The sequence below is a fragment of the Fulvivirga sp. AWR4_260 genome, assembly GCF_056158185.1.
This window is the reverse complement of sequence record NZ_JBSWSU010000001.1, coordinates 1,104,194-1,334,879: the sequence shown is the minus strand read 5'-3', so window position 1 is coordinate 1,334,879 and position 230,686 is coordinate 1,104,194. Positions and strand designations below refer to the sequence as shown.

Sequence of the window (230,686 nt, the reverse complement as noted above, 5' to 3'; positions counted from 1 at the left end):
AACTTAGGAGACATGCTCACCAATATAACAGGTGTTAGCACTGTAAAAACAGGATCAAACATTGTAAAGCCGGTTATTCATGGTCTATATGGCAACAGGATTTTGATCATTAATAACGGGCTAAGGCATGAAAGTCAAAATTGGGGAGATGATCATGCCCCTGAAATTGATGCATCTAACATTGACAATATAACACTGGTAAAAGGTGCTTCGGCTATAAAATATGGGCCAGATGCCATGGGTGGAGTCATTATTCTTAATCCGCCAAAAATGGAGCTATTAACAAATCACCTGCACGGTGAAGCTGAAGCTGGCTTTGCAAGTAATGGGCAGGCCATTAATACAAACTTGTTATTACAAAAAGGTTACAAAAACTGGGCATGGATGGTACAGGGCTCCAACCTGTATCAAGGAGACCTAAAGGCCCCGGATTATCAACTTACAAATACCGGAGCACGAGAGACCAGTTTTTTGGGAGGAGCCAGATACCACAAAAACAAATTGGATTTAGAACTGCACGTAAGCCATGTAGAGCAAAACTTAGGAGTGCTAAGAGGTTCTGTAACTGGCAACTTAGAAGATTTAGATCAGGCCATGTCAGCAGAAACACCTGCCTATACTAGTGACTTTAGCTATGATATCAACAATCCTCAGCAAAAAGTAAGTCATGATATGGTAAGTATTGCCAGCACATACAACTTTCAGCATAGTCAATTAAATATTAAGTATGGTTTTCAAAAAAATAAAAGACGTGAATTTGATGTTAGAAAATCTGCCAACAACCAACTTCCTTCTATAGACTTAGAATTAACCACCCAAACTTTAGATATAGACTGGCTGCACCCTACTGTAAAAGGATGGGAAGGAAAAATAGGAGCTCAGTGGCTCTACCAAGATAACAACAATATACCAGGCACCAACACTGTGCAGTTTGTACCTAACTACAACAACTCCCGGATAGGTCTATTTTTTGTAGAAAGTAAAAGCTTTGGCAAATACAATATAGAATTCGGAGCTCGCCAAGATTATCAAAGCACCTCTGCTAGAGGACGAAATGCTTCTAACAAAATATACATGCAAGACCTAACGTACAATAGCACCACGGCTATGCTGGGTATCAATCGTAATTTAAGCAAACACAGCCATATACAGACTAGTATAGGTACTGCATGGAGACCTCCAAATGTAGCAGAACTTTACAGCTACGGAAAACATGAATTCACAATTAAATATGGTTATTGGAGATATTACATAGACGATAACGGAAGCCCAACAACAGGATCTGGAGCAGTTTTTAATCAAGACACTAAGTCTATAGAAAATGAAAAGTCTTATAACTGGACTACTACTTTCAACAGCACCCTTAATAGCAATTCTTTAGAGGTGACAGCCTTTGTTAATTACTTAACGAACTACATCTACTCTAAACCCGGTGGTCTTACATTAAGTCAAAGGGGAGCTTTTCCTTTTTTTATATATGACCAAACCGATGCCATTTTCACAGGCTTAGACATCAGTTACATCAAAACGCACAGTCAAAGCTTTAAATCGCAAATCAAAGGGTCTTATTTGCACGCAGAAGATGTTGATAATAATGATTATTTCGTAGGAATACCGGCCAACCAAGCTAGCTATAAATTAAGCTATAATCATCCCATTTTAGGCTTACAAAACTTTGAAGCTAACATAGAAGGCATCTATCATTTTAAACAATACAATGCTCCTAGAGCCATCAGCCCAACGGAACTTCGTGCATCTTATGATAATGATACGCCAATCTTAATAAATGATGACTCTAACTTCGATTTTATGGAGGCTCCTGATGGCTACTTTTTGCTGAACATAAATGCCACAGCTACCATAAAGAAGTTTTTAATAGGCCTGCAGGTGAGAAATGCTTTAAACAATTCATATAGAGATTATAGTAATAGTTTACGCTATTTCAGCAACGAGCCTGGTATAAACTTTAAAATATCAGCTAAATACAAATTTTAAGATTAATTAAAATATCACTTGCAACATTGTTGCACTTAAGTATATTTGCATTAACAAAATTGATAATGATATGAATTATAAGTCTTTCAAACACTATTTTCTATTGGCACTAGTTGCTCCTTTCATTTTTGCAAGCTGTAGCGATGACGATGTACCAGAAGCAGAAAATGAAGAAGAAGTAATTAACGAAATTATACTTACGTTTACTCCCTCTGACAACTCTGATGTGGTAACAGCCAAATATTATGATGCAGATGGAGACGGCACACAAGCACCTACAATAGATACCATTAAATTATCAGCTTCAACAAATTACGTATTGAGCCTACAGCTTTTAAATACCGTTACTGAAGATGAAGAAGATATTACTGAAGAGATTAACGAAGAAAGTGATGCTCATATGTTTTTCTTCGGCTGGACTTCTAATTTATTTACAAACCCTACAGGCAACGGAAACCTTGGTGATGGCAACAGAGAGAATCCTCTAAACTATTTAGATAAAGATGTAAATGAGCTACCTGTAGGTTTAATTACTTCATGGACTACTGCTGAAGCATCTGCTAAAGGAACTTTCAACCTAGTATTAAAGCATCAGCCTAATTTAAAATCTGCCACCACTACTTCAGAAGATGGTGAATCAGACGTAAACATTACTTTACCCATTTCGATAAATTAATTAGTTAAATTCCCCATTTAAAAGGTCTTTTCTTTACGAAAAGACCTTTTTTATTTAGTAATTTGATTAGCACTGAAAAGCATCAACCTTCATCGATGTTTTTCGTTTAAAGAAAGACGTGCCTTTATAAAAAATAAAGGCATTAAATATTTATAAACAACTAATCAAACAGACAATGGCTGATTTAAAATTAGGAGATATAGCACCTGACTTTACTGCGGTAACTACAGATGGCAAACTTACTTTTCACGAATGGCTAGGTAAATCTTGGGGAATATTATTTTCTCACCCTGCTGACTTCACACCTGTATGTACTACTGAGCTAGGTACTGCAGCTAAATATAAACCAGAATTTGACCAACGCAACGTGGCCATGATTGCTATAAGCGTAGATGATATTGACTCGCACCACGAGTGGGTAAAAGATATTAACGAAACGCAGCAATGTGAAGTTAATTTCCCTATCATAGCAGACCCAAATAAAGAAATAGCTAATCTTTATGGCATGATCCACCCAAATGCTACGGATAAAGCAACGGTAAGGTCTGTCTACATTATAGGACCAGACAAGAAAATCAAACTCTTATTAACTTACCCTGCCAGCACAGGAAGAAACTTCGATGAGTTATTAAGAGTAATTGACAGCCTTCAGCTAACTGAAAATCAAAAATTAGCGACACCTGCCAATTGGAAGCATGGTGAAAGAGCTGTAATTTCTCCATCGGTATCTGACGAAGAGGCCAATGAGAAGTTTCCAGGTTACGAAACAGTGAAGCCTTACTTAAGGTTGACTGAAACCAAATAAATAAAGAAAGGCTTTGTAATTGATTACAAAGCCTTTCTTTATTTATTATTAAGCATAAAATGCCGCCTAAATGCCTGCATATTTTCATTGCTCCCCAGCACAATTAGCACATCCCCTTTTTCTATTCTTCTATCGCTATGTGGGTTAAAAGTAAAACCTTCAGCCCCTCCCTTAAACGCAATAATAGTTACACCACTTTTATTTCTAATGTCAAGCTCGCGGATAGATCGGTTGTGAAATTGATCTTTCAAACCGTCATAACTCACCTCTTCCAACTCAAGGCTTACATCACCCACACCATTTAATAGTTCCAAAAACTCTATCACATAAGGCTTGGTAATCAAATTAGCCATATGCATACCTCCAAGCCTATCTGGCATAACCACATGCGAAGCCCCTGCACGATAAAGTTTCTTTTCAGAATTAGTTTCTGAAGCCTTGGCGATCACATTTATTCGGGGGTTAATCTCTTTTGCAGTAAGCGTTATGAACACATTATCTGCATCGCTAGGTAGAGCAGTTATTACTGTAGAAGCCCGCTCCAGACCTGCGTCTAACAACACCTCATCAAGTGTAGCATTGCCACTAATGAAAGCAAACTTTTTCTCCTCTGGAACCAACTCTATCACCTCAGGGTCTTTTTCAATTATGACAAAATCTTTCTTACTCCTATGAAGCTCCTCACAAGCCATGGCCCCATTTTTTCCAAAACCACAAACTATTACATGATCATTTAATTTTTTCACTTCTCTATTGGAAATATAATTTTTAAAAACCTTTCCTAATTCACCTTCAAACAAAAAAGCAGAGAGTACCGAAACAGTATAAGCAAAAATCCCTAGGTTAAATACTATATAGCCTGTAGTGAAAATTTTACCCTCTGTTGATAACGGGTTAACTTCAGTAAACCCTACAGTAGCAAATGTAATTACAGACATATAAAGCGCATCTACCGGCTTGTATTGCTCTATAAGCACGTATCCAGCAGTACCCACCAGTAAACTTAAGAAGAATAAAAGAGTAGCATAAATAAGCCTATTGAGGCTTCGATGCATTTGTACTTTTAACATTATGACGCCAAGATATTGATATTGGTGCTTTTATCCAATCGAATTGAGGTGATCGACATTAATTCTCGCTCTCTGCCTTTGGCCATATTACCGACATTACAATAGAAGCGGTAAGCGTAATTAAAATAATAGCAAACGACACAAAAATAGGAATATGAATATCTGCTATCTCCAATAACATCTTCACTCCTATTAAAACAAGAATAAAAGAAAGCCCCTTTTGAATAAGATAAAACCTACTAATGATGCCTGCCAATAAAAAGAACTTAGCCCTGAGCCCTAGAACAGCAAATATGTTACTAGTATAAATTATAAATTCGTTTTGGGTAATAGCAAATGCAGCAGGAATAGAGTCTACAGCAAAAATAAGGTCTGTAGTTTCAATTAAAATTATGACTAAGAATAATGGAGTAAATAGCCATACCCCTTCGCGTATAACCATAAATTTACCCCCAAAATCACTAGAGGCTATTCTCAGGTGTTTTCTAGCAAACTTAAGCACCGGATTACTACCTGGGTCTATTTCATCTTCATCACTTTCAAAGAATAGCTTAATACCAGAATACACCAGAAAAGCTCCGAAGATATAAAGAATCCAATAAAATTGGCCAATGAGAAACGCTCCTAAGAAAATAAATATCCCTCTGAATAATAAAGCTCCTAGTATACCCCAAAATAATATGTTGTGGTAATAATCTTCTTTTACATTAAAGTATCTTAAAATAAGAAGGATTACGAAAATATTATCGACAGATAATGCGTATTCTGTAACGTATGCCGAGAAAAATTGTAGGGAAGGCTCGATACCGCCATCCTTAAGATAAATCAACAAGCCAAAGCACACAGAGACCACCACCCAAAATATGGACTGGTAAAGAGCCGATTTCACAGATATTTTGTGCGGTATTTTATTATATATACCTAAGTCAACTACCAGGAAAATAATGATTATCGCTCCAAATATCGCAAAGAGTAAAGACTCATATGGATTATCAAAGATGGAAAAGGCTAGCATTAAATGTGTGTTCTTCAGCAAAAATATATTTTGATTAAAAAATATGACTTTAACCAAAAGTACAAAAATAATTTGAACGAATAAGGTAGCCCCTAAGTATAATTATTTAAAGTCCTCTCACTCAATTAAGCGTTGCACTCTTCGCAAAGTCCCTGAATTAATAAATTCTTTTCTTTAGAAACAAAACCATTAGGTAATGTTACTTCAGGAATTTTAATATTATCAAGACATTGCGTTTGCCCACATTGTTCACACTTAAAGTGTACATGCTCATGATGGTGATGATCTTGCGTACAAGCATGACAAAGGGCGTACTTTGTTACGCCTTCATCATCTAGTACTTTATGTATTAATCCTTTACTCAAAAAAGTTTTAAGTGTACGATAAACCGTTACCCTGTCATGTGATGAATCAACCTGTGCTTCAATATCTGAGTGAGACAAAGCATGTTCATTATCTACTAAAAGTTGTAACACCTCTGAGCGACAAGGGGTGTATTTTAGCTTAAAATCATGCAGCACATTTTTAGTTTCCATAGACCTCTAATTCAATTGGAATTGCAAGTTAAGCAAGTGACTATAAATACCATTATCATAAGCAGAAAGTTCCTCATGAGAGCCTGATTCCACTATTTTACCATCTTTAACCACATATATAGTGTCAGCTTTTCTGATAGTGGCCAACCTATGGGCAATAATTATGGTGGTGCGCCCTACCATTAATTTATCCAAAGCCTCTTGCACCAACACCTCGGACTCTGCATCCAATGAGCTTGTAGCTTCATCTAATATTAATATTGCAGGGTCTTTTAATATTGCTCGTGCAATGGCGATTCTCTGTCTTTGTCCTCCGGAAAGTTTTATACCACGCTCACCTACAAGGGTATCGAACTGTTCAGGAAACTGCTCTATAAAATCTAATGCATTGGCTTTTTTGGCGGCCATCCTGATCTCCTCCTCTGTAGCTCCCGGCTTGGCATAAGCAATATTTTCTCTTATACTACCTCCAAAAAGAATAACTTCTTGCGGTACAATGCCTATATTACCTCTATAATAACTTAGGTCATACTTAGAGATTGCTTTCCCATCAACTAAAACGTTACCCCCACTATTTTCATAAAACCTCATCAAAAGTTGTATAATAGTAGATTTTCCTGCGCCACTTGGCCCTACCAAGGCTACTTTTTGCCCTGCACTAATATGTAAAGCAAGATTATTTAAAACAGTGACTTCAGGACGAGTAGGGTAAGCAAATACCACATCCTTATATTCTATGTCTCCTTTTATCCTTTCGGTGTCTTTAATACCATCTCTCACTTCAGACGCCTCATTAATGATTTCTAAAACCCTCTCTGAAGCCCCCATGGCACGCTGAATTTGACCATATAAATCTCCTAAGCCAGCTATAGAGCCTCCGATGAATGCCGTAAACAATACAAAAGAAGCTAATTCACCTAATGTCATTTCGCCAGTGCTTACCAATGTAGCTCCGTACCATAAAACACCAACAATACTACCTAACAATGCAAAGATGATGAAGGAGATGAAGCCTCCTCTGAAAGTTGCAGACCTAAGTGCTATTTTTACTGTATCTGAAAGTATATTGCCATATCGGTTGATCTCGAAGCTTTCATTACTAAAAGCCTTTACCGTATTCACTGACTGCAAGGTTTCCTCTACAATAACATTGGCCTCGGCCAATTTATCTTGTGTTTTTTTACTAAGGTTACGGATGTATTTACCAAAAATTAATGCCGCTATAACCAAGATAGGGAATGTACCCACCATAAACAAAGTGAGCTTAGGTGCGATAACCGCTATTACAACCGTACCTATAATTAAAGTAGCTACCTGACGAAAAAGCTCTGCTAGGGTAACAGAGAAAGTATCTTGCAACATAGAAATGTCGCTGGTTACTCTACTGATAAGTTCGCCCACTCTTCTGCTGTCAAAAAACTTTACAGGTAGAATAATCATTTTACTGAAAACATCTAACCTTAGGGCCGCCATAGAGCGCTCACTAACTTGAGCAAATAGGTATACTCGCAAAAAAGAAAATATACTTTGAAAGAATAAAATCCCTATCAGCAGTAGCGCTACTTCATTTATAGAAGTAATTACAATGTTTTCTGCTATACCTGTAATATTAATAACCCAAGGTTTATGCGAAGCGGCATCTAGCAACTTACCTGTAAGGTATGGAAATGCTAAAAGTGTAGTACTGCTAAAAAACAGGCAGACTAGGCCTAAAATAAATGTTTTTTTGTACGATAGAGAATATTTAAAAACACCAACTAACTTTTGAAAGTTAGATTTAGTGAATTTAATCTTTTCCTTATCTTCATAAGTTTCTCTGCCTCTTCTTTTTGCCATGGGTAATTTTGTTAAATAAGGGTCCCTTATTACATAAATTTTGGCAAATTTATTTACTTAATACTTTATAGACTAATCTTAGCTTTAAAATCGCATATCAGCTCTTAATCAATTGCTTTTTTTAGGCTAACTTTAAGGTGTTTTAACTTAGAAAATTATGTATTCATATAAAAGACTATTAGTGAGTTTGGACTTGACCGAGATGGATAATGTTTTATTATCATATACATCTTTTATAGCCAAGCTTTTTAAAGCCGAATCTATTTACTTCCTGCACGTAGCCAAGTCTCTTGAGGTTCCGAAGAAATTACAGGAGCAGTACCCTGACATGAAAGCACCATCTGCTGAATCTATTGCACAGCAGATACAAGAGAATATAGACACGCATTTTACTGCTGATTGTGACTATAGCGTAGATGTACAAGAAGGAAATGCAGAAGACAAATTATTGAGGTGGGCTGATTTAAAAAAAATAGATTTACTCGTACTTGGTAGAAAAGTAAACCTTAAAGGCAAAGGAACTTTACCAGGCAAAGTGGCTAAAACTATTCACTGCTCGGTATTAATAGTACCAGAAACTACCAAAAACACTATTGAAAAAATTATAGTCCCCGTAGATTTTAGCAAACCATCTGCACTAGCACTGGAAGAAGCCCTGAAAGTGCAAGAAAATACTAATGCGCAGATTATAGTACAAAACTCTTTCGAGGTTCCCTCTGGCTATCATACCATCGGAAAATCATATGAAGAGTTCGCTGAAATAATGAAAAGCAATGCTTACGAGGACTTAGTTAACTTCTTACACGACTCTTCTTTAAAACCTAGCCAAGTAGATATAGACTTAAGCTTAGATGATAATAATGACCCAGCAGATAATGCATGGATAGCTGCAGAACAAAAAAATGCAGATATCATTATTATAGGATCGAAAGGAAGAACAGGCATGGCTTCGATTTTACTAGGTAGTGTAGCTGACAAAATTGTAAGGCACGAAAGTAAAATACCTGTATTAGTAGTAAAAGATAAAAAAGAAAACATGAGCTTTTTACAGGCACTGCTAAAGCTCTAAGTTTTCTTATAATAAAATTTTTGATTTTATATTGAGGCTAATGGTGTCTTTAAGCACCACCTTCTGGGCGCCATTAACCTCATAGCTAGTCAACACTGATTCTCCTTTTATATCATCAAAAATGAATTTCACATTTTTGAAAGAATTATAAACAGGATTTTTTTCTTGGTAGTAAGCCTCTACCTTTCTAAGGTTATCTATTTTATCTAGGTAGTATATCTTCACTTCCTTCACCTGAGCATCATCACTATCTGTTTTAAAGTTTTTTACCTTTAAATTGCTTTGATGATCTGTGCCATTTTCTATGGAATACAACCCTTGCAATGTAGGCTTGTTAATATCCAAATCTCCAAAGATTTCAAACTCATTGCTCCATGCAGCAGAATCGGCTTTCACTAAGGTAGTAGCACTATCTCCGTCTAAAACTGCCTTTTTTTGTATTTGAGCATTTCTGTTTACGAGCATCACCTGCTGAGCTTTCAGCAAACTATCTAAATTATAATAATAAGCCGTTTGCTTATCTGGCTTCACATTACATGAAGCCAGCAAACAGCCTATCATTAAAGATAAAAATGTATATCTCATCTATTTAAACAAGAATGTTACCTGTCATTTCCTCAGGAATATCAACACCCATTAAGGTCAAAATAGTAGGAGCTAAATCACCTAGCTTTCCATCCTTAATAGTACCGTCAAAATCATTACTTGCTAATATGCAAGGCACCAAATTGGTAGTATGTGCAGTATTAGGACTTCCATCAGGGTTAACCATAATATCAGAGTTACCGTGGTCAGCAATAATAATTACATCATAACCATTTTTAAGAGCCGTTTCCGTCACCTCTTTAGCACATCCATCTACCGTTTCACAGGCTTTCACTGCTGCTTCAAAAACACCTGTATGACCTACCATGTCAGGATTAGCAAAGTTTAAGCACACAAAATCGGGCCATTTATCTTCTAACTCAGGAATGATTTTACCTTTGATATCATTAGCGCTCATTTCTGGTTGAAGATCATAAGTAGCTACTTTAGGAGATGGACAAAGCAACCTTTTCTCTCCTTCAAATTCAGACTCTCTACCGCCAGAGAAGAAGAATGTAACGTGAGGATATTTCTCCGTTTCAGCAATTCTAATTTGCTTTTTACCTGCTCTTTCTAATACTTCACCAAGCGTATTCTTAAGGTTATCTTTTTCAAAAACCACCTTTACTCCTTTGAAAGTATCGTCATAAGTAGTCATAGTGATATAATGAAGGTCTAGCTTCTTCATATCTTGCTCAGCAAAATCTTTTTGCGTAAGCGCTTGAGTTATCTGACGACCTCGATCCGTTCTAAAATTGAAACAAATTACAACATCACCTTCCTTGATAGTAGCAACAGGCTTACCATCTACCACATTTACAATCGGTTTGATAAATTCATCCGTAACATCATCAGCGTAAGACTCTTTTACTGCCCCTAAAATGTCAGTAGTTTCTTTACCTACACCTTTAACCATAGCATCATAAGCCAACTTCACTCTTTCCCACCTGTTATCGCGATCCATAGCATAATACCTACCTACTACTGAAGCGATCTTACCTGTAGTTTTATCAGCATGATCGATTACATCTTTCAAGTAATGCTGCCCGCCTTTAGGGTCAGTATCACGTCCATCTGTAAAAGCATGGATAAATACATTTTCAAGACCTTTATCAGCCGCTATAGAACATAAACCTTTCAAGTGCTTCACATGAGAGTGTACACCACCATCAGACACCAAGCCTATAAAGTGAATATCTTTATTATTATCTTTAGCGTACGTAAATGCTTCATTTAGCACTTCGTTATCATCGATAGTATGTTCTTCAAATGCTTTGTTTATCTTAACAAGATCTTGATAAACAATTCTACCTGCACCAATATTCATATGGCCTACTTCAGAGTTACCCATTTGCCCCTCAGGAAGACCTACTGCAAGACCTGAAGCTTCTAATTTACTATGAGAAAATTTTTCGAAGCAGCTGTCGACAAAAGGAGTGTTGGCAGCTTCTATAGCTGAGACTTCTGGGTTGGTTCCAAGTCCCCAGCCATCTAATATCATTAATAATACTTTCTTGTTCATGGCTAATTATGTTTGGTTGCAAAAAACGGCAATTTTGCTATGCTATTCAAAGTCTTAATTAAAAACATTACCTATGCTGAACAATAAAAGTCCGGATTCTTCTTCAGAGAAACCAACCGACACATTAAGGCTAAATTTCTCATCGAGAGGCACCAAGTAAAAACCCGCACCAAACCCTGAATGCCAATTATCTGAAATATCTTGATGGTCATAAACTCGCCCCGCATCAGCAAAACCTCGAACTCCCAATTTTATAGGAAGCACTCTGGTTTTTCGTTCTAACAATTGCAGTCTTAGTTCAGTATTTATAAAAGAAGTGGATGTACCTGTAAACCTATTTCGTCTATAACCTAATAGGTTATTATTCTGTCCTAAATATTTTAAATGATAATAAGGCACATCTCCAAAGGAAGTGGATCCTCCAACCCTAACGCCAAAAGTAATCGGGTTACGCCAATAGTTAGACATGTATTGCTCTATGCCCCCGTCTATAATTCCATAATTATCAAAGTTGGTATTTTTTAAATAAACACCATTGTTATAATTAGCCCAAAACCTCATTCCTCGCATAGGCAGATTGGCTTTGTCCCTAAAGTCAAAATCAGCATTTGCTCTAGCAATAAATAAACTTTGCCCAATTTTACCTGGCGAACTCACTCCAATAGACTCTGAAGCTGCCAGCACAGGGTTACTCTCCAAATCTTCACTGTTATACTCATACGCCACACCTGCCTGCAGGTGGCTTCTTTTTAGTAAGTTTCTTTCTACACCTCCTTCTAACCTGTAAGTATTATGCTGAATATCATAATAATCACCCTTTCGCCATTCTTCATTTTTATACGAGTCATTCCCTCTACCAAAATAATAATTGAGCCGCTGAGGCAAACCTATAAAAGTATTGATGTAGGTATCCCATTTGCCAAAAACATACCTCCATTTACCTTTATAATCGAACTCAAAATTACCAATAGTGGTAGCTGTAACATTAAACGCATGAATACTACCAAAATCAGGTTTGCCATACTGCTGCTGAGTAAACTTTACTCCTGCATTTAACGCTAATCCATTGTCGGCATTATAAGAGATATAGGCCAGAGGAAAATAAGTATCATAAGCGAATGACTGGCGGTCATATAGATAGGCATCTAAATTTTTATTGGTAGAGAGCTTACCTTCCTCCCCTAAAGCAAAAGCCTCTGTTTTTCCTTTTTCGTATACAATGGTTTGCTTCCTCAAGCCTTTAACCGTTGACTGGTCGTTGATGCTGTCCTTTTCTGGGCCGGGAATAACCCTAATTAAAATCGATCTTTTAACATTACCCGAAATATTGAAAATATCCTTATCATCTAAACCAAACAGCCTGATTTCATTGGTCTCCTTGGGGTGAAGCACTCTATCATAAAGTAATTTGCCACGCTGATCATCTTTATTTTTATAAACCCTGACATGCACATCACCATTTTCTAACCTTACTACATCAAAGATTTCATCTTTTTCCGTCCCCACTACATCTACGTCTTTTGCCATCATATGATAATACTCTTCGGCATATAACTTCAAATCCTTTTTACGTGCTTTCAGCTTATCTTCTATCTCCTTTCCATCTGGCTCGTAAATTTCTGAAGGCATACTTCTCACCGCCTTTTCTATCACCTCATCGGTAATATTTGTCTGCACCCGATCTGCAGCCTGAAGCCAATCAGCTAAAGTAGCTTCATTGGTAAGGGGTCTATCCATATGCCGAGCCTGCCACATTAAACTCCTTAACCCTTTTATTTTATAATCAAAGTTTTCGCCACTGGCCTTAGCCCACTCCCTATCGGCAATCCATGGCAATGCGCCATCCCACCGAGAAAAAGCGTGGTCACGATCTCGAGGTACAGGTCTATAAAGTATTCCTTTTTCTTTTTCAAAGCCTACCCATTTCCAGTTATCTTCATGCTTACCCCAATCACCAATGAGTATATCAAAAACTCTCGCCTCCAAAAATTCATCTTGTGCTATTTCATTGTCATTGTCTTCATACAACTCTCTGAACATACGTATGGTGTGCTCCACTTCATCAGCACCAGCAAATACGCTATCTACTTTTTTAGGGTTGATGGGTTTCTCTTCTAACATCCCGAGCATTTCACTATAACCATTGTTAAATGCGCCCAACCGTTTACTTTCAGGCATAACATATAGTACTGGCCTAGCATGTAATACATTCAACTCGTCTAACATTACACTTACAGCCATAGCTCCGTAGGGTTGTTGCGTGGTGGTCTGATCTCTTAACACGCTACTTACCACTGTACCCCTCAATTCATACGGCAATGCCTTTATGGGATCTTTATTTACAGAACGGAAAACATACTCCATTCCATTGCCACCTTTAATTTTCAATGAACTGGTTTGTCTCCCTCCTCCTACAGCATATGGCGTTAACCCACCAAAGGTTGTATCCATATCTAAATACGGGACCTCTACTGTGGTAGTCCAACTACTCCTATAATGGTCTCCCAGTAGCCATTTATAAAAAGGGCCTCGCTTATATTCTTTTCCTGCTACTTTGGTTGTATATTTTGATGTAGGCTCGTGAACAGAAATAGCAGTGTCTGGCATACACGGCATGAACCTATCATTTACAGCATGCTTTAGTGTATCACTATAGCATTTAGATACAAATAGAGGGAACTCTTCATTTTTTTTTGAGCCATAAGGTAGGTAGGTAGCAGTAGTTTTACCATTATCAAAATAGTTTACACTCATAATTCCTGCCTGCTCAGTGGCAAAAGCTGTGTTGTTATTGGTTGCGGCAAAACCCGCCCCCTCAGGCAAGCCACTATTGATATAATAATTATTGCCCTGCTTTCTTATCTCTATATCCTTTTCATGGGCTGAAGCATAAATCACAGAATTGTACTCCCCTATAACATTGTTCATCATATGGGCGAAAGGCTGAAAGTTCTTATTAGAAAGGTCCTTTGCTCTTCCAATATTTTGATGATAAGATGTGATTACTCCTTTAAATACAGGCACCGGAAAAATCCAGTCTTTTAATGTATAGCGCCCACCGTAATGCCCGGATGACATCAAAGGAAAATGCCCCACTATCAGAATATTTTTATCCCCGTTTTCCTCAATTAACTCGGTAAACTCTTCTTTAAAACTACTGGTGGTAGATACTTTACAATCTGCATCGGCAGGCATTACTTTTCTATAAGGATGATTCCACCACTGCGTATCAATAGTAATGAGCAATAAATTGTCATTTAAAAAAATATCTTTAGGCCCGGGACATGCATCATCATTTGGCCACTCTACATTCTTGAGTTTCATGCCTCTTATTTCATGCCCTAAGTCCTTTACATAATCCCAACCGTTTTTACCAGAGTTATCCCAATCTCTATCTCCTGGCACCACTATAATTTTCCCTTTCGACACTTTACTTATCTCCTTCAGCAAGTGTTTCATCTCTTTCAAATTATCTCCTGCTGGTTTTTTATCGATCAAATCCCCATTGAAAACTATAGTATATGGAGATTTTTCTTTTTGTAATATCTCAGAAAAGTGCGTTACAAAAGCATCTTTATCCTTGATATCTACGGTATTCCCAATTAAAAATACTTTGTGATTTATATTTTGTCCCCAGCAAATACCTGTCAGTAATACACTCAGGATGGTGAGTAATATTTTTTCTTTCATAAAGAAATTAACAATAGTAGAAATAAGAAGTTTTTAATAATTACGTGAGCAAGAAGCAAATAAGTCGTAATGCTACCCCCATTTGCGTACAAACACGCCATTAGGATCATACTTTTGGCTTTGCCATTGCACATCAAAATGCCTGCCTTTGCGAGGATCGTTACCTACCCCTGCAATGTACGCCCAGTTAAGCCAATTGCTAGAAGGATCATAATCAATAAGCCTATTTTGAAACCATGCCGCACCCCATGTCCAATTCACCTCTAGTTCATTTATGAGGTAGCTAGCTGCAATTTGTCTGCCGCGATTAGACATATACCCAGTATGCATCAACTCTTTCATACAGGCATCAATAAAAGGCTGACCGGTTTCTCCTAATCTCCATTTCAAAAAAAGATTTGGATCATTATTCATTCGAAGCTGATTGGAAGAAAAACCATGCTTTAAAAAGATTTTATTACCATGTTTTTTGGTCATGATTTTAAAAAAGTCCCTCCAAAGTAATTCGAAAATAAGCCAGTAAGTAGATTCATTCTTAACCTTCTGAGCTTCGTACTTTTTAACTTCGTGATAAACCTGACGAGAAGAAATAGCCCCAACAGCTAACCAAGCAGACAACCGAGATGAATAATCAGGGCCTTCCAATTCATTCCTTGTGTTTTTATAATTGGCAACTTTACCAGAATCCCAGAGGTAATACTTCAATCGTTTTTCAGCTGCATCTGCACCCCCTGTAAATTTAAAGTCAGCCCTAGCATCACAGACTTCAACATCAATGCCTAAATCAGAAGCTGCCGGTATTGATGTTGGAGACGGCCATTTACCAAAAGACACATCACACGTTTCTAAATCGGAAACACGCCACGCTTTCTCCACGCTTTTTCTAAACGTAGTAAATTGATCTGGCACATTTTCAACCGCAAATGGTAATTGATGGATTTCAACTAGCGTACTTTGCTCAATCAGATGAAGTTGGATATCAAATTGCTTTAAAGCTACAGTTGTTTTTGCTTGCACTGCCTTTTCATCAAAAGCATCTTCTGCAGTTGCATATACATTTGTAATTTGATTATCACGAGTAATTTGAGGAATAATAATTTCGGGCTCACCAATTTTGACAATGATGTTTCCTCCTTTAGCTGCAATCTTTTCTCGCAACTCTAAGAGGCTCTCCGCCACAAATTGAAACTTGTAGCCCCCTAAATTAGAAAAGCCCAGCTTATGTTGGCCCCACTCTCTAGGATCGAAAATGTAAAGCGCCAATACCTTGTCCGCATCTTTACAGGCAGCGTTTAAGGTAAGATTATAGGTTAATCGAAGGTCATTTTTAAACCAAACTAGTGACTTTTTCATACTTTGAAAACGCCATCATAGTCTATTAAGTTATTTTAAATACCCATGGCAGTAACAACTACATTGCGGCTGCCTCCATAATCTCGGTGCTCGCAAAGGTAAATCCCTTGCCAAACGCCTAAGTTCAATTCTCCATTAGTAATAGGAACAGACACTGTAGCCCCCAACAAAGAAGCCTTAATGTGAGCCGGCATATCATCTGATCCCTCCAAGGTGTGTTTATAATATGGCATATTTTCAGGCACCATCTCATTAAAATGAGATTCGAAATCAACTCTTACCGTAGGATCAGCATTTTCATTTATAGATAAGCTGGCTGAAGTATGTTTAATAAATACCTGTAAAGTACCTATGTTAATATGCTTTATTTCGGGCATAGCCCCGTCTATCTCATGAGTGATAAGATGAAAGCCTCTACTTCTGGGTTTCAGTTTAATCTCCTTCTGAAAAATATGCATTATTCCTTTTCTATTCTTTCAAAAGCCCCAAGGTCTGGTGTATTATCTCTGTCCTTACCATCATGATCGGTAAGTATAGTAGTAGCAATACCGGCATCTTTAGCTACTGACAAAGTATCTAAATTAAAGTCATAATCACTGGGGTTGATAAACCTTGGATCTTCATTTAAAATATTGCCGTTTACATCTAATGATTCATCTTCCGTTCTTATCAAATTATTATTCATAGCTATAGAAAAAGCAGCTCCTCCGCCATTGTTAATGACTAACTCACTACGTAGACTTCCCCAAATAATTGAATTCACCAATTCTACGTTAAGGTCATCAACCAACAATTGGCCTTGCCCGATTACTAAATTATCGGCAAGTACCACTGAGGGATCTTCTCTAAAAAAATCAAAAGAATAATTAGCAAAGGTGCAGTGATTATATTGATAATTGCCACCGGCATAATTACCCAAAGCGTTAATAGCACAATTATTAATGAGGGTATTACACATGTACAAATCAGAGGTAATGGCAAGTACTCCATAACCGGGCATTACTACTCCTCCTGAAATCGGTATTTCGGCTACGCCTCCAATATTTTCGATAGTGCTATTGGCCACAATTAAATCAGCTTCATTGTCATCATCAGGCGTGCCTAGGTAAATACCTACTTCAGCATTTCGAATGTCAGCATAATTGAAGCTATTACTTTTACTCCCTTCCAAAAAGATAATTCCTCCCCATTGCCCCGGTGTATTTTTGTAGTCTAACCTATCGTTCTGGAAAAGTATGCGATTTTCTGCAGTACCATTGGCCAAAATGGTGCCTTGAACAAAAATATAAGACCCATTGTGAGAGTAAATTTTGGTACCGGGCTCAATAGTTAGTGAGCATAATGAATCAATAAGCACAGAGTTGTATATAACATACGGCTTGTCTGCTGTCCACACACTGTTACAAGCCAACACAGAATCTCTAAGAAAGTGTGCATCTTGCCCCCAAGAAACCAGTTTTACATCTTGTTTATTATTATTGGTTTCAAAATTTATCTGATCATCAACAATAAAAGGTAAGTTCTCGTCTGATGGATTGATAGTAACCTCTACCAAAACCAACATACTGTCTTTACCGAGAAGCCTAACATTTTCAAAAGCATCTCCTTCATCTCCATTAATATAGATTGTGTAAGGACTGTTGGCTTGGTTTAAAGTAATTTTACTGATCTCTACTGCCTTATCGTTATCGTTAAATACTTTCAGTCTTTGGGTAATGCTACCTACAGATGTAAACAAAGTATCAAAAAAAACAGTGTCCTGCGAGAACCTTAAGGCAGCAGAACTATCATTAGTAATTTTCTCCTCTTCGGGTGTACAAGCCCAAAAAGCAGCCAATAAGACAAGAGAGAGACAGAGGTATTTCAAAATATACTTTATAAACTATTACGGATTATTTTTATATCAAGCTCCTTCTTTCATTTTCTCGGCACTTTCGGCCAACTGAAGTTGCTCAATAAATTCATCTATTTCACCATCCATAACAGAAGGTAAATTATGTTGGCTGTAGTTTATTCTATGATCTGTAACACGGCTCTGAGGATAGTTATAAGTTCTAATTTTATCAGAACGGTCACCACTACCTACCATAGATTTTCTCTGCGCACCAACGGCTTCATTATGTTTGGCTAATTCTATTTCATAAATTCTGGATCTTAAAACCTTGAGGGCTTTTTCGAAGTTTTTAATCTGCGATTTCTGATCTTGACATGAAACCACTATTCCGGTAGGTCCATGAGTAAGCCTTACTGCAGAGTAAGTTGTATTTACTGACTGACCTCCAGGACCTGAAGAACAGAATGTATCTTTACGTACATCGTTCATGTCAATATCTACTTCCACTTCATCCATTTCAGGTAAAACGGCAACAGTAGCTGCTGAAGTATGTACACGACCCTGAGTTTCTGTTTGCGGCACCCTTTGTACACGGTGAACACCCGACTCAAATTTTAATGTACCGTATGCATCACTTCCAGAAACAGTACTTACTATTTCTTTATATCCACCACTGGTACCTTCGGTAAGGTCTAACACAGTGAGGTTAAGGCCATTTTTCTCACAATAACGTTGATACATCCTGAATAAGTCTCCTGCAAAAATAGCCGCTTCATCACCACCAGTACCCGCTCTTATCTCCAGAATAGCATCTTTATCGTCATTAGGGTCTTTAGGGATAAGCATCTTTTTCAATTCAGCCTCTAGCTCATCTCTTTTTGGCTCTAGCTCATCCAGCTCCATTTTAGCCATATCTCTAAACTCCTCATCCTTCTCTGTTTTTATTACTTCCTTAGCATTATCGATATTGGAAAGCACATCTTTATACTCATCGTATTTATTTACAATTTTCTCAAGGTCTTTATACTCCTTGCTCAATTGCGAATATTTTTTCATGTCAGACATTGCATCTGGCTGAACAATGAGCTGCCCTACTTCTACAAACCTGTCTTTTATTTCTTCTAACTTATGAATCATAACGATTATCCTATTATTACAACAAAATTAATAAAACCGCTACGATTAAGTTGTAGCTTTGCGAAATATTCACAAAAACACTATCATAATATGAGAATTTGCTTTTTTATAGCCTTGTGCACCATAATAGTTAGCTGTGATAATTCACTTTCTAACAAACAGAGAGCAGCCTTTAAAAAGGAAATGAATCAGCGAGAGATTAAGCAAGTAACAGAAGAGCAAGTGTTTGAACAAGCATTGGTTACGGGAAGAAAAATAGTAAAGACGCTAGAAGCGGACAGTATAGAAGCGGCTAATATGGCCAATGAAATGGATGCGCAGATTAGCAGAATAACAACCAAAGATGAAATAAAAGAACCTTTGGCAGAAAGAATTTGGGATGCATACCATTACGAGAACACCGATGTATCAATGCTTAATGATAATGTGCAAAAGAAAACGGATACTTTGATTTATTCTTCACCTATAATTAAAGAAGACACTTTAATGGGAATGTGGCTAATCAACATCCCCAAAAAAAGCATCATACTTGCTTTATAATATTTTAAGGTTTGTCAGGGCAAGCACCACCGGTCCATGAGGTAAGCCCTGCAGCTCCTGCCTCACATTTATTGCCATAGGTTTTGCCATCACACCCACACACAGGCATATACTCTTTGGTACACATTGTTTCTGCATTGATTTTACTTTCATCTATGCAGTCTTCCTGACCTTGAGATAGTTCTTGATGACAGCCAACTGTAAGACCTAATATGAATAAAAAGGCCAATTTTTTCATATACTATTTAATTTTAAAGGTTAAAGATTCACGAGTGATATTTGAAGCAATCAGTGGAGTGATCGTTTACCAATCCACATGCTTGCATATAAGCATACATAATAGTACTCCCTACAAATTTAAACCCTCGCTTTTTTAAGTCTTTGCTCAGGGCATCAGACTCTGGCGAAGTGGCTGGAGCTTCTTTATAGCTATTCCAGCTATTTTTTATGGGCTTATTGCCTACAAAATTCCAAATGTATTTATCAAAAGAGCCAAACTCTTGCTGCACTTTCAAAAAACACTTGGCATTATTCACTGCAGCATTTATCTTCAGTTTATTTCTTATAATGCCTGCATTATTTATTAATTCTGCAATTTTTTCATCGTTATACTGAGCCACCATTTTAGGGTCAAAATTAGAAAATGCTTCTCTATAGCTTTCTCTCTTTTTTAGCACGGTAGACCAACTCAGCCCAGCCTGCGCTCCCTCCAAAATTAAAAACTCAAAATGCACCTGATCATCATGTACAGGCACTCCCCATTCATTATCATGATAGCTAATATACTCATCAAATTGCCCCTCGGCCCATCCACATCTTACTGGCATTGCGATAAAACTGTTTAAAACTACTTCAGGTTAACTATAAGAGCTTGTAATATAATGGAAATCGATGACTTTAGCATTACGAAATAACTGAGTAAAATCTCACACACTGATTATAATATTCCATGAACCGTGGAATTACTGGGACACCCCTAAATGCATTTGCCTCCATTTTGAGCCGTTTTGCGCTTTGCATGATTTTTTCTCTGGTCTTGAAGTAATCTAACTCAAATACAAAATTTAAGACTTATGAAATTTAAATACTTAGCATATCTATTTATTGGCTTGGGTATATTTACTTCATGCTCCGATGACGGAGATGATGTGAATCCAGACGATGTTGACACCTCTCCAATTACGATCTCTTTCAGAGATACTAAGCAATCTGTAGCCGAAAATAATACTATCGGAACACGGGTATTTATTGACTTATCAAGACCTGCCTTTAAAGAAGAACACTTCACCGTAAAAGTAGAAACCCTAGAGGGAACTGCATATGGAAAAAAATATACTACTGACCCTGTAATCCAAAATGGGGATGAAATGGACTTTACTATACCTAAAGATAGTAGCTATATTGCTTTTCACATCATACCTGTAAACGATGACATCACTACAGATGATACAGAGTTAAAACTTACGATTACGAACTTATCTGATGGATTGGAGGCCGGAAACAACACCTCTTCAGCAATTACCATTAGAGAAGATGAGAATAAACAACTATTTGCTTATACCAGCTTTGAAGAGCCTAGCACTACTATAGATAAATTATACTATGATACTTACTCACCGCTAACAAACCATGATTTAGACAATCACCCCGATCAACCTACTGTAAACTACGTGTCGGTAGGCGAAGAAATTGGTTTCAAAGCTAGCTATATAAACACAAGAGATTCAGTTGGACTTACTGATGGAGATTATGTAGGTGTTACAAAAGCAACTGTATTAAACGGTGGATTCCCTGATGGAGATCATGGATATGAAATGAGTGACATTGATGGTAGAATGGTCTTAACATTTGACGCAGTAGACATTAGCCAGTATTTAAATGTAACAGTACAAGCCAGTATTTGGGTATATGATAGAAAAAATGATGGTGTAGAATATGATTACTACGATTACATTAACATGTATGTGATAGTAGATGGAGAGAAAATTCCAATTCTTGAAACCAACAAAGAAAAAGGAGATTATATAGATCAAACTTACCCTAACTTATTTAATAAATGGAACATTGTTTCGGGCGTAATCGAAGAACAACACTCAAGCGCTCAGTTGGTAATAGAAGTTGATAATAACTCTATAAATGAAATTGTATACTTCGATAATATTCAATTCTACGGAGTAAAATAACAAACCATTTCCTTGAAAATGAAAAGCTGCTCTAAACGGGCAGCTTTTTTTATTTTATACAGTATAAATTCTGGGAATATGCGCTATTAAAAGTTTGATACATTTTATAACTTAATAAAAAAAGACATCATGAATAGCGCGTTTAAACCTCAGAATTACAACTCACTATCCCCTTACCTTATAGTGGATGATGCTCCTCGATTAATAGAACTATTAACTTCCATTTTTGGCGCTCAGGAATTGAGGTGCTATACTAATGAAGAAAATAAGATAGCACATGCAGAATTGAAAATAGATGACTCCATCATAATGCTGAGTAACAGCACGGCTCATTATCCTTCAAATACTTCAATGCTTCATGTATATGTACCAGATGTAGAAAACACATTTAAAAAAGCTATTGAAGCTGGGTGTGAGGCCATTTCAACACCCGAAGTAAAAGAAAATGACCCTGACCAACGTGGAGCCTTCCTTGACTTTGCGGGTAATTACTGGGCCATAGGCACGCAGGTAAAAGAAGAAAGCATACATTAAAACATTGTAAAAGTGTAATGGCGTTACATATCCATTACACTTCTAAATATCCAATAGGCGCCTAATAAAATAGACATACTCCCTGCTGCGGCATTCATTACTTTAAAAACAACTAGATGCTTCTCGATAAATCTACTGGTGATAAATATCAGAGAATAGCTATAAACACCCATCGCTAACACAATACCTAGTGACTCTACCATTAATACCATCACTGCTTCGCCTATAGAATCTGCACTAATGACTAAAGCAGAAGTAAGCACGCCACCAGTACCTGCCAGCCCATGCAACAAACCTATATAAAACGACTTACTCAATGGGTTCATAGCAATTTCTTCACCTGATTTACCATGTAAATGAATAGGATTACTATCTGTATGGTCATGATCATCTATTTTCTTATGATTTTTCATTAAATCATTAATCTGATGATTTCTGCGGATAGCCACAATTCCAAGCCAGATCATTATTGGACCAAGAGAAACCTCTGCCCACCATGAAATATTATGTACGGCTAATTCCATGGTGCTCTTGAAAAATAGAGCGATTCCACCAAATAGTAACAGAGTAACTGAATGACCTAATGCCCACTGTGAAGCTTTGAAGACAGTGCTTAGCTTAGTTTTTTCACGGGTAATCGCCTTTTCTGCAGCTAATACAGAAACTGCCGTAACATGATCTGGCTCAAAAGAATGTAAAACCCCTGCCAGCAATGGCCGCATAATATTAGTAATCATAATTATGATATTTTATAAGTTCATTATCCTTACCAACTAGATATAAATCCAGCTGACATGTATTTAAAATGGAGCTACAGTTAGCAAAACAATGCTTCAATAGCATTTGATAAAAGCGTTCCTGCTCATTAAAATCAAAAATTTCTATCAGCCTCCCGGCTGTATTCAATGCAGTGATTTTTGTGGATATTTCTATGCCATATCCAGCTTGCTCCGCCATCTTCATCACAAACTCTTTATTCCAGCTGGCCACGCAACTATGGGTATCGGTTCTACCTTCGGCTAGTTTTACTGCCTTACCCAGCATTATGCCTATTGTTACTTTTTTAATGGGTGCACTAGCTATCTTCCTTAGCGTCTCCCCTATCCAATTTCCATAATGTATAAATGCTTGCTCAGGAGAATTGGGAAATAAAGAGCGCATAGCCTTTTCGCTACGGGCACCAGAATTAAGTACCAATTCAAAAATATTATTGGCAATGGCCACATCTACCCCCTGCTCTATACTAGCTATGTATGAAGATGATGAATACGGCTTTACTATTCCTGTTGTACCTAAAATGGATAAACCTCCCATGATGCCAACCCTTTCATTGAGTGTCCTTTTGGCTAAAGCCTCTCCATCTTTTACTCCTACAGTCACCTCTACTCCACATTCCATATCATAATCATGAAGCAACTTATTCAAGGCATTGGCAATCATTTTTCTGGGTACAGGGTTAATGGCTGGCTCCCCTACCTGCAGCTCCAACCCTGGCAGCGTAACTATACCAACTCCTTCTCCCCTCTTAAAAACCACCTCCTTCTCCTGTATTAATTTTATATAGCAAAATATCTCTGCACCATGCGTTACATCAGGGTCATCACCAGCATCTTTTATCACGCTGCAGTATGCCTCATGCTTGGAGAAGTTACAGGAATTAAGCTTCAGCGTCACCACTTTGTCTATGGGCAACTGCAAGCTTACATCTACAGCATTTTTTTGATTAAAAACTGACCATAAGGCAGCTTTAGCAGCGGCAGCAGCACATGTTCCGGTAGTATACCCTTCTCTTAACGGTCCTTTTGGTACAGCTCTCAAACTCATAATGAAAGTAGCTCATTAAGTTTAGCATACACCTCATCTGGTGTTTCGGCTATAAAATCGCTCATGGGAAGTGTTGGTCGCTTTATTATAATTATCGGCACCCCCGCCCTTAGTGCAGCCTCAATCTTCACATCCAGTTTACCCGTGAGACCGCTTTCTTTTGTAAGTACCACTTCTACTGCCTTACCTTTAATCAAATTATACTCTTCTTCCACTGTTTCAAACATATGTTCTTGAATCAGTTGATCTAGAGGAAAATCAGCATCAGCAGCCAACTGTACTGATGTTTTTCGTGGTAGCACCCTGAAGTAAGTAATATGGTTAACCCAGTATGAGGTAAGTGGTATGATAGATTGCACACCTGTTAGCGCCAACAAAATAGGATTGTTATAACCTGCCAAAACCTTGATGGCCTCATCATAATTACTTACATAATGGATTAACGGGTGTTGCCTTCGTAAAGGAAAACTTCTACTAACTCTTATTACAGGCACTTTCATGGCTAGAGAAACCGTAGAGACCATTTGATGTAGCTCCTCGGCAAACGGATGTGCTGCGTTTATAATTACTCTAACATCCTCCTCTTCTATAAGGTATTCCAAGTCATGCTCCGCTAGGGCGCCATGCCGCTGTGTACCTGCTTGCACCTCATAAAACTCCACTTTAGTTTTAGTGGAGTAGATATATGGCAAACGATACTCCTCGAGCATATTCATAACGCTCTTGCCTTCGGTGGTGCCTCCAAGAACTAAAATCATGCCTTTACTAAATGCTTTTTGTGAGTTCTAAAAATATGCTCCCAGTCATGACTATAGAGCTGCGACCTATTTTTTCTAGCTCCAATGGCCTTACCCACTATAATGAGTACTGTTCTTGTTTTCTTACTTTTTTTAATTATTTCTGCCAAGTTTTCGAGCTTACCTGTATACACTTCTTCATCCTTCCAAGTAAGTCTGTATAATACTGCCACAGGAGTATCAGGCGCATAATGCTCTAATAACTGTGCTTCTACTTTTTTAGCAATACCTGCACTAAGGAAAAGGCACATAGTTGCCTGAATACGTGCCATTTCATTAATTTTTTCAGCCGCAGGCATAGGCGTTTTTCCCTCTCCTCTTGTAAGTACTATTGTCTGTACCTCTTCAGGTATAGTAAATTCTGATTTCAGCACGGCAGCCGCAGCGTTAAAAGACGAAATTCCTGGCACTATGTAGTAATCCATACCTAATTCATCCATTACAGACATCTGCTCTTGAATAGCTCCATAAATTGAAGGATCACCTGAATGCAACCTCACTATGCTATGCCCCTTTTCATAATGCGTTTTCATTAAATCAATCTGCTCCTCTAAAGTCATAGAGGCGGAGTTTCTTACTACAGCACCTTCTTGGCACCAATTGAGCATTTCTTCAGGAATTAAACTCCCTGCATACAATACACAGTCCGCATTTTCTAATAGGGCCTTGCCTTTTACTGTAACCAATTCCTCATCTCCAGGCCCTGCACCTACTATAGCTATACTAGATTTCCGCTCCGCAGTGGCTGTCAGAGCAATAGCATAGGTAAACTTCTCACCGTTTTCCAACAGCACTTTTTGCTTTTCAATAAGCAAATGATCGTTGCCAGACAACAGCAATGCTACTGCCTCAGAGACACCATCAACGCCAATCTTTTCTTTCACCACATCGCTCGGATTAGGCACCTCTACTCGATTTAATTCTTCAGCAGTAAAAGTGGTAAAGGGAAACTTTTCTGTTTTGGCCAAATGCAGGTAGGCAGATTGCTTTGCCTTAATATCTATAGAACCAAAGCCAGCTAATGCTTCAAAGGCCAAACCCTGAGCAACAAATGAATCCTTTAATTGATTTACGAAAACATCATTTGTTAATTCTTTACTACAGCCGCTACCCAAGTGAAGTACCGGTGGGTAAAATGACAGTTGAGGAATATTATAATTAGTTTTTCGATAACCAATGTAAATAAGTAACTCATACTTATCTACAACGACATCTTTTTCACTGTAAAACACCGAAACAAACTCTGGTGCACTTTCAATTAGCTTTTCGGTCTCCTTGGTTTTAACTTCAACCAATAAAGCTGTAGGCTTATTATTCACAAATAAAGCTACCAGCTCATTCATTGGGTATGCACTATGCTGCTTCCACCCCAATTGGCGGCCTAGCGTATCTAATGCCCAAATGTCCTGCAGATCACTAGAAGTAGAAATTATAGCATTTCCTCCTGTAATTGAGCTAATTTTCTTAGCCAATATATTGGCTTCACCAACATGCCCGCTGAGTACCGATTGCACATTTAGGCCATGATCATCTACCGTAACTACTGCCGGATCAGTGTATTTATCTTTTATAAAAGGAGCAATCAACCGAACACAAATCCCTAATGAAGAGATAAATATTAACTTATCTGCTTTATGAAAATAATCATTTAAGAAGTCGGTAAAGTTGTCAACTTGCGACACATGCTCCTCGCCAGTTTGCCTGGTCGTAACCAGGAGCGATTTCGGGAATTCCTTTTGGATCGTTTTTCCCAAAATAATTGCCTTATCACTGGTAGCTATAATTACGGTCTTTTTCATGGTTTACGTGCAGATATTATTTTTATAGGGTTGTGATCATTCAGAAGTATGGTTGTCATTTCTAAATGGTCATACCCCAGAGAGTTTATGGTTGATTCAAAAACGGATTGAGATTTTTCTGTTACAGTGTTCATTGCCACTAGTGCTGTATTTGGCAAATATTCATCTAATATCAGTAACATTTCTTTTAACCTATTCCCATGCCCACCAACAAACACCACACTAGGTATAGGCATAGCAGACATGTCTAATTCAAAAAAATCATTGATATAAATTTCTACACCTACAGCATGGTGCATTTTTATATTTTGCTTTAATATCTCCTCACATTCAGGCCTTTTTTCTATGGCTATTACCTGTAAAGAGGGGTATTGCCTTTTTGCTTCAATAGCAATACTTCCTGTGCAAGAACCAATATCCCAAAAACAAGAATGCTGGTGCAGCTCTAGGCGACTAATTGTAGCAAGGCGTATTTCTTTTTTAGTGATCATGCCCGGCCTTCCTTTGAGCGTTACAAAGTCAGCATCAGAAATGCCTAACTCTAACGGGCGGGAACTTTGCCTGATTAAAATAACGCAATTCAAATCAGCGGCCTCATAGTTTACAGCTTCGGCCAAAGTAAACTGACCTATTTGTTCCTTTTCACCATCCAACTCCTCACCAATAATCATGGAATAATTATCAAAACCATAATCAATCATACGCTGAGCTATTAGAGCAGGACTGTGTGCTTTATCTGTAAGAAGCCCTATAAGAGCCGTATTACCCAATAGTGCCTCATCAAATTTCTCCCATGATCTTCCGTGTAGACTCACTGTGTTTAACGAAGAATAGTCTAGCTGGAATTTATTACTCAAAAGCTGCAAGCAATTAAAATACGGATATGAATATAAACGAGCCTGTGGCAAAAGTCTTTTTAATGTGTTTCCGAAACCAAAAAAGAAAGGATCGCCACTAACAAACACAACCGCTTGGCTGTGTTTCCACAATTCATCCGCCACAACCTGCATTTTACCTTGTATAGTAATCCAAATATGGTCTTCGGGCAAGAGGTGCTTTACTAACTCATGATGCCTCTTGCCTCCACAAAACACACTACAATCAGCAATCACATGCAGCAGGTCTGGGTGAAGATTTGCTGGGTTACGGTTTCCTAACCCCACCAAATAATAGTTAATATTTTCGGTAGAGGTAATCATCCATTGTACTTATTGTAGAACAATACTTCTTTTAACTTTTTACGCTGCTCCCACTTCTTCATCTCTAACTCGGGTATGGGCAAAAATTCATTTACATACCCCAGACACAAGTAGCCAACTAACTGGTTTTGATCAGGAGCCTTCAATATTTTTTTTACCTTTTCAGGATCAATAATACTGACCCACCCCATACCAATATTTAATGCACGCGCCATGAGCCACATATTTTGAATAGCGCACACCACGCTAAAAACCCCAGCTTCCTTCATAGTAGTTTGACCTAAAACGGCACTCTCCGATGGCTTATAAAAAACAGCAATGTTTACAGGAGACTCCATTATACCCTCCAACTTCATAGCGCTATAAAGGTCCTTTCTATCCGCTCCAAATTGAGTTTTAGCTTTTTCATTTTCTTGCTCAAAGCTTTCTTTAATCTGCAGCTTAGTTTCAGGATCCTGAATGACCACATACTCCCAAGGTTGGCTAAAACCAACGGATGGGGCATTGATGCCAGCCATTAATATTTCTTCCAGCTTTTCTTCTTCAATAGGATCATTCAAAAACCTATTCCCCCGCACATCTCTTCGAGAAACCATAATCTCTCGAAGCAGCTGGCTTTCTTCTTCACTAAATATTTTCATGCTCCACTACGTTTTTTGAAAAATAATCGGCTGCCTGAGGTAGAGTATAAGCCGCATTAACAATGGCAGCTGCCACATTACTCCCTCCTCTATTACCAGTTATTATTACTTGATCTACATCTGCCTGCTTAAGCTGAGCTTTGCTCTCTACCACATTCACAAACCCAACGGGCACGCCAATAATGCCTACAGGTTTAAAATCAGGGTTGCGCTGCAACTCATCGGTAAGTTCCATCAGAGCCGTGGGGGCATTTCCAACTACATACAAAGCATTGGGCAATAGCTTAGCAGCCTTTTTTATTCCAGCCTGAGTTCTGGTCAAGTTACTTTCTTCTGCATCCCTTTTTGCCTCTTCATCATTCAAAAAACAATGAATGGTATTACCATACTTTTCGCTAAAAGCTTTTGTTATCCCAGACTTCACCATAGTTACATCAGTTACTATGTCTCCACCATCAAGTAAGTATTGATACCATTTTTCTATTGCTCCTTCAGTAGCTTCATATGTTTTATAATCTTCGATGAGCCCAGTAGTATGTATTACCCTTGTAATGGCCCATTTATCAGCCACGCTCAATGGAAGGTTTTGCAAATGTTCAGTAACTATCCTGAAGCTTTCTTGCTGAATTTCTTCTCCCGTATGCGGCTTTCTATTTAAATATCCTCTTGGGGTTACTAAATACTCTTTGTACTGATAAGTCTGAGAATTGCCTATCATCACCAAACTGAACATATCCACATCGGCAGGGTCAAGTTCTCCCAATGTGGTAATTTTAATATTTTCATCATCACGAGTAACCTGCCTCACTATGGCCACAGGTGTTTCAGCAGACCTTTCTTCTAAAAATATTTCCTTTAGTCTTCCTAGCTGCCAATATCTCTTTTTACTTCGTGGGTTATAAAGGCTAGTGACGAAATCACCCATAGCCGCAGCCCTTATCCTCTTTTCAATAGTACCCCATGGTGTCATAAGATCTGACAAAGAAATACAGCAAAAATCATGGCCTAACGGAGCCCCCAGCTTACTGCCAGCAGCCAAAAAAGCTGATACTCCTGGCAATGTTTCCAACAAGATGTCATCAGCAGCAGCATTATCCGATTTTGAGACCATTTCATAAACGATAGCCGCCATTGAATAAATACTGGCATCACCAGAACCTATTACTACCACATTATTTCCCGCTAGTGCTTTTTCAATAGCTACAGCCGCTCTTTCCTCCTCCTTACCCAAAGGCATAGCAATACATTCACAGCCATCAGCAAGGTAAGTACCGATAAACTGAAAATAATAATCGTAACCAATAACCACTTCGGCATGAGTGAGGGCTGAAGTCACCAATGGCAGAATATATGCATCGTTTCCTGGGCCAATACCAGCTACCGTTATTTTCATTTTTTTATTATCATTAATGAGAAATATGGTATCTCTCTATTTTTAATCTCTTTTAAATCTGTGCTTAGAAACTCACGATCAGTTCCTAACCTTTCTACGTAGTAGATTTGATAGTTCGTGCGACTTAAAACATTATAGATGTTATCAATAACCGAACGTATTTTCATGAGCACTATCGTATCATAATTTTCGAAACACTCTTTTAATTGCTCTTCATCCGCTATCCTGGCTGCTATAAAAATCTTATCACTTTGTAAGCTAAGTGGCACAGTATGCCGAGCTGCTGCGGCTATAAATGAGGTTACTCCAGGGATCACATTCACACTCATTTCATCATGTTTAAAGCGCCTCAATAAATACGAAAAGGAGCTATATGTACCTGCATCACCTTCCGTAACCACTACAATATTTTTTCCCTGAGAGTATCGCTTTTTAATCTCATTATAGACACCCTCATAGGTAGATTCCGCACTGGCTCTATTTAAATCCATTTTTAGGTAGAAGCCTTGCATTTTTTCAACAGAAAGGTCATAATGTTTTAATATAGATAAAGCATAACTATCCTTTTTTCCATCACTAAAAACCGAACCTGGGTAATATATTATATCCGCTTCCTGTAACGCCTTTAATCCTTTTAGGGTAATTAACTCGGGATCTCCCGGCCCCAACGAAACACCAGTAATCAAGCCCGTACCCATTATATACCTAATAGTTTTTTCACCTTTTTGACCACTCCAGCTTTCTCCCCTACTTTTTCATCTTCTTCAAACAAAACTCCTTTCACATTGAGGTGATGTCCAATTTGCTCCTGCCCTACTTGTTCTTCAAAACCAATAATTTGTTTTCTGTATTTACACATCTGACAGTTCATATTACCTGTGCCCTCTTGCACGTCTTTAAGCCTTTCATCAAAGGCCTGCAATATCAGTTCGTCAGTACCAAAAGATTTTGTATACACATAATCAAGGTTTGAACTAGCATTAAAATCATCTACTGACTGGTAAATTCGTTCTAATAAAATACCTGTGAAGAAAAAGAAAGGTATTACAATGGTTCTTTTAAAGCCTAGCTTATCTACCATCGCTAAGGATTCTGCCACAGTTGGATATGCAGTGCCGCTATAGCTGACAGTGGCAAACCCGTACCCCATTCCTTCCCAAAGCATGCTGCATAATTTATGCACATCAGAGTTGGAGTCAGGGTCAGTTGTACCTCTCCCCACTACCATTAGGCACGTCTCCTTTCTATCTACAAGACTGAGCTCTGCTTCTTTTTCGGAAAGTATTTTTTTGGACAAATCGAGCAAATACGAACTTACGCCCAAGTGCCTTCCCATTTTAATGGTCAAATCAGGGTAATAACTTTGTATAGTATTTAACTCGTAAGGGATATCATTTTTGGCATGCGAACCAGCAAATAATATTACCGGCAACGCATAAATTACCCTTACCCCCTTCTCATAAAGCCTTTCTACAGCTGCTTCATAGAGCGGATGATTAAACTCTAAAAAACCATAATCTACTTCATAATCATGATAACGCTCTTTTAAAAGCCCCACCAGTTCTTTAAAAGCTTCCGTTCCAGCTTTTCTTCTGGTTCCATGTCCGCAAAGTAATATTCCTTCTTTCATTATCTAATGGGTTTTACACCTATTAAAAACACTACAGGCATCGCCAAGTCAGCCTTTTCTACATCTTCTTGAATGTCTTTTAATGTACTCGTAAGCACCTGCTCATTCTCTCTGGAAACATTAGCTACAGCTGTGATCGGAATAGTATCATCCTCACACACCTCTATTAACTTAGGAATAAGTTTATCCAAACTTTTCATAGCCATATACACCGCTAAGGAATTTCCCGCCTTCAGCAATGCTGCTATACCATTTAATTGTTCATATGAATAATCAGCGGTATGAGCTGTACAAATCATAAACGCATTTGATTTGCCCCTTTCCGTTACCGGAATATTATTAAGGTTAGCCGCAGCCAGTGCCGCTGACAAACCTGGCACTATCTCAAAAGGAAGGTGGTGTGCTGTAAGGTATCTTGCCTCTTCTGCTGCACGCCCATATACATATGGATCTCCTGATTTCAACCTTACTACATTTCGCCCTTGCTTATAATGCAGGTGAAGTAATTCATTGATTCTATTCTGTCGGTCTTGCTGGTTAGACTTATCTGCAAACTTTCGCCCTACATAAATGAACTCGGCCTGAGGGTTAATGTCTAGAATTTCCTTAGAAACCAAGTTGTCATATAAAATAACCTCGGCATGCTCTACAGCCTCATACGCCCTCAAGGTAAGGCAGCCCATAGCCCCCGGCCCGGCCCCCACAATGGTTATTTTACCCGAATGCTGATTAGTAAAAAGCTCTTCAGGATTATTATATTTATACTGATAACCCAACAATTGTATAGACTTGCTGTTATCTATTATCTTGTACACGCCTCCAGTCTCTTCCTTAAAAACTGGCGGTGTAAGCCCTAAAATAGTAGCAGCTTTTTCATAATATGTTTTACGCTGAGGATGCTCACTGCAGCATACATTAAAAACCTCTCCGTAAACCTGCTTTTTAATTACAGAATGGATTATACCTATACAATCATCGAGGTGAACCAAGTTCACAGGAGCCAAACCATTACGTAAAGCTCTTTTTTCTGCCAAAAACTTTCCTGGATGTCGATCCGGACCAATGAGTCCTGCAAACCGCAGGATAGTTAGATTCTCATTGAAATGCTGTCTTAAAACCCTTTCCGCTTCAACCACAGCCTCTCCTGATTCTCGCTCTGGCTTTAGCGGCTCATTTTCTGTAATAGGTTGCTCACCATTGCCATAAACACTGGTTGAGCTGGTATAAATCACTTTGGTTTGTGATGATGTATTAGCAACAACCTGCCTGATCTGGCTAAGGTAATTTTCTTTTCCTTGCTGACTTATACGTGGAGGAGTACAAATAATCAAAACATTCGCATCATGCAAGAATGCTTCCCAATCACCTTTAATCTGATCCTTTTCTAAACTAATTCTTGTAACTCCAAAGGGAAAGTGGTTATAAGAAGACAACTTCTCAATGCTATGTACAGAACCCCTTATGCCATAGCCCTTTTTTTGTAAATATTGAGCCAAGGGTAGGCCAAGCCAGCCTAAACCTAATATGGAGATATGTGTAGTATTTGTTTCCATATTATTTATTGGTTATTACAAAGCATGTCGTATTTAGCTTGCAAAATGCTTTCTCTCTGTTCAAAACAGTTTAGGTTTAAGTATAAAAAAAATAGAAATGAAACTCAGGAAGGAAAAGGTACAATATCACCTTTGATGTAGCACTAGGCAACATTTTCAATTTTCAGGAATGATATGACCTGCACTTTTAACCCGAAAGCCTGGATTCATCACGAAAAATGGCAGGTCTTCTGACTCTTTCGTATTCGCTCGCCTTCTCATCTTTAATGACAATGGCATGCCGAACGAATTATTTACTTCACATATGCAAAGTCGAAATTACAGCTGCGGGTACAGTTTCAGAATTACACTGAATTCCCTTTTAATTTTCGTAAATACTTACGAAAAACCACAATCCGCACGAATATAGAAAGTTTTTAGATCAACGGCACAGCTTGAGCGATGGATATTTGCCTTATTGAAAACATTTTTGACATAAAAACCTATTCATCAAAACATTAGCAACTTCAATAGGCCTACTTACCCACTACTATGGTATATTTATTACGATTGCCTTTTCCACACTAATGGATCTACAGTAGCATCTCCTGAAACAATGCCGGCCTCTTTTAAGGTATAAACTACACTCATCAACATCTTATCACTTACCCAGCTGTTGGTAGTCCACTCAGTAGAATGAAACCAAACTGCAGCATCCTGATGTGGTATATCATATTTCTCACTTACCTGATCAATGGCACTATCACTACGCATGAAATCGTCACAAGCATGATGAACTATTTTGAGGAATTTATCTAATAATTCGGGCTGTTGTGCTATAATATCGTTAGTAGCAGCAATCATAAAACAGGGCCAAGGAGAAATGAATTCGCCTATTCTTCTTAGCATTCCTTTATTTACATAAGGCTTGGTCATAAATTTTTCCCAGTAGAAAACATCCGTTTCTCCGCTGTTCAATGATTGAAGCGCTCCATCAATATTCTCTACAGGAATAAACTGCTCTGCGACCATTTTTTCTCCATTTTTCAAGGCATCAACGGTAGGCATAAGGTGTGATCCTGAACCTAAACGGCTAATGGCTACTTTTTGGTCATAAACCTGATTATGCGCAGTGAGATCGCTATTTACACCTGTATGCACCCCCCAAGTTAAAGGCGATTTCACATAACCACTTATGATCTTAGAAGGGTTTCCTTTAATTATATCTGTGATTATACCTTCAGTAAGTAAAATACAAATATCGCACTCTCCACTTCTCAAAGCCTTAGTCATACCTCCTGTACCTTGCGGATAATCCACCCAATTTAGGTTAATCCCAGCCTGCTGAAATAATCCTTTTTCATTAGCGATATGTATAGGTAAATTGAAATGCTCAGGCACACCGCCTACTGTAAGAGTGATATTTTCCATGGTATTACTTACTAAAAATGAGGCACAAAGTTAAGCCCTAGCAAGCATTACTTATAAAATAATTCTTAGAAATATCAACCTTATAAAAGCGAATAAATACTAAAAAAGCCGTGAGCTAGTGCTCACGGCTTACGAATATGATAGAATTATCTATCTTGCAACGCAAATTTAATGGGTATCATTTGCCTTACCTTAACAGGCACTCCGCGCTGCTTCCCGGCATTCCACTTGGGTGGATTTTCGAAGATACGCATAACCTCATCATCACAGCCTGCTCCTATTCCTTTCACCACTTTAAGGTCTGTCATATTACCATTTTCATCCACCACAAAACTTAAAAACACCGTTCCTTCAATACCCAACCTTCTAGCGCTAGAAGGGTACTTCAAGTTATCTCCAATGTATTTATAAAGAGCATCCAAACCTCCTTTTGGCGATGGCATTTCTTCCACTATATCAAAAGGAAGATCATCAGGCACCTCTACAGGTAAAGTTGCCGTCTCGATTTCAATCACGGGGTCATCCTCAGGAACCTCTATTGTGGGCAAAATATCTTTTACCTGCACTTCAATTTCTGCATCTGTAGGCACAGGGTTAATCACTCTTGTCTTAGGTGCTGGAGGTGGCTTGGGGGTGGCTATTTTAGTTCGGGGTATCAACACTTCAATCACTCCATCGTCATTAGTAATATCGAGAGGGTAATCTGGCACCTCTCGCTTCGACCGGTACTCAAACGCACTAAACACTAACATTAATGCGGCTAATAAACCCACCTGAAAAAACAAACCTGATAATCTTCGATTATCCTTTTTCTGTTGTTTACGCTTATCCATAATTTTCAAATTTTGGTATAAAATTTATTGAGACATCCGGCCGGGATGTTGTATTCTTATCGTCCTTTTTGCTACTTATCTGCTGAGTAACATAAATGATCAATGCCAGCATAGCTACTATCAACAAAAAGTATATTACAAGTTTGATCCATTTTTTAGATGCGCCTTTCCCTTCATGTTTTTGCAGCAATTCATAATAATTCTTGTGACCCTCGATGCGCCTCGATGTCATTTTTTTTCTCCTTAATCTTATTTCATGTCGGCCCATTACTCTTTCCAGTTGACTTTAAAGTGCTTTTTTAACTTTTCTACAGCCCTGTATAGACGCATTTTAGCTCCACTTTCACCTATATTCAATATAAATGCTATTTCCTTAAAACTCTTATCTTCAAAAAACCTTAACTCCAGCACTTCCAAGGTGTCCGTGGGCAATTCCTTTAATGTTTTAAGCAAAAACTGAATCTGCTCATTACTAAAATCAGTTTCTTCATATTCAAAAAGTTCAAATACACGCTCTTCCTCTACACTAAAGATTTTATTCCTTTTAGTTGTATTAAAGTGCCTATTAACTTCATTACTTGCTATTCTGAATAACCACGCAGAAAAAGGCAAACCTCTAAATTCATATTTCTTTAAATTCTGAAGCGCTTTTAAAAATACTTGACTACACAAATCAGCTGTCAACGCCTCATCATCAGTTCTTCTAAAAATAAACTGAAATATGCCTTCGTAATATTTATCATAAATAGCACCAAAAGCCCTAGCATCTTTTTTAGAAGCTTCTATTACTTTATGCTCCTGAGCAATCTCCTCATCGGTCATATGTACGCTACTATTCAAATCTTTCAGGCTAATGGTTTTAAGCATATAATCGTGATAGTTGAAAAGGTCACAGCTTTAGAGAAAAAAAATATTTTTCTCCCTAAAGCATCCTTTACGCTCTTATTAAAGTGACTTAGTGAATATTCTTTTAATTTAAACTTTTACAATCGTATTATTCCATGAGTAGCGCTGTTATTAATCTTCAAAATGTTATTGCCGGCCTTCCTAATTATAGAAATGAGCAACCTTTCTCTTTTCAACTATTAGCAGGCGAAGTCATTGCCCTCCAAGGCAACGATACCATCAATCAGAAACATTTCACCAATATTCTTTCTAAATCATTACCTCTACTGAAAGGAAGCATAGATTATGAATGGCCTTCTGCATTTAATTTACCTAGCTGGCAAAAGCCTATTGTAGACGTACAGCTCAGGCACCAATTCAAAGGCTTAGATCATGAGAAAAAGCTGTATTACCAACAACGATATCATGCTTCGGACGCAGATAATTCTGACACAGTAAGTCATTACTTAAAAAGCGTAAATAGTTTATCATCAAAGCCACACTGGACATACGAAAAAGTTATAGGTGAATTTCAGATTGAACCTTTGCTAAGCAAGGAACTCATCAAATTATCAAATGGTGAAACCAGAAAAGTATTGATTGCGGAAGCCTTATTGAAAAACCCTGCAGTACTAATTTTAACCCAGCCCTTTGCCGGTTTAGATGAAAAATCAAGGATATTTCTGAATAGCTTAATGGTGAAAATTAAAGATTCTGGCATCAATATTATTTTTTCTCATAATGAACAACTCTTGCCTTCAGCCATTACACACGTAGCCATTTTTAATAAGCTTGAGCCTATCATTAAAAAGGAGAGGACTTTATACAAAACGCAAGAAATTGCTCCTACAAACTTATATTTAGACCAAGCACTTGTCAGCAGCCTTGTAGATGCAAAAAACAACTACCAATACTTAGTTAAAATGGATGATGTCAACATCAGCTATAATGGCCATAGTATTTTAAAAAACATTTCTTGGGAAATTAAACCAGGAGAAAGGTGGTCATTAACAGGTGAAAATGGGGCAGGAAAATCTACTTTATTAAGTCTATTAAACGGAGATAATCCTCAGGCTTACGCCAACAATATAATCTTATTTGACAAACCTAAAGGCAGTGGTGAATCTATTTGGGATTTGAAAAGAAAGATAGGATTCATCTCTCCTGAACTTTATCAATATTTCCCTCAAAACTTAACCTGTCTTGAAGTATTATTCACGGGTATTAATGACACCTTTCAGGTGAATCAAAATCATAATGCAGAAATAGAAGAAAACGCCAGACATTGGCTCTCTTTATTTGACATTACTGAATGGGCTGAGTATAAATTTCATGATTTGCCAGACAGTATACAGCGGCTAAGCCTCATTGCTCGCGCCCTGATAAAAAAGCCCTTGCTACTCATTCTCGATGAACCTTTTCAAGGCTTTAGCCAAGAAGAAAAACAGCGATTTAAGACTATTATTAATGAACTTTGCCGCCATTCATCTCTTTCATTAATATTTGTTAGTCATTATAAAGATGAAATACCTGAAGTAGTGACCCAGCACTTAAAGCTTAAAAATGGCCAAGAAGTGTAGCCATATTATGCGCAATTATCATTTTGCTGAATATAATTCATACTTTTGTAGTTTATTAGATAATTGTAGGCATACTTAAAAATGGCTGAGAACGAGATTATAGAAGATGATGAGTTGTTTGAGCACCACCGAATAGTGGTGGATCCAAAACAACAAATGCAAAGGATAGACAAGTTTCTGATGGATCGCTTACCCAATGCGACCCGAAATAAATTACAATCAGCCATTAAAGATGGTTTTGTAAAGGTTAATGATGGTGAAATAAAACCTAACTATAAGGTGAGGCCTGCTGACGTAATCACTATTGCCCTACCAGAGCCTCCTCGTGATACGGAAGTAATACCTGAAGATATAACTCTTAATATTGTATATGAAGATGAGCATATATTAGTAGTAAATAAAGAAGCTGGTATGGTGGTGCACCCTGCATACCAAAACTGGACAGGTACACTGGTAAACGCTTTAGCTTATCACTTCCAAAACCTACCAGAAATGGAAGGAAATGAAGGAAGGCCTGGCCTCGTACACCGAATAGACAAGGATACTTCCGGCCTATTGGTAATAGCTAAAACAGAAATAGCTATGAATAGCTTGGCTAAACAGTTTTATGACCACTCCATCGAAAGAACTTACCATGCATTAGTATGGGGAATACCTAAAGAACCTGAGGGAACTATCAACATTAACTTAGGGCGGAGCTTAAAAGACCGAAGAGTTACTGTAGCCTATGAAGATGAAACCATAGGAAAACATGCCATAACACACTATAAAGTATTAGAGGACTTGAGGTACGTATCTCTTATAAAATGTAACCTTGAGACAGGCCGAACGCATCAAATAAGGGCACATATGAAATACTTGGGGCATCCATTATTTAATGACGCTACTTATGGTGGAGATAGAGTACTTCAAGGAACTCAGTTCTCGAAATACAAAAGCTTTGTAGACAACTGTTTCAAAACCATACCTAGACAAGCTTTACACGCCAAATCTCTAGGTTTTGTACACCCTACCACTAAAGAATTTATGCAGTTTGACAGTGAAATACCACAGGATTTTACTGACGTACTAGAAAAGTGGCGAGGTTACGTACAGTACAACTAAATTAAAAATATGATTTGCTATGGGTTCAGGTTTACTTCAAGCCTGCCTATGGCAAACTTTGCATATGGCCCCCTAGAAAGCGGATTGAACGATTCTTTCGGCTGATGATTTACCTCTATTACCGCTATAAAATAGGTTTTACCTCTTACCTCCAATATTTCAAAACGCCTTCTGTAGATACGCCCTTCGTATAGCACCTTCTTCTCCTTTTTATCAACTAACTGAAAGTGCGAATACTCATTAGCATATGCGGTGGTAACAATATTAAAATCAAAAGGGGATAATATATCCTGATCACCAAGCTCTAACCGATCAGTAACTACAAAGTCCTCTGTCCCTTCTAAATGATTATAAAGCCCTACTTTTTCCAGATAAGAATTATCTATATTACCCATCAAAAAAGTGGAGTCTTCTTCAGGGCAAATCACATATTTGTTCCCTTTTTTATTCATCATCAAAGGAATGTTCTTAAATGAATCTTTACTCGGCTTCTCAATAACATCTTCAGATTCATCAATTTTAACCTCTACGGGTGCCCCACTCCTCTTATCGATGGCTATCCAATTTGAACGGTGCGGACGAAATTGTATATGTGCTAACTTATTGGTCTTTACCTCTACGCCATTAGCCCCTTGCTTAGAAAGCTCTGAATTAATAAACCAAGCAGACCCCAACAAAATGGCAATCGACCCCGATAATTTTAAGGTCCCCATAACCATACTAGACCCCGCAGCTCCACCTAAAAATCGGTATACTAATGCGGCCACTCCTGTAGCCAAAAATATAGCTACTACCACAGGAGGCATTTTCATAAAATAAATAATAATACTACCTACAAAGCCAGTAAGTATAGATATAATTATCACCTGGTTTTCAAACCGGGCATTGTCAAAAGCATCTCGTGCCATAAATAATGTTCTAAATCTTGAAATTATAAATTTCATCAGAATGTATAAGCCTAATCTCAGTTTTTTAATGTCGCATTCTTGAAATTTAGTGCATTCTATAGGTTATGAATTGAATATTGATCAGTATTTTAAAAGTAAGCCACATCAATCCTTGCTACTTCCTACCTTCAATTTTAGTATCGACTTTTCAGTTTCTTCAGGCTTATTTCCAGTACCTCGTACCCTCATTATCACGGTTAATAAATCAAACCAAAACGGCCCTCCTAAGGTAACCGCAATAGCAGTAATCAACCATCCCAATATTTTTTTCAAACTAAGCTGCCCCCAAAACCACTCAGCATACCCCTTGATATATAGAAATATATTATATGACTGTTGCTTTTCAATATAGATGTCCGGGGCACCCCACCCTAAACCTAGTACGCTAGTAGCCTGCTTAATTTGGTCTTGCATAAGTACACGTATTTCTCTATTTAACGAATCCATCTTACACCATGCCCCCTTCTCATCACCAGTAGAATTAATACATTGCTGATGCACATAATCATCTGATGCTACAGATAATTGTTGAGTCTTGGCCAGTTTTCCATTCATTTGCATCTGATAATTCTCAGCCATTTTCACGAGCTCCAATCGTGCATTTGGGTTATCAGAAAGGTAACGTGTCATTTCAAAGGTATCTGCATTAAAAACAATGGCTATAATAAACCCTATTACAAATAATACTTTTTGAACGCGTCTCTTGTACCAACCACTGGTTCTTTGCATCATTTCATCAAACCAAACCTCTAGCTGTTTTTTAAACTTTGCAATATCATCTCCTGCATCGGCCACAAATGTGGTCAGCAGCACCTTTGTTCCTCCTTCGGGTAAATGGCTCACATTTTCTTTAATAATAGACATAGATTGAGGAGAGGTATGTGGTTCACTCAAAAGGTCTGTTACTACTTGAGAAAAATTATTTCGAGACAAATATGAAGGCAGACCTCGTGTGCCCTTGCGAGCAAATCGATATATAATGGGGTGCTGATAAAATGCAATACCTAAATCTTTAATGCTCGGCTCATCTTTACCTGCTATAATTGCCTCTGCTGATATTTGCTCATGATCTGCCGGCACAGGCTGCTTATCAAGGCTTTTCTTAGGATCAAAGTCATCACTAAGCATAGTTCTAATGGCCTTTTGAAGCAGGCGACCACGATAAGAAGAGAAAGCTGTTAAAATCAGTTCATTAACAGTGGCTGATAATAAACTAAAAAGTAAGTATAGAAATATTAAACCTACAACTACTTCTAAGACTTCGGAACCAAACATTATTGCATATTTTTTATAAAATGACGGGCTTAATTAGCAATCATTTTCAATAAAAACAAATGTTTGAGATAATAATGGAGGTGAGATACTTGAGAGTTGGCATCCGCTGGTTGCCCGGAAATACCAAGCAACCTACAATGCCACAATTAAAACCAACTATCTATAATTCGAGTCAGACAATTATAAATATTTTATTAGGCGTATTTTACTTTCGCCAACTGTTGCGTTCTACAATCTTCAAAACGCAAAGGAATTCTATCTTTATTCACACATAAATCACTGGTATTCAATGCTCTTTTAATAGCATAAATCAATGAATTATCTAAATATGGCTTTACCAAAAATGCTTCTGCATCTAAAGCTCTTGCAGATTTTACATATTGAAAATCTAGCTCATTATGTAAAAAAATCACAGGCAGCTTTTGAGTTTCCTCATCACTTCTCAGCATTTTCATCATATCCAAACCATTCAATACAGCAATATCAATATCTGAAAGAATTAAATCTGGCTTATGAAATTTTGCTGCATGCAAGCCATGGAGACCATCTCCTGCATAAATTAAATTGAAGTCAAAATGAGACAGTATACGGTGCATTTCTCTTCTTGCTCCTTCCTCTCTGTGTATGATTAGTATACTCTTGCTTTTCATCTTCAATTCAGTTTTTGTCTGTGATTATGTTTGCAAGTTAGCAAGAGTCAATTTTTTTCTGTTTTTAATTTTTTCTTGGAAAAGAAATATTTCGCCCATCAAAACAGTTTAATCTTTTGATTGTTAGCGTTTTGCAAAACAGAGCACCGACTGAATTAAAATGAAAATTAGGTAATTTTCCTTATAAGATTGGGTAAAATTACCTAACGATTTTTTTTAAGAAATACACTGTTATTCTAAGAGGCCACTCTCATATGCATATTTTACCAGCCCCACGGTATTACGCACGCCCAGTTTATCCATAATTCTGGCCCTGTGGTTATGAATAGTTTTTTCAGACAATGAAAGCTTATCGCTAATCTCTTTCATGGTCAATTCTTTACATACCAATAGCAATATTTCCTTTTCTCTATCGGTAAGGCTAATCGAACTCTGAAAAATAGGCCTTTTTTCAGCCTTCTTTTTATCCATAGCGCCTTTTCTAAGGGCATCCACCACTATCTTATTTTGGTAAAAATCATTTTCCACCACAGCATTAATGGCCTTTTCTACTTCCTCGGGCTCGGCATTTTTTAATAAAAAGGCATGTGCACCTAGCTCCATTAAGTAAAATATATGTTGGTGAGTATCGTGCATTGACAGCACTACAATTTTTACATCAGGATATTTGTTAAGGATTTTTTCGGTTGCTTCAATACCATCCATTACCGGCATTTCCAAATCCATCAATATAACGTGAGGAGGCTCCTTTTTCACCAAATCCAACAACTCTTTTCCATTTTGCGCCTCTTTTACATCTACTACATTAGGAAATGTTTTTACTAAACGGCTCATCCCCTTGCGGAACAATGTTTGGTCATCAGCAATGTATACCTTAACCTGATTCATATATCTTTTTTAATTATTATTTTAATGGTAGAGCCTTCCCCTTCCTTACTTTCAACATTGATTTCACCTTGAATCAAACTCATTCGGTTTTCAACATTATAAAGCCCTACACTTTTATGACTCACTTCTTGATAATCCAGCAAATTAATGCCTTTTCCATTATCTTTTACTGTTAAAACCACAGGTATTTTCCAATCTAACTCTACATTTACCTCAGAGGCCTTAGCGTGCTTCAGTGCATTGCCCACAAGCTCCTCTGTAATTCGAAAAACCTGAAGCTCTTCTGCCTTTTGCAAAGAAATAGTATCTCCATACTCATGGAAATGAACCCTTGTTTGGTGGCTATCTTGTTTCTCGCACAACTCTTTCAATGCTTTTGCCAATCCAAATTTTTCTAAGGAGTAAGGTAATAACTCTTTTGAAATATTACGAACAGTATCGATGGTTTCATCCATCATTTTTTTAGTCTGCCCCAGTGTATCCCCCACTTCTTGGGCAGGTATAGTGCCGCTGGTGAGCATGTTAAGGTTAAGCTTTGTAGCTGACAGCATAGCACCTACCACATCGTGTAAATCTAGTGCTATTTTTTTCCTTTGTATCTCCTGAGAGTCTATGGCACTTCTCAGCAGTTGTCTTTGGTAATTTACCTGCAACTGCTGCATTTTTATTTTATTTAACAAAACCCTTCTTTGTAGCAATAAAACCACAGACATAATGATACTGACAAGGGTAATGCTTATAAAAACAAGTTCACTTAAATATTCCCAGTTTATCATTTTAGATAAAAAATATTAATATTATTAGTAGCTGTTTCAAATATAGATTTTCAAACAGCATAAATAATATGTTTTTTATAAATAACAAAAAAATATAACATATTTAAGTTTTTATTTTATTCTCAAAGTCGATTTGAGCGATATTTGACCGATTTTATAGGATAAGTGGTATTGGCAAAACAGATACCGTTTATCCAGTTTTTTGCAAATGCTATAATTTCTTACCCTCTGATTTAGTGAATAATTAGTTATTTTGGCATCAAACATTATCCCATGACTCTAATTCAACTAGAATATATTATTGCAGTAGACAATTTCAGACATTTTGGTAAAGCTGCTGAAGCTTGCTTTGTAACACAGCCTACCTTGAGTATGCAAATTCAAAAATTAGAAGAACAGCTGGGTGTCATTGTTTTTGATAGAAGTAAGCAACCTGTTGTGCCTACTGATTTAGGCAAAAGAATTATTGCCCAAGCAAGAATTACCGTAAGTGAGTCTAAAAAAATACATGAACTGGTAGCTGAAGAAAAAGGCGAAATTGCGGGTAATTTAAGTATTGGCATTATACCTACACTGGCTCCATACATTCTGCCCCTATTTATTAATAGTTTTATTGACAAGTACCCTCATGTAAATGTTAAAATTGAAGAGCTAAAAACAGAAGATATCATTAAAAGATTAAAAAATGAACTTCTGGATATTGCTTTAATTGTTACACCTTATAATGACCCAGGTCTTATTACAAAACCGATATTCTACGAAGAATTTTACGGCTACGTATCTCATAGAAGTACTTTTTACGATTTAGAATATATAGATATCAATAATTTACCTTCTAACGAAGTTTGGCTACTTAATGAGGGACATTGTTTTAGAGATCAGGTCATGAATTTGTGCCAAAAGTATGAACAGAAAGATTCTCGATTTAAATATGAAAGCGGTTCGCTAGAGGCATTAAAAAAAATAGTGGATAAACATGGTGGGCTTACCTTATTGCCAGAGTTAGCAACTTTAGACTTTGATAAAACCAGCAAAGCTAAACTGCGCCACTTCGAAGACCCTAAACCTGTAAGGGAAGTAAGCTTAGTAATGCATAGAAGCTACTTAAAGCGTAAGCTGGTTGAGGCATTACATACTGAAATCTTGGATTCGATACCTGACTATATCAATATCCAAAAGCATGGCAAAGTCATAAAATGGAAATAAACAATGAAAACTAAAAATAAGGCCACCCAATGTGTGCATACTGGCGGAATTTATGACCCAAAAACGAAAGGGGTAAACTCTCCTATTTATACTTCCACAGCATATGACTACCTAGATGTAGACTATCATGCTTACCCTCGCTATTTCAATACCCCTAACCAACAGGTAGTATCTGAAAAAGTAGCTGCACTAGAAAATGGAGAAAAAGGAATAGTGTTCAGTTCAGGAATGGCCGCAGTAAGCACTGCTCTATTTGCCATTTTAAAGCAAGGTGACCATGCCATATTTCAGAATGACCTTTATGGAGGCACTCACCACGCCATTACTACCGAATTGACCAAATTTGGCATTGAATATACTTTGGTAGATAGCATGAAGGTTGAAGATTATGCCAAAGCGATAAAGGATAATACTAAAGCCATTTATATAGAAACACCTTCTAATCCATTATTAAAAATAATTGACATTAGAGGCATTGCTGACCTGGCCCAATCAAAAAATATATTCACATTAATAGATAATACTTTTGCTTCACCTATTAATCAAAACCCTATAGATTTAGGAATAGACATAGTAATTCATAGTGGAACAAAGTACTTAGCTGGGCACAGCGATATCAGTTGTGGTTTTATTATTACTTCAGAAACATTGTTTCAGAATATGTGGGAAGCAGCCATTCATTTTGGAGGCAGCTTAGAGCCACAGACTTGTTATTTATTAGAGCGAAGTTTAAAAACACTTGATTTGAGGGTAAATCAACAAAATAAAAACGCCCAGCTAATCAGTGAATTTTTAGAAAGCCATTCTTTAGTAGGCAAAGTATTTTACCCTGGTCTCAAATCACACCCTGACTACGAATTAGCAAGTAGGCAAATGCATGGCTTTGGAGGAATGCTATCATTTGAAGTAAAATGTGACCCCAACTTATTTGTGCAGCAACTGAAACTAATCAAACCGGCAATGAGCCTAGGCGGGGTAGAAAGCACCATTACATGTCCCGCGCTTACATCACACTCTAAAATATCTAAAGCTCAAAGAGAAAAGGTAGGTATTTCAGATCAATTATTGCGGTTATCTGTTGGTATTGAAAATGTAGATGACTTAATAAGCGACTTGGATAAAACCTTAAATGCCACACAATAATATACCTAATGAAATAGCAGCATACTGCATCCGCACAGTTGGTAAACCTGAAAGTTTTTTAGCAGCATCTGGCGGATGCATTAATAATGGAGGCACTATACAAACACCATCAGGCTCGTATTTTATTAAATGGAATACTGCTAAAGGGCTTCCGAAAATGTTTAGTGTAGAGGCTAAAGGACTTCAATTGCTCTCGCTCACCGAAGCTTTACCACTACCTAAAGTTGTGGGTTGCTACGAAGGAGAATCATACTCATGCCTATTACTAGAAAACATTAAGCAAGGTCACAAAGCGCCTGATCATGATCAAATGTTGGCCGAAGGGTTGGCTAAAATTCACCAAACAACAAACAACTTTTACGGACTAGATCACAACAACTATATGGGCTCCTTGCCCCAGCGAAACGCTCAAATGGAATCATGGGTAGATTTCTTTATAACTCAAAGAATATTACCTCAACTGGAAATAGCCAATAGGCAAAACAGAATACCGAAAAGCACCCTACAAGATTTCGAGCTTTTATTTAAGAGGCTTTCTAATATTTTAACCTTTGAAAAACCTGCGCTCGTCCATGGAGACTTATGGGGAGGTAATGTAATGTGTAATGAAGATGGAGCTCCAACCTTAATTGATCCTGCAGTGTCCTTTGCTCATAGAGAGGTAGACATAGCCATGACGCTTCTTTTTGGAGGCTTCTCCGAAAAATTTTATAATATATACAACGAAATCATGCCTATGCATGAAGGGTGGAAGCTACGCTGCGACATATACAACCTATATCCATTGCTGGTACATGTAAATTTATTCGGAGGCGGATACCTCTCCCAAGTCAAGTTAACGCTGAAACAATTCTCATAACGAGTAATTAATTCCACACCATTTTTAGCATCGCCTTATTGAAATATTGAAAATTATTCATTTTTCAGGGTTTCAAAGTTTGGTTCAATATTTACACTGCACTAATTGAATCAATAACTAATATTATGGTAAATCATAAGGAAAATAATTTTGACATTAACTTCTACGCGGTATTAATGATTGGTGCACTTGCCTTCTTAATATTTGTAGTGGGCTGTGATTCTCCCAAGCATTCTGACGAAGAAAGTACAGAAGATACTACAGCAATGTCTTCTACAATTACTCCTGACACAGAAGCTAATTTCGCTTCTTTAGATGATGAAAATAATAATGCTGACATTAAAGATTTCACTGAGAAGCATCCTAACATGGAGTACACGTACATTCAAACTGAAGATGGCAAAGTGGCTACCATTAAGGGGGATTATAAGACCAAAATGGATCAGGTGAATGACGAAGATGACCTCAATAAATTTGTAAGCTTTGTGGAGTCTAACTACGCGAATCAAGAGCTTTCAAAAAGTGAATACAATAAAAATGTAGAAGTACCTGCGCAACCTAAAAAAGGATATAATGCTTATTATAAAGCTGTAAAAAACAACATAGAATTTCCTGAAGAAGCATTGGACAATGATGTGAAGGGTACAGTTATAGTAGAATTTATAGTAAATGAGAACGGGTACATTAGCGATGTGCAAGCCATGGAGGGTATGTATTATACTAAAGACAAAAATTTCATGAACCAGTTAGACAATGCTGCGGTAGCTGCCGTAAAAAATACACATTGGAAATGGACTCCGGCCAAGCAAGGTAATGAGAATGTAAAAATGAAATTGGAATTACCGATTACATTTCAAAGCAACGGATAAGAATTTAAGGTTGATTAAATAAGTACATAGATTAGTAAAAGGCATCCATACGGATGCCTTTTTTAATGTCCTTTATTTAAACGGTCGGCCATTGCTAATTCAATTTCATTATTTTAGCCAATTGATACTATAAAATATTGAATAATGAGAAATTGGATATTCATTTTACTCACACTGAGCATGAGCCATGTACTCCACGCACAAAAAGAAATTACAGTAGAAGATATATACGCCAAAGGTATTTTCTACCCAAAAAGTGTTAGAGGCATAGACTGGATGCCTGACGGGCAGTACTACAGCGCACTAAAAGATAATGACATTATTAAATATGATGTGGCCAGCGGAGAAGCTGTAGAAACCATATTAGATGGCAGCACACTACAACCGGCTATCTCCATTAATGACTACAGTTTTAACGATGGTATGAATAAGGCCCTCTTGCAAACGGAGCGTGAAAGTATATACCGAAGATCCTACAAAGCCAATTTTTACATTTACGACTTCAAAACAAAAAAACTAACTGAGCTTTCTAAAAACGGCAAACAGTCCTACGCCACACTTTCCCCTGATGGTAAAAAAGTAGCTTTTGTTAGAGAAAACAACCTGTTTTATACCAACCTCACTACCATGAAAGAAGTGCAGGTTACAACTAACGGAAAATTTAACCACATCATCAATGGTAGCACCGACTGGGTGTATGAAGAAGAACTTTCCCTCACTCAGGCTTTTAAGTGGTCTGGCGATAGTAAAAACATATTCTTTCTATCTTTTAATGAAAGTAATGTAAAAGAATATAATATGCAGGTATGGCACAATGGCCAGCTTTACCCAGAAGATTACAGATTTAAATATCCAAAAGCTGGAGAAGTAAACAGTACCGTTGAAGGTTTTATCTATAGCTTAGATAATAAAACCTCAGAAAGTGTAAACCTTAAAGGAGACGATAAAGAATTCTATATCGCAAGAATAAAAAATACTCGTGACCCTCAAATCTTATCACTGATTAGACTTAACCGTTTACAAAATAAAATTGATATACTGCACGTAAACATGGGTAGCGGAGAGGTGAAGCAAATATATACTGAGAAGTATGACACCTATACTGACATAGACTTTATTGACGAGCTTTATTATTTAAAAGATGGCAAGCACTTCATTTTCGCTAGTGAGAAAAGTGGCTTTAAGCACCTCTATTTATTCGCTTTAAATGGAAAAGAAATAAATGCCATTACAAATGGAAACTGGGAAGTAGGCTCGCTAGTGGGCGTAGACGAAAGCAGCAAGAAGCCAGTAATATATTATACTTCTAACGAAGGCTCATCTATGGAAAAATACTTTTATGCTATAGATGCTAATGGTAAAAACAAAAAATTACTCACTCCTGATAAAGGTGTACATAGCATTAACATGAGTAATGACAACTCTTATTATATAGATTATTACTCTAATGCAAGCCAGCCTTTAACGGTAACGCTATACAAAACCAAAGGCAATAAAAAAGTAAAAGTACTGGAAGATAACCAAGAGTTTAAAGATAGAATAGCTGATTACAATTTAGTTCCTAAAGAGTTTATGACTGTAAAAGGAGCTGATGGCACACCTTTAAATGCTTATGTACTAAAGCCAGCAAACTTTGACGCATCAAAAAAGTACCCACTTCTTATTTATCAATACAGTGGCCCTGGTTCTCAAAATGTATTCAACAGCTGGGGAGGTGGTCAATTTTACTGGCACCAGTTACTAACTCAAAAAGGATACATTATAGCCGTTGTGGACACTCGAGGAACTGGAGGTAGAGGAGCCGAATTTAAAAAAATGACTTACAAGCAATTAGGTAAATATGAGTCTGAAGATCATATTGCGGCAGCCAAATACTTTGGCTCTTTACCCTATGTAGATGAGAGCAGGCTTGGAATATGGGGATGGAGCTACGGAGGCTATATGTCTTCATTAACTCTATTTAAAGGTCATGACGTATTTAAAGCGGGAATAGCAGTAGCTCCTGTTACCAACTGGAGATTTTACGATACCATATACACAGAAAGGTATATGGATACTCCTCAAAATAACGCCTCTGGCTATGACGACAATTCGCCCACCACACATGCTGGTGAATTAGAAGGCAATTTCTTATTAGTACATGGTACAGGTGATGACAATGTACATTTCCAAAATGCAGCAGCACTACAAAGTGCTTTAATTAAAAATGGAAAGCAGTTCGATTCATTTTATTACCCTGACAGAGCACACGGAATATTTAGAGACAATGCTAGACCTCATTTATTTACAATGATGACCAACTGGATTTTAGAAAATTTATAATAATAAAGGCCTTTGCGAATAGCAAAGGCCTGTTTTTTTACATGAAAGAGAAGAAGTTATATTTCGTTGCCATTGTACCTACAGAACCAATATATACTGATGCACTTAATTTTAAGCAGTACTTTGCCAATAAGTTTAACGCTAAGGCTGCATTAAACTCTCCTCCTCACATTACATTACATATGCCTTTCAAATGGCGCGAAGACAAGGAAAATTTAATTTTACAGGCCATAAAATCAAGCTGTTCTGATTTCAACACCTTTAGGCTTCAACTCAGAAATTTTGCAGCATTTCCTCCTAGGGTAATTTATATGGATGTTGTTAACAATGGTACCTTGAGGTCCTTAAACAGCAATATACACCTGCATTTTAAACAACAGTTAAATATATTTAATGCAGACTACAAAGATTTTGGGTTTCATCCCCACCTCACTTTAGCTTTTAGAGATTTAAAAAAAGCGGTTTTCCCCGAAGCTTGGCAAGAGTTCTCAATCAAAAGATATGACCGTGATTTTGAAGTAAATAGTATTGTGCTATTAAAACACAATGGAAAAAGCTGGGATCAATACGCTAAGATCCCGTTGAGCCACAAGAGCTAATATGTTAGCTGATCTATTTTATTATCTTTAGAAAATTTCATGCTTCTGATATTATCATCTATTTCTACATGCACCAAGTTCACTTGGTCTTCATAAGTATCGGTAAGCACATCGTTAAACAGCCTGATGGACTCTAGCTTTTTTACACCTGAAATTTCTAAATAAGCATAAATGGCAGCATCTTCCACTTCGTGCCCTAAATATTTAGCATTAACTTCTTTACCATTTACAGTAAACTTGAGGTGCTGTTTCAAGTAGCCATCAATTAAGTCATCTGCAGTTCTGCCATTACCCGGCTTCAGTATGTCCAAATATTTTTCATTGAGCTCAGAGCGTAAAGTTAATTCAAGGTCATCTAAAAAAATATGATGCGTAACCTCTAGCGAATGGTTAGTCTGATTAAAGTTAATTTCGCAAACGCTTACATGCATGGGGTGCATGAAAGATGTTAAGGTGAATAACACCACTGACATTAAATACTTTAACATTGATATAAATGTTTTGTCAATTTTCACAAATATAGCCTAAACTTGAACCTTTTAACAATACTTATAATATGTCGGAATTTCAATTGTATTTTGAGCTAGGTTTAGAACATATATTAGATGTAAACGGATATGACCATATCTTGTTTGTAATAGCCCTTTGCTCGGTATATCTATTACATGAATGGCGCAAAGTTCTAATTTTAGTTACGGCCTTCACCTTGGGGCATTCTCTTACATTGGCCTTATCAGCTCTCAACTACGTACATTTTGACAGCGCTGTAATCGAATTTTTAATCCCCGTTACAATATTTCTTACGGCATTTAATAATATTCTAAAAAAAGAAAGACCATATAATACGAAAAAGGTTCAGACAAATTACCTACTTGCACTATTTTTTGGCTTAATTCACGGGTTAGGCTTTTCAAATTATTTAAAAAGCCTGCTAGGTAAGAATGCTAACATCGTTACTCAACTTCTATCCTTCAACCTTGGTTTAGAAGTAGGGCAGATTATTATTGTCAGCATTTTTCTTATTATAAGTTTTATATTGGTAGATATCTTCCATGTGCAACGAAGAGACTGGCGCATTGTCATTTCTTCTGCTGTGGCTGGTATTGCTTTAATTTTAATGATTGAAACTAAATTTTGGTAATTAAACTCATACATGATGAAGAGATTAACATTGGGCTTCATGGCGCTTATGGCTTTTCAGGTTTCTATGGCTCAGGATCAACCATGGAAAGGGAAATTTGAACAGCTAGGCCCAGAGCTTCCTACTCCGAACGAATACCGTACGGGTTCCGGTGCTCCCGGACATGCCTACTGGCAACAGCAAGTAAACTATGACATAGCTGTAGAACTTAACGATAATAACCAAAGCATTACTGGTAAAGAAGATATTGAATATATCAATAACTCACCTGATAACTTAACTTACTTATGGGTGCAGCTTGACCAAAATGTTAGAGCTAAAGATAGTAACACCCCAAAAGTAACTCCTACCGCTATTCAGGACTCAATTCCTGCCAAATTTGCGGCTCAAGCATTTAATGTTAGTGACTATGAAGGTGGCTTTAAAGTAGCTAAAGTAACTGATGCCTCTGGCAAAGCTTTAAACTACACCATCAACCAAACTATGATGAGGGTGGATCTTCCAGAAGCACTTAAGTCTGGGGAATCTTATAACTTCCACATAGAATGGTCTTACAACATTAATGACAGAATGTTTGACGGAGGAAGAAGTGGATTAGAATACTTCCCTGAAGAAGACAACTACATTTATACCATAGCACAGTTTTATCCAAGATTAGCCGTTTATGACGATTTTGAAGGATGGCAAAACAAGCAATTTTTAGGTAGAGGAGAGTTTACTTTAGAGTTTGGTGATTTTGACATGGAAATTACTGTACCTGCAGACCATATTGTAGCAGCTACAGGTACTTTGCAAAATGCGAAAGATGTGCTTACTAAAGGACAAATAGAGAAGTTTGAAAAAGCTAAAAAATCATTTGACAAACCAGTAATCATCGCTACCCAAGAAGAAGCTGAAGCAAGAGAAAAGTCAAAGTCTACAAAAAAATCTACTTGGCACTTTAAAGCCGAAAATGTAAGAGATGTGGCATTTGCTACTTCAAGAAAATTCATTTGGGATGCTCAGGCAGTTAAAATTGGAGACAAAACTCCTTTAGCCATGTCTTACTACTCTAAAGAAGGTAATCCTCTTTGGGAAAAAGAATCTACTAAGGCAGTAAAAAACACTTTAGAGACGTACTCTAAATATACTATTGACTACCCATATCCTAAAGCTATTTCTGTGCACGCAGCATCTATTGGTATGGAGTACCCTATGATCTGTTTCAACTTTGGTCGTCCTAACCCTGATGGCACATATTCTGATCAGTTAAAATATAGAATGATTGGTGTGGTAATTCATGAAGTAGGTCACAACTTCTTCCCTATGATCATCAACTCTGACGAGAGACAATGGACATGGATGGACGAAGGACTTAATACTTTTGTGCAGTACCGTACTGAGCAAGAAAAGTATGACAACTTCCCTTCTAGAAGAGGTCCAGCAAGTAATATTACTGATTATATGAAGGGTGACACAAAATTCATCCGTCCTATTATGACTAACTCTGAGCAAATTGTGCAGTTTGGAAACAATGCTTACGCTAAACCAGCCACTGCATTAAGCATATTAAGAGAAACAGTAATGGGGCCTGAGTTATTCGACAAATCTTTCAAAGAATATGCCACAAGATGGGCGTTTAAACACCCTAAGCCTGCTGACTTCTTCAGAAGTATGGAAGATGCCTCTGCTATAGATTTAGATTGGTACTGGAGAGGTTGGTTCTACTCTGTAGACCATGTTGATATCAGTGTTGATGATGTAAAATGGTTTACTTTAAGATCTGAAGAAAACAACATCGAAAACAAAGGTAAAAAAGTCAAGAAAGGAGACTTAAAAGCGAAAAAGGCAGATACTGAAGCTACAGACTTTAGCAACGGACCTGAGGAGTTTTCTTTGATAGAAACTGACCCAAGATACTACGGTGAGTTTATGAATAAGGTAGATGACAAAGCCATCATGAAAAACTTTGAAGGTAAAAACTTCTACCAAATCACATTCTCTAACAAAGGTGGTTTAGTAATGCCTGTTATAGTTGAATTCACATTCAAAGATGGCACAAAAACTAAAGAGCAAATACCTGCTGAAATATGGAGAATGAATGAAGAGAAAACAGCTAAAGTATTCGCTTTTGAAAAAGAAGTAACTAACATTCAGCTCGATCCTGATTTAGAAACGGCCGATACTGATGTAGAAAACAATGTTTTCCCTAAGCAGCACGTACCATCTAAATTTGAAGAATTCAAAAACAAGTAATTATTATTTGTAACAACACTTAAAAGCCCGGCATTATATGTCGGGCTTTTTTATTGATCTACCGTATAAGCCACTTATGGCTATAATTAATATGGTAATGTAATAGCCGCTGTTAAATATTTCAGAATCTTTATTTTTACATTAGAAATATTCAATATTTTAGAATGCTAATGAATGCATAACTCATTGCATTTCACCATGAGTAGAAACAAGTTTACGTATGAAAAAGACAATCTTATTGAATGCCTTTCTTTTACTGGCTGCCGGGTATTCTCAGGCGCAGGAAGGATGGGGGCAAAAATTCGAGCAACTAGGTCAGCAACTGCCAACGCCTAACACCTACCGCACAGGCTCTGGTGCCCCTGGCGCTAAATACTGGCAACAACAAGCCGATTATAATATCGATGTAACTATCAATGATAAAACACAGGTTTTAACAGGTTCGGAAACCATAAAATATCATAATAACTCTCCCGACAACCTTTCTTACCTATGGGTGCAGTTAGATCAAAACGTAAGAGCCAAAGGTAACTTAGATGACCAAACCAACACCAGAGGCATTAGAGACTCTATACCTACAAAACTTTTTAACTCACAAATGGGTAGCCCTGATTACGAAGGCGGCTACAACATTAAGTCTGTAAAAGATGGTTCCGGCAAGGCACTTAGCCACACCATCAACCGCACCATGATGAGGGTAGACTTACCTGAGACTTTAAAATCAGGTGATACTTTTACCTTCAGCATAGAATGGTCTTATAACATTTATGACCGCATGAAAATTGGCGGCCGTGGGGGTTATGAATATTTCCCTGAAGATGATAACTACGCATACACTTGTGCTCAGTGGTACCCTAGAATGGCCGTTTATGATGATTATGAAGGATGGCAAAACAAACAATTTATCGGAAGAGGTGAATTTGCTTTGGCTTTCGGAGACTTTAACGTAAACATTACAGTTCCTGAAGATCATATTGTAGCTGCTACAGGCGTATTAGAAAATGCCAAACAAGTTTTATCTTCTACACAGTACGATCGTTTACAAAAGGCTAAAAAAACTTATGACAAGCCTGTATTTATTGTAACAGAAGATGAGGCTAAGGCCAATGAAAAAACTAAAGCTTCAAAAACTAAAACATGGACGTTTAAGGCTGATAATGTAAGAGACTTTGCTTTTGCCTCGTCTAGAAAATACATCTGGGATGCACAAGCAGTAAAACTTCACGAAAGTTCTCCTTTGGCTATGTCATTCTACCCTAAAGAAGGTAACCCTCTTTGGGCTGACGAGTCTACCAAAGCCATCAAAAATACTTTAGAAATTTACTCTGAGCGTACTTTTGATTATCCTTACCCGGTAGCCATATCAGTAAACGCTGCTAACCAAGGTATGGAATACCCAATGATTTGCTTCAATTATGGTCGCCCTAGAAACGGTGAAATATCAGAAAGACTTATTGACGGAACCGTAAGTGTAATAGTGCACGAAGTAGGACACAACTACTTCCCTATGATTGTTAACTCTGATGAGAGACAATGGACTTGGATGGACGAAGGCTTAAACACTTTCTTAGAAAAAGAAACAAAAAGAATAAGATACCCTGATTTAGACTTAGTGTGGGGAACACCAAAAAGTGTAATCAGATACATGAAAGGCGATACTAAAAACATCAGACCTATAATGACTAACTCTGAGCAAATACCTCAGTTTGGATACAATGCTTACGGAAAACCTTCTGCAGCATTAACTGTACTCAGAGAAGTAGTAATGGGACCAGAATTATTTGATGCTGCGTTTAAAGAATACTCTAACCGTTGGATGTTTAAACACCCAAAACCTGCTGACTTCTTCAGAAGTATGGAAGATGCTTCGGCTGTAGATTTAGACTGGTTCTGGAGAGGCTGGTTCTACTCTGTAGATCATGTAGATGTTAACCTTACCGATGTAAAGTGGTTCAGGTTAAGAAATGAGCAAGGCGACATTGAAAACAAGGGTAAAAATGTAAGCAAAGGCGATTTGCAGTCAGAAGAGAATGAAATGATGGATTTCAGCAATGGTCCTGAGCCATTCTCATTAATTGATACGGATGAAAGATACTATGGAGAATTCCAAAACCGAGTAGATGATAAGAAAGTTATGCAAGGTATGGCTGACAAGAATTTCTATCAATTATCATTCAAAAATGAAGGTGGTTTAGTATCTCCACTAATCATAGAATTCACTTTTAAAGATGGTAGTAAAACCACCGAGAAAATTCCTGCAGAGATCTGGAGAATGAATGAAAGTGAAGTGACTAAAGTATTTAGCTTCGACAAAGAAGTTACTAACATTGAAATAGACCCTGAAGCATTAACAGGTGATACTAATACTGAAGATAACACCTTCCCTAGAGCAAAAACAGCCTCACGCTTTGAAGACTTTAAAACAAAAGCAAATAAAAGCGCTAAAGCTGAGGCCGAAGGAGAATGGAACTATACCACCGAAACGCCTCAAGGCAATGGAAAAGGAACTTTGAGCATAGGTAAAAAGCGCAAAAAATACAATGGCACCATGACTAACAGCGAGTCTAAAAAAGAAACGACTCTTAACAATGTTAGCTTAGAAGGTAATGTATTGACCTTTGATTTTTCAATAGACGTCAACGGGCCGGTAAAGGTAGAAACTACCATTATCATCGATGGCGACAAATTTAGCGGAGAAATGAAAGTAGGCACTTTCGGCTCGTTCCCTATTTATGGAAACAGGAATAAATAAAAACCTTTGATAAATTAAAAAGGCGACCAAATGGTCGCCTTTTTAATTATTTATTCTTCTTCACAAAATCATTTACTATTACCTCTGCATGCACCCGGCTATTCTCTATAAACCACTTATTGGTTTTTAACCCTCCACATACTACACCTGCCAAGTAAAGGTTCTCCACATTCGTCTCTTGTGTTTGGTTATCATATTTAGGAGTATGCATTGCATCACTTTCAAACTCTATCCCAAACTGCTCCATCAACGAAAAATTAGGTTTATAACCTGTCATGGCCAAAACAAAATCATTGGCTATAGTTTCAATACCATCCGGAGTATTTATATCCACTTCATGCGGCCTAATTGCGGCAATGGTAGAATTAAAGTATGACTTTATTGCTCCTTCTTCAATCCTGTTTTCAATATCGGGCTTAACCCAATACTTAACAGAGTCTCTTATTACATCCTCTCTAATGACCATAGTTACTTCTGCGCCTTTGCGGTAAGTTTCCAAAGCTACATCTACGGCAGAATTGGCCGCTCCAACTACTATTATTTTCTGCCCAAAATATGGGTGTGGCTCATCATAATAGTGCTTAACTTTTGGCAACTCCTCTCCTGGCACACCCATCATATAAGGAATGTCATAAAAACCTGTAGCCAAAATAATAGCCTTAGCTTTATACTCTCCTTTGGAAGTCTTTATACTAAACACCCCATCTTGCTTTGTAGCATCTTTTACCTGCTCATAAAGCTTAAGGTTAAGCTCCCAACTCAAGGCTACCCTGCGAAAATATTCTAATGCCTCAAACCGATTAGGCTTACTAAAATGTGAAATAAATGGTACTCCTCCTATCTCTAATTTTTCAGAAGTAGAGAAGAAAGTCATTCCTAAAGGGTAATTATATATAGAGTTGACAAGGCAGCCTTTATCAATGATAGTATAATTCAATCCGGCTTTTTTAGCCTCTATACCACATGCCAATCCTATGGGGCCAGCCCCTATTATTACTATATCGTACATTTTCTATTGCTGTTAAAAGCTCTACACCTGTGTTTCAACAATATTAAAGCAAAAGCTTCTGAAAATTAAACCTAAATAAGAAAAACGCATAATCGTTTCGTTTTCACAACTATTATATTCCTTTATATTTAACCTTATGGAAATTATAGCTGCACAACCAACCGATTTAGAAAAAATAAAAGCCTACCAAATGGAAATGGCTTGGCAAACTGAAGAGCTAAAACTTGATGAGCAGGTGCTTACATCTGGCATAAAAGCGGTATTTGATGACCCCAGCAAAGGTAAGTATTACGTAGCCAAAGAAAATGGAGATGTAATAGCATGCCTGCTAGTAACCTACGAATGGAGCGAATGGAGAAACGGCACCGTACTATGGATACAGTCCGTTTTTGTAGAAAGTGAACATAGAGGGAAAGGCATTTTCAAAAAGATGTATGCTTATCTGCAAGAAATGGTTAAAACCGAAGACTCTTTAATGGGCCTTAGGCTTTACGTAGAAAAAACCAACCTACCTGCTCAAAAGGTATATAATGCAATAGGCATGAATGGAGATCATTACCATTTTTACGAATGGATGAAAGAATTTTAATGGGGATAAGCACCCCATTTCTTTTCCTGCATCCATATTTTTTCATTCCTTACATGCACATTTTACGTATCAAAGTATAGGTAATAATAAGTGTATTTTCCTACCATAAAATAAAAGTCTGATTTAGAAAAGCTAAGACTTTAATAAATCATTGGCGTTAAAAATTATCTACACTTATAAAACGCTATTGTTACATCCCTTATTTCAAATGGTTTTGCTCTCCTAATTTTATATTATGGTTACTGTTTTATGCAGTGATTATAACACAACTAATCATCACTTAACCGATATATTATGTCAATACAAGTAATAGGCGTAGGGCTTGGTCGCACTGGTACACGCACCTTAAAGGAAGCATTAGAAATGCTAGATTTTGGCAAATGCTATCATATGCAAGAATTGATAGAAAACCCTGACGATTTAAAATATTGGACCGAAGCTGAAGCCAACGGCAGCACAGATTGGCCCAAATTATTCGAGGGTTATCAATCCACAGCCGATTACCCAGGGTGTCTTTATTATAAGGATATACTTAAAACTTACCCTGAGGCAAAGGTGATATTAACAGTAAGAGATGCAAACAAATGGTATGAAAGTGCTATCAAAACGATTTATAACGTGCACAAGTTGCACGGACCTAAAACAGATGTAAAAAAGGGTGAACCACTACAAAATGTATTCGATTACAATGCCTTGAGTATATGGCAGGGGCAGTTTAATAATCAGTTTGAAGACAGAGAATTTGCTATCTCGCTGTTTAACCAACATATAGAAGAAGTAAAATCTTATGTGCCTAGCCATCAGCTATTAATTTACGAAGTAAGTGAGGGCTGGGAGCCTTTGTGCAACTTTTTAAAAGTTACCCCTCCAAGTGAAGCTTTCCCTGCATTAAACAACAGAGCAAGCTTTAGAGAAAAAGTTGAAACTCTCCACGGAATAAAGTAATTAACTAATTCCATAATTATTCATGTTTTATTTTATATTTTTAAATCATTATAAATTTATAATAAAACATATGAATGATTTTTTAAGCAAATCAGGAATATTGACAGTAGTGATATTCCTGATATTTTTCAATGTAGCTAAAGCACAAAATACTCAGCTGCAAGTACTCAACGCCATTATCAAAGACAAGGCTGTGGCTGGTGCTCAAGTAATTTTTCAAAAAAATGGCGAAACCTCGGTCACTGCTACTACGGACGCTAATGGAAAAATAAATATACCATCGCCTTTTGGAGGCACAGATGATGAAAGTGTAACGGTTATTATTAAAAAAGCTGGCTTCTCCTCACTTGTAACCAAAGGACCTATAAATGGCCTCACTTATGCTATAAGCCCTACCATGAATAATTTAGATGGCCTTAGGATTGTGCTTAGCTGGAATAATACTCCAAAAGACTTGGATGCACATTTATCTTTCGAAAAAAATCACGTATCATTTGTTCACCAACAAGGTAAAGATGCTCACCTAGATGTAGATGATACAGATGGATACGGCCCAGAAACCATTACTATAGACAAAAAAGAACAAGGGAAAAAATACTTTTATGCGGTACACGACTATACCAGCGAACGTATAGTTGGTTCTAAAAGTTTATCTGCAACAAGTAATGCTAAAGTGTTTGTATACATCGGAAACACCTTGATAAAAACATATTTGGCACCAAAAAACAAACCAGGGAATTTCTGGGTTGTATTTTCCATAGACGAAGCTGGTGCATTTAATGATATTAATAATTTCCATAATGTTAATGCAGACATGACAGGAGCCAAACTAGAGGAATACTTAAATAACGGTATTACTAGATATAGCCCTACCGCTTACACTACTAATGATATTCAAAATAGTAAAACCTTAAACCGCAAAGGAGAAGAAGCTTACCACAATGGTAATTTGGAGCTATCGGTAGAATATTATTAGCAAGCTATTGAGTTAGATGGTAACAATGGGCAAGCTTATAGCAATTTAGGTCTGTCTTTTCAAAAGCTAAATAGAGAAGCTGAAGCTATCTGGGCAAATAGAAAGGCCATAGATTTAGCACATGGGTCACACATCAATACCATAAAAGCCAGCTCTTACTATAACATAGGCAAAATATATGAGAACAAAGGACAGTGGAGCGATGCATTTAACAATTACCAATCGGCAAGGGCGCTCCGTGAACACTCTGCCTATGATAATGGGATACAACGGATGAAGGATAAGTTAGGGAGGTAGAACGGTTTTAAAACAGATTGAGCTTTTCAAAAATTTCATCGTAACCAATAACATCTTTACAAACAAGCGGCTGACATTCCATAAAAAATTAGATTTTTATCCCCTGTTGCTGATTTTCGAACTTATTAGCTTAAGTTCGGCTTCAATACATCATCTCAGAACCAATGCATCATAAAAATAATTGCTCAGTATTGTTATTGCTACTATTAATCTTGGCCTCTATAAACTGCTATGCTGGGGGCCCTGAAAAAGTAGCGGTTATAGACAGGTCTACATGGCCCTACAAAATCAACGATGCTCCAAGCTTCAATTTTGCATCTAAAATGGAGATCTTATCTTTTGTTACTGCCTATCAACTATATGCCAATATTAAAGATGAGGCCGCTCTAAAAGAATTTCTGGGCCTGAAATCTGTCAACACACAAAGCCTACTACAATGGAGGGAAGTGACTAAAAAAAGGTTGTTAGAGAATTTAAATGCGATCAACACTTCATCCGAACATGATTTTGTAGAACTCTCCAAAACCATTACCTGGCCTATTTTAGCCAGCAGGCTACCATCGATAAACACCAACATTCCTGATGAATTAAAAACATGGTGGAAAAACTCGCAGGCGTTTTATAAAAGTTATGTTTATGAACAAATGCGATTAGCCGCATTATTTCCTCGGATTACCAGTGAAATATTGCCTTTAAACCCACACGAAATCACAGGATTTGAATTTAAAGACTTACACTTCGAATTAACTTTTGATGATGGCCCTACAGCCAAAGGGGGCAATACCGACAAACTAATTAACATACTTCATACTCATAATTTACCTGCCCGTTTTTTTGTTTTAGGAGAACGACTAGAAAAGCGCATCAACTCCACTAACACCAACGCGGTAAAAAGTTTATATGAGCAAATGGAAATAAGCTCTCATGGATGGGTACATCAGGCTCACCCTAAATATGAAGACTGGAAAACGTCTATTGACAAAACCCATAGCTTAATTCAAGCCATTTGGCCTAAAGAAAAGCAAGTTTTATTTAGGCCTCCTTATGGTCAGCGTTCGTCAAATATTTCGGAATATGTTGAATCCAAAGGTGATGAAGTGATTTTATGGAACATCGACTCACAAGACTGGAACGCTAAAATACAGGCTACTCAAGTAAGTGATCGTGTAATTACTTTAATGCTTTTGTGGCGAAGAGGCGCGATTTTGTTTCATGACATTCATAGCAAAGCTCAAACAGCTGTGCCCGAAATTGTGCTTAGTTTAGAAAACACAGGAATCATCTGGACTACAAAATAGGAATTTATCTCATCAATCTACCACAAAGTGTGAGCCGTTCCATTTCAGCGCCATTTTTTGAGACAGCAACTTCTTTAACAATTCGCACTCAGCAGAAGGCTCCTCACATTTTTTTAAAGGTGCTTTAATATATGTCAGTTCGATTATTTGTGATTGAGCCCGATACTGATAACTAGTATTATAGTAGGAACTAATACTTTGTAGTAATTGATTTTCAGAGTCATTCAACTTAATAATTTTCTGAACATTAAATTCTTCACTTAAAGTTTCATCGATTGAGGCTACGTCACCATTAACTTTATAAACAGTTAAATTCTCATCCGTACTTTCTGGAGTTGAGTATTTTGACAAAACCAAAACTCTGTCATCACTAAGGTTATAATATTTAAATTCAGCATCTCCACCGCCAGTTCCATTTTCTTTAATAAGCACCTCTTGCTCGGGATTTAATGAAACCTCAACATTCATTTCATCTACATAAGATTCATAGTTTTCAAAAGCATCCGTTGGTATATCTACTTCTAACACCCATTTTCCCCAAGCATCGACTTCCTTAAGCCTAGAACTTTTGGAGGTTTCCAAAACCTTATTGATATTAAAAAGCCAAGTGTTTTCAGAAGTCTCCTTATTACTTTCTCCCCCGCATGACAACAATAGCATAAAAACAAACAGCCCGAAACAACAGTATATAGAGTTTATGAATTTCATGTATTAATTATTAAAAATTGAATTTTGATCCGTTCCATTTTAACATTAAAATATCTTGTTGATTTTCCTCATCACGTATAATTAACATAGTGCCGTGTTCTGGCAACACAAAATAAGGAGCAACCATATCAAAGCTATTTGACTTTTGATAATCGTTTATCGCTTTATCTAAAGCAGCTTTATCTGGCAATAATTGATCTGTTACAACCTCCCAACACTTTTCTTGTTCGTTGAATTGAAAAAATTCACTCACCCCACCACAAGTTGTGCCCATACCAGATTTACCTCTTTGAAAGCCTATATATTTCCCGCCTGCAACTTTATCTACAAACAAAGCTACCTGCATACTTTTTGTTTCTATATAACCATTAGGCAAGTTTTCTTTTTCTATCCAGTCACTCCTGGCGCCTTCATCATCAGTGAAAACATCATCAGGCTCACAATAAAATATGGCTTTGGGAAGCAATAAATAATAATCTTTAACAGATTTCTTTTCCTTACTCAATAAACTCTCTTGCCAAGGATCTATAGTGTAGCAGGTGATTTCCGTTGCACTTTCATTTATCTCAGATTCAGTAGAAGTTTCTACTTCCTGTAGCGCTCCAACCTTGCTTTCATTGGAAGAACCACCAGAACATGACACAAAAAAACATATAACGGCCAGCTTAAGTAAGCCACTTTTTTGAGCGTATATTTTCATTGAAAAGAATATTTACTATTGAATCAACTTACGCTCTTCCATTAAAGCTACGCCTTCAGCTTCACTAGGAAGAGTATTTAAAATTTCTGCTGCACTTTGATAATCGTCATCATCAAACTCATCAGTATAACTATAATATTGGCGTGATATCCAGATTCCATCTTTTAGTTTATAATCAAAATAAGATTTCATCTCCACTTCAATCTCTGCATCTGCTAGATATTTCAAAGACTTCACCAACTCACCACTCTTATAGTCAAACTTTTTAAAGTTCTTATATAAATCAGCAGTTTCACCATTATCAACTTTCACTAGATTGCCATCATTATCATATTCAAATACTCTATGCACATTTTCGTTAGAGCATTTAAATACCTGATGATCCGTAGATTCAAATTTTATGGTATCCGCAGATAATGATTTAGAATACTGCATTATTTGCAATAACTCTCCAGCGTTATTATACTTAAACTCAATACTTCCCAACAAATCTGCTTTAGTCCCATCCTTAAAACATTCGGTTCTAATTTTTTTGAAGTTACTATCGTAAGTCTCTACACAAAATGCTTTAAAAATAAATAAAAACTCCTGTGGCTCGCCATGATAGGTTATAGTGTGATTCATATCTTTAGAAGGCTTACAACTCAAAAAAGCTGACAGAAATAGGCCTACAATAATCATTTGTTTCTTAATCATAATTATTCATTTATTCTAACTTGCGATAACGTATTTTTTCCATGAGCAACCTTGTTACCGTCAATATATAATCTATTAGTCTCTTTATTATTCCCTTTATTCTCCCACCTTGTTCCAGGATCCATGTAGTAATAATACCACTTATCATTATCCTTATATTTCCCCGTGATAATTATGAAATGGTCAGTTACTGTTTCGTTTATAGACCTAACCTTTCCTTTATCAATTCCAACCATTACAGCCTTTCCTGATTTCAATTGATTATCTATATACTTTATAGCTAGATCAGATTGATTCGTAAACTCTCCTTTTGACGATTCTTCAATAAAAGTTTGAATTTTTTTACTTGGCCCCCCTTCAGTAGCTCCTGTAAACGATAGCATCAACTTCGAAGTATCAAAACAACAAACATCATTAGGTTTATATTTGCGAGCCTTTTGATTCATTTTTATGGCATGAGTTTTTAACTCATCATTATCAAACCATTTATTAGCACCATACTTTTCTTTTACTTTCTTGATATGTTCAGAAGATGCAGAGTGTAGATCTGCTGGGTCATTCAATCCTGTCAAAGATTTAACATATTCAACATACTTTTTCTCTTGATCATCTTGTCCATTCTTAAAATTAGCTCCCCACCTAAATTGGCTTTTCCATTGTGCGTCTGTTAATACACTCATTTCTTGATTAAGTCTACTTTGATCTTCCACCAAATTATATGCTTCCATCAAAGCTTTCATTGTAACAGCGGTTTCACCTGCAACTCCAATATTTCCATCCCCTTTCCATATCCCTCCATTAGAAGCCTTAGTCGCACCATATTTTTGAAATTTTTTAATGGCCTCGATAGTAAGTTTTAATTTATCTTCTGAAATAGTCCCATTTGATCCATTTTGTTTTTTCACATTCGTTACCTCTTCTGTATTAGCATCCAAATATTTGAATGCTATCAAAAAATCTTGAATGATAATAACATCTGAAATATTATTGACACCCCCTTTTCCTACACTACCTTTTATTTTAAATTCTTTTAAACTACCTGCTGAATTCTTAGCTTTCTGTTTATCAAGTTCCTTTTGCCCCCCCACATCTTTTTTTACTTCTTCCTTCTTCTCCCCTTTACCTGCAATAACTTCATTTACTCTCTTCAGCTGTTTTTTCTCTTCTTCGCTCATGCTGAAATCATTGAGCTCATAGGCCATTCTTTCCAGCAAAGATTTATCGTACGCTGCTAAATTAGTTTCGTTTGATATGATATTAAAAGCTAAATTATCTCTTTTGTATGCATTTAAATAACTCAGGTGGTCAAACATACCCAAAACCAGTGAAGGGTTGTATGGTGCGTATTTTCTCATTTCACGACCGAGATCACGCATATCATCACCATATTGCTCGTAGATTTTTTCTATATTACTTTCGCTTGATGACGCTTCGGTTAATGCTTTGATTTTTGCCTCTTCTGCTTTTTTAGCTGCTGCTTTCTTTTCCGCCTCTTTTCTTTCCTTTTCAGCTGCGGCTTTCTTTTTAGCTTCCGCCTCTTCTTTCTCTCGTTTCAGCTTATCCACGTGCGCATCGTAACCAGCTAATCTCTTTGTTACATAATCAGGAGTTGCACTCATTAAATTTTTGATGGTACCTCCATTAGGGTCTATTCTACCATCAGCAGTGCCATACATTACCTTTTGCTGAAACTTAACTATGGCCGCTATAGTAGCCTCCAATTTATCTTCCGTTACATTATTATTAGGTGTAACGTCAACTGTTGCTCCCTCTGACTTAGCCTGATCAGGCTTAGATGACTCTACATTGCTTGTACTATCATCTTTCTTTTCTTCATTAGCAGCAGATTTTTGATCTCCTAATAGTACTGGCCCTATAGACTCCAATGTGTTTAACTCTGCAGCTATAACTGGTAATTCTTTATTCACATCAGATTCACTAAGCAAACCTAACTCTAAAAGCTTTGCTTGAACAGTTCTAACATCTTTAACATAGTTAATTAATTCAGGGGCATATTTTTTACTTGACTTACCAACGGAGCTGGTTAAATAAGGACCTGATTTAATCACTTTTTTATTTGTTGAGGCTGAGTCCTTTTTTGCAGATGATGGACTACTAGATACTTTTAGTGCCGTTCCATCTCCTCCAAAATCCTCTAGACCTTCATAATATCTGGCTCGTGCCCAAACATCAGAACTATAATCATCTCCTGTAGTTCCTTTATCAATACCTCCCCAAGTCTGTACGTTTTTAGATCCAAAATTGTAAGAGGCAATAGCTCCTCGTAATTGTTGAGCCGCAGTCCAATCGGGAAACTTTTTCTTTATGATGTCTCTAAAATCTGCCAATATTTGCGCGGCATTGCGAATATGTTCTTTGCTATTTGCTCCACCATCCGAGGCATTAGAATGATGCCTTACATCAACTTGCATTATTCCATACCCATTACTATCAGATTTACCATACCCTTCATCTGTCAGATGCTTACCGCCTCTTGACTCACGGCTGGCAATGGCCGCTAACACTGAAGCTGGGATATCAAATTCAGCTGCCACCTCTTTAAATACGGCCACTGTATCCTTCATTCTGGCCAAATCAGCTTTAGCCATAGCTTCTGAAGCCTCTACTCCTTTTAACCCGGTACCATCCTGAGAAGCAGTGATCCCTGCTCCGGATGTCTCAAATTCTTCTAATAGGCTACGTTTTTCAGGTTTAGCAGTACCAGCACTTTCGGCATTATCAGTTCCTTCAATTGCCTCTTCTACTTTAACTGTAGTAACCTCTTCTGCCGTAATTTCCTCTTCTGTATCTAAGTTTTCTTCAACCTGTGCAGCCTGAGGGGTAGGAGCTGTTCCAGTTGTTGGTGCAGCATTAATTTCAGGGTTCTTTTCAGCAACTGAAGTCGCTTCATCTGCTGAAGTAGCAGCATTTACCTTTCCTGACTCATTTTCTGATGCCGTTTGCTGCTCTTGTACTGCCGCTCGCGGAATAATGATCTGTTGATTTATATCGAAACCAGCTAAAACACCACTTCCATCGGTTTTTCTATAATATTTGACCGCTGTAGGATTAGCCAGCCTCAACTGCTCTGGAGTGATACCATGCGCCTCTGCTACTGACTTCAAAGTATCTCCAGATTTAACAGTATAACTACTACCCGTTACTTCTGCAAAAGTAGGTGCATCTGCACTTCTTAATAAGGGGTTATCTAACGAAGCTACTCTTCGCGTATTATTTCTTACACTAACCGGAGGGTCAATGGTTTGGCTGGTTGTTCTTTGCTGCATGGGGAATCAAAAATTGAGCTCTAATTATGAAAAATAAATATTTTATCAAAACTAATTCTTCAATAAATGCTAAAGTAAACATATACTTCATCAAAACAAATATAGGTTTACTTCCTGCATGCAATATTCACATTTCTCACTCCGCTCTAGAACAATAAAAGGTGAGCAAGCTCACCTTTTTAGTGCTATTCTTTTATAAATTTAAGTATCTTTTCTTCACCTTCTACTTTAACAATGTATAAGCCAGGGTTAAGATCTCTGATATTAATACTGTGATGGAAAAGCTTAGATTCTAAAACAGCTTTGCCTGTAATCTCATACACCGTTATTGCTGTATTATCCTTTACCCCTGAAATTGTTAATTGATTTTGTGCCGGGTTTGGATACAATTTCAGTTCTTCAGTAGCTAATAGGCTTTCGTTTAAATCTCTTTTCAAAGCTGATGCACGAACAAACTCCAACTGCCACTGACCAGAATTATCATAACCATTACCTCTTTGGACCACATTGGCTCCATGAGTATAATCCTCCCAGCTCACTTCAATAGCCAGTCCACTATTTTTTGTAATGAGATTATAATAACCATCTTTAGCCTCTTTTATGATAAACTTTTGATTATCATGATTGAGATAAGAATATTGAATAAGCTGAATTCCGTTTCTTCGTTCTAGGTTAGCCACATCTAAACTTAAGCCACTAGTTAGATTCGTGATTTTATATGTTCCTGATTCCACCTCTTCTAACCTAAACACTTGATTGTTATTTCCAGTAAAAGGCCATTGAACATATTTAGCCCCTAAGGCAGTATTACCTTCCCAAAGCTCCATGTACAAATTACTGAACCTGTTTTTGATTCTATAGATGCCGCTTAACCCACTAACTCCATTTGGAGAAATAATCAACGATTGTGCCTGATCATTAAAATTCAATAAACAAATAGATTCTTCTGTAATCTCTACGCTGCTACCTTGAAAGTTATCTTCCGAGAATAAAGTGACCTTATATCCATTCTGCACCTTTAATGCTGAGATTTCATTAATCCCTATTCCTGCTGCAGTAAGCTGCCCTGAATTATAGCTTCCCGGGCCTAAAAATCTCTCATAGCCGCCATAATTACAATCTTGATAAAAAACCGCTATACCTTCAGTTACAGTAGGGCATAAATGGCTACTCATTACTCTGGCAAAGTCAGCCCCCATTCTTACATACCCATCTTTAAAGTAATGCCATGAGTCTGTAGGATAACCGTGAGTTTCAAAAACATAAACATTGCTCATACTTTTGGCTACATTCTCCTCAGCCTGTCGCACAATCACATGGTTTTCCCAACTAGCCGATGCATCAATTTTGGCTATTACAAATGGCATGGCAGGCACCGCAAAATCATTCCTAAAATCCTTTACTAAGTTGCCTAGGTTAAACTCATAATTAACTGAGAAATCATAATTATTCGAGTCATCCTCGCCTTGCATCCAGCACATGCCTTCCACAGATACATTTTCATACTTTGTTCTTAGCTCATCCAGAGCCGCTCTTACTTGCCTTACATAAATATCATAAAGATCTCCTTGTCCACCACTTCTTCCTGATGAGGGCGACCTCCATTGATTAAAAAGGTTAGTAGCAGGCCATGCTCCTTTAATAATCGCAATTTTCTCTCCTGGAAAATACCTTTGCATATCATAGGCAAAAGTCAGTTCAGGCCCAAAGCTATCCGCATCTCTACCTAAACCTGGTCTTACAGGAATCCATCCTGTATTAGTATGACCAAACACTTTAATATCTACAGTCTGATTTCTCTTCAGTGCTTCCGGAAGCTCAGGGGCACCACCATTCCAGCCCACCATATTAGATTGACCTCCCATTAAAAACACTCTAACTGAAGGCAGTTTACCTGCACCATCACCTTCCTTTTTGATAGAAAACCAGTTAATGTTAAAACCACCCGTTTGAGCAAATAAGCCAAAACTAAACATACCAGCCTCCAGGTGTACATTTTTGGTTACGGTAGTCCAGTTTTGGCCACCTCCAGTATTGGGAATATCAATAGAACCTAAAACAGTAGCACCTGCATTTAAATCGGTAGACAATACACCTCCACCAACAGCACTTGCCACTCGGTATTCCAAAACATAATCACCCGCAGCAGGTATATTGATACCTGAATAGGCCATCCATGCTCCTGTAGAGATATTAACTACATTTTCACCTCCTTCGGTGCATGCTTCTCTGTTTACACCTGAAGTAGCAGTGAAGCTTTCTGCCTCTACCTGCCTACTCCAAGAGTTATTTCCTACACCAACAGGAATAAGATTCCACTGACCACAAGCCTGCCCATTATCTTCAAACTGACTTATATTTCCTCCTGCGGCTCTACTGGCATCAAAAACTTCAATGATTTTACCACTGTGCATGGCTCTAAGCTTGTAAAAACCACCACCAGCCACTTCCACTCTAAAATGCTGGTTGTCCCCATTTAGGTACTCCCATTGCAAAATGTTAGCAAAGTTATCCTGACTTAAAGCGTCTACATCTAATGACTTGCCCGTAGCCACACAAATAATGGAATAAACACCCGGGCTTACTTCTGAAAACTTAAATTGCTGATTAGGATTACCTGTCATATGCCACTGCAAAATATTAGTACCATTACCTGGGTTTCCTCCTTCTGCCACATCCATGGCCATTCGGCTATTTCTGTTTTCAAGGATGTAAGTTCCGCTAAGCCCGGCTACTCCTTGAGCCCACGCAGGTGCATGCAGCCACTGCGTGAGCATTAAAATGAATAATAACTTAATAGGTTTCATAGGTTTAGATTTCTATTATTTAGGTTTATAATGAAAAAGTTAAAGGCACACACTTTTAGGCTAACCTATGTAAATCGAATTGCTGAAGTTCGACCTACACAGATTAGCCCAATTGCTGATTTAAGTGTGTCCGGCAGGTTAAAGCCAGAGCCTCATATTAAGGACATAAAATAATTGAGAGTGGGCGGGTGGGTATAAACATTGGGTTTAGGTTGATTTATGTTTATAAAATTTCCTTGCTCTGTAATCTCAACGATTATGCAATAGCGAATGAAGTGATTTCTTTGTATAACTGCAAGCTTTGAACTTTGCTAGCAGCCCATGATGTATTTTTGTATAATTATTTTATGGTCATAATAACCATAATTGCTCATTTTCTCATTGCTCCTTCGGTATGTGTTGGCACACCCCAGACGCTCCCAATCAAACTACATCTATCCTGTAATAGATTTCACCTGCGGTATAAGCACATCATAGTTGTATTTTTTTATGTTCAAAACATGTTTCCTAACTTGGCATAATAGATTATTGAACCATAGTCTATAAATTAATTTTTCAACCTAAACCCTAAAACCATGTCAACAAGATTGACTTTTAAAAAAGCCATTATAGCTACCGCTATTATGGGAATGTTTGCGTGTGAAGAAGAGCACGAAGTTTTTAATTCAGCAAAACCATCAGTGGAAGTATCTGATGAAAAACAAGACATCAGTGTGTTGGGCTTCTCCTCCACAGAAGAAATGCTAGCTAATGGCTGGACCAAACTTGAAAACCTTAATGCAAGCACTCTTAATGCCAAGGTGGCTAAGACTCAGAGCTCTGGCATCCACGAAAAGCTCACTTTTGATCAATTAAATGGCCTCGGATTTAACGAACATCGCTTAAAAGATTTAGTTAGCGCTAAATTCGGGCATTCTCCTGATGGATTGAGCCTTAATAGCGAAAGAAAGTTCAGTGCTCCAGACCCTACAATAACTGATCGCTATGGTTATTTTGCCTACATCGAGTCTGGCAACCCTACCATTACAGTTACTAATCAGTCTGATGAGCAGAAGGTGGTGTATGATTATACACTTTATAACTACTCTGATGAAACTGATACGCATACCCTATCTAGAAGCCATCAAAGTGGAACTACCTCCAACTGGTCAGTTACCAACTCTGTAAATGTATCAGTGGGAGGAAAAGTAGGTATCCCATTAATTTCAGAAGGAACTATAGATGTATCGGTAGGCGTAAGTGCCTCAGGTGGAGGATCAGAATCACATGTAGTAACTAACCAAATTTCATCAACTGTAACTGTACCACCTCATTCAAAAAGAAGAGTGGTGCTAATAGAGCGAGTACAAGATGCTAAGTATGAGTATGAAATTCCTGTTTCTACCACAGGGCATTTAGGTGTTAACTTTGGATCAAAAGTGGATGGCCATTTTTATTGGTTCACCCCAATTAACTCACTAATAGGAGCAGATGGGACTGACAAAGAGCTTGGAAAAATAAGCTACAATAAGGTTTATGGCGGAGAAATGTTCGCTTACGAAGCTGAAGCATTATAAAAGATAAAAGAAAAGCGACCTAATAGGCCGCTTTTCTTTTTATATCCAATCAAATGTCCAGGCTAGCATCCATACCAGCATCAAAATCACTAGCATTATTGCTATCACTCGCAATGTAGTTTTACTGAACATCTTCTTCTTTCTTATCTCGTTTATCTGCCACAGCTTTATTTTTATCTTGCTGAGGAATAGAATCTATTTCCTTATCCACCTCATTCCAATAGGCTAATTTTACTGCCTCAACAGGTTCAATATGTTTTCCGCTAGATATTAAAGCTATAGCCATAATTACGCTGGTAATTAAAATGGTATAAAGTAAAATTCCTGCACTGAAAGAATCTGTTTGCAACTCTTCTGGTATAGCAAAGAACAGTAATATAGTAATTAACCCTCTTGGTGCTATAAATATTTCAGGCAACAGGTTTTTCCCTTTAAAAAGCCTTAGCGCCAAAGCGCGTATGCCTAAAAGCACTATTATAATAGAAAGGCTAATGATCAGCACATTGGTATCTAATAATGAATGAAGGTTTATGGTTAAACCAAAAATCACAAAAAAGAAAGTACGAACCACAAAGGCTGACTCAATGGTAACTAAATGGAAATTATTAAGAATACTATTTAGCGAAGGGGTATGAAGAAGCTTCTTTAGCTTACCTCTGAAAAACAGCTTATGGTTATTTAATACTAAGCCAAATATTAATATGATGAGTAATGACGACAAATGAAATTGCTTACCAATAGAATATAAAAGCAGCAATACTGCTATTAAAAGGAATAACTTAACCTGCGTTTTTACTTTTTGAAAAACCAAAACCAGCGCATAACTGATAAATATTGAAAGCACTATGGTGATAAAAATATTAGAAATAACATCCCACACCACGGATTTAACATTAGTGTTATCTAGGTTTCCTACTAAAAAGTAGAAGTACATAATCCCTAAAATATCAGAAAAGGTACTTTCATAAACCATAAACTCTTTCTTGTCATCACCTAGCTCACCTACCGATGGTATGACTATGGCACTACTCATTATAGAAAGAGGTATAGAATAAAGCAATGCAGTGAGGTATTTCATCCCTATAAAATATTGAATCAACCCTGCGATGATGAATGAACATACCACCAGCGAAATCAACGCTACTACAAATGACTTCCATATTAATGGCCACTTTTCCCACGTAAGCTCCAAGTCAAGAGAAGCCTCCAACACAATCATTATAAGCCCTACAATCCCTAATATCTCTAAGATTTGAAAGAGCACATCTCCCGTGGTAATGCCAAAATAGCCCAGCCCAAGTTTTATAATAACACCACTTAAAACCAACAACAACACACTTGGAATATTGGTCTTCTGCGAAATGATATTGAAAAAATATGACATGATTATTATAATCGAGATAGTAATCACTGCCGTATATGAGTTAAATATTTCCATATATAGTTCTTATCCTAAAATAACTTCATCTATTTTATATAGACGAATGAAGGCTTCATAGCTTTTAAAAAACGAATATAACGCACTCTATGCTTAAGTAAAAATACTGAAGAATAAAGTAAGTATGTGCTTTGCTACATAATTTACATTTCTTCTTTAATCAAAAAGTATACATTTTTGTTAATCAATTGGCAAAATATATTATTTTCGAAACACACGCTATTACGTCTATATGTTGGTTTACATCCTGTTTATAATTGGGTTTATATTTTTAATTAAAGGTGCTGATTTACTTGTAGAAGGAGCTACTTCTATTGGCAAAACATTCAACATCTCAAGTATTGTCATTGGGCTCACCATTGTTTCTTTTGGTACTTCCTTACCCGAACTATTAGTAAACCTTATTGCCAGTTATAACGATAGCCCTGACATTGGAGTCGGTAATATTTTGGGAAGCAACGTGGCCAATATACTTTTAATTCTTGGAGTTGCCGCTATTATTAACCCCCTTCCAATTAATAAAAATACATATTTTATTGAAGTACCATTCTCACTAACCGCCACTTTGCTGGTAGGCTTTTTAGCCAATGCTTCGCTGTTTGGCAAGTCTAATGACTTTATCATTAGTCAGTACGATGGCTTCATTCTACTATTCTTCTTTGTACTATTTATGGGCTATGTCTATATCATCTCTAAGCAACGTTCTGGAGAATATAGCGCTGATGAATTTAAGTTAATGCCACTACCAAAATCTATAATTTATATTATTATAGGTATGGCAGGCCTATATTTTGGTGGAATATGGGTGGTAGATGGGGCTATAAAAATAGCTAGTGCCATGGGCATGAGTGAGGGTTTTATAGGCCTTACAGTAGTAGCGATAGGCACATCTTTACCCGAGTTAATCACATCTGCTATGGCAGCATATAAAAAAGATACCGACATTGCAGTGGGCAACGTGGTAGGCTCCAATATTTTTAACCTGCTATGGATCTTAGGGTTAAGCGCTTCTATGAAACCTATTCCTTATGATGTTATTAGCAATGCAGATATTTTTATGATCATTGCTGCCAGCACGGCTCTTATACTTGCTGTAGTTATTGGCAAAAAACCAGTGATTAGTAGATGGGAAGGTTTATTTTTCCTTATTGCTTATGGATGGTATATATTCTTCTTGGTAGATAGAGGGTAATTAAGCATTTCTGAAGTGAGCATTATGGCCATGCCGTTATAATAATGCTCATTATTACAAATACTACTATAAAATACAATGCATCTATGAACCATAATTTTAGACTGTTTCTCGAAAAAAGGTAAATTATACCTAACACAGTAGCCACCAAGCATATACTTACCCACAAGCTATAAAGAATGCCCTCGTGTATGCTGAGCCCATGAAGAATAACAGAAAGGTTGGTAGCTATTATCAATTGAAGAATAAGAGAGATCCCAAAAATTTTAGATACACTTCTTTTACTTAATTCCTGATTGGTAAGCTTCTTTTCTTTAAGCCATGCTTTGCCAAATAAAGGGCCGTACCAAATGGCTCCAATAATAAAGCTTGCAATGGCTGCTAATAGAGTTGACCAAATATTAATCCCTATACTTTCCATAACTGGCTCATTTCATTAATTACTTACAAGTGCTTTTCTCCTTCTTTCCCTATAAAAGTTAATCAAATTAAAAACAACAATACAAATAATTAGCCAAAACAACCCCGCTATAAAGCCAGCTAATACATCACTAGGATAATGCACGCCCAAGTAAATTCTACTCAGACCAATTCCGAAAATCAAAAACACTTCAAGAATAAGACAAGTGACCTTGAGCGAAGTGTTTTTCATATAATTAAAGGTGAGGTAAACCAAGAAGCCATAAAATGCCATAGCACTCATACTGTGCCCACTAGGAAAACTATAAGAGTGCGCCACAACCAGCCGCATATCTTCTATAGGCCGTGGCCTTACCAATAAGTTTTTGATACCTATATTAATTAGTGATGTTGAAACTAGCACTAGAGTAGCCTGAATTGACAACTTCCATCTATGCCCACGAAAATATAACAGTGCGGCTATGATAGGAATTATAACTAAATAAGCGTTAACTGAACCCAAGTTAGTGATACAGCGCACTAAAAACGTATTGGTATCATTTCTGAACCTATACATGAAGTTAGTTATTGTATCATCAAAATCAACAAGCTCATTAGCCTTCATTCTGGCAGTAAGCTCCAGAAAAATATCTAATGAAAAAAAGCATATTAAAGCAGGTATTAATAACGATACAATAAAAAAGATATACTCCGCTTTATGTCTCCCTAATTCTCTTACTAACTTTTTATATGCTACATTCATTCTTTACAAAACGCTTTTATTGATAACAAAGCCTTATGTTCCAAAAGGCTAGTTTATTATTAACACGCTTCGTCTAAGGTTGTTACTTTACATCAAATTGGCTTAGCACCTCTTCTACCGATTTACTTTCTGGGAAATAAGATAGCACCTTTAACATCACCTCATCTACCAATGTATCAGGGCATGAAGCTCCGCTGGTTAACACCACCTTTAAAGGCCGGTTCTCTGGCAGCCAGTTTTGGCTTTCGTTAAGCTTCTTATTGACATAATCGAAATGATGTATTTCTTTTTCTGACTTTATTTCGTTGGGTGAATTCACAAAATAAGATGGAAACTTTCGCTCGCAGAGTTCCACAATATGAGAGGTATTAGAACTGTTATAACCTCCTACTACTATGGCAAAATCAGCATTCAACTCTAATAAGCCATATGTAGCATCCTGGTTATCATTAGTAGCATAGCATAAAGTATCTCTGGTGTCAGCAAAATGAGTTTTATAATCATTTTCTCCATATACATCGACCATCACCTGCTTCACATAGTCTGCAATTTCTTGCGTTTCTGTGGCAAGCATAGTTGTTTGATTCACCACTCCTACCTTCTCAAAATGAATTTCAGGATCAAATCCTTCAGAGTATTTCCCCTCAAATAAAGTATAAAACTCCTCTTTAGAAATTTTGCCTTTTATTACTTCACCAAGGATTTTGGCTTCTTCCAAATTTTTAACAATAACAGAAGCTGCCTTTTCTGCACTATGCGAAAAAGTGGCTCTGGTTTCTTCATGATTATGCTTGCCGTGAATAATAATGGTATATTCATCTTCACCAAGCTTGGCAGACCTTTTCCACACCTTTTCTACAAAAGGACAGGTAGTATTATACTGCTGTATTTCAATGCCAATATCTGTAAGAATCTTTTTAATTTCTAATGTGGTACCAAAAGCAGGAATGATCACAATATCATTTTCACTGAGGTCTGACCAAGGAATAAATTGGGTGCCATCAGTATCCATAATAAATTTGATACCTCGACTTTGCAAGTCTTTATTTACCTCTTGGTTATGTATCATCTGACTTAAGAGGTAAACATTTTTATCGGGGTTATCTTCAATAGCACGATAGCTTATTTCAATAGCATTCTCTACCCCATAGCAAAAGCCAAAGTGGCGTGCTATATAAAACTTAACAGGGCCGAAATCTAATTCAGTAGGCGCAAAATCTTTTTTACGAGGATCCATAACACGTCTGGCTTCTTTCACTTTACCGGTGATAGAGGATCGGTAATATTCGGGTATGTCAAACTTTTTGATAATGGTGCTATTTTGATACACCACAAAAGTACAGATAATGCAGTGAAAATAAAGAAAGAAGCACGCCCTATAGGGCAGAAAAAATTAAACCCCGGATATTATCCGGGGCTATGTGTTTAACTTGCTTTCAATAAATTGTCTTGCCTTAATGTGTAGGTTCTCATTTCCTTTTTCTCTAGGTCAAACCATGCACACTCGACTAAGTAAGAGCTCTTATTCTTGATGTACTGAAGGACTTCCATCACTTTCCCATCTCTGCTGTTTCTAACACGCTCTCCTTTTTTAAAAAGTCTTTTCATAAGCTTCCAAAATTGGTTAGGATCTTTTCTTCTTTATAAGTATACGATTTTTTTAATTAATCGGATAACTAATTGTAAGTATTTCACACGGTTTTAAAGAGAACTTCATCCACTGTTTACATTAAGATAAACCCAATCCGTAATAATATGTTCCAGACATGTCCTCATAAATTCCTTCAATGAGCACACCTCCTTCTTTATTGTCTAATATTTTTACCACATCTTCTTTCGATTCCACCTCTTTACCATCAATTTTAGTTATAATAAATCCGGGACGCATATCTGTGTATTTCCTGATTCTGCCGTTACCAATAGACGCCACACGCACTCCAGATGAAACACCCAGTTTTTTAAGTGTTTTGTTATCTAAATTTTCGAGCTGAGCTCCTAGTGCCACTAAAACTTCTTCATGCTCTTTCTTCACTACTTTGGTATTCCCTTCTCTGTTTTTCAAAGTCACATCATAGGTCTTTTCTTCTCCGCTACGATTTACAGTCAGTGCTACTTTATCCCCAGGTTTTTTACTCCCTATATACCCTATCAGCTGAGCGGTATTAATTATTTTTCTGCCATCGACCTTTACTATTACATCACCTTCTTTAACTCCCGCATCTTTAGCTCCACTAGCAGGGTCAATGCCCGCTACAAACACTCCAGAATATAAATCCAGCCCATTTTCGTTCGCAAAATCACTAGTTACATCATTGATGCGCACGCCTAACCAGCCTCTTTGAACTGCGCCATATTCAATTAAATCTTCCACCACCTTACTTACTATATTTGCGGGCACAGCAAACGAATAACCAGAATATGCTCCCGTAGGACTGGCGATAGCGGTATTAATACCTACCAAATCACCATTTAAATTAACCAAAGCTCCTCCACTATTACCCGGGTTAACAGCAGCATCAGTTTGAATAAAAGACTCTATAGCTGTATTTAAGCTGTCTCGCACATTATTTTCAGCTAAAATGCCAATACTTCTACCTTTTGCACTTACTATACCGGCTGTTACCGTAGAGTTAAGATTAAAAGGATTTCCCACTGCCAGCACCCACTGGCCAACTTTTACATCATCAGAATTCACTAATGAAAGCGCGGGAAGGTTTTGCTCCTCTATTTTTATAAGTGCAATATCAGTTGTTGGGTCTGTTCCTATCACTTTAGCTTTATAGCTTCTATTGTCATGAAGTGTAACCTCTAAATCTTCCGCATCAGCTATTACATGGTTATTGGTTACAATGTAGCCCGCTTTATTAATAATTACCCCACTACCAGTAGCCACTTGCGGCCTCATAGCCCTATTGTCTTGACGCAAATAGGGGCCAAAAAAATCTCTTAAATCTTGAGGTATACGCTGTTGTGACTGCCCCGAATACCTGCCAGAGGAGGTAGAGCGGATATGAACCACAGACTCCATGGTTTTATCTGCTGCGGCAGTAAAATCCATCGGTACCATTTCACCATTTTCATTTTTGGTATACATGGCCTTTACTACAGGAGCTCCCGCTACATGCTGTACTTGTATGGCCTGACTGTTATTTAACTTAAAGACTTCTACAGTTCCTAATGTTAATGCACTACCCATAACAGCAGCTAACATTAACGCACTAAATTTCTTCATATTTTTAACCTTTTACATTAATAAAAATCCTGTGAAAAAGGACGACAACTCAGTTCATGAGGTAACATGGGAATACCATGCCAGAATTGTAATGTAAATACGCTGTGAGATTTTGGATAGTTTAAATTATATGTTAAAAAATGTTAAACCCCAAAATAAAATAAGGAGCAGCATTTGCTGCCCCTAGTATAGATGTGTTGCAATTGACATTATTTGATCTCAATCAATCGCGAAGTTTTAGCTTCTTCTTTTTTAGGTATGTTTAATTTCAAAATACCATCAATGTACTGCGCGTTTATTTGCTCTCCTACTACCGTATTTGGCAAAGTAAAAGATCGTTCAAAACTATGATAGTTAAACTCTCTTTTTGCGTACTTATGTACATCTTCACTCTCTTTTTCCGTTTTTTGCTCGCAAGATATAGTGAGTAAATTATTATCTAACTCCACTTTAAAGTCCTCCTTCTTCATACCTGGAGCCGCCATTTCTACTTGAAAAGCATTTTCGTTTTCTGAAATGTTTACTGCCGGCAGCGTGGTATTAAATCGTGAGTCATTAAACCAATCTCTCGACAAAAAATCATCAAAAAAAGTGGGAAATAAATCATTAGATCTTCTCATAAGTGTCATAATTACCTCCGTGTTTTTGGTTTAACAATTTAAATTTTAATTACACCAACAATATATCAACTGCTATACCAAAACAAATACACCACAAAAAGAAGACTAAATGTCATTATTTTAATTAAATAAGTGAAGAATCAAGACATTATGTCTCAATTGCCATTCACTCGCTTTCCTTCTTTATAGAAATACTCAATAGAAACATTACCTTCCCGATCAAACCATTTGGCTTCACCATCACGAATTCCGTTTCTGTAAAAACTCTCTTCCATTAATGTGCCGTTGGGATAATATAATTTTACAGCTCCTTGGATTTTGCCATTTCTGTAATTTTTATCTTCTATAATAGTATTGGATTTGAACTTTCGGTATCTGCCATTAAGTAATCCATTATGGTAAAAGCAGTTTAAAGTAATTTGCCCTAATTCTGAAGATTCAATATGAACGCCCTCTAAAACTCCTTTATCGTAATTATTAATCTCTTTTATGGCTCCATTGTAATGGTAAGTTATCCAAGCCCCTTCCTTTTGCTCGTTTAGGTAATCCCCTTCATGCTCCACTTCTTTGTTAGGCCCCATTAACCTTACGTGTACTCTACTTTTATTATCTTCATAAGGATGCATAATTGCATCATTAGGGATTTTATGAAATGAATCATCAGCCATCTCATTTTCAAGCTTTGAGGCTTGATCACAAGAAGCGGCCATCATCATTAAACTAAATAAGGTTACATATTTTTTAAACTGGATCATTTTTAGGAGAAATTAAGTAAGACTCAATTTTAGGCAATGACACCTTTAATGACAATGCCTTAACAGAATTTAACAATAAAAAAGCCGACATCACTGCCGGCTCTATTTTATACCTAATACGCCTTATTTATTTAATACTCTATCTTGAGATTGGCGGTCAACCATCCATCCCGGATAGGTTTTTATCGGAATACTAACTTCATTTAACTGTGCCATCTCCTCTTCCGAGAGGTTAATTTTCGTAGAATGCACATTGGATTTCAACTGATCAGTATTCTTAGCTCCAATGATAGTACTAGTCACTAAAGGGTTATGCCTCACCCATGCCAGAGCTATTTCAGCTGCTGAAACACCATACTTATCACCTATTGCCTTCTGCACATCTACAATATCGTAGGCCCTTTCTTTATCCACAGGAGGGAAGTCAAAATTATCCCTTCTGGAATTACCGGCTTTCTCCTTCTCCCGGGTATACTTACCAGATAGAAATCCTCCTGCCAATGGACTCCATGGCATTACTGCCAAGTTTTGATCTTCTGCCAGAGGTAAAATCTCCCTTTCGATATCTCTACCTGCAATTGAATAATAATATTGCATGCCTATAAACTTGTGCCAGCCATACTTTTCACTAATAGCCAATGCCTTCATCACCAACCAAGCCGGCCAATTACAAACGGCTACATACCTCACCTTACCCGTATTTACGATATCATTGAGAGTGCGCATTATTTCCTCTATAGGAGTTAGCGGATCATAGCCATGCACATACAATACATCTATATGATCTAACTGAAGCCTCTGCAAACTAGCATCTACTGAATTAAATACATGGTAGCGCGATAGACCTACACTATTTAAATTATCATTCATTCTACCCCTTACCTTTGTAGCTAACACCACTTGGTCTCGTGCTATACCTAAATCTTTAAGCGCCTTACCTAATAGCTTTTCAGATTCTCCGTAAGAATAAACATTTGCCGTATCTATAAAATTTATTCCCGAATCAATAGCAGCCTTAACTAAGTCACTAGCTTCTTGCTGTTGTAGTTTTCCTATATTTTCCCAATAGCCCTGTCCTCCAAAAGTCATTGTACCAAAACATAACTCTGATACTACAAGACCTGTATTTCCTAATGTATTATATTTCATGTTGTTGGTTTTATAAGTTATATCCTATTTTACGGTCTCCATAAGTATTTGTTAAGGATATACAAACTCAATTAGCCACAGCATTAGCCCCTACCAAAACGGCCATTTTTATTTCGCCACATACAGCTCTGAGCTCTAAAGGTTTATCGGCATATAAAAATTCGTTAGTTAAGATATTTTTCCATTGATATGGTGATTTCTCCGGTAATTTTAAATCTAGATTTTCGGGTAGTTCAAATGAGGCGTCTAAACATGTTACTACTACCAGCCATTCGTTTTTATACTTTCTGATAAACGAAAACACGCCTTCTCCAATTAATAATGGTAAATATTTACCTTCCAGAAAAAGCTCTGGGTTTTGCTGCCTTAAATGAAGTAACTTATAAGTTAAATACAGCTTACGCACGGCCAAATCCTCATTATTATTCCAAAAATCAAACAAAGCATTGACTCCTAATTTCTCTTTCTCCATAAGCTCGCTAAGCATTTTTTTCAAACACAGATAATCTACTGACCTTCTATTATCAGGATCAACAAAGCTGAGGTTCATCACTTCACAACCTTGATAAACATCTGGCACTCCCGGCAGGGTAAGCTTAAGCAACACCTGCACTTGACTTTTATAATGTGCCCCGGGTAAAACGCTTTTCATTAAAGGCCTAATAAGCTGCATAAAATAACTTTGTTGCTTTAATAATTGCTCTATGAAAGATTTACAACAAGCTTCATATGCACTATCCGGTTCTTCCCAATTGCTTTTTCGCTTGCCTTCCCTTAAAGCTTTCACCACATAATCGCTCAGCCTATTTACCCAAACATCATTAACTATTAACCCTTCAGGTATAGCCCCTATTATAGACTGATATATAAAATACTGATCGTTCAACTGCGGAAATTCACCCTTTTCAGGCTCATAATATTCAAAAAGCTTATCAACTACAGCAGTCCACTCCGAAACCTCACCACTTAAACTATTAAGCCTCATTCTTGCATCTTCACCTCTTTTAGTATCATGAGTGCTGGTAGCATTCATAGCATACGGGAAGTCCTGCTTTCTTGCTGAAACAAATTCGTGCATCATATCTACGCTTATAGCACTGACTTGCGGGTCTCCACCAACCTCAGAAAGGGACAATAAAGGATGATAATTATAAAATGTGGTATCTTCCACACCCTTGGCCATCAATGGACCTGTAAACTGAGAAAGCCTATTGACAAACAACCTCACCCTATTATAATGAGCTTCACTTAACTCAGCCTTTAAAAATAATGCCTCTAAAAAATCTAACTCAGGTATTAACGCATTATGCTTATGCCTTGCCTCATTTAAAGCTTCTTTTAAATAAGTATAATTAGCTCCCTCTAAAGGAAATTCTTCCGGATAAATTCGATATACCTCAAAGGCCACCATTAAGGCTCCAAGAGCTTCTTTTATTTTTGCCTTATCATAATTATGGTCTATCTGAAGGTCAAAAAAATAATCGGTCAGGTTATCCCATTCTCCGCCCATATACTTTTTTAACATTGTCCATTTATTGTCATTAACCAATTGGGAGTAATTAGAAAATGCGGTAGGCAGCGAATGATAAAAGGTTTTAAGCGCCTCTACACCCTGCTGGTTTGCAGTAAGCTGATTTACCTTGGTCAAGAATTGATATCCTGTTTCGCCCTGTATAGGCCAGTTAGGTGAAATCATTTCATCAGATTCAAGAATTTTTTCAACCACTATATAAGCATCTTCGCCCAGCAAACTTCGTAAGCGCTTGAGGTACTCAACAGGAGATCTTAAGCCATCAATGTGATCGATCCTCACCCCTTGTATTATATTTTCGGCATATAGCTTATAAACCAGAGAATGGTAATTATCAAAAACCTCTTCTTTCTCCATGCTGAGGCAGATTAAATCATTGATAGTAAAAAATCGCCTATAGTTAATTTGCTGCTCCGTATCCTTCCAATAAGTCAACTTATAATATTGCGTTGCTAACAATGCATTCAACAGACTTTTATCCTCATTAACCTGTTCTATTAAAGGGGTCATTTCAACTACACTAACCTGTGTAAGCCACAGTTTTTTATAAGTATTCCATGCATCATAAGAACAATGGACATTAGCCTGCGCTATAAACTTAGCTAAAGCTTCAGCTATTTCTGTATGCCCATTTCCCCTAAAAACATGCAGTAAATAATCATATGCAGGCAAAGAAAGAGGATATCGAGAATCATAATATGTAATATAAAAGCCAGTTTGATCTAGCTCTAATTTCACCTCCGCTTTATCCAAGCAACTTTTCAAATCACTCCCCAAAAAAGGGACCATTACTTTTTCTGGACATTTTGCATCACTCCAGTTAATATCAAAATAATTATAGTACTCTGAGATGGGACCTCTTTCCAGTACATCCATGAGTATCTTATTGTGCGGGTTAAAAGCCATATGGTTAGGCACAATGTCTTGTATCCAAAGCATACCATTCTCCTTTAACTTGAGAGAGAGCGCTTTTAATTCCTCGATACTACCTAGCTCAGGATTAATGACATGCGGATCGGTCACATCATACCCATGAGTACTACCCGGTGTAGCCATAAATATTGGTGAGGCATAAATAGCATTCACACCCAAAAGAGACAAATATTCAATTATTGCAGATAAATCTTTAAAGTTAAAATCTTTATGCAACTGCACGCGATAAGTACTAAGAGGTATATTCATAATAAGTTTTGAGTGGTAAGTACAACAACAGCATATGGAGCCACCAACAGCCCATCAGCATTTTGTGTAAGTAAATTATTAGACACACCTCCCCACTGTGAGGCACTGGAGTTCAACTGAACAATAAGGTTTTCAGCCTCTTTGAAAACAGCTGATTTACCATTAAAATTATAGAGTACAGTGTATTTACCTTCAGGTGTAGTAAATACAACTTTTAATAACCCAGAACTGAGCTGCTCAACGCTTAGCTGATTACGCTCCTGTAATGCCGAAAGCTTGATTTTCTTACGAAAAGCGATCAATGTCTTATAGTAACTCAAGAGAAGAGAAGAGGCTGCATCATCAATATTCCAGCCTAACTTACAATCATTAAATGTGGCCTCGCTCTGAGGATCAGGAATTTCCCCATCCCAGTCAAAGTGCTTAAACTCTTCTTTCCTACCATTACGCACCGCCTGTACCAAGTCTTTATCTGTATGGCTAATAAAATATTGAAACGGCCTTTCTTCAGCATACTCCTCCCCCATAAATAACATTGGCACATGTGGCGAAAGCAGCACCACAGCTGCAGCTAATTTAAGCTGCTCAAAATTCAAAGTTTTGGTCAATCGATCGCCCAACAAACGATTACCCACTTGATCGTGGTTTTGAGAAAACACTACGAAATTCCCATACGCTAAATCACCTACATACTTTCCAAAATTTTTCTTTCTGTGTGAAGAATACTGCCCAGTAAATACATATGAATCTTTTATAGCCTTCATTATTGGCTCGAGCCCACCAAAATCTTCATAATAGCCATTGACCTCGCCCGTTATCTGCGCATGCAATGCATGATGAAACTCATCTATCCACTGCCCAGAAAGACCATAACCTCCCTCCTTGGCAGGCCTTATATATTTAGGGTCATTAAGATCGCACTCCCCTATTAACACCTTCTCTACTCCATCCTCCTTTAGGCAGCTCACCTTATTAGATAGTTCCGACAAAAAATGCTTAGCACCAAAATCCCAAATAGCATGAACCGCATCTAACCTTAGCCCATCGATATGGAAGTCATTGAGCCACATCAGTGCATTTTGCCAATAATAATTCCGTACACCATCACAATAAGCATCATCAAAGTTGATAGCACTGCCCCAAAATGTTTTATACTTTTCTGTGAAAAAGGGAGCATAAGCCCCTAAATAGTTGCCCTCTGGCCCTAGGTGATTATAAACAACATCTAAAATTATAGCTATACCTTCTTTATGTGCTGCATCCACTAAAGTCATTAGCCCATGAGCTCCTCCGTAAGAGTCTTGCACGGCAAACGGAAAAACACCGTCATAGCCCCAGTTTCGATGTCCCGGAAACTGTGCTATGGGCATCAATTCAATGGTATTGATTCCTAAATCTTTTAAATAAGGTAATTTACTTATCACCCCATTAAAATCTCCTTCCTCAGAAAATGTACCCACATGAAGCTCATAAATAATCATTTCACTCATAGGTATGCCCTTCCAACCTTTATCATTCCACTCAAAATCTAAAGTTTCAACCGCTGACGCTTTATGCACGCCCTCAGGTTGAGATAGTGAGGCAGGATCAGGGTACAGCTTATCATCATCGAGCCTATAGAAGTATCTATTTCCGCTTTCTACATTAGGTAAGGTTACTGACCAATATCCGAAAGGATCTTTTTCAAGACCAAACTCCTGATCGTTTACAACTAAGACTACATTGTGCTGAAGGGGCGCCCAGACGGTAAACTCACATTTGCCATCGGACCTTATTTGAGCGCCTACATTTTTAGGTTTAAAGTGCATGAATAAAATTGGTTAGATATACCTATAAGACTGACAATATACATGCCATCAAAAAAAAGAATGAAGAAGGCTATTTTTTGCACCAAAAGCAGATTATAAATTAAAAAATACGGATGCCAGTTTTCACTGTAGACATATCTCCTCGCTAATTCGTGCATTTAATACTCACAAAATATACACATAAACATATTTAAATGAAGTATATTTCTTAATCGCCAATCAAAAACAGCCTAAAAAAACAGAAAGAATACATTCATCCATATTTTACAATAAAATATAAAAATTTAGCATGATTTAAGCACTAATGATGATATGAAAAATTCCACGATGGCAAATAGTGATTTTACCCTTACTCCAAATCAAACTATGAATATTACGGTTTACCCTGGCAAGCCTTATCCATTAGGCGCCACTTGGGATGGCAACGGAGTCAACTTTGCTCTGTACGCAGACAATGTTGACAAAATAGAATTATGCTTATTTAACTCTATTCATGACGAAACAGAAACAATAAAAATAAACATGCTGGAACGATCTCATCACGTGTGGCACGTTTATTTACCCAATATTAAACCCGGTCAATTGTACGGATACCGAGTACATGGGCCTTATGACCCTGAAAATGGATTAAGGTACAATGCTAATAAGCTGCTGATAGACCCGTATGCAAAATCCATTGCAGGAACAATAGAGTGGAATGATGCACTATTTGGCTACGAAATAGGTAATGAAGCTCAAGATATGAGCTATAGTCATATAGACAGCGCTCCTTTTATACCAAAGAGCGTGGTAATAAACCCCGAGTTTGACTGGGGGGGAGACTCACAACTGGGCATTCCTTATTATAAATCCATCATTTACGAAACTCACATAAAGGGCTTCACTTACTTAAACCCTGACATTCCGAAAGAAATAAGAGGAACTTATAAAGCCATTGGTCACCCTGCCACCATAGAGTATTTAAAAAAATTGGGCATTACAGCCATAGAATTAATGCCTGTGCATCATTTTATTACTGACCGGCATTTGACAGAAAGAGGCCTCACCAACTATTGGGGCTACAACACCATTGGCTTCTTTGCGCCAGACACACGCTATAGTAGCAGCGGAGTACTAGGAGAACAGGTAATTGAATTTAAAGAAATGGTGAAGGCCCTACACCAAGCAGGCATAGAGGTTATTCTTGACGTAGTTTACAACCACACTGGTGAAGGAAGCCACATGGGCCCTACTCTATCTTTTAGAGGAATAGACAATGCATCCTACTACAGACTAATGGGCGATATGGGTGATAGCAACAGGTACTATATGGATTATACTGGCACCGGCAATACCCTAAATGCAAACTTACCCAATGTACTTCGACTAATGATGGACAGCCTAAGGTATTGGATTACAGAAATGCACGTTGACGGATTTAGATTTGACCTGGCATCTACATTAGCAAGAGAATTGCACGAAGTTGATCGGTTAAGTGCCTTTTTTGACATTATACATCAAGACCCGATCATCTCACAGGTAAAATTAATTGCTGAGCCTTGGGACATTGGAGAAGGAGGATATCAAGTAGGCAAATTCCCTCCGGAATGGGGCGAATGGAATGCCAAATTTCGTGACTGCATGCGTGACTACTGGCGTGGAGCTGATAGCATGCTTGGTGAGTTTGCTTTAAGAATAACCGGGAGCCCTGACTTATATGAAGGCGACTATAGAAGACCTACGGCAAGTATTAATTTTATTACTGCTCACGATGGCTTCACCATGTATGATCTGGTATCATATAACGATAAGCACAACGAAGCCAATGGAGAAGATAATAAAGATGGAGAAAGCCACAATAGGTCTTGGAACTGCGGCATAGAAGGAGAAACTGAAGACACACACATTTTAAAGTTAAGAAAACAACAAATGCGCAACTTCATGGCCAGCCTCTTTCTATCACAAGGCGTACCTATGATAGTAGCAGGAGATGAATTAGCTCGCACGCAAAAAGGAAATAATAATGCTTACTGCCAAGACAATGAAATATCTTGGCTAAACTGGGCTGAAGGCGATACGGAACTCTTGGATTTCACCCGTAAATTAATCCAGTTAAGAAAAAAACACCCTTCATTTTGCAGAAGAAGGTGGTTTCAGGGACAATCTATACAGGGTGTAGGAGTAGAAGATATTGCTTGGTTTTTACCTGATGGCAGTGAAATGATTGATGAGCACTGGGACACTGATTACGCTAAATCCCTGGGTGTTTATTTAGATGGTCATGGCCTTAGATCATTAGGAACGCAAGGTGAAAAAATAATTGATGATTCATTTTATATAATGTTTAATGCTCATCATGATAATATCACCTACCAATTGCCTCAAGGCAAATACCACAAAAAATGGATTAAAGTATTAGATACATTCGATGCCTATATTGATGATAGTCATAACGAATATATTGCAGGCGACTCCATTACTGTTCAAGGTAGGTCATTGGTTTTACTAAAACATCCAATTTTAACAAAAACGTCTAATGATGAATGATTGTGACCATAAAATGAAGAGAGCGGCAGGCGTTTTACTGCACATCTCTTCATTACCTTCAACGTTTTATATAGGTGACCTAGGCCCCAAGGCTAAGCAATTTATTGATTTTTTACATCAGGCGGGTCAGTCGTATTGGCAAATATTACCATTGAGCCCAACAGAAGCTGCACAGAGCCATTCACCCTATAGTTCATATTCGGCAATGGCAGGCAATCCACTTTTCATCAGCCCTGAGACTCTAGCCTCTCAAGGATTATTGAGCGAAAAGGATATAAATAAATGCAGAAGCAAATCAAAGTCTCGGGTAGATTATAAAAAAGCAGTAAAAGTCAAAAAACAGCTTTTAAGCATTGCCTTTAATAATTTCAAAAAAAACAATTTAGACAATCATGCCCATTTTAATGAATTTATAAAGAATGAATCTTATTGGCTTCGTAATTATGCACTCTACTGCTTTATAAAGCAAAGTCACAAAAATAAACCATGGCATAAGTGGCCTAATAAATATAGAGATAGAGAGACTTTATCTATTAGCACAATAGAGAAAAACAATGAAGAGGAATTACTAAGAATTCAATGGGAGCAATATGCATTTCACCAGCAATGGGATGAAATAAAAAAGTATTCACATGAGCGCGGCATAAAGATTTTTGGCGACCTACCATTTTATGTCAGTTATGACTCTGCAGATGTATGGGCTAACCCTGAATTATTTAAGTTAAATACCAATAAAAAAATCTTAGGAATAGCTGGTGTTCCACCAGACTACTTCAGTAAAACAGGACAATTATGGGGAATGCCTGTTTTTAATTGGCAAGTATTAAAAGAGACCAATTATGAATGGTGGATTAAGCGTATAGGCAAAAATTTAAAATTTTACGACCTCCTCCGTTTAGATCATTTCAGAGCATTTTCAGAATACTGGGAAGTGCCGGCTGGCGAAAAAACTGCTGTTAATGGCGCATGGGAAAAGGGACCTGCCTTTGATTTTTTTGATACGCTAAAATCTAAATTCCCTCATTTACCATTGGTAGCCGAAGATTTGGGAGACATCAATGAAGAGGTACACGAACTAAGAGACCGCTACAGTTTACCCGGCATGAAAGTTCTCCAATTTGGATTCGGAGATGACATCAGCACCGCTGATCATGCACCGCATAATTTCGATAAAAACTACATTGGATATACTGGCACCCATGATAACAATACGTTAGTGGGATGGTATAAAAAAGACACAGACAAAACTACAAGACGAAGAATCGATGAGTATTTAGGCAAAAAATTAAACAAGAAAAACGTACATCTAGCATTTACTCAAATGCTATATACATCTGTAGTTAACATAGCCATAATACCTGCCCAAGATATTTTAGGCCTCGATGAAAAAAGCAAAATGAATACACCATCTTCCAATAAAGGCAATTGGCAGTGGGCTTTAAAAGAAAATGAACTGAAGAGCAGCCATGCGGATCTACTCAGAAAGTGGTGCCAACTTTATAATAGATAATTTGTGGGAGGTGTTAATATTCCCCTCCCTCAATTTTTTTTAGCCCACATTGGTTTCGAACGCACGCTGGATATCCCTATTGCTACCGAAAACTACCAAGATATCTCCTGTATCTAATATTGTTTCGGGAGATACAACTCCCAGCACTTTCTTTTTCCAAGACTCTTTGCCAAATAAATTCTTGTTTCGCGACTTCCTGATTATAGTAATCACGTTTAGATTATACTCTGCTCTGAAGTCACACTCTATTATAGATTTACCAACATACCTTTCTGGCAATTCTATTTCCAGAATATTATATTCCGGGGAAATTTCAAATGAATCAATTACATCTTTCAACTGCAATCTTTTAGCCAAACGAGTGGCAGATTCACTTTCAGGGCTTACTATCTCTTGCACACCTATAGCTTCAATGACCGTACGGTGCAATTCTGATATAGATCGACCAATAATTTTTTTAGCCCCCAGCTCTTTTAAGGTTGCTGTAGCCAATACAGAAGCCCCAAAATCTTCGCCTATACAAACAATTGCAGCATCACACTCTTTTAAAGGCAAGTTTTCCATAGCCGCTCTATCTCCAGAGTCCATACGCATGGTATGAGCTATTTTATCTTTGAAAGCATTCACCTTCTCCATGTCCTTATCAATACCAATTACCTCAAAGCCCATTTCCGTCAAGGCTATTGATAATGTAGAACCAAAATTTCCTAATCCTATTACTATATAATTCATGGTTAATAAATTCTCTTATGTGATAAATACACTCTCGTAAGGGTATTGATAAGTGTGAGATTTTGCTTTTCTGATGAGCGCAATAAGAATTGTAAGTGTACCAACCCTACCAATAAACATAGTAATAATGACTACTATTTTACTCAACATACTTAAATCTCCGGTAATACCTAAACTTAACCCTACAGTACTAAAAGCCGAAAAGCATTCGAAAGCAACTGAAATTAAAGGTAATTCTGGGTTAAATAACATTACAAAAAACACAGATAAACCTATAATTAAAAAAGACATAATAATAACTGAAAAGGCCTTTTTAACAGAACTATTGCTAATTTCCCTCCTAAACAATTCTACTCTTTGTTTATGCTTAGCTATACTTATAGTGTTGAGTACTGCTACTGCAAAAGTGGTAGTCTTCAACCCTCCGCCCGTAGAACCTGGAGATGCACCAATCCACATTAAAATGAGGTAGACCAAGATAGTTGGCACCGCCAAGCTCCCCATATCTACAGTATTAAAACCTGCCGTTCGAGGAGTTACAGTTCCAAAAATAGAAACAGCAATTTTTTCAGACCAACTCAGTCCTGCAAGGGTATTATTTTGCTCTGCCCACAGATAGGTAAAAAAGCCTGCAACTAATAAAACTGTTGATGTCACAAGAACAATTTTTGTATGTACAGTTAAGTGTCTGCCCCTGTGCCTGTATTCTCCGTTGCTGACAATCTGCTGCGTCTTGTTAAAAAGATAATACTTCACAGCATTATATATGTCAAAAATAACAGGGAAACCAATACCTCCTAGAATGACTAAAACAGCAATCACAATATGTAAAGAGTAGGTTGTTCTTACTAGCGGATGATACAAACCATTGGAAAGCGTAGAGAACCCCGCATTACAAAAAGCAGATATAGAATGAAACGCAGAGAACCAAGCTGCCTCACCTGGGCCTTTCATATCATCTCTAACAATAAAATATATAAATACAGTACCTAAAAACTCCATCAGAAGCGTAGACCCAATGATTTTCAATGTGGTAGTAACAATTTTATTCATTCGTTTTTCATTGATAAAATCCTGAATGAATAAAGTATTTTCAATACTAGAGCCTCCTTTAAAGAAAAAACCAAAGAAACTAGTAAAGGTCATAATTCCAAGGCCACCTACCTGTATGAGAATAAGTATTATAAACTGACCAAAATGAGTAAAATCATTGGCGGTGTCTAATGTGGCTAGCCCAGTTACACAAACCGCACTGGTAGCCGTAAACAATGCATTGATCAATGATATACCATTTGGCGTAGCCTTTGGCAACATTAAAAGTAATGTACCAATAAGCACTAGCAACAAGAAGCTACCGGTAAATAAAAGCGCAGGATTGAGATCAAGTTTTTGAAACTGAAGTGATTTTTTTGAAATTTCGATTATGAATAGAATAATAACATTAAATCGAATGATAGCTAAGTCAGAAACTATATTACCAACAATTAACTTACTTTCTTCACCATCTGGCACCCACAATTGAAAAAGTAAGATTACCAGCATTACAGCAAATAAAAAATACTCCGATATTAAAATTTGCCGCTTTAAGTTGCCTGTTAAAAGAGCCAACGAAAGCCTGAAAAATATCGTAAGTATAAATGTAAATATACAAATGAGATAATAAAGGTGGATATAGTCTATAACCATTGGGTCTAGCTTAAAACCCACTTCAATTATAACTCCCACAAATGCAATAAAGCTTATAATAAGAAGACCTCTATCGAGCACCCATCGCAATATTTTTTGCAATTTCTCCTCTATTTGATTCTGTTCAATATTCCGAATTAGCTTCAAAATCCCTTTTGTCTTTTATGAAACTTCAAAGATGTTGATTTTTTCTAAAGTCGACACGCTAATTCCATTTATTAAATAGGTGTAACTCACAAAGTAATCAGCAACTAATCAGTTGACCAATAATAAATTTATCAATACATGCCATTTAATCATTATCCGAGGGCTTTAAACTCCCATCAAAAATCAAAGGCTATAAGCCCCACAATGTATGGCAATTTTTATAAATAAAATAATTATTAGCAGCCCAATTACAAAGCACCGATCATATAAAGAGTGGATTCAGCTCTTGTCTTTTTATAGATAAGATTACATTGGGAGAATGACACTGACTTAGATTAATACGCAATAATAACTTTACCCACACCCAAAGGACTTTTAATTAAACTACTTTTCTATAGGCAATAGAGGTTGAAACGCCTTTAAAAACAAAAAGCCCGCTTATACGGGCTTTTTGTTTTTAAGTATTCATTATTGTTATTTCAGAACATTAAACTTTCTAATAGAAGTCTGCCCTTTATCATGAATTTTCATAATGTAAACCCCTGAAGTATAATCACTCAACGGTATACTTGTTACCACTTGGCTTAAGTCATACTCATCAAGAAAAACCCCTAAAGAATTATAAAGTTGAACTTTAGCATCCTTGGAGATAAACCCAGTAATCTTTTCGACTTTTATTTCATCATTAGCAGGATTTGGATAAATAACCACACTTTCTCCCAATAAGTCAGGAGCAATACCAGTAACTGCGGCCTTCCTTGCAGATATGTCCAACGAAGTTTCTCTAACTTGCAATACCTCTTTAATAGGGTACCCATATTTATTCAAAGTAGGCCCATGAGTATATTGAACCATTCCTATTAAACTATAATCTCCAGATTCTATATCCATTAATGGCTTCCATGTAGCATCTAGCATGAGCTCGGCACCACTTCCTGCCTCCCACGTTCCTACTTTACTAGCCCCGCCCATATATGGTAAATATTTAACAAACACGTTTTTCATTATTTTACCTTGGTATTCTACTTCCTTTTTAACCACAGCTACAGTAAGCATCATTGTTAAGTTACCATCCCAGGTGTCTAATAAATCGTGCGGATTAATATTTCTTACAGCATTAGCACTTACATGCACAAAACCATTATTATCCTTTTCATAATCAATATTTACATCAAAAGGAGAAGCCATTAACGCCTCTCTACTGTATTGCTTCACCCCCCAGCCAGTAGAAAAATAATTAGTATCTAATAATTCTCCATTGACAATAGTATATCCGGGTCCTCCAAGGCCATAGAAGTACCTTCGGGTAAGGTGATCATTATCCATATTTTTAGGAAAATACTCATTATAATAGAAAGGATCTTCTCCCTCATGAGTATGGTACTGAATGTAGACAATGCCAGTGTTATCTTTCGTAAATTGATCTACAGCATCCCTTTCACTGTTAATGTCATTACCTTGAGTAACGTTAGTAAAATGCTCAATTAAAACATTTCTAGTCTTATTTTTTATCACCACATCATCAAAAGCAAAGCCATAACCAGTCTCTCCATCTCTAGCTCCGGCCCCAAGATTTAAAGAAGCAAAAGCCACCCTAAACTTAACCGGAACGGATCCTAGATGCGCCCTATCAGCACTATCTTTGGCAACCTTTTTAGGCTCACTTAGATCAAAAGCCGCTGTAACCCACTTTGATTCATCAGAAACTCCCGCCCAACCAATAATTGAGCCTCCAGGACTTGCTGAAATACTGGATTCTGAATACCAGTTTAACCCTCTTTCTTGCTCTCCCACTCTCTGCCATTCTGTATCATCCATTTGAAGTTTGTATTGAAGCACAGCCCCCTCTAACAAAGGTGTATTATACCAAACCTTCATTTCCAGCAAAGGAGCTTCCCAATCATCAAGGTCAACACAGGGGCTTTCCACCCAGCTACTTTCATTATTATTAAATGTTCCCTCTAAATTGTTCGTAACCCAAGCAGTAGATCCAAACTTATCACCTAATGACCAACTGCTATTACGAGCCTCACCATTCGCATTATCCGTCTCAAATGTTGATATCCAATTTTTAACCCCGTCAAAATCTTCTTTATAAACTTTATTACCTGCCTCTTCCACTAGTTCAACAGGCTCAAATATGGCCACTCTCTTACTAACAGTATCCGCACAACCAGATCTTGTAGTGGCACTATGTTTTATATTATAAACTTTAGACTCTGGGAACTGTACCGGCTGATCATTATTGTCATCATACTCGTGTATAGCATCTCCAAAATCATAATCCCAACTCCATTTCACCAGTTCGTCACGATGCTCCGTAGTTGGAGCTTCTGACCTGTCTTTTAATGTTACATACTGAAGATAGTCACAAACATCAGAAGCTATAAAATCTACGATAGGATACTCTCCAACCACTACCGAAACATTGGAAGCCTCACTATAACAGTGAATAGTTTTATCTAATAATCTAACTTTAAACAGCTCTTCCGTTGCAATAAGATCACTTACCCCCGAATTGTACAGCCAAGTTTCCTCTTGAAAAATATCGTTTTCATCATACCAACTAAGGCTATAATCTTGAGGATTAGGAATAGTATCGGCCTGTTCGAGATGTAGTGCAGCTATTCTTCCTCGCTCACTAGTGCCAACGCAATATGCCAATGTAGTATCCAATAGAGCCTCGGGTAGCTCATTTACATCAATATGAGCAGTTTCTTCTGAATAACACCCCTGCTTACTTGTAAAGGTCATGGTAATGTCATAGCCATCTTCGCTAGGCGGAAAATAATTATCTGCAGTTAAATTCCCCGTAGGCCCTTCGACTTCATCAACATTGTTAACATCTTCAAAATACATAAACTGCACATTATTGGGTAAAGCTATCTCTTGCCCTGTAGCATTGTCAATAACACTAAAACTTTCTGCTTGCGGATTTCCAAGCAGGCTAATAAGTTCACCTTGACAATAACTACTATTTAACGCTTCATTAGCTCCGACAGTAATACTTATGTTTCTTTCATTAACAATATTAATCGTTTGAACAGCTGTATTAACCTCTTCTTTATCTTCTATCTTAACAAGATATTCAATATCAACAATTAATGTAGCTTCCTCAGTACCTGCAATTGCCTCAGGAACTATATAATAAAGACGTTTTCCTTCCTCATCAAAATCAGCAACAATAGCCCCTGTAATATTTTGAGACGTCATGTTACTTAAACTTACTCTTTCTATATTTTCACCAATCCAACCAATTTCAACGGGCTCTGTTATATTGCTACAAATAACGCCACCAGTTATTCCTGTAATTTGCTCCGCACTATTAGAATTATATGGATCCAATAAGAACCTAAATACACTACCACAGGATTGTTCAAAATAAATATAAAAAAGTGCGTCTATATTACCCACCTCTTGCGTTGAAAAATAAATTTCACCCTCAATTTCCACTATGGCATTCTCATAAGGTGAGGCACAAGAAAAAGTACCAGTTATAGATCCCCCAGAAATATCTTCAGGGATTAACTTTATGAGTCCAGCATTGTTAGGGTAAACAGTTATTCGTTCGTTGTGCTCATTAACTGTAGTATTAAGAAACTCATTTTCGAGATTTATCCTTACGTCCTCAAGTGCTACTACTTTTGTAACATCAACCTCTACCGGATCAGAAGTACCAACACATAACGTACTAGTTGATGCTGCATATATTTCATGTCTACCTTCACTTAATTCATCCGTAATATATTCTGCTACATTTTGAGCTAGAGGTGTATCATTACCTACTTCATAAAAATCAAAACTGGTATCATCATCACTTGTAGCAGTAAAGGTTATAGACTCACCTTCGCAAATATTGATTTCACTAGCTTCAATATTTACTTCTGGGGCAGTTTCCGTAGTAAAATTAGCAAAAGCAAAACCATTGGCTCCTTGATCTACTCCTCTTAATAAAAAGTCTCCTCCTGTACCAGCGCTGCTTTCTAAGCTGAACCAGTTTAAATTCCAACCGTCATTTATTACTTCTATTTCAACAGTGTAAGTTCCCGCAGCATCAATATTCACAGTTCTAGAGAAATCTTTCCAGTTATATAAACCTGATTGGCTAGCCGGCTTAAAATCCGATAACGTTACCCTCTTCTCCGTATTAGTGTCAACATTCCTTAAAACGAGATCAAATTCTGCATCATCATCCCAAGCAGATGCATTAAAAATAATTGTATAACCTCCTCCTTTCGGGAAATAAATATTATTATATGTGAACAAATCATCACGCTGAACATTTTTCAAATTTTTACACCCATTATATACAGCATCTCCACAATTCTCTACTCTATTAGACTGGCCAGAAGTAAAATTTTCCGCTTCAACTTTTATCATCTCAAATGAGTTATATATATAATAAAGCCTCCCATTTGTTTGCCCCCCAGTGGAACGTACCTCCAAATTTTTTAAAATCAACTCATCTAGCACATCCTGCTGATCAACATCAAAAATAATTTCTAACCTACTATCTCCATTCGAATATCTCACATCAAAATTAAAAACCTGCCCAAAATCATTAGTATTTCCTAAGTCCAGGATGGATGAAGCACTAGAAACCTCGTTATTAAAAACAAAACCATTGCTTAATTGCAAAACCAATTTTCTAGTTCCCGGCTTAAAGTTTCTTTTATGCCCTTCAGAAATAACGATATTAGGAATTTCGGTAAACTGATTCGCTCCTGCACAAAGCGTTAAAGCCACAGGTACTGGAGATACATTATTTCTTAAAGTCTGATTTGACAACTTAACTACACTAGTAAAGCCTTCACTATTCTCAGCCACAACATATATATCAAATAATAAGAAGTCTTCAATACTGGTAACATCAACATTACCCGTATTAGAATCTCCTATATTCCATTGAAAATTACCAGTCACTTTCGGAATATTATCAAAGACATTATTTGCAAACTTGACATCTGAAGTAGGAATAGTAGTATTATTTGGCACTACTCCAGCCTCAGTCACAACATAATAAATACGACCACCTGTATTTAAAGCTCTGGTAAAGCCAAAGGAAGTACCATTTTCTTCCTGAGAGATCGTTGGTCCTTCAGTAAAAGAAGGTAATGCTCCTAAAGTAAGCTCCTGTACCTCCGTTTTCTCATTATTAACATTTACGCCTACAAGATAAATATCATATGCACTATATGTAGAAGGCAAGGCTGAAATATCTATAATTTTAGGGTCATCTCCTATTCCATATGCAACATTACCTAAAAGATCGTCCGTATCGAACCCTCCAGCTCCACTAACAATTTCATCTTGCGATGGAGTATCACTTCCAACTTCTCTAATAACATAATAGACAACAACATCAACATTTAATTCTGCAGTCAAAGTAAGAGTACCAACCTCTGCACCATGACCTATCAATGTTGTAGACAGAAATGTTGGTGGTGCAATTAAATTGATCTTTTCAACGGTTGTTTCTTCATTACTTAAACTTACCCCTATAACGAAAATATCAAATCCACTATAATCAGAGGCAAAAGAACTAATATCAATAGATTCTTGTTTTTGCCCATCGGTCGTTACATACGAAAAGTGTCCTGAGATATCGTCAGCATCAAATACCCCGTTGGCATTGATAACATCTGATGAAGATGGAGTATCAGTAATGTCTCCTTCCTTTGTAACAACATAATAAATAGTAACATCACTATCTAATTGTACGGACAAATCTATTGTGTTACTTGTTCCGTTTGCCACAGATGGGTTCCCGTCAAATGCGGGTTGAGCAACCAATTGCCCAACAGACAAAAGACTAATAATAAAAGCTATATAACTAATTTTAGACATACTGATACTCCATTAAATTTTAATTCTTTATTAAGCGTAAACTAGCAGCGATCCCCATATCAATATCTTCCCAACTAATTCCTTTTGAATCAATATAAAGCGACACTCTCTCTTGTTGATTTATAGACGCGGTAAGTAAAATGGTATGAGTTCCTTGTCCGTTAAATCCTGATCCAGATGATGTAATATTACCCGCATATTTGGCATTGAATCCTGATATACCTCCATCAATAAGTTTGGGGCGAGCAACAGCATCTCCACCCAAAGTGCTAAGAAGTACTTTATAGTCATCCTCAGAAGGAACTGACCACCCTGATGGAACCAGCCCAGTGAAATTTGATGACAAATATAATTTACCATATTTCTCACAGTTTTCAGGCTTATCTTGATAACAACGCCCTGACTCGCTCGTATAATTCAAGTTTTCTGCAAACCAAACTTGATTACCTATTTTCACAACTTTATAAACCTGATTGTCTCTGGCATCAGTATATTGAGCTAAGTCATCTCCGTCCACTTCTACTTCAGTAGTACATCCACTGGCAGATTTCACCGTTACCGTATAATCTTTAGCTTCATCTACATCAAAAGTATTTTCAGCTTGGAAGTTAGCGCCATCAAGGCTGTAAGTAAAATCCCCTTCTCCTTCTACTGTGATAGTGTAAGCTTCTGCAGTTACTTCCACATCCGGACTGGCAACAATAAGGTTTTCAACAGAAGACTTACATCCATTATTATCCATCACTACTAATGAATAAGTACCCTCGTCAAGGTTGGTGAAAGACGTACCATCCTGAAAATCTGTTCCGTTATTAATAGAGTATTTATATGGCGTTGCTCCTCCTTCTACATTAACTATAGTAATAGTATTGCAGTCAGTACTTGTAGCATCAAAGCTAATACTAGTTGCTGCACAGTCAACGCCACTTTCTTCTCCATCATCATCTCCACAGCTTACCCAGCTTAGTGATGCAAACGCCATCGCGAATAATGGCATTCTTCTTTTAATTGTTTTAAACATGGTTGATTTTAAATTTTTCATTGTAATGGTAAATAGTTAAGATTTTAAATAAACTTAATGCCATATTTCATTAAGTCTTAGCCAGTTTACTACGTAAGTCTTAGCCGCTAAGTTTAATTAACATCAAATTTATCAAGTGCTCTCAACTATTTAAACTAAATGTAGGATTTCGCGCAATTTTGCAATTATCACGCAACATTCAAAATAAATACACTATTTATTTATAAAATTATATTTATATATACATTACGAAGTAAAAATCAATACTTACGAACTATTATTACGTTAATAAGAAAATGAGTGTTATTAAATTATTAATACTCAGCTTATCATATTTGAAGGTTTTATGCATAAAAAACTCATATACCACCATTTAAACAAAACCATTTAAGTTTTCCCCTATTTTGAAACTATAAAAAGACAAATATTTAATTAAACATTAAGCATTTGAGAAATGTAAGAAAACAGCGCCCTATACTGAATAAAACCATAAAAGCCTCTCATATCTGAGAGGCTTTTGTCCCGTCCTGAAATAGCGTTACACAAAAAGTAACGATATGAAAGAACGAGAAGAGAATCAGTATGTTAAACGCACACAAAAAGATTATAGCTACGCTTTTAAATTAGCAGTAGTTGAAGAAGTAGAAAGAGGCCACCTAGGAGTAAGAGCTGCTCAAAAAAAGTATGGCATTCAAGGAGATGCTACGATAAGAAAGTATGGAACTGTAGATTGGGATAATAAATCACAGCAACCAATGACTAAATCTCCTGAACAAAAATTACTAGAGCTTGAGCAGAAAGTTCGTTTACTAGAAAAGCAAAATGCAGAACTAGAGAAGAAGGCATCTGTAGCTGATAAAAAAGCTATCTTCTTTGATATGATGATTGATATTGCTGAGGAAGAGTTCAAGATTCCTATTAGAAAAAAGTCTTTACCCGAACAGTGGATCGCTTCAAAGTCGAACAACAAGAAAGCTTAACAAGCACCTGTAGACTGTTAGGGGTGAGTAGGCAGGTATATTACAGATCTAAGACATCACGCTCCAAAAAGCAAAACGTTGCAAAACAAGTGATTAAAAGAGTATCAGACATCAGGTTGAGCATGCCAGAGTTAGGTACTCGAAAACTTTATTCTATACTTCATCCAGAGTTACAGCGCCTGGGTGTAGGCAGAGATCGCTTATTTACCATATTGAAAGCAAATCGTATGCTGATAGTGCCGAAGCGTAGTTATCAGATCACAACAAACTCACATCACAGGTTCAGAAAACATAAAAATTTAATTGAAAACATTAGTTTTAATCGACCTGAGCAGGTTTGGGTATCTGATATTACTTATATCGGGAATCGAGAGACTCCGATGTATCTGTCTTTAGTTACAGATGCTTATTCAAAAAGGATTATGGGGTTTAATGTATCAGATAGTCTTCATGCTACGGGAGCAACTACTGCTTTAAAAATGGCAATTAAGAATAGGAAATATAAAAACGAGCCTTTAATCCATCATTCAGATAGAGGACTACAATACTGTGGAGACATGTATCAAAGTCTTTTGAATAAACATTATGTGAAATGTAGTATGACTGAGAAATATGACCCTTATCAAAACGCCATTGCTGAAAGGGTCAACGGCATACTTAAACAAGAGTTCATTAAAGGTATTTTGATCAATGATGTGGAACTGATGTCCAAATTAGTGGCTCAATGCATATACATCTATAACAACAAAAGACCACATTACAGCTGCCATATGCAAACACCAGAGAAAATGCACCAACAGAGAATGATTAAAATCAGAACCTATAAAAAGAAAAATATCAAGGCCCTATAGGGCCTTGATATTTAATTATTTATCCTTGTATAAACTGTAACGCTTATTTAGGACTAGTCATATTGACATAATGTTTATTTGCCTATTTCAAACCTTCCATCCTTTGTAATAGTATAGTTTATCTCCTCACCTCCATTATTGTATTGAATGCTATTCTTTGTCACTAATAAACTACCCGTTCTATTACTTAACCCATAATACAAATCACTAAAGTTAATTTCAATTTGATCTATTTTCTTCCCAGAATTTTTATCGATAGTAATTAATATGAAATTTGATACAATACAATAAGGAAGGCCATCAACAGAGTCTGAATCCCTTTTAGCCAATGTTAATAACCTAATATTAGGTTCTAAATCAAACATACGATTAGCATAATACGAATAACCCCCTTGTGTATAGTACATACCTTCTTCTTCATTCCAATACCTATGGTATATCTTAGAGAGCTCCTTGCCCATTACATGCCCACCCTCTTTTTCTATATTATCCTTAACTACTTGGTTTATTGAATCAATTAAATCATAACGATCGGTATTTTCTCGATTCAAATCATCATTTAATACGTCTAAAATGAAGCTATTCCGTATTGAAGTAATAAAACCTCCTCCATTAATATCATCAATATCATCATATTTAAATCGATAAGGTAACTCAGATACTGATCGATATGATTTTCTATACAATACTTCAACTTCAGGACTCATAGTAGTTGCCAAACTATCTGTATCTTCTTTTTTCTCTGATTGATCTTTCATTTTTTGATTACATGAAAACACAACAATTGAAAAGACCACAGCTACAAAAAACTTGTTCATCATTAATTCGTTTTAGTTGATTTACTATTCAAAAATTCATTTACTGTTCTTCCACTCCAATTTACTTTACTGCCTTCACCGATTTCTTTACCAAGGTCAGTCAATATTTTATTAACCTGTTTAATTGGTTTTACCAAATCATTTCTAGTATAAATCGATTTTTGTTTATCAACAGCCAAATCTTCAGGTGTTTTCTTTTTTCTTAACGAAGTAGACTCTCCGTGATTAGACATACTCATCCTTGATATATTGATAATGCTCGACAAAGAGTGTGAACCCGTTGCATTTAACAAATCATATTTATGGCCTGTCACCATATCTCCAGCATTTCCCTCAATAGTATATATAAACAGATCATCCCCTGAAGTATCTAATTTTTCAATCATGGTCGTATGACTTGCATCAAACTTAGAATGTTTACTATACTTAAATGAGTTATCCTCTCTTCCAGTAACTATCATTATATCTCCAGTTTGAGGAGTAAAGTTTTTTTCAAAAAAATCTAGAACTAATTGTTTTTTAACCTCTTTAGAGGATGCTTTTCTCACATTTAGCCTTAATGTAGCCCAAACATTATCATCACCCAATTTCTTAGCACCAGCAAATCTTCCTCCATGAGTCTTATCGTAATTCCAAAATTCTTCATGCCCATTAGAAAGCTGCGATCCACCCCACACACCCCTTTCCTTTTCGGCTGCATCACCTCTATTAACAGCATAGGTACCCAATACATTACTGTAAATATAGCCAACAAATTTAGCACACCAAGGCGCCACTGATTTGGTTTCCTTACTATTCGTGTAAATGCTATAGACATCCACAAATTCCCCACTATTCTCAGTTATGCCCCCTTTACTATTACGCTCCCACTTTTCCCCTTCATAAAATATTGTCCCTAACAAAAACTCCATTTTAGCGGCCTCAAATGCCACCTCTCCTAAGACTTTTAACTTTTCCTCTATCGAAAAATTTTTCTGTTCCTTAAAAGCCTTTACCAGAGAGGGATAGTAATTTAATTGTCCTCTTAAATAGTTAACTAAAAACCTAGACCTAGCATGATTATTTTTTTTACTTTCACTTTCCTTAATCTTCAACTTAAGATTTTTTGCTACATCAGACAGTTCTTTATTTGCCTTAATTTCTCCTTTTAATTGTTCACGCCACCCAACAGCTTCTTCAACTCCATTCAATTCTGCTAATAATATCTTCATTAACCCCACATCCAACAAAGTGACATTCGATTGCCCCAATTTACTAAGAAAACTCAAGGTAATTTCACGAGCCTCAGGTCGATATACCTCCAAACTTTTAACAACAAAAGCATCATTATATATAGCATACTTGGCTAATGTACTGCCTTTTGATCTTGCCGATAATTTTTCCGGCACTAACTCTTTCACCTTATCTATTGTTGGTTCCAGAGACTTAATCTTAGCAATTTCTGCCTCTCTCTTTTCTTTAGCAATTATTTTGTGAACAAAAGTTTCATTCTCAAGCCTCCCGATTGTTTGCTGTTCTAATTTAAATTGCTCTAATGTCTGAACTTCTGAGAGATCAAAACCCCACGAAAATCCCGATCCCTCCTTTAATAAAGCATAAGCATATTTCAAAATATCTACATCCAAATTAGGCAAATCATTAGCGCCAATGGCTAATATCATATTGATTGCAAAACGTTTTTTCTCTCCCTCACTTTGTAACTTAAATATTTCTTTCATCAATGCTGGATTATAAACAGCATACTCTGACATTTTATGGTAATCATAATCATTCATTACGCCTAAACCATTAGACAATATAGAAAATGCTGACTCTGGCGTGGCTGGAATATTTACAATAGACGAAATTCTCTCCTTCTCCTTTTCCTTTTTATAATATTTCCTTCTAGCTTCAACCACACTCTTTGCAGTATGATTTTTCATTGCTTTTAAAGTACCGCTACCCGGACCTCCAATATTTCCATCAGGGCTCCATCCAGTTGGATCTATAACTTCTTGCTGGAATAAATATATAGCAGCAATAGTTTCTTTTAATTCACCCTCTGGTATCGGAGTTTGCTGAGATCGCATATCCTTAAAAGATTCATTGTGCACCTCCGCATCAAAAGCTGTCTCAGACAACAAGCCTAAATGTAAAAGTATAATTTGGACACGATAAACATCTACAGGCTTATTCACCCCTCCTTCACCAACACCTTCTGTTATATTTGTTTTTTGAAGATGCTCCGCAATTAAAAATAAAGAATTCGGTGATTCTGTGGCAATGGTCGACACCTGCATATTAAAAGAAGAGATGCTTGAGATAAACTCATCTTGTGAAACCATCGCATCAACACTTTGTTCCTCAGAAGTAGCTACATCCTCTTCCCTATTATCATTCCCTTGACGTTGAGCCATTAAATCAACTTGCTTCCACCCAGGAACCCTAATAAGCGATCCTATTTCAAATTGGCCAGTTTCAGCATTGTATTTATCTTCATTTTGCGATACCAATTCATCTTTGGTGGCATGGTAGATCTTTTCAAGATCTGACATAAAACTCCATGGCATAATCTCATGCTTACCTGCCCATAAAATTTTAGGATCCACATATGGGATCAAAAAATCTAACCTAGCTTTTTGTCTCCCTTTAGATAAGTTTCCAAAATTACCTCCTTCTACAGCAATGTAAAATGCATCTACATCATTAGCAACCACTGAGCGCTGCAAAAACACACGTGTTTTAGACTTATAATCGCCCCTATAAGCCATGTCTATCAAAACTTCTTTTATTGCAGGGTGAAGATTTTCCCAGTCCGTTACTCCATACGCATCAATAACATCATCCTTAGTCGCTCCTTTTTTGGCTACTGCTGTTTTTTGAGCATAGGTATATTTATATAGCTCTTGCTGCTGCTCTACGGTTATCTCTGTAACCTTATTCCTATTATTCTTCACCCAAGCTTTAGCAAACTTAGCCTTTAAACCAAATGCACCTGCATATTCACTTTTATCAATCCCGACCTTTTCCATTACTGCTTTTGTTTCCGCAGGCGTACCATAATGACCTAGATCGAAACCTATACCTATTGTAACTCCAGAATTATCACCAGGCCAGTGGGGTTTTCTTGTATAAAGGGCATGATCAGAGGCCACACCGTTATTTCCTCCTTCAGCATCAAAGGTTAAAGCACCTGGAACAATTTCGGGAAAATCTTCATTATTATACTCTAAAGCCACTTCCTCGGCAACTTGGTCATTTACATCAACCCCCACTGATTCTTCAGCAGCTGAACTTACAACAAGCTCAGCATTTTCGACTTGAGAAACATTTACAGTTTGCGTATTAGGAATTAATATTTCCTCATATTTTTGATAACCACTCCATCTTGGAGTCGTAATATAATGGCCATTAGGATTAGCAGCTATAATGGCCTCAGAAGTAACACCAAATCTTGCTGCTATATTTTTAAGATGTTCTCCTGGCTGTACAGTATATTTAATAAATGTAGGCGCTGCATTGATAGCAGCTTCACCTTCAACCATATCCACTTCATGAGTTTCGTTAGTTGTAGTAGTTGATGATTCAGCAACCGCCACTGATTCTTCAGCAGCTGAACTCACAACAAGCTCAGCATTTTCGACTTGAGAAATATTTACATTTTGCGTATTAGGAATTAATATTTCCTCATATTCTTGATAACCACTCCATCTCGGAGTCGTAATATAATGACCATTAGGGTTAGCCGCTATAATGGCCTCAGAAGTAACACCAAATCTTGCTGCTATATTTTTAAGATGTTCTCTTGGCTGAACAATATATTTAATAAATGCAGGTGCTGCATTGATAATATCTTCACCTTCTGGCTCAGCTGTAGCTCCTTCTGCACTCACTGCCGGGGCAGCAGGGTCTAAGCCAGTTTCAGACAAAGGCTCTTCTTCCACTATAGCATGGTCGATAGCTTGCTCCGCACTTACTGCTGGGGCAGCAAGATCTACCCCCGTTTCCTCTTGTGTTTCTTGCTCCCCTGTTGCTGCTGAATTATCACTGATAGCCATGGCTTGCTCAGGTGAGACTGCTGGAGCTGTAAAATCTAAACCTTCTTGTTCCTGCTCCTCGGTTTCAGCAACCGTACTGTTAGTAATAGCTAAAGCCTGCTCAGCAGATACCGCTGGCGCACTAAAATCCAGCCCTCCAAAATGAATATCTTTAGGTGCAGAAGCAAGTTCGTTACTCGAGGCAGCTTTAGATGATATGCCACTGGTTTTAGCTACCAAATCTAAATGAACGGGCATATTGACAGTTTTACCCTCATTATACCCTTCCCAGCTATTTTCATGTCTATAAACTAGATCTGGGTTCGCAGCTTTTATCTCCTCTACAGTAATTCCTAGCTCAGCAGCTATCTCCCTCATGTTATCACCACGCTGTACCTTGTACGGTACTAGTTTCACCGCAGGGTTATTTCCCTCAGAATTAAGGATAGGGTTATTAATATCTGCAGTTCTGGGTACGGTATTACTCCTTGTATTAGAGGGAGGAGTTACGGACCTGTCATTCAAATTTCCTTCTCGCATAAAGCCCCGATTCTTATAAATTAATAAACCGAGGAGTTAAACTTATCCGCAGGCTTATTAGTCTAAAAAATTACTTCAAGACTTAAATATAATAAAGTAAAATTTGTAAATAACATTATAGATAAAATTTTTATTGAAAAAATAACATAAAACACAGAGGGACTGTGAAACCATACTCACCTCACTTGATTATAATGCATAAAATCATTCTTTAACTATACCTGAAACATTAATTTTACTATGCATTAAGCGAAAAGAATAGATTTAACAACCACTATGATTAATGAGGATTTAATAAAACAGATTCAGTTTATTAAAGAAATTGATAAAATTAAGTACATAAAAAGACGCACCAGACTTTTTAATAGTGACATCAATGAAAATGATGCTGAGCACAGCTGGCATTTAGCGATGATGGCACTTGTATTAAGTAACTATGCTAATGAAAAAGTGGATGTGTTGAAAGTAATAAAAATGGTTTTAATTCACGATATAGTGGAAATTGACGCTGGAGACACGTTTATCTACGACCAAAATAAAAGCCATGATAATACGGAAGAAGAGTTAAAATCTGCACAACGAATTTTTGGAATGCTCCCGAAACAACAAGCCCGAGAGTTAATTGAAATTTGGAAGGAATTTGAAGCGGGCATATCCATAGAAGCGAAATTTGCACGTGCCATGGATCGTTTGGAGCCACTATTACAAAATGCATCTAACAATGGAGGGACTTGGCGAGAATATGATGTTAAATATGATACGGTTTTTAACAAGCAAAAAGCCATAAAAAACGGATCAGAAGAGTTATGGAAATACGCTCAAGAAATACTGGATGAAAGTGTCGCCTCAGGGATCTTAAAAAAGTAACCCGCCCTATAAGCCTGCAAAACCACACTTGCAGGCTTTTTTATTGGTGCATCTAACCCAGAGAATTTTAAGTAAAATGAATTACAAAAGTCATTATTACTACAACACTCCATTGAAATATATTTTTTTACATTAAATTCAGAGGGCTAAGTGAGATAAAAAGCTGGATATCGTTTATCCTATTACCTCATTTACTAAACTATAAAAGCATGAAATTAATTACATGGAATTGCAATGGAGCATTGAGAAAAAAATTCCATGAAATAGATTCATTAAATGCTGACATATACATTATTCAAGAATGTGAAGATCCCAAGCAAACCAATGACAACTTATACCATGAATGGTCGAAAAATCATTTATGGGCTGGAGATAATAAAAATAAAGGAATTGGAATCTTTGCTTCTGAAGAAGTCTCCATCAAGAGATTAAACTGGACTAATAAGTATAAAGACCATACTGTAAAACACTTCTTACCGTGCATAGTAAATCAGCACATTCAACTTTTAGCTGTATGGGCTCACCACAACAATTCACCAACATTTGGTTACATTGGGCAATTCTGGAAATATCTACAAACCAACAAAAGACTCTTCAATAATATCATTATTGCAGGGGACTTGAATAGCAATGCCATCTGGGACAAATGGGATCGATGGTGGAATCATTCCGATTGCACAAATGAGCTTCTTGAATTAGGTATAGTAAGTGCTTACCACAAATTAAAGAATGAGCAATATGGGGATGAATCTCAGCCAACATTCTTCCTTCAAAGAAATAAGAGCAAGGCATATCACATTGACTATTTCTATCTATATGAGAATTTTATAACGCAACAGTCTACTATAGCAATTGGAGAACAAACTAAATGGCTAAAAATAAGTGACCATTTACCATTAATTCTTGAAATTTAGCATAATAGAATCATTACTGATCAATCAGGAATTTCAAAAATATGTCAATAAATAATCATTAATCACAAGATCAATTAACGTTTAATGGCTTGATTCTTTCAGAGAACGAATTTCTCAAAAATCAATTTGACTGAATTTGGAAGAGCTATAAAACATGAAGTGTAACACCAGCAACTGGGAAGATTACAGAATTTCTCAATGATGGGCCAGGGAGTTTGAGGTAATCGACAAATACTGAGAGTAAAGGTGTAAACCATATGAAATTGCTAAAGGCTATAGTTATGGCACCAAAACGATAGCCTCAGGTATAATAAAGATGAATGCCTTGAACCCCCCCCCTATCATACGCAAGGAAAATAACATATAAAGATTGTGATGATAAAGCTATGAAAAGCTGCTTTATTCATCTGAGCTTAAAAGCAAAATCTTCACTATGCTTAGCCTAGGTGATTCGGTATATAAAAAGCCAACCCCGATGCATTTGACATCAGGATTGGCTTTTTTATAAATATTCATCTCTATTTAGGCCACTTTATTTCTTGATCTTCAGTCACCTGCCCACCTTCTGTCTCATATTAATTCAACGAAGCCATGTCTATAACAAAGCGATACTTGACATCTCCTTTTTCGAGACGTACAAATGCTTCATTGACATCTTGAATATTTATGATTTCCGAATCTGCAACAATATTATGCTTATAACAAAAGTCTAACACCTCTTGTGTTTCGGCTATGCCACCAATATTAGAACCTGAAAAACTCTTTCTACCCATAACTACATTAAAAGCACCCACCTCTAATGCCTCTGGCGGTAAGCCTACTAGCACCAATGAACCATCTACTTTTAGCATACCCAAGTATTGATTCACATCGTGCTTTGCCGAAACGGTATCTATAATAATATCCTGAGAGCCCATTGCAGCTTTCATTTGCTCTACATCAGACGACAACACTGCGTTATCTGCCCCTAAACGCTTGGCGTCCTCTACCTTTTCTGGCGAACTGGTAAATACGGTCACCTCAGCCCCCATAGCTTTAGCAATTTTAATAGCCATATGCCCCAGGCCTCCAACACCTAAAACACCTACATTTTTACCCGGTCCAGCCTTCCAATGCATTAATGGTGAATAGACAGTAATACCGGCACATAAAAGAGGAGCAGCACAAGCAAGGTCTTCGAAAGCAGGCATCTTCAGCACATACTTTTCTTCACATACATACGTTTTAGAAAAACCACCATAAGTATGTTCTCCCTCCATGTATGTATCGGGTGAATTAAAAGAATAAGTCACTCCATTTTCGCAAAACATCTCCATGCTTTCTTCGCAGTGCTGGCAATGCCCGCAGCTATCTACAATACAACCTACCGCTGCCAAGCCCCCTACACTAAATTTAGTTACTGCATTTCCAACTCGGGTCACTCTCCCTACTATTTCATGCCCCGGAACAATGGGCCACATAGTACCTCCAAAGTCATTTTTTATTTGATGCAAATCAGAATGGCAAATACCACAATATAGCACTTCAAACTCTACATCTCTAACTCCTAATTGTCTTCTAGGCACCTCAATAGCCTCCAAAGGGCTGTCTACAGAATGAGTACCATATGCTTTTACATTAATAGTTTCCATGATTGTGATTTTTAATAAATGTTACAAGCCTTGAGTAGGCTCGCCTTAAAAGTTTACCCTATTGACGATCGATTATTAAGAATTATCAACCATTTTCTGACTGCTTTCGGGATATCTGTGTCCTATGATCTCTACTTCTGCCGCAGCATCTTCAATACGTTGAAGATCATTATCAGTAAGCCCAATTTGCACTGCTGCTATATTTTCCTCCAACCTATGCGCTTTGGTAGTGCCAGGAATAGGTACAATCCAAGGCTTTTGAGCTAAAATCCACGCTATAGCCAACTGCGCTGTGCTACAGCCTTTTTCTCTCGCAATGTTTTCAAGAAGCATCACTAACGCTTTGTTAGCTTTTATAGCTTCTTCAGAAAACCTAGGAATGCCCTTACGAAAGTCATGGTCATCAAATACAGTATTTTCATTAATTTTCCCGGTAAGAAACCCTTTTCCTAAGGGGCTAAATGGCACAAAACCAATACCCAGCTCTTGTAAGGCCGCAAAGGTCTTTTGTTCTGGCTCACGCCACCAAAGTGAATACTCACTTTGCAGTGCGGTAACAGGCTGAACTGCGTGCGCCTTTCTAATGCTACTTTCGCCTGCCTCTGATAAACCAAAGTATTTTACCTTTCCTGCAGCTATCAGTTCTTTTACTGTTCCTGCCACATCTTCCATCGGCACGTTGGGATCCACTCTATGCTGATAAAGTAAATCAATAGACTCCACCTGCAATATTTTTAAAGAAGCATCTACCATACTTCTTATATTTTCTGGGCGGCTATCAAATCCTTCATTAGGCTTTGCGTTTTTGAAACCAAATTTTGTTGCAATAGCCACTTCATTTTTAAAAGGAGCCAACGCTTCACCAACTAGTTCTTCATTTATATAAGGCCCATAAACTTCAGCGGTATCAAAAAAGGTAACACCCATCTCCACAGCTTGACGGATAAGTGCAATCATCTCCTTTTTATCATGATTACCTCCATAGCCAAAGCTCATTCCCATACAGCCAAGCCCTAACATTGACACTTCCAGTCCTTGACTTCCGAGTTTTCTTGCTTCCATAATTATTTGATTTAAATTATGAAACAAAGTTACCTTCAGCCCATACTGCCCAAATAATGAAAAAGAAACAATAACTTACGATAATCAAACATTGCGAAAAGTAGTAGGATTTTGCTCTACATGTTTTTTGAAAAAATTATTAAAGTGAGTCGGCTCGGTATAGCCCAAAGCATAAGCAATCTGAGCCACTTGCCAGTCTGTTTGTCTTAAAAGCACCTTAGCCTCTTGCAAAATTCGTTCGTTAATGAGCTGCGTGGTAGTTTTTCCGACCACATTTTTTACCGCTCGATTTAAGTGATTGGTATGAACGTTTAACCGCTCTGCAAAATCTGAAGCTTTTCTTAAGCGCATTTCCGGATGCAATTCATCAATAGGAAACTGCCTTTCTAATAACTCTACAAACATGGAAGCTATTCTGTGAGATGCACCTGCAACCTTGCCTTCCACTGACTTAGAAGGGTTTAATTTTAGAGCAAAATGTATTAGCTCCTGAGCGAATGCACGCAGTAAGTCATATTTAAAGTCATATTCTGAGTCAATTTCTTCATGCATTTTTTGAAAAATAGACAACACCCATTCATATTGCTTATCCGTAAGCTCAAAAACATGCTCACCACCAGGCTTAAAAACCGGATATTTGGAGAGTTTACCATACTGAAAAAAGAACTCCTCATTAAAAAAAGCATAATGCCCTGTATGAATACGATCATTATGCTCCCACCGTTATGGAATAAAGGGGTTAGAAAAAACAAGAGCCTGCTTTGGCACTGAGATAGTTTTATCTGCAAATTCAATCTGGCTATTACCGGTAAGCACGGTTATTTTATAAAAATCTCGCTTCTGATAAGGCAACTTACCAATAGGCTTGCCTGTGAATGGTTCTATTTCAAATACATTGAAATGTCCTATATTATTATTTAGCTCTTCAGGAGAATTGCCAAACTTTCTAATATATAAATCTTTTAGGCTTTCTGATGACTGCATACTTCAAAGTTACATTTTTCAAACAACACTTAGAGATTAACCGTTCCCAAAACGCAAACACTCACCTCAACTTAAAATGACCTGAACCTAATTCCTTAAAGAAGTTACACAAGAAAAAAAGGCCACCCCTATTAGGAATGGCCTTTCTAAAAAATATAGAATAAATCTATTTCACGATCATTCTCATGGTTTCACTCTGCTCATCTTGTGTTATTTGAATGAAATAAACACCAGTTTTCAAAGCCGAAATATCAAGCGTTTGCTTTCTTTCTACATCGTTTATAGAAAGCACTTCATTACCTAAAGTATCAATTATTTTAACTGAGGCTTTATTTCCTTTAAAATCTATACTAACTGACTGCTCTGCAGGGTTAGGGTAAACTTTAAAAGCTGAAACCGCCACTAATTCATTATTTTCTTTTGAACCTGACACCAACTCCAACGCTCCTGATTGTCTACTAATTTTGGAAACGACCAATGACGCAGCTTTATCATTCCAGCCTTCATCTACTAAACATAAATTATCAGCATTTAACACCAACGTTTCACCTGAAAAATCAGCATTGCTATATAAAGTAACCTGATATCCGTCTTTAATTTTTAAACTTGACAAGAAGTAAGTCCCTCCTCCCAAATAAGTAAAATCACTCAGGTGATAGCTTCCCTCTGTTATAACTGCAGAAGTTCCATCATAAGAGCAGTGAAGATATAGAGTAGCTGCATCAGCATCAATTTCATCTACAGGGCTACCATAAACCTCTAATTCATAAATAGAATAACCATAAATAGTACCTCTTGCTGTTCCATACATCCTTACATACCTTCCTGTACCTGTCAAGCCAGAAAAATCATTGCTCAGAGAAGTGTTGCCACTCACTGCCTTAATGGTAGTCCAAGAAATCGCATCATTAGAAGTCTGAATAAGGTAATCTTTACCATACGCTACTTCCCAACTAATTTTTACTCTATTGATATCATAAGTATTTCCTAAATCCACGTAAATCCATTCATCATCAGTTTCGGCACTCGCCCAACGAGAGTCATAATTTCCGTCTACGGCCTTTGTAACATCTAGCTCTGCACTTTCTATGGTAGAAGCAGTAACTGGCTTATCAAGCGCCAAATTAGCTTCACCTCCAACTACGGCCACATTAAAAGTAGATGCAGCACTAGCACCGCAAGAATTGCTGGCTTTTACAGAAATTGTTCCACCTTCATTTCCAGCGGTAACATTAATAGTAGACGATGTAGAACTACCAGACCAGCCTGAAGGCAAAGTCCAAGTATAAGATGTAGCTCCGCTTACAGTTCCTACTGAGTAGCTTTGACTAGTACCTGCAGTCACATTTGCACTACCAGATATAGCACCTGGCTGCGCTGGCACAGTACACTGGTTCTGACTTATTTCATAGATCACCACCTCAAGTCCCTGCAGTGTATCTGAAAGAGAGCCTGATGATATAGCTTTTGTTTGACCTACTCTGCTACTACCTGCCGAAGCAAGCCCAACGGCCTTAGCTGTAGCGTTTGAAAACCCATTTAAAGAAAATGTAATACTCTTAGCGCTAGAACTCTTATTAACAGCTATAAGATAAGACTTACCATTATAGTCTTTCAATATAGCATCCACATCATCGGAGTTATATGACAGACTATTATTCTTGGCGCCTAAAAAAACAGGAGAAAAATCCTTTAACTCAGAAATAAGGTTGGTCATAAAACTTAAGTCACCATCCTTTTTAATATTGTTTACGCCACCCGCATCTTCTACATCATAAGAATAGAATATCAGACCTGTAGAGCCTAATGCTATTGATAAATAGGTTTCTGCTCTTATTTGCTCATTGGTAGGCATACCAAACTGACTTCCCGTCTGAATTATAAGCCAAACAGGTTTTGGCGCCACCTGAGCCTGCATATTTTTGAGCTTAGTCTTAATGCTGTATAATGGGTTAGAAATATTATTATAAGGATACAGGTCATTTAAGAATATATCAGCAGCATTTTTGTAAGCACTAATATCACTAGAATACTCTGTTAAGAAAACAGGGTGATTGGGGTCTGCAGCCTTATACACATTGTAAGCCCACTCTGCATCTGCAGCACTTAGATTGGTTGCAGACTTCGGCTCATCTGGTAATCCATACCCAAATATATAATTTGAGTTTTTCACCTTATTGATGCTCTGCGTAAAGGGGCTTGCATTTCTATTTTTAATGGCTGTAGCATTTTCATAATCACAACCCGGGCCGGCCGTGTAATGACAATAAAGCTGATTACTTTCTATCGAATTAAAAGCACCATCATTAACGCAAAATGGTCTGGAAGCCGTATTCACTCCCATGTTTTTAATTCCTGTATAATCTGATTGGACATATACACTAATAGGAAAAAATTTATTCCCATTAATGGATACCGTTTGATCAGTGTTAACGGACACACTGCTTTGACTATATATATTTGAAACGCACATCAAACATATTAGCGTAATTAAGTATTTCATAAGTAATAATTATTAGGGGTTATAGTTGAAAAAAAATTTACGAAGTTGGTTGGTGTTAGCAAGTTTACATTAGAAGGTTTTAGCGCTTTATCAATCCTTCAAAATTTCCATTCTGGAAGGGTTCTGCAAACAGTGCTTTATGCATATTTAATAATTTTATATAGGGTAAAAATATTTTTCTGTGTACAATGTACACGATGGTGCCAACCTACACAATATATTCGATATTCAAAAGGCGTTTTTACCAAATACAGTTATTTAACGATAAATTAATAATCCACCCGATACGTCTAAAAAGCTATAAAAGAAATGGTTTTATATTTATTACAACACTAGGTAATGTAGCTATATCACTAGTAGCCTGCACCTTACGCATAAGACAGAAAAAATGAAGACAATTGCATTAAAGAGAGATATGAAGAATACTTTTTTGTAATTTCTTACAAAATAAAAAAGCCAACAAACGTTGTTTGTTGGCTTTTGTGGGCGCTGAGGGATTCGAACCCCCGACCCCCTCGGTGTAAACGAGATGCTCTGAACCAGCTGAGCTAAGCGCCCTTTATCTTCACCGTTTGTGAATGGGAATGCAAATGTAGTATAGTTTTTTAAATTCACAAATTATTAAATCAAAAAACAATAATATTTTTTACTTAATGGCACTCTGTTTGATGTTTATTGCCTAAACATGTAGTTTCATATGCCTTTTGGCGATAATATAAATCAACAATTCAATTGAGCCTAAAAAAGATCGTTAGGAAAACATTCCTAGTATTATGTTTAATAATCATTACACTGGTCTCTGCAGTAACGATTATCACCTACCTTTATAAAGATGAGCTCATAGCACAGTTTATTCGAGAGGCTAATAAAAACATCAATACCCCAGTTCATGTAGATAAAATTACTGTCTCCTCATTCAAAAACTTTCCACAGATTTCACTTACGTTCCACAATGTTTATGTAGAAGAGAGCTACCCCACAAGCACATACCCGCTTTTACAGGCAGAAAAACTGGATTTCACTTTTAATCCTATAGCCATCTTTAAGGGTGACTTCACCGTGGAGGAAATTCATATATCAAAAGGAACCATTCATCTAAAAATGGATTCGAATGGTGAGATCAATTACAACATTGTTAACAAGCCACAGAATGCAACTGATGATCAAAAAGTAAAACTCTCGTTATCTAAAATAGAACTGGACGAAACTACATTTACTTATACCAATGATTACAAAAACGTAAACCTAGAGCTTCAAACAAAAAAAACTTTAGCCAAGCTGCAAGCAGAAGGCAAAACGTACCACGTAGAAACTGACGGAGATGTATACTTACAATATTTGCTTGTACAAAATAGAATGTGGCTCGAAAACAAAGACCTTAAAATAGACTCTAAGTTTATTTATAACGATGAAATCAAAGACTTACAAATATCTCCTTCAGAAATAGCCATTAAGGGATCGAAATTCTCTATAGATGGCAAATACACCTTTCTTAACGAAAACTACATTAACATCAATTTTAAAGGCAATGACACCAACATTCAAACATTATGGTCATTGTTGCCAGAAGAGAAAACCTCTACTTTAAAAAAGTATGAAAGTGAAGGCGAAATATACTTTAACTTGAACCTGAATGGCATTATCTCCGAAAAAGCATCTCCTGCTCTTAATATCGATTTTGGACTAAAGAAAGCAGAGCTACTGCATCCGGAAAATAACATAAAAATCACTAATGCAGATTTAAAAGGATACTTTCATGCCCCACAGATCGATCATATTAACAATGGTAGCCTAACGCTTGAAGACATAAGTGGCACATTAGAAAACAAGAGTTTTACTGCCAACTTAATGATCAACAATTTTAATAAGCCTTACATTAAAGGAAATTTTGCAGGTCAACTAGACATTCATTCCATATTCAAGTTTTACCAATCTGACAATATAAAATCAGGCAGTGGTTTATTGGATGCTAACATTAGCTTTGAAGGGCACACGAGCGATTTGAAACAAAAAGCTACTACTCAAAAGTTTAAAACTACGGGAGACATCAACCTCAATAACTTGTCGCTCCACCTCGCCTCTTATCCATTACCACTTTCAAATTTAAGTGGCAACCTCCTTTTCAATAACAATAACTTAGCATTAAGTGATGTGAGGGGAAAACTTGGCAATAGCGATTTTTTACTTAATGGATTTTTCAAGAACATTATTGCCTACCTTTTATTTGAAGATGAACCCGTAGGCATAGAAGCTGATTTGGATGCTGCCACCATAGATTTGGATGAATTGCTCGCGGCCAACCCTAACCAAAACCCTAATGCAAAATATACTTTTAATATTTCGCCTAGGCTAGTGCTTAACTTCAATTGTAACATCGATCATTTAAAGTTTAGGCGCTTTCATCCAAGTAATCTTAGCGGCAATTTAAAAGTTAAAAATAAAGTTGCTCAATCTGACAAAATCAAATTTAAAGCGATAGGTGGTGATATTTCTATTTCAGGAAAAGTAGATGCTAGCTACAATAACTTAGTTAAAGTAAATACAGAATTTGACCTTACAAATATTAATGTAGACAGTATTTTCTACCTTTTTGAAGATTTCAATCAAGACTTCCTTCAGGCCAGACACCTAAAAGGAAAAATATTTGCCACTGTTGCAGCGGAAATGACCTTTAATAATGAGCTTCACCTTTACCCTAATTCATTAACCAGTAACATCAGCACACGTATAGAAGGCGGTGAGTTAAATAACTTTGAGCCTATGCAAAAGCTGAGCAAGTATTTAGACCACGAAAAGTTAGATCGCCTGAGGTTTAGTGAACTACGAAATGACATCCATATAGAAAACAAAAAAATCTATCTGCCAGAAATGGAAGTAAGCTCTAATGTTACTGACATTATGATTAGTGGCACACATACCTTTGATCAGAATATTGATTACAGAATTGCGGCTCCTCTAAATAACAAAAGAAGAGTGGACAAGGATGAGGCTTTTGGTGCAATTGAACAAGATGATCAGGGACGCACTATGTTATACTTAAAAATTATAGGCAACACTTCTGATTATGTAATTCTCTACGATAAGAACAGGGTAAAAAAGAAAATAGTGAATGACATTAAAAAGGAAGCCCAAGAATTAAAAGACGCTTTTAAAAATAAGGGTAAAGAAGAGAAAGAAGAAGTAGAGCTCAAAGAAGATGATTACTTTGATTGGGACAATTAAAAATGGCAAAGAATTAAATTAACTCATTGCCACATTTAAATAATCATTAAAAGGCTTAATCTCTTTAAACACCTCCACAATGCTGTCAATGTCTTTCCAACCCTCTATGGTCTTATCATCAAAATGAGTTAACACCATAAAGCTCTTAAGCTTTATTAGATCGATATTAGGATGATCAGCGTCATAACCTTTAGGAGGCCGCTTCAAAGAGTCGCCTTGTATTCTGTCAAAATACGCTTTAAAGGTTTTGTCAGAAGTGATCTCTTTTAACTCCTCTGGGTTATAATCAATCTCTTGCCTTATTTTATCGAGCCTTTCTTTGCTAGGCCCATACACTCCGCCCGCTAAAAAGGAATTGCCTCCAGGCTGTAAGTGAAAATAATATCCGGCATTGCCAGATTTACGGCCACCCTCACAAATGAACGCTCCAAAATTTAATTTATAAGGAGCTTTATCTTTTGAAAACCTAATATCTCTATTTATTCTGAACACGGATTCTTTAGCAGTGAGGCCAATTAGACCTTCGTCCACTGTAGAAAGCACATCTATGACTGACTGAATAATTTGAAGATATTCTTCTTTGGCCTGCTGGTATGCAGGTTTGTTTTCCTGCATCCAGTCTTTATTATTATTGGCCTTTAAATTCTGAAGAAACTGAAGAGCGTTTGTTAACATTTTACTTTTTAATGTATTCGTCAAACTCTTTGTGCTCTTTAGCGAAAAGCTCTTCCTCTGAAAGAGTTTTGAAATAATCGTAAGTTATTTTTAGTCCGTCTGCACGATTAACCTTAGGCTCCCAACCTAAAATTTCTCTTGCTTTGCTTATTTCCGGCTGTCTTTGCATCGGATCATCTTTTGGCAATGGCTTATAAGTGACTTTTTGATCAGTACCTGTAAGCTTTATAATTTCATCGGCAAACTCCTTAATAGTAATCTCATCTGGGTTACCTACATTAACAGGGTATGCGTAATCAGAAAATAATAATCTGTAGATACCTTCAATTAAATCATCTACATAGCAGAATGATCTTGTTTGAGATCCATCACCAAATACAGTGAGATCTTCTCCTCTTAATGCCTGCCCGATGAACGCAGGTAATACTCTACCATCGTTCAAGCGCATACGAGGACCATAAGTATTGAAAATACGTACTATCCTAGTCTCTACCCCATGATAAGTATGATAAGCCATAGTCATAGCCTCTTGGAAGCGTTTAGCCTCATCATATACACCTCTTGGCCCAATAGGGTTTACGTTACCGTAGTAGTCTTCCGTTTGTGGGTGAACCATGGGGTCACCATAAACTTCAGAAGTGGATGCTATTAGCATTCTGGCTTTTTTAGCCTTCGCTAACCCCAATAGGTTGTGAGTACCTAAAGAACCTACCTTCAATGTTTGAATCGGTATCTTCAAATAATCAATAGGACTAGCTGGAGAAGCAAAATGAAGAATGTAATCTAACTCGCCAGATACGTGCACATAGTTAGAAACATCATGATGATGAAACTCAAAATTGCTATCTGGGAATAAATGCTCTATGTTTTTAAGGTTTCCGGTTATAAGGTTATCCATACCAATAACTCTAAAGCCTTCCTTAATAAACCTATCGCATAAGTGGGAGCCCAGAAAACCTGCCGCTCCCGTTATTAATACTGTCTTTTTATCCATTGATTTGTTCTCTTCCAATACTTACGTAAGTGAAGCCTAGCTCCTTCATATTATCTAAATCGTAAAGATTTCTACCATCAAAGATCACCTTATTTTTTAGAAGTTTAGAAACTTTATCAAAATCAGGAGTTCTGAAAACAGGCCACTCAGTAGCAATCAATAATGCATCAGCTCCATTAATAGCAGAATACTCATCATTACAATAAGTAATTTTCTCTCCTATTTGGCCTCTTACATTTTCCATTCCTTCAGGATCATAAGCTTTAACTTCAGCTCCTGCCGCTACTAATTGTTCTATATTATATAAAGCTGGCGCTTCTCTAATATCATCAGTATAAGGCTTAAAAGATAGCCCCCATAAGCCGATAGTTTTTCCTTTTAAATCACCACCGAAGTATTCTTTAATTTTAGGAACTAACTTAGTTTTTTGCTCTTCATTAACAGACATTACAGATTTTAAGATTTTAAAATCATAATCTACCTGACTAGCAGACTTAGCCAATGCCTGAACATCTTTAGGGAAACAGCTACCGCCATACCCAATACCAGCGAATAAGAATCTTTTACCAATACGCGAATCCGTACCAACACCTTTTCTTACCGCATCAACATCTGCACCTAATAGCTCACACATATTAGCTATCTCGTTCATAAATGTGATTTTAGTAGCAAGGAATGAGTTAGCAGCATATTTAGTTAACTCAGCAGACTTCTCATCCATGAAAATGATAGGATTACCTTGTCTAACTAAAGGAGCATATAATGTATCCATTATTTTCCTAGCCTTGTCAGACTCTGTACCTATTACCACACGGTCTGGTTTCATGAAGTCATCAACGGCCACACCTTCGCGTAAAAACTCAGGATTAGAAACTACATCAAAATCAACTTTAGCGTTTTCAGCTATTTTAGCACTTACCTTTTCAGATGTACCTACAGGCACAGTACTTTTATCAACAATAACAGTGTAGTCTTTTAGTAAAGGACCTAAATCTTCTGCCACTTTTAATATATATTTCAAATCGGCAGAACCATCTTCACCTGGAGGGGTGGGTAGTGCTAAGAAGATGATTTTAGCTCCTTCAATTCCTTCTTTAAGATTAGTAGTAAATTCTAATCTACCTTGGCTTGTGTTTCTTTCAAATAAAACTTCTAAGCCCGGTTCGTAAATAGTAAGCTTTCCATTTTTTAAACTATTTACCTTTTTTTCATCAATGTCAATGCAAGTTACATTATTACCGGTCTCTGCAAAGCAAGTACCTGTAACTAATCCTACATAGCCTGTTCCGACTACTGCTATTTTCATATTTCTCCAGTTTAAAATTTAAGTACGTAAAAATAACCTATAAATTACTTAATATCATAATGAGCAAATGGTTTAGTAAAAACGAAAAAAAATTACATTCCAAACTAACATTCGTTTGGTTAATCTCGTTTATATTTTATAATTTAATTGGATTAAAACGATTGAAACGAATATAAACGCACATCTTATGGATACGCTGGAAACAACATCAACCACACACCCATTCGAAAAATCTGAAAACCAGATCATGATTTCTCAAATGGTAAAAGATTTTGCCGAAAAAGAAATTAAGCCTTATATGATGGAGTGGGATGAAAATCAAATTTTCCCCGTTGATCTATTCAAAAAAATGGGAAAACTTGGGTTAATGGGTGTCCTTGTACCACAAGAATATGGCGGCTCAGGGTTTGGCTACCATGAGTATGTTACGGCTATAGTAGAGCTGTCTAGAATTGATGGATCCATAGGGCTCTCTATGGCAGCGCATAACTCGCTATGTACAGGCCACATTTTACAGTTTGGGAGTGAAGCACAAAAGCAAAAGTACCTTCCTAAACTGGCGTCAGCAGAGTTTATAGGCGCATGGGGACTAACCGAACCCAATACCGGCTCTGATTCAGGGAATATGAAAACAACAGCTCGCAAAGATGGAGACTATTATATTATAAACGGAGCTAAAAATTTCATTACCCATGGTAAATCTGGCGATGTGGCCGTAGTAATGGTACGCACTGGAGAGCCAGGAGACAGTCATGGCATGAGTGCCTTTATTGTAGAGAAAGGAACGCCCGGTTTCAGCGCAGGTCGCAAAGAAAACAAGCTAGGCATGCGAGCCTCCGAAACCACAGAATTAATTTTTCAAGACTGTAAAGTACATAAAGATAGTCTCATAGGATCTGAAGGTGAAGGTTTTATACAGGCCATGAAAATATTAGATGGAGGTAGGATAAGTATTGCTGCACTTAGCTTAGGTATAGCACAAGGAGCACTTGATGTGGCAGTGCAATATTCCAAAGAAAGAAAACAATTCAATCAACCCATTTCAAAATTTCAGGGCATTTCATTTAAGCTAGCAGAAATGGCTACTAAAGTTGAAGCGGCCAAACTTTTAATACATCAAGCTGCACACCTAAAAAATATTGGCAAACCTGTAACAAAAGAGTCTGCAATGGCTAAATATTATGCATCTGAAGTGGCTGTTGAAAATGCCACAGAAGCAGTACAGATATTTGGCGGCTACGGATATACTAAAGATTACCCCGCAGAAAAATTTTATAGAGATTCCAAGCTTTGTACCATTGGAGAGGGAACATCAGAAATTCAAAAATTAGTAATTGCCCGTAAGGTATTAGAATAATATATAATTATCTAGAGAGCAATTAGTATTCATGTACTGTTTCATTATCTTTATGAGAAAAAACATACTATGGATAAAAATTACGAAGTAGAAGACGGCAAAACAGCTGCCTTAATTTCTTACATAACTTGGTTAGGTTTCATTATTGCGTTAATCATGAATAATTCTAAAAAGAATTCATTTACGGCATTTCACATCAGACAATCACTTGGGCTTATTCTTAGTGGATTGGGACTGTGTGCCTTAAGTGAAATTCCCTTCATAGGTACAATCATTTTCTTAGTTGGAGTGTTATTCGTTTTCTACCTTTGGGTCGTTGGTCTAGTCAATGCTATTAAGGGAACGTTCACCCCGGTGCCTGTATTGGGAGAGAAGTTCGAAGAATGGTTCAAATCTATTGACTAACTAGACTCTTAAATATGCTACCTTCAAATATTTCTATTCCTGATTTATTAAAAGATATAGAGAAAGAAGTAAGTATAATACAAGACACCATAGCCTCAATTGGTCGGCTCAATATATTGAAGCACGATGAGAATTCCGCTAGCGAGGAATACTCCGGCATTCAATCCATTGAAGCGGCCGGCTCAGCTTACAGTCAACTATTGTTTCATTACCACTTTTCGTTAATTGAAAGAATAGCACTTAGCACCGCCTTAGCGTGGGAGTACACTCCTGAAATATTTGATCCATTTCTTTTATTAAACCCTTACACCAACAGTCCTTATACTGAATATGGTGGTCACATTTCTGGCAGTAATCAAACGTTTTCCCCCACCTTTGAAACCGTCTTTTATATACTTGCCGGAAATAGTCTTCAAAAAAGATTAAAAAGCAAACAGGCCTTTCAACCTACTTCCAAATTATTTACAAGTGGCTTACTAACATACAGTGAAGTACAACATCAAATTAGCTGGAAACAGTCCGTTATTCGCCCATCAGAGGAATTTCTAGCCGTGCTACAAGGAGAAACCTTTAAACCTAACTTTAGCACTTCTTTCCCCGCAGAATTAATTACAACTAAAATTAACGCTGAGGAGGTAATTTTAGATTACGATACGGAAAACAAAGTAAATGAAATTCACACTTGGCTCAAGCATGGCCAAACAGTATTGAATCATGCACAGTTTGGCCGTAAAGTTAAACCTGGCTACAAGGCGATGTTTTATGGTCCTTCGGGCACCGGTAAAACATTAACTGCCATGATGCTGGGTAAGCTAAATAACCTAGATGTTTATAGAATAGATTTATCTATGCTAGTGTCAAAGTGGGTAGGGGAAACAGAAAAGAATCTTAAAAATGTTTTTGATCTTGCCGAAAACAAAAATTGGATTCTGTTTTTTGACGAGGCAGATTCTGTTTTTGGAAAAAGATCAGTAACACAATCGAGCAACGACAGGTACGCCAACCAAGAAGTCTCTTACCTGCTACAACGGATGGAAGAATATCCTGGATTAATAATATTAGCTACTAACCTGAAGGCCAACATTGACCCTGCCTTTCACAGAAGAATAAATAATATCATCTACTTCCCTGCACCTTCAGAGGATATGCGCAGAACATTATGGGAGAAGATGATTCCGGAAGATTTTACACTTGACCAAGTAATCACTATGGAAGAATTAAGCAAAATTGATCTCTCTGGCGGGGAAATGCTCAACATAGTGCACTATTGTATGCTAAAATCATATGAACGTGGCGAGCAAAAAATAATAGAGGAAGATATGACCTATGCTATTCGAAAAGAACTTCAAAAGAAAGGAAAGATTCACTCATAAAAAAAGGCCTCATTCGAGGCCTTTGTATCTTATTATTGCTTTAGAGCTTTTCTCTTTTTTCGTTGAACAATCTTAGGCTTATAGATAGGTATCACATATCCTATTGAAAGATATACATCATTTAGGCTAAAATCATTGTCAAGGTATAAATATTGGTATTGCAATTCATTATTGTCATATCTGGTTTCAGAGTTTACAATATTAGGAATACCATAAGACGCTCTCACATCAGCTAGCAAATAACCGTTACCTAATAAACCTTTAATCATAAGGCCTGCTCCTAATAATGCGTTATAGCTAAGCTTTTCTCTTTGATCTGTTAAATCAATAGAGGGCCCCGAAACACTCCTGTTCCCTACTTCAATATTCACACTATCGGTTCTTTCTACAGTAGCTTTAGCACTTAAAAGATAACTTACCGAACCACCAGCTTGTACATAATAGCTCCACTTCCCTTTTGTCCAAGTATACCTTAAAAACAAAGGAAGTTCACCCCACATTTGATCTTCTGAAAACAAAAGTTCAGAGTAACCTAATTGTTTTTTGCTGAACTCATAACTTAAACCTATAAAATTGAGCTCAGGACTGATAGACCATTTGCTATTAATAGGAATATTAAAAACAATGCCTGCCTGATACCCGAGTTTAGACTTGTAAGTACCTTGAGACTGCTGCGTATTATCTAAGCTATAGTTTTGATGAACATTTACAAAGCTTAAATTACCTCCAGCTTTACCCCCAACATAAAAAATAGGAGTAGTTCTAAACATATTGTACAAGTTAATAAACTCCGTAGGGTCTACCACTGTATTAATTTTATACTCAGGTTCAATTTTAAGGAACTCAAGCATGGCTTGCTCAGCCAACTCATTATCATCATTATAGAGGTAAGACATAATGAGTAACTTATAAGCCTCTATTCTTTCTATATCATTAAACCCATGCTCAAGACAGTCTTTAATCAAGCCCGGAACTTCTTCTATCCGGCCTTGATCATAAATATTTCGAGCATTTCTTAATGTCTTAGCACATGCATTTTCCGCCTCTTCGCGCTGAGCCCAAGCCACTGTGCTAGTGAGGAGAAAAAAGAAAATAATAAATGAACTATAAAATTTAGGTTTATGGGTTTTCATTTTTGCTGTCAAAACACAATTTATTATTTACAAGTAGACTGATATTGAACATCTTCGGCCACATACAAGTCCCATTCATCTTTTGTCATGTTACGCTGTAAGCTTTCACAAACTTTCTGAGCCATAGTATTTACATCAGTCGGCCATAATCGAATGAGATAGTCTCTACAACCTGCCATTAAGTTTTTATCATTTGGCGTAAATGTAATTGACCATACCCAATCTTCGTGATCTTTAAGGATAACAGGGGCATCATATAAATTAGCCAAATTCCAAATCCGCACAGTTTTATCAAAACTACCGGTGGCCATCCTCTTATCATCATGGCTAAACTCAATGTTATTTACCCTAGCTGTATGACCAGTTAATGTATTAATCAGTCTTTTACTAGCGAAATCCCATACTTTTACTACTCCATTTTCATTTCCTGCCGCTAAATATCTACTATCATGACTAAAGTTAGCAGAAATGAATGCTACACTTCTAGGATCACGATAAAATACACTTGATTGATTTCCGTTTTTGACATCAATCATATCCAGTTCACCATTGCTCTTTGATGATAAGAGATATCTTTTATCAGGACTTAAAACAATACTGTTTATTTTTTGATCACTTTCTGCTATTAATCTCGTTGACTCATAGTCTTGATAAACAATCTTCTTGTCTGAACCAGAGTAAACCATCTGACCGTTATTAGAAAGGAACTCTAAATACCAAATATCAGTGGCATTAACCTTAATTACCTTTGGTTTCTTTGTCGGCTGATTTAATTCATAAACCTCTATGTAACCAAAATCACCACCAACGGCTAATAAAGTATTATCAGGGCTTAATGCTAAAGTTCTATTTACCCTACCTGGCTGGTCCGATATCAACTGAAATCCAGATTGCGGATTAGAAGCTGACCAGCGTAATATTTTACCATCACTACCGGTAGAATATACATAACCTGAAGTGGTACTTGTAACTAATGAACGTACGTTTTGGGTATGCGCAATTAAACTATTGTACCCAGGCTCCTTCAGTCCCTTTAATGCATAATATAAGCCATCATAAATATCCGGATCATGCATTTTACCGCCATATACTTTATAAAAATCATAGGCTTGCTTAGCCACTAATCCCTTTTCAGTAGAGTCTACTAACTGCACAGATTTAATAGCCATAGATTTAGCAATAGAAAGTAATCTTAATTGATTTGCCTTCTGCTCCTCAGTTAATGCCACTTTACGAGCGCTATCTGCCAATATGGTTTGTGCTATCGCTTCTTTTCTTGCCAAATCAGCTTTCTCCTTCTCCTGCTTAGCTATTTTTTCATTTCGCTGAGCCCTTTCTTTTTCAATATCGGCAATCTGCTTTTGAGATAAAGCTTCTTGTTCACTTTGTCTGGCCAGTTCTGCTTGTTCTTCTGCTACCTCTTTTTGTTTGGCAGCTTCTGCTCTTTGAATATCAGCTTCTCTTCTCTGACGCTCTGCATATAGCAAGAACAATAAAGCTACAACAATACCTAAACCGAGCACCAACGCTGTAATACGCGCTATTACAAGTCTACGTTTCTGAAGTTTTTCACGTATCCTTTGTTCACGTTCATATTCCTTTTGGCTATATTCTAAGAACAACATTGTTCTTTCATAAGCCTTATGATGCCTAAGCCCCCAGGCTAATGATGGGTTCTGTTCTTCTTTCCAGTTCAGTGCAAGTTGTAAATCTGGTGGTCTCCAAAGGCCTGCTTTTCCTTCTTGATGCATTTCAGCTGCTTCAGCCAACCTCAGATATAATTTAACAGACTCTGCTTCTTCTTCCACCCACTCATTTAGCTCAACCCAAATTCTCATGAAACTTTCATGAGAAATATCGATCATGGTGTTTTCATTAAGCTCTACATTATCAGCAGGTAATAACAAGGTTCTTCCTGGTCTTCTGAAATGCTCTATTACCTTAGCTACTTCTTCTACTGAGGCTCCAACTATTTCTGCAATTTCATTGAGCTTTGTAGGCCTTCTTACTCCTCTACCTTCGTCACCCTTTTCTGTTATAGTCTTAAATATCTTTTCACAGATTTTCTTCTCGGCATCATTTAACTCTCTATAAGCTTCACGCGCGTGCAATGAAAGAGCATTTTGCATACGCCCTATAGCTTCATAATCCATGAGGCTTAGGGGCTCATTACCAACACTGTTTTGCTGCCAATATCCCCAAGTACGCATTAGTGCATGCTGCATAATTGGTAACTGATCTTGATTGTCACCAATATCATTTAAAATCTCTTGCACTAAACGCTCTTCTATCTGAGCTCCCATTACAGAAACGGGACCTACAATGGCGCTTTGCTTTTCCTCACGTGTCATCTGAGGAATAAGGAATTGACTGTCGTTAATTGCTTTTGTTAAGGCAGGATAGTTAGCACAATCTCCGATAAAATCAGACCTAATAGTTATAACAATATAAATAGGTATCTCCGATTGGTTAATGGCATTAATAATAAGCCTTACAAATGTCGCTGCCTCATCTTCAGTTCCTAGCTCTATTGATTCATCAGATGAATATCTGAATAGTTCTTCAAACTGATCTAAAAACAAAAGGTAGTTCTTTTGCGAGTCTTTGTATTTATTTTTTACAACCTTAACAAGTCCATCAGCATACTCAGAAAGCGTGCTATAATTAACATTCTTCTCTACTTCATTTACTCCAGGGTCGTTATCTTGCCCTAGATAACCTCCAGAGAGCGCACTTGCTAATGAATCTATAGGAGAATCGCCAGGAGTCAGTGTATATATCTCCCACGCAGCGGCATCAAAAGTCTTATAATCACCTAAGAGTATAGGCAAAATACCACAAGACATGAATGATGACTTACCAACACCCGAAGCTCCAACTATAGCTATAAACCTTCTATCTACAAGTTTTTCAATAACGTCATCTACTTGGCTTTCTCTCCCAAAAAATAAATGACTCTCTTCAAACTTAAACGGTCGTAACCCCGGAAATGGGTTTTTACTTCCAATAGTTGTAGCTTCTCCGATTACTGATGTATCTGACATAGTATAATAATTAATCGAATTGTTCTAAAAATGGACTTAACAAGCCTTCTTTATATTTTTCCTCTCTTTTAATAAAGAGTACATCATCAAAAATTGACTCCTTTGGTAGCTCGGTCATGCTTTCACTAAGCACTGCTACACATTTATAGAGTTTCTTTCTGCCCCAATTATATGCTTTATGGATATCATTCATTTTACTTCTCAGCCACATTAAATCTGAGTTTGATGCTAAAATGATAACCGCATCGCAACTAAGTAAATTTTGTTTATGTATCCCAATAAAATCTCCATAATCTAAAGATATATCCACATCAAGTACAGTAAATTCATGCTTTTCTAATATACTCTTTAAATTTTCGTAGATTTCACTATTGTTGTCCCGAGTTATTAGGTATATAGACCGCTGATCGGTTGTTAAGGACAAATCCTCTTCATACCCAACTACTGAGGCTAAAGAAGAGTCAAGTTTCTTAATAATAATGTTTTTTAACTCCTTTAAAGGACTTCTAATAACCTCAGCACCATTTAGCAATCTCTCCTCTTCATTCAGCTTACGCACATACTTATCTTGCTTGTCTTCCAAAATAACATCACGATCAGAAAACCATACAATTCTTCCGAAGTCAATCTCCTCATCATCAAAAGCATCATCCTTTAAACTCTCATAATAATCAACAGCTATATTATTCTGCACCTCAGTTATTGACAGCTCCGGATCATATACCCCTGAATCATAATAGTTACCAATCAAATGTACTGATAATTCACATTTTTTCAAGTCCTCAAGTATCGCATCTTCAATATCATCAACATCCTGAGGATAAGCAACTTTTGGGTAAACATTATACCCGTTATGAATTAACTGTCGTCTTAATTGATCTCTTGCCGGCATTAAATCATAGCTGGTAAGTGCTAAATATATATTTGTAGGCTTTGTTAGCGCTCCTTCTTTCTCATATTCCTGAATCTCCTTCACCAAATCAAACACTTTAGCCAAATACATATTCAAAAACGGTGGTTTCAATAAAGCAGAACCGTTTACAGCATCTCCCTTGGCAGGATCTATAACATAAAAATCCAGAATAGGGAAATCGTGCAATTTAGCAGGAACATTATTGTCTTTGAGAGGCTCTTTAATAACACTTACTATGTTATGCGATGCATAAGATGCTATATTACCCACCATATTTCTCCAGTTAGCATTAGTCAGCGCCACATCAGACACTACTACAATAGCGTAAAATGGTTCCTCATGTAAATGTTCTCCATCTTCCCTTTCAGGATCAACCTCGCTGTTTATGAAGTCTACCACTAAATCGTGCTCTTGCGAGGCTACATATTTAGTATAGTCAGCCAGCTGGTCTACCCAACCTTTCTTCCCCTCTGCTGCATCAAAGAGGTTATCCCTTGGATCATATATACAATATAGCTTGATCTCTTTTTTACTCATTTCAGGGGTTTAAATTGAAGATTTAAAGTTATTTAGCGCCAACTACTTTATTTCCTAAGCAAACATCATTTGAGATTCTTCAAATGTTTTTACCTTTTTTGTCATACTATCTAGTATTGATTTAGGTATTTCTTCATTGAAGGACATCAGTTCATTAAGGTCTTCTCTTTTTATCCTAAACACAATGCTGTCCTCGTTCGCTTTTATAGTTAATCCTGTTTCTCTCTCGTTAAGCCAATCAAGGTTGTGCACAAAATTTTGCTGCGCATAATCAGCTATATGAATCTCATTTTTATATAATGCCACAGAACCTTCAAACACTACAAAGTAATCCATCAAATTCACGCTTGAGTATTGGTCTACAACTTCACCTACCTTAAATTCGAGCACCTTCATGCTTTTCGCTATTTCTGATAGCACCAAACCGGAAACTCCACTAAACTCCTTAACTTTATTTAAATAGCTAATTACATCAAATTTCATCACAGGAAACTCTCTTTTGTTTTGCGAGTGCTCTCTAATCACCTTTTCAATAGTATCGCTTGTAATGATGTAATTTATCTGATCTTTAAACCTTTCGTAGTAGCCATCTAAATTATCCTTATAGAAATTATATATAGCTTCAGTAGCTGTTTCACGCATGATAGAATCGGGATTAACAATGTTAGCCGCAAACAAATCCTGCTCGTTTACTCCTGCATCTTGAGATAACTCTTTTAATGCACAAGCTTTAGTCCATCGGTTTACCCACTTATAATCTCTTTGCACCAGGTTAACCAGCACCTCCTTTTTCTTCATGGGCTCGGTAGGGAAAAGGAACATTAGGCGATCAACCTTTTCTTCATAAGGTGTAATGTTAAGAATTGGGATGAGCATCGGCTTCATTTCATCACTTATGAAAACATCCAGTAGCTCCGATGCAAACTCAGCTTCCTCTACATTACCACTATTAATGTTGGTTTTCACCAACTCTACGGATTTAGGGTCATAAATTAGAGCCAGTAACCTAAATATATTTTCAAAGTTATTATCTATTTCACGCTCCATAGCGTTGTAAAGCAAGTCTGATGAGCCCTCGCGCTGTAAGTCGATTAACGCTGACATATTCCAGATGGCTGTATTACACACCTCCTCTAATTCAGTTCTTATCTGTAATGACTTTGCGTCATCTAAAGTATAGCCACATTTACTTAATGCCTCTAATACTGCGGCCACCACATTTTGATTGGGGTAATTAAGCTTTTTAATTAATAACTCTACAGCCTTTTCAGAGCCTACCCTTCCATATATCTGAACTATTCTTATCTGAGTCTTTTGGCTTTGTCCCGAAAGGTAAAATGCAGTTTCTAGCATATGGAAAAGTATTTCTCCAGTAGCAGAAATTGCGGACATCGAGGCATTACTATATGCGGAGCTGTTTAGCTTTTCTATTAGATTATTGTGCAACTCTAAGTTATCTGAGCCTGCAGCAGCCGTTATGGCATGGTACCTTACCTCAATACTCGGATCTCTAAATAATTTATTAAGCAACTTACCTTTCATTTCCTCATCTGCATACGTAGTAAGCAGCGCTCCGTAAATACGTTCGTTAGTAAGTTTTGATAGTGTTAACTGCTCAATATATTTAATTTTTTCCAACCTAAATTCGGCACCTCTTAATTGATTATAAACTTTTCTTATCAATTCGGAAGTGCGTAAAACAGGGTAATATTTACTGGCCATTATTTTTTCCAGCACAGGAATAGCATCTAACAAACAAAGCTCTGAAGCTTGTTTTAATACTACCTCTTGAATTTTATCATTCTCATTATCCAGAAGCTGAATAAGTAGCTTTTTATAATGAATTGGCTCCAAAATACTTAGTACATATAAATGTCGCGTTACTAGCTTGTGATCTATATCAGGAATTGACCTTGACAGTTGCATAATATAACTATCAGAAAAGGCCTTTTCATGTTTTATTAAATCTTGTTGTTGATCAAGACTTTCTTCGAGCAGCTCTCGGTATTCGCTGTGAATTTTAAATGTCACTATCACCCAAAAAACAATTACGCCCACTATAACAAATGGATAATAAAGAAAGTCCATCAAATGCCAGTGAGAAATAGCCATTAGCATAGCTCCTCCTAGAGAGAAAGCAAAACCACTAACAGGCCCTTCAACCTTAGCTTGAATATCAAACCGTAAACGTGAGTTTATAGGCAAAAAGTAAAATTTAAAAACCTGATCTTGCAGCCCCTTTTTCAGAACATCTGTAACGATTTTTCCCGCTATAACAATTATAAAAAAGAGAAAGAATGTCTTAGAAGCCGATGTGCTCCCAAAATACTTACCTACGCCAAAAGCAATACCCAAAACCAAGAATAGCAAAAATGGTAATACTAATAGGGTAGTCTTCATTCCATATTGTTGCAGTGCCCACCTACTAACAAAAGCTTGGACGATAAAGGCGGCTATTACCACAGCTCCTCCTGTCATGGCGAGAAAATTAGCCATTTGAAAAAGACCATTCTGCGCCTGTGAGTATTGATCCTCTACAACCTTTAAAAAGGTGAAATCAATACAAACTAAGCTAATGGAAGAAAAAACGACAAATAGCCCTAGTAATAAGAAGTATTTGTTTTTTATAAGCTTTATTAAATTATTGTTATAGCCAATATACTGCGCACTAACCTGAAGTTCGTTTAGACTGCTAAACTGTAATATTACTATACCGAAAATAATAAGGCATAAAAAGCCTGACAGACCACTGATGAATATAAATCTGTCTATATGTATAAAAAAGTTTTGAAGTAACCAATGCGCTGAAAACAAAAATGAAGCAGAAGAAACCACAATTCCCAGATCTATTCTCCGCCCTAATCTCTTCGCTTGTCTAATATCAAATAAAGCATTATAAAGCGCCCTGAAGATCATTTGAATTACTGTAGTCACAGGTATGACTAAAATGAAGGCCAGTTTTATAATACCTTCATCCCTCTCTAGCTCGTAGTAGTAATAAATAGATAGAAATGCTGATGCAAATAAAAAGAAGAACATTATAGAAAGCTTGGCAAAAGCTATTCTAATATTGAGGTAAGAGTAAATTATCGACAAACAGAAACCAACAATACCAGAAAGCATTAATGCTTCAGCTAGCATAGAAATGTCATAATTGCCAAGAAATAATGTGGTGGCTCCTAAGTAAAAAGAAGACAAAAATAGACCTACAGTTAGCCCAAACACAAACAGCAATACAACTCTGGACTCTTCTCCTCGGTATGCACCAAATATCTTTCTAACTAGAAAATTCATATTTATAACCTCATGTTACTTATAGACAATTACAAAAGTAAGTGCTATTACATTTAGAAAAGCACAAATTATAATTTATTTATTAAATAATTATGCAATTATGTGATTAATTTCAATTTCAATAATATTTCAGCCACCAAATAAGTTATCGCCACTCTACATGAATAGCTTTCTCCATCCATGGAAGCTTAACTATATTAAAAGACCATGAAATTTGATCCACTAACACATCAAAGCCCCTTTGCTCAACTTTCAGCACCCAAACCTTTTCCGTTTGTTCCAACCTTCCTTCTCGTATCAAAAACGATCCTCGAAGGTTATCTATACTTGATTTTTTTAAAGCTTTCCAATTACCTATAATACCGTTCAATAAACTTTCAGACATTTCTATTTCCTTATCTGTAATTTCAACATTACTTTCAACGGGTATTGGCAAAGGCATACCACACAAGATTTTATTCAATGTCATTTCGTACTCTTTACCCTCTTTTGTACCATAAGCTAAAAAGTGAATTAAATGAACCGCCTTTTGAACAGCATCTTCGGATTTAAATCGCTTTTTCTCTTCAATTAAATCTAGCAAACCAAAATAACGAACAAGAAAAGGGTATAAAATAACTAACCCGGCATTTCGAATATAAATAGGCTCATTAAAAGCCTGCTCCATTACTACTGCCTCATCCTTTTTCTTTACTGTTACCTTTTCTTCCTCATCTATTTCCAACTCATTATTCTGACTTTTCTCTATCCAATCAAGTACTTTTTCTTTTTCCCTTTTTAGCGTTTCTTGCTGCGTATTATCCTGCTCTTTATCTGTAAATTTATTTTGCTCCTTTAGCTCACTCTTAATATCCTCTCCCTCATCTTCTGATTTTTGCGTTTGGTTAACTCCTAAATTGTCAAAAGTTTCACCCTCTGCATGCTCACCTTCACTCCCTTTTTCGCTTTCCGAAATTTCTGACCTCCCCTCCTTAGTAGGTTCGTACTCAGATCTTTCATCATCCTTTACAGCATCTTCATCATCTACACCACCTTCCAAGTCTCGATCTAAATCATCAGCTACAGTTTCACCATCTATAATTCGGTCCTCTTCAGGCTCTGAGATTTCTCCTTTAGCATTAGAACTTGTAAAACTATCATCATCATCTCTCTCACCATCTTCTGTAGAAATTTCTTTGTGCTCTGGACTTGGAGAAGATACACCTACAGAACTTTCATCATATTGGTCTAGCCACTCCTCCGATTCAGCTGAAATGTTTGGAGTCTCTGACTCTAATCTTTTGATTAACAGTACAGTTTCAGAAGAAGATAATGACTTAAAATATGCCACACTCTTACTTCCAAATGTGGTAATCATACCACTTACCAGCTCAATAAAAGTAAACTCAACCTTTTCTTTGACTACAGGGTTGTAAATCCACTGTTGAACTATATATACTACATTACTCCACTCACTTAATACTTCTGTCAAAGAAACTTTACTACCCGAAGAAAGCTGCTTCGGACCTACTCCTCGTATTTCTATTATTTTTTTATGAATAAAAGTCTTTTCCGGCTCTGGCAACTCATTTTCCACACGCTCCACCAGCCTAAGCATCTGTCTAGGAGAAAGTTTCCAAATTATGTTTTCGAACGTAGCTGCACTTTTTTCAATAAATTCCTTAATAAAGACTTCTACTGGTATACTTTGAAGCTCTGGGTAAATTCCAAATAATAAAAAATTTCTAACGGTTACATGATCGCCTTTCTCAACTGGCTTTCGCTCAGATTTAATCTGCTCTTCAACCTCCTCCAAATCCTTTATTAACTCTTTATCTTCAATGTGTTCCTTTATTACTTCTACAATATTGCGCTTCGGCAGGTCCACTTTCTTTCTTAAATCTTCAAGCACCGTCTCAATAATGCTAGAAGGCTTAAATACAGGACGAGGAAGCTTTAGCTGTTGCTCCATCACCTGTTCTACGATGGTGGTTTTAATGTGATTAGAGTCTGTTTCCTTCCAAAAACGCTGTACCACAACATCAGATAGAGCTTTTTCTAACCTTATAATTCTAGCCTGAAGGTTAGGCATATTAAGCCTTACTATTTCATAAATTTCTTTAACAGGTAGCTTTGAAAGCACATAAACTCTGTTAGACCTTAAGCTCCAATAGCTTCTTAATTCCTCAATAGTAAAATTCTTTCCAAGTAATTTATAGGGCCTATCTATACTTTGCTCTAATAACTGTTGTTCTTCTTTGGTCTTTTTATACTCTTCTTTAAGTTCCTCCTTGGAGGCAGGCTGCTCCTTAATATATTTAGTGATTTCAGGTAATTTAGGAGCATGAAAAGTGCTTACCTTTTTTAATTTATAAATAACCTCTGCCTCATCGAAATGCTTAAGGTCACTGATCCGTTTTACGAGCCTACTAATGATTTCAGTATTAGAAATGATTTTACGTTTGTCAACAGAAAGTAATTCGAATACTTCCTTCCATAGCTCTATTTCAATTTCCTGAATGCGTAAATCTAAATCCTTACTAAGACCACTTTTTATTAATTCAAACTCAGTTTTAATATGTATAATACTATCACCAAGCCCAATTAATTTTGAATTAACAATATTTTTGAGCCCATCATCGCCAATTTGCAACAGCATCCTATTAAGGGCTGTTGGGTTGTTTAAAGTATAACGTAAAATCTCGTTAAATTCGCCAGATGATTCTTTTGAAATATCAATGATGAAGTCTGATATATTGAACTGACGTGATGTTATAAAATTAGGTGCCCACCAAGGTAATGCTCCCGTTATGAGAAACATCTTAATCAATTCTACTTTGGATTGTACACTTTGAATTATTTCAAAGCCTTGTCTCGAATGATATTTTATCTCCTCTACAGACTTTTCAAGCTCTATTTTCAAGTGTTGCCTTAGCTGGTATTCTAACTCAGATTCCAGCCTATGCATATCAATCTCGCCTAAATTAATTTCTAATTTAGGTAATCGAATTACAACCCCTGGGGGGCAGACTTCATCAAAAATCTTCTCTATAGAAGATAAAAGCCTCAGTTTTATAATATCAACAAGCTTCTGCTGAATTTCTGAAGCATTTTCTTTATTTGAAAGCTCTACGTCAAAAACCTGCCTTTTTATTTGATGCTCATTATCTGTCATCTACGCCCCGCCTATCCAATTCAATAGATTAATATTTTAAAGCTGAATTAAGAATCTTGTTAATTCATCAGTTGCCTCATCTAACTTCTCTTTAGGGGTATCTTCTATACGCTTTGCCTCTAACCACGCGTAGTATTTGCTTTCAAACTCTCCCATCACATCAATCTCCAACCAATGTAAAACAGATGCCATGCTGGCTGATTGATTAACAAAAACGATTTCTTCGGCTATTGACCTAAATTCTTTATTGTTAAACCTGGCTGTCCAAGCAGGAAATAAAATAGTAGCTCTATAAGTATAAAAATCTTCAGGCACTAAAGGGCCATCTTTTGTATTTCTTATATAAAAGCCTACTTTCTTCTCGTATGGAGTAATTACATCTCCATCAGATAAATATGCAAAGAGTTGCTCTAATTGAGCGTGAGTCTCTTCCACAGAAGCACGAGCGATAACACTTACCATTTTAATTTTTCCATCTGGGGTTTTAAAATGGATTTCGAAGTCTTTCGTTGATGTTATTTCTACAGAATAGTTATCGTAAGAGGCTAAATGAGGCTTTAATTCCCCCATAATTTTTAGACGTTCCTCATAGGTGTACTGCTTTGCACTACTTAATATTCTGTTTCCATATTCATCTAATAAATATAGACCAAATTTTCTATCAGTAACAGGAGGCCTTAACAGGTTATGTTCTACGAAGTGTAAGCCTTCGCTTTTTAAGTTCATGTCTCTTAAGAACTGCGTAAGAGCAATACCAGCCACTGCAGCATCTTCGGTAGTAGTGTATCTTCCCATTTCTAGCCATTCTTCTTGGCTTGGAGATTTAAATACCAAATATGCCTCTTTTTCACCATCAGGATGGCCCACCTGGAAATTTTCTATTTCCAAGCCTTCTCTAAGAAAGCCTTCACTTAAACGCTTGTCAGAAAAGATATTTACTTTTTTAAGCAACTCATCAGTATATGATTGGCTATATTTTGACATTGTGATTTCATCTTCATCCACATAGTCAAAAAATTTGTCAATCAGCTCTTGTGATACAGCTTGTTTGCTCTCTTTTTTAGTTACCTCTTTACCTTTTTTGGTTTTTCTAGTCTTTTTATCCTTTGTTAAAGTAAGGCCTGATGAAGTAAAATGTTCTAAAAACGAATTTTTAACATACATTTTATTATCTCCAGACTCTTTTAAGGAGTAGGCTCTTAACCCCATTAAAACAGATAGCTTCACTTCCAAGCCAGAGATATTCCCAGGTGTATCTGGAGTATCCATGTAATTGAAACCACGTGCTCTGTTTTTATTAATAAATGGTAAAAATTCTAAAAATCGTGTTTTATTATCAACAAGATATTTCTGGTACTCATCATCAGTGAAGTAATAATTAAACTGCATCATGGCAGTTTGTGAAAATTCTTCTCCATGAATGGCTAGTAAATAATCCAGAAGCCTGTTTCTTCGATCGTTGAAATCATCACTTTCATCAATTAACTGAGGCAACCCTTCCTGATAACTGGTGGCATAGCTATTAGGGCTTAATATTTCACCATCGGTTAAACCTCCCGGCTTTTCTTTGTATAATGCCTTAACATTAGGAATATTATCTAGCTGCTGATAGAAATAGGTTTGTTTTATATCACTCTTAATTGCCAATAACTTTTTACTATTAGCAAGCTGAGATAAGTAGTTAGCCAATATTTGCTCAAATAGCATCAAATAACCTTTTAACTGTAAGGCTTGAGCTTGTCTTTTGATAGATGGTGAGTGAGGCACACCTTCTTCTCCAATACCATAATTGATAGGAAATTGGTTTTGAATAGAATAGTAGTTCTCAACTTCTATCTTATTTCCTTGAGGTATTTCTATGTGCTCTTCACTTAACCTATATACCCTTCTATTAGCAGACTTCATTTCGTTGAGCACACGCTTCACTATTTTTTGATCTACTAAAGAGTAGTTAACCACTCCTTTAAAAAAGTTTATAGTTTTTTGAGAGTCATCAATGATAAGTTTTGGTAATTGATATTCTGAAATATCAATTTGGTTTTCATACTCCTGATCTCCAACCAGCAGTTTGAGGTTTTTAACACTAGATACGCCCTCAACCTGCATAATAATCTTCATTATCTCAGAGATGAGAATCTTATCGGGTTTTGGAGGTAACTCTTCAGTTTTTACAAAACCATGTTTTAATAACGGTCCATTAAAAATGTCTTTCAAATCATATCCACTTTCTAACAACTCTTCAAGTGAATAGAACCTCATTTCAGGACAAAGGTATTCATCTACCAAGTAGAGAATTTTTGCCAACACTTTTTCGGGGCTTATTGAGCCATCGACCTCTACATCAGCATGAATAGACACAGGCAAATGATCCAGAATTTTTATCTGCTCAATGTCTTCACAGATATTTCTATTATTTAAATAAACGAGTTTCGCTTTATTTAATATCTTTTGACGCTCCTTTTTATCCTTTATATTCTCATCTACATCGAGTAAAATTTTGTATAACCCGTTAATAGAATTGGTATCATTATCAGTAGGTATTAACCATACGTTCTTAATTTCAAAAACAGAATCAAACAGCAACTTCCTATAATCATTTATAGTAAGTGCATTACAAGGTAAAATCTGATCTGGCCCAAAAAAAGAGCTATCATCATTAGCATCATTATAAAGGTGATCCTGAATATCAAAATCGGTCCTATAAGCCAAATCTGTAATAGCGAAGCATAGTTGCTCTAAAATGGTAACACCTGGGTCGTGTTCATTATAATCAGTCCAAAAAGCACCTGTCAAACTTTGAACAAGTCTAATACCTTCAGCTCGAAGGTAATCATAATCCATTGCCTTATTATCGGGCTTTTTGTCGTTAATATATAAAGGCTGTTCCATAAGAACTTGTAGGTTAATTAATTAGAACTAAAAATTACTGAAGAAAGTCATCAAACTTTCCACCTCCATTGGTAGAGGGTTTTCCAGTATGATTTGGAGAAGATGCTCCGCCCTTTAATTGAGCATTTGCTTGCTCATTCAATTTGCCTATTAACTCATATACATCTTCAAAAGGCAACTTACTAAGGCCTTTAAAAATTAGATTTCCTTCTTCTACTGAAATTTTGAAATGTATCTCCTTCATCTAAAACACCTTTTCTATTCCTGCTCTAAACTTTCATCCATAAATTGATCAAACCAGAGCTGTGAGATATGATATTTCACATAATAATTACCTCCATAACTACATCTTGTACTCATTTCCAGGTTATAGTTATAAGTGTCTCCAGTCCATCTGAGTTTAATCATATTACATCTCACGCCATAATGAGCCTGAATGATCTTAATTTTATTTTTACTCTTACCAAATGTGCTTAATGCATTGGCATAAATCAATGCATACTTACCCGTTTTCTTTTTACCCACACCGGCTACAATTTCTAATGCATGGCAGCCATTTAATTCTGTTAATATTGGATGCCAGTTGCCATCTGCCAGTATTTTACCAGAATATTCTGTACCTATACGCCCGCGCATTCCTACTACACCATTAACGTCTAGCTCATGATTAGGATTTGTATTGTTAATACCTACTTTACCTTCATCACAGAAAGTCATTACACTATCACCTAAATGATTATTGATATGTAGGTTAGAATCTCCTCGGTTTATATTAATACTCCATGCCGGACTTTTATCTTCCACACTTTTATAGAAACTCATTAGCTTCTCTGAAGTACCAATAGGAGAAAGCATCAAACCTTCTTCTAATGTTTTAGACATTCCATCATCCACACGGTTAATCATGGAATCTATAAGATCGTAAAAATGAGATTCTGCAGGTAAATTCCCTTTTTTGAAAAAGTTTTTTAACGTATCCCTATTCTGTAATGGCATGTATATTCGGTATTAGGTAATTTAAGTCTATCTACTAATTTCTATTATTCTCCAATAATGAAGTCATGACCTAGTTCTAAGTAGTCAATACCAGCTTGTCTACTTCTCTGTTCAGAACGCTCTACAAGAACAGAAATCTGATGAACTGGTGCCGGCACTAACACTGACCACGGTTTAGTTGCGCTTAATGAAGATTTTGCTTCTCCATCTCTGGCAGTATCTATCAATTGATAATTTCCTCTAAAGTCACGAGCTACTTGCAACATAGAGAACTTCGTGATAAAGTTCACGTAAGGCAAAGTACGCATAAAACTTAATATATCAGAGCTATGAATTGTACCTCCAAGTTCTACCTTTCTATTTTGAGAAAGTAGTGTACCCGTTAAGTATTTATTAATCTGCTCATTAAGCTTTTGAATATAAAAACCATAATTAAAACCATCTGTAAACTTCACCGCACATATAATTTTTATTCTTTCATAGTGAGGGTTTCTAACTTCTAGTTTTACAAACGGTGATGTAAACTGTTGAATATATGATTTAATCTCGTGTAATAGCTCACTACTAGCCATTGGTTCGTCTGGACTAGCAGAAAATCTTGCATGTGGAGTAACCACTATCAACACATTTCCAGGAGCATCTAAATACTCACTAGTCATATTTGGCAAGCATGTTACTTTATATAGTTCATCGAATTTCTCTAGAATAATTCTCTCAAAATCCCAAGCACTTACAGCTCTGCTTTTGTGGTGTAACCTTTCTCCAATACGAGTATAAAATTGCATCGGCTCTTCTGATGGTCTACCCAAAAAAGAAGGTAGCGGCTGTCTAATATTTTGTATACCTTCAATATTATTAACCGACCTAGATATGGTATAAGAAGGCATCGGCCTCTTCAGGTGCTCCCCACCAATATTGCTATTAGGAGCTAGAGTAGCCGTTATCACCTGCGTACCTACGCTTAATAAATTGGATGCGGTATCTATATTATCTAGTACAGTAGCTCTTAGCCAGAATAATTTAGGATCTAAAATAGTATTACCAGTACTTATCTCAGCTGGTACTTCCAAAGTAATTATTCCTGTTTTTAAGAACCTGTTTGTATCGTCTCTTAATATTTTTGAAGGAGCCAGTACATACCATTCATCGTTTACTAAATAACTCCACTCAATTTCTGGAGGATTCTCTTCAGATGATACAGTGTATTCATCAATCATCTCAAAAAGTACATTTACTAATTGAGGTGGTTTCAAATCCGAAAATCCTAGCAATAAACTACCCTCATAATTATAATCTGGCAATAAGTATGTTCTCTGCTTATTGCTATTTGGATAAACCATGTTTTGTCCAAAAGGATGAATATAGAAGAACTGCCCTCTATTATCACTATCAGATTTCTTAGAATGCTCTACTAATGAGAGTGTAGAAGAAGCACTATAATCTAAAGAAATAGTTTGTATCTGTGGAGCATATGGAGCCTGAGGTAAAAGTTTTTTACTTTTTTCCTTATTCTTTAATAAACCTCCACGTGCATTATCAATAGTAACTTCTGAAAGAATAGAAGGATAAATATCATGCGCAAAAGCATATCTAGGATCCACCAAATCAAGCTTTATAAAACCTCTACTGGTATGATTAGTATACTCTAAATCTTCTGTAATGGCATCGTACTTAGGAGATTGTTTAATGTTCTTGATATCAATACCAGACATGATAGTCTTAGACAACAAAGTACCTTGCGGGCTAGGCTTCTTCTCTGGTCCGTTATCAATAGTCCTAAACAATTTAAATGATTGCCTCTCATCGTCATCCACAGGTTTCCACCTTCCACCATCTAGCACTGAGAGTTTTGTCTCAAAAGAAGCGTTATCTATATCCAGATTATATTCTGCATAATGACCTGCAAAACCACTTTTGTGTGGTGGTAAGTCAAACCATTCTATGTTAATCTTTAAATCATCTAAAGACTTATTGAATACTTCATTACTACCAACTATAAAATAGGATCCCGCCTTAGGCATAGGCCCAAAGGGTAGAAATGGAGTATTAGGGTTTAACTGACCAATATTATTATGTAACTCTAAGCTCTTAAAACCACTAACCTTAGTATTAAAAGTTACTTGCTCAATTTCCATATTCGCTAATAAAGAATATGGATAAACATAAGAGTTACTATTAAGCATAAACTTAATTAATGGAAGCTCAGATTGAAAACTTCCCTCATGAATTGAAGAATCAAAACCAACAATCGAAGGCTCCGTTGTGGTCAAATCAAAGTTTATTTTGAGTCTAAAATGATCATCATCTTTAATAACCACATGCTGATTAACCTTGTGCCATCCTTTACTAGATGTAACATATAGGTTAAATGATTCTAAAAATATCTTTATAAAGACTTCATTAACGCTATTCTCATTAAGAATACTTAAGTCTTTTAAATAATTACCAAAACCCTTGTATGATCTCTCATCGAATTGGAATACGACTTCAACCTCTCTAAAACCTTCTTTTAAGAATAAACTAGGCGAGGCAATGGCAAAACCCATATCAGCATTTTGCATGGTTTTCTCGTCAGTACCCTTGCCATGCTGATCCTCTCCAAAGATAGCATAAGAAGTTCTTCCCTCTCCATTATCAAGAGTGCTCATGCCTGATTTAATGGGAAGCTCTGCCTTTAGTACATTTCCTACTAGTTTTTGCTCTTTCCCTTTTATATTCAGCAGTCTATTATCAACAAAGACTGTCTTTACTTGCTGTATTTTAGCCTTATTTACTAATAATTCCTCATCAGCCAAATAAAGCATATCATTACCTCGCTCATCTCTTTCTCCAATAAAAGCCGTTCCGGTTTTCACCTGTGCAAAACGAGCTCCATCATCTAAATTGAACTGCAAGTAAACCCTATCAAAAATAGGAGGCTTAGGCAGCTGTCTTAATACTTGAGAATAATAAAACTCAACATGCCTTCTTGTCAATTGATTTATATTGCCCTGAACATTTTCAAACAATTTCAAAAATGCAATAAACAATGCTATTTCGGGGTAATGGATGTCACTTTCCAATGACTGTTTTAAATAGTCTGGAGTTTTGGACTTGAGGTATAACAACGTTTCGTAAAAACCTTGAAAAATCTGCTGCAACTGATTTACAGCTGAATCTAACTGTTCTGCCTCAGACGAGCCTTCCAACTCGGTAATTTCATCTTCCTCTTCTAACTCCCACAAGTCACTAAACAAAGCAAAGTCATGATCTACCTTATGTTGTAATGCCTCAAAACGATTAACAGCTACAGTTAAAGACTTTAACTGCTTTAAAGAGTCGCTAAGCTTAGAAGAAATTGCATTACTAATTTCATTTCTTATACTGATCTGAGCCATTGTAAATTGCTCAACAGATCTTAATCTATCATACCATTCCTCAAATTTGTGAGCAATGGAATATATCTCTTCAAAACACTTCTTTAAATATTTAGCTTTTCGCTCTGGTCTTTTATATAACTGCGTTTTATAGATAAAATTCTTAAACCGCTCTTCCATCGCAACCGGTTCAGAATCTATAATAGAAGCTAAAATTACTGTTTCATCAGAAAAGAAAAATGACCAATCTCCCTCTACTTGCTTTTGGGTGTTAAAAAAATTAACAAATTTTGACAAGCCCGAAGTAAAAACTAACAAATCTTCAAAAGAACGCTCGTCAATTTTAACATACTCAGGATCAAGAGCTTCAAATTGTCTACTAAATTGGCTAGTGCCTATATTTTTAAAAAGTTTGGTCTCCATATTGGTTCAGATTGTCCAATTGTTAGATATCAATCGGTTTTAGGCTTAAAGTTCACATCAGTACCTTCTATTATATAGTAAGGATAAACCATGTTGCTCCTCTTATTGGTTTTTCTAATGGTATAGATAAGTTCTATCATGAGCAACCCATCAATTTCTCTAGATGTATCTACCACTATATCATCCAAAATTATTCTAGGTTCATAGTACAAAACTGCATATTCAATTTTGCTAGATATTTGACTAATTAATGTAGTACTAATGGGTTCAAACTGTGCAAAACCTAAATCACAACCAAAATCAGGTAACATGACTCTTTCTCCCGGTTTTGTAGTTAATATTATTAATAAACTTTCTCTAATATCTTCTTCTTCAGAAACTAAAACTACACTACCTGTTTTTTTATCAAAAGTGGGAGGAAACTTCCATCCTATCCCTAAAAATGACTTTCTCTGTTTCATTTAGCTTGTTTTTAACCTCCTATCATTACGGTAGGGCACCCAGGCCCAGTCACTGTACCACCATGCGCTGTAGAATCTCCAACTCTTACTGCGGGCTTTCCCCCTATCATAACAGTTGCAGACCCCTTCACTATAGAGTCTGGTGGACCTGTGCATACTGCCATGTCACCAACTACAGATGCGGGCATTCCGCCAATCATAACATTTGGTACAGATGGACCAACAATAGGCCCTCCAACATGAGGCACTGTACCTGTCACCATCGGACAAACATGCATATCTGTTATTCTTGCTGCTGGTGGCATAATTATTAATTTATTTGAACCATTGCTCCCTTAATCGTTGTAGTGGCAGAACCTTTAAGCTCTGCTTGTGTACCTTCTGCTGCAAACTTCGTATTTCCCTTCAAACTCACATTCATTCCTTCTGCAGTAAAGTCTTTTGTAGCTTTCATTTGTATATTACTCGCTGCCTCTAAAATTATATTTCCATTTGCTTTCAAAGAAATATCTTTTTCTGCTTCCATAGAAATACCACTACTAGACATTACTACTTTATTTTTATTAGCAACATCTTCAACGGTAATGGTTTTATTTTTATCGTCTAATATCACACTATTCTCGCCAGGCGTATGAATAGTTAATATTTTATCTGTATCGTTAAATTGGATTTCTAGTTCACCCTTCGTGAAAATAGACTTGATGCCATTTTCAGCTTCAGGCATATATTTAGGTTTAATAGCCTTACTATAAACTGAACCTAGAATTATAGGATATTGAGGATCTTCATTTAAAAATCCTACTATTACTTCATCATTAATTTCAGGGTAAAAGAATACACCTGCTTCATTAGTTGAGTAAAAATTAGATAACCTGGCCCATACAGGCATGTTATCCTTTTTTAGGGTGGGAATGGCTACTTGAACTCTATAGTTTCCATCTGGATCTTCATCAATTTTTTTTACCAAGCCTATGTGTAAGCCCTTAATTGGTGGAACCATTCCAGAAGCTCCTGGAGCTTCCACAGAAAAAGCTTCCTCTGAATATGCATTTTCAGGTATACCTACCTGTATCTCCGTTTCCCAGCCTCCTTCTTCCAGCACATGCATTACGCCTCCAATAAATGCATTTCCATTGAAATGCTTGCTCAATCCTTGGATTTCAATCTGTTTGCCTGGTTTTACTTTTGAATTACCTCTTATAACTAAAGTACCTGTGATTCTGGATAATTCAGCTCGGGTCATTTTTGAAGAAGACCATGTTTTTAACATAGACTCATCCATATTAGCTGAGCTCTGCTGCACATACTCTTCCAAGCCTATTACTTCAGCCAGCTTTTTGCCTGACAAATCTCCTTGAGAAACTGATACTTCGACTTCACCACTTGCATCTAATACTTGTTGCGAGTCCATATCCCAAGAATGAGAAACTACATTTTTATATTGTTTTCGGGCATCTATGTCTCCATTAAAACTAATAAGCCCTGTACCGTAACCAACAGTAAGCACAGCCTCTTCTATTACAGGCTTTTTGATAGATAGTTTACTATCTTCAGTAGTTACGTATAAGCCATTTAATTCGGACCGAAGTAAAATAAAATCCCAGTCATTTGAATAATGCTGAATAATTTCTTTGTGATTTACAGAAGTATCATCAATGTCTATATCAAGGCCATATTGATTAACAACTTCTCTAATTATATCACTATCCGTTTTTTCATAAAAAACAGAATTTTTTCTACCAACAGTGAGTTTAATAGCTTCATCCTTGCACTCTACTATAACATTAGGCCTACCGTCTTTATCTACGGACAAACTCTGTTTAATAATAAGGCCTTCAAATATCGCTTCCTCGTTAAACTCATACCCAGCTTTAATAGTAACCTTATTACCTGGGTCGAAAAGTCCTCCATCACTAATTTCAAACTTCTCTTCTTCAGAACTTCCTCCTTCCAAAAATTCAATAGTTGCGTATGCAACTTTATTTAAGGAGCGATTAACGCGTATAGACATACATCCATAGTGATTGGGGATTTCACTACCATCAACGAGTATAGAATGCGAAGGTAAAGTTTCTTTATTAAGAGGAGTTTCTGCCATATATTACTTCTTTATAGGAGGAAAGATTAATTCCGTTCCTGCCGCAATGTTCCTAAAATCTACTAAATTATTTACTCTAGCTACTTGTAAATAGTGGCTACCTGGTCCATAAATTTTTTCACACAATCTAGGCAAATTGTCTCCTTCCTGAAATACGATAATATGACTCATATCAGGAGATGAAGTAGACTTCTTTTTTGCCTGAGTTTTGGTGTCCTCTCCACTAGAAAAACTAACTTTAGCTTTAGCTCTTAAAGAATAGCCTTCAGGAGCAAACATTGTGTGCGTAATGTCTAGCGAGGTTAACCGACCTTTAAAATGTAATTTACCCCAGCTAATTGAAACAATAGGGGGTTGGTGGGAATCTCCAATGTAATAATATGTATGAAGCTTAAATTCTTCAATCATACTTTCAACCACCTTCTTAACACCGTTGGCACCGGTACCATCAAATAGTAACTCGAAACTGAGCGTTTCAGGTTGCACATTTTTGAAACTAGTCTCTGAATTTATTGAATCTGGTGGTTGCTCAGAATTATAATTAATAGCATGAGAGTGCGCAATAGTACTAGGATTAAACATAACCTTCATTACAGGTCCCATAGCACCACTTAATTTATAATCTCGATATCCCCTAATCTCCATTTTCTTTAATGTAGATTTAGAGCCAGAACGACCAATTATCTGCGCCATTATTATCTTTCCCTCTGTACTTTAAATTGTTTCATCACTTTATTTACACACTTATCTACCAGTCGCCTTTCCAAAGAGGCCAACTCTGTATCGTTTAATGCATTATTAACTGCCGATTTATTTCGATCATCGTTGACTGTCATTCTGATAACCAACTCCTTAATTTCTATTGGCATAGCAACTAGTTATCCTCTTCAAAATACTGGTATGATAATTCAATTGACTCCACAAGAAGTTCACTTTTTTCAGCGGCCAATCCTGAAATTTCTCTCTTTACAGGATATGCATTCACAAATGTCCACGTTTTTAAGACGTCTTTATAATCTTTGAAACCGTTAGAATCTTTACTTTTTGTTCTTCTTGCTTGAGTAAGTTTAACAATTATGTTCCTTGTCTCAACAAAATCAGCATAACCAATTTCATATATAGATTTAATCCAATCAAAAAAAGCTGAAGACGTATTTACTACACCTCTTTTTAGAACTAAATTAGGGTATTTTAAAGGTTGGGGTAACCGGTGCGTAAACCGGTTCTCCCCACCTTCATAATAGTCTTCTGTTGGAATTTCATAAGATATTCCTGATATCTCTTGAAAATTAGCATCATATTTAGAAGTTTCTCCTTCGAAACTCACTTGAAAGCTATAACCAGGAATAGGATACATCAAATCCATATATCTTTAGACTTTTATTGTTGAACGATACCTTCGTGAGCTAATTCGATAGATTCGATAGCTACTTCGTTAGCATCAGATTTCAAATCAGGACCTGATATTTTCACAGGGAAAGCGTTTAGCACTTGCCAAGTAACAACAGGGCTATTTTCTTCATCTAATAAAGAAATAGTTACTGTTTCTCTTCTATCAGGATTAGCTTGAACATCAATAAACCAATCATAGAAAGCATGATCTCCAGCAAACACACCTTTTTTAAGTGTAATGTTGCCATGTTTTTTCAAGCCAGGAATTTTTTGAGTTACTAGCGATGGATCATCACCTGATCTGTACTCAATAAATTGGGTTTCCATTTCTAATCCAGTTACTTCCTGGAAACCAACATCTATACCATCCCATTCTACTGTAAAATGAAACTTAGGTACTGGCCATAATTCTTCTGCCATAATCTATTTTATTATGTGTTATTCTAAATTAATTAAACCGGTATGAATTTTATGATTCCTGCATTTTTTGCTGGAATGTAATAACGATAAATTCGGCAGGTCTTGCTACAGCAACTTTAACCGTAATTCTCATTATTCCGTCAAGTACGTCATTAGGAGTCATTGTAGATCCTATTCCCACTTGTACATCAAATGCCTCAGCAGGAGTTAAACCTACTAAACCACCTTGTCTCCAGATATCATTAAGGAAAGATGAAATCATACTTCTTACTAATACCCAAGTACCAGAGCTATTTGGCTCATAAACATAAGCTTTAGCAGCAGATTTAATTGATTGCTCAACGAAAGTAATAGTTCTTCTAACGTTGATATATCTCCAATCTTGGCTATTACCGTCTAATGTTCTCGCACCCCATACTTTAGTACCTTCACCTACGAATGAACGGATAGCATTTACTGATTTACCTGTTACGGTAACGTTCAAGTCTTCCTGATCATCGTGAGTTAATTTTACTACTGGTGAAATTACACTGTTAACGCTTACGTTAGCAGGAGCTTTCCACACACCTCTTTCGCCATCTACCATAGAGTAGATACCTGCCATAGCAGCAGAAGGAGGAAGGATGTTAAGGTGAGTACGGATACCAGACATTACTTTTTTGAATGCAGGGCTCACAACACCTAAAGTTTGAGATAAACCATCTACATCTACATCAGACGCAGTTAATTTTTTAACTTCAGTTTTAATTTCTTCAGCTTTCTTAGGAGTTACTGCTAACTCGTCAGCTTCTTTAGAAATCACATCTTGTAATACCTCTAAGTTAGAGATGTTTTTGAAGTCGATTTCTTCGTTCTCAACTACGCTAGTATAAACCCAAGGGTAATAAGCAGCACCGTAAGCTAAGAAGTTAGAACCAACACCTTCACGGAACTTAGTGATAACATCATTAGCATCATAAGTTCTAGTTTTAGTTCCGTTGTAAACATCAAGAATTGCAAATCGACTCTTCATTTTGAATCCACAGTGCGTAAGCATTTCTTGTTGTAAAGAATAACAATCACCTTCAGATAACATTACTGATTCAGGGATAACAAGCATTGTAGGCTCATCTTCACCAATTAAAGACTGAATACCATCAGCTAAAGCTTTCTTAGAAATAGTATTAGCTTTGTTAGTAGTAGTAGTTACTGGCGTAGGTTTAGAGTCATTTCCTTTGTTTCCACCTTTAGAATCAGAAGATGAAGGAGTAGATGTTGTAGTTGTAGATGTAGTGTAAGTACCTACAGATACGATGTAACAACTTCCACCTCCGTTAGCAAAGAATAATCTTATGCTATCATACAAAAGAAAACGAGATGATGAATCAGGAACAACTTTGTATCCTTTTCCTGCTACTTCTACATCAAAGTCTTCTGAACCAGAAGCTGATTTAATGTTAAAGGTTGCTTTTGTACCTCTACCGAAAATGTTGTGGTATTCAGTTAATGAACTGATACGTACAGGCATGTTGATCAAAGATTGACCATCTCTACGTGCTTTCTCTGTATACCCAACAAATGCCGGTACTGCCGTAGGTATGCCCGCTACTGAATTTGGGAAGGCGTTCTTCTCTTCAATATAAACGCCTGGGGTAGCTAAGGTTTGTGCCATAGTCGATTGTTTAAAATTGATTTACTTTATACATAGATTAATATCTCAGAATAGATTTTAGCATTGGCTTCTCTGCTTTCCGGCCTAATCGATTCGATAGGTGGAACGGGCAACCTTCTTACCAATACTTTATTGGATGATCCTCCTCCGTTTTTCTTTCTCAACTGAAAATGATAATCGGAAAATTCCATCATGGGTAAAGCCACTTTTGAACTAAAAGCGAAAGCTTTTTGGCCGTTGACTAACTTTTCTTCTACCGGCCCAGCAAAAGAAATTTCTTTATTCTCGCTAAATACTGTTGTGTCTTTTAAGTCTTTAATGTACTTGGCCACTACCATGTACTTCCAGAAAGTGTAGCGAGGTTTGAATTTTAATTTAAATTTATAAGTAGGTAATGACTCACCTGCATCTAAGCATTTAAAAATTTCTTTCTTAAATGCCTGGTCTAAGTCTATATCTATTAATGCTAAAGGTGGCTGTTTCAAGCCTTCAGAAATGGTTATGAACTTTTCCTTTTCTTTATTATTTAGATATACGCGATACCTACCATCAGCTATAGAGCTAAATTTAGTGCTATCTGAAACTTCTTGCGCAATGTCTTTTTCGTATACTCGACCATTATCACCTTCTAATTTCAATGTGCCCTTCTTCACATCACCAATGTAGTAATCAAAATAATTGGGCTTTACAGCATATACATCTTCAGCACTTACAAACTCGGCCTCATGCAGCAGATGGTAATCGCCATCTTTTTTCTTATGCTCATTTTTCAGATAAATAATGCTGTCTCTAAACTCTGTAGGTAATTCAGTAAAATTTCTGAAGTATATATTATTAGTTACCAGCCAAAATGAAAAAGAGAAGTTAGCATTCTCAAGCTTATACTTAAGTATTTCATTTTTTTCAACATCGTATAAGATGTGTAAGCCTTCATCGTCTTGTCTGAAGATAAAGCCCATTTTGTTTAGCTCCAGTACCGTAGCACGCGTTGGCAAGAATTTAAGGTCTCTACCAGCACGCCCCGAGTAGTACTCATGGTCTACAGTGACGGACATAAACTTTTTAAACTGAAAACTAAGATCAATCATTTCTACTATAAGTTCGAGCCAAAGCCAGAAAACGGCACATCATTATTTGTAAGAAGTCCTTCCTGGAAAGTAACCATTCTTACTTTATATAGTATAGAGGGCAGATACTTTGCACCAATGGCACCCCAAAGGTGACTTTGGTTTTGCAAATCCTGATTTACTATCTCAAAAGTTAGCTTATCAATGCTATTATCTAGTTCAGGCGTATTCCTATGGTTTAATACCTTGTTTGCCTGAAAAAAGCTGATAATAGCTGACAAATATCTTAAGCCCTCGGCATAATTACCATCGTTAAATGAAGCTGAAAAAAGTAAATACAGATTCATATTAACTGGCTTATTAGAAAAAGCGGTGCTATTCTTATGTCCTACAGTTTCTTGCTGCAGGTTAACTAAGCTTAAAATAATTTTATCTGGTTCGGTTACGGCTGCTGACCCATCTGGGTTAACAATGTTAGAAATAATTACCTTCTCTTCAGATTGACCGAACCTGGCCGAGATGTAATCATTTGCTAATTCCGATATAATGGATACTGCCGAATAAATCATAATTCTTAGTTAAAAAAATAGAATAACACTTACAGTATTTTTTGTTTTTACTTATTGCGTTCCAAGTATAGCGAACATTCTTAAAGAATGCTAATAATTTTTAATAAAAAAGTTATAATATCACCTTAAGGCAAGTCCTTTTCTGTTAAAAATTGCTTACTTATCCATAAAAATATTATTGCTCCAATAATAAATCCGCCCAAAAGATATATAATCTCCTTAGGACCAGTGTATTGCATCGCCAAAAGAATCAAAGCCACTAAAACTATTATTAGAAGAATAAGGCCACCCTTTAGCACTATATTAAACATTCTTTTAAATCGGCACCCGTATCTGTACAATACAAAAAAGCCTATTACACTTACACCAAACACAGCACCGAATATTGAGAATAAAGGCCTAGGATTTCTCAAGAGATAATTAGGGTTGCGCATTACTCGCATCACTAGCCCCACCCATCTTCTCCACGAAAATCGACTTCTAACAGCGCTGGTTTTAGCTTCTTGTAATTGTTCAGGAGATAATGCAAATTTAGCCCCAAGCAATTTCCATAGGTCAGAATAACCATTATCATAACCTAATGCCCAGATACCTATCCCTCCTAGTTTCTTCTCTTTAACCCAGTCATATTTTTTACCCAAGGTCAAACTATCTTCATACCACAATTGCCTGTAATTATTTTGATTATCGCGGTACACATAAAATTTACTACTACTGATATCATCTTCACAACAAGGCAAATCCCCATGCTCTTTTCTAATATTCCTATACATAGGGTAGCGTATAAAACGCTTAACCTTTGAGGGAAATTTAAGGTCTACCGTTTCCCACTCTGCACCATAATAAGGGAGACCCAATAAAAATTTCTTTGAAGGTGCACCACTTACAAGGTATTCATCTACTGCATTTTGCAAGTTATAGTCCCACCAAGTTTGTCCACTATTTAACGGAGACACCGGGCCAGCCACTTTACTGTTAGCTCCGTAAAACTCATAGCCCATCATAATATATAAGTCAACATGCTTATTCAACTGAGCAAAGTCAAATACATGATCAAAATCTATAGGAGGCACAGCCAATGTAATCCAATAATCTTTTCTGGCAGATCTTAAACTACTCGATAAATCGATAATAAAATTTGTAAACTCTTCAGACCTGCTACTAGGTATACTTTCAAAATCAATATTCACACCATCAGCACCTCGTTCTCTTAATAAAGTGATTAGTGTTGAAATGAAAGTTCGCTGCGCGGCTGGGCTTGAAAGAAAAACAGAGTTGTTTACTGCACCAAAGTTAGTAGCACTTAATAATACTTTAGTACCATGCTGATGTGCAGAATCTACTAACGCAGTAGTTTTCCAATCATGGATGGTCTTATAATCACCTGTAGTAGGTTCTATTTCGTAAGAAAAATAAGCTACTGCAGAAAGCAATGAAAAGTTATAGCTTTTGTACGCGCTCCCCATCCAGTAAGGGTGCCAACCAAAAACTTTTGTAGTACTATCTAAAACATGTTCTTTTTTATATGCATTATTACTAGTAAGCAGGTAGTATTTATCCCAATCTTCTTCTGTTCTATAATTTTTATTAGGCTTTCTTCTTTTTACTGACTGCACTCTGTTTTTAAAGTATACAGTATCAATAAAGCCTTGCTCTCCTCCTCCTTCAGCTTCGCCATAATTATCAGCGGCATTCACTTCCATTAGTGAATCCAATAAAGCTTGCGTGTCTTTAGGGTTTTCTGGAGAAGGGGGAATACTATCTGCATTAATAGCATTATCTTCTATAGTAGGTTTTGGCTTTTTTTTCTGATCGTCTTTCTTCTTATTCTTTTCGATCAAGTCATTGATCCTACCTTTAATGATATCCTCAGGAACGTTCTTCTCCTGACTCCACGCAGTAGAGAAGAAACATAGGATAAAGACAAAAGGAAGAAGTACTCGCATATAAATAGTATATTTTAATATTTTCCTAAGAATAAATTTTTCCAATGCTTTTACTCACATCTGAATATCAGCACCCTCTAAATTGAAGGGGCTCAATTTATATGAAGATTCTGTGATGTAAAAGTTTCTGTAACACGAATATTGAAAAAAAGTTTTAATAATTTTAATCTGCGCTAAAATAAAACCACTTATTTTAAGAAGAAAATTATTTCTATCTTTTTTTATCGGATATAAAATTATAAAACATCTTATATTTGCTGTACAAAGTTAAATTATTAAGCAATATATTCACAAAATAAGGAATTAAAAAATTTATCCATAAGTTAGCGACCGGATTTAAAAATTGTCTTTTATGAATTTAAAGTTATTATTCTTCCTAGCCTTAAGTTATATAGCTACTCAACAGCTAGTATACGCTCAAGAAGCAGATAGTTCTGCATTAAGAAATGAAATTAAAGAAAGGTTTCAAGCCCTTGATGTTAGTTACTTTGGTACTACACAAAATTGTGTGGCCTATGATGTTTATGCATTTAAATATTTCAACTCGTGGATTTTGACTGTAATAGAAGACGAAACGGTAGGCACATTTATAACCCGCCCTCCAAGAACCAAAGAAAAAATTCATAACGGCAGCATGTATTATGTACAAGGAACATCTTTCTTGACACAGTTCCCTACCTACTATAAAAAGAAGAGAAGAAGAAAAACAGTAAACGACCTTGATCTTTACGGATACTATAAACTAAAGCATAAAGGGAAAAAAGCTATGCGAGGCCTTTTACTGATAGAGCTTCCTGACTTGAAAGAACACAAAGAGCCTACCTTCTTCTTATTTAAGTTCTTTGATGGCTTATTCGGAAAAGCAGCAGAAAAAGTAGAAGATAATAGAATTAAAACTAACTTGGAGGATAAAATTAAGTCTGCTGAAGAAACAGCAAACGAACAAATTGACCAAGTAAAATAATATAGACTATGAGAGACAGCCGCCTAAAACGGTACAGTCTTACCTTTTTAATAATTGTAACGATTGGCTTAGGCCAAGTCAAACCAGAGACACCTACCGACAGCACTACTCAAATGCAGGTGCTGACAGTAGGTGTTAAAGAAGCCGCTCCTTTTGCTATGAAAAATGCTGATGGCCAGTGGACTGGAATCAGCATTTACCTTTGGAAAGAACTAGCAAAATCTCTTCATTATCAGTACCAATTTAAAGAATATGACCTCAACGGACTGTTAAATAATGTAAAGGGTAAAAATTTAGATGCCGGAATAGCAGCCATCACCATTAGCAAAGAACGCGAACAGGCATTTGACTTTTCGCTCCCCTATTTCACTACAGGCCTCACCATAGCAACTCAAAAACAAGAAAGCAGCTACCTAGATGTAATGCAACGCTTCTTTTCTCTGCAGTTTTTTCAAATTGTGGGTGCATTAGTAATTCTACTATTTTTAATAGGCACACTATTATGGCTAGTAGAGCGTAAGAAAAACCAAGAACAGTTTGGAGGCAAGCCATGGCAAGGGATAGGTGCCGGTTTCTGGTGGTCTGCTGTAACTATGACCACCGTAGGCTATGGCGATAAAGCTCCTGTTACATTTCTCGGCAGAATTATAGGGTTTGTGTGGATGTTTGCAGCTATTATCATAATTTCTGGTTTTACTGCAGCCATCACCTCAGCACTAACCGTAGACCAACTGGCTACCAAAATTAAAGGGCCAGAAGACTTAGACAATGTGAGTGTAGCCACTGTAAAGGGATCCAGCAGCGCCAATTACCTTACCAGTAAAGAAATAAATTTTATCGGCTTTGAGCATATTGAAGACGCCATAAAGGCTCTTGAAAAAGATAAAGTAGATGCGGTGGTTTATGATGCACCTATTTTACAATACCTTATTAGACAAGGAGAAAGTAAAAATATAGAATTGCTACCAGGTGTATTCAGACCTTTCTATTACGGAATAGCACTACCTGAATTGAGCCAAAGAAAAGAAGAAATTAATGTAAGCCTTTTAGACATCACCAGTAAACCTGAGTGGAAAAAAGTGCTCTTTGACTATCTTGGGTCATCTGACCATTAATTGCTATACGATTATACCATTTCTGTAAAACAATTTTAAATAAGACAAAATACTAATGATGAACTTAGGTAATCGCATCAAGGTTACCTGAGGTATTCATTAAAGTATACTAAAGAGGCATGGTGTTTGAGAAGCAGATGTTTATAAACACAACCTGACTTAACTAACTTCATCAACTAAAAAATTAACTTATAATGAAAAAAGCAATTATCTACGGGCTTTCATTTCTATCAATGATATATTTAGTTTCTTGTGATGATTTGGATGATGTATTAGGCCCCAACCTATCGGAAAGCGAAATAGTAGCTGGGCTAAAAGAAGCTCTGACTGTTGGCACAGATACTTCTACCTCCTTACTTAGCCGCACTAATGGCTACCTAAAAGATGAGGCGGTAAAAATTTTACTTCCAAACGAAGCTCAGCCTATTTTAGAAAATGTAAATAAAGTGGCTCCCTTTGCAGGCGATTTGCTTCAAGTGTATATCGATCAAACGATAGAAAGCATGAACCGTGCGGCAGAAGAGTCAGCAGCGCTAGACTCTACCAAAACAATATTTAAAGATGCTATCACCACCATGAGTATCACTGATGGCCTTACTATATTAACCGGCACTGATACGGCTGCCACACACTATTTAAAAGGCAAGACCTACAATAGACTTTTGTCTAATTTTAGTGGAATAATAAAACCCGTGCTGAACAAGAACATTGTTAGTGGGGTTGATCTCAGTACAGAAGAACTTTACAGTACATTAATAAAGACTTATAATACTGGTGTAGACGCGTACAATATTGCCAACATCTTAAACCCAGATAAAAGATTAGACAAAGTAACTAGCAACACTTTAGCTGAACACGCCACAGGTAAAGCCCTAGATGGACTATTCTTAAAAATAGCTGGAGAAGAGAAGGCAATTAGAGAAGATCCTCTCGCCCGTGTAACTGACATTTTACAAAAAGTATTTGGTAGCCAAGACTAACAACAATAATTATCACAAAAAGCCCGCTGGAGAAAAAATCCAGCGGGCTTTTTTTATTTATACTTTGCATGAAGCAATGAATATATGCACCAGCTATTTTAATATTTATTGTAATTAACAAAAGTGTAAAACATTTGAACATCACCAGTAATTTATTAAATAATGCAATGAAAAATTCATATTTTAATCATGAAAATATATTAAACCTTAAAACATGATTAAAAAAATGAACCTAACTTCTACCTCATTAATTTTTACATTGCTACTGACAGCTTTATGCTTTCAACGCAGCGTGACAGCCAAGAGTCGTGTACATTACGTGCCTGATGATTATATAGTGCACATACCAGACTCAATATTTAAAGCACATGTTCTGCAGCAATATGACTGCAATAATGATGGCGAAATTCAAAAAATAGAGACTGAAGTAATACACTTCTTATACGTTGACAGCTTAGGTATTTCTGACCTTACCGGTATTGAATACTTTTATAACATTACTTCCCTCTCCTGCTCTTACAACAACCTAACAGTATTAGACCTTAGTAACTCATCCAACCTTTCTGGCGTCCGCTGTGATCATAATCAATTAACAGAACTTTATACTAACCCTTATATAAGTCATGTTGATGCCAATCACAATCAACTCACTTCTTTTACATCATTAGGCTATACGGAAGAATTAGATTTGAGCTATAATAAAATAAATTCATTAGATATCGGAGAGAATGGACTTTGGATACGCCTTGATGCTACCCATAACCCTGATCTCTATTGCATAGAATTAGATGTACTTGGTGAGAATGAAGACAATGATTATATAAAAGTAGAGCCACAAGTAACATTTACCACTGACTGCGGAGCAGCAGTCAATATTCCAGATGCTAATTTCAAAACAGCGCTTTTAGAGAATGCAGCTGTAAACAACAATGCTGATAATGAAATACAGCTTTTCGAGGCATTAGCATTCACGGGTGAACTAATGGTAAAAAAGAACCATATTACTGACTTAACAGGAATTGAAGCCTTCAAAAACATGACTATACTGAAGGCTCAATTTAATAACTTAACGCAGGTTGACCTTAGTGGAAATGCGGCATTGACTAAACTACACCTGCAAAACAACCTGTTGACTTCATTGGATGTTTCCGGCAACCATAAGCTACAAATGTTAAGACTTATGAATAACAACCTCACAGAACTTGATGTAAGCGCTAACAACAAGGTGAATTATTTAGAAATTCAAAACAATGATCTGGTTGCTCTCAATATACAAAATGGGATGAATGAAGAACGTTTTAAGCTTATAACTACAGGCAACCCTAATTTAACTTGTATACAAGTGACGGATGTGGAGCGAGCCACTATAAAATTTAGCAGCACAGTAGACAGCACCACTAACTTTAGCTTAAACTGTGCTGATGAAAATAATTTGAGAGTAGCAGATGGTATTCTGAGTAATGAAAGAGAAAAAGGCATTGCTTACCCCAACCCACTACAAGACAAACTGATTATAAATACAAACACGCCATTTACTAAAGCTGTTTTATTTGATATGGTGGGAAATGAGATAAATACAACCTTCATCAATGGAGAAGCAGATGTTACGCATTTAAAAAAAGGAACTTACATATTACAGGTATATGACCAGAACGCCATCAATACTATAAGACTTATAAAACAGTAAAACACATATAAAAAAGGTTCGCTACTTTGTATTAGTAGCGAACCTTTTCCTTTTATTTATAAACCATTAGACTCTTTTAATATTCTTTTCCCACTAACATGAAGACAAAGAATTAACAAAACCACTCAAGTTGTTTATTTCATTTCTAAGCTTTCTACTTTACACTCTCCCTTTACCAAAAACATAGGAAGGCGTGGGTCTTCTACCGTGATTTCCCACCCTTTATCATAAGCTAACGAAGCCAAACTAATTATTGACCAAGGCAACCAATTAGAGACATCTCTGCATCGGTTTTCCTCCTCAGTATCATAATACTCCTTGTTCTTATCAAGAGTAACCTTTAATTGCTTATTAAATGATTCTTGAGTACCGAAAAAAAACTCTTTCCTTAATTCATTTACCGGAATTCCGATCAATTGTTCAAAATCTTGATCATCAAAATTCTGAAAATTTCTATCTGATTTTTCTTCGAAATCACGAAACATATTTTTAGATATTTGATCAGAATGACAGTACATCATGTATAACGCATAAGCAGGATTACTATGCTGCAAATTGCTATTATCCAAAAACGGGCTAGCTTCCGGTATATTAAAAATCAAATTAATCACCTCGCTATTACGACAAACAGAGGCATAAGTATATGCAGACAACAAGTCAATCGCTCTATGAGCCCCCATCTCATCACTATTTACTAACTCAATTTCTTTCTTATCAATTTTTAATTTTACCGCACTATTCAAATTTTCATACGTCATTATATGCCCATAAATCCCTTGCATGGCTAATTTAAAATAATGCTTTAATTCTCCTCTATCAGTTTCTCCATTTACAATTTTTAGAGTTGCCCAATCTATTCCATTTTTGAACAAGTAGTATAATTTATCCGCTCTCCTTTGAGCGACATCAATCATCTTTTCTTCTCTTCCTGAAAACTGGTGATCATAACGCTCTTTAAAAACTATATGGTCAAAATGTTTATAGCCTATATTATTATCCATTGTTTAAAATAATGACAGTAAGCTTAAATTAAAAAAGGTTCGCTACTAAATTTAAAATAGCGAACCTTTGAATATTTTCATAAAGCCAATTGATTACAAACAAGAAAAGGTGAAGGTATTTCGAGATCAAAAACTCTAAGCTTGCGCCTACTTTTCCTCCTTTTTACCAGAAACCTTTCTAAACGACTGTATAATCATGGATGGTGGCAGCCATATAGGTGTGGTCAGCACTATCCATTTCACTAGGAAAAACAATAGGTAACCTAATGCAGGAACCAGCAGCCAGTAGTACATCCAAGGCTGGCTGAATACCTGTATATCATATTCAAATTGATGTAGGAGTAGAGCGATGTATTTCTCTAAGTATTGGAGCATTAGAATAAATATTTAACTGAAGAGATTATTTTTTTCATCTCTTCATTAGAGAGGTTCTCATCTTCCAAACACTCTTTAATCACATCATAATAGATTACAGGTGTATATACTGCAGGATCAAAAGTATTCATTATCATACTTTCCGTTAATTTTAACCCGAAATATGGGCAATATGTCTTAAAACACAATACATTGTTTTTATTTAAAAAAAATCCACCAATATTTACCCTCCTATTTAACAAACTATTTAACCTGAAATAATACATTGGATTTATTTTATAACTTAAATTAATATGATTTATAAAATATAAATCTGCTACATCTATCTGCTTCTCAATAGTCATAGATATTTCGAACTCTTGATTGCTATGATAGTGTGACACCCAAAAAACATCAGGGTCATCACTTTCGTCAATAGAATAACCAACATTCTTTAACGTTTTACAGACCAATTCATGGTCTTTGCTTTTATAGTCCATTCTTCTAAATACTTATTTAAGATCTCTATCATTACCCCCTTATTGTTTATGTCTCTTTCAACTATATCTGAAATTGCAGGCCCGTTCATCTCAAAGGAGGTACACATCTTTAAAAGACAATTCATAATATATTGGGTACTTAATTTCATGTTTTCAAATGAAACACCTAACCTATTAACCAAGATTCTCTCTTCAAAATCAACTTCTAAAATAGGGGTAACTCTAGAATCATTAACTACATTACAATAGCTCAAGATTTGATCTTCTATTGATTCCGTAATTTCCAAAAGGAATTGGCCACTAAAAACAAGGATCTCCTTCTTAGCATCTATTTTCAAATAGATATATAGTAAATCCCCGTTAAGCGCAAGATAATTCAGTAGATAAACATCATTATCGAGGCAAGTAGCATCCCATCCAAGACTTTTTAAGGCTGAGAGAACAAAATTTTCTGTATCCATTACTTTTGCAGTTTATACATTGCTTTTTGAAGATGAACTTCTATCTGATCTTTAAACATTTTCTTTATTTTATCATCCTCCATTTTTCCTTTATTTTGTTTGTAAATACCTTTCAGTTGACCTTTAAGCTTCCTATTGTCTTTAACCGAGAGTAAATCTTTATCAGTAACAATTTTTGGAGCTTTCTTTCCTTCGAAATCTAACCTTTCATCTACTTTTTTTGCTTTTTCACCTTCCATTTTATCTCCACTAGGGTTAGATCCCCCTTGAGGCATCGACATTTTACCAGACTCTGTATATGCATCCTCTTTTTCGTTTTTAGGATTGAGTATCGCAAGCAGATGCGTAATATATGACGTCTGATACCTACTTGGCTCAGCCATCATGGCAGCTATAAATAATGTTAATTCGGTTTCACTTCCTATAACAGGGTCTCCCGTTTGAGCTATATTCTTTAATGCGCCTTTTAAGAATCCTATTTTATTATTTTTTGACTTCCCGTAGTCATATCTCTTCCTTACATCGTTGGGGTTACTCGGGCCTATTAAATAGCTACCATCATTGTTATGGTTAATATCTTCAAGAGTATGCCCTTTGTTGTTACCATCTCTCTCATAGTATAACCCTCCCTTCACTTTAGTATTCGGATAAATGTAGTAGTTATTCGCTTGATCAACAAAAAACTGAGTAGAGTAGGCACTAAAAACGTTATTATCATAAAATTCTGCTTTACACGCAGCAGAATATGCTATTTGAATTTTAGCTAAGGACTTATGCGCAGCAAACGGTATCCTTTCCAACTCTTTATCACTTTCCTGCTTTTCTATAATTTTATTTAACCTTTCTCGGTCATTGCCAACGACATCGCTATTAGCAGAATATTTCCTCGATGATGTCCTTTGAGCCCCAGAGTACACATTTTCATTACTATTAACGGAACTAGCATACTCCTCTTGTGTAAATCCTTTATAATACTCTTTACCTAATTCCTCTAGTGCCTTATATAAGATTTTAGCAAAATCATCATTCTCCTCTTTGGTACTTAAGCCAAATGTAACCTCATAATCATTAGGCTTAATTTTCACGGTTACATCCACATCACCATCTTTCTCTGCTTTCTCAGCAGATTCTACCTGCACATCCAGGTTAATACCTTTCCTCAATGATGGCTGATACCTATCTTCAAGAGTTTCGCCTTTCTTCTTTGTTTTCTTCTGAAGATCTACAATGCCTTCGCCTTTTGTAGCTTGTAAAGATTTTTTTACTTTATCGCCTATCTCTTTGTGCTTCTTCTTATCCTCTTCATCTGCCTTGGCGTTCTTCTCTTTCTTATTATCCTCCTTAATCTTTTTGCCTTCGCCTTTCTTAGGCTTGCGCTTCTTGCCAAATAGTTTTTTCGCTTTGTTAATTATCTTATCAATAGCCCCATCAATACGTTTCCGTACTTTCTCTATAATCTTTTTGACTTTACCCGCCAAACCTGTAATTCCTACCAAAGAAGCCAAGAAGCCTATTAATACAGGAATGGAACGTATCAATGCCTTTTCTATAGCTTTAGCCACGCTAGAAACATCGCCAGAGGCTAATGCCCGTATGCTGTCGATAAAAGACTGCACCAAATCGAATATTTGTGCAGCTCGCTCTACGAAGAACCTGACAATGTCAATAATCATCATGGCTGCCTTTACAAAGGCACCTGCAGGGTTCATCAGGCCAATAATCCACTTGATACCAGCCTCTATTACTTTGGTGACAACCATATCTCTTATGGAGTCCATCACCATTTCTTTGAGATCGGTAAACTGTTCTTTAATATGCTCCCAAAGCCCGGCAATACCTTGTGTACGCACAATGGTAAACATCTCAAAACCCTGCTCCATAGCATTTACAGTAGGTTCACCTAGCACTTTTACCGCTTTGGACCTGAAATAATCCCAAGTGAGGCCTAAGACTTGCGAAACCAAACTAAATATACCGGAGAGGCTAAACAGATTGTCTGGTATAGTAATGCCAACTCCACCAAGAGAACCGGTAAGCCATTCTACCATACCTCCCATGAGGTTGTTAAATATATTGCCAGCGAAATTCTGGAAACCTTGCTTTACACCTGATAATAGCTTCGCTAAGAAACCAATGGGATCTGCAATAATTACCCATACTGCATCCATAGCGGCACTCAGCAGACTCATGAGCATATTCTTAATTTGGATAATTGTACCAATTACCCCTTGAATGGCGCCCAAAGCTTTACCTACTAAGCCTTTATTGGCCTCCTGCATCTCGCCTATTCTGGCATCTACTTGCTGAAGGCTTTCTTTATATTGATTGGCTAATGAATCAACCAGCTCTTGCTGCTTGTCATTAACACTTTCTTCCAATGCATCGAACTTCTCTTGTATGGCACTGGCCGTATCTTTACCTATCTGCTGCAGATCTTCAGGCAAGCTGACTACATAATCTTGTATCTCTTGCTTACCTTGCTGTATCTTCTCCTTGGCTTTATTCAGTTGAGCGGCAACAAAATCAGCTATTATGGTTAATTCTGCATCCATAATACTGATGTAAAGCTCCCTTCCTTCGGTGAAGAATGCATTTACTTCATCGGGCAGCCCTGTAAAAGCATCACTTATACGCTCATCCCAGCCTGTAACATCATACCATTCGCCATAACGCTCCTTTTTATAGGCCTCCATTTTACGCTCTACAAATTCTTCAAAAGCCTTGGTAGCTTTTGCTGCAGCTGCGTCAAATTTACTTTTTACTTCTTCATCGAGCTTATCAAGAATTTTTTCTACTTCCTCCTTGGTCCGCTCGTAGAGCTTATTGATATGATTAGCAACTTTTTCTCTGGTATCTGTATCTTTTGATGCAGTAGCTTGCTGCTGGCTATTAACTTGTGTAAGCATGCCAGAGCGCTGTTGGTACATACCTGAAACATGCTGTTCTCCTGAACTTTGAGCTGTAGACCTACTATTTCCTAATACTTGCTGCTCTTGTTGCCTGAACTGGTTAGGAGCTTCTTGCGCATGAGTTTCAGCATTATTCTTTGAATCCAATGCGCCAGTAAATGTAGGCTCGTTAGATTTCGCTAATTGCTCATCAGTAACTCTGGCCTCAGCCATAGTCTGATCTATTTCCTGAACATTTTCTTGTAAAGGCTGACTTACTTCAGCTTCGCCACGTGCGTCTGGACTAGCCTGACCAGCATTAATATTAGCCGGAGCCTCTCCAATTGCCGGAGGCTGCAGCTGTTCTGACACCCTTTCCGGTACCTGCTCTATTGCTGGCGCTTCTTCAGCTTTAGCTTCAATATCACCAGCTGCTTCATGCTTTTCAGTCTCTACCTGCCCGGAAGCCTGCTCTTTAACCTCATCCATTCTGTTGTTTTCGGAAAAATCATCTGCTTCTTCTTCCGTGGTAGGTAAAACAGCTTTAATGGCATCCATTAGCATCGCCTTAAATGATGCCGCATCAAATGTACCTGCTTCTTGCTCTTCCAGCTCATCAACTTGAGTTGCCTGTGCTATACCTTCTCGTTCATTTACAGGCACTACAGCAGAGGCTTGAGCTGCTACCGCTGAATCTTCTGATTTTTCATGGGCTTGCTGTCCTTCAGAGGTATTCTTACTCCTCTGCTGAGTAGCAATAAAATCAGGATCTTCTTCCGGTGTGCGAGGTGTGGTATGCTGAGGTACCGTCTTCTCTTTATTCTCTTGAGCTGACTTGGCAACGACTTTATCTTCTGCTTTACCATTCTTTATTGCAGCCTTACTAGTCGCCTTCTTCTTTTTGTCAACAGGCTTATTAGTTTCCTTCTCTTGCTCTTTACTTTCTTCCCCTAGATCTCCCGCAGGAGCTACAACTGCAGATTCTGGGCCTGCAGCTCCGCCTATATTTCCTTCCCCGGCATTGTTGGTCGAGGTTACTTGTTCATTTACTTTAGCTGCTTCCTTACTTTCCGTTGCCGAATCCTTTTTCTGCTTTGTTTTAGGCTCCTTTTTCGGTTTTTCCTTAGTCTTTTCTTCTGCCTCGGCTACAGTTTCTTCTTTTGCAGCAGCAGGTTGAGATGGCTCAGCGGTTTGATCTTCTTGTTTGGCTTCAGGCTGCGCTTCCTCTTCTTTTGGCGTTGCTGCCTGTGGTTCTTGTGCAGGGGCAGTTGTTGGCGCTTCTCTTTCTTTAGGTATACCACCTACCATTCCTTCTAATCCATTAAGCGAAAACTCCCACGGCAAATCGGGGAAACGCTTTTTTAATAGAAGGGCAAAATCGGTAGTACAAAACTCAATACGTTTTTGCAATACCTCTTTTTCAAATTTCCTGAACTCACTTTCGAGGAACATTTTTTCTCTACGCGAACGCACAGAGGATAAAAATGCCTGTTTTGCCCCTTTATAATAATTACGGGCTAATTTATCTGCAGTGTGGTTAAGCTTATGCTTACCTTCATTGATTTTTTTTCTTACTACATTTTGAGGAGATGCATGATTAAGCGTGTGTCTTACTTCTCTTTTAACACTTTCTACTTGACTATTAACATCTCTTTTAATGGTTTTAACAGCACGCGAAGGGTTTTTGGCGGCACGCTCTAAAGTACGCTGCCCTTGCTTCATGCTGTTTTTCGCCATTTGCTTGATTTTGTTTACACCGGCTTTTTTCTTGGCAATAGGCTTCAGGGAGTGCAAAATATCATTTACACTCATATCATCAGGATTTTTGGCCATCATTTTGGTCGAGCTTTTTGCTAATTCCTTGAGCTCTTTACGCTCTTTAGCATCTAGCACTTCCATGGCTTTGTAATGTTTCCCTACGGTAGAAGCTTTTTCCCTGAGCTTTCTAATGGGGTCGGCATAAGCAATATCAAACCCCATAATTTATGATAGATTTTTTTCTTTACTCTGTTCCATTTTTATTAATGGGGTAAGCAATTTCTTTCTAATGATGGTAGTACCCTCATTTTTACTCTTAATACAAGCCAGTTTAATAATATTGGCAATGTTGGCACCTGTAAGCTGATATTCATTGGCCAACTCAAAAGGCAGCTCTGCAGACTCAAAGCTGAAATTGCCAGGCATTGCATTATTCCACAAAATTTCACGTTCTTTCTCAGCCGGTGGAGCCACAAAAATAGAAGTGAGTATACGTCTGCGGAAGGCCTTATCAAGGTTTTGATTATAGTTACTGGCCAATATTACAAGGCCAGGGAATCTTTCTATCTTTTGTAATAGGTAAGCCACCTCTTGGTTCGCATACCTATCTCGTGCATCTTTCACCTCAGTTCGTTTACCAAACAAAGCATCGGCCTCATCAAAAAACAGTATACAGTTTTTACCTTCAAGGCGCTGGAAAATCTTTTCGAGGTTTTTCTCTGTTTCACCTATATATTTTGAAACTACTCTCGAAAGATCAATGGCATAGACATCTAACCCTAATTCTTTACCCATCACCGCTACGGTCATGGTTTTACCAGTTCCTGGAGGACCATAAAGCATGGCTACATAGCCGGGTTTTACTTTATGAGCAAAATCTTCATGCCCGTATAAGTCATCTTGATGGCGTGCATAGTCCATGAGAAATTCCAACTGCTCCAATACCGATTCTTTATGTACCAGATCAGAAAACTTCTGTTTTGTATTTAATAAAACAGCAGGAAAATCAGCACTTACCTCAATAGTTACTTTTTTACCATTCATTAACCAACGGTAATACTCATCATTAAGCTTTAGCAATGCATTCTCCATGGTGTCCATCTCATCCATTTGAGTTACCAACACCATTTCTCTGAACAGCCTACTGTCTGCTATTTCTGAATAATAATAAGCTCTTTTGATGCTATTCATGCCTGCCAGTAAAAACAATACCGTTCTTAAAGTAGGCACTACATTAATTTGGCTGTTAGATCGCTTTCCTCCCGCCCAATAGATTAATTGTTCGTTGGCCCAAAGAGGCATTAAAGTAGAAGGCTGAAACTGTGCGGTAAATATTAAGGCCATCATAAACCTTTCTCCCTCACCAAGTTCAAACTCTTCACTCATATCGTGCCATGCGGTGCCTTCCAGCCATTCTGGTGCAGGAGCTATTTCCTGAAAAGGCATGCTATCTTCGGACTCCTCTATTTCTTTTAACCTTTGCGTTATGGTAACCTTTACCCATTGCTCCGCATTTTTGAAAGACTTGATACTATTGGCCAATAATTCAAGATCCATTTCCTGTTGTTGGATATGAACCTCTGCGGGGGTTAGCTGCTTAGTTTTAGCTTGCCGCTTAGCTGGAGTAGGTGCTAGCATATCAAAAAAATAAGGTTTGAGAAGTTTAAAATCTTACCATCAATATAAAAAATAAAATGCTACAAATTCAACAGAATACTACAGCACTCCTTCTTTGTCAGATTTCACTATGGTAATTACGTTATTATTTTCTATTTCTGAGGTTCCTAAACAAGTGAAGTTACCTTCGGCATCTACATATACCTGACTACCCTCATCGTTTCCCGAGCCTCCAAAATTCTTTGACCAAATTATATTACCAGAAAAATCACCTTCTGCCAGTAAAATATCTTGGTTGTCAGCAGCAATTTCTTGTTTACCTATTAATACAAAATTTCCTGAAGCCGCTATATCAAGGCTATGCGCCTCCTGATTAAAAGGAGTTTCATATATAATATCCCATTTCACTGCTACCCTTTCATTAATACCAAGCCCCAACAAAAGCATATTTTTTGTACTACCCGTTTCTTGCGAACTTCCAGCCAACACATAGCCAAGGTTCGTTTTCTTTAAGTCATAAGCAACCTGCTTTATCTGGTCATTTTCTCCATGAAAAGCTAACCTATTAGATAAACCATCGGCAGCAACATACCCCATTATTATAGAGGCATCATTGTTTTTATTGGAAGTGCTACACCAAATAATTTCACCATTTTCAGTTTCGAGCAAACTGGCCATAGAGCCAAGGCCTTCTAAAAAATTAACAGAAACACTCCACACACTATCTCCTGCCGCTGTAAACTTGTAAAGAAAGTTATCCACTATTTGTCCACTTCTCAACACGTTTCCTCCTATAACATAGCCGCCATCTTGGGTTTCTACCACCTTGCGCCCCTGTTCCATAAAACCTTTACGGCCTACCGTTAAGCTATCTTGAAGTTGGCCATCAGCATTTAACTTAAGTAAAACATAATCCTGATCTCCAGTTTCTCCTGTTACATAACCCGTCACCAAATAATTGCCTTCATTATCTACATATACATCAGCACCGGCATCTTCACCCGCTCCGCCAAAGGTTTCTTCCCAAATCCAGTCACCAAACTCGTCCGTTCGGGCCACATATATATCATTACTCCCATTGGCATTTGAAGTAGAAGAGCCTACCAACAAATAACCTCCGTCAGCCAATGGCTCTAAATCGTAACCAGCCTCGTTAAAAGCTGTACCGTAAAATTTCTTGAATAATGGTTCCCGATCAGAAGGCACTCCTTCTTCTTGCTCACAGCTAATAAAAAACAATGCAAGAGCGCTAAAAATTAAACCTTTGGTTAGGTCGGTTATAGATATCATTTTAAAATAAATAGAGTTGTAATGGCAAATTCTTAACCAAGATATTATGTTTATTCAACAGAATCGATGAATATGCTAAATATCACAAATAATATAAAATAGTTTCTAAAACGAATTTTAAGACGTGAATATAATAGTCAAATCTCTAAATAAGAACAGATAACTCGTAAAATTTTAATTTTCTTGTATTTATTATCATTCTTATAGCTTTTAAAAAGCCCCCATTAACAGAGGGCTTTTGATGGCTAATCACCTAAATACCTAATTTACAGTACACCACCATTATTTTTAAGACATTTTTCCTTCTTTATTAAATTCTCTCTTAATACCGCTTAAGATATCATCTTCCGTAACTATATTATCTCCTCGCTTTAATGTCATTAATGTGCAATACCTCAGCACATTACCAATAGATGCACCAGAAAGCTCATACGTTTTAGCTAGGTTACGTAGATTAATCTCATCGTCTAATTTCAAATGTTCCGAAAAAGCCTTTTTCCAAAGTACATATCGCTCCTCAATACCTGGAATAGGAAAATACACTACCGATTGAAACCTTCTTAAGAAGGCCTTATCCATATTGGCTTTTAGGTTTGATGCCAAAATAATTAACCCCGGATAATCCTCTACTCGTTGTAGTAAATAAGATACTTCCTGATTGGCATACCTGTCATTAGAGCTATTTGTTTGCGTCCGTTTTCCGAATAAAGCATCAGCTTCGTCAAAAAACAGAATCCAATCTTTATTTTCTGCTGTATCAAAAATATGCTTTAGATTCTTTTCCGTTTCACCTACATACTTAGAAACAAGCATAGACAAATCGATATGATAAACATCAAGATTATATTGCCCGCCCATCAAAGTTGCGGTTAAGGTTTTTCCTGTTCCTGGAGGACCATGGAACAACGCCCTATACCCTCTTTTAAACTTCCTACTTACCTCACTAATAGATTCCATATCTCTATGGTGAGCAAGCCAAGCATATAATTCATCCAAAGCCTCATGCGTATCGTAGTCTAGCACCAAGTCATCCCAAGTAAGCCTTGTTTCTAACAGTTTGGCAGGAAAATTATTAGAGTAATTAGGTTTAAACTGAGATTGGTAAAGCACCCAATGCAAGCACTCATCTGTAGGCACCAATCGTCCATTCATTGGTGGTCCGGCTATTACAGGTTCTTCTATTTTTAATAAGTTAAGCCTTATCAATTTCTGTTCATGATGAATAAGCTTTTGTTTCTCCAGTCTTACCGTAAAATCATTGCCAGAAAGTAAAAATATAGCCGTATAACAAGTAGGGATAAATGCATTAGAAGATCTGTCAAAAACACCCCCAAACTCTGTATACACTCCGGCAGTCTCCGGATTTTTTTTATAGAGAATATCTAAATATTCGGGTGCAAAATATGGAATCAATGCTAAGCACAAAATAAGCCTTTCATCGGAAGACAGCCCACATTGCTTTATAAGCAGCGCATAGGCGTCATTGTAATCTTCCGTTAGCTGTGGTGCAGCGGGCAGTTCATATTCGAGTTTTTCACCAATAAGCACATTAACCCTATAAGACAAAACCGTGTATAGCCACTCTATATCCTTCTTTAAAAAATTATTTTGCATGGGGAATATTATATAAAAATCACACCACGGTATGTGGTGTATTACAAAACTAAGGATGTAATCGGATCAATTATACACAAATGAAAAACAATTCCTAAAAATAATTATAATTAATTGTATGACTTTGGTAAATTGACGCCTTTATTGAGAGATATATTATAATGATTAAGCCATAAATATGGATTTTGTTAGATCATCGAAGAGTAAAGGGGGTAATCATAGAGATAATGACTCATTTGACTCACTTCCAAAAATGAGTAGAGGAAGCTACAACCAGCCTATACAGAAAAAAGAGAAGAATGAAGAGGAAAAAATAAAGCCTACAGCACAACTAAAAAAAGAAGAAGGTAAAAAAGAAACGCCTTCTAATAGTGATTCAAAAGGTCAGGTTACCAGCCTGCCAGCTGAATTATTAGAAAAATTCGAAAACGCATTTGGCTTTAACTTTTCGTTTCTAAAAATATTTAAAGATTCAGATCAAGCAGAAAAAGTAAATGCACAAGCTTTTACTGCCGGTGATGAAATACATTTTGCCCCTGGAAAATTTGACCCGCACACAGCTGCAGGACAAGAATTAATAGGCCATGAGCTAGCGCATGTGGTACAGCAAAAGAAAAAGGCCGTAACTCCAAACACCAAAGAAAATGGCTCTCCGGTAAATGATAGCCCCTCACTAGAAAAACAAGCGGCAGAAAAAGGAGCTAAAGCTGCAAAGGGAGAACCTGCTTTTATAAAAGGTACTGGCAATGCAGCGGAAACAACTACCACAAACAATGATCCATTAAAAGTGGCTCAAGGTCAGGTAACTTTTGATTCTGAAGGAAATGACAATGAAAAAAGTAGATATTTTACCCGAAAAGCTCATTATCCAGGAGGTGTATCAGGAGTAACCATAGGTCGCGGGTATGATTTGGCACATCGTGGAAAAAAAGAATTAATCATCCAAGAGCTTAAAGATGTAGGTATAGATCATACAAAATTTGAAAGTGCCATAGGCTTAAAAGGCGAAAAAGCACAAGAGTGGATTACCAAGAATGCTAAGAGCCTACCCACCATTACACATGAGCAACAAAAACTCTTATTTACTAAGACTTACGAAGCCATTGAGGCCGATACAAAAAGATTAGCCACCAAAGCTGATGTAACTAAAGCCTATGGAGCCACTGACTGGGATAATTTACAAAAGCCAATAAAAGAAATATTAGTAGACTTAAGGTATAGGGGCGATTATAGTAGCAGAAGCCGTAAGATTATACAAAAGCACGTAGCCAATAATGATCTTAAAGAATTTTATAAGGTAATGGCTGATAAAAATAATTGGAAGAGCGTACCTAAAGATAGGTTTAACCGAAGGGTAGAATTTTTAAAAGGCTACCTTAATGAAGACTCTACATCTGACAAGCCCCAAGAGACAAAAAAGCCCTCTGCAGAAAATAATACAGGAAAAGTGCATGCAGATATTGGCAAGTCAATTAAATACACCGTTAAGCCCGGAGAAACCATCGGTCTTATTGCTAAAAAATTCGGCATTACTACGGAAGAACTCATGAATGCTAATAAAGACAAACTTCATGGCAATAAATCCCCGTATTTTTATGCAAATGCTGTAATTTTAATCCCTAAACAATAGGAATTAATAATGAGTATCAGCTTTAATCATTTTCTGTTTCTTTTTATGTGTGTAACTGCTACCAGTTGTATGAGTAATAACAAAAACCTATCAGAAGCCCCTGACTTAGAGTTACCCGGCATGAACTCCGACACCGCTCCTCAGTGGTTTACCGAGCTGAAGCTAATAGAAGATCAAAGTTTTGATCTGGAAAACAGCTATGAAGGCAAGCCGCTAAGCGAATTTATTATTGACGAGACGGTTGTTAACATATTAAGCAATATTTCTACGGAAGTAGAGCCATATATGGACTTGCCAGACTTCACTACGTGCGAAAACTTTTTAATAGGTAAAAAACTAGTGAAAAGCCACTGGGTAATATTTATAAAAACAGGTGAGTGTATGGCTTACGAATCGCTAATAGGCATAGTTCTTAATTCTAAACTAGAGCCCACCTCACAAACCTTATTAGTGGCTGTTAGAACTAGCGGCACCGGAGCATCTCAAGAGCTAACATCCACCTTTGCTCCTAATATGGAAACTATAGCCCAAAAAATTGAAGAAAAGAGCTGGTCCACCACTAGTGACTGGACATCTTCCAACGCAGAGACATATGAAGTACATATTGCTGAAGAAGATGACACCCTAATTTTCGAATATTCAGAATAGATATAACAATAGTTTTGATTTGACCAATAATTTTCTAGCTTTGCACTTCCATAAGAAAGGAGGTGTTAAAAAATGATCGTAGTAAACGTAAAAGAGAACGAGTCAATCGAGAAAGCTTTAAAAAGGTTCAAAAAGAAGTTTGAGAAAACAGGAGTATTGAAGGAGTTAAGAGCAAGAACCTTCTACGAAAAACCTTCTGTATCTAGAAGAAACCAAGTTATTAAAGCAAAATACAGACAGAAGAAATACGCTGAAGAAAATTATTAATCGGCTATTTATTCCTGCTGAAATTTATTAAATTAGTACTACCTCAACATTGTAGGTAGTACTATTTTTTTATGCAGGAAAAATTTCTAAAATACCTTCAATACGAAAAGCGATACAGCTTACACACTCTCAAGTCTTATGAGAATGACCTCACACAGCTTGAAGGTTTCATCCAAGAAAATTACCCAGAAGACAGCTTAACATCAGCCTCACATGGCATATTAAGAAGCTGGATTATCTCCCTATCAGAAAATGGGCTTGAAGCCAAGTCTATCAATAGAAAAATAGCATGTCTTAGATCTTTCTACAAATTCTGTCTCAGATCTGAATTTATAGACAAAGACCCCACTCAAAAAATAAGGGTTTTAAAGACAAAGAAAAAGCTACCTCATTTTGTACATGAAAACGATATTACCAAGCTCCTAGACCAGTTTGAATTTGACCACACCTTTGAAAGCAAGCGTGATCAAGTAATACTAGAATTACTGTACGGAACTGGCATTAGGCTTTCTGAACTGATAACATTAAAAATCGAGGATGTTAACTTTTTTGAAAACCAAATAAAGGTACTAGGTAAACGCAATAAAGAACGTATAATCCCATTTAGCACCTCATTATCGAAACTAATAAAAGAGTATTTATTAGCTAAAAATAATGAAGGTATTCCAAAAGATAACAGCTACCTGATCGTTACTAATACAGGTGAAGCTTGTTATCCTATGCTGATATATAGAACAGTAAAAAAATATTTAAATCTATTTACTACTATTGAAAAACGTAGCCCACATGTGCTACGTCACACCTTTGCCACACACCTTCTCAACAAAGGTGCCGAGCTAAATGCTGTGAAAGATCTATTAGGGCATACCAGTTTAGCCGCCACACAGGTTTACACACACAATTCGCTGGATAAACTGAAGGCGGTATTCGATCAGGCTCACCCTAAAGCTTAATTTTTTTATAACCTTTTTAAACTTTAAGATTATGAAGTTACAAATGCACTCAATCCACTTCGATGCTGATCAAAAGCTGATCGATTTCATACAAAAGAAAGTAGACAAATTAGAAACTTTTTACGATCGAATGATTGATGGAGAAGTGTTTTTAAGGTTAAACAACTCTGGAGTTGAAAACAAAACCGTAGAAATAAAACTTAATATTCCTGGCTCACAACTGTTTGCAAAAGAGCAAGCTAAATCATTTGAAGAAGCAGCAGATTTAGCAACAGAAGCTTTACGCAGACAGATTAAAAAGCAAAAGGAAAAACAAATAATACATTAGCCTGTTATTTTTTAACAAAATCAAATGCAAAGAAAGGGGTTCATAACAGAACCCCTTTTTTTATTAGTAAGCATAACCAAACCTCGAGATTATGAATAGTACCCTTGAAAAATTCGTAAGCCTTCCGCCTCTTATTTCATGCAGTGCAATATTTATTCTCGCCTTTCTTATCGGTATACTAGTGAGAAATATTGTATTAAAAATATTAACCCACTACTCATCTAATGGGGATAGGATCATTTTCGAATCGCTAGAAGAAAGGTTAAAAGGATCGTTATTCTTATTCTTCCCTGCCATTGTCCTAAAGTTCACACTCAGCTATTTGGCATTAACTCCTACAGAGATATATCATATCAACAAAGCCCTGAATGTAGTAATCATTATTTCTATGGCCATCATAAGCATACGCATGATCAACGTACTGCAAGATGTTCTATTTAAAAAATACGATATATCACAAGCTGACAACCTAAAAGCAAGAAAAGCCAGAACGCAAATCATTTATGTAAAGAAAATAGCCATGGTAGCCATTGCCGTGCTGGCTGTAGGAGTTATACTCTTAAGTTTTGATAGTGTAAGAAAATATGGAGCCACCATTCTAACCACAGCAGGTGTAACCGGTATTATAATAGGTTTTGCACTGCAGAAAACCCTAGCCAATTTATTTGCTGGTATACAAATAGCGTTTACTCAACCTATAAAACTTGATGATGCGGTGGTAGTAGAAAATGAATGGGGTTGGATAGAAGAAATCAACCTTACCTACGTAGTAATTAGAATTTGGGACATGAGGAGGCTGGTTTTACCTATTACCTATTTTACTGAGCAACCATTTCAGAACTGGACTCGCAATACCGCTCAAATTTTAGGCACAGTGTTTCTTTATGTAGACTATACTATGCCACTAGCACCATTAAGAGAGCATTTTGAAAAAGTATTAGGAGGCACTGATTTGTGGGACAAAGAAGCTAAAGCATTTCAAATCACTGATTCCACTGAAAAAACCATGACCATAAGGCTTTTAATGACTGCGAAAAATTCGCCAACAGCTTATGATTTGAGGTGCTTGGTAAGAGAAGAGATGATAACTTTTATTCAGAAAGAGTATCCTGACAGCCTCCCAAGAACGAGAGCTTCCATAGAAAATGGGCAAGCTCAACACTTGCCCACCAATATTATTAATCAAAAAGACTAAAGGAATTTGGCTTATAAGCCAAATTCTTCTTTTACTTTATCTACGTAGTCTAATTTTTCCCAAGGGAAAAGTTCTACTTCCATTTCAACTGTTTTACCTGCAGCAGAAACGAATTTTTTCTTTACGATTTCGTTCTCTCTTCCCATGTGCCCGTAAGCAGCAGTTTCAGAATAGATAGGATTACGTAACTTAAGTCTGGTTTCGATAGCATAAGGTCTCATATCAAAAATTGACTGAACCTTCTTAGCAATCTCTCCATCAGTTAAATCTACTTTGGCTGTTCCGTATGTATTGATAAAAATACCCATAGGCTCTACAACACCAATAGCATAAGACACTTGCACTAATACCTCGTCAGCCACACCAGCAGCCACTAAGTTTTTAGCGATATGTCTTGTTGCATAAGCAGCAGATCTATCTACTTTTGAAGGATCTTTTCCTGAGAATGCTCCTCCACCGTGAGCTCCCTTACCTCCGTAAGTATCAACAATAATTTTTCTACCTGTAAGTCCGGTATCTCCATGAGGACCACCTATTACGAACTTACCTGTTGGGTTGATATGATAAGTAATCTCATCATTAAATAAACTCTGAATTTCAGGCTTTAAGTTAGCCTTAACCCGAGGTACTAATATATTAATGATGTCTTCTTTGATTTTCTTAAGCATGTTAGGCTCAGTATCAAAGTCATCATGTTGTGTAGAAACTACGATAGCCACTATTTTCTGAGGCACATTGTCATCAGAGTATTCAATAGTTACTTGGCTTTTTGCATCAGGTCTTAAATATGGTATTTCTTTAGCTTCTTTTCTTAAAACAGAAAGCTCTTTTAATAATTGATGCGATAAATCAAGCGCTAGAGGCATATAATGCTTGGTTTCGTTGGTAGCATAACCAAACATCATTCCTTGGTCACCAGCACCTTGTTCTTCAGGGTTTCCTCTATCTACACCTTGGTTTATGTCAGGAGACTGTTCGTGTATAGCAGATATAACCCCACAAGAGTTACCATCAAACATATACTCACCTTTAGTATAACCAATCCTATTGATTACATCTCTAGCAATTTGTTGAACATCTAAATATGCTTCAGACTTCACCTCACCACTTAATACCGTAAGGCCAGTGGTTACCAAAGTTTCACATGCTACTTTAGAGTTTTTATCAAAAGCTAAGAAGTTGTCGATTAATGCATCAGATATCTGATCGGCTATTTTATCCGGGTGGCCTTCTGAAACCGATTCGGAGGTAAATAAATAAGGCATGCTTTAATTTTTAAAGATTTAAATTAGGTTAAGTTTAAGTTGGGAGGCAAATTTAATTTAAAAAGCCTTCATATGAAACGTGTAAAATACATTAATTAGTCTATTCAGCTGCGTATAAAAGGAATACGGTCGGAATTTTATGTAATTCTACACTCTCTTTGGGCCAGTCTTTTGCCAGTTTCGTCTTGATATATTCCTGAGAACCAGACACATCTTTGGCAACACAGATTTGCGTATATGGAGAACAAAATTTGCTCAAGCTCTCTAACATTTGATTATTCCTATATGGAGCTTCTATGAAAATTTGTGTTTGATTATATTTTTTAGAGTTTTGTTCTAGCTGTTTTACTGCTTTTTCTAACTCCTTTTTATTAATAGGTAGGTAGCCATTAAAGGCAAAGCTTTGGCCATTAAAGCCAGAAGCCATTAATGATAGAAATATAGAAGATGGGCCAACCAACGGTATAACATCTATACTGTTTTTATGGGCAAACTTAACTGCCATAGAACCTGGGTCGGCTATTCCAGGGCATCCTGACTCTGACATTACACCAATATTTTCTCCTTTATATATAGGATCAAACATTTTCTTTATCTGCGCTTCTGAGGTCTTCTTATTTAACACCTCAAACTGCAGATCTTCTATAGTAATGCCTAACCTTAGGCTGCTAATAAATCTTCTGGCTGTTCGTACATTCTCAACCAGAAAATATCTAGTATTTTTTACAATAGCTCGTACTTGCTCCGGAATTACATCCGTCTGATTCTCCGAAATGACACATGGAATCAAATATAGGTTGCCCTTGCTCATACCCAATATTAACTATTCCGTCACAAAACGGCTGCATTTTGTTAATTAAATGCTTTTTTTAATTCGCTTCTATAGTTAGATGGAGTTTTGCCAGTAAAGGACTTAAACTGTTTATTAAAGTGAGAAAAGTTATTAAAACCGCATTCAAAAGCAATTTCGGTAATACTGGTGTGACTTTCTGAAAGCAATTTAGATGCATGGACTAGCCTATATTCATTTACAAATTGCGTAAAGGTTTTTCCAGAAATTTTCTTAAAATACCTACAAAAAGCGGGTACTGTCATGCTTACTTCATCAGAAATATCTTCCAATGTCATCTGGCTTTGGAAATTTTCACGCACATACTGGTACACAGCGTTGATCCTATCATTATCCTGAGGTTCTATCTCTAAAGCATAGCCATCTACATTAAGCACGGTATACTCTTCTGACTCGGCCAACTCCTGAAATATAGATAGTAAATTAACTATTCTCTCATAAGGGTTCATTTCAATAAGTGCCTCTATCATATCTCCTGCCCTTCTTTTCGTCTCCCCATGAAATACAACTCCGCGCTTAGCCCTTTCTATTAGCTTTTTTACACTGCTCATTTCTGGCAATTCAAAAAAACCTTCGCCCAGAAAGTTTTCCTTCATTTGAATTATAGTCTCAGCCCTGTTAGCAGTTAGCCTATCAGTAAAACCAAAATGGGGTAAATTAGCACCAATAAAGATTAAGTCACCATCATTAAAGTATGATAGTTGATTTCCTATGTGCCGTTTACCACTACCCCCATTTACATAGACAATCTCCATTTCCGGGTGTATATGCCAATAAGGCAACTTATTTCTGCAAGGATCTTTGTATTGCTTCACATGAAAAGAGGTCCCAAATGCAGGGTTTATTTTTTCGAACTTCGGTTTTTTCGCCATCACTTTACCACTTTAAATTCAAAGACTTTTTTAACCAGATATAGAAAATTAACCCAGTTATATACAAAATTAACCACCAGTTTAATATTAACCAATAACTAAGTTAAAATACTACATAAAGTTGTAAATAGGGTAGTAGTGCACCTCGCAGATTGATACTAAGTTTGTACCATAATGATTTGCAAACGAAACGCAAAAGAGATGAAACACATTATTAAAAACAGCCTAGTAGTGATATTGTTTACAGTATCGCTAGTGTCGTACGCTTTCGGTGCTTCTCCTTACATTAAGGTGAAGAGTTTTGGGGAAAAGAAATTTGTGGTTATTGTAAAAGCAGAAGGCTCCACTAATTTTGACATCTCTCTTAAAGATGCAAATGATGTTGAACTTTACAGCGAAAAACAAGCTAACGCAGCAACAGGTTACGCTAAGAAGTTTGACACGCAGGATTTACCTGATGGAAACTATTTCTTAGAAATAGAAGATGAGCAAAAAGTTGAAGTTTACTCTTTAAACATTAACGAAGGTAAAGTTAGTGTCCAGAGCGATAGCAGATTCGCTATCTTCAAACCTCAAATTTTTCAAAAAGGAAATCAAGTAGATGTAGCTATGCTAAAAAATGTGGAAGCTCCACTTAAGTTTAGCATCATTAACAACGCCAACAACATTATTTATGAAGATGTTGTAGCGGATATCCAGCCAATAAACAAAAGATTTGATATGTCGAAGCTTCACACAGGTAGCTACACTATGAGATTTAATTTGGCAGGAAGATCATTCACGAAATTAATTTATATACAATAACAGTAGTAGCGTTTATTCATGAGGGAAAGACCGTCTCGAAAGGGGCGGTTTTTTTATTGCCTATACTTTTTTAGCCGCTTGCAAAAGCTATAGGTTTTGTCGTCCTTTATTTAATGGCAAAACTACTGATCAGCATTGGCATCACTTGCATTTCTATTGGCCTGCTCATACACTTCAGGCTATTCACATTTTTAGGAAGACTTCCGGGAGATATCCACATAGAAAAAGAGAATGGAAGCTTTCACTTTCCCATCACCACTTGTATCTTATTAAGTATTTTACTTTCCTTTGGCCTATATGTGTTTCAAAAAATAAAAGGCTAGTTTAAAACTAGCCCAAAAACTTCAATATTAATTCAATCAATTCGGCAGGCTTCTCTGCATGCACCCAATGCCCCGCTCCTGCTATTGTTTCTACCTCAGCAGATGGAAATATTTGGGTGATTAACATTATATCCTCATTCTTGATGTAGTTAGACTTTTCTCCTCTAATAAACAGCACTGGCTTTTCTATAGCAAGTTGCTCTTCTAACCCCTTGCCTACATTTTCTATCTGCTCATCAATAACTTCTAAGTTAATTTTCCACTGATATCCTCCCTCGGCATTTCTACTCAAGTTTTTAAGTAAAAATTGTCTGGTACCCATATCATTCACATATTCGGCTAACTGTTTATCGGCCTGACCTCTGGATTTAACCTGTTCAATATCAATAGATTTTAGTCCTCTTAGAATGACATCGTGGTGTACAGGGTAAGCTTTGGGAGCTATATCCACTATTACTATTTTATCCCAATCTGCAGTATGGTTAATGGCATACTCCATAGTGGTCTTACCTCCCATACTATGCCCAATAATTGAAGGATTCTCTATTTCATGATCTTCTATAAACTCAGCCAAATCTGCTGCCATCACTTCGTAATTAAACTCATTACTATGCGGTGAATCTCCATGATTTCTTTGGTCAATTAAATATAGTTTATACTTTGAGGACAACTCTTTAGCAATGGTCTGCCAGTTATCTAATGAACCAAAAAGACCATGCAGAATTATTACAGGTTTCCCCTCTCCTAAAGTTTTATAGTTTAGCTTCATACTGTTTCTGTATTTAATTCTCTGCTAAATAACATAATAGCAGCGGAAATGTCACTACGTTTTTTAATCTAACAACAATGGAAAGTTATTTCCTTGGCTATAAGTAAATGGGTATTGAGGAAAACCAAGATACTCTTCTGAATATTTAGGCACCAGCTCATCGAGGTAAGATTTCAGTTCAAAAACGGTGATTTTACCATCATTAGGTGCACCATCGGCCTTCCCTTCAATGGCTTCTAAGATCACGTGCGTAAAAAGCCCATGCTTAAATTCAACGAGTTCACTGGCTGATTGATCTCCACTGGCAGAAGCAAGTATATGCACGCCTGAATTATGCGAAGCTATGGCTATGGATTGTGCTTTTACGGCCAAGCTCTTACTCACATTTTCTGCAGCAGCACCAGAGTGGCAAGCATCCATTACAATAACCTGTTTAAGTGCTTTAATTTTTACGAGCTCTTGTACCACCTCTTCTATATGTATAGCGCCCGCGGCTCCTTCAGTAGGTATGAGACAAAACTGATTATTTTCCAAATTACCATGACCAGCGTAATAAAATACAAATACATCTTCTGGCTCTATTACCAATGCAAGCGAATCTAATTGCTTAACTAATCGCTGTTTATTGACTTGCTTATTGCGCATAGGTATAGCGTGCACAGCCTTAAAAAGTGAGGTTGATTTTGAGGCTAGAGCTGCTGAAAAATCATCTGCATCATTAACTGCATAATTTAGCTCATTAGCTTTTTCTTCATACTCATTAATGCCTAATGAAAGTATATAAAGCTCTGGCTGCTTTTCATATTCATTAACTATGGTAACATAAGACTTATCAGACTGTATTAACTCATGACTATAAGCGTAGGCAGAAAAAGTATTTTTACCTGTTACTAACTGCACATCAACCTCTTGAACGTAAGTGTTTCTCTTTGTTTTAACACCTTCAAGATTTATTAGCTTACCATTATGCTCTAACTTCAAATCTTTTACGCCTCCACCATTATCTGTTACCCTAATATATAGGTTTGTTTTTGGCCTATTGAGTTTTTCTCCAGAATGTGGGACTAAAATCTCTACCGAAGGAGGCGGTGATTTTTTAATCTTTTCTTCAATTAAACTTCCCTGACTTCTACTTTTCTCAAACACAGACTCAACAAGATTGGGAGCATAAAACTTTTTATAGAACTGATCTACACTATAACTTTTTAGCCCTTTTACAAAAGCAACTTTATCAAATGCCGTAGGCGTACCGTTAAAATAGCCCTCAGGACTAATGGCCAACCACTCTTTATTATCTAGCATTAAATAAGACAGTAATGGCTTGTTATCATCAGTATTCCAAATATTTAAAACACCGTCTACACTAGACGAAATCAAATACTTATCATCAGGGGTAAATTTTATATTAGTAATAGATGCCTGATGTCCTTCTAAGACACCTAGAAGTGCGCCCGTTGTGGCATCAAACATACGCAATAGCCTATCTTCACCCCCTACAACTATATTTTTGCCATCATTACTGATAGCAACTGCATACAAGGGTGAACTTTGGTTAAATTTCCACTTAATTAATTCAGAGTTAATATCCCAAATTTTGAGACTTCCCTCCCAAGATACTGAAGCCATAAGACCGCCAGAAGCATTTAAATCAAAATTATGAATGACATCCGTATGTCCAACATATGTTTTTGCCGGCTGCTCGCTATCCAACTCCACCAATTTCAATGTTTTGTCCAAACAAGCAATCATAGCATACAAGTCACCCTTAAAAAAAGTTAACTTATAAGGCGATGCTTGCGGAAAACGTATTGATTTAATAAGCTTAAAGCTATTTAAATCCCAAAGCTTAGCAGTACCATCCCAACTACCTGAAAGCAATTGATCTCCCGAAGGACTAACTGCTAAATCAAAAATAACCTCCACATGCCCTTCTAATGTATTGAGCAACTTACCCGTTTTTACATCCCACACTTTTATAGTCCTGTCCGCACTTCCGGTAATTAGCTTGCTGCCATCAGGTGAAAAAACTGTGGCCAATATAGCCTTGCTATGCCCCACAAATTCCGTTTCTAATACTCCTGATTTCATATTCCACATTTTGGCTACTGCACCATTTTTACCTTTTACCAGATATTTCCCATCAGGAGAAATGGCAAAGTCGTTTTTTAGCGTAGTGTATTTTCGGATATATCTATCCCAATAGGAATTGGGGTCATACTCAAGCCCTCCAGTATCATGATTTACCCAATACCCTCCAAAATATTTAATGCGCTTACCGTCAATGGCTGAATATAAACTTATGGTCTTATCATCAGAACTCACTGCAATATAACCTCCATCAGGACTAAACTTGGCTGCCGTGGCCGGCTGCTTTTGCTCCAGTGCTATACCATAGAGCCTCTTTTTAGCATTTGTGTTATATACAAAAAGCGAATCTTCTGTTAAAGCCAACACTTGACTCTCTTCATTATTGATATCAATGCTTGCATAATTCTTTTCTTCAGAAATTAAAGTACTACTAGTGCCCGTGGCTAAGTCTAGCAACGTGAAATAGCCACTATTCTGCGCAACCAATATAAAATCACCTAATTTACCGGCTTTCACCAATGTTCCGCACCCGCCACAAAAGCTATTTTTAGGCTCATAAGATTGTATTTTTTCTCCCGTTGCGAGATTAAAAATGTTCAATGTTTTATTGTCATTACCCGTTATGAGATATTTATCGTCATACGAAAAACTAACATGCGCCCCCGTACCTCTACTCATATCCGGGTCTACCTTTATGGATTGTATTGTATCATTAGATTCCATGTTCCATATATAGGCATTAAAATCATAGCCTGAGACCACAAATTTTTCTCCATCAGCTGCTACATCAACATCTAACATCACTTTATTATTAAGCTTAAATGTTTTCAATGCTTTTGATGATTCCATATTCCACAGCTTAGCGCTACCATCTGTGCTTACACTGATAAATTGGTTAGAATGGGGTAAAACATCAATTTCCATAACAGCACCTCTATGCCCAAAAAATTGACGTACCTCCCTTCCTGACTTAATGTCCCACAGCATAATAGACTGATCAGAACTTCCTGTTAATAAATAATTACCATCATTGCTAAACGCAATAGCCTTAATAGGCTCAGTATGGCCACGCTGAATAACCGTTTCAATATTTTGTGATTGAACATGAACAGTTAAAAGCCAAATAACGCAGGTGAGTATATGTTTTATTGATTTCAAAGCATTAAACTTTTAAGGCTTGAATTTAGGGATTTGTTTTGGAAAAGTTTTTGCTGAAATCATTATATTGTATTACATCAAAGCTATTTAGTATGCGAACAAGACTGATATTTTTTATAGCGACCTTTTTCTGTGCCTTTAGCGGCTTCTCCCAAACCAAGGTAAGGCCTTTACCGCCTAATATTAACAGACCATCCATCAATTTATATGCACCTTTTATTAGTGGTGATGGAAAAACCATTATCTATCTTTCTGATTATACAGACGATGGACATCATAGCATGCGCTGGGCCACTAAAAGAACAGTGTCTACCTGGAATGATGGAAAGGAGGTGACTAAATTAGTTAACAGGCCTACTCTAAATTACCGTGGTGGCTACAGCCTCAGCTTTGATGGAGACCAACTACTATTTACTTCACGAAAGTCTGGCATTGGAGGGTTTGATCTATGGTATAGCAACTTGGAAGGAGGCTCTTGGTCTGCCCCAAAAAACTTCGGAAAGCCTATTAACAGCACAGGTGATGAAGGTGCTCCGATGCTTTCACCTGATGGAGAGTATCTTTATTTCATGCAATGCTCCTCTATAGAAGAATATGCTGGCGCCACGGACTGTAAAATTGTAGTAGCCAAAAGAAAATATAATGGATGGGAAGAACCTGTGCCATTGCCTGATAACATCAATACGGGTAATTCTCAAACTCCACGTATTCTGGCTGATGGAGAAACTTTGATTTTTGCATCGGACAAAATGGGAGGAAAAGGTAAGTTGGATTTATTTATTTCTTCTAAAACTAAAACTGGTTGGACAGACCCTATTCCACTTGACTTTATTAATACCGAAGGCAATGATCAATTTATAAGTATACCTGCAAAAGGAAGATACTTGTATACTGATATAGATGGGATTAAAGATCGGGAGCTAGCCGAAATACTAATTCCAAAAGAATTCCAACCAAAAAAAGTGCTTAGAGTAAGAGGTAGCATAATAGATGCTGCAACCAATGAACCGGTAAATGCCAATTTAACCATCTTTAATATTGGCATGCGAGACAGGTTGTGGAACGAAAAAGTAGGTGAAGATGGAGATTTTGCCATTGTGTTAAAAGAAGGCGCAGCATATGACGTTTCGGTTGATCTCGATGAAAACAACTATATGTTCTACTCCAAGGTATATGACTTAGAAGAAATTGGTGCCAGAGATAAGGAAAATTTAAAAATTGTACTCAAGAAATTGGCCCAAGGAGAAATATACCCATTAGATATTATGTTTAATGAGAACTCTGCCAAGTTAGATGATAACTCAACTTTTGAATTGAGGAGAATTTCAGATCTCCTCAAAAGAAAGGCAGGCATGAATATAGAAGTGGAAGTCAATATTCATAATTATCAAGAAGACTCTATTGCCTCTAACCCAATTCTTACTGAAGTAAAAATGGATACCATTTACAACAACAGCATAAGTGATCATATCAAAAATGAATCGAACGCTGCAGATTCTATTACTGATAGCTTATCTATCAATAAGCCCAAAATGATGATAAAACACACTTACCACAATGATAGAAGCCTGCAACAAGCAGAGGTCATAAAAAACTACATTGTAGAAAGAGGGATAGATGAAAATCGAATCACGATCAAGGCCATTAGAAATGACAATACCAAAGCAGAAAAGCCCGTAGAAGTCACTATGAAAATCACTTCTCTTTAAAGCTTTCGAGAAACTCTTCAGCATTATTGATGTGTTGCTGAAGGGTTTCATTACTCATCTTATCTAGCATCTTTACCATAAATGCCATTCTGTGATTTTTACTGAATTCTGCACGATGCAGGTGTAAAAACCTCCAATATAAACCATCCCACACCTTACACCAGTCGCCCTTTTTGTAATCACTCATTTTAATAATATAATTAGAGCTCGATATATACGGTTTGGTCGTAATTAAACCGCCATCAGCATATTGAGTCATGCCATATACATTAGGAACCATTACCCAATCATAAGCATCAATATACATTTCCATAAACCACTGGTATATTTCATCAGGATCAAACTCACACAAAAGCATAAAGTTGCCCATGATCATCAGTCTTTCAATATGATGCGTATAAGCTGTTTTTAACACTTTTTTTATAGTGGTATCTATAGGCAGAATGCCTGTATTCCCAGCCCAAAAGGCCTTAGGAATTTTTCTTTTATGCTTAAAGTGATTATTTGTTCGTTGGTGAACACCTTCAAAGGCATAGACTCCTCGCATAAATTCTCTCCAGCCAATAACCTGCCGCACAAAGCCCTCGAGTGCGTTTAAAGGGTAATTCTCTTTTTCATGTTTATTAAAAAGCTGATCTAATACTTGCTGCGGGGTAAGCAGGCCTATGTTGAGTGCTGGTGTTAATATGGAATGAAAAATATAGCTTTCATCTTTAGCAATCGCATCTTCATAATCACCAAAATAAGGCATGCGTTTATCAAGAAAGTCATTTAAAACCTGCTCTGCCTGATAGTGATTAACAGGATAATTGAAACCATCTGTACCTCCATAATAATCGGCAAAATGATTATTAACGTAATCAATTGCTTCATCTACATAATGATTTTTCTTTGCCTCATAGGGTTTTGGTAAAGAAATAGCTTTAGGTAATTTCTTTCTATTTTCTTCATCAAAACTCCATTTCCCTCCTTCTGGCTCGCCATTATCAATAAGAATATCTAAACGAAGTCTCTGCTTCTTATAAAAATTAGCCATGAAATATCTTTTACCCTTAGGCATCAACTCTTTTAAATCAGAGGATGTGGATAAAAACCCGGGACTCTCGTAACCTTCAAGGTCTACGCCATATTTCTTTCCATAACGCCTCAAACGCCTTTCCAACAAGTAATCAGTGGTTTTAATATAATGTACTCGGCTGGTGCGCTTATCAATTATTTCACTAAAAAAATGGTTGAGACTCTTATGGTCATTACAGCTGATATAAACTACAGTATGTCCATTGTTAGTCAATAGGTTTTCATAAGCCTTCATAGATGCGCGGTGCAGCACCATTTTCTTCTTATGAAATTTCATTTGAGTAAAGTAGAGATGATCTTCTATCAAATAGATTTTTCGCCCTTTGGAAACTGCGGGGTGTGAGCGGTATAGCTGATGCGGAAAAATAAAGGTGACTTCCATGTTTATGCTAACAGCTTAGTGAAATGGATGTTTGATGACCTGCTGCAAGTCACCTCAATATGTTATCAAAACAAAAGGCCATGCAATACATGGCCTTTTGATCTTTTAACTATTAATATGAAATTTAAAATACATATTCATTTTTGTTGATCAGGTGATCTGCCACTCTACGCCTTGCCTCTTTTAAGTTAAAAGGCTCCAATTTAGTAAAGCGCTTAAGTCCCATTAGCATCATTCTCTGTTCATCACCATCGGCAAAAGCATAAATAGCCTCTTTACCTGCCGTTGCGGCCTTATCTACAGCTTCATATAGATAAATTTTCATCATATCTATTTCGAGTTTCAATGCATCTTCTCCTTTTTGAGCTGCTAACTTTTCTACACGTAAAAGACAAGATTCTGCCACATATCCTTCAATAAGCATATCAGCTAGGTTCATTAATATCTCTTGTTCTTCACCCAATTTCTGCATGTACTTCTGCACCGCAGCACCAGCCACCATTAGACCAGCCTTTTTCAGGTTAATCATTGCTTTCTTCTCCTTAGCAAAAGGTGTATCGTCATCAGTGGCTCCAAAATCAGGAATAGACATCAACTCTTTCTGCACTGCCATAGCAGGAGACATTAAATCTAAATGCCCTTTCATGGCTCTTTTTAGAAGCATATCTATGCAGAGCATTCGGTTGATTTCGTTTGTACCCTCAAATATTCTATTGATTCGTGCATCACGGTATGCTCTATCCATTGGCCCTTCTGCAGAGAATCCCATTCCACCATAAATCTGCACACCTTCATCTGCAGCATAATCTAACACTTCAGAACCACTAACCTTAAGTATAGCGCACTCGATAGCAAATTCCTCCACTGATTTCAGTCGAGCTTTTGCCGGATCCATGCCGCCTTCTACTAAAGAATCATAAGCATCATCAATGTTTTGACCCGCACGATAATGAGCAGACTCCGAAGCATAGATTTTAGTGGCTATTTCCGCCAACTTATATTTTATAGCTCCAAAACTGCTTATAGAAGTTCCGAACTGCTTACGCTCATTAGAGTAATTGATAGCATTGTTAATAATTCGCTTACTACCTCCTAAGGCAGCAATACCTAATTTAATCCTACCAATATTTAGAATATTTACAGCTATCTTAAAGCCGTTTTCACGCTCAGAAAGCATATTTTCAACCGGTACTTTACAGTCATTGAAGAAAACCTGGCGGGTAGATGATCCTTTAATACCCATTTTCTTTTCTTCTTCATTCATTGTAATGCCACCAAATTCCTTCTCTACAATAAATGCTGATAAGTTTTTATCATTATCAATTTTGGCAAAAACAACGAAAATATCTGCAAAACCTCCATTGGTTATCCACATTTTTTGCCCATTGATGATATAATGCTTACCATCGTCACTTAAAACGGCCTTTGTTTTTCCTGAATTAGCATCAGAACCTGAATCTGGCTCTGTTAAACAATAAGAAGCTTTATACTCTCCTGTAGCCAACTTAGGTATATATTTAGCTTTTTGTTCTTCATTACCATAATAGAGGATAGGTAGAGTACCTATACCTGTATGGGCAGAAATAGCCACTGCAAACGAATGACCAGCCCCTAAAACCTCGGCCACAAGCATTGAAGTATTAAAATTCATGCCGAAACCTCCATACTGCTCTGGCACTGATGTACCTAACAAGCCAAGCTCTCCTGCCTTGTCTAACAATGAAGGCATAAGCTCAGGATGCTTCATAGAATCGATTTCATCCAACTTAGGGTCCACCTCCTGCTTAAGAAAATCTTTACAGGTTTGGGCTATCATTTTTTGCTCTTCACTCCACTCTTCAGGAATGAATACATCTGTTGCCTGTGTTTCCTTAATTAAAAACTCTCCTCCCTTTATTGCTGTGCTTGTTGCAGCTTCTTTTGACTGTTCCGTTGCTGTAGTACTCATAGTTATTAGATTTAAGGGTTAAGCAAAAGAATGATAGCTTTTACTTAATCCGAATGTTTTATTGTATTAAGCTTTACTTGAAATGTAAAATCCATTATTAATTCTCCTGACAGTTTATTTCATATTTCATAAACTGTACAGTAATCTATATAAAGCAGTGGATGCCAAATAACACCCACTACCTAAGTCATTATTTCAAAAATTCGTAGATACCTGCTACACCTTGTCCACCACCAACACAAGCTGTAACCATCCCATATTTGTTACCTCTTCTTCTCATTTCGTTAAAGAGTGTAATAGAAAGTCTGGCTCCTGTGCTGCCTAGTGGGTGGCCCAATGCTATTGCTCCACCGTTTACATTAACTTTAGACATATCCATATCTAAATCTCTAATTACAGATAAAGACTGAGCCGCAAATGCTTCATTAAGTTCAATTAAATCAATATCATTAAGCTTTAACCCAGCTCTTTCTAAAGCCTTTGGCACGGCATAAGTAGGTCCTACGCCCATAATTCTTGGCTCTACGCCTGCTACCGCATAGCTAACCATTCGAGCAATTGGCTCTAAACCAAGTTCTTTTACCTTTTTTTCTGACATCACCACCACAAAAGCAGCACCATCATTAGTAGGTGATGAGTTACCGGCAGTAACCGAACCTCCTGCTGAAAAAACTGGTCTTAGCTTAGACAAAACTTCAACGCTGGTTCCTGCTCTAGGCCCTTCATCCGTATCTACCGTATATTCTCTATTTTTCTTTTTACCATCTTCCAAGTAAGTTTCCTTTACGGTGATAGGTAAAATTTCATCTTTAAATTTCCCTTCCTTCTGAGCTTCTAAAGCTTTCATGTGAGACTCATAAGCAAATTGATCTTGCTCTTCACGAGAAATTTTCCACTCTTGGGCAATTTGCTCTGCCGTAAGCCCCATACTAGTATAATAGTCAGGGTTTTCTGAAGTGATTTTGTAATTCAGGGCTGTTTTATACCCCATCACAGGTACCATTGACATAGATTCTGTTCCTCCAGCAATCACCACATCGGCCATTCCTGCATTAATTTTAGCTGAAGCCAAGTGTATGGCCTCTAAACCAGAACCACAATATCTGTTAATCACCATACCTGGTACCTCTGTACCCAAAGCCATTAATGAGATCATACGCCCCATTTGCATACCTTGCTCTGCCTCCTGAACTGCGTTACCAACGATAACATCGTCCACCATTTCATTTTCAAGCCCCTCTACAGAGCTTACTAAATGCTTGATTACTTCAACAGCCAGGTCATCAGGACGTGTAAATCTAAAACCTCCTTTTTTTGCTCTTCCAACTGCTGTTCTATATCCTTTTATTATATATGCGTTCATTTTTCGAATATTTATTTGAGTAATGAATAATTAGAGGTTCCTATTAGTTTCTTAAAGGTTTACCCGTAGTCAATATGCTTTGAATTCTCTCAAGCGTTTTCTTTTCACCTGTTAATGAAAGGAACGCCTCACGCTCTAAATCCAATAAATATTGTTCTGAAACTAAGTGAGGATAAGAAAGGTCTCCTCCACTCATTACGTATGCTATTTTATTAGCAATTTTCACATCATGATCTGAGATATAGTTACCCATTCTCATTCCACTAACTCCTGCCATAAATAAAGCCATCCCTGTTTTTCCTTGTACTTTAATATTTGTGGCTTGGATAGGTTGTGTATAACCCTCTTCGGCAAGTTTTAACACCGTAGCTTTGGCGTCTGCCAACTGACGATCTCTATTGATAGTAATATTATCTTTAGGTCTAATAATATTCATCCCAATAGCTTCATGCGCTGAAGTAGCTACTTTTGCGGTAGCAATATTCATAAAGGAATTTTGCAAAGCATTTAACTCCACATCACCTTCTTCTATAGCATCAGATACACGCTTGGTGAGTTCTTTAGTTCCTCCACCACCAGGTATTAGACCTACACCAACTTCTACTAAACCAATATAAGTTTCTGCAGCAGCTTGTACTACATCGGCATGCATGGTCATTTCACATCCTCCACCGAGTGTGAGTCCATGTGGAGCCACTACAACCGGAACAGATGAATATCTCACTCTCATCATGGTGTTTTGGAAATGACGGATCATAAAGTCAATCTCATCATATTCCTGCTCTATAGCATACATAAACACAAGGCCTAAGTTAGCACCAGCAGAAAACTGTGCCCCTTGATTACCTATAACTAAGCCATTATAATCCTTTTCGGCCATATCAATAGCTTTGTTAATGCCTTCAACCACTTCGCTACCAAGTGTATTCATTTTGCTATGGAATTCTACATTGAGCACACCATCACCTAAATCAAAAATGGTAGCTCCCGCATTACTCCACAATGCTTTACTTTCACGAAGGTTATCAAGAATAATGTACTCTTCTGTACCTGGTATGGCTTTGTAAGATTTGCTTTCTATATCATAATACTGTGTTACACCATTTTCTACAGAATAGAAACTTTCAAAGCCAGCATCGAGCATGTCATAAACCCATTGATTTGGCTTATAGCCCATCTCTTCCATTTTGGCCACTGATTTTTTTACTCCTACAGCATCCCAAGTTGCAAATGGTCCCATTTCCCAACCAAAGCCAGCGCATAGAGCATCATCTATTTTATAGAGCTCATCTGAAATTTCTGGTATTCTGTTAGAAACATACTTGAAAAGTGCATAGAATGAATCTCTATAAAATTCACCCGCCTTATCTTTACCTGCAAATAACGCCTTGAACCTTTCTTTTAAATTATCGATAGGTTTAGTGGCTTCAAGCGTACCAAATTTCACCTTTTGTTTAGGTGCATATTCAAGCGTATTAAGATCAAGCGTTAAGATTTCTGTTTTGCCTTTGGCATCTTTGGTCTTCTTATAAAATCCTTGCCCTGTTTTATCCCCTAACCACTTATTCTCTTCGAGCTTAGCTACCACCTCTGGCAATTTGAAAATATCTCTGGCTTCATCGTTAGGCAAACCTTGATAAAGGCCGTTAGCTACTTTTATTAAGGTATCTAAACCTACAACATCAGAGGTTCTAAAAGTAGCTGACTTAGGTCTACCTATAACCGGACCAGTTAATTTATCAATTTCGTCAACATTAAGGTCCAACTTACTCATAGTATCTATTACCTTCAAGATGGCATAAATACCTACTCTATTGGCAATAAATGCTGGTGTATCTTTACACAACACCGTAGTTTTACCCAAGTATAGATCTCCATAATGCATGAAGAAATCTACTATTTCAGGATCTGTTTTTGGTGTAGGTATTACTTCTAGTAATTTAAGGTAGCGTGGTGGGTTGAAGAAGTGAGTACCGCAAAAATACTTCTGAAAATCATCACTTCTTCCATCTAACATCAGGTGAATAGGAATACCCGAAGTATTAGAAGTAATTAAAGAACCGGGAGTTCTGTACTTTTCTACCTGATCAAAGATTTTCTTTTTGATGTCAAGGTTTTCCACAACCACCTCAATGGTCCAGTCGCAGTCTTTAATTTTAGCCATGTCATCATCAAAGTTTCCTAATGAAACCCTACTGGCATAACTGGTGTCATAAAGAGGCGCTGGCTTAGATTTTACAGCGGTATCAAAAGATTGCTGCACAATTCTATTTCTTACAACCTTATCTTCTAAGGTTAATCCCTTTTTCATTTCTTGATCATTTAATTCTCGTGGAACCATGTCAAGCAATAATACTTTTACTCCAATATTAGCGAAGTGACATGCTATACGGGACCCCATAATTCCCGAACCAAGCACGGCTACTTTATTGATACGTCTGGTCATTGTTGGTTAATTATTTTTCCGTTATCGTATATTTTATTATTATCTATTATTTTGTTAATCTCATTTATAACTTCAAAAAAGACCGAAAGCTTTTCTTCAGGTACTTTCTCCATCACAAATTCATTAAACGTCAATACTGTTTTTTTTGAGACTTCTTTTTTCTCTTTGCCTTTTTCTGTAAGGTAAACCCTAACCGATCGTTTATCGTTTTCATCGGGTTTACGGTAAACAAGTCCCTTTTCCTCCATGTTTTTCAAAACTCTGGTAAGGCTTCGTGACTCAAGGCCCATTAAAGGTGCTATCTTAGTAGCAGGCGTGCCTTCTTTAGAAGAGATGTTCAGCAAAACAAAACCTATAGATGTAGTAATATCTATTTTTGCTGCTTGCTGGTTGTACATTCTTGAAATTCCGTGCCACGCAGTCTTAATATTATGGTCTATCGTTTCTTCTCGCTTCATGCAATCGATTTAAGGTGCTATAACAAATATAATAAAATTTGTTATGCATGCATACCATATCGCCATTTTTTTGAGCGCCCTCACCCTACTATTAATTTACGTTTCTAAAACGCTTATTCACAGCTTTTTGATTTAAAAAACCATTAAAAATATACCTAGGTAAAAGAAAAAAATGCTAATCTGTTAACGAAGTGTTAATTATTTTCTGTCTTAATAATTAAGTTCTATTTTCATTGAATGAACAGAAGTACTATCCGGCTAATTGTGATATTAGCTATTATAAGCATATTGGGTATTTTCATTACCCAGATCTACTGGTTCAGGCAGGCCTTTAATACTGAAACGGAGCGGTTTGATAGAGAGGTAAACACGGCACTATATAATGTGGCGCATCAATTTTTTAAGCTTAATAAATCACAAGGACCACCAACAAACCCCATAAAACAGCTATATACCAACTACTATGTAGTAATGGTCAACAGTGAAATAGATGCACGGCTACTAGAACAGCTACTGATGGCAGAGTTTCAGAAGCGTAATATTACAGCGGACTTTGAGTATGGTATTTATGACTGCACTAATGAAAAAATGGTTTACGGCAATTATGTGTCAATGGGCAAAGATGAAATAAGAACTTCTACCACACGCTTACCCAAATGGGAAAATCAGAGTTATTACTTTGGAGTTCAGTTCCCCAATAAAGCATCAATAGTAACTAACAGAATGGGCATTTGGCTTTTCTCTTCTTCTGTTCTTCTGATCGTAATTATATTCTTCGGCTACGCGCTATTCGTTATTCTGAAACAAAAGAGACTTTCTGAGATTCAAAAAGATTTTATCAATAATATGACACATGAGTTCAAAACTCCAATATCAACTATTGCATTATCAACGAGCGTACTCAAAGATCCTAACATTATTACCCAACCCGAAAGACTGAAAAATTACGCTATTATAATAGAAAACGAGAATTTAAGATTAAAACATCAGGTAGAACGTGTATTACAAATGGCCACCATTGATAAAGAAGAACCTTCTTTAAAACATGAAAATGTTAATATTCACGAGTTACTCCTGTCATTAGAGCAAAGCATGCTCGTTAACCTCAAAGAAAATAATGGTGAATTTATTTTAAATCTTAAAGCTGAGAATGTAAATATACTGGGCGACCCACTCCACATTACCAATGTTTTTTATAACCTGCTAGACAATGCTATTAAGTACAACAACAACAATCCGGAGATTTTAATAAAAACATACAACGATCATCACAAGCTTTGTATAGAGATTGTGGACAATGGTATTGGCATTAGCCCTGGAGAACAATCGAAAATTTTTCATAAATTTTACCGCGTGCCCACAGGAAATGTACATAATGTAAAAGGCTTTGGCCTAGGTCTTAATTATGTAATGCAAATAGTAAGGGCACATAAAGGCCAGTTGGAATTAAATAGTAAACCCGGAGAAGGGAGTACATTTAAAATTTGTTTTAAATATGTCTAAAAAAAAGCTTCTTTTAGTTGAAGATGATGCTAGTCTTGGTTTTGTAATTGAAGATAACTTGATACAACATGGCTTCTCTGTAACTCGGTGCACAGATGGCGAAACAGGTTTAAATACTTTTAGTCAACATCATTTCGACCTTTGCCTACTCGATGTTATGCTTCCAAAAAAAGATGGTTTTACACTAGCTAAAGATATTCGCCAGCTCAATGAGGGGGTTCCTATTTTATTTTTAACCGCCAAGTCTATGCAAGACGACCGCTTAGAGGGCTTTAAAACTGGCGCTGATGATTATATCACCAAGCCATTTAATATGGAAGAGCTGGTTTACCGCATAGAGGTGTTTCTCAGAAGAACTGAAACCACAGAGCAAAGTGCAAAAAACAGCCTTATTAGCATTGGAACGTTTGAATTTGACTTCGAAAACCTAACTCTAAAAAAAGAAGACGACTCTAAAACATTAACGCAGAAAGAAGCCAGCATACTAAAGTTGTTTTATGAAAACAAAGACAACATATTAAAACGAGAGGAGATACTGTTAAAAATCTGGGGTAATGATGATTACTTTCTTGGTAGAAGTCTAGATGTTTTTATTTCTAAACTGAGAAAGTATCTTAAAGCAGATCCATCCATTGAAATAATCAACTATCATGGGGTGGGCTTTAAATTTAAGTGCTAGAGCAATGTATAGAATGTCACGATAAATAGTAAATACTAATTTATTTAGTATTTTTGTTTAATGAACGAAAACTATAGAAAAGGCAGAGGCGCTCAAATACAAACTAAAAACCCTTTTCTTAAGCAAGAATATGTACAGGAACATTTTGAAGGGGTAGACGAGGAGATTCTTCCTGAGTCTATTTCAACGCAAATTATATATACACACCCCAAAACTATTGTTAATAAAGTAGAAAGCCCTGATATTCCGATGGGCTTTTCATTGAATGCCTACCAAGGTTGCGAACATGGTTGCATCTACTGTTATGCGCGTAAGAGCCATGAGTATTGGGGCTATAATGCAGGGCTAGATTTTGAAAGTAAAATAATAGTTAAGAAAAACGCTCCTCAGCTATTAGAGCAATATTTTCTAAAGAAAGCATACAAGCCTACCACCATAGTACTTTCAGGAAACACAGATTGTTATCAACCATTAGAATCAAAACTTGGAATTACCCGCTCATTGCTACAAGTATTTAACCAATACAAAAACCCGGTAGGCATTATTACTAAAAACGTGAGCCTTTTAAGAGATTTAGATATATTAACAGAACTGGCTCAGGATAACCTTATCAGGGTTAACATTTCCATTACAACACTTAATGAGGACTTAAGAAGAATATTAGAACCAAGAACAGCTAGTGCTCCCCGGAAACTCACAGCGATAGAAAAACTGTCGGCTGCCGGTATACCCGTGAGTGTACTCAACGCTCCCATTATACCGGGCCTCAACCACCATGAAATACCTCAAATTATAAAAGCAGCTGCCGATGCGGGCGCTCAGAGTGCTGGGTATACCGTAGTTCGCCTCAACGGGTATATTGGAGAAGTATTTGAAAACTGGTTACAACAAAATTTTCCTGATAGGCATAAAAAGGTATGGAGTCAGGTCTGTGAGCTCCATGGTGGCGATGTAAATGACAGTCATTTTGGTCGCAGAATAAAAGGAGAAGGCAACATCGCCAATATGATAAGCCAACTATTTAAAGCCTCAGTAAAGAAACATATGCCACAAAAAGAATTGCCTCCTTTAAATACGAGTCTTTTTCGCAAAGGAGGCAATTACCAACTTTTTTAACACTGGTTAATTAAATAGAAGTAACCGATCCCCCATCAACTCTTAAATTAGAGCCTGTGATAAATGAGGCCTTGTCAGAAACAAGAAAAGCTACTATAGCAGCGGCTTCTTCTACTTCCCCTGCCCTATTTAGCACTATGCCTGGTCGTTTATTCTTCAAAAAGTTCTCTTCAGCTTCTTCTATGCTTATGTTTTGCTGCTCGGCCTGCTCTTTAAGCATATTATTAACAAGAGGAGTTTTAATAAAAGCTGGAGACACTGTGTTTACCAAAATCCCATCTTTCCCCAACACTTTAGAAAGTGTTTTAGTAAGGTTGTTTAAAGCACCTTTGGTCACGTTATAATGGGGCATATCTGGATCTGGCTGCACACCATTTTCTGACGAAATATTTATGATTCTACCCCACTGATGATGCTGCATCATAGGTACAACTTTGCGTATTAATGTAACAACAGAAAAAAGATTAAGCTCAAAAATATCTCTCCATTGCTGAGTACTTAACTCCATAAAAGAAAGCGGGTCACCAATAGTACCTGCATTATTAATAAGAATATCAATTCGCCCAAACTGTTCTTGCGCTTTATGAATCAGCTCGTCTATTTCCTGCTCCTTGGTTAAATCTGTCTCTACAGTTAATACATCGACTTTGTAAGCATCTAACTCTTTGGCCACATCCATTAACTCTGCATGGTCCCTAGAACAGATTATAAGGTTACAGCCCTCCTTTGCTAACTCTATTGCTATTCCTTTTCCTATACCTTTACTAGCTCCGGTTACTAGAGCTACTTTATTTGTTAATTGTAAATCCATAATGTTTTGGTCTGCGTAATTATATTACATCAAATGTCATCTGGCCGATATTTATACTGCAACAAAAGGCCATTGGCATTAGTTATGAATAGATAAACACATAGATTATGAAGCTTGTTTTTAAATATCCATTATTATTAATAGCAATAATTTTAGCTGTAGCGTGTGGCGCCAAATCAGCAAGCGAAAATAAAGTTCAAAAAAAAGACATACCTGCCTCATTAGCAGCTAAGTTAGATACCGCATACTTTGCTAGCGGTTGTTTTTGGTGCTCAGAAGCCGTATTTGAAAGGGTAAAGGGAGTGGAAGATGTAATGTCTGGCTATGCTGGTGGTACTAAGAAAAACCCAACCTACCACCAAGTAGGTAGTGGACAAACTAATTACGCAGAATCCATACGTGTGGCTTTTAATCCCGAAGAGGTAAGCTATGAGACTTTGCTTCATGTGTTTTTTGGTTCGCATGATCCAACAACACTCAACAGACAAGGCCCTGATGTAGGGAAACAATATAGGTCAGCCATTTTCTACACCAACAATGTTCAAAAAGCAACTGCTGAAAAGATCAAAAAAGAACTTAATGCTTCAGAGTTTGATGGACAAATAGTAACTGAAATCACAAAGTATACTACTTTTTATGAAGCCGAAGGTTATCATCAAGGGTATTACAATTTACATCCTGATGATCCATATGTAAGATCAGTATCTACACCTAAGGTTAAAAAATTCATGAAGCATTTTCATGATCTTCTTAAAGATGAATACAAATAAAAAAGGCCGGTTAAACCGGCCTTTACTTTTATATTTCTATTTCTATTTGCTTTCTCATAATGTCTTCCAAGTCTTCACGCTCTCTAATTAAATGCGCCTTACCTTGGTAAACTAATACCTCTGCTGGCCTAAAACGTGAGTTATAGTTAGATGCCATACTAAAACCATACGCTCCCGCATTTTTTATAGCTAAGGTATCTCCTTCTCTCACTTCATTCAGTTTTCTATCCCAACCGAAAGTATCCGTTTCGCAGATATAACCTACTATAGAGTAAACCCTTTTTGTTCCTTCAGGATTAGAAATGTTTACTATTTCATGATGAGCATCATACATCATAGGTCTTAGCAAATGATTCATTCCAGAGTTTACACCTACAAATACAGTTGCTGGCGTTGTTTTTATCACATTAGCAGACACTAATAAATAGCCCGCCTCACTTACCAAAAATTTACCTGGCTCAAACCACATCTCTAGCTTCCTGCCATACTTCTCACAAAAAGTATCGAAAGCTTCTCCAAGTTTTTTGCCTAAATCCTCAATGTCGGTAGTAATGTCATTAGGCTTATAACCTACTTTAAATCCACTACCGAAATCTATAAATTTTAAGTCAGGGAAATCTTTAGCCACACCAAATAGTATGTCGGCCATTTTTAAGAATACTTCTGCATCTAAAATATCCGAACCAGTGTGCATATGAAGACCAGAAATATTGATGTCATTCGTTTTCACTACCCTAAGTATGTGTGGTAGTTGATATATAGAAATACCAAATTTAGAATCAACATGGCCTGTTGATATTTTAGCATTTCCGCCAGCCATGATGTGCGGATTTAACCTGATGCAACATGGCACAGAGTTTCTATACTCATGTCCAAACTGCTCTAGTATAGATATGTTATCTATATTTATAGTTAAGCCAAGTTCTACACCTTTCTTGATTTCTTTGAAAGAAACACAGTTAGGAGTAAAAAGAATTTCGCCAGGCTTAAAACCAGCTTTCATGGCAATTTTTGCTTCCTGAATAGACACAACATCTACACCAGCGCCATGCTTCTTCATTAACTTAAGTATAGAGATGTTCGTCAATGCCTTCGCTGCGTATTTTATCTTCAGCTTCTGAGTAGAAAAAGCATTTTTTAATGACTCTAACTGGCTAACGATTTTGTCAGCATCATACACGTATAATGGTGTATCGAACTCGGCCCCAATCTGAGTTAGGTCCAAGCCTTGAATCTGGTAAGTGTTGTTAATCAATTCCATTTTAAAAAAATATCACCAAATATATAAAAACAATCATTGGGTAAGAAACAAAACAGCATATGCCTGCATATTCAATTTCATAATTATAAAAAAAGCCGGATGAATCATGCTTCACCCGGCTCTGCCTTAAAATATACTAAACAAACAATTACTCTTCTATTACCATTTTTCTATTAGCTACTTGGTTGCCTTGCATCACTTGGAGTAAATAAACTCCTGGTTCGAATTTGTTAAGGTCGATGTCTTCACGAAACGAACCATTAAAATCTTTATAGTTTTTCAAGTACCTTAAATTCTTATTTGTATCTATAATCCTAACCTCGGTAGGCCTAGCCTTTACAGTAAACTTCAGTTGCATAAGCGCACTACCACTTTTTCTCTGCACCTCCAGTCCCTCTAACTTCAAGGCTTTGTTATTACTCATTTCATAATCTGCGAACTCAGGTTCATCTTTTATATACTCAGAAATCCATACATTGGGGTGCCCTGCTAGCAGCATTACAGGCATTCCATTTATCATTAAATTTTGCTGCTTATTCGCTTCCATTGCATGTATGTATTCTGCCTCTTCTTCATTTAAAGCATTTAAAATTTCCAATTTTTCTAATTGCTTAGCCATCTCCTCCTCGTTGACCAAACCTTCTTCATCATTAAGAATTACCTGTAAATCTTCCGGGGTCATCTGGTCAAATTTCATTACTAGTGTATGATGGCTATCACCAGAAAAGTCGTAAGAAGAATCTAACTCTATTTTAATTTGTCTTTGAAACTGCTGTACTTTCTTTTCAATATCATCTTCATTAATTTGTAACTGAGCCAGCCTAGTTTGCCATTCTTCATTCTCTACAAATGCTAATAAATTATCCATATCAATAGACAAATCACCCATGTCTGCATCGGCCTGAGCGGCTTCCCAAGAGTTAAATTCTTTTTCTATCACCTGCTGTTCTCCATCTACATCAGTAATTATTTTCATTTTAATAGTATTTTCGAGAGACGTATCAGGTTGCTGCGCATAAACCCCATAACCAGCGCTCAATATCAGAAGCATTGTGGTTAATATAGTTGGTGTGGCATTTCGTTTCATAATTGTTTGGTTTTGATTCTATTACAAGTTACGCAGCTGATGAAAGCCGGTAGGTTAAATGCATGTTAAACTCTGTTAAAAAAGGTTAAATTGAAACTTGTACGCCTTTATTAAAGTATCATTGTTGTGAGCATTATAAAATAATATGAAGAGGCAGGTAATTGGAGGTATTATTATACTGATGTCAATAGCGCTAATCGGATTAGCGGGTTTTCAAGTGTATTGGATAAACCATGCCATTAGTGTAAATCAAGAGCAATTTGAGCAGAAGGTGCAGGAATCCTTACTGCAGGTTTCTAAAAGAATGGAAAAGCAAGAAGCTTTTAATTTTACCATTCAACAATTCAATCATCAGTTTCGAAAAAATTACTCTCAGAGCACTACCATTATTTTACAGTCTGGAGAAAACGCCCATGATACCTTACGTATTAATGATATTAATTCGGCCTCAGAAAAAGAGTATGAAAAGCAGCTGAGAAAATCAATGTCTCAAAACATTTACAATGAACTAAAGAATGCGCGCCAAGAATTAAAATATGCAGAAAGGTTTTTTAACCAAAATAAGGTAGCCAACAAATTTGACATGGTAGAAGTAGTGATTGAAGAAATGCTCCATGGTGGGCGAAGTATTCAAGAACGCATTAACCCTGAAATGCTCGATTCAATGCTTACTAATGAATTTAAATTAAAAGGTATAGACATTGATTATCAATTTGCTGTCTGGGATCACAACCGCGACACGAGTGTAGTTTACACCAACTCTCCAAAGCATTTGCATGAGTTAAAAAAATCTAGTCTTAGGGCTAGCCTTTTCCCTAATGATCTCTTTTTTAACTCAAACTTTTTAACCGTTCATTTCCCTGATGAAAACACCTACTTGCTTAAAAAGATGTGGGCCATCCTTACCACTTCGGTAGTTTTTATCTTGATTATAATTGGTTGTTTCTCATATGCTATTTATACCATCATAAGGCAAAAAAAAATATCTGAAATCAAAAACGACTTTATTAATAATATGACCCACGAGCTTAAAACCCCTATTGCTACAGTAGGCCTAGCTTGTGAAGCTTTGCATGAAAAAGAAATGCGCGGTAATGAAAGCATTCTTTTACGTTATTTAGGCGTTATAAAAGACGAGAACAAAAGGCTGTCGGATCAGGTAGAAAAGGTATTGCAAGCAGCTCTTTTAGAGAAAACCTCCTTTCAATTAAAGAAAACGACACTTCCACTACATGAATTAATAGCTTCAGCCATTGGCAAAATTAACTTTACTCTTGAAGCACGTGACGGCAAATTAACTCAACAACTCGCTGCAAAAAATGATGTAATAGTAGCCGATGCAGATCATATTTTTAATGTAGTAGTAAACCTATTAGATAATGCCATAAAATACTCTCCTCACCAACCGGACATTACTGTAAAAACATCTAACAAACACGATGGTGTGGTGATAGAGGTGACCGATAAAGGACAAGGGATGAAGAGGGATGAGCTAAAAAAAATATTTGATAAATTTTACAGAGTCCATACTGGAGACAGGCACGATGTAAAAGGCTTTGGCCTTGGACTTAGCTATGTAAAATCTATAGTAAATATGCACGGTGGAGATGTATCCGCCATATCAGAATTTAATGAAGGAAGCACATTTAGCGTGTTTCTACCTTTTAACGATGGAGAATAATTACAAATTACTTATAGTAGAAGATGACGAGAATTTAGGCCAAATATTAAAGGAGTATTTGGAACTGAAAGGCTATAAACCAGACCTGTACCGAGATGGAGATACTGGACTAAGGGCTTTTTATGCCAACCAGTATGACCTTTGCATTTTGGATGTGATGATGCCCAAAAGAGATGGTTTCTCGGTAGCTCAAGAAATTCGAAAAGAAAATAAGGAAGTCCCCATTGTGTTTTTAACAGCGAAATCTATGCGTGAGGATGCAATCAAGGGTTTAACCATAGGTGCGGATGATTATGTAACCAAACCATTTAGTATGGAGGAGCTTCTTTTGAGGTTAAAAGCAATACTAAGAAGATCTTACACAGGAAATAATATTCAGGACGTAGACCTATTCAAAATTGGATCTTACTTATTTGACCCTAATGCTAGAACACTAAAAGGCGAAAGCAATGAGGTAACGTTAACCACTAAGGAAAATGAGCTTTTAAAACTACTTTGCCAAAACCAAAACAAAGTATTAACACGTAAAAGTGCGTTAACCACCATTTGGGGAGATGATTCTTATTTTAACGCTCGCAGCATGGATGTGTACATCACTAAACTTAGGAAATACTTAAAAGGAGACGAAAATTTAAAGATACTGACCGTTCACGGTGAGGGATTCAAATTGGTAACGTTTTAAACATGAAATTCTCTACTTAAAACTGCTTTTCATCAGTGTTTATGTATTGGATATCTACAGAAAGTTTTGTACTTTACCGGACAATTACAAAGCGCATGTAACTTCAGACCAAGGATACCCGAACGGAAGTTGTACGAATATGGTTAATAATTTATAGCTGCTTTTTAATTTACCTAACAACTAAACCAAGCATTCGATGATTCAGATAATACCTTCCATTATTATCAGTGATGGAAAAGTGATACGACTGCAGCAGGGAGATTTTTCCAAAGAGAAGGTGTACGATAAAAGCCCTGTTGATTTAGCCAAGTCTTTTCAAGATCATGGCATAGAGGTGGTTCATCTGGTAGACCTTGATGGTGCAAAAAGGGGTGAACCTGTTAACTACCATATATTAGAAGCAATAATTGGCCATACTGATTTAAAAGTAGATTTTACTGGCGGAATTCATACTGATGGAGACATTAGCAAAGCCTACGAGTATGGAGCCAGTTATATTACTGCTGCAAGTGTGGCTGTGGCTCGAAAAGAGCTTTTTGCCTCGTGGATTATTTCGTATGGCCGTGAAAAAATAACTCTCGGTGCCGATGCTATCGATAAAAAAATTGCAATTAGAGGATGGCAAAAGAACACAGATATAGATTTATTCGATCATATTGATTATTTTTATTCTAGAGGATTAAAATATGTGAAGACTACCGACATCGAAAAAGATGGTGTTATGGAAGGACCTTCTTTTCATATTTATAAAGAAATTATAGACAAGTTCCCTGATATTTGCGTATTAGCAAGTGGTGGGGTTCGCAATGTAGATGACATCAAGCGCCTGAACGATATGGGCGTATTTGCTGTTATTTTTGGAAAGGCCTTCTATGAAGGGCGGATTCAATTAAAAGATCTTGAGTCTTTTTTAGTAAAGGCTTAATTTACGTATAACTTTAATACTCTGCATTAGCCACCTTAAGTGCCAATTAAGGTGGCTTTTTTTATTAAAATCCTATTTTCGATCCCCTCCAGCCCTGAGCTTCTACCTTCTTGGCCGAGTCTAAAACTTTTTCTTTCAGCTCCTTTTTATAATTAGCCAGATTATCTGCTACCTTTTCTTCGTAAGCACCTACCATTTCAGCAGCAAGAATACCTGCATTTTTGGCTCCATCTAAAGCTACAGTAGCCACGGGTATACCGCCAGGCATCTGTAATATGGATAATATAGAATCCCAACCATCAATAGAATTACTAGATTTTACTGGCACACCTATAACTGGTAAAGTAGTCATAGAAGCTACCATTCCTGGCAAATGAGCCGCACCACCTGCGCCTGCAATGATCACCTTCAATCCTTTTTTACGAGCATTTTCGGCATACTCCACCATACGTTCTGGCGTTCTATGAGCAGACACAATAGTTAATTCATAAGGAACCTCTAATTGTTCTAATATTTCTGCGGCATCTTTCATTACAGGCAGGTCTGACTGGCTACCCATGATAATTCCTACTTTTGCTTCACTCATTATGCAATAACTTTCAATGTATTTTTAACAAATTCTACTTTCTCTTTTAACCTGTTAAGGTCTTTATCCCTTACTGTAACGTGGCCCATTTTTCTAAATGGCTTAGTCAATGCTTTGCCATAAAGGTGTACATGCACCCCCTGCACGGCCATTACTTCATCAAGCCCTTGATACTGGGCCACTCCGGTATAACCTTCTTCTCCAAGCAAATTAACCATAGCTGCAGGTATGATCAATTCTGTATCACCAAGAGGTAAATTAAATATAGATCTTAAATGCTGCTCATATTGAGAGGTGTAATTGGCTTCTATAGTCTGATGTCCGCTATTATGTGGCCTCGGAGCTACTTCATTTACTAACACCTTATCATCTTGGGTTACGAACATTTCTACCGCTAAAATCCCCACCATGTCTAGCTCTGTGATTACTTTTTTGGCAATCTCCTCCGCCTCTGCATTAACCTTTGAAGATATTTCAGCCGGTGCAAACAAGTATTCAACAAGGTTTGCCTCTGGGTGAAACACTAATTCTACGGCAGGAAAAGTATTCAGCTCACCTTTTTCATTTCGAGCTACTATTACAGCTATTTCTTTTTTGAAGTCTACTAATTTCTCAAGCAACCCTTTTGCGTCAAAGGCTTTATCCAAATCCTCTGCTGTACGAATAACCTGCACACCTCTACCATCATAACCATCACGCCCCAGTTTATTTACCGCTGGCAAAAAGTCTGCATGAGCCTTTACATCTTCTTTGTTTTCTGTTAAAACAAAGTCTGCAGTAGGTATACCTTTCTCTTTATAAAATTGCTTTTGAGTTCTTTTATCTTGAATGAGCTCAATAACTTCGGGCTGCGGATAAACCTTTTTTCCTTCCTCTCTTAATTTCTTTAAAGCGGCTGTATTTACGCTTTCTATTTCAATAGAAATAACATCGCATTTGGATCCGAAACGATAAACCGTATCGTAATCCGTTAGTTTGCCAACTTCAAAATTGTTAGCAATGCTCTTACAAGGAGCATTGGGGTCTGGGTCTAAAATGTTGATGTTAATATTGAAATCTAAAGCAGATTGAATGAGCATGCGCCCCAACTGGCCTCCTCCTAAAATTCCTAATTGCTGAGTTTGCACCGAATCAGACATTAAATGAATGTTTATGGTTTGTGTTTTATTCAACTAATTCAACAGAAAGAATGTGATCTCCCACTTGCATGTGATGAACCACATCCATACCTTCTGTAACTTGTGCAAATATAGTATATCTTCCATCTAAATGAGGCGTAGGCGAATGAGTAATAAACCACTGAGTACCTTCAGTATCTTTACCGGCTGATGCCATGCCCACAGCCCCTTCTTTGTATCTTAGGTTGGCAAACTCTGACCTGATGGAATAATTTTCACTTCCATAACCATCTCCCCTATTACAGCCTCCTTGTATTACAAAATCAGGCACCACTCTATGAAAGTTCTTTCCATTGAAATAGCCTTCGTTAGCTAAACTTAAAAAATTAGCAACAGAGCCAGGAGCTTCATTAACCAAGAGCCTTAATTTGATTGTTCCTTTATCGGTTTTGATATTCACAACAGCATCTTCTGAAAGACTTTTAACTAGCTCCCAATTTATGGGGTGGTTATATTCATTAACCGTTTCAGGAAAGTCATCTTTATTTTCAAAATATGCAATAGTCTTATTTAACTCTTGCAGCGCTTCGTTGTCTCGTGGAAGCTGAAGTTTACTTTTTGCTGTATAAAGAAAGCTAATACTGTCATATTCGGCTTTAAAATCATAATCTGCATTGGATAATAAAGGAGAAATAATGGCTACCATAGCAATATCACCGTCTTCCATTGCTTGCTTAAAAATATCTGCAAAAGCAGGCTTAAGCTCATCAGGAAATTCAGGCTTCTTTCTCAAGTTTACCAAAGCACTTATACCTGCTGTGGTAATGGCCGGATGCGATTCTGAAAAAGTTTTGGTGATGATATATTCGTAAGCAGGCAAATATTCTGACAATGCTATAAGTAGTTCTGCCTTGTAATAATTATCATCGGAGGTATCGTATTCACTTTTAATTTCTTTGAAAATTTCCTCTTTGCTATGTGTTAATTTTAATGCTGTAGCCAATAGTAATGCTCTTGTTCTTTTATTTTTTTGCTTTAGAGCCATTTCTACTATGTAAGCATCTTCGCCCTCATCAGCTAAGTCATTAATAATTTGAGCTGCAGTAATTGCCGTGTTAACATTATCATCATTAAGAGCCTCAAAAAATATAGGCTTTACACGAGTATATGCATACGGCTTTAAGGCTTTTAGCGCATTAATACGCACTCTATAGTCTGCATCTTTTATAATTGATTTTGACAATGCATTAAATACTTTATCTGAGTTAATATTGCTCAGCGCCAAAGTTGCGGCCATTCTTACATTAACAGCAGAATCAGTACTAGCTGATTTTATAAGTTTTGTAGCATATGCCGATGTACTAGGAACAAGACACAGAAACTCTGCTGCTCCTAGCCTTGTCATGTAGGTATTTTCTGAATTTAATAACTCCGCACCCAGTTTCACCGATATTGGATCATAAACATTCCTCAGTCCAGCTCTGTAAATAGCCCATGCCATTCCCTCCTTTTCAAGATCGCTGTCAATATCCCAGTTGTATAGCAAAGGTAATTGTGGTTGCGTAATTACTTTACCTAAGGCTTCAAGCATCTCCTTCTTTACAATCAGTGTATCCTCTTCTGCAATGGCACTTACCAAATGTCGCACCACCGAACTGTCTCGACTTTGCCCCAAAGCATATGCAGAGGCCTTTCTCACCATGGAACTTTCATCATCAAGCAACAAAGCTAACATGGGTAAAGCCGCACTATCCTGTATTGAACCAAAAGCCAAAGCTGCTTCAGCACGATATTTTGATTCAGAGCTATCGAAATACCCCAATAACATTTCAGTATTTCTTTTGTCTTGCAGCTCATGAATGGCCACCATAGTGGAGTCATCGTAAATATTAATGTGAGATATAGTTTTGGGTTTTTCTTGCTGAGTACAAGAAATTGCCGCTAACCAAAACATGCTGATAATTAAGGATGTGTTATGCTGAAAAAGCCTGAGAATCATAATATACAGTTGTTAATAAGACATAATTATAAGTGGTTTTATCTTCAAATCACAACAAGGATTAATAAAATGCAAGGTCTACACACAGATTGCTCCCTGAGCAATCATTTCTACACATGCATAAAAGATTAAACATTTCTCGCTCCACTATATGGCTATAATCCGGTGCTATCCGCTATAAGAAGAATAGCATAGTATTTGAAACTGCTATAATAAATTTCATATGGCACTACTTATATTCTACCTATGTGTAGCAATTCTCATTTCATTTCTATGCTCTGTGTTAGAAGCTGTGCTTCTTTCCATCACGCCCTCATACATTGAGTCATTAAAAGAAAAAGGTAAAGAGCGGCTAAGCTTAGACCTTGGACACTTAAAAGCCAATATTGACAAACCACTAGCTGCCATACTATCTTTTAACACCATAGCACATACAGTAGGCGCTGCAGGTGTAGGTGCGCAAGCAGCAAAAGTTTTTGGAAATGACTATGTAGGGGTAACTTCTGCGGTCCTCACCTTACTCATCTTAGTGTTTTCTGAAATTATACCAAAAACTATTGGGGCAAGCTACTGGCGTTATTTAGGAGGATTCACAGTAAAGGCACTGCGTGTACTCATATTCTTAATGTACCCACTAGTATTACTTTCTCAAGGCATCACCAAACTATTGTCGGGCAATGAAGAAAAGAAAAGCATTAGCCGTGATGAGGTTTCCGCCATGGCCGACTTAGGTCATAAAGAGGGTATTTTCAGAGCAATGGAGTCAAAAATGTTAAAAAACATGATCCGCTTTAGAAATATCAAAGCTGAAGACATACTTACACCACGTACAGTAATGGTAATGGTGCAGCAAGATCATAGTACTTTGAATCTTTACAAAAATAAAGACTTTTGTAAGTTCTCTAGAATACCTGTTTTTAAAGAAAATCGTGACGACATTACCGGATACGTTCACAAAAATGATGTGCTTACCCAGTTGGCCGAAGATAACCACGACACCAAATTGAGAGATATCAAAAGAGATATTTTAATGGTATCTAAGGAAATGACACTACCCGTTTTATTAGATAAGTTTCTAGTAACCAAAGAACATATAGCTTTAGCCACTGACAGGTATGGAGGCGTATCGGGCTTACTCACTATGGAAGATGTAATGGAAACTTTGCTAGGCGCTGAAATTATGGATGAGTACGATAATGTTGAAGACATGCAGGACTATGCCCGAAAGAAATGGAGAAGAAGAGCTTTAAGTTTGGGCATCATTAAAAACGAAAACGAAGCCCACTCTGCAGCACCTGAAGTACAAAAAGAAACGGAAGATGTAGTACAATATGGCATTACTGGCGGCCAAGCACCAAGAAATAGTCATACTTCTGCTAAGAGTGAAAGTAAATAACCTAAAGAAGTTCGATTATAAGCAGCCTGAGCATTTTTTGATTAAAAAAACATTTTTTTAACAATAAAATCTCACATCATAGCAACTATTATTATACATTTACTGATAAGTTTTTTGTTTAATACGATTTTTTTGCCAGCTTATTCTCCATGAAAGGCCTTAAATTTTTACTCTTTTTATTCGTCATTCTTATACTGGTTTTACTGTTTCTGGTACCTTTTTACTATAGTGACCTAAGCGTACTTATATCAGACATTAATGCAGGAAAGAAAACAGCCTCATCAGCTTTTGATGAATTTACCAGTTATCTGGATAACATGGATAGCTGGAGTGTGCTAGGTCTTATGTTTTTAGCGGCAACCATTTTAGTGATTCATAGTGTTGTTGATCATTTCATATTACATAAGCTTGACAAATACTACTCGGGCAAATTTTATCTAGATGGTTTACTTTGGGTGAGTAAAAGGTTACTTACCCTTATATTTACCACCTTGCTATTCATGTTTATGACTAACCTTTTTGTTGACTTTTATTCTAACATGAGGATAGCTACCAAAACTGAAGATCTAGAAAAAAGAAAATATACAATACTATTACTTGGCACTAACAAGCACCTTTCTGATGGTGTGAATGAAAACCTTTATTATACTGCCAGAATTGATGCTGTGCAAGAGCTTTACGATAAAGGATATGTTTCAAAAATTTTAATAAGCGGAGATAATAGCACTAAAGAATATAACGAACCTCAGGATATGATGCGTAGCCTTGTAAAAAGAGGCATTCCTAAAGGCATCATCCGTTTAGATTTTGCTGGTTTCAGAACATTAGACTCCATAGTGAGGTCTAAGCGGTACTTTGGCATGCAAGACATTATTATTGTAAGCCAAGGCTTTCACCTACAAAGAGCACTATTTTTATCATGGCATTTTAATGTAGAAGCTAGCGGCTACGAAGCCAAAGGCGATATGAACTGGGCCATGTTCGTGCGAGAGCATTTGGCCGTACCTAAAATGCTTCTTGATATTGTAGTACTAAATACGCAACCAGAGTATGGCTCTACCGGCATTAGACCTCAAATTAGCTTTGGCCAAAGAAATTTGGTACTCATTTCTTTTATACTCATATATTTGGGGATTGCAATCTATTTATCTTATGATGCATTTGATTTTGGCAAAAAAAGACGTACGGCCTAACTTTATATAAGATAAATCTTTTGATATTCGCTGAAAATTTTCAATGTTAATAAATTAAATCATTGATCCATGAAAAATTCGATCTACAGGTTATTTATAAGTGGCTTATTCCTGTCTGTATTTATTTCATCTTCTTATGCTCAAAACATTGAGCCTATCCCGGTAAAGGATTTTTACAAGGATAGAGTTACCAGAAACTTAAAGTTTCTGTGTAAAGAGGCTGAATGTATGGATAACGTAGTAATAAATGACCGTGGACTTTACATCTACTCTACAAGCCAGAAGGTTAATAAACCAGAGTTTATTTTATACTGGCGCGAAATGCCTCACTTCAACGACTTGTTAAAAACAAAGTCTAATGAAGACATTATTGATATTCTTCAAAGAAAAGGCACTCAATACTTTTATGGCATCAAGGATACTGACGTTGATCCTGCAAAATACCCTGTAAGTGAATACAGAGGTTTAAAAATTGCTATTGACCCGGGGCATCTTGCTGGTAACATGCAGCAAGCTATGCTAGAGAAAAGATACGTAAAGGTAGAGGGTAAAAAATACAACCAACGCAGAGACATTGAGTTTTTTGAGGCTAACCTCACTTACACTACCTCGTTAGTTCTTAAGGAAATTCTGGAAGAGAAAGGCGCTAAAGTAATGCTTACCCATGATTATGGTAAAAGTGCTATGGGCAATACTTTTGCAGACTGGAAAGCTTCTGACAACAAACAAGATATCATCAACGGATACAAAGAAGATTGGTACGATAGAGAGAAACTAGAATATTTCCTTTCTGGAGAAGCTACAGATTTCATGTTGTTTTATGATGTATATAGAAACATGGACTTTATAGCCAGAGCAAGAAAAATTAATGAATTTAAACCTGACTTAACTTTAGTAGTGCATTACAATGCTTCTGAAGGAGGCCAGAGATATGAAGAAAAGTATTTACCTCCTGTAAATGAAAACTACAGTATGGTGTTCATCCCAGGTTCTTTCTTAGGTTTTGAAGTTGACGGAAAAGATCAATTAGATCAAAGATTTGAGCTTTTGAGGTTATTAGTATCTTACGACTTAGAAGAGTCAGACGTTTTTGCTAAAAACATCATTAAAGCATTAAATGATGAATTAAAAGTAGACGCAGTTCCTAGAGAGAACAACTTTGGTTTTGCTAATAATTATTCTATCATTTCAGACCTTTCTCAGGGTGTTTACCACAGAAATTTGTATTTAACCAGAGTAATAAAAGGCCCGATAGCATATGCAGAGGCTCTTTATCAAGACAATGAAAAAGAGATTCCTTTACTAGGCAAGTATGATTTTACCATTGACGGAATCAGAACAAGTAGCCGAGTAAAAGATGTAGCTAAAGTATACTCTAGTGCCATTGACCATTGGTTACAATACAATCAAGAATACGCCAAAACACTTGACGCACTGTACGAAGATAAATATGGTGATGAAGAGGAATACAAAGCCTTCTTAGAAAGTAAAGGAAGAAAAATAGAAGAATAAAATACCACTTATAAAAACTCAAAGCCTGATGATAACATCAGGCTTTTTTTTTGGCCTAATTCTTGGTAATTATGAACTATACAAACGATTAGGTTATGAGAAAATTACAAACTATACTATTAGCGCTTTTTACGTTGGGCTTCGCAGCTTGTGAAGGCCCTACAGGCCCATCTGGTCCAGTAGGCCCACAAGGAAATACCGGTGATCCCGGACCTTTAAGTTTAGTATTTGAATATGAAAATATAGACTTTAATGAGACGGACGATTACATTCAAGTACTCGACTACCCAGAAAGTGCCCTCAACGACATATATGACTCTGATGTCGCCTTGGTCTATTTCTTATGGAAAACCGAAGAAGATCAGAATATAGACTTAGATATCTGGAGACCTCTGCCACAAACTGTAATTACAGATAATGGCCTCATTCAATATAATTATGATTTTACTATAAATGATGTAAAACTCACCATGGACTTTAATTTTGACAGCAATTTATTAGAAGAGCAAGACACTCAAAACTGGATAGTGAGAGTAGTAATGGTGCCAGGAGAGTTTTGGGATCAGAACGGAAGAAAAAAAATGGACCTATCCTATGCTGCGATTAGCGAAGCATTAAACTTGCCCAATACGCCCATAAAAGGAGATACACAAATCATTAGAAAGAAATAAAAGATAACCAAGTTCCTCCATAAAAGAAAAGATCAGCCATTACAGCTGATCTTTTTCTATTTTAATACCTATCTTTTCCATTAGCTTACTTGCGTTGAAGCTATAGCAGGGGCCTGCCTCCATTTTATACTTAAAAATAATTTCATCGTTTACGATGGAGCTATTAAAACTAAAGTTTTCAACATTGGACATTTGCTTACTCAAGGTTGCCAGTTCCAAATCGTGCGTAGACACAAAGCCCATAGCCTCCAATGGCGAAAGTTGTTTTATTAGTGAAATGGCTCCTAGGTTTCTATCCTTAGAGTTAGTTCCCTTTAATATCTCATCTAGCATATACATTACAGGCTTTTGGCTAGTAGCAAGCAATTTCAACAATTGCTGTATTCGTTTAAGCTCTGCATAAAAAGATGAAACGTGTTCATCTAAATTATCCTCCGTACGCATACTTGTGAAAACTTGAAATATAGAAGTCTTCATTTCCTGTGCACATACAGGAGCTCCCATCAGAGCCAAAACCATATTTATACTTACTGTTCTTAAAAAGGTGCTCTTCCCTGACATATTGGATCCGGTAATAATATTAATATGTCCTTTCCCTTGCATTACGATGTCATTACATACGCGTTCTTCGGCACTAATTATCAAAGGGTGCCCCAGTGATGTGGCCTTAAATGTATAAGGAGCTTCGGTTATTTCTGCTACAGCATATTCTGGGTTGGCAAAGGCATAGCCGGCTATGCTACATATGCTTTCAATTTGTCCCAATGCATCAAACCAAGAGGCCAAATGTTGTTTATGCGCCTCTTTCCATTTCTCTGCAGCCAATAAAATGTGCAAATCAATAGCAAAAAACGTATTGAGTATTACATAAATTAAGTTGGCTCTACCATTAAGCAGGTCTAGCAGTTTTCCTAATTTAAGTATTGAATGAGATGGGCTTATGTTGTTTTTAAAAAACACACTTTTACATTCGGCCAGATATTCTGATTGAAACTCCGTTTTTTCTATTAACCCAATCATTCCGGCATATGCCTTCAATACTCGAAAGCTTTGGCTTGTGCGCTCTGCCAAATCGATAGAATAAATCGCATACTTTTTTAAAATGATAGTGTTTATTATTAACGGAACAAAAAGTAATGTATAGGCTTGCCCGCCAATAATATAAGCGAGTGTAATAATACTGCATGTAATTATGGGCATGATGTACGCTAAAGATTTATACCTACCATTATTGATAAGCTTAGGATCTTCCTCAACCCATTGTATTAACTCTGTTACAGAATTGGATTCATTTACTGATGACATACCCTTAGCTTGTAAGTCTTGTCGCCAATCCACTCGCTCTTTCAACTCCTCAACAGCTTGTTGACGTTTTTTAATATCAGAAATAGAAGCCGGATGTTTCAACCAGTCAGCCAAAGTTGAAATACCACTCGGTGTAACCGCTCTATTTAAGAGTTGAAACACCGATTTTTTTCCAAAAATATCTAAGTCATTAATATATGGATGTTGTGAATCTTTAAATTCTTCTGCACCATATAGTTGTGAAAAATCACCGTTTAAACGCTGAATTTCATGGTTATTTATATCCGCAATACTTTTTGCAAGGTTTCTTAACTGCCTTATTTTAGTATGATATTTTATAAGGAACCCAAAAACAAAAGGAAAAACAAAAAGCACTGAAAGTATACCTAATAAATAATTTTGATTGGCAAAAACCACTATTAGTATAATACTAAACACAAAAAGCAACAATCTTAAAGTGCTGATCCACTTATGTTTTTGTTCATAGCTTTTGAAAATCTGTTCGTATTTGCCAGCTCTAGCAGCAAATTTTTCCGCTAATTCCATATAATAAAATAATGATAATATTATAGATTATATTTACATTCATTCTAAAAAAGATAATTTAGATGAATTTTTTCTCGTTTAGTCACAATAATTGCTTATATTATATATAAAGAAAAATCTCACTAATAATATAAATGTTAAACCTAATGATTGAATATTCCGAATTTACTGACCTAAACAACGGGATCATCTTGAATGAAATCAACTCTCATTCGCCAAATCCTGATGAGTTTGATAATCATCTAAAGAAAACTTTAGAGGTGATACATCAAATAGACATGCCGAAGGTATTATTAGTAGACTTAACAAAGTCTAAACTAATAACACAAAATCAACGCGCCACAGTAGGCTACTTTTACAGAGAACACAGACACCTTATCCAAGATAAGCTTTGTGGAATTGTTTACGTTACGCCATCTCCTCTTTTGAAAGTTGCTCTAAAAAACATTTTTCTTTTAGGCTCACTTTCCATCGAATATGAGATTTTCTCCACAAGAGAAAAAGCGCTTAAATGGGCTTCTAGTAAAATTGAGCTCGTAAAAGCAGGAGATTAATAGAGGCTTTTTATTAAGCAAGCCACCTAAACCCATCACCCCCCACCCATTTTCTTTTAGGATAATACTTGGTATACGATAAATGCAGAGATGTAAGCTAAACCAGACATATAAAGTAACTGTATCAACGGCCACTTCCAGCCTTTAGTTTCTCTATAAACAATGGCAAGTGTACTCATGCACTGCATAGCAAAAGCATAAAACACTAAAAGTGAAAGCCCAGTAGCTACAGTATACCTTGGTTGTCCAGTATCGAGATTCACCTCATTTTTCATGCGGTTTTTAATGGTACTTTCATCATCTGTATTTCCTATACTATATATGGTAGCCATAGTGCCTACAAATACTTCTCTGGCCGCGAAAGAGGTGATAAGTGCAATACCTATCTTCCAGTCGTAACCCAGCGGTGTTATTACAGGCTCTATGGCTTTCCCAAATATACCTGCGTATGAATTTTCAAGTTTGACTGACTCTATCCTATTTTGATATTCTTCCTCACTCATAGAAGCCACTTCATATCTCTGCTGAACCACTTCTTCGGCTTTACTCATTCTATCTCCTGGGCCATAAGTAGCCAATACCCACAATACTATAGATATAGCAAAGATGATTTTACCGGCCTCAAAAACAAATGTTTTTGACTTCTCATACATGGTTAAACCTACATTTTTCCATCTCGGAATTTTATAAGTAGGCAATTCCATTACTAAAAAGCTTCGGTCTTTTGATTTTAATAAGAGCTTCATTACCACAGCAGATAAAATAGCCATAATAAAACCTAACAAGTACATTGCCATCAGCGCTATACCTTGCAGGTTAAGAAACCAGCCAAACAAATGTTTATCAGGTACAACTAGTGCAATAAGTATGGTATATATAGGCAGCCTAGCAGAGCAACTCATTAATGGCGTAACAAAAATGGTTATTAATCTCTCTTTCCAGTTTTCTATTGTACGAGTAGCCATAATAGCAGGGATAGCACAAGCCACTCCCGAAATTAAAGGCACCACGCTTTTGCCATTTAGACCAAACTTCCTCATAATTTTATCCATCAAAAACACGACCCGAGACATATAACCCGTCTCTTCCAAAATGGCTATAAATGCAAAAAGAATAGCGATTTGAGGAATAAAAATAACAATACCACCAATACCCGGAACTATACCCTCAGTAAGTAGATTGGTCAACATGCCTGGGGGTAAATTATTTGACAGGTAAGCTCCTAACTCCGAGAAGGTAAGATCGATAAAGTCCATAGGCACTGCCGACCAAGCAAAAATTGCTTGAAATATAACAAAGAGGATAGCGAAAAAAATTAAGTATCCCCATAGCTTATGGGTAAAGACGTGATCTAACCGTTGTGTCCAGCGTTTCGGTAACTGGGTAAAATTCTCTTTTATAGCTCCATCTATAAAATGATTAATGGCAGAATACCTTTCTAAGGTTTCTTTTCTTCTTAAATCATCTCTAGAGAAATTGTGCTTTTCTATTATATCAGCCAGTAAGTTTTTCTCATTGGCTGTTAAAGCTTGGTTAATCGTATATTGTTGAAGCAACTGATATGCTACATAATCATCCTCAATGGTGAAAATTTCCTTTACAGCATCTATAGCTGCCGCGGCATGATTTCTAACCTCAAAAATAGTTTTGAAAGGAATAGGCTTAAGGTCAATAATGGCCTGCTTTAACTCCGCTACTCCATTTCCTCTACGCGCCTTCATGGGAATAACAGGCACACCAAGCTCATTTGACAGAGCCTTCTCATCTATGCTTAACCCTGTTTTCTCCACAATATCCATCATATTAAGTACTAATATGGCAGGAATGTTGAGATCGTGAATTTGGGTGAATAAAAGAAGATTTCTTTTGAAATTAGAGGCATCAACTATAACCACAACAGCGTCAGGATACAATGGGTTTGTTTTATCTCCCAGTATATCAAACACTACTTTTTCATCTGTAGAATTAGGGTATATGCTATAAGTACCCGGTAAATCTATAATTTCTACTTTGTGGTCAGCATCTAATCGGCATAGGCCCGTTTTTTTATCAACAGTAACACCAGGGAAGTTCCCTATTTTTTGATTGAGGCCTGTAAGGTGATTAAATAAAGAGGATTTGCCTGAGTTAGGGTTACCAACTAAGGCTATTTTAGGGACTTCATTTTTAAACATCTATTGTATCGAAATTGTAATCGCCTCATCCAACCTGAGGGAAAGGTTATATCCGGCTACACTTACACATATTGGATCTCCAAGGGGAGCTGCAAAATTATATTTAATTGGTTGACCAGGAAGACAACCCATTTCTAAAAGTTTTAAAGAAAGCGCATCATCATTAAACCCATTGATTATTCCACTTTCTCCTGGGGCGAGGTCTATTACACTTTTAATATTCACGCTCTTTTATTTAGATTAAATATAAACTATTGCGAAGATATGACCTACGGGTTTTATTCGCAAAGATTTAAATTAAAATAAACTCACAATTTTTACTGATTTTACTCATTTTAGGTTGATTGAAAGTTCTAAAATCGCATTAACGAATAAAGGCACTCTTAAGAGCGCCTTTATTCAATTTATTAGTCTTTCTTCTTATTAAAGAGATCTTTAATCTTATCCTTGGCTTCTTCTTTCACCTGATCTACAACCTCCTCTTTGGTTGGAGTTTCTTTATTTTCTCCATCCTTATTCAGTATATTATCTATAACTTCTTTAGCCTTTTCGTCTTTTACGTTATTAAGTGCCTCTTTAGCAGCATCTTTCACTTCTTCTTTAGCTTTTTCTTTAGCGGCATCCTTTACTTGCTCTTTTTGGTCACTCATTAGTAAGTTTACCTTAGGGTCATCGTAAGTGCCTCCTATTCCCAATTTTACAGGAATTGTGGAGCCAGAATTAGTCGATGCTCCATACTGAGCTAATAAGCCATTTAGCTGAGTGCCTACTTTGCCCGCTGGTACGTCCATTTTTAAACTATAATTTATACCTCCGTCTAAAGCTGTAGCTCCAGTTATTGAAGTGGTATAGTCACCTACTTTCACGTCAAATGGCTCTACCTTCAGCTGACCGTCTTCTATTTTAACTTTCATTAAAACGTTTTTCATTGTCACCTGATCGGTATCATTAAGTTTAGTAAGGCTTGTAATTCCCTTTATGATTTTAGAATTGTTGATTGAAGCTTGCAATATATTTAATAGGCCGTTAGCTGTAACAGTTCCCATATCTGGCATCATAGACTGATCTAATAGCCCACTGATATTGAAATCAGTAGAGACATTACCATTTACTTTTTCAGCTATAGGCGCAAAGGTCTTTACTACATTAAATGTCTTGAAAGCTTTTTGAATTGATAATGAACTTACATCCAACTTAAAGTCATATTTCGGTTTTTCTATATCCCGAGCATCATAAGAACCATTAACGACAAAACCACCCTCTAGTAAATTAAAAGTTAAACCCGATAGATTAGCTATTCCATTTTTAACTACGATATCTCCCTTAGCATTGGTAATGGCCATATCCATTACGTTTACAGTTTTAATAGATGACTTAAGTATAAAATCAATGTTTTCAGGTACCTGAATGACTCCGTAAGATTCCTCCTCTGTAGTAGTGGTAGTGGTGGGCTCCTCTTCTTCACTCATAAATTCATTCAAATCCAATAAATTAGAATTGAAGTTCATAGTTCCTTTCAGTATCTCATTGTCACCAAACATATATCCTATGTAGTTTGATACTGATCCCGTGATCTCCATATCACTTTTACCCACTGTTCCTTTATAATTATTTATAGTAACATTTTTAGGGTCAAATGCTAAATCAGCACTAGATATGGTCACGTCATATGGCAACTCAGCATCTTTATAACTAAAGTTTTGTACAGTCACTTTACCACTTGTTGGCAGCTTATCATACTTCTCTGCTTCCAAATCGGACATAATACCTTTAGTTTTTAAATCAGCCTTAATCTGTCCAGCCAGTTCCATCCCTTCTAAAGGAAATACTTGGGTGATTTTTTTAAGATCAACTCCACCTTTAGCAGATACATCCCAACTATAATTTTCTAAATTGTTTAGAGTAAGGTCTGCTTCAAAAGGCTCACCATCCATCACCATTTTAAAATTATTCACTACAGCATGGAAATCGCTCATTTTACCTGTAGCATCTTCTACTTTGGCACCAAAGCTTAAGTTTTCTAAAGCATATGGAAACTCTGAAGTTTTGATATACCCTTTCTCCATATTCATAGAAGTGCTGATCTTAGGCATAATATTTTTTACACTATCATAAACTCCCGAAGCAGTCAGCTCCACATTGAATAATCCACTAACAGCCATGCCATCAAGAGGGAACATACTGCTCAATTCTTTCAAGTTCAGCTTTGCTTTTAGCTCAGCATCCATATTATAGTTGTAAAGATTTTTAAGCAATAGCTTAGCATCTACTGGATTTTGCCCAAAATCCAAGTGCATATTTTTTAGGTTGACCACTGTATTATCAATATTACCATCTTCGTTATCCACCGCTAAATCCAAGCTAATATTTTCAATAGCTGTTGGTAGATCTGGGTATTTAAACATGGCATCATTTACAGCTAACTGCAAATTGAAGGCTGGCAGAGTAAGGCTATCGTATTTTCCTTTTACTGCACCAGAAAAAGAAAGTGTTCCATCCGTTTCAATATTATTGAAACTTTCTGTGTATATGCCCGGCACTAATGAAAGTAGACTTTTAAAGGTGTTTTCCTTTGTACCGTAAGTCAGGTTCATATCCATACTGCCGTCATCCAATAATGCCAAATAACCATCAAAACTCATGGCAAAATCGTTAATCTTGGCAAAGTTATCTTGGAAGGTATATTTGCTGTATTCATCACTTATTCGCAGTACAGCATCTATTTCTACTTTCTTATTAGTGATGTATTCCGTACCATCAAAATTAACCGTAACCGAATCAGCTTGAGTATGGGTTGTTAAATCAAATTCATCTTGAGTGAAATCTCCGCTTCCTGAATGATTTAAATTCTCTATCTCCATTGTAAAAGGAAGTGAGGCATCATCATAAACTACATGACCATTTATAATTTGCCAATGATCTATACCAATATTATAATTTGTAGCTACAGTGTCTGATTCCACTTGTGCCGCTGTATCATCAGATATTGCTATATCATAATTAGCCGTACCATCTTCAAGCACCTTTATGAATACCTCTGGATGATTGAGTTCAACACCTTTGATCTTAATCTGATCTCCTAAAAGACTAAAAATATCAATCTCTACTTCAAATTGCTCAACAGCAAAAAGTATTTGATTATCAAAAGGAGCTCTATTAATTACTCCAAAATTATTTAAAGACGCGGTCGCGTTAGGAAAATTCTTAAACAAGGAAATGCTAAAATCATCAACATCCCACACAATGTCGGCATTGACTGATTCGGCTAGGGCTTTATCAACTGCAACTTTAATATCATCTTTAAATACTACGGGCAGTATAAAAGCTGCAGCCAGCAGTATTACAATAATACTGGCAAATACTATTAGGATTTTCTTCATGACAAATTGTTAAGGTTTTACGCTATAACAAATGTAATAAAGATTAATTGTAAATGTTAGAGGCAAAACTGGTACGCTGTAGTGTTACCATAATATCGTTTGCAAAAAGTAATTTTATTTGATGAGGTTTAACTTTTACAATATCATAACGAAGCTCAACACCATTATCAGGCCTAGTTAATGTAAAGCTTTCACTATCAAGATTCCAAGTATAATTAATCACAGAAGAGTCTTTTAACAAAAATGAATCTTTGCTTCCGTATACTTCCAGTTGAGCCTTATGGTCATCCATTAAAATTAATTTTCCATTTGCATGCTCGTTATCAAGCTTCCACTCTACATTCCACACGCTATTATTAATTACCTTATCTGTAGACTTACATCCAAAAGCCAATAGCAAAGCCAATAAGCTGGTTTTTTTAACAATAGAAATCATTGAAATACTAACGCAAGGTAGGTGAGAAACATTGTTATCATTCTCAATATTTAATACAAAAAATAAAGGTGTGTTAAATTAAAATATGCTCAATGTTAATTTAATGTTAACAAACATTGTAAATACAACCTTATTGTGTTAACTTAATGTTAAGTGACAAGTGCAGTTGACCATGAAAACACATTTACTCCTACTCTGCTTCCTTCTTATTTTTGGCTTAACCACAGCCAATTCACAAACTCATAATTTGATTTTTCACTCTGACTTAGAAAAGGAAGCCATTCTTAATTTCTCAGAGAATAAAAATGCAGACAATCTATTTCTGGTAATGATGGCCAGTACACCTTCAGCAGGCCAACAGCAAGTATCTGAAGCACGAGAAATTACTTTACCCATAATAGAAAAATATAAAAAGGGGCTAAAAAATGACCTGATGTCATCAGCACAGGTTTCTCAAATGTTTTATAAAGTGCATCGCAAGATATTAAAGAGATATCAGCCCTACACGCCTGTTGCCTCCATGATGAAGAGCGGCCATTATGATTGCCTATCGGCCACGGCATTATATGCTTACATTTTATCTGCCCTAGGCCAGAAGTACGAAATCATGGAAACAACGTATCACATTTATCTTAAGGTAAACACCCAACAGGGGTGGGTTTTACTAGAAAGTACAGATCCATTAAATGGGTTCATTTCAGAGAAAAGCATTATAGAGAAGCAGATTGCTTTGTATAATAAGGAGCAGTTATTAAATGAGCAGTTTCATCAATTTTCTCAGCATATAAATGATGCTGTAGCTAACGAGTCTTTGGTTGGATTACTTTATTATAACTTGGCAGTGGATAGCTACAACAACCACGACCTGGTTTCAAGTATTAATTTATTCGAAAAAGCTTCATTATTTCATAATACTGCAAGACTCCAAGAATTTGGTAGTGTAATCAAACAACAGTTATTAGCCGACAGCAATATCAATGAGACTACCCAATATAATTTACTTTTAAGGTTAAACAAAGTATTGGATAATCCGCCTACATTGGCCGTTCGTTAGTTCTTTAATATTCTTACCTCTACGCGTCTGTTTTGACTTCTAGCCTTGTCTCCTTCTTCTCTGGATAGAGGCTGGGTCCCTCCAAATGCCTTTGTTTTTATCCTTTTCCTGTCAATGCCTCTTTTCGTAAGAAACTTTTTAACAGCTTCAACACGCTTTTGAGAAAGTTTCATATTCTTCCGAGCATTACCTCTAAAATCAGTATGGCCCTCTAGTTGAATCTCCATATTTGGATTATCCTCCATCATTTTCACAAAATTGTTGAGCTCTTCGTAAGATTCTACGGAAATATCTGCGTCACCAATATCAAAAATTAATTTATCGAGCCGTATTAATTGACCAATTCCATTAGGAATTAAATTGATGATCAGGTCTTTGCTTTCCGCAAAATTAGTGGTTTCTGTTTTTGGGAAAACACCACTGTATGGGATAAACCCCTGAGCTTGAACTGTAACTCTGTAATCTTTTTCTAACTGAGCCAAAAAAGTGAAGTTGGAACCTTTGAAAATTCCAACTTCACTTCCATATGGTATACTTTCGTATTTTATCTTAGCTTCTACCGCTTCATTCGTGTTTGCATTGATTACTTTACCGTGCACCTCAACAGTATGCTCGGTAGTTTCGCCTTGCCCATACACATCCGTACTAGCAAACCCCGCAATGATTAACCATAATAGACGCCTATAATGCATTTTTTGTGAACTATTGTTTCACTATTTCAAATTCTACTCTTCTATTTTTAGTTCTTCCGGATATGGTTTCATTACTTTCAATTGGTGCTGTTTCGCCAAAATACTTAACTAAAATTCTATTTGCATCAATACCTTTATTCTTAATATAAGTCGCAACAGCATTTGCCCGCTCTTTAGACAAGGTCATGTTATATGACTCTGGTCCAATATTATCAGTATGACCTTTCACGTTAATTGTCATACTTGGCCTTTCATTCATCAACTTAACAATTCTATCTAGCTCTGGGTAAGATGCTGGTTGAATTTCAGATTTATCGAAACCAAAGAACACATTATTTAATGCTACAGTAGCATTCTCTTCAATTGGTACTAAAACCAAATCCTTCTGTGATAGCTTTAACGAATCACCTTCTTTATAGTTACGCAAATCTAAATTTACATTTTCAGCCACAAATCCATCAGCTTCTGCCCTTATGCCATATTGCTCACCAGCAGGAAGCATAATCTCATATTGCCCAGTTTCAGGGTTGGTTTCAGCAATACCTATTTCTTTACCATCAGAAAGCCTTTCATAAATTACTTTAGCTCCCAACGGTTCTTTTGTTTTACCATTAGTAACCTTACCCGCTACATTAATAACTGGTTCTGGCTTTTTAAATAACGGCAACCCTATTCTAAAAATATCCAAGTCTTCTTCACTAACGCCCTGAGAGTAGTAGGCAAAATCACTATTACCAGGAATATTGAAAAATAAATCTTCATACTGCGAATTAATTGTAGGCCCTAAGTTTTCAGGCTCTGACCAATTAGTCCATGTATCATCTAGCCTTTTAGAAACATAAATGTCACTACCACCAAAACCGCTATAACCATTTGATGAAAAATATAATGTAACATCATCAGCAGCCAAAAATGGTGACGCCTCCTCTCCTGCAGTATTTATCTTATTAGATAAGTTTTTCGGCTCAGTCCATGTACTATCTTCATTTAAAAAAGACACATACAAATCTCTTCCTCCATGAGAATCATCTCTCATTACAGACATTAAAAGTACTTTTCGGTTATTAGCAAGGAAAAAGTTAGCCTTCTCTGAATAGTTGTAATCATTCTCTATTACTAGAGACATTGGCTTAGACCACTTGCCTGTAGCATTTGAGCTTATCGAAACTCCAGCCATCATTTTATCTCCACCTAAATACTGATTACCCAATACTAATAGTACCGACTTGCCGTCTGGAGTTACAGAGCTAACAAAGTTGGGGCCCGCATTATTTAAGGTAGGCCCTGCGTTTTGAGCCAGTTTCCATTCGCCATTTTCATCTAGCTCCGAATACCAAATATCCTCTTCGTCTTTCTCTCCACCCATATTATCCGGATGGTTCTTCCTTGAAAAGTAAAGCGTTTTACCATCGGGTGATAGTAACGGCTTATATTCTTTGTATTTACTATTGATATTTTCACTGAGCCTCTCCTTATCAATTTCGGGATTGATAAAATCTGGCGTGGTGATTTGTGGTATAATAGGAATATCAGAATCGGAGATAGCCACAGCATCAATGCTATAATACTCAGGAACGGCAGCTCCATCAAACTCTAACTGAACGGCTTTTACCTTATAATCTGTTTGTTCTATAAACAGATTAAGCATCCGCCCCTTTAAAGGCACCGGCTTAGGGCTAAAAGTATTTACGATATGCTCAGCACCGCCTTCATCATACGCCAATACTCGATATATAGCACTGGGGTTGTAAGATTCAGCAATGGCTATTTGCCTTATCTGAATAGGTGTATCAAAACCAACTTTAATAAATTCCTTTTTATTTGCTCTTTCTGGTGTCCATGCATTAGGACTCTCCCCACCTGCTGGGAGCACATTAGGCTTGCCTAAAATCTGATTTGCCGAATATTGCACAGGCGTAAGCTCAGATGAAAACTCAAGAACCTCCGATGCCCATTGCACTTGCTGAGCTACCACGCTGAGGTGGATCAAAGTAAAAACAACTATAGGTAAAACTTTCTTCATGAAATTAGAATTACATTAACCTTTCAGAAATTAACAACAATCAAATACGGCTAAAGCCAATTTTTGTACAATATGCACATTTTAAGCAAAAATAAACAAAATCTTACGTCAACAACAAAAAAAATAGTTCTAACGCAGAATCGCCTATTATTTAAATATAATGAATGATTTGCTCAAATTAAAATATGACATTACTCAATAGAACGTTTATTATATAGTAAAAAACCTACATGAAGTAAAACAGATAACTGCGACTGCTTATCATCATAATAGTTCAAATTCAATGCTATTGGACCAATAGGACTATGCATGACCAATGCTGCAGTGCCCGCCAAGTAAACATTATCGTTCCATCTATCCAATCCCGCTTGTTGCTCAGGTTCTTCAACTAACATCTTGATTGGTTTAAAAACATACCCCTCTAATCTAAAATCTATATTTGGTTTTAGGTTGAAAACATTTTTTGAACCTAGAGCCAAATAAGCTGGGGCTCTAAAATTTTCTAACAATATACTTCGACTATCTTGTAAGGGGTTGAAGCCAGGCGCATTGATCAACGTGCCAGTGTAGTTGCTGAACATTGGCATATTAGTATACACAGCATCTAATAGATACCCTGCACTGAAACGCCCATTTTTAAAGTATTGTTCTAGAGTTAGTTGTGCTTTTATCCATTCCCTATCATTAACCTGATACTCGGTTAACTCTGATGTGCTTCCCGGATCTAACTTCTCTTGGAGTGATAAAAAGTCAAATTTCAAGCTGAAAGAGTGACCATCATCAGGATATTGCTTTCTGTTTAAGTCATTTCTGTAAAATGAAACACCAGTTTTAAAACCATCGAGCCTCAGCTCATCAAATGTATCTGTGGTTTTTAAATCTACAATATTTACATAGGTATCTGCATTATCTACCCAAGAGCCATGGAGTACACCCTTCATTTTAGAGCCAAAAGGAAAACCAATATTTATGCCATAACCTCGGTCAACACGAGACAAAAATGTAGGATCTTCATTTTTTTTCAACACATCATCCACGTCCAAGTAATCCCACTTATTATAACTTATCTCTGGCTCAAAATACATCTGATTAAATATGGGCAAATTCAACCGAGACCTAAGTTTAGCTGATTTATAAAAACTACCCGCATAAAAATCCAGACTATTTTTAAGTAAATAATTATCAAAATAATAGTACTGCAAGCCAAGGAATATCTGACTAATATTTCGGCTGGCAATAGCTCCTCCTAAGTCAACGCTCAAGTTGTTTCTTGGCCTTCCGTAAATCTCCAACTGATACGAACTTGATGCCGAATCGAAAGTTATATCTGGATAAATAGTTCTAAAGTAGTTTTCTGAAACCAAACGGTAATAACCAGATTTAACATCCTCCATATAGAGGTTAGGTTTCTTTTTATTGATTTTAAAAACCCTATTAATGTACTTACGCTGTTTGGAGTTAAATCCATGATAATTGATATTACTAAAAACTAGTGGTTTGATTTTCGCATTGAACTGATTTCTTTTTCCTACAACCTCATCGCAAGTAACCCTGTTGGTAATTTTGGCCTTTATTTCATCCATTTGCCTCATCGTGGCCACATATCCGCTGTCTATCATGGCTTGTGCTTTAGCAAAATCAAAAGCGGTGTACCCATCTAAGTTAGGCTCTAAATAAATTCCTGATTCAGGCACTACAGCCGGGTCTGTTTTGTCCAGTAGCATGTACAATAAAGAATTGTTTAGTAGCTTTTCATCAGAATTGTATGGATACTCATTAAAAACCTTAGAAGAAACATTTACTCCTATGATCACATCGGGGTTAAATTCATCCTTAGCTACATCAACAGGGAAATTATTATAGATACCTCCATCAAATAAATATTTGTTATCTATTCTAATGGGTTTATAAAAAAAAGGAACAGATAGTGTAGCGCGTAGAGCTTGATTTAATGATCCTTGTGACAATACTACTTCATTCTGTGTGAAAATATCTGCAGCCACTACCCGAACAGGAATCATGAGGCTGTCAAAATTATAATTAGCACTAGCCGAAGGCTGAGCAAATTTTTCGGCCAACGCAAAATTGAGAGATAAATCGCTTGCCAAACTTGAGTTTATGGATGCATTGAATAGAGAGTCGAGCGATAGTTTTAAAGATAAAAAGGAGGCGTCTGGCTCTTCTTTACTATAAAAATAATTATAACCTTTTTCGAGCTCGCCATTAACCCAGCCCCTAAATAAATGAGAAGTCATAATTGCTTCTATTTCATCAGGAGATAAACCAGAAGCATAACTGCCAGCCACTACTCCTCCCATAGAGGTACCAAGCACATAGTCAACAGGAATATTATTTTCTTCTAAAGCTTTCAGCACTCCAACATGAGCTATGCCTTTAGCTCCTCCTCCACTCATCACCACTGCTACGCGCTGCGCAACTGACATATGAGTTATAAAAAGAAATATTATAATAATAGTTAATGAGTGTCGCATGTGATTGGTAATAAATACTTTTTAAATCTAAACAAAAAAAGCAAGACATATATTGCCTTGCTTTTTGATATCTAGATTATTGTAATAATTACTTCACACTTGCTAAAACTTCTTCTTTCTCTGCTGGAAGTTGAATATTATTTAGTTTCTGTAGTAAAGCATCTTTTACAGTATTGTATTCTATCATTTTCTCTTTTGAGATCGGCTCTGAGGCTGGCAAATCAACAGCTAACGCGTCTACCTGTACGCCATTTTTCCAAAATCTATAACACAAATGTGGGCCAGTAGCTAAACCAGTGCTACCTACATATCCTATTGTTTGATTTTGTTTTACTTTATCTCCTGCCTTTATACCTGATGCGATTTTAGACATGTGCAAATATTGGGTAGTATAAGTACTGTTATGTCTAATCTTTACAAAGTTACCATTGTATTTACTATACTGAGCTGCTACAACAATACCATCACCCACAGATCTAATAGGAGTACCTCTTGGTGCTGCAAAATCAGTACCTCTATGCGCCTTCCATCTTTTCTGAACCGGATGGTATCTATTTCCTGAATACCTAGAGCTGATTCTTGTAAACTCTAATGGGTATCTTAAAAGTGCTTTTCTTAAACTTTTACCATCTTCATCGTAATAATCGATACTACTACCCTGATCAAAATGAAATGCATAATAATCATTACCAAAGTGGTTAAAGTAAATAGCTTTAATATCTCCAATACCTACTGACTCTCCATCAACCTCTTTATCTTCATAAACCACTTTGAACTTATCGCCTTTTTGTAACCTGAAAAAATCTAATTGCCAAGCAAAAACATCAACAAAGTCATTCGTTAACTGAACTGGCAAACCTAACTCACTCATAGTAACTGATAGACTATATTCAATAACTCCAGAAGCACTTTTCTCAACAACCTTTACTTCTTTTTGGCGCTTTTCTATTGACATAGAATCTCTCAAATCAAATACTACATATTCGATTGGGTTATGCTCATACACTAGAGCCTTAGCCGTTTTCAAAGAGTCTTGATCACATATTAAAGTATATTTCTTATTAGCTGCTATTTTACGAACATCAAAAATGTCCCTCGACATACTTGCCAATCTGTAAATAGCCTCCGTAGAAATATTGTGAGCAGTCAAGATTTCAGAAATGTTTTGATTTCTCTTAATCTTATCTTCTATAACTACCATAGAATCTATAGCCATTCCGTACAATAATTTTGGTTCGGGCTTTACAGCTACAAATGAAGAATCAGACAAAAGCGGTTTGTTCTCTGCCACCACTTCGGTCGATTGATTTAAGGCTGGCACTAAGAAATAAAACCCAACTGCGATAAGGACTACTGTAATAAGTCCGAGATACTTTTTGGACATGTTGATTTTGAGTTAAAAAAATTTTATTGCTAAAACACTTTTTTCAGGATCACAAATAAGCACAATTGCCAACTAATATTAATGAATAAGTAAGAAAAATACCATAGTTTTCGTTTTTTTTACATGTATAACTTTCAATGAAAGCACTAAAACAACTGTATATCAGATAGTTATGGAATAAAATAACATTTCTTATTTTTATAAAACACTGTGTATCAGACACATGAAAAAGTAAGTTTTAATTGGCTATGAGCGTAGATTTTCACTTATGAATATCCTACTCTGAGCGCTATACATAAGACTGATTTAAAAAGTTCCTGAAATAAAAAAAGCCGTGAAATATTTCACGGCTTTTACTGAAATTATTAATACTTACTGCTGTTCATTAAACTTCTTAACTCCTTCATCAAGAAAATTTACGAAATTTTGAACATCCTTATCATAAGTTACAGGTGCCGTTAATACCTGCTCATTATTACCTAATAGAACGTAAAATGGCTGAGCGTTATTTTGCAAATTCGTAATTTGTAAATCAGCGTTTTGCTTTCCTATAGTTTTCTTCACCTTATTATCGTAAGAGGAAGTATACCATTCCGTTTTAGGCAACTCTGTTTTATCATCTACATAAAGAGCTACTATTACATAGTTTTCTTGTAGGCGTTTTAAAACCTCAGGATCAGACCAAACTACGGCTTCCATTTCACGACAGTTGGTACAACCATGCCCCGTAAAATCAATAAATAACGGTTTATTCTGCGCTCTTGCACATGCTATTGCTTGATCATAATCAAAATACCCTTCTAGCCCATGGGGCAAATGTAGAAAATCTGCGTATTTAGGTGCTTCGCAAATAGTAGGCTCCGATGTAGTTCCTATACTATTCTTAGCTGCTAACAAATTAAAGTCATGTGTGTGCATTGGAGGTAAATAACCTGCCAAAGCTTTTAAAGGCGCACCCCACATACCTGGAATTAAATAAAGAACAAAAGTGAACGTGATAATACTTAGCCCAAGCCTAGATATAGTGATTGTTTCTAATTTACTGTCGTGCGGTAAGCGAATTTTACCAAGTAAATAAAAACCTAAAAATGAGAATATAACTATCCAAATGGCTAGGTAAACTTCTCTATCTAACAAGCCCCAATGATATGCTTGATCTGCTGTGCTTAAAAATTTAAATGCTAATGCGAGTTCTACAAAACCTAAAACTACTTTTACTGAATTTAACCAGCCACCAGATTTTGGCAGTTTACTTAACCATCCAGGAAAAATTGCAAACAATGTAAATGGTACAGCAAAAGCTAGGGAAAACGCAAACATCCCTAGTACGGGTTTTAATATTTCTCCACCTGCTGAACTAACCAATATACTACCCACTATAGGTCCTGTACAACTAAAAGACACTAGCACTAATGTAAATGCCATAAAGAAAATACCTACTAAGCCACCCTTATCGGATTTTTGGTCCATCTTATTAACAAACCCACTTGGTAAAGTAATTTCGAATAACCCGAAAAATGAAAGTGAAAATATTAAGAATACTGTGAAGAAAATAACATTGGGCAACCAGTCTGTGGCTAAGCTATTGGCTGTTTCTGGCCCCATAAGTGGTGCTATTGCACTACCAATAATCGTGTAGATAACTATAATACTTATACCATATATAAGTGCTTGCCCTTTGCCTTGAGCTTTGCTGGTAAAAAAAGTAACGGTCATTGGTATCATCGGAAAAACGCATGGCGTTAACAATGCGGTTAGTCCAGCCACAAAAGCAAAAATCATAAACCAAATAAGCGATTTATCTTTACTGTCTTTAATAACCAAGTTATCACTCATGACCGGTCCAGTGTTTTTCTTGGCCGTTTCACTGGTAGCCGCTATATCAGTTACTGGTTGAGTTTTAGCTATCTCTTCCGTGGTATTTCCTTCCTCGCTAGTTTCAGCTACAGGTATTATACTTTTAGTTTCTCCAAAATTAGACTGCTCTTCTTTACCAACTTCCTCTGCTTCTGTTTTTGTCGCTTTAGTCGCTAAAGGCTCAGAGCTCGCGACTGTAAAATCATTAAATGTGAAGTCTTTATCAAAAGGAATACATTTCCCTTGAGAATCAGAACAGACTTGAAACTCATAATTACCTTCAACACTTAGATTGGCAGCAAGCACTTCGATAGTTTGGCGAAACTCCCCATGCTTTTTAAATATTTTTACATCACAACCAAAAGTGTCGTCATATTTTTCGTGAGGGTTAATTGGTTTAATATCACCAACCAATTTGTATGAACTGTTTTCAACAAAATGAAACTCTGTCACCATTGGCCCACAATCCGGATCAAAATCAGAAGAATATAAATACCACTCTGGATCAATAGTAGCCTTAAAAATGAGATCAACTTTATCGCCAATCTTAACCGTGGTTTTACTCACAGAAGTTGTCCAAGATGATGGTTCTTCTATTTGCCCATAAATAGTAGCAAAAAGAAAAAGTAATGGTAAAAACAATAAACGCTTCATTTTATAAAATTGATTAGAAAACAAATGTTAACTCAAAACTAAGTGAAAACACATCAAGGTTCCCTCCCTGTAGTGAATTATTACCTGAACGGTTGTAATTCGCAAACCTGCAGAGTCAGTAATTTCACCGTAATGGATAATGTTAATAAGCTAAAATAATATTTTAATTGCAGCCGCATCCGCCACCAGTTTTTCCTCCATTGGCACCTGAAGCCCCTTCTCGATATGCTTCAAAATTTGTTTCAAAGACCTCTACCTTGCGAGCCTTCAATTCCATATTCTCATCATTAAGGTAAACCTTCTGGTAAGCTTCAACCGATACGCAACTTTGTGTAGTAAGGGCAATAAAGCCAATTAGTAACATTATATTTCTTTTAATTAGCTTCATGTTTTATTTTTAAGAATGTTGAATCTTCAGTTATAATTTCATTTTTATAATAATTGAGCTTCAGGTTATTAGAAGTAAGTAGCTCATCATTATCATCTACCATTAGACATTCAACGCCTTTCAACTGGTTAATAAGCGATAACCCCTTTTCTTTTCCCATTACAAATACAGATGTTGCTAAGGCATCTGATATTTCAGCATCAGGACAAATAATAGTAACACTTTTTAATCCTTGAACGGGATAACCGGTACGAGGATCTATAATGTGGCTATATCTTTTTCCATTTATATCAATAAACTTTTCATAATTGCCAGACGTCACTACGGCTAACTCACCTATTTTGAGCCAACCTAAAATTTTGCGCTTATCCTTTGGGTTCGCAATTCCAATTGACCAGTCACTCTGATCAACTTCCTTACCCCAAGTAATTAAATCTCCACTAGCATTAACTATTCCGCTGGTTACTCCCATCTTTTGCATCACCTCTCTTCCCCTATTGGCCGCATAGCCTTTTCCAATAGCACCAAAACCGATTTTCATTCCCTTTTCTTTCAAAAAGACAGTTTGCTTGTCTTCATTAAGTATTATATTTCTATAATTAACTTTTGCGACCGACCGGAGCACCTCCTCCTCTGTGGGTAAATTTTTTATAGAACCATCGAATTTCCACACCTTATCCATAGATGCATATGATATATGAAAAGCGCCATTAGTTAAATCAGAAATTTTGATTGACCTTCTTATCAAATTAAATAACTCCGTATCTACCTTAACTGCTCTTACCCCTGCATTTCGATTGATTAAACTCGTTTGAGTAGTGCTATCCCAAGACGAAATCAGTTTCTCTATTCTTTTGATTTCAGACACAGCAGCTTGGATGCTTTCTTCCACTAAAGATTCGTTTTCACTTACTGCAGTAATTTCAAACCTACTGCCCATAAGTTTTAGTACCTTTTTATATGCCCTAGGCTGTGCTGCCATTTTTGAGCTTAACAATATTAAAGCAATGAAAACAAACCTATTCATTCAGTGCCTTCTCTAAAAAACTAATAAAATG

General features: G+C 36.8%; 180 protein-coding genes, 1 tRNA gene and 1 riboswitch (2 of these 182 cut by a window edge). Of the genes, 60 read left to right on the top strand and 121 right to left on the bottom strand.

Annotated elements, in window-relative coordinates:
• From ACXACQ_RS05625 to ACXACQ_RS05615, 3 genes are all read left to right on the top strand, one after another.
• Positions 1-1,995: the 3' portion of a TonB-dependent receptor gene (locus ACXACQ_RS05625; RefSeq protein WP_474974956.1), read on the top strand. It extends 435 nt beyond the left edge of the window; the window shows 1,995 of its 2,430 coding nt (coding positions 436-2,430); its start codon lies beyond the left edge, outside the window; it ends in the stop codon at positions 1,993-1,995.
• A 70-nt stretch (positions 1,996-2,065) separates the two neighbouring features.
• Positions 2,066-2,671, top strand: a complete 606-nt coding sequence (locus tag ACXACQ_RS05620; protein WP_474974955.1) for a hypothetical protein — start codon at positions 2,066-2,068, stop codon at positions 2,669-2,671.
• Positions 2,672-2,846: 175 nt separating this feature from the next.
• The gene (locus ACXACQ_RS05615) at positions 2,847-3,476 is read left to right on the top strand and encodes a peroxiredoxin (protein WP_474974954.1); all 630 of its coding nucleotides are present in this window, start codon (positions 2,847-2,849) and stop codon (positions 3,474-3,476) included.
• 38 nt (positions 3,477-3,514) lie between these two features.
• Here ACXACQ_RS05615 and ACXACQ_RS05610 read toward each other — a convergent pair whose 3' ends face one another.
• The 4 genes from ACXACQ_RS05610 to ACXACQ_RS05595 all read right to left on the bottom strand — a co-directional run bounded on the left by ACXACQ_RS05610 (position 3,515) and on the right by ACXACQ_RS05595 (position 7,933).
• A complete protein-coding gene (locus tag ACXACQ_RS05610; RefSeq protein ID WP_474974953.1) occupies positions 3,515-4,546 on the bottom strand; it encodes a potassium channel family protein in 1,032 nt (343 codons plus the stop codon).
• Between the two features lie 58 nt (positions 4,547-4,604).
• The gene (locus ACXACQ_RS05605) at positions 4,605-5,582 is read right to left on the bottom strand and encodes a TerC/Alx family metal homeostasis membrane protein (RefSeq protein ID WP_474974952.1); all 978 of its coding nucleotides are present in this window, start codon (positions 5,580-5,582) and stop codon (positions 4,605-4,607) included.
• 104 nt (positions 5,583-5,686) lie between these two features.
• Positions 5,687-6,097 (bottom strand): Fur family transcriptional regulator, encoded by a 411-nt coding sequence (locus ACXACQ_RS05600; protein ID WP_474974951.1) that lies wholly within the window; start codon positions 6,095-6,097, stop codon positions 5,687-5,689.
• A 6-nt stretch (positions 6,098-6,103) separates the two neighbouring features.
• Positions 6,104-7,933, bottom strand: coding sequence for an ABC transporter ATP-binding protein (locus ACXACQ_RS05595; protein ID WP_474974950.1), 1,830 nt, complete (start codon positions 7,931-7,933; stop codon positions 6,104-6,106).
• A 157-nt stretch (positions 7,934-8,090) separates the two neighbouring features.
• On the opposite strand from ACXACQ_RS05595, the gene ACXACQ_RS05590 reads away from it, so the two are divergent.
• On the top strand, positions 8,091-9,002 hold the full coding sequence (locus ACXACQ_RS05590; protein WP_474974949.1) for a universal stress protein: 912 nt from the start codon (positions 8,091-8,093) through the stop codon (positions 9,000-9,002).
• A 6-nt stretch (positions 9,003-9,008) separates the two neighbouring features.
• Here the strand turns inward: ACXACQ_RS05590 and ACXACQ_RS05585 are convergent, their stop codons facing one another.
• The 7 genes from ACXACQ_RS05585 to prfA form a co-directional block, all read right to left on the bottom strand.
• A complete protein-coding gene (locus tag ACXACQ_RS05585; RefSeq protein ID WP_474974948.1) occupies positions 9,009-9,587 on the bottom strand; it encodes a hypothetical protein in 579 nt (192 codons plus the stop codon).
• 4 nt (positions 9,588-9,591) lie between these two features.
• Positions 9,592-11,109: a 2,3-bisphosphoglycerate-independent phosphoglycerate mutase gene (gpmI, locus tag ACXACQ_RS05580; RefSeq protein ID WP_474974947.1), complete on the bottom strand. Its 1,518-nt coding sequence runs from the start codon at positions 11,107-11,109 to the stop codon at positions 9,592-9,594.
• A gap of 54 nt (positions 11,110-11,163) precedes the next feature.
• A complete protein-coding gene (locus ACXACQ_RS05575; RefSeq protein WP_474974946.1) occupies positions 11,164-14,799 on the bottom strand; it encodes a metallophosphoesterase in 3,636 nt (1,211 codons plus the stop codon).
• Positions 14,800-14,871: 72 nt separating this feature from the next.
• Positions 14,872-16,152: a DASH family cryptochrome gene (locus tag ACXACQ_RS05570; RefSeq protein WP_474974945.1), complete on the bottom strand. Its 1,281-nt coding sequence runs from the start codon at positions 16,150-16,152 to the stop codon at positions 14,872-14,874.
• 35 nt (positions 16,153-16,187) lie between these two features.
• The gene (locus tag ACXACQ_RS05565) at positions 16,188-16,610 is read right to left on the bottom strand and encodes a secondary thiamine-phosphate synthase enzyme YjbQ (protein WP_474974944.1); all 423 of its coding nucleotides are present in this window, start codon (positions 16,608-16,610) and stop codon (positions 16,188-16,190) included.
• Complete coding sequence (locus tag ACXACQ_RS05560; RefSeq protein ID WP_474974943.1) at positions 16,610-18,019, bottom strand: right-handed parallel beta-helix repeat-containing protein; 1,410 nt, start codon at positions 18,017-18,019, stop codon at positions 16,610-16,612. The genes ACXACQ_RS05565 and ACXACQ_RS05560 overlap by 1 nt, the downstream gene beginning before the upstream one ends.
• A 36-nt stretch (positions 18,020-18,055) precedes the next feature.
• On the bottom strand, positions 18,056-19,123 hold the full coding sequence (prfA, locus tag ACXACQ_RS05555) for a peptide chain release factor 1 (protein ID WP_474974942.1): 1,068 nt from the start codon (positions 19,121-19,123) through the stop codon (positions 18,056-18,058).
• 90 nt (positions 19,124-19,213) lie between these two features.
• Between prfA and ACXACQ_RS05550 the strand changes: the two genes are divergently transcribed.
• The gene (locus ACXACQ_RS05550) at positions 19,214-19,663 is read left to right on the top strand and encodes a hypothetical protein (protein WP_474974941.1); all 450 of its coding nucleotides are present in this window, start codon (positions 19,214-19,216) and stop codon (positions 19,661-19,663) included.
• A 4-nt stretch (positions 19,664-19,667) separates the two neighbouring features.
• Here the strand turns inward: ACXACQ_RS05550 and ACXACQ_RS05545 are convergent, their stop codons facing one another.
• Together ACXACQ_RS05545 and ACXACQ_RS05540 are read right to left on the bottom strand one after the other, a co-directional pair.
• Positions 19,668-19,901, bottom strand: coding sequence for a Kazal-type serine protease inhibitor family protein (locus tag ACXACQ_RS05545; protein WP_474974940.1), 234 nt, complete (start codon positions 19,899-19,901; stop codon positions 19,668-19,670).
• Between the two features lie 28 nt (positions 19,902-19,929).
• On the bottom strand, positions 19,930-20,490 hold the full coding sequence (locus ACXACQ_RS05540) for a DNA-3-methyladenine glycosylase I (RefSeq protein ID WP_474974939.1): 561 nt from the start codon (positions 20,488-20,490) through the stop codon (positions 19,930-19,932).
• A gap of 246 nt (positions 20,491-20,736) precedes the next feature.
• On the opposite strand from ACXACQ_RS05540, the gene ACXACQ_RS05535 reads away from it, so the two are divergent.
• Together ACXACQ_RS05535 and ACXACQ_RS05530 are read left to right on the top strand one after the other, a co-directional pair.
• Positions 20,737-21,846 carry a hypothetical protein gene (locus tag ACXACQ_RS05535; RefSeq protein WP_474974938.1) on the top strand — a complete coding sequence of 370 codons (1,110 nt, stop codon included), beginning with the start codon at positions 20,737-20,739 and terminating at the stop codon, positions 21,844-21,846.
• Between the two features lie 129 nt (positions 21,847-21,975).
• Complete coding sequence (locus ACXACQ_RS05530) at positions 21,976-22,380, top strand: VOC family protein (protein ID WP_474974937.1); 405 nt, start codon at positions 21,976-21,978, stop codon at positions 22,378-22,380.
• A gap of 23 nt (positions 22,381-22,403) precedes the next feature.
• Here ACXACQ_RS05530 and ACXACQ_RS05525 read toward each other — a convergent pair whose 3' ends face one another.
• The 13 genes from ACXACQ_RS05525 to ACXACQ_RS05465 all read right to left on the bottom strand — a co-directional run bounded on the left by ACXACQ_RS05525 (position 22,404) and on the right by ACXACQ_RS05465 (position 36,326).
• Entirely contained in the window at positions 22,404-23,117 is a 714-nt protein-coding gene (locus ACXACQ_RS05525) for a hypothetical protein (protein WP_474974936.1), read from the bottom strand.
• Positions 23,107-24,204, bottom strand: a complete 1,098-nt coding sequence (locus ACXACQ_RS05520) for a cobalt-precorrin-5B (C(1))-methyltransferase (protein WP_474974935.1) — start codon at positions 24,202-24,204, stop codon at positions 23,107-23,109. Before ACXACQ_RS05520 ends, ACXACQ_RS05525 begins: the two co-directional genes overlap by 11 nt.
• Complete coding sequence (locus ACXACQ_RS05515; RefSeq protein WP_474974934.1) at positions 24,201-24,962, bottom strand: precorrin-6A/cobalt-precorrin-6A reductase; 762 nt, start codon at positions 24,960-24,962, stop codon at positions 24,201-24,203. Before ACXACQ_RS05515 ends, ACXACQ_RS05520 begins: the two co-directional genes overlap by 4 nt.
• Entirely contained in the window at positions 24,959-26,800 is a 1,842-nt protein-coding gene (gene cobM / locus ACXACQ_RS05510) for a precorrin-4 C(11)-methyltransferase (RefSeq protein ID WP_474974933.1), read from the bottom strand. Before cobM ends, ACXACQ_RS05515 begins: the two co-directional genes overlap by 4 nt.
• On the bottom strand, positions 26,797-27,999 hold the full coding sequence (gene cbiE / locus ACXACQ_RS05505; RefSeq protein ID WP_474974932.1) for a precorrin-6y C5,15-methyltransferase (decarboxylating) subunit CbiE: 1,203 nt from the start codon (positions 27,997-27,999) through the stop codon (positions 26,797-26,799). The genes cobM and cbiE overlap by 4 nt, the downstream gene beginning before the upstream one ends.
• Complete coding sequence (gene bluB / locus ACXACQ_RS05500; protein WP_474974931.1) at positions 27,996-28,640, bottom strand: 5,6-dimethylbenzimidazole synthase; 645 nt, start codon at positions 28,638-28,640, stop codon at positions 27,996-27,998. The genes cbiE and bluB overlap by 4 nt, the downstream gene beginning before the upstream one ends.
• The gene (gene cobJ / locus ACXACQ_RS05495) at positions 28,627-30,033 is read right to left on the bottom strand and encodes a precorrin-3B C(17)-methyltransferase (RefSeq protein WP_474974930.1); all 1,407 of its coding nucleotides are present in this window, start codon (positions 30,031-30,033) and stop codon (positions 28,627-28,629) included. Before cobJ ends, bluB begins: the two co-directional genes overlap by 14 nt.
• The gene (gene cobI / locus ACXACQ_RS05490; protein ID WP_474974929.1) at positions 30,030-30,731 is read right to left on the bottom strand and encodes a precorrin-2 C(20)-methyltransferase; all 702 of its coding nucleotides are present in this window, start codon (positions 30,729-30,731) and stop codon (positions 30,030-30,032) included. Before cobI ends, cobJ begins: the two co-directional genes overlap by 4 nt.
• Positions 30,731-31,663 (bottom strand): sirohydrochlorin chelatase, encoded by a 933-nt coding sequence (locus tag ACXACQ_RS05485; RefSeq protein WP_474974928.1) that lies wholly within the window; start codon positions 31,661-31,663, stop codon positions 30,731-30,733. The genes cobI and ACXACQ_RS05485 overlap by 1 nt, the downstream gene beginning before the upstream one ends.
• Entirely contained in the window at positions 31,663-33,216 is a 1,554-nt protein-coding gene (cobA, locus tag ACXACQ_RS05480) for a uroporphyrinogen-III C-methyltransferase (protein ID WP_474974927.1), read from the bottom strand. Before cobA ends, ACXACQ_RS05485 begins: the two co-directional genes overlap by 1 nt.
• A 203-nt stretch (positions 33,217-33,419) precedes the next feature.
• A riboswitch (cobalamin riboswitch) is annotated at positions 33,420-33,624 on the bottom strand.
• A gap of 135 nt (positions 33,625-33,759) precedes the next feature.
• The gene (locus ACXACQ_RS05475) at positions 33,760-34,626 is read right to left on the bottom strand and encodes a substrate-binding domain-containing protein (protein ID WP_474974926.1); all 867 of its coding nucleotides are present in this window, start codon (positions 34,624-34,626) and stop codon (positions 33,760-33,762) included.
• Between the two features lie 146 nt (positions 34,627-34,772).
• Positions 34,773-35,459 (bottom strand): energy transducer TonB, encoded by a 687-nt coding sequence (locus ACXACQ_RS05470; protein ID WP_474974925.1) that lies wholly within the window; start codon positions 35,457-35,459, stop codon positions 34,773-34,775.
• Positions 35,460-35,726: 267 nt separating this feature from the next.
• Complete coding sequence (locus tag ACXACQ_RS05465) at positions 35,727-36,326, bottom strand: RNA polymerase sigma factor (protein ID WP_474974924.1); 600 nt, start codon at positions 36,324-36,326, stop codon at positions 35,727-35,729.
• Positions 36,327-36,460: 134 nt separating this feature from the next.
• Between ACXACQ_RS05465 and ACXACQ_RS05460 the strand changes: the two genes are divergently transcribed.
• Entirely contained in the window at positions 36,461-37,924 is a 1,464-nt protein-coding gene (locus tag ACXACQ_RS05460; protein ID WP_474974923.1) for an ATP-binding cassette domain-containing protein, read from the top strand.
• 81 nt (positions 37,925-38,005) lie between these two features.
• Positions 38,006-39,028: an RluA family pseudouridine synthase gene (locus tag ACXACQ_RS05455; RefSeq protein ID WP_474974922.1), complete on the top strand. Its 1,023-nt coding sequence runs from the start codon at positions 38,006-38,008 to the stop codon at positions 39,026-39,028.
• 17 nt (positions 39,029-39,045) lie between these two features.
• On the opposite strand, the gene ACXACQ_RS05450 is transcribed toward ACXACQ_RS05455, so the two are convergent.
• The 5 genes from ACXACQ_RS05450 to ACXACQ_RS05430 form a co-directional block, all read right to left on the bottom strand.
• Positions 39,046-39,972: a hypothetical protein gene (locus ACXACQ_RS05450; protein ID WP_474974921.1), complete on the bottom strand. Its 927-nt coding sequence runs from the start codon at positions 39,970-39,972 to the stop codon at positions 39,046-39,048.
• Positions 39,973-40,080: 108 nt separating this feature from the next.
• Positions 40,081-41,250: a hypothetical protein gene (locus ACXACQ_RS05445; RefSeq protein WP_474974920.1), complete on the bottom strand. Its 1,170-nt coding sequence runs from the start codon at positions 41,248-41,250 to the stop codon at positions 40,081-40,083.
• Positions 41,251-41,444: 194 nt separating this feature from the next.
• Positions 41,445-41,900, bottom strand: coding sequence for a response regulator (locus ACXACQ_RS05440; RefSeq protein WP_474974919.1), 456 nt, complete (start codon positions 41,898-41,900; stop codon positions 41,445-41,447).
• Positions 41,901-42,131: 231 nt separating this feature from the next.
• Entirely contained in the window at positions 42,132-42,788 is a 657-nt protein-coding gene (locus ACXACQ_RS05435; protein WP_474974918.1) for a response regulator transcription factor, read from the bottom strand.
• Positions 42,785-43,564 (bottom strand): sensor histidine kinase, encoded by a 780-nt coding sequence (locus tag ACXACQ_RS05430; protein WP_474974917.1) that lies wholly within the window; start codon positions 43,562-43,564, stop codon positions 42,785-42,787. Before ACXACQ_RS05430 ends, ACXACQ_RS05435 begins: the two co-directional genes overlap by 4 nt.
• 273 nt (positions 43,565-43,837) lie before the next feature.
• Here ACXACQ_RS05430 and ACXACQ_RS05425 point away from each other — a divergent pair, with 273 nt between their 5' ends.
• The 6 genes from ACXACQ_RS05425 (at position 43,838) to ACXACQ_RS05400 (ending at position 50,562) form a co-directional block, all read left to right on the top strand.
• Positions 43,838-44,770 (top strand): LysR substrate-binding domain-containing protein, encoded by a 933-nt coding sequence (locus ACXACQ_RS05425; RefSeq protein WP_474974916.1) that lies wholly within the window; start codon positions 43,838-43,840, stop codon positions 44,768-44,770.
• Between the two features lie 3 nt (positions 44,771-44,773).
• Positions 44,774-45,913 (top strand): trans-sulfuration enzyme family protein, encoded by a 1,140-nt coding sequence (locus ACXACQ_RS05420; RefSeq protein WP_474974915.1) that lies wholly within the window; start codon positions 44,774-44,776, stop codon positions 45,911-45,913.
• A complete protein-coding gene (locus tag ACXACQ_RS05415) occupies positions 45,900-46,772 on the top strand; it encodes a fructosamine kinase family protein (protein ID WP_474974914.1) in 873 nt (290 codons plus the stop codon). The genes ACXACQ_RS05420 and ACXACQ_RS05415 overlap by 14 nt, the downstream gene beginning before the upstream one ends.
• A gap of 125 nt (positions 46,773-46,897) precedes the next feature.
• Positions 46,898-47,641, top strand: a complete 744-nt coding sequence (locus ACXACQ_RS05410) for an energy transducer TonB (protein WP_474974913.1) — start codon at positions 46,898-46,900, stop codon at positions 47,639-47,641.
• Between the two features lie 144 nt (positions 47,642-47,785).
• On the top strand, positions 47,786-49,963 hold the full coding sequence (locus ACXACQ_RS05405; RefSeq protein ID WP_474974912.1) for a S9 family peptidase: 2,178 nt from the start codon (positions 47,786-47,788) through the stop codon (positions 49,961-49,963).
• A gap of 41 nt (positions 49,964-50,004) precedes the next feature.
• On the top strand, positions 50,005-50,562 hold the full coding sequence (locus ACXACQ_RS05400) for a 2'-5' RNA ligase family protein (protein WP_474974911.1): 558 nt from the start codon (positions 50,005-50,007) through the stop codon (positions 50,560-50,562).
• On the opposite strand, the gene ACXACQ_RS05395 is transcribed toward ACXACQ_RS05400, so the two are convergent.
• Positions 50,559-51,050, bottom strand: coding sequence for a DUF6702 family protein (locus ACXACQ_RS05395; RefSeq protein ID WP_474974910.1), 492 nt, complete (start codon positions 51,048-51,050; stop codon positions 50,559-50,561). The two genes, ACXACQ_RS05400 and ACXACQ_RS05395, sit on opposite strands and share 4 nt — an antisense overlap.
• 68 nt (positions 51,051-51,118) lie before the next feature.
• Here ACXACQ_RS05395 and ACXACQ_RS05390 point away from each other — a divergent pair, with 68 nt between their 5' ends.
• The 3 genes from ACXACQ_RS05390 (at position 51,119) to ACXACQ_RS05380 (ending at position 56,690) form a co-directional block, all read left to right on the top strand.
• Positions 51,119-51,703 carry a HupE/UreJ family protein gene (locus tag ACXACQ_RS05390; protein WP_474974909.1) on the top strand — a complete coding sequence of 195 codons (585 nt, stop codon included), beginning with the start codon at positions 51,119-51,121 and terminating at the stop codon, positions 51,701-51,703.
• Between the two features lie 12 nt (positions 51,704-51,715).
• A complete protein-coding gene (locus ACXACQ_RS05385; RefSeq protein WP_474974908.1) occupies positions 51,716-53,938 on the top strand; it encodes a M1 family metallopeptidase in 2,223 nt (740 codons plus the stop codon).
• Between the two features lie 220 nt (positions 53,939-54,158).
• On the top strand, positions 54,159-56,690 hold the full coding sequence (locus tag ACXACQ_RS05380; RefSeq protein WP_474974907.1) for a M1 family metallopeptidase: 2,532 nt from the start codon (positions 54,159-54,161) through the stop codon (positions 56,688-56,690).
• A 46-nt stretch (positions 56,691-56,736) separates the two neighbouring features.
• Here the strand turns inward: ACXACQ_RS05380 and ACXACQ_RS05375 are convergent, their stop codons facing one another.
• Entirely contained in the window at positions 56,737-57,699 is a 963-nt protein-coding gene (locus tag ACXACQ_RS05375) for a YpdA family putative bacillithiol disulfide reductase (protein ID WP_474974906.1), read from the bottom strand.
• 136 nt (positions 57,700-57,835) lie between these two features.
• Between ACXACQ_RS05375 and ACXACQ_RS05370 the strand changes: the two genes are divergently transcribed.
• From ACXACQ_RS05370 to ACXACQ_RS05355, 4 genes are all read left to right on the top strand, one after another.
• Positions 57,836-58,288: a GNAT family N-acetyltransferase gene (locus ACXACQ_RS05370; protein ID WP_474974905.1), complete on the top strand. Its 453-nt coding sequence runs from the start codon at positions 57,836-57,838 to the stop codon at positions 58,286-58,288.
• 294 nt (positions 58,289-58,582) lie between these two features.
• Positions 58,583-59,233: a sulfotransferase family protein gene (locus ACXACQ_RS05365; protein WP_474974904.1), complete on the top strand. Its 651-nt coding sequence runs from the start codon at positions 58,583-58,585 to the stop codon at positions 59,231-59,233.
• Between the two features lie 70 nt (positions 59,234-59,303).
• Positions 59,304-60,209 carry a YfaP family protein gene (locus ACXACQ_RS05360; RefSeq protein WP_474974903.1) on the top strand — a complete coding sequence of 302 codons (906 nt, stop codon included), beginning with the start codon at positions 59,304-59,306 and terminating at the stop codon, positions 60,207-60,209.
• A 509-nt stretch (positions 60,210-60,718) separates the two neighbouring features.
• A complete protein-coding gene (locus tag ACXACQ_RS05355) occupies positions 60,719-61,804 on the top strand; it encodes a polysaccharide deacetylase family protein (RefSeq protein ID WP_474974902.1) in 1,086 nt (361 codons plus the stop codon).
• A gap of 12 nt (positions 61,805-61,816) precedes the next feature.
• Here ACXACQ_RS05355 and ACXACQ_RS05350 read toward each other — a convergent pair whose 3' ends face one another.
• The 5 genes from ACXACQ_RS05350 to ACXACQ_RS05330 form a co-directional block, all read right to left on the bottom strand.
• A complete protein-coding gene (locus tag ACXACQ_RS05350; RefSeq protein ID WP_474974901.1) occupies positions 61,817-62,512 on the bottom strand; it encodes a hypothetical protein in 696 nt (231 codons plus the stop codon).
• Positions 62,513-62,522: 10 nt separating this feature from the next.
• Positions 62,523-63,212: a hypothetical protein gene (locus ACXACQ_RS05345; protein WP_474974900.1), complete on the bottom strand. Its 690-nt coding sequence runs from the start codon at positions 63,210-63,212 to the stop codon at positions 62,523-62,525.
• A gap of 15 nt (positions 63,213-63,227) precedes the next feature.
• Complete coding sequence (locus ACXACQ_RS05340) at positions 63,228-63,908, bottom strand: hypothetical protein (RefSeq protein WP_474974899.1); 681 nt, start codon at positions 63,906-63,908, stop codon at positions 63,228-63,230.
• A 2-nt stretch (positions 63,909-63,910) separates the two neighbouring features.
• The gene (locus tag ACXACQ_RS05335) at positions 63,911-67,195 is read right to left on the bottom strand and encodes a LysM peptidoglycan-binding domain-containing protein (RefSeq protein ID WP_474974898.1); all 3,285 of its coding nucleotides are present in this window, start codon (positions 67,193-67,195) and stop codon (positions 63,911-63,913) included.
• 185 nt (positions 67,196-67,380) lie between these two features.
• Complete coding sequence (locus tag ACXACQ_RS05330) at positions 67,381-70,002, bottom strand: RICIN domain-containing protein (RefSeq protein WP_474974897.1); 2,622 nt, start codon at positions 70,000-70,002, stop codon at positions 67,381-67,383.
• 575 nt (positions 70,003-70,577) lie between these two features.
• Here ACXACQ_RS05330 and ACXACQ_RS05325 point away from each other — a divergent pair.
• Positions 70,578-71,558, top strand: coding sequence for an ETX/MTX2 family pore-forming toxin (locus tag ACXACQ_RS05325; protein WP_474974896.1), 981 nt, complete (start codon positions 70,578-70,580; stop codon positions 71,556-71,558).
• A gap of 121 nt (positions 71,559-71,679) precedes the next feature.
• Here ACXACQ_RS05325 and ACXACQ_RS05320 read toward each other — a convergent pair whose 3' ends face one another.
• Entirely contained in the window at positions 71,680-72,942 is a 1,263-nt protein-coding gene (locus ACXACQ_RS05320) for a cation:proton antiporter domain-containing protein (protein WP_474974895.1), read from the bottom strand.
• 286 nt (positions 72,943-73,228) lie between these two features.
• On the opposite strand from ACXACQ_RS05320, the gene ACXACQ_RS05315 reads away from it, so the two are divergent.
• A complete protein-coding gene (locus tag ACXACQ_RS05315; protein ID WP_474974894.1) occupies positions 73,229-74,188 on the top strand; it encodes a calcium/sodium antiporter in 960 nt (319 codons plus the stop codon).
• A 22-nt stretch (positions 74,189-74,210) separates the two neighbouring features.
• Here ACXACQ_RS05315 and ACXACQ_RS05310 read toward each other — a convergent pair whose 3' ends face one another.
• The 10 genes from ACXACQ_RS05310 to treZ form a co-directional block, all read right to left on the bottom strand.
• Positions 74,211-74,609, bottom strand: coding sequence for a DUF1761 domain-containing protein (locus ACXACQ_RS05310; protein WP_474974893.1), 399 nt, complete (start codon positions 74,607-74,609; stop codon positions 74,211-74,213).
• 15 nt (positions 74,610-74,624) lie between these two features.
• On the bottom strand, positions 74,625-75,350 hold the full coding sequence (locus tag ACXACQ_RS05305) for a phosphatase PAP2 family protein (RefSeq protein WP_474974892.1): 726 nt from the start codon (positions 75,348-75,350) through the stop codon (positions 74,625-74,627).
• A gap of 82 nt (positions 75,351-75,432) precedes the next feature.
• Entirely contained in the window at positions 75,433-76,680 is a 1,248-nt protein-coding gene (locus ACXACQ_RS05300; protein WP_474975040.1) for a 4-hydroxy-3-methylbut-2-enyl diphosphate reductase, read from the bottom strand.
• 95 nt (positions 76,681-76,775) lie between these two features.
• Complete coding sequence (locus ACXACQ_RS05295; RefSeq protein ID WP_474974891.1) at positions 76,776-76,958, bottom strand: hypothetical protein; 183 nt, start codon at positions 76,956-76,958, stop codon at positions 76,776-76,778.
• Positions 76,959-77,079: 121 nt separating this feature from the next.
• Positions 77,080-78,582, bottom strand: a complete 1,503-nt coding sequence (locus tag ACXACQ_RS05290) for a Do family serine endopeptidase (RefSeq protein ID WP_474974890.1) — start codon at positions 78,580-78,582, stop codon at positions 77,080-77,082.
• Between the two features lie 209 nt (positions 78,583-78,791).
• A complete protein-coding gene (locus tag ACXACQ_RS05285) occupies positions 78,792-79,202 on the bottom strand; it encodes an Hsp20/alpha crystallin family protein (protein ID WP_474974889.1) in 411 nt (136 codons plus the stop codon).
• Between the two features lie 155 nt (positions 79,203-79,357).
• Positions 79,358-79,957, bottom strand: coding sequence for a toxin-antitoxin system YwqK family antitoxin (locus tag ACXACQ_RS05280; RefSeq protein ID WP_474974888.1), 600 nt, complete (start codon positions 79,955-79,957; stop codon positions 79,358-79,360).
• A 123-nt stretch (positions 79,958-80,080) separates the two neighbouring features.
• Entirely contained in the window at positions 80,081-81,106 is a 1,026-nt protein-coding gene (locus ACXACQ_RS05275) for an aldo/keto reductase (RefSeq protein WP_474974887.1), read from the bottom strand.
• A gap of 67 nt (positions 81,107-81,173) precedes the next feature.
• Positions 81,174-83,819: a malto-oligosyltrehalose synthase gene (treY, locus tag ACXACQ_RS05270; RefSeq protein ID WP_474974886.1), complete on the bottom strand. Its 2,646-nt coding sequence runs from the start codon at positions 83,817-83,819 to the stop codon at positions 81,174-81,176.
• The gene (treZ, locus tag ACXACQ_RS05265) at positions 83,816-85,627 is read right to left on the bottom strand and encodes a malto-oligosyltrehalose trehalohydrolase (protein WP_474974885.1); all 1,812 of its coding nucleotides are present in this window, start codon (positions 85,625-85,627) and stop codon (positions 83,816-83,818) included. The genes treY and treZ overlap by 4 nt, the downstream gene beginning before the upstream one ends.
• A gap of 312 nt (positions 85,628-85,939) precedes the next feature.
• Here treZ and glgX point away from each other — a divergent pair, with 312 nt between their 5' ends.
• Both glgX and malQ read left to right on the top strand, forming a co-directional pair.
• Positions 85,940-88,153 (top strand): glycogen debranching protein GlgX, encoded by a 2,214-nt coding sequence (gene glgX / locus ACXACQ_RS05260; protein WP_474974884.1) that lies wholly within the window; start codon positions 85,940-85,942, stop codon positions 88,151-88,153.
• Positions 88,143-89,663 carry a 4-alpha-glucanotransferase gene (gene malQ / locus ACXACQ_RS05255; RefSeq protein WP_474974883.1) on the top strand — a complete coding sequence of 507 codons (1,521 nt, stop codon included), beginning with the start codon at positions 88,143-88,145 and terminating at the stop codon, positions 89,661-89,663. The genes glgX and malQ overlap by 11 nt, the downstream gene beginning before the upstream one ends.
• Positions 89,664-89,702: 39 nt before the next feature.
• Here malQ and ACXACQ_RS05250 read toward each other — a convergent pair whose 3' ends face one another.
• From ACXACQ_RS05250 to ACXACQ_RS05235, 4 genes are all read right to left on the bottom strand, one after another.
• The gene (locus tag ACXACQ_RS05250) at positions 89,703-90,395 is read right to left on the bottom strand and encodes a potassium channel family protein (RefSeq protein WP_474974882.1); all 693 of its coding nucleotides are present in this window, start codon (positions 90,393-90,395) and stop codon (positions 89,703-89,705) included.
• Positions 90,396-90,410: 15 nt separating this feature from the next.
• Positions 90,411-92,183, bottom strand: a complete 1,773-nt coding sequence (locus ACXACQ_RS05245) for a TrkH family potassium uptake protein (RefSeq protein WP_474974881.1) — start codon at positions 92,181-92,183, stop codon at positions 90,411-90,413.
• Positions 92,184-92,702: 519 nt separating this feature from the next.
• Positions 92,703-98,075, bottom strand: coding sequence for a T9SS type A sorting domain-containing protein (locus ACXACQ_RS05240; protein WP_474974880.1), 5,373 nt, complete (start codon positions 98,073-98,075; stop codon positions 92,703-92,705).
• A 19-nt stretch (positions 98,076-98,094) separates the two neighbouring features.
• A complete protein-coding gene (locus tag ACXACQ_RS05235; protein ID WP_474974879.1) occupies positions 98,095-99,117 on the bottom strand; it encodes an FISUMP domain-containing protein in 1,023 nt (340 codons plus the stop codon).
• A gap of 536 nt (positions 99,118-99,653) precedes the next feature.
• Here ACXACQ_RS05235 and ACXACQ_RS05230 point away from each other — a divergent pair.
• Together ACXACQ_RS05230 and ACXACQ_RS05225 are read left to right on the top strand one after the other, a co-directional pair.
• Positions 99,654-100,076 (top strand): transposase, encoded by a 423-nt coding sequence (locus ACXACQ_RS05230; RefSeq protein ID WP_474974878.1) that lies wholly within the window; start codon positions 99,654-99,656, stop codon positions 100,074-100,076.
• Entirely contained in the window at positions 100,040-100,927 is an 888-nt protein-coding gene (locus ACXACQ_RS05225) for an IS3 family transposase (RefSeq protein WP_474974877.1), read from the top strand. Before ACXACQ_RS05230 ends, ACXACQ_RS05225 begins: the two co-directional genes overlap by 37 nt.
• A gap of 74 nt (positions 100,928-101,001) precedes the next feature.
• Here ACXACQ_RS05225 and ACXACQ_RS05220 read toward each other — a convergent pair whose 3' ends face one another.
• Entirely contained in the window at positions 101,002-101,685 is a 684-nt protein-coding gene (locus ACXACQ_RS05220) for a hypothetical protein (RefSeq protein WP_474974876.1), read from the bottom strand.
• A 62-nt stretch (positions 101,686-101,747) separates the two neighbouring features.
• Positions 101,748-106,301 (bottom strand): LysM peptidoglycan-binding domain-containing protein, encoded by a 4,554-nt coding sequence (locus ACXACQ_RS05215; RefSeq protein ID WP_474974875.1) that lies wholly within the window; start codon positions 106,299-106,301, stop codon positions 101,748-101,750.
• A 276-nt stretch (positions 106,302-106,577) separates the two neighbouring features.
• On the opposite strand from ACXACQ_RS05215, the gene ACXACQ_RS05210 reads away from it, so the two are divergent.
• Both ACXACQ_RS05210 and ACXACQ_RS05205 read left to right on the top strand, forming a co-directional pair.
• Positions 106,578-107,168, top strand: coding sequence for an HD domain-containing protein (locus ACXACQ_RS05210; RefSeq protein ID WP_474974874.1), 591 nt, complete (start codon positions 106,578-106,580; stop codon positions 107,166-107,168).
• A 209-nt stretch (positions 107,169-107,377) separates the two neighbouring features.
• Positions 107,378-108,082: an endonuclease/exonuclease/phosphatase family protein gene (locus tag ACXACQ_RS05205; protein WP_474974873.1), complete on the top strand. Its 705-nt coding sequence runs from the start codon at positions 107,378-107,380 to the stop codon at positions 108,080-108,082.
• Between the two features lie 575 nt (positions 108,083-108,657).
• On the opposite strand, the gene ACXACQ_RS05200 is transcribed toward ACXACQ_RS05205, so the two are convergent.
• From ACXACQ_RS05200 to ACXACQ_RS05175, 6 genes are all read right to left on the bottom strand, one after another.
• A complete protein-coding gene (locus tag ACXACQ_RS05200; RefSeq protein WP_474974872.1) occupies positions 108,658-109,713 on the bottom strand; it encodes an NAD(P)-dependent alcohol dehydrogenase in 1,056 nt (351 codons plus the stop codon).
• 75 nt (positions 109,714-109,788) lie between these two features.
• Positions 109,789-110,775, bottom strand: coding sequence for an aldo/keto reductase (locus ACXACQ_RS05195; RefSeq protein ID WP_474974871.1), 987 nt, complete (start codon positions 110,773-110,775; stop codon positions 109,789-109,791).
• Positions 110,776-110,859: 84 nt separating this feature from the next.
• Positions 110,860-111,327, bottom strand: coding sequence for a helix-turn-helix domain-containing protein (locus tag ACXACQ_RS05190; protein ID WP_474974870.1), 468 nt, complete (start codon positions 111,325-111,327; stop codon positions 110,860-110,862).
• Positions 111,328-111,498: 171 nt separating this feature from the next.
• Positions 111,499-111,759, bottom strand: coding sequence for a hypothetical protein (locus ACXACQ_RS05185; RefSeq protein WP_474974869.1), 261 nt, complete (start codon positions 111,757-111,759; stop codon positions 111,499-111,501).
• Between the two features lie 166 nt (positions 111,760-111,925).
• A complete protein-coding gene (locus tag ACXACQ_RS05180; protein WP_474974868.1) occupies positions 111,926-114,262 on the bottom strand; it encodes a discoidin domain-containing protein in 2,337 nt (778 codons plus the stop codon).
• A gap of 483 nt (positions 114,263-114,745) precedes the next feature.
• Positions 114,746-114,820: transfer RNA gene (locus tag ACXACQ_RS05175), tRNA-Val, on the bottom strand.
• Positions 114,821-114,994: 174 nt separating this feature from the next.
• Here ACXACQ_RS05175 and ACXACQ_RS05170 point away from each other — a divergent pair.
• Positions 114,995-117,484 (top strand): hypothetical protein, encoded by a 2,490-nt coding sequence (locus tag ACXACQ_RS05170; RefSeq protein WP_474974867.1) that lies wholly within the window; start codon positions 114,995-114,997, stop codon positions 117,482-117,484.
• An 18-nt stretch (positions 117,485-117,502) separates the two neighbouring features.
• Here ACXACQ_RS05170 and ACXACQ_RS05165 read toward each other — a convergent pair whose 3' ends face one another.
• The 3 genes from ACXACQ_RS05165 to ACXACQ_RS05155 are packed head-to-tail and all read right to left on the bottom strand — an operon-like array spanning position 117,503 to position 120,459.
• Positions 117,503-118,159 carry a DUF2461 domain-containing protein gene (locus ACXACQ_RS05165; RefSeq protein ID WP_474974866.1) on the bottom strand — a complete coding sequence of 219 codons (657 nt, stop codon included), beginning with the start codon at positions 118,157-118,159 and terminating at the stop codon, positions 117,503-117,505.
• 1 nt (position 118,160) lies between these two features.
• A complete protein-coding gene (locus tag ACXACQ_RS05160) occupies positions 118,161-119,153 on the bottom strand; it encodes a UDP-glucuronic acid decarboxylase family protein (protein WP_474974865.1) in 993 nt (330 codons plus the stop codon).
• The gene (locus ACXACQ_RS05155) at positions 119,146-120,459 is read right to left on the bottom strand and encodes a UDP-glucose dehydrogenase family protein (RefSeq protein WP_474974864.1); all 1,314 of its coding nucleotides are present in this window, start codon (positions 120,457-120,459) and stop codon (positions 119,146-119,148) included. Before ACXACQ_RS05155 ends, ACXACQ_RS05160 begins: the two co-directional genes overlap by 8 nt.
• Positions 120,460-120,646: 187 nt before the next feature.
• Here ACXACQ_RS05155 and ACXACQ_RS05150 point away from each other — a divergent pair, with 187 nt between their 5' ends.
• The 3 genes from ACXACQ_RS05150 (at position 120,647) to ACXACQ_RS05140 (ending at position 123,594) form a co-directional block, all read left to right on the top strand.
• Complete coding sequence (locus ACXACQ_RS05150) at positions 120,647-121,816, top strand: acyl-CoA dehydrogenase (protein ID WP_474974863.1); 1,170 nt, start codon at positions 120,647-120,649, stop codon at positions 121,814-121,816.
• Positions 121,817-121,885: 69 nt separating this feature from the next.
• Entirely contained in the window at positions 121,886-122,221 is a 336-nt protein-coding gene (locus ACXACQ_RS05145; protein WP_474974862.1) for a DUF4870 domain-containing protein, read from the top strand.
• Between the two features lie 14 nt (positions 122,222-122,235).
• Positions 122,236-123,594 carry an ATP-binding protein gene (locus ACXACQ_RS05140; RefSeq protein WP_474974861.1) on the top strand — a complete coding sequence of 453 codons (1,359 nt, stop codon included), beginning with the start codon at positions 122,236-122,238 and terminating at the stop codon, positions 123,592-123,594.
• Positions 123,595-123,626: 32 nt separating this feature from the next.
• Here the strand turns inward: ACXACQ_RS05140 and ACXACQ_RS05135 are convergent, their stop codons facing one another.
• The 20 genes from ACXACQ_RS05135 to ACXACQ_RS05040 all read right to left on the bottom strand — a co-directional run bounded on the left by ACXACQ_RS05135 (position 123,627) and on the right by ACXACQ_RS05040 (position 152,937).
• A complete protein-coding gene (locus ACXACQ_RS05135) occupies positions 123,627-124,727 on the bottom strand; it encodes a porin family protein (protein WP_474974860.1) in 1,101 nt (366 codons plus the stop codon).
• A 23-nt stretch (positions 124,728-124,750) separates the two neighbouring features.
• Positions 124,751-127,771, bottom strand: coding sequence for an nSTAND1 domain-containing NTPase (locus ACXACQ_RS05130; protein WP_474974859.1), 3,021 nt, complete (start codon positions 127,769-127,771; stop codon positions 124,751-124,753).
• A 10-nt stretch (positions 127,772-127,781) separates the two neighbouring features.
• On the bottom strand, positions 127,782-129,221 hold the full coding sequence (locus ACXACQ_RS05125; RefSeq protein ID WP_474974858.1) for a hypothetical protein: 1,440 nt from the start codon (positions 129,219-129,221) through the stop codon (positions 127,782-127,784).
• 54 nt (positions 129,222-129,275) lie between these two features.
• Positions 129,276-132,515, bottom strand: coding sequence for a hypothetical protein (locus ACXACQ_RS05120; RefSeq protein WP_474974857.1), 3,240 nt, complete (start codon positions 132,513-132,515; stop codon positions 129,276-129,278).
• Between the two features lie 145 nt (positions 132,516-132,660).
• Complete coding sequence (locus ACXACQ_RS05115) at positions 132,661-135,669, bottom strand: contractile injection system tape measure protein (RefSeq protein ID WP_474974856.1); 3,009 nt, start codon at positions 135,667-135,669, stop codon at positions 132,661-132,663.
• A 36-nt stretch (positions 135,670-135,705) separates the two neighbouring features.
• A complete protein-coding gene (locus ACXACQ_RS05110) occupies positions 135,706-138,558 on the bottom strand; it encodes a hypothetical protein (RefSeq protein WP_474974855.1) in 2,853 nt (950 codons plus the stop codon).
• A gap of 34 nt (positions 138,559-138,592) precedes the next feature.
• Positions 138,593-138,802: a hypothetical protein gene (locus tag ACXACQ_RS05105; RefSeq protein WP_474974854.1), complete on the bottom strand. Its 210-nt coding sequence runs from the start codon at positions 138,800-138,802 to the stop codon at positions 138,593-138,595.
• Between the two features lie 14 nt (positions 138,803-138,816).
• The gene (locus ACXACQ_RS05100; RefSeq protein WP_474974853.1) at positions 138,817-139,554 is read right to left on the bottom strand and encodes an adhesin; all 738 of its coding nucleotides are present in this window, start codon (positions 139,552-139,554) and stop codon (positions 138,817-138,819) included.
• A 44-nt stretch (positions 139,555-139,598) separates the two neighbouring features.
• The gene (locus ACXACQ_RS05095; protein WP_474974852.1) at positions 139,599-143,333 is read right to left on the bottom strand and encodes a hypothetical protein; all 3,735 of its coding nucleotides are present in this window, start codon (positions 143,331-143,333) and stop codon (positions 139,599-139,601) included.
• Between the two features lie 29 nt (positions 143,334-143,362).
• Positions 143,363-143,794 (bottom strand): GPW/gp25 family protein, encoded by a 432-nt coding sequence (locus ACXACQ_RS05090; RefSeq protein ID WP_474974851.1) that lies wholly within the window; start codon positions 143,792-143,794, stop codon positions 143,363-143,365.
• An 11-nt stretch (positions 143,795-143,805) separates the two neighbouring features.
• Entirely contained in the window at positions 143,806-144,099 is a 294-nt protein-coding gene (locus ACXACQ_RS05085) for a PAAR domain-containing protein (protein ID WP_474974850.1), read from the bottom strand.
• A 5-nt stretch (positions 144,100-144,104) separates the two neighbouring features.
• Positions 144,105-145,892 carry a type VI secretion system tip protein VgrG gene (gene vgrG, locus ACXACQ_RS05080; RefSeq protein ID WP_474974849.1) on the bottom strand — a complete coding sequence of 596 codons (1,788 nt, stop codon included), beginning with the start codon at positions 145,890-145,892 and terminating at the stop codon, positions 144,105-144,107.
• Positions 145,893-145,895: 3 nt separating this feature from the next.
• A complete protein-coding gene (locus ACXACQ_RS05075; RefSeq protein ID WP_474974848.1) occupies positions 145,896-146,585 on the bottom strand; it encodes a CIS tube protein in 690 nt (229 codons plus the stop codon).
• Between the two features lie 2 nt (positions 146,586-146,587).
• On the bottom strand, positions 146,588-146,761 hold the full coding sequence (locus tag ACXACQ_RS05070) for a DUF5908 family protein (protein ID WP_474974847.1): 174 nt from the start codon (positions 146,759-146,761) through the stop codon (positions 146,588-146,590).
• Positions 146,762-146,766: 5 nt separating this feature from the next.
• On the bottom strand, positions 146,767-147,258 hold the full coding sequence (locus ACXACQ_RS05065; RefSeq protein WP_474974846.1) for a phage tail protein: 492 nt from the start codon (positions 147,256-147,258) through the stop codon (positions 146,767-146,769).
• A 14-nt stretch (positions 147,259-147,272) separates the two neighbouring features.
• On the bottom strand, positions 147,273-147,704 hold the full coding sequence (locus tag ACXACQ_RS05060; RefSeq protein ID WP_474974845.1) for a phage tail protein: 432 nt from the start codon (positions 147,702-147,704) through the stop codon (positions 147,273-147,275).
• 49 nt (positions 147,705-147,753) lie between these two features.
• Entirely contained in the window at positions 147,754-149,355 is a 1,602-nt protein-coding gene (locus ACXACQ_RS05055) for a phage tail sheath family protein (protein WP_474974844.1), read from the bottom strand.
• A 26-nt stretch (positions 149,356-149,381) separates the two neighbouring features.
• Positions 149,382-150,443: a hypothetical protein gene (locus tag ACXACQ_RS05050; RefSeq protein WP_474974843.1), complete on the bottom strand. Its 1,062-nt coding sequence runs from the start codon at positions 150,441-150,443 to the stop codon at positions 149,382-149,384.
• 5 nt (positions 150,444-150,448) lie between these two features.
• On the bottom strand, positions 150,449-150,991 hold the full coding sequence (locus tag ACXACQ_RS05045) for a Pvc16 family protein (RefSeq protein WP_474974842.1): 543 nt from the start codon (positions 150,989-150,991) through the stop codon (positions 150,449-150,451).
• A gap of 125 nt (positions 150,992-151,116) precedes the next feature.
• Positions 151,117-152,937 (bottom strand): glycosyl hydrolase family 18 protein, encoded by a 1,821-nt coding sequence (locus ACXACQ_RS05040; protein ID WP_474974841.1) that lies wholly within the window; start codon positions 152,935-152,937, stop codon positions 151,117-151,119.
• Positions 152,938-153,289: 352 nt separating this feature from the next.
• Here ACXACQ_RS05040 and ACXACQ_RS05035 point away from each other — a divergent pair, with 352 nt between their 5' ends.
• The 4 genes from ACXACQ_RS05035 to ACXACQ_RS05020 all read left to right on the top strand — a co-directional run bounded on the left by ACXACQ_RS05035 (position 153,290) and on the right by ACXACQ_RS05020 (position 157,683).
• The gene (locus ACXACQ_RS05035) at positions 153,290-153,901 is read left to right on the top strand and encodes a hypothetical protein (protein WP_474974840.1); all 612 of its coding nucleotides are present in this window, start codon (positions 153,290-153,292) and stop codon (positions 153,899-153,901) included.
• An 8-nt stretch (positions 153,902-153,909) separates the two neighbouring features.
• Positions 153,910-155,016 (top strand): transporter substrate-binding domain-containing protein, encoded by a 1,107-nt coding sequence (locus ACXACQ_RS05030; protein ID WP_474974839.1) that lies wholly within the window; start codon positions 153,910-153,912, stop codon positions 155,014-155,016.
• A gap of 194 nt (positions 155,017-155,210) precedes the next feature.
• Positions 155,211-155,996 (top strand): DUF4197 domain-containing protein, encoded by a 786-nt coding sequence (locus tag ACXACQ_RS05025; protein ID WP_474974838.1) that lies wholly within the window; start codon positions 155,211-155,213, stop codon positions 155,994-155,996.
• 214 nt (positions 155,997-156,210) lie between these two features.
• A complete protein-coding gene (locus ACXACQ_RS05020; RefSeq protein WP_474974837.1) occupies positions 156,211-157,683 on the top strand; it encodes a T9SS type A sorting domain-containing protein in 1,473 nt (490 codons plus the stop codon).
• A gap of 134 nt (positions 157,684-157,817) precedes the next feature.
• Here ACXACQ_RS05020 and ACXACQ_RS05015 read toward each other — a convergent pair whose 3' ends face one another.
• From ACXACQ_RS05015 to ACXACQ_RS04980, 8 genes are all read right to left on the bottom strand, one after another.
• Positions 157,818-158,684, bottom strand: coding sequence for an immunity 49 family protein (locus ACXACQ_RS05015; RefSeq protein ID WP_474974836.1), 867 nt, complete (start codon positions 158,682-158,684; stop codon positions 157,818-157,820).
• A 147-nt stretch (positions 158,685-158,831) separates the two neighbouring features.
• Positions 158,832-159,059, bottom strand: coding sequence for a hypothetical protein (locus tag ACXACQ_RS05010; RefSeq protein ID WP_474974835.1), 228 nt, complete (start codon positions 159,057-159,059; stop codon positions 158,832-158,834).
• A complete protein-coding gene (locus ACXACQ_RS05005) occupies positions 159,059-159,538 on the bottom strand; it encodes a hypothetical protein (RefSeq protein WP_474974834.1) in 480 nt (159 codons plus the stop codon). Before ACXACQ_RS05005 ends, ACXACQ_RS05010 begins: the two co-directional genes overlap by 1 nt.
• A complete protein-coding gene (locus tag ACXACQ_RS05000; protein ID WP_474974833.1) occupies positions 159,493-159,999 on the bottom strand; it encodes a hypothetical protein in 507 nt (168 codons plus the stop codon). The genes ACXACQ_RS05005 and ACXACQ_RS05000 overlap by 46 nt, the downstream gene beginning before the upstream one ends.
• Positions 159,999-164,867 (bottom strand): phage tail protein, encoded by a 4,869-nt coding sequence (locus tag ACXACQ_RS04995; RefSeq protein WP_474974832.1) that lies wholly within the window; start codon positions 164,865-164,867, stop codon positions 159,999-160,001. Before ACXACQ_RS04995 ends, ACXACQ_RS05000 begins: the two co-directional genes overlap by 1 nt.
• A gap of 3 nt (positions 164,868-164,870) precedes the next feature.
• Positions 164,871-166,283 (bottom strand): ATP-binding protein, encoded by a 1,413-nt coding sequence (locus tag ACXACQ_RS04990; RefSeq protein WP_474974831.1) that lies wholly within the window; start codon positions 166,281-166,283, stop codon positions 164,871-164,873.
• A gap of 78 nt (positions 166,284-166,361) precedes the next feature.
• A complete protein-coding gene (locus tag ACXACQ_RS04985) occupies positions 166,362-167,552 on the bottom strand; it encodes an NHL repeat-containing protein (RefSeq protein WP_474974830.1) in 1,191 nt (396 codons plus the stop codon).
• 288 nt (positions 167,553-167,840) lie between these two features.
• Positions 167,841-169,166: an ATP-binding protein gene (locus ACXACQ_RS04980; RefSeq protein WP_474974829.1), complete on the bottom strand. Its 1,326-nt coding sequence runs from the start codon at positions 169,164-169,166 to the stop codon at positions 167,841-167,843.
• A 178-nt stretch (positions 169,167-169,344) separates the two neighbouring features.
• Here ACXACQ_RS04980 and ACXACQ_RS04975 point away from each other — a divergent pair, with 178 nt between their 5' ends.
• The 6 genes from ACXACQ_RS04975 (at position 169,345) to ACXACQ_RS04950 (ending at position 174,187) form a co-directional block, all read left to right on the top strand.
• Positions 169,345-170,796 (top strand): eCIS core domain-containing protein, encoded by a 1,452-nt coding sequence (locus tag ACXACQ_RS04975; protein ID WP_474974828.1) that lies wholly within the window; start codon positions 169,345-169,347, stop codon positions 170,794-170,796.
• Positions 170,797-170,865: 69 nt separating this feature from the next.
• Complete coding sequence (locus tag ACXACQ_RS04970; RefSeq protein ID WP_474974827.1) at positions 170,866-171,444, top strand: hypothetical protein; 579 nt, start codon at positions 170,866-170,868, stop codon at positions 171,442-171,444.
• A gap of 72 nt (positions 171,445-171,516) precedes the next feature.
• Entirely contained in the window at positions 171,517-171,711 is a 195-nt protein-coding gene (rpsU, locus tag ACXACQ_RS04965) for a 30S ribosomal protein S21 (RefSeq protein ID WP_474974826.1), read from the top strand.
• A gap of 71 nt (positions 171,712-171,782) precedes the next feature.
• Positions 171,783-172,664: a tyrosine-type recombinase/integrase gene (locus ACXACQ_RS04960; protein ID WP_474974825.1), complete on the top strand. Its 882-nt coding sequence runs from the start codon at positions 171,783-171,785 to the stop codon at positions 172,662-172,664.
• Positions 172,665-172,695: 31 nt separating this feature from the next.
• Positions 172,696-172,992, top strand: coding sequence for a ribosome hibernation-promoting factor, HPF/YfiA family (hpf, locus tag ACXACQ_RS04955; RefSeq protein ID WP_474974824.1), 297 nt, complete (start codon positions 172,696-172,698; stop codon positions 172,990-172,992).
• A gap of 91 nt (positions 172,993-173,083) precedes the next feature.
• Positions 173,084-174,187, top strand: coding sequence for a mechanosensitive ion channel family protein (locus ACXACQ_RS04950; RefSeq protein ID WP_474974823.1), 1,104 nt, complete (start codon positions 173,084-173,086; stop codon positions 174,185-174,187).
• Positions 174,188-174,198: 11 nt separating this feature from the next.
• Here ACXACQ_RS04950 and metK read toward each other — a convergent pair whose 3' ends face one another.
• The 3 genes from metK to ACXACQ_RS04935 all read right to left on the bottom strand — a co-directional run bounded on the left by metK (position 174,199) and on the right by ACXACQ_RS04935 (position 177,174).
• Entirely contained in the window at positions 174,199-175,452 is a 1,254-nt protein-coding gene (metK, locus tag ACXACQ_RS04945; protein WP_474974822.1) for a methionine adenosyltransferase, read from the bottom strand.
• A 100-nt stretch (positions 175,453-175,552) separates the two neighbouring features.
• Positions 175,553-176,263, bottom strand: coding sequence for an SAM-dependent methyltransferase (locus ACXACQ_RS04940; protein WP_474974821.1), 711 nt, complete (start codon positions 176,261-176,263; stop codon positions 175,553-175,555).
• 41 nt (positions 176,264-176,304) lie between these two features.
• Positions 176,305-177,174, bottom strand: coding sequence for a helix-turn-helix domain-containing protein (locus tag ACXACQ_RS04935; RefSeq protein ID WP_474974820.1), 870 nt, complete (start codon positions 177,172-177,174; stop codon positions 176,305-176,307).
• A gap of 201 nt (positions 177,175-177,375) precedes the next feature.
• Here ACXACQ_RS04935 and ACXACQ_RS04930 point away from each other — a divergent pair, with 201 nt between their 5' ends.
• On the top strand, positions 177,376-177,978 hold the full coding sequence (locus ACXACQ_RS04930) for a hypothetical protein (RefSeq protein WP_474974819.1): 603 nt from the start codon (positions 177,376-177,378) through the stop codon (positions 177,976-177,978).
• Between the two features lie 113 nt (positions 177,979-178,091).
• Positions 178,092-178,301: a DUF2905 domain-containing protein gene (locus tag ACXACQ_RS04925; protein ID WP_474974818.1), complete on the top strand. Its 210-nt coding sequence runs from the start codon at positions 178,092-178,094 to the stop codon at positions 178,299-178,301.
• A gap of 7 nt (positions 178,302-178,308) precedes the next feature.
• Here the strand turns inward: ACXACQ_RS04925 and ACXACQ_RS04920 are convergent, their stop codons facing one another.
• Both ACXACQ_RS04920 and ACXACQ_RS04915 read right to left on the bottom strand, forming a co-directional pair.
• Positions 178,309-179,070: an alpha/beta fold hydrolase gene (locus tag ACXACQ_RS04920; protein WP_474974817.1), complete on the bottom strand. Its 762-nt coding sequence runs from the start codon at positions 179,068-179,070 to the stop codon at positions 178,309-178,311.
• A gap of 63 nt (positions 179,071-179,133) precedes the next feature.
• Positions 179,134-182,316, bottom strand: a complete 3,183-nt coding sequence (locus tag ACXACQ_RS04915; RefSeq protein ID WP_474974816.1) for a caspase family protein — start codon at positions 182,314-182,316, stop codon at positions 179,134-179,136.
• Between the two features lie 92 nt (positions 182,317-182,408).
• Here ACXACQ_RS04915 and ACXACQ_RS04910 point away from each other — a divergent pair, with 92 nt between their 5' ends.
• Positions 182,409-184,025: a hypothetical protein gene (locus ACXACQ_RS04910; protein WP_474974815.1), complete on the top strand. Its 1,617-nt coding sequence runs from the start codon at positions 182,409-182,411 to the stop codon at positions 184,023-184,025.
• Here ACXACQ_RS04910 and ACXACQ_RS04905 read toward each other — a convergent pair.
• The 5 genes from ACXACQ_RS04905 to ACXACQ_RS04885 all read right to left on the bottom strand — a co-directional run bounded on the left by ACXACQ_RS04905 (position 184,012) and on the right by ACXACQ_RS04885 (position 191,699).
• On the bottom strand, positions 184,012-185,484 hold the full coding sequence (locus ACXACQ_RS04905) for a cryptochrome/photolyase family protein (RefSeq protein ID WP_474974814.1): 1,473 nt from the start codon (positions 185,482-185,484) through the stop codon (positions 184,012-184,014). The two genes, ACXACQ_RS04910 and ACXACQ_RS04905, sit on opposite strands and share 14 nt — an antisense overlap.
• A gap of 124 nt (positions 185,485-185,608) precedes the next feature.
• On the bottom strand, positions 185,609-187,432 hold the full coding sequence (locus tag ACXACQ_RS04900; protein WP_474974813.1) for an acyl-CoA dehydrogenase family protein: 1,824 nt from the start codon (positions 187,430-187,432) through the stop codon (positions 185,609-185,611).
• A 190-nt stretch (positions 187,433-187,622) separates the two neighbouring features.
• Positions 187,623-188,795, bottom strand: coding sequence for a thiolase family protein (locus ACXACQ_RS04895; RefSeq protein ID WP_474974812.1), 1,173 nt, complete (start codon positions 188,793-188,795; stop codon positions 187,623-187,625).
• A gap of 43 nt (positions 188,796-188,838) precedes the next feature.
• Positions 188,839-191,241, bottom strand: a complete 2,403-nt coding sequence (locus ACXACQ_RS04890) for a 3-hydroxyacyl-CoA dehydrogenase/enoyl-CoA hydratase family protein (RefSeq protein ID WP_474974811.1) — start codon at positions 191,239-191,241, stop codon at positions 188,839-188,841.
• On the bottom strand, positions 191,238-191,699 hold the full coding sequence (locus tag ACXACQ_RS04885; protein WP_474974810.1) for a MarR family winged helix-turn-helix transcriptional regulator: 462 nt from the start codon (positions 191,697-191,699) through the stop codon (positions 191,238-191,240). Before ACXACQ_RS04885 ends, ACXACQ_RS04890 begins: the two co-directional genes overlap by 4 nt.
• A 237-nt stretch (positions 191,700-191,936) precedes the next feature.
• Here ACXACQ_RS04885 and ACXACQ_RS04880 point away from each other — a divergent pair, with 237 nt between their 5' ends.
• The 3 genes from ACXACQ_RS04880 to ACXACQ_RS04870 are packed head-to-tail and all read left to right on the top strand — an operon-like array spanning position 191,937 to position 194,997.
• The gene (locus ACXACQ_RS04880) at positions 191,937-193,202 is read left to right on the top strand and encodes a sensor histidine kinase (protein ID WP_474974809.1); all 1,266 of its coding nucleotides are present in this window, start codon (positions 191,937-191,939) and stop codon (positions 193,200-193,202) included.
• On the top strand, positions 193,195-193,881 hold the full coding sequence (locus ACXACQ_RS04875; RefSeq protein WP_474974808.1) for a response regulator transcription factor: 687 nt from the start codon (positions 193,195-193,197) through the stop codon (positions 193,879-193,881). The genes ACXACQ_RS04880 and ACXACQ_RS04875 overlap by 8 nt, the downstream gene beginning before the upstream one ends.
• Before the next feature lie 60 nt (positions 193,882-193,941).
• The gene (locus tag ACXACQ_RS04870) at positions 193,942-194,997 is read left to right on the top strand and encodes a PA0069 family radical SAM protein (protein WP_474974807.1); all 1,056 of its coding nucleotides are present in this window, start codon (positions 193,942-193,944) and stop codon (positions 194,995-194,997) included.
• Positions 194,998-195,007: 10 nt separating this feature from the next.
• On the opposite strand, the gene ACXACQ_RS04865 is transcribed toward ACXACQ_RS04870, so the two are convergent.
• Positions 195,008-195,808: an SDR family NAD(P)-dependent oxidoreductase gene (locus tag ACXACQ_RS04865; protein WP_474974806.1), complete on the bottom strand. Its 801-nt coding sequence runs from the start codon at positions 195,806-195,808 to the stop codon at positions 195,008-195,010.
• A 107-nt stretch (positions 195,809-195,915) separates the two neighbouring features.
• On the opposite strand from ACXACQ_RS04865, the gene msrA reads away from it, so the two are divergent.
• Positions 195,916-196,578, top strand: a complete 663-nt coding sequence (msrA, locus tag ACXACQ_RS04860; RefSeq protein WP_474974805.1) for a peptide-methionine (S)-S-oxide reductase MsrA — start codon at positions 195,916-195,918, stop codon at positions 196,576-196,578.
• Between the two features lie 28 nt (positions 196,579-196,606).
• Here msrA and lysA read toward each other — a convergent pair whose 3' ends face one another.
• Together lysA and ACXACQ_RS04850 are read right to left on the bottom strand one after the other, a co-directional pair.
• Positions 196,607-197,839: a diaminopimelate decarboxylase gene (lysA, locus tag ACXACQ_RS04855; protein ID WP_474974804.1), complete on the bottom strand. Its 1,233-nt coding sequence runs from the start codon at positions 197,837-197,839 to the stop codon at positions 196,607-196,609.
• A gap of 148 nt (positions 197,840-197,987) precedes the next feature.
• Positions 197,988-198,926, bottom strand: coding sequence for a T9SS type A sorting domain-containing protein (locus ACXACQ_RS04850; protein ID WP_474974803.1), 939 nt, complete (start codon positions 198,924-198,926; stop codon positions 197,988-197,990).
• A gap of 145 nt (positions 198,927-199,071) precedes the next feature.
• Between ACXACQ_RS04850 and ACXACQ_RS04845 the strand changes: the two genes are divergently transcribed.
• The 3 genes from ACXACQ_RS04845 (at position 199,072) to ACXACQ_RS04835 (ending at position 202,214) form a co-directional block, all read left to right on the top strand.
• Positions 199,072-200,607, top strand: a complete 1,536-nt coding sequence (locus tag ACXACQ_RS04845) for a sensor histidine kinase (RefSeq protein ID WP_474974802.1) — start codon at positions 199,072-199,074, stop codon at positions 200,605-200,607.
• Positions 200,597-201,289 (top strand): response regulator transcription factor, encoded by a 693-nt coding sequence (locus ACXACQ_RS04840; protein WP_474974801.1) that lies wholly within the window; start codon positions 200,597-200,599, stop codon positions 201,287-201,289. Before ACXACQ_RS04845 ends, ACXACQ_RS04840 begins: the two co-directional genes overlap by 11 nt.
• A 196-nt stretch (positions 201,290-201,485) precedes the next feature.
• Positions 201,486-202,214, top strand: coding sequence for a 1-(5-phosphoribosyl)-5-[(5-phosphoribosylamino)methylideneamino]imidazole-4-carboxamide isomerase (locus tag ACXACQ_RS04835; protein WP_474974800.1), 729 nt, complete (start codon positions 201,486-201,488; stop codon positions 202,212-202,214).
• Between the two features lie 64 nt (positions 202,215-202,278).
• On the opposite strand, the gene purE is transcribed toward ACXACQ_RS04835, so the two are convergent.
• From purE to ACXACQ_RS04820, 3 genes are read right to left on the bottom strand one after another with little or no spacing between them, the layout of a single operon-like run.
• Positions 202,279-202,800 (bottom strand): 5-(carboxyamino)imidazole ribonucleotide mutase, encoded by a 522-nt coding sequence (gene purE / locus ACXACQ_RS04830; protein ID WP_474974799.1) that lies wholly within the window; start codon positions 202,798-202,800, stop codon positions 202,279-202,281.
• A complete protein-coding gene (locus ACXACQ_RS04825; protein WP_474974798.1) occupies positions 202,800-203,939 on the bottom strand; it encodes a 5-(carboxyamino)imidazole ribonucleotide synthase in 1,140 nt (379 codons plus the stop codon). Before ACXACQ_RS04825 ends, purE begins: the two co-directional genes overlap by 1 nt.
• Before the next feature lie 25 nt (positions 203,940-203,964).
• Positions 203,965-205,917, bottom strand: a complete 1,953-nt coding sequence (locus ACXACQ_RS04820; protein ID WP_474974797.1) for a peptidylprolyl isomerase — start codon at positions 205,915-205,917, stop codon at positions 203,965-203,967.
• Positions 205,918-206,140: 223 nt separating this feature from the next.
• Between ACXACQ_RS04820 and ACXACQ_RS04815 the strand changes: the two genes are divergently transcribed.
• From ACXACQ_RS04815 to ACXACQ_RS04800, 4 genes are all read left to right on the top strand, one after another.
• On the top strand, positions 206,141-207,313 hold the full coding sequence (locus ACXACQ_RS04815) for a CNNM domain-containing protein (RefSeq protein WP_474974796.1): 1,173 nt from the start codon (positions 206,141-206,143) through the stop codon (positions 207,311-207,313).
• Positions 207,314-207,462: 149 nt separating this feature from the next.
• Positions 207,463-208,506 carry a SanA/YdcF family protein gene (locus tag ACXACQ_RS04810; RefSeq protein WP_474974795.1) on the top strand — a complete coding sequence of 348 codons (1,044 nt, stop codon included), beginning with the start codon at positions 207,463-207,465 and terminating at the stop codon, positions 208,504-208,506.
• Positions 208,507-208,575: 69 nt separating this feature from the next.
• A complete protein-coding gene (locus ACXACQ_RS04805) occupies positions 208,576-210,018 on the top strand; it encodes an N-acetylmuramoyl-L-alanine amidase (RefSeq protein WP_474974794.1) in 1,443 nt (480 codons plus the stop codon).
• A 95-nt stretch (positions 210,019-210,113) separates the two neighbouring features.
• Complete coding sequence (locus tag ACXACQ_RS04800; RefSeq protein WP_474974793.1) at positions 210,114-210,689, top strand: collagen-like triple helix repeat-containing protein; 576 nt, start codon at positions 210,114-210,116, stop codon at positions 210,687-210,689.
• A 39-nt stretch (positions 210,690-210,728) separates the two neighbouring features.
• Here the strand turns inward: ACXACQ_RS04800 and ACXACQ_RS04795 are convergent, their stop codons facing one another.
• Positions 210,729-212,540 carry a MutS-related protein gene (locus tag ACXACQ_RS04795; RefSeq protein WP_474974792.1) on the bottom strand — a complete coding sequence of 604 codons (1,812 nt, stop codon included), beginning with the start codon at positions 212,538-212,540 and terminating at the stop codon, positions 210,729-210,731.
• Between the two features lie 146 nt (positions 212,541-212,686).
• Here ACXACQ_RS04795 and ACXACQ_RS04790 point away from each other — a divergent pair, with 146 nt between their 5' ends.
• Complete coding sequence (locus ACXACQ_RS04790; RefSeq protein WP_474974791.1) at positions 212,687-213,094, top strand: hypothetical protein; 408 nt, start codon at positions 212,687-212,689, stop codon at positions 213,092-213,094.
• 56 nt (positions 213,095-213,150) lie between these two features.
• On the opposite strand, the gene feoB is transcribed toward ACXACQ_RS04790, so the two are convergent.
• The 4 genes from feoB to ACXACQ_RS04770 all read right to left on the bottom strand — a co-directional run bounded on the left by feoB (position 213,151) and on the right by ACXACQ_RS04770 (position 219,084).
• On the bottom strand, positions 213,151-215,268 hold the full coding sequence (gene feoB, locus ACXACQ_RS04785) for a ferrous iron transport protein B (RefSeq protein ID WP_474974790.1): 2,118 nt from the start codon (positions 215,266-215,268) through the stop codon (positions 213,151-213,153).
• A complete protein-coding gene (locus tag ACXACQ_RS04780; protein ID WP_474974789.1) occupies positions 215,269-215,493 on the bottom strand; it encodes a FeoA family protein in 225 nt (74 codons plus the stop codon).
• Positions 215,494-215,675: 182 nt separating this feature from the next.
• Positions 215,676-218,648 carry an AsmA family protein gene (locus ACXACQ_RS04775; RefSeq protein WP_474974788.1) on the bottom strand — a complete coding sequence of 991 codons (2,973 nt, stop codon included), beginning with the start codon at positions 218,646-218,648 and terminating at the stop codon, positions 215,676-215,678.
• A gap of 43 nt (positions 218,649-218,691) precedes the next feature.
• Entirely contained in the window at positions 218,692-219,084 is a 393-nt protein-coding gene (locus ACXACQ_RS04770; protein ID WP_474974787.1) for a hypothetical protein, read from the bottom strand.
• Positions 219,085-219,256: 172 nt separating this feature from the next.
• Here ACXACQ_RS04770 and ACXACQ_RS04765 point away from each other — a divergent pair, with 172 nt between their 5' ends.
• Entirely contained in the window at positions 219,257-220,138 is an 882-nt protein-coding gene (locus ACXACQ_RS04765) for a hypothetical protein (RefSeq protein WP_474974786.1), read from the top strand.
• Here the strand turns inward: ACXACQ_RS04765 and ACXACQ_RS04760 are convergent.
• The 8 genes from ACXACQ_RS04760 to ACXACQ_RS04725 form a co-directional block, all read right to left on the bottom strand.
• Positions 220,135-220,830 (bottom strand): OmpA family protein, encoded by a 696-nt coding sequence (locus ACXACQ_RS04760; protein WP_474974785.1) that lies wholly within the window; start codon positions 220,828-220,830, stop codon positions 220,135-220,137. The two genes, ACXACQ_RS04765 and ACXACQ_RS04760, sit on opposite strands and share 4 nt — an antisense overlap.
• A 10-nt stretch (positions 220,831-220,840) precedes the next feature.
• Positions 220,841-222,853, bottom strand: coding sequence for an OmpA family protein (locus ACXACQ_RS04755; protein ID WP_474974784.1), 2,013 nt, complete (start codon positions 222,851-222,853; stop codon positions 220,841-220,843).
• A 191-nt stretch (positions 222,854-223,044) separates the two neighbouring features.
• Positions 223,045-225,297: a patatin-like phospholipase family protein gene (locus tag ACXACQ_RS04750; RefSeq protein ID WP_474974783.1), complete on the bottom strand. Its 2,253-nt coding sequence runs from the start codon at positions 225,295-225,297 to the stop codon at positions 223,045-223,047.
• Between the two features lie 136 nt (positions 225,298-225,433).
• Positions 225,434-226,729, bottom strand: a complete 1,296-nt coding sequence (locus ACXACQ_RS04745; RefSeq protein WP_474974782.1) for a peptidoglycan DD-metalloendopeptidase family protein — start codon at positions 226,727-226,729, stop codon at positions 225,434-225,436.
• A 372-nt stretch (positions 226,730-227,101) separates the two neighbouring features.
• Positions 227,102-229,240 (bottom strand): protein-disulfide reductase DsbD family protein, encoded by a 2,139-nt coding sequence (locus ACXACQ_RS04740; RefSeq protein ID WP_474974781.1) that lies wholly within the window; start codon positions 229,238-229,240, stop codon positions 227,102-227,104.
• A 163-nt stretch (positions 229,241-229,403) separates the two neighbouring features.
• On the bottom strand, positions 229,404-229,604 hold the full coding sequence (locus ACXACQ_RS04735; RefSeq protein ID WP_474975039.1) for a DUF4266 domain-containing protein: 201 nt from the start codon (positions 229,602-229,604) through the stop codon (positions 229,404-229,406).
• Between the two features lie 10 nt (positions 229,605-229,614).
• Positions 229,615-230,610, bottom strand: coding sequence for an FAD:protein FMN transferase (locus ACXACQ_RS04730; RefSeq protein WP_474974780.1), 996 nt, complete (start codon positions 230,608-230,610; stop codon positions 229,615-229,617).
• Between the two features lie 37 nt (positions 230,611-230,647).
• Positions 230,648-230,686, bottom strand: the end of a protein-coding gene (locus ACXACQ_RS04725) for a thioredoxin family protein (RefSeq protein WP_474974779.1). 417 nt of this gene lie beyond the right edge of the window; the window shows 39 of its 456 coding nt (coding positions 418-456); the start codon falls outside the window, past its right edge; its stop codon occupies positions 230,648-230,650.

Excerpts from the sequence above, each read along its gene's own strand:
- ACXACQ_RS05620 (WP_474974955.1), top strand. The coding sequence starts at position 2,066 with ATGAATTATAAGTCTTTCAAACACTATTTTCTATTGGCACTAGTTGCT.
- ACXACQ_RS05615 (WP_474974954.1), top strand. The coding sequence starts at position 2,847 with ATGGCTGATTTAAAATTAGGAGATATAGCACCTGACTTTACTGCGGTA.
- ACXACQ_RS05610 (WP_474974953.1), bottom strand. The coding sequence starts at position 4,546 with ATGTTAAAAGTACAAATGCATCGAAGCCTCAATAGGCTTATTTATGCT.
- ACXACQ_RS05600 (WP_474974951.1), bottom strand. The coding sequence starts at position 6,097 with ATGGAAACTAAAAATGTGCTGCATGATTTTAAGCTAAAATACACCCCT.
- ACXACQ_RS05595 (WP_474974950.1), bottom strand. The coding sequence starts at position 7,933 with ATGGCAAAAAGAAGAGGCAGAGAAACTTATGAAGATAAGGAAAAGATT.
- ACXACQ_RS05590 (WP_474974949.1), top strand. The coding sequence starts at position 8,091 with ATGTATTCATATAAAAGACTATTAGTGAGTTTGGACTTGACCGAGATG.
- ACXACQ_RS05585 (WP_474974948.1), bottom strand. The coding sequence starts at position 9,587 with ATGAGATATACATTTTTATCTTTAATGATAGGCTGTTTGCTGGCTTCA.
- gpmI (WP_474974947.1), bottom strand. The coding sequence starts at position 11,109 with ATGAACAAGAAAGTATTATTAATGATATTAGATGGCTGGGGACTTGGA.
- ACXACQ_RS05575 (WP_474974946.1), bottom strand. The coding sequence starts at position 14,799 with ATGAAAGAAAAAATATTACTCACCATCCTGAGTGTATTACTGACAGGT.
- ACXACQ_RS05570 (WP_474974945.1), bottom strand. The coding sequence starts at position 16,152 with ATGAAAAAGTCACTAGTTTGGTTTAAAAATGACCTTCGATTAACCTAT.
- ACXACQ_RS05565 (WP_474974944.1), bottom strand. The coding sequence starts at position 16,610 with ATGCATATTTTTCAGAAGGAGATTAAACTGAAACCCAGAAGTAGAGGC.
- prfA (WP_474974942.1), bottom strand. The coding sequence starts at position 19,123 with ATGATTCATAAGTTAGAAGAAATAAAAGACAGGTTTGTAGAAGTAGGG.
- ACXACQ_RS05550 (WP_474974941.1), top strand. The coding sequence starts at position 19,214 with ATGAGAATTTGCTTTTTTATAGCCTTGTGCACCATAATAGTTAGCTGT.
- ACXACQ_RS05545 (WP_474974940.1), bottom strand. The coding sequence starts at position 19,901 with ATGAAAAAATTGGCCTTTTTATTCATATTAGGTCTTACAGTTGGCTGT.
- ACXACQ_RS05540 (WP_474974939.1), bottom strand. The coding sequence starts at position 20,490 with ATGCCAGTAAGATGTGGATGGGCCGAGGGGCAATTTGATGAGTATATT.
- ACXACQ_RS05535 (WP_474974938.1), top strand. The coding sequence starts at position 20,737 with ATGAAATTTAAATACTTAGCATATCTATTTATTGGCTTGGGTATATTT.
- ACXACQ_RS05530 (WP_474974937.1), top strand. The coding sequence starts at position 21,976 with ATGAATAGCGCGTTTAAACCTCAGAATTACAACTCACTATCCCCTTAC.
- ACXACQ_RS05525 (WP_474974936.1), bottom strand. The coding sequence starts at position 23,117 with ATGATTACTAATATTATGCGGCCATTGCTGGCAGGGGTTTTACATTCT.
- ACXACQ_RS05520 (WP_474974935.1), bottom strand. The coding sequence starts at position 24,204 with ATGAGTTTGAGAGCTGTACCAAAAGGACCGTTAAGAGAAGGGTATACT.
- ACXACQ_RS05515 (WP_474974934.1), bottom strand. The coding sequence starts at position 24,962 with ATGATTTTAGTTCTTGGAGGCACCACCGAAGGCAAGAGCGTTATGAAT.
- cobM (WP_474974933.1), bottom strand. The coding sequence starts at position 26,800 with ATGAAAAAGACCGTAATTATAGCTACCAGTGATAAGGCAATTATTTTG.
- cbiE (WP_474974932.1), bottom strand. The coding sequence starts at position 27,999 with ATGATTACCTCTACCGAAAATATTAACTATTATTTGGTGGGGTTAGGA.
- bluB (WP_474974931.1), bottom strand. The coding sequence starts at position 28,640 with ATGAAAATATTTAGTGAAGAAGAAAGCCAGCTGCTTCGAGAGATTATG.
- cobJ (WP_474974930.1), bottom strand. The coding sequence starts at position 30,033 with ATGAAAATAACGGTAGCTGGTATTGGCCCAGGAAACGATGCATATATT.
- cobI (WP_474974929.1), bottom strand. The coding sequence starts at position 30,731 with ATGGGTACGGGCTTGATTACTGGTGTTTCGTTGGGGCCGGGAGATCCC.
- ACXACQ_RS05485 (WP_474974928.1), bottom strand. The coding sequence starts at position 31,663 with ATGAAAGAAGGAATATTACTTTGCGGACATGGAACCAGAAGAAAAGCT.
- cobA (WP_474974927.1), bottom strand. The coding sequence starts at position 33,216 with ATGGAAACAAATACTACACATATCTCCATATTAGGTTTAGGCTGGCTT.
- ACXACQ_RS05475 (WP_474974926.1), bottom strand. The coding sequence starts at position 34,626 with ATGGAAAATATCACTCTTACAGTAGGCGGTGTGCCTGAGCATTTCAAT.
- ACXACQ_RS05470 (WP_474974925.1), bottom strand. The coding sequence starts at position 35,459 with ATGGATAAGCGTAAACAACAGAAAAAGGATAATCGAAGATTATCAGGT.
- ACXACQ_RS05465 (WP_474974924.1), bottom strand. The coding sequence starts at position 36,326 with ATGCTTAAAACCATTAGCCTGAAAGATTTGAATAGTAGCGTACATATG.
- ACXACQ_RS05460 (WP_474974923.1), top strand. The coding sequence starts at position 36,461 with ATGAGTAGCGCTGTTATTAATCTTCAAAATGTTATTGCCGGCCTTCCT.
- ACXACQ_RS05455 (WP_474974922.1), top strand. The coding sequence starts at position 38,006 with ATGGCTGAGAACGAGATTATAGAAGATGATGAGTTGTTTGAGCACCAC.
- ACXACQ_RS05450 (WP_474974921.1), bottom strand. The coding sequence starts at position 39,972 with ATGAAATTTATAATTTCAAGATTTAGAACATTATTTATGGCACGAGAT.
- ACXACQ_RS05445 (WP_474974920.1), bottom strand. The coding sequence starts at position 41,250 with ATGTTTGGTTCCGAAGTCTTAGAAGTAGTTGTAGGTTTAATATTTCTA.
- ACXACQ_RS05440 (WP_474974919.1), bottom strand. The coding sequence starts at position 41,900 with ATGAAAAGCAAGAGTATACTAATCATACACAGAGAGGAAGGAGCAAGA.
- ACXACQ_RS05435 (WP_474974918.1), bottom strand. The coding sequence starts at position 42,788 with ATGAATCAGGTTAAGGTATACATTGCTGATGACCAAACATTGTTCCGC.
- ACXACQ_RS05430 (WP_474974917.1), bottom strand. The coding sequence starts at position 43,564 with ATGATAAACTGGGAATATTTAAGTGAACTTGTTTTTATAAGCATTACC.
- ACXACQ_RS05425 (WP_474974916.1), top strand. The coding sequence starts at position 43,838 with ATGACTCTAATTCAACTAGAATATATTATTGCAGTAGACAATTTCAGA.
- ACXACQ_RS05420 (WP_474974915.1), top strand. The coding sequence starts at position 44,774 with ATGAAAACTAAAAATAAGGCCACCCAATGTGTGCATACTGGCGGAATT.
- ACXACQ_RS05415 (WP_474974914.1), top strand. The coding sequence starts at position 45,900 with ATGCCACACAATAATATACCTAATGAAATAGCAGCATACTGCATCCGC.
- ACXACQ_RS05410 (WP_474974913.1), top strand. The coding sequence starts at position 46,898 with ATGGTAAATCATAAGGAAAATAATTTTGACATTAACTTCTACGCGGTA.
- ACXACQ_RS05405 (WP_474974912.1), top strand. The coding sequence starts at position 47,786 with ATGAGAAATTGGATATTCATTTTACTCACACTGAGCATGAGCCATGTA.
- ACXACQ_RS05400 (WP_474974911.1), top strand. The coding sequence starts at position 50,005 with ATGAAAGAGAAGAAGTTATATTTCGTTGCCATTGTACCTACAGAACCA.
- ACXACQ_RS05395 (WP_474974910.1), bottom strand. The coding sequence starts at position 51,050 with ATGTTAAAGTATTTAATGTCAGTGGTGTTATTCACCTTAACATCTTTC.
- ACXACQ_RS05390 (WP_474974909.1), top strand. The coding sequence starts at position 51,119 with ATGTCGGAATTTCAATTGTATTTTGAGCTAGGTTTAGAACATATATTA.
- ACXACQ_RS05385 (WP_474974908.1), top strand. The coding sequence starts at position 51,716 with ATGATGAAGAGATTAACATTGGGCTTCATGGCGCTTATGGCTTTTCAG.
- ACXACQ_RS05380 (WP_474974907.1), top strand. The coding sequence starts at position 54,159 with ATGAAAAAGACAATCTTATTGAATGCCTTTCTTTTACTGGCTGCCGGG.
- ACXACQ_RS05375 (WP_474974906.1), bottom strand. The coding sequence starts at position 57,699 with ATGTACGATATAGTAATAATAGGGGCTGGCCCCATAGGATTGGCATGT.
- ACXACQ_RS05370 (WP_474974905.1), top strand. The coding sequence starts at position 57,836 with ATGGAAATTATAGCTGCACAACCAACCGATTTAGAAAAAATAAAAGCC.
- ACXACQ_RS05365 (WP_474974904.1), top strand. The coding sequence starts at position 58,583 with ATGTCAATACAAGTAATAGGCGTAGGGCTTGGTCGCACTGGTACACGC.
- ACXACQ_RS05360 (WP_474974903.1), top strand. The coding sequence starts at position 59,304 with ATGAATGATTTTTTAAGCAAATCAGGAATATTGACAGTAGTGATATTC.
- ACXACQ_RS05350 (WP_474974901.1), bottom strand. The coding sequence starts at position 62,512 with ATGAAATTCATAAACTCTATATACTGTTGTTTCGGGCTGTTTGTTTTT.
- ACXACQ_RS05345 (WP_474974900.1), bottom strand. The coding sequence starts at position 63,212 with ATGAAAATATACGCTCAAAAAAGTGGCTTACTTAAGCTGGCCGTTATA.
- ACXACQ_RS05340 (WP_474974899.1), bottom strand. The coding sequence starts at position 63,908 with ATGATTAAGAAACAAATGATTATTGTAGGCCTATTTCTGTCAGCTTTT.
- ACXACQ_RS05335 (WP_474974898.1), bottom strand. The coding sequence starts at position 67,195 with ATGCAGCAAAGAACAACCAGCCAAACCATTGACCCTCCGGTTAGTGTA.
- ACXACQ_RS05330 (WP_474974897.1), bottom strand. The coding sequence starts at position 70,002 with ATGAAACCTATTAAGTTATTATTCATTTTAATGCTCACGCAGTGGCTG.
- ACXACQ_RS05325 (WP_474974896.1), top strand. The coding sequence starts at position 70,578 with ATGTCAACAAGATTGACTTTTAAAAAAGCCATTATAGCTACCGCTATT.
- ACXACQ_RS05320 (WP_474974895.1), bottom strand. The coding sequence starts at position 72,942 with ATGTCATATTTTTTCAATATCATTTCGCAGAAGACCAATATTCCAAGT.
- ACXACQ_RS05315 (WP_474974894.1), top strand. The coding sequence starts at position 73,229 with ATGTTGGTTTACATCCTGTTTATAATTGGGTTTATATTTTTAATTAAA.
- ACXACQ_RS05310 (WP_474974893.1), bottom strand. The coding sequence starts at position 74,609 with ATGGAAAGTATAGGGATTAATATTTGGTCAACTCTATTAGCAGCCATT.
- ACXACQ_RS05305 (WP_474974892.1), bottom strand. The coding sequence starts at position 75,350 with ATGAATGTAGCATATAAAAAGTTAGTAAGAGAATTAGGGAGACATAAA.
- ACXACQ_RS05295 (WP_474974891.1), bottom strand. The coding sequence starts at position 76,958 with ATGAAAAGACTTTTTAAAAAAGGAGAGCGTGTTAGAAACAGCAGAGAT.
- ACXACQ_RS05290 (WP_474974890.1), bottom strand. The coding sequence starts at position 78,582 with ATGAAGAAATTTAGTGCGTTAATGTTAGCTGCTGTTATGGGTAGTGCA.
- ACXACQ_RS05285 (WP_474974889.1), bottom strand. The coding sequence starts at position 79,202 with ATGAGAAGATCTAATGATTTATTTCCCACTTTTTTTGATGATTTTTTG.
- ACXACQ_RS05280 (WP_474974888.1), bottom strand. The coding sequence starts at position 79,957 with ATGATCCAGTTTAAAAAATATGTAACCTTATTTAGTTTAATGATGATG.
- ACXACQ_RS05275 (WP_474974887.1), bottom strand. The coding sequence starts at position 81,106 with ATGAAATATAATACATTAGGAAATACAGGTCTTGTAGTATCAGAGTTA.
- treY (WP_474974886.1), bottom strand. The coding sequence starts at position 83,819 with ATGAATATACCTCTTAGTACTTATCGCGTGCAGTTGCATAAAGATTTT.
- treZ (WP_474974885.1), bottom strand. The coding sequence starts at position 85,627 with ATGCACTTTAAACCTAAAAATGTAGGCGCTCAAATAAGGTCCGATGGC.
- glgX (WP_474974884.1), top strand. The coding sequence starts at position 85,940 with ATGAAAAATTCCACGATGGCAAATAGTGATTTTACCCTTACTCCAAAT.
- malQ (WP_474974883.1), top strand. The coding sequence starts at position 88,143 with ATGATGAATGATTGTGACCATAAAATGAAGAGAGCGGCAGGCGTTTTA.
- ACXACQ_RS05250 (WP_474974882.1), bottom strand. The coding sequence starts at position 90,395 with ATGAATTATATAGTAATAGGATTAGGAAATTTTGGTTCTACATTATCA.
- ACXACQ_RS05240 (WP_474974880.1), bottom strand. The coding sequence starts at position 98,075 with ATGTCTAAAATTAGTTATATAGCTTTTATTATTAGTCTTTTGTCTGTT.
- ACXACQ_RS05235 (WP_474974879.1), bottom strand. The coding sequence starts at position 99,117 with ATGAAAAATTTAAAATCAACCATGTTTAAAACAATTAAAAGAAGAATG.
- ACXACQ_RS05230 (WP_474974878.1), top strand. The coding sequence starts at position 99,654 with ATGAAAGAACGAGAAGAGAATCAGTATGTTAAACGCACACAAAAAGAT.
- ACXACQ_RS05220 (WP_474974876.1), bottom strand. The coding sequence starts at position 101,685 with ATGAAAGATCAATCAGAGAAAAAAGAAGATACAGATAGTTTGGCAACT.
- ACXACQ_RS05215 (WP_474974875.1), bottom strand. The coding sequence starts at position 106,301 with ATGCGAGAAGGAAATTTGAATGACAGGTCCGTAACTCCTCCCTCTAAT.
- ACXACQ_RS05210 (WP_474974874.1), top strand. The coding sequence starts at position 106,578 with ATGATTAATGAGGATTTAATAAAACAGATTCAGTTTATTAAAGAAATT.
- ACXACQ_RS05205 (WP_474974873.1), top strand. The coding sequence starts at position 107,378 with ATGAAATTAATTACATGGAATTGCAATGGAGCATTGAGAAAAAAATTC.
- ACXACQ_RS05200 (WP_474974872.1), bottom strand. The coding sequence starts at position 109,713 with ATGGAAACTATTAATGTAAAAGCATATGGTACTCATTCTGTAGACAGC.
- ACXACQ_RS05195 (WP_474974871.1), bottom strand. The coding sequence starts at position 110,775 with ATGGAAGCAAGAAAACTCGGAAGTCAAGGACTGGAAGTGTCAATGTTA.
- ACXACQ_RS05190 (WP_474974870.1), bottom strand. The coding sequence starts at position 111,327 with ATGCATGAAGAAATTGACTCAGAATATGACTTTAAATATGACTTACTG.
- ACXACQ_RS05185 (WP_474974869.1), bottom strand. The coding sequence starts at position 111,759 with ATGCAGTCATCAGAAAGCCTAAAAGATTTATATATTAGAAAGTTTGGC.
- ACXACQ_RS05180 (WP_474974868.1), bottom strand. The coding sequence starts at position 114,262 with ATGAAATACTTAATTACGCTAATATGTTTGATGTGCGTTTCAAATATA.
- ACXACQ_RS05165 (WP_474974866.1), bottom strand. The coding sequence starts at position 118,159 with ATGTTAACAAACGCTCTTCAGTTTCTTCAGAATTTAAAGGCCAATAAT.
- ACXACQ_RS05160 (WP_474974865.1), bottom strand. The coding sequence starts at position 119,153 with ATGGATAAAAAGACAGTATTAATAACGGGAGCGGCAGGTTTTCTGGGC.
- ACXACQ_RS05155 (WP_474974864.1), bottom strand. The coding sequence starts at position 120,459 with ATGAAAATAGCAGTAGTCGGAACAGGCTATGTAGGATTAGTTACAGGT.
- ACXACQ_RS05150 (WP_474974863.1), top strand. The coding sequence starts at position 120,647 with ATGGATACGCTGGAAACAACATCAACCACACACCCATTCGAAAAATCT.
- ACXACQ_RS05145 (WP_474974862.1), top strand. The coding sequence starts at position 121,886 with ATGGATAAAAATTACGAAGTAGAAGACGGCAAAACAGCTGCCTTAATT.
- ACXACQ_RS05140 (WP_474974861.1), top strand. The coding sequence starts at position 122,236 with ATGCTACCTTCAAATATTTCTATTCCTGATTTATTAAAAGATATAGAG.
- ACXACQ_RS05135 (WP_474974860.1), bottom strand. The coding sequence starts at position 124,727 with ATGAAAACCCATAAACCTAAATTTTATAGTTCATTTATTATTTTCTTT.
- ACXACQ_RS05130 (WP_474974859.1), bottom strand. The coding sequence starts at position 127,771 with ATGTCAGATACATCAGTAATCGGAGAAGCTACAACTATTGGAAGTAAA.
- ACXACQ_RS05125 (WP_474974858.1), bottom strand. The coding sequence starts at position 129,221 with ATGAGTAAAAAAGAGATCAAGCTATATTGTATATATGATCCAAGGGAT.
- ACXACQ_RS05120 (WP_474974857.1), bottom strand. The coding sequence starts at position 132,515 with ATGAATTTTCTAGTTAGAAAGATATTTGGTGCATACCGAGGAGAAGAG.
- ACXACQ_RS05115 (WP_474974856.1), bottom strand. The coding sequence starts at position 135,669 with ATGACAGATAATGAGCATCAAATAAAAAGGCAGGTTTTTGACGTAGAG.
- ACXACQ_RS05110 (WP_474974855.1), bottom strand. The coding sequence starts at position 138,558 with ATGGAACAGCCTTTATATATTAACGACAAAAAGCCCGATAATAAGGCA.
- ACXACQ_RS05105 (WP_474974854.1), bottom strand. The coding sequence starts at position 138,802 with ATGAAGGAGATACATTTCAAAATTTCAGTAGAAGAAGGAAATCTAATT.
- ACXACQ_RS05100 (WP_474974853.1), bottom strand. The coding sequence starts at position 139,554 with ATGCCATTACAGAATAGGGATACGTTAAAAAACTTTTTCAAAAAAGGG.
- ACXACQ_RS05095 (WP_474974852.1), bottom strand. The coding sequence starts at position 143,333 with ATGGAGACCAAACTTTTTAAAAATATAGGCACTAGCCAATTTAGTAGA.
- ACXACQ_RS05090 (WP_474974851.1), bottom strand. The coding sequence starts at position 143,794 with ATGAAACAGAGAAAGTCATTTTTAGGGATAGGATGGAAGTTTCCTCCC.
- ACXACQ_RS05085 (WP_474974850.1), bottom strand. The coding sequence starts at position 144,099 with ATGCCACCAGCAGCAAGAATAACAGATATGCATGTTTGTCCGATGGTG.
- vgrG (WP_474974849.1), bottom strand. The coding sequence starts at position 145,892 with ATGGCAGAAACTCCTCTTAATAAAGAAACTTTACCTTCGCATTCTATA.
- ACXACQ_RS05075 (WP_474974848.1), bottom strand. The coding sequence starts at position 146,585 with ATGGCGCAGATAATTGGTCGTTCTGGCTCTAAATCTACATTAAAGAAA.
- ACXACQ_RS05070 (WP_474974847.1), bottom strand. The coding sequence starts at position 146,761 with ATGCCAATAGAAATTAAGGAGTTGGTTATCAGAATGACAGTCAACGAT.
- ACXACQ_RS05065 (WP_474974846.1), bottom strand. The coding sequence starts at position 147,258 with ATGGATTTGATGTATCCTATTCCTGGTTATAGCTTTCAAGTGAGTTTC.
- ACXACQ_RS05060 (WP_474974845.1), bottom strand. The coding sequence starts at position 147,704 with ATGGCAGAAGAATTATGGCCAGTACCTAAGTTTCATTTTACAGTAGAA.
- ACXACQ_RS05055 (WP_474974844.1), bottom strand. The coding sequence starts at position 149,355 with ATGGCACAAACCTTAGCTACCCCAGGCGTTTATATTGAAGAGAAGAAC.
- ACXACQ_RS05050 (WP_474974843.1), bottom strand. The coding sequence starts at position 150,443 with ATGATTGATCTTAGTTTTCAGTTTAAAAAGTTTATGTCCGTCACTGTA.
- ACXACQ_RS05045 (WP_474974842.1), bottom strand. The coding sequence starts at position 150,991 with ATGATTTATTCGGCAGTATCCATTATATCGGAATTAGCAAATGATTAC.
- ACXACQ_RS05040 (WP_474974841.1), bottom strand. The coding sequence starts at position 152,937 with ATGCGAGTACTTCTTCCTTTTGTCTTTATCCTATGTTTCTTCTCTACT.
- ACXACQ_RS05035 (WP_474974840.1), top strand. The coding sequence starts at position 153,290 with ATGAATTTAAAGTTATTATTCTTCCTAGCCTTAAGTTATATAGCTACT.
- ACXACQ_RS05030 (WP_474974839.1), top strand. The coding sequence starts at position 153,910 with ATGAGAGACAGCCGCCTAAAACGGTACAGTCTTACCTTTTTAATAATT.
- ACXACQ_RS05025 (WP_474974838.1), top strand. The coding sequence starts at position 155,211 with ATGAAAAAAGCAATTATCTACGGGCTTTCATTTCTATCAATGATATAT.
- ACXACQ_RS05020 (WP_474974837.1), top strand. The coding sequence starts at position 156,211 with ATGATTAAAAAAATGAACCTAACTTCTACCTCATTAATTTTTACATTG.
- ACXACQ_RS05015 (WP_474974836.1), bottom strand. The coding sequence starts at position 158,684 with ATGGATAATAATATAGGCTATAAACATTTTGACCATATAGTTTTTAAA.
- ACXACQ_RS05010 (WP_474974835.1), bottom strand. The coding sequence starts at position 159,059 with ATGCTCCAATACTTAGAGAAATACATCGCTCTACTCCTACATCAATTT.
- ACXACQ_RS05005 (WP_474974834.1), bottom strand. The coding sequence starts at position 159,538 with ATGGACTATAAAAGCAAAGACCATGAATTGGTCTGTAAAACGTTAAAG.
- ACXACQ_RS05000 (WP_474974833.1), bottom strand. The coding sequence starts at position 159,999 with ATGGATACAGAAAATTTTGTTCTCTCAGCCTTAAAAAGTCTTGGATGG.
- ACXACQ_RS04995 (WP_474974832.1), bottom strand. The coding sequence starts at position 164,867 with ATGGGGTTTGATATTGCTTATGCCGACCCCATTAGAAAGCTCAGGGAA.
- ACXACQ_RS04990 (WP_474974831.1), bottom strand. The coding sequence starts at position 166,283 with ATGCTAGCACCTACTCCAGCTAAGCGGCAAGCTAAAACTAAGCAGCTA.
- ACXACQ_RS04985 (WP_474974830.1), bottom strand. The coding sequence starts at position 167,552 with ATGATATCTATAACCGACCTAACCAAAGGTTTAATTTTTAGCGCTCTT.
- ACXACQ_RS04980 (WP_474974829.1), bottom strand. The coding sequence starts at position 169,166 with ATGCAAAATAATTTTTTAAAGAAGGATATAGAGTGGCTATACACGGTT.
- ACXACQ_RS04975 (WP_474974828.1), top strand. The coding sequence starts at position 169,345 with ATGGATTTTGTTAGATCATCGAAGAGTAAAGGGGGTAATCATAGAGAT.
- ACXACQ_RS04970 (WP_474974827.1), top strand. The coding sequence starts at position 170,866 with ATGAGTAATAACAAAAACCTATCAGAAGCCCCTGACTTAGAGTTACCC.
- rpsU (WP_474974826.1), top strand. The coding sequence starts at position 171,517 with ATGATCGTAGTAAACGTAAAAGAGAACGAGTCAATCGAGAAAGCTTTA.
- ACXACQ_RS04960 (WP_474974825.1), top strand. The coding sequence starts at position 171,783 with ATGCAGGAAAAATTTCTAAAATACCTTCAATACGAAAAGCGATACAGC.
- hpf (WP_474974824.1), top strand. The coding sequence starts at position 172,696 with ATGAAGTTACAAATGCACTCAATCCACTTCGATGCTGATCAAAAGCTG.
- ACXACQ_RS04950 (WP_474974823.1), top strand. The coding sequence starts at position 173,084 with ATGAATAGTACCCTTGAAAAATTCGTAAGCCTTCCGCCTCTTATTTCA.
- metK (WP_474974822.1), bottom strand. The coding sequence starts at position 175,452 with ATGCCTTATTTATTTACCTCCGAATCGGTTTCAGAAGGCCACCCGGAT.
- ACXACQ_RS04940 (WP_474974821.1), bottom strand. The coding sequence starts at position 176,263 with ATGAGCAAGGGCAACCTATATTTGATTCCATGTGTCATTTCGGAGAAT.
- ACXACQ_RS04935 (WP_474974820.1), bottom strand. The coding sequence starts at position 177,174 with ATGGCGAAAAAACCGAAGTTCGAAAAAATAAACCCTGCATTTGGGACC.
- ACXACQ_RS04930 (WP_474974819.1), top strand. The coding sequence starts at position 177,376 with ATGAAACACATTATTAAAAACAGCCTAGTAGTGATATTGTTTACAGTA.
- ACXACQ_RS04925 (WP_474974818.1), top strand. The coding sequence starts at position 178,092 with ATGGCAAAACTACTGATCAGCATTGGCATCACTTGCATTTCTATTGGC.
- ACXACQ_RS04920 (WP_474974817.1), bottom strand. The coding sequence starts at position 179,070 with ATGAAGCTAAACTATAAAACTTTAGGAGAGGGGAAACCTGTAATAATT.
- ACXACQ_RS04910 (WP_474974815.1), top strand. The coding sequence starts at position 182,409 with ATGCGAACAAGACTGATATTTTTTATAGCGACCTTTTTCTGTGCCTTT.
- ACXACQ_RS04905 (WP_474974814.1), bottom strand. The coding sequence starts at position 185,484 with ATGGAAGTCACCTTTATTTTTCCGCATCAGCTATACCGCTCACACCCC.
- ACXACQ_RS04900 (WP_474974813.1), bottom strand. The coding sequence starts at position 187,432 with ATGAGTACTACAGCAACGGAACAGTCAAAAGAAGCTGCAACAAGCACA.
- ACXACQ_RS04895 (WP_474974812.1), bottom strand. The coding sequence starts at position 188,795 with ATGAACGCATATATAATAAAAGGATATAGAACAGCAGTTGGAAGAGCA.
- ACXACQ_RS04890 (WP_474974811.1), bottom strand. The coding sequence starts at position 191,241 with ATGACCAGACGTATCAATAAAGTAGCCGTGCTTGGTTCGGGAATTATG.
- ACXACQ_RS04885 (WP_474974810.1), bottom strand. The coding sequence starts at position 191,699 with ATGAAGCGAGAAGAAACGATAGACCATAATATTAAGACTGCGTGGCAC.
- ACXACQ_RS04880 (WP_474974809.1), top strand. The coding sequence starts at position 191,937 with ATGAACAGAAGTACTATCCGGCTAATTGTGATATTAGCTATTATAAGC.
- ACXACQ_RS04875 (WP_474974808.1), top strand. The coding sequence starts at position 193,195 with ATGTCTAAAAAAAAGCTTCTTTTAGTTGAAGATGATGCTAGTCTTGGT.
- ACXACQ_RS04870 (WP_474974807.1), top strand. The coding sequence starts at position 193,942 with ATGAACGAAAACTATAGAAAAGGCAGAGGCGCTCAAATACAAACTAAA.
- ACXACQ_RS04865 (WP_474974806.1), bottom strand. The coding sequence starts at position 195,808 with ATGGATTTACAATTAACAAATAAAGTAGCTCTAGTAACCGGAGCTAGT.
- msrA (WP_474974805.1), top strand. The coding sequence starts at position 195,916 with ATGAAGCTTGTTTTTAAATATCCATTATTATTAATAGCAATAATTTTA.
- lysA (WP_474974804.1), bottom strand. The coding sequence starts at position 197,839 with ATGGAATTGATTAACAACACTTACCAGATTCAAGGCTTGGACCTAACT.
- ACXACQ_RS04850 (WP_474974803.1), bottom strand. The coding sequence starts at position 198,926 with ATGAAACGAAATGCCACACCAACTATATTAACCACAATGCTTCTGATA.
- ACXACQ_RS04845 (WP_474974802.1), top strand. The coding sequence starts at position 199,072 with ATGAAGAGGCAGGTAATTGGAGGTATTATTATACTGATGTCAATAGCG.
- ACXACQ_RS04840 (WP_474974801.1), top strand. The coding sequence starts at position 200,597 with ATGGAGAATAATTACAAATTACTTATAGTAGAAGATGACGAGAATTTA.
- ACXACQ_RS04835 (WP_474974800.1), top strand. The coding sequence starts at position 201,486 with ATGATTCAGATAATACCTTCCATTATTATCAGTGATGGAAAAGTGATA.
- purE (WP_474974799.1), bottom strand. The coding sequence starts at position 202,800 with ATGAGTGAAGCAAAAGTAGGAATTATCATGGGTAGCCAGTCAGACCTG.
- ACXACQ_RS04825 (WP_474974798.1), bottom strand. The coding sequence starts at position 203,939 with ATGTCTGATTCGGTGCAAACTCAGCAATTAGGAATTTTAGGAGGAGGC.
- ACXACQ_RS04820 (WP_474974797.1), bottom strand. The coding sequence starts at position 205,917 with ATGATTCTCAGGCTTTTTCAGCATAACACATCCTTAATTATCAGCATG.
- ACXACQ_RS04815 (WP_474974796.1), top strand. The coding sequence starts at position 206,141 with ATGGCACTACTTATATTCTACCTATGTGTAGCAATTCTCATTTCATTT.
- ACXACQ_RS04810 (WP_474974795.1), top strand. The coding sequence starts at position 207,463 with ATGAAAGGCCTTAAATTTTTACTCTTTTTATTCGTCATTCTTATACTG.
- ACXACQ_RS04805 (WP_474974794.1), top strand. The coding sequence starts at position 208,576 with ATGAAAAATTCGATCTACAGGTTATTTATAAGTGGCTTATTCCTGTCT.
- ACXACQ_RS04800 (WP_474974793.1), top strand. The coding sequence starts at position 210,114 with ATGAGAAAATTACAAACTATACTATTAGCGCTTTTTACGTTGGGCTTC.
- ACXACQ_RS04795 (WP_474974792.1), bottom strand. The coding sequence starts at position 212,540 with ATGGAATTAGCGGAAAAATTTGCTGCTAGAGCTGGCAAATACGAACAG.
- ACXACQ_RS04790 (WP_474974791.1), top strand. The coding sequence starts at position 212,687 with ATGATTGAATATTCCGAATTTACTGACCTAAACAACGGGATCATCTTG.
- feoB (WP_474974790.1), bottom strand. The coding sequence starts at position 215,268 with ATGTTTAAAAATGAAGTCCCTAAAATAGCCTTAGTTGGTAACCCTAAC.
- ACXACQ_RS04775 (WP_474974788.1), bottom strand. The coding sequence starts at position 218,648 with ATGAAGAAAATCCTAATAGTATTTGCCAGTATTATTGTAATACTGCTG.
- ACXACQ_RS04770 (WP_474974787.1), bottom strand. The coding sequence starts at position 219,084 with ATGATTTCTATTGTTAAAAAAACCAGCTTATTGGCTTTGCTATTGGCT.
- ACXACQ_RS04765 (WP_474974786.1), top strand. The coding sequence starts at position 219,257 with ATGAAAACACATTTACTCCTACTCTGCTTCCTTCTTATTTTTGGCTTA.
- ACXACQ_RS04760 (WP_474974785.1), bottom strand. The coding sequence starts at position 220,830 with ATGCATTATAGGCGTCTATTATGGTTAATCATTGCGGGGTTTGCTAGT.
- ACXACQ_RS04755 (WP_474974784.1), bottom strand. The coding sequence starts at position 222,853 with ATGAAGAAAGTTTTACCTATAGTTGTTTTTACTTTGATCCACCTCAGC.
- ACXACQ_RS04750 (WP_474974783.1), bottom strand. The coding sequence starts at position 225,297 with ATGTCAGTTGCGCAGCGCGTAGCAGTGGTGATGAGTGGAGGAGGAGCT.
- ACXACQ_RS04745 (WP_474974782.1), bottom strand. The coding sequence starts at position 226,729 with ATGTCCAAAAAGTATCTCGGACTTATTACAGTAGTCCTTATCGCAGTT.
- ACXACQ_RS04740 (WP_474974781.1), bottom strand. The coding sequence starts at position 229,240 with ATGAAGCGTTTATTGTTTTTACCATTACTTTTTCTTTTTGCTACTATT.
- ACXACQ_RS04735 (WP_474975039.1), bottom strand. The coding sequence starts at position 229,604 with ATGTTACTAATTGGCTTTATTGCCCTTACTACACAAAGTTGCGTATCG.
- ACXACQ_RS04730 (WP_474974780.1), bottom strand. The coding sequence starts at position 230,610 with ATGGCAGCACAGCCTAGGGCATATAAAAAGGTACTAAAACTTATGGGC.